The 230,686-nt window shown below is 40.0% G+C and carries 216 protein-coding genes, 7 tRNA genes, 1 other RNA gene and 1 riboswitch (1 of these 225 running past the window's edge); of the genes, 159 read left to right on the plus strand and 65 right to left on the minus strand.

The window, feature by feature from the left end:
* Positions 1-148: 148 nt before the first annotated feature.
* Positions 149-2,641, minus strand: a complete 2,493-nt coding sequence (locus tag BUB28_RS02410; protein ID WP_072948340.1) for a hypothetical protein — start codon at positions 2,639-2,641, stop codon at positions 149-151.
* A gap of 540 nt (positions 2,642-3,181) precedes the next feature.
* On the opposite strand from BUB28_RS02410, the gene BUB28_RS02415 reads away from it, so the two are divergent.
* The gene (locus tag BUB28_RS02415; RefSeq protein ID WP_072948342.1) at positions 3,182-5,119 is read left to right on the plus strand and encodes a polysaccharide biosynthesis protein; all 1,938 of its coding nucleotides are present in this window, start codon (positions 3,182-3,184) and stop codon (positions 5,117-5,119) included.
* A 267-nt stretch (positions 5,120-5,386) separates the two neighbouring features.
* The gene (locus BUB28_RS02420; RefSeq protein ID WP_072948344.1) at positions 5,387-7,483 is read left to right on the plus strand and encodes a glutamine synthetase III family protein; all 2,097 of its coding nucleotides are present in this window, start codon (positions 5,387-5,389) and stop codon (positions 7,481-7,483) included.
* Between the two features lie 62 nt (positions 7,484-7,545).
* Here BUB28_RS02420 and BUB28_RS02425 read toward each other — a convergent pair whose 3' ends face one another.
* Positions 7,546-8,391: a tRNA lysidine(34) synthetase gene (locus BUB28_RS02425; protein WP_072948346.1), complete on the minus strand. Its 846-nt coding sequence runs from the start codon at positions 8,389-8,391 to the stop codon at positions 7,546-7,548.
* Between the two features lie 179 nt (positions 8,392-8,570).
* Between BUB28_RS02425 and BUB28_RS02430 the strand changes: the two genes are divergently transcribed.
* The 12 genes from BUB28_RS02430 (at position 8,571) to BUB28_RS02485 (ending at position 16,879) form a co-directional block, all read left to right on the plus strand.
* Positions 8,571-9,527 carry a serine O-acetyltransferase gene (locus BUB28_RS02430; RefSeq protein WP_175547791.1) on the plus strand — a complete coding sequence of 319 codons (957 nt, stop codon included), beginning with the start codon at positions 8,571-8,573 and terminating at the stop codon, positions 9,525-9,527.
* A gap of 210 nt (positions 9,528-9,737) precedes the next feature.
* Positions 9,738-9,813 (plus strand) — tRNA-Val (locus tag BUB28_RS02435).
* A gap of 7 nt (positions 9,814-9,820) precedes the next feature.
* A tRNA-Asp gene (locus BUB28_RS02440) sits at positions 9,821-9,897 on the plus strand.
* Between the two features lie 4 nt (positions 9,898-9,901).
* Positions 9,902-9,977: transfer RNA gene (locus BUB28_RS02445), tRNA-Gly, on the plus strand.
* A 5-nt stretch (positions 9,978-9,982) separates the two neighbouring features.
* Positions 9,983-10,056: transfer RNA gene (locus BUB28_RS02450), tRNA-Cys, on the plus strand.
* 193 nt (positions 10,057-10,249) lie between these two features.
* Positions 10,250-11,872, plus strand: coding sequence for a choice-of-anchor A family protein (locus BUB28_RS02455; RefSeq protein ID WP_072948350.1), 1,623 nt, complete (start codon positions 10,250-10,252; stop codon positions 11,870-11,872).
* A 207-nt stretch (positions 11,873-12,079) separates the two neighbouring features.
* The gene (gene rsxC / locus BUB28_RS02460) at positions 12,080-13,357 is read left to right on the plus strand and encodes an electron transport complex subunit RsxC (protein ID WP_072948352.1); all 1,278 of its coding nucleotides are present in this window, start codon (positions 12,080-12,082) and stop codon (positions 13,355-13,357) included.
* 14 nt (positions 13,358-13,371) lie between these two features.
* Entirely contained in the window at positions 13,372-14,313 is a 942-nt protein-coding gene (locus tag BUB28_RS02465) for an RnfABCDGE type electron transport complex subunit D (RefSeq protein WP_072948354.1), read from the plus strand.
* Positions 14,303-14,830 carry an RnfABCDGE type electron transport complex subunit G gene (locus BUB28_RS02470; protein WP_072948356.1) on the plus strand — a complete coding sequence of 176 codons (528 nt, stop codon included), beginning with the start codon at positions 14,303-14,305 and terminating at the stop codon, positions 14,828-14,830. The genes BUB28_RS02465 and BUB28_RS02470 overlap by 11 nt, the downstream gene beginning before the upstream one ends.
* Positions 14,823-15,497, plus strand: coding sequence for an electron transport complex subunit RsxE (rsxE, locus tag BUB28_RS02475; protein WP_072948358.1), 675 nt, complete (start codon positions 14,823-14,825; stop codon positions 15,495-15,497). The genes BUB28_RS02470 and rsxE overlap by 8 nt, the downstream gene beginning before the upstream one ends.
* Entirely contained in the window at positions 15,494-16,072 is a 579-nt protein-coding gene (locus tag BUB28_RS02480) for an electron transport complex protein RnfA (RefSeq protein ID WP_072948360.1), read from the plus strand. Before rsxE ends, BUB28_RS02480 begins: the two co-directional genes overlap by 4 nt.
* A gap of 12 nt (positions 16,073-16,084) precedes the next feature.
* Positions 16,085-16,879: an RnfABCDGE type electron transport complex subunit B gene (locus BUB28_RS02485; protein WP_072948362.1), complete on the plus strand. Its 795-nt coding sequence runs from the start codon at positions 16,085-16,087 to the stop codon at positions 16,877-16,879.
* Between the two features lie 81 nt (positions 16,880-16,960).
* Here the strand turns inward: BUB28_RS02485 and BUB28_RS02490 are convergent.
* A tRNA-Leu gene (locus BUB28_RS02490) sits at positions 16,961-17,044 on the minus strand.
* 499 nt (positions 17,045-17,543) lie between these two features.
* Between BUB28_RS02490 and BUB28_RS02495 the strand changes: the two genes are divergently transcribed.
* The 10 genes from BUB28_RS02495 (at position 17,544) to BUB28_RS02540 (ending at position 24,680) form a co-directional block, all read left to right on the plus strand.
* The gene (locus BUB28_RS02495; RefSeq protein WP_072948364.1) at positions 17,544-18,407 is read left to right on the plus strand and encodes an SPL family radical SAM protein; all 864 of its coding nucleotides are present in this window, start codon (positions 17,544-17,546) and stop codon (positions 18,405-18,407) included.
* A gap of 46 nt (positions 18,408-18,453) precedes the next feature.
* Positions 18,454-18,560: riboswitch (TPP riboswitch) on the plus strand.
* A 54-nt stretch (positions 18,561-18,614) separates the two neighbouring features.
* Entirely contained in the window at positions 18,615-18,809 is a 195-nt protein-coding gene (gene thiS / locus BUB28_RS02500; RefSeq protein ID WP_072948366.1) for a sulfur carrier protein ThiS, read from the plus strand.
* Positions 18,810-18,812: 3 nt separating this feature from the next.
* Positions 18,813-19,448 carry a sulfur carrier protein ThiS adenylyltransferase ThiF gene (thiF, locus tag BUB28_RS02505; RefSeq protein ID WP_072948368.1) on the plus strand — a complete coding sequence of 212 codons (636 nt, stop codon included), beginning with the start codon at positions 18,813-18,815 and terminating at the stop codon, positions 19,446-19,448.
* A gap of 13 nt (positions 19,449-19,461) precedes the next feature.
* A complete protein-coding gene (locus tag BUB28_RS02510) occupies positions 19,462-20,232 on the plus strand; it encodes a thiazole synthase (RefSeq protein WP_072948370.1) in 771 nt (256 codons plus the stop codon).
* A complete protein-coding gene (locus BUB28_RS02515; RefSeq protein WP_072948372.1) occupies positions 20,232-20,714 on the plus strand; it encodes a GNAT family N-acetyltransferase in 483 nt (160 codons plus the stop codon). The genes BUB28_RS02510 and BUB28_RS02515 overlap by 1 nt, the downstream gene beginning before the upstream one ends.
* Before the next feature lie 83 nt (positions 20,715-20,797).
* Positions 20,798-21,415 carry a signal peptidase II gene (locus BUB28_RS02520; protein ID WP_207647072.1) on the plus strand — a complete coding sequence of 206 codons (618 nt, stop codon included), beginning with the start codon at positions 20,798-20,800 and terminating at the stop codon, positions 21,413-21,415.
* Complete coding sequence (gene thiH / locus BUB28_RS02525; protein ID WP_072948376.1) at positions 21,415-22,668, plus strand: 2-iminoacetate synthase ThiH; 1,254 nt, start codon at positions 21,415-21,417, stop codon at positions 22,666-22,668. Before BUB28_RS02520 ends, thiH begins: the two co-directional genes overlap by 1 nt.
* Positions 22,661-23,257, plus strand: coding sequence for a thiamine phosphate synthase (locus tag BUB28_RS02530; RefSeq protein WP_072948379.1), 597 nt, complete (start codon positions 22,661-22,663; stop codon positions 23,255-23,257). The genes thiH and BUB28_RS02530 overlap by 8 nt, the downstream gene beginning before the upstream one ends.
* Before the next feature lie 4 nt (positions 23,258-23,261).
* On the plus strand, positions 23,262-23,897 hold the full coding sequence (gene thiE, locus BUB28_RS02535) for a thiamine phosphate synthase (RefSeq protein WP_072948381.1): 636 nt from the start codon (positions 23,262-23,264) through the stop codon (positions 23,895-23,897).
* Between the two features lie 12 nt (positions 23,898-23,909).
* A complete protein-coding gene (locus tag BUB28_RS02540) occupies positions 23,910-24,680 on the plus strand; it encodes a TatD family hydrolase (RefSeq protein ID WP_072948383.1) in 771 nt (256 codons plus the stop codon).
* A gap of 200 nt (positions 24,681-24,880) precedes the next feature.
* Here BUB28_RS02540 and BUB28_RS02545 read toward each other — a convergent pair whose 3' ends face one another.
* Positions 24,881-25,354 carry a TspO/MBR family protein gene (locus tag BUB28_RS02545; protein WP_072948385.1) on the minus strand — a complete coding sequence of 158 codons (474 nt, stop codon included), beginning with the start codon at positions 25,352-25,354 and terminating at the stop codon, positions 24,881-24,883.
* Between the two features lie 56 nt (positions 25,355-25,410).
* Entirely contained in the window at positions 25,411-26,073 is a 663-nt protein-coding gene (locus tag BUB28_RS02550; RefSeq protein ID WP_072948387.1) for a metallophosphoesterase family protein, read from the minus strand.
* Positions 26,074-26,427: 354 nt separating this feature from the next.
* Between BUB28_RS02550 and BUB28_RS02555 the strand changes: the two genes are divergently transcribed.
* Entirely contained in the window at positions 26,428-27,744 is a 1,317-nt protein-coding gene (locus BUB28_RS02555; RefSeq protein ID WP_242939915.1) for a D-alanyl-D-alanine carboxypeptidase family protein, read from the plus strand.
* Between the two features lie 38 nt (positions 27,745-27,782).
* On the opposite strand, the gene BUB28_RS02560 is transcribed toward BUB28_RS02555, so the two are convergent.
* The gene (locus BUB28_RS02560) at positions 27,783-28,520 is read right to left on the minus strand and encodes an N-acetylmuramoyl-L-alanine amidase (RefSeq protein ID WP_072948391.1); all 738 of its coding nucleotides are present in this window, start codon (positions 28,518-28,520) and stop codon (positions 27,783-27,785) included.
* Positions 28,521-28,687: 167 nt separating this feature from the next.
* On the opposite strand from BUB28_RS02560, the gene BUB28_RS02565 reads away from it, so the two are divergent.
* Positions 28,688-29,539, plus strand: coding sequence for a prephenate dehydrogenase (locus tag BUB28_RS02565; protein ID WP_072948393.1), 852 nt, complete (start codon positions 28,688-28,690; stop codon positions 29,537-29,539).
* Here BUB28_RS02565 and BUB28_RS02570 read toward each other — a convergent pair.
* Positions 29,532-30,482: an RluA family pseudouridine synthase gene (locus BUB28_RS02570; protein WP_072948395.1), complete on the minus strand. Its 951-nt coding sequence runs from the start codon at positions 30,480-30,482 to the stop codon at positions 29,532-29,534. The two genes, BUB28_RS02565 and BUB28_RS02570, sit on opposite strands and share 8 nt — an antisense overlap.
* 209 nt (positions 30,483-30,691) lie before the next feature.
* Between BUB28_RS02570 and BUB28_RS02575 the strand changes: the two genes are divergently transcribed.
* From BUB28_RS02575 to asnB (BUB28_RS02645), 15 genes are all read left to right on the plus strand, one after another.
* Positions 30,692-32,308 (plus strand): glycoside hydrolase family 25 protein, encoded by a 1,617-nt coding sequence (locus tag BUB28_RS02575; RefSeq protein WP_081373349.1) that lies wholly within the window; start codon positions 30,692-30,694, stop codon positions 32,306-32,308.
* A 64-nt stretch (positions 32,309-32,372) separates the two neighbouring features.
* The gene (locus tag BUB28_RS02580; protein ID WP_072948398.1) at positions 32,373-35,708 is read left to right on the plus strand and encodes a PD-(D/E)XK nuclease family protein; all 3,336 of its coding nucleotides are present in this window, start codon (positions 32,373-32,375) and stop codon (positions 35,706-35,708) included.
* A gap of 2 nt (positions 35,709-35,710) precedes the next feature.
* Positions 35,711-39,343, plus strand: a complete 3,633-nt coding sequence (addA, locus tag BUB28_RS02585; RefSeq protein WP_072948401.1) for a helicase-exonuclease AddAB subunit AddA — start codon at positions 35,711-35,713, stop codon at positions 39,341-39,343.
* A 186-nt stretch (positions 39,344-39,529) separates the two neighbouring features.
* Positions 39,530-40,594 carry a D-alanyl-D-alanine carboxypeptidase family protein gene (locus BUB28_RS02590; protein ID WP_081373350.1) on the plus strand — a complete coding sequence of 355 codons (1,065 nt, stop codon included), beginning with the start codon at positions 39,530-39,532 and terminating at the stop codon, positions 40,592-40,594.
* Between the two features lie 62 nt (positions 40,595-40,656).
* Positions 40,657-41,628 carry a D-alanyl-D-alanine carboxypeptidase family protein gene (locus BUB28_RS02595; RefSeq protein WP_072948406.1) on the plus strand — a complete coding sequence of 324 codons (972 nt, stop codon included), beginning with the start codon at positions 40,657-40,659 and terminating at the stop codon, positions 41,626-41,628.
* Positions 41,629-41,704: 76 nt separating this feature from the next.
* On the plus strand, positions 41,705-42,841 hold the full coding sequence (locus BUB28_RS02600; protein WP_072948408.1) for a D-alanyl-D-alanine carboxypeptidase family protein: 1,137 nt from the start codon (positions 41,705-41,707) through the stop codon (positions 42,839-42,841).
* A 135-nt stretch (positions 42,842-42,976) separates the two neighbouring features.
* A complete protein-coding gene (locus BUB28_RS02605; RefSeq protein ID WP_072948411.1) occupies positions 42,977-44,311 on the plus strand; it encodes a glucose-6-phosphate isomerase in 1,335 nt (444 codons plus the stop codon).
* 70 nt (positions 44,312-44,381) lie between these two features.
* Positions 44,382-44,789 carry a hypothetical protein gene (locus BUB28_RS02610; protein WP_072948414.1) on the plus strand — a complete coding sequence of 136 codons (408 nt, stop codon included), beginning with the start codon at positions 44,382-44,384 and terminating at the stop codon, positions 44,787-44,789.
* A gap of 94 nt (positions 44,790-44,883) precedes the next feature.
* On the plus strand, positions 44,884-45,333 hold the full coding sequence (locus BUB28_RS02615; RefSeq protein WP_072948416.1) for a YceD family protein: 450 nt from the start codon (positions 44,884-44,886) through the stop codon (positions 45,331-45,333).
* A 34-nt stretch (positions 45,334-45,367) separates the two neighbouring features.
* Positions 45,368-45,553: a 50S ribosomal protein L32 gene (gene rpmF / locus BUB28_RS02620; RefSeq protein WP_019678749.1), complete on the plus strand. Its 186-nt coding sequence runs from the start codon at positions 45,368-45,370 to the stop codon at positions 45,551-45,553.
* Positions 45,554-45,627: 74 nt separating this feature from the next.
* The gene (locus BUB28_RS02625) at positions 45,628-46,929 is read left to right on the plus strand and encodes a DUF512 domain-containing protein (protein WP_072948418.1); all 1,302 of its coding nucleotides are present in this window, start codon (positions 45,628-45,630) and stop codon (positions 46,927-46,929) included.
* Between the two features lie 44 nt (positions 46,930-46,973).
* A complete protein-coding gene (der, locus tag BUB28_RS02630; RefSeq protein ID WP_072948420.1) occupies positions 46,974-48,302 on the plus strand; it encodes a ribosome biogenesis GTPase Der in 1,329 nt (442 codons plus the stop codon).
* Entirely contained in the window at positions 48,302-48,976 is a 675-nt protein-coding gene (gene plsY / locus BUB28_RS02635; protein ID WP_072948423.1) for a glycerol-3-phosphate 1-O-acyltransferase PlsY, read from the plus strand. The genes der and plsY overlap by 1 nt, the downstream gene beginning before the upstream one ends.
* A 28-nt stretch (positions 48,977-49,004) precedes the next feature.
* Entirely contained in the window at positions 49,005-49,997 is a 993-nt protein-coding gene (locus BUB28_RS02640) for an NAD(P)H-dependent glycerol-3-phosphate dehydrogenase (RefSeq protein WP_072948425.1), read from the plus strand.
* Positions 49,998-50,023: 26 nt separating this feature from the next.
* Positions 50,024-51,562 carry an asparagine synthase (glutamine-hydrolyzing) gene (gene asnB, locus BUB28_RS02645; RefSeq protein WP_072948428.1) on the plus strand — a complete coding sequence of 513 codons (1,539 nt, stop codon included), beginning with the start codon at positions 50,024-50,026 and terminating at the stop codon, positions 51,560-51,562.
* A 31-nt stretch (positions 51,563-51,593) separates the two neighbouring features.
* On the opposite strand, the gene surE is transcribed toward asnB (BUB28_RS02645), so the two are convergent.
* A complete protein-coding gene (gene surE, locus BUB28_RS02650; protein WP_072948429.1) occupies positions 51,594-52,310 on the minus strand; it encodes a 5'/3'-nucleotidase SurE in 717 nt (238 codons plus the stop codon).
* Between the two features lie 235 nt (positions 52,311-52,545).
* Here surE and BUB28_RS02655 point away from each other — a divergent pair, with 235 nt between their 5' ends.
* The 5 genes from BUB28_RS02655 to BUB28_RS02675 all read left to right on the plus strand — a co-directional run bounded on the left by BUB28_RS02655 (position 52,546) and on the right by BUB28_RS02675 (position 57,069).
* The gene (locus tag BUB28_RS02655; RefSeq protein ID WP_072948430.1) at positions 52,546-54,240 is read left to right on the plus strand and encodes a putative bifunctional diguanylate cyclase/phosphodiesterase; all 1,695 of its coding nucleotides are present in this window, start codon (positions 52,546-52,548) and stop codon (positions 54,238-54,240) included.
* A gap of 179 nt (positions 54,241-54,419) precedes the next feature.
* Positions 54,420-55,466 (plus strand): lysylphosphatidylglycerol synthase transmembrane domain-containing protein, encoded by a 1,047-nt coding sequence (locus BUB28_RS02660; protein ID WP_278290340.1) that lies wholly within the window; start codon positions 54,420-54,422, stop codon positions 55,464-55,466.
* Positions 55,467-55,576: 110 nt separating this feature from the next.
* Positions 55,577-56,104, plus strand: a complete 528-nt coding sequence (locus BUB28_RS02665) for a MotA/TolQ/ExbB proton channel family protein (protein WP_072948433.1) — start codon at positions 55,577-55,579, stop codon at positions 56,102-56,104.
* Positions 56,091-56,666, plus strand: coding sequence for a hypothetical protein (locus BUB28_RS02670; protein ID WP_072948435.1), 576 nt, complete (start codon positions 56,091-56,093; stop codon positions 56,664-56,666). Before BUB28_RS02665 ends, BUB28_RS02670 begins: the two co-directional genes overlap by 14 nt.
* A gap of 10 nt (positions 56,667-56,676) precedes the next feature.
* Positions 56,677-57,069, plus strand: coding sequence for a hypothetical protein (locus BUB28_RS02675; RefSeq protein ID WP_072948437.1), 393 nt, complete (start codon positions 56,677-56,679; stop codon positions 57,067-57,069).
* A 36-nt stretch (positions 57,070-57,105) separates the two neighbouring features.
* On the opposite strand, the gene BUB28_RS02680 is transcribed toward BUB28_RS02675, so the two are convergent.
* From BUB28_RS02680 to thyX, 6 genes are read right to left on the minus strand one after another with little or no spacing between them, the layout of a single operon-like run.
* Entirely contained in the window at positions 57,106-58,323 is a 1,218-nt protein-coding gene (locus BUB28_RS02680) for a peptidase U32 family protein (protein WP_072948439.1), read from the minus strand.
* Positions 58,316-59,791, minus strand: a complete 1,476-nt coding sequence (gene mltG, locus BUB28_RS02685; protein WP_072948442.1) for an endolytic transglycosylase MltG — start codon at positions 59,789-59,791, stop codon at positions 58,316-58,318. The genes BUB28_RS02680 and mltG overlap by 8 nt, the downstream gene beginning before the upstream one ends.
* Positions 59,784-60,344, minus strand: coding sequence for a 5-formyltetrahydrofolate cyclo-ligase (locus BUB28_RS02690; protein ID WP_242939917.1), 561 nt, complete (start codon positions 60,342-60,344; stop codon positions 59,784-59,786). The genes mltG and BUB28_RS02690 overlap by 8 nt, the downstream gene beginning before the upstream one ends.
* A gap of 1 nt (position 60,345) precedes the next feature.
* Positions 60,346-60,888: a DJ-1 family glyoxalase III gene (locus BUB28_RS02695; RefSeq protein WP_072948447.1), complete on the minus strand. Its 543-nt coding sequence runs from the start codon at positions 60,886-60,888 to the stop codon at positions 60,346-60,348.
* Positions 60,889-60,901: 13 nt separating this feature from the next.
* Positions 60,902-61,792: a DUF2156 domain-containing protein gene (locus BUB28_RS02700; RefSeq protein WP_072948449.1), complete on the minus strand. Its 891-nt coding sequence runs from the start codon at positions 61,790-61,792 to the stop codon at positions 60,902-60,904.
* A 15-nt stretch (positions 61,793-61,807) separates the two neighbouring features.
* A complete protein-coding gene (gene thyX, locus BUB28_RS02705; RefSeq protein WP_072948451.1) occupies positions 61,808-62,578 on the minus strand; it encodes an FAD-dependent thymidylate synthase in 771 nt (256 codons plus the stop codon).
* 224 nt (positions 62,579-62,802) lie between these two features.
* Between thyX and BUB28_RS02710 the strand changes: the two genes are divergently transcribed.
* Positions 62,803-64,074, plus strand: coding sequence for a hypothetical protein (locus tag BUB28_RS02710; RefSeq protein WP_072948453.1), 1,272 nt, complete (start codon positions 62,803-62,805; stop codon positions 64,072-64,074).
* Between the two features lie 30 nt (positions 64,075-64,104).
* Here the strand turns inward: BUB28_RS02710 and BUB28_RS02715 are convergent, their stop codons facing one another.
* The 4 genes from BUB28_RS02715 to sigK all read right to left on the minus strand — a co-directional run bounded on the left by BUB28_RS02715 (position 64,105) and on the right by sigK (position 67,861).
* Positions 64,105-65,067 carry an ATP-binding protein gene (locus BUB28_RS02715; protein ID WP_072948455.1) on the minus strand — a complete coding sequence of 321 codons (963 nt, stop codon included), beginning with the start codon at positions 65,065-65,067 and terminating at the stop codon, positions 64,105-64,107.
* An 11-nt stretch (positions 65,068-65,078) separates the two neighbouring features.
* Positions 65,079-66,083, minus strand: coding sequence for a DnaD domain protein (locus BUB28_RS02720; RefSeq protein ID WP_072948458.1), 1,005 nt, complete (start codon positions 66,081-66,083; stop codon positions 65,079-65,081).
* Between the two features lie 123 nt (positions 66,084-66,206).
* Entirely contained in the window at positions 66,207-67,103 is an 897-nt protein-coding gene (locus tag BUB28_RS02725) for an NAD-dependent epimerase/dehydratase family protein (RefSeq protein ID WP_072948460.1), read from the minus strand.
* A 74-nt stretch (positions 67,104-67,177) separates the two neighbouring features.
* Entirely contained in the window at positions 67,178-67,861 is a 684-nt protein-coding gene (gene sigK / locus BUB28_RS02730) for an RNA polymerase sporulation sigma factor SigK (RefSeq protein ID WP_072948462.1), read from the minus strand.
* A gap of 199 nt (positions 67,862-68,060) precedes the next feature.
* Here sigK and rpe point away from each other — a divergent pair, with 199 nt between their 5' ends.
* The 28 genes from rpe to clpX all read left to right on the plus strand — a co-directional run bounded on the left by rpe (position 68,061) and on the right by clpX (position 93,827).
* Positions 68,061-68,720: a ribulose-phosphate 3-epimerase gene (rpe, locus tag BUB28_RS02735; protein ID WP_072948463.1), complete on the plus strand. Its 660-nt coding sequence runs from the start codon at positions 68,061-68,063 to the stop codon at positions 68,718-68,720.
* Positions 68,714-69,706 (plus strand): RnfABCDGE type electron transport complex subunit D, encoded by a 993-nt coding sequence (locus BUB28_RS02740; RefSeq protein WP_072948465.1) that lies wholly within the window; start codon positions 68,714-68,716, stop codon positions 69,704-69,706. The genes rpe and BUB28_RS02740 overlap by 7 nt, the downstream gene beginning before the upstream one ends.
* Complete coding sequence (locus BUB28_RS02745; RefSeq protein ID WP_072948467.1) at positions 69,703-70,338, plus strand: Rnf-Nqr domain containing protein; 636 nt, start codon at positions 69,703-69,705, stop codon at positions 70,336-70,338. The genes BUB28_RS02740 and BUB28_RS02745 overlap by 4 nt, the downstream gene beginning before the upstream one ends.
* Complete coding sequence (locus tag BUB28_RS02750; RefSeq protein WP_072948468.1) at positions 70,322-70,894, plus strand: Rnf-Nqr domain containing protein; 573 nt, start codon at positions 70,322-70,324, stop codon at positions 70,892-70,894. The genes BUB28_RS02745 and BUB28_RS02750 overlap by 17 nt, the downstream gene beginning before the upstream one ends.
* A gap of 31 nt (positions 70,895-70,925) precedes the next feature.
* Positions 70,926-72,128, plus strand: a complete 1,203-nt coding sequence (locus tag BUB28_RS02755) for a putative glycoside hydrolase (protein WP_072948470.1) — start codon at positions 70,926-70,928, stop codon at positions 72,126-72,128.
* A 40-nt stretch (positions 72,129-72,168) separates the two neighbouring features.
* On the plus strand, positions 72,169-73,128 hold the full coding sequence (gene hprK / locus BUB28_RS02760) for an HPr(Ser) kinase/phosphatase (RefSeq protein ID WP_072948473.1): 960 nt from the start codon (positions 72,169-72,171) through the stop codon (positions 73,126-73,128).
* 40 nt (positions 73,129-73,168) lie between these two features.
* Positions 73,169-74,074 (plus strand): UDP-N-acetylmuramate dehydrogenase, encoded by a 906-nt coding sequence (gene murB / locus BUB28_RS02765; protein ID WP_072948475.1) that lies wholly within the window; start codon positions 73,169-73,171, stop codon positions 74,072-74,074.
* A 24-nt stretch (positions 74,075-74,098) separates the two neighbouring features.
* The gene (rapZ, locus tag BUB28_RS02770; protein WP_072948477.1) at positions 74,099-74,971 is read left to right on the plus strand and encodes an RNase adapter RapZ; all 873 of its coding nucleotides are present in this window, start codon (positions 74,099-74,101) and stop codon (positions 74,969-74,971) included.
* Between the two features lie 8 nt (positions 74,972-74,979).
* A complete protein-coding gene (gene whiA / locus BUB28_RS02775) occupies positions 74,980-75,903 on the plus strand; it encodes a DNA-binding protein WhiA (protein WP_242939918.1) in 924 nt (307 codons plus the stop codon).
* Positions 75,893-79,300, plus strand: a complete 3,408-nt coding sequence (locus BUB28_RS02780; RefSeq protein ID WP_072948480.1) for a DNA polymerase III subunit alpha — start codon at positions 75,893-75,895, stop codon at positions 79,298-79,300. Before whiA ends, BUB28_RS02780 begins: the two co-directional genes overlap by 11 nt.
* Positions 79,301-79,365: 65 nt before the next feature.
* Complete coding sequence (locus BUB28_RS16920) at positions 79,366-79,569, plus strand: DUF896 domain-containing protein (RefSeq protein WP_072948482.1); 204 nt, start codon at positions 79,366-79,368, stop codon at positions 79,567-79,569.
* A 4-nt stretch (positions 79,570-79,573) separates the two neighbouring features.
* Positions 79,574-79,966: a cytidine deaminase gene (locus BUB28_RS02790; protein WP_072948484.1), complete on the plus strand. Its 393-nt coding sequence runs from the start codon at positions 79,574-79,576 to the stop codon at positions 79,964-79,966.
* A complete protein-coding gene (locus BUB28_RS02795) occupies positions 79,963-80,436 on the plus strand; it encodes a GNAT family N-acetyltransferase (protein ID WP_072948486.1) in 474 nt (157 codons plus the stop codon). Before BUB28_RS02790 ends, BUB28_RS02795 begins: the two co-directional genes overlap by 4 nt.
* Positions 80,420-80,917 (plus strand): hypothetical protein, encoded by a 498-nt coding sequence (locus BUB28_RS02800; protein ID WP_072948488.1) that lies wholly within the window; start codon positions 80,420-80,422, stop codon positions 80,915-80,917. Before BUB28_RS02795 ends, BUB28_RS02800 begins: the two co-directional genes overlap by 17 nt.
* A 13-nt stretch (positions 80,918-80,930) precedes the next feature.
* The gene (locus tag BUB28_RS02805; protein WP_072948943.1) at positions 80,931-82,769 is read left to right on the plus strand and encodes a TIGR03960 family B12-binding radical SAM protein; all 1,839 of its coding nucleotides are present in this window, start codon (positions 80,931-80,933) and stop codon (positions 82,767-82,769) included.
* A complete protein-coding gene (locus BUB28_RS02810) occupies positions 82,760-83,419 on the plus strand; it encodes a TIGR03936 family radical SAM-associated protein (RefSeq protein WP_072948490.1) in 660 nt (219 codons plus the stop codon). Before BUB28_RS02805 ends, BUB28_RS02810 begins: the two co-directional genes overlap by 10 nt.
* Before the next feature lie 15 nt (positions 83,420-83,434).
* Positions 83,435-84,226, plus strand: coding sequence for a class I SAM-dependent methyltransferase (locus tag BUB28_RS02815; RefSeq protein WP_072948493.1), 792 nt, complete (start codon positions 83,435-83,437; stop codon positions 84,224-84,226).
* A 275-nt stretch (positions 84,227-84,501) separates the two neighbouring features.
* A complete protein-coding gene (rplS, locus tag BUB28_RS02820; RefSeq protein WP_072948496.1) occupies positions 84,502-84,846 on the plus strand; it encodes a 50S ribosomal protein L19 in 345 nt (114 codons plus the stop codon).
* A 116-nt stretch (positions 84,847-84,962) separates the two neighbouring features.
* Complete coding sequence (gene lepB / locus BUB28_RS02825; protein WP_072948498.1) at positions 84,963-85,748, plus strand: signal peptidase I; 786 nt, start codon at positions 84,963-84,965, stop codon at positions 85,746-85,748.
* Positions 85,749-86,348: a signal peptidase I gene (gene lepB, locus BUB28_RS02830; protein ID WP_072948500.1), complete on the plus strand. Its 600-nt coding sequence runs from the start codon at positions 85,749-85,751 to the stop codon at positions 86,346-86,348. It begins immediately after the preceding gene.
* Positions 86,349-86,377: 29 nt separating this feature from the next.
* Complete coding sequence (gene ylqF, locus BUB28_RS02835) at positions 86,378-87,259, plus strand: ribosome biogenesis GTPase YlqF (RefSeq protein ID WP_242939919.1); 882 nt, start codon at positions 86,378-86,380, stop codon at positions 87,257-87,259.
* A complete protein-coding gene (gene rnhB / locus BUB28_RS02840) occupies positions 87,259-87,882 on the plus strand; it encodes a ribonuclease HII (protein ID WP_072948502.1) in 624 nt (207 codons plus the stop codon). The genes ylqF and rnhB overlap by 1 nt, the downstream gene beginning before the upstream one ends.
* Positions 87,869-88,246, plus strand: coding sequence for a YraN family protein (locus tag BUB28_RS02845; protein ID WP_072948504.1), 378 nt, complete (start codon positions 87,869-87,871; stop codon positions 88,244-88,246). The genes rnhB and BUB28_RS02845 overlap by 14 nt, the downstream gene beginning before the upstream one ends.
* 11 nt (positions 88,247-88,257) lie before the next feature.
* Positions 88,258-89,751: a threonine synthase gene (gene thrC, locus BUB28_RS02850; RefSeq protein ID WP_072948506.1), complete on the plus strand. Its 1,494-nt coding sequence runs from the start codon at positions 88,258-88,260 to the stop codon at positions 89,749-89,751.
* A 2-nt stretch (positions 89,752-89,753) separates the two neighbouring features.
* Positions 89,754-90,446, plus strand: a complete 693-nt coding sequence (locus BUB28_RS02855; RefSeq protein WP_072948509.1) for a metallophosphoesterase — start codon at positions 89,754-89,756, stop codon at positions 90,444-90,446.
* 101 nt (positions 90,447-90,547) lie between these two features.
* Positions 90,548-91,855, plus strand: coding sequence for a trigger factor (gene tig / locus BUB28_RS02860; protein ID WP_072948511.1), 1,308 nt, complete (start codon positions 90,548-90,550; stop codon positions 91,853-91,855).
* A gap of 88 nt (positions 91,856-91,943) precedes the next feature.
* On the plus strand, positions 91,944-92,534 hold the full coding sequence (locus BUB28_RS02865; RefSeq protein ID WP_072948513.1) for an ATP-dependent Clp protease proteolytic subunit: 591 nt from the start codon (positions 91,944-91,946) through the stop codon (positions 92,532-92,534).
* 9 nt (positions 92,535-92,543) lie between these two features.
* Complete coding sequence (clpX, locus tag BUB28_RS02870; protein ID WP_072948515.1) at positions 92,544-93,827, plus strand: ATP-dependent Clp protease ATP-binding subunit ClpX; 1,284 nt, start codon at positions 92,544-92,546, stop codon at positions 93,825-93,827.
* Between the two features lie 43 nt (positions 93,828-93,870).
* Here the strand turns inward: clpX and BUB28_RS16925 are convergent, their stop codons facing one another.
* Entirely contained in the window at positions 93,871-94,008 is a 138-nt protein-coding gene (locus tag BUB28_RS16925) for a hypothetical protein (RefSeq protein WP_167549421.1), read from the minus strand.
* Between the two features lie 169 nt (positions 94,009-94,177).
* Here BUB28_RS16925 and BUB28_RS02875 point away from each other — a divergent pair, with 169 nt between their 5' ends.
* A complete protein-coding gene (locus BUB28_RS02875) occupies positions 94,178-96,484 on the plus strand; it encodes an ATP-dependent Clp protease ATP-binding subunit (protein ID WP_072948518.1) in 2,307 nt (768 codons plus the stop codon).
* Positions 96,485-96,522: 38 nt separating this feature from the next.
* Here BUB28_RS02875 and BUB28_RS02880 read toward each other — a convergent pair whose 3' ends face one another.
* The 4 genes from BUB28_RS02880 to BUB28_RS02895 all read right to left on the minus strand — a co-directional run bounded on the left by BUB28_RS02880 (position 96,523) and on the right by BUB28_RS02895 (position 99,846).
* Entirely contained in the window at positions 96,523-98,106 is a 1,584-nt protein-coding gene (locus BUB28_RS02880; RefSeq protein WP_072948520.1) for a hypothetical protein, read from the minus strand.
* Positions 98,096-98,602: an RNA polymerase sigma factor gene (locus BUB28_RS02885; RefSeq protein ID WP_072948523.1), complete on the minus strand. Its 507-nt coding sequence runs from the start codon at positions 98,600-98,602 to the stop codon at positions 98,096-98,098. The genes BUB28_RS02880 and BUB28_RS02885 overlap by 11 nt, the downstream gene beginning before the upstream one ends.
* A gap of 94 nt (positions 98,603-98,696) precedes the next feature.
* Positions 98,697-99,581, minus strand: coding sequence for a radical SAM protein (locus tag BUB28_RS02890; protein ID WP_347497239.1), 885 nt, complete (start codon positions 99,579-99,581; stop codon positions 98,697-98,699).
* On the minus strand, positions 99,574-99,846 hold the full coding sequence (locus BUB28_RS02895) for a hypothetical protein (RefSeq protein WP_072948527.1): 273 nt from the start codon (positions 99,844-99,846) through the stop codon (positions 99,574-99,576). Before BUB28_RS02895 ends, BUB28_RS02890 begins: the two co-directional genes overlap by 8 nt.
* A 167-nt stretch (positions 99,847-100,013) precedes the next feature.
* Here BUB28_RS02895 and proC point away from each other — a divergent pair, with 167 nt between their 5' ends.
* The 5 genes from proC to BUB28_RS02920 all read left to right on the plus strand — a co-directional run bounded on the left by proC (position 100,014) and on the right by BUB28_RS02920 (position 104,309).
* Positions 100,014-100,814 carry a pyrroline-5-carboxylate reductase gene (gene proC, locus BUB28_RS02900; RefSeq protein ID WP_072948530.1) on the plus strand — a complete coding sequence of 267 codons (801 nt, stop codon included), beginning with the start codon at positions 100,014-100,016 and terminating at the stop codon, positions 100,812-100,814.
* 150 nt (positions 100,815-100,964) lie between these two features.
* Complete coding sequence (locus BUB28_RS17615) at positions 100,965-101,468, plus strand: hypothetical protein (protein ID WP_431767967.1); 504 nt, start codon at positions 100,965-100,967, stop codon at positions 101,466-101,468.
* A gap of 16 nt (positions 101,469-101,484) precedes the next feature.
* Complete coding sequence (locus BUB28_RS02910) at positions 101,485-102,402, plus strand: YesL family protein (RefSeq protein WP_072948534.1); 918 nt, start codon at positions 101,485-101,487, stop codon at positions 102,400-102,402.
* 102 nt (positions 102,403-102,504) lie between these two features.
* Positions 102,505-102,987 (plus strand): RNA polymerase sigma factor, encoded by a 483-nt coding sequence (locus tag BUB28_RS02915; RefSeq protein WP_072948536.1) that lies wholly within the window; start codon positions 102,505-102,507, stop codon positions 102,985-102,987.
* Positions 102,984-104,309 carry a hypothetical protein gene (locus BUB28_RS02920; protein ID WP_072948538.1) on the plus strand — a complete coding sequence of 442 codons (1,326 nt, stop codon included), beginning with the start codon at positions 102,984-102,986 and terminating at the stop codon, positions 104,307-104,309. Before BUB28_RS02915 ends, BUB28_RS02920 begins: the two co-directional genes overlap by 4 nt.
* A gap of 115 nt (positions 104,310-104,424) precedes the next feature.
* Here the strand turns inward: BUB28_RS02920 and BUB28_RS02925 are convergent, their stop codons facing one another.
* On the minus strand, positions 104,425-104,910 hold the full coding sequence (locus BUB28_RS02925) for a YfcE family phosphodiesterase (protein WP_072948540.1): 486 nt from the start codon (positions 104,908-104,910) through the stop codon (positions 104,425-104,427).
* Between the two features lie 185 nt (positions 104,911-105,095).
* Here BUB28_RS02925 and BUB28_RS02930 point away from each other — a divergent pair, with 185 nt between their 5' ends.
* From BUB28_RS02930 to BUB28_RS17215, 16 genes are all read left to right on the plus strand, one after another.
* Positions 105,096-105,347, plus strand: coding sequence for a hypothetical protein (locus BUB28_RS02930; RefSeq protein ID WP_072948543.1), 252 nt, complete (start codon positions 105,096-105,098; stop codon positions 105,345-105,347).
* 12 nt (positions 105,348-105,359) lie between these two features.
* Complete coding sequence (locus BUB28_RS02935; protein WP_072948545.1) at positions 105,360-105,710, plus strand: hypothetical protein; 351 nt, start codon at positions 105,360-105,362, stop codon at positions 105,708-105,710.
* A gap of 18 nt (positions 105,711-105,728) precedes the next feature.
* Complete coding sequence (locus BUB28_RS02940; protein ID WP_072948546.1) at positions 105,729-106,037, plus strand: hypothetical protein; 309 nt, start codon at positions 105,729-105,731, stop codon at positions 106,035-106,037.
* A 10-nt stretch (positions 106,038-106,047) separates the two neighbouring features.
* Positions 106,048-106,302 carry a pro-sigmaK processing inhibitor BofA family protein gene (locus tag BUB28_RS02945; protein ID WP_072948547.1) on the plus strand — a complete coding sequence of 85 codons (255 nt, stop codon included), beginning with the start codon at positions 106,048-106,050 and terminating at the stop codon, positions 106,300-106,302.
* 77 nt (positions 106,303-106,379) lie between these two features.
* Positions 106,380-107,654 (plus strand): thymidine phosphorylase, encoded by a 1,275-nt coding sequence (locus tag BUB28_RS02950; protein ID WP_072948548.1) that lies wholly within the window; start codon positions 106,380-106,382, stop codon positions 107,652-107,654.
* Positions 107,655-107,713: 59 nt separating this feature from the next.
* Positions 107,714-108,187, plus strand: a complete 474-nt coding sequence (locus BUB28_RS02955) for a zinc ribbon domain-containing protein (protein ID WP_072948549.1) — start codon at positions 107,714-107,716, stop codon at positions 108,185-108,187.
* A 204-nt stretch (positions 108,188-108,391) separates the two neighbouring features.
* On the plus strand, positions 108,392-110,026 hold the full coding sequence (locus BUB28_RS02960; RefSeq protein ID WP_072948550.1) for a class I adenylate-forming enzyme family protein: 1,635 nt from the start codon (positions 108,392-108,394) through the stop codon (positions 110,024-110,026).
* Between the two features lie 143 nt (positions 110,027-110,169).
* Positions 110,170-110,553: a sporulation initiation factor Spo0A C-terminal domain-containing protein gene (locus BUB28_RS02965; RefSeq protein WP_072948553.1), complete on the plus strand. Its 384-nt coding sequence runs from the start codon at positions 110,170-110,172 to the stop codon at positions 110,551-110,553.
* A gap of 161 nt (positions 110,554-110,714) precedes the next feature.
* The gene (locus tag BUB28_RS02970) at positions 110,715-113,483 is read left to right on the plus strand and encodes a glycoside hydrolase family 3 protein (RefSeq protein WP_072948556.1); all 2,769 of its coding nucleotides are present in this window, start codon (positions 110,715-110,717) and stop codon (positions 113,481-113,483) included.
* Entirely contained in the window at positions 113,483-113,824 is a 342-nt protein-coding gene (locus BUB28_RS02975) for an arsenate reductase family protein (RefSeq protein ID WP_072948558.1), read from the plus strand. The genes BUB28_RS02970 and BUB28_RS02975 overlap by 1 nt, the downstream gene beginning before the upstream one ends.
* A gap of 183 nt (positions 113,825-114,007) precedes the next feature.
* On the plus strand, positions 114,008-115,366 hold the full coding sequence (locus tag BUB28_RS02980; RefSeq protein WP_072948560.1) for an SPFH domain-containing protein: 1,359 nt from the start codon (positions 114,008-114,010) through the stop codon (positions 115,364-115,366).
* Between the two features lie 53 nt (positions 115,367-115,419).
* Entirely contained in the window at positions 115,420-116,646 is a 1,227-nt protein-coding gene (locus BUB28_RS02985; protein WP_072948563.1) for a TFIIB-type zinc ribbon-containing protein, read from the plus strand.
* Complete coding sequence (locus tag BUB28_RS02990) at positions 116,647-117,726, plus strand: TFIIB-type zinc ribbon-containing protein (RefSeq protein WP_072948565.1); 1,080 nt, start codon at positions 116,647-116,649, stop codon at positions 117,724-117,726.
* A gap of 11 nt (positions 117,727-117,737) precedes the next feature.
* On the plus strand, positions 117,738-118,223 hold the full coding sequence (locus BUB28_RS02995) for a hypothetical protein (protein WP_072948567.1): 486 nt from the start codon (positions 117,738-117,740) through the stop codon (positions 118,221-118,223).
* Positions 118,224-118,375: 152 nt separating this feature from the next.
* Positions 118,376-120,214: a glutamine--fructose-6-phosphate transaminase (isomerizing) gene (gene glmS / locus BUB28_RS03000; protein WP_072948570.1), complete on the plus strand. Its 1,839-nt coding sequence runs from the start codon at positions 118,376-118,378 to the stop codon at positions 120,212-120,214.
* A 53-nt stretch (positions 120,215-120,267) separates the two neighbouring features.
* The gene (locus BUB28_RS17215; protein ID WP_072948572.1) at positions 120,268-121,719 is read left to right on the plus strand and encodes an HAD-IIB family hydrolase; all 1,452 of its coding nucleotides are present in this window, start codon (positions 120,268-120,270) and stop codon (positions 121,717-121,719) included.
* 5 nt (positions 121,720-121,724) lie between these two features.
* Here BUB28_RS17215 and yunB read toward each other — a convergent pair whose 3' ends face one another.
* Entirely contained in the window at positions 121,725-122,390 is a 666-nt protein-coding gene (gene yunB / locus BUB28_RS03010) for a sporulation protein YunB (RefSeq protein WP_072948574.1), read from the minus strand.
* Positions 122,391-122,530: 140 nt separating this feature from the next.
* On the opposite strand from yunB, the gene BUB28_RS03015 reads away from it, so the two are divergent.
* From BUB28_RS03015 to BUB28_RS03080, 14 genes are all read left to right on the plus strand, one after another.
* The gene (locus tag BUB28_RS03015) at positions 122,531-125,101 is read left to right on the plus strand and encodes a translation factor GTPase family protein (RefSeq protein ID WP_072948577.1); all 2,571 of its coding nucleotides are present in this window, start codon (positions 122,531-122,533) and stop codon (positions 125,099-125,101) included.
* A 229-nt stretch (positions 125,102-125,330) separates the two neighbouring features.
* Positions 125,331-126,728 carry a pyruvate carboxylase subunit B gene (locus BUB28_RS03020; RefSeq protein WP_072948579.1) on the plus strand — a complete coding sequence of 466 codons (1,398 nt, stop codon included), beginning with the start codon at positions 125,331-125,333 and terminating at the stop codon, positions 126,726-126,728.
* A 12-nt stretch (positions 126,729-126,740) separates the two neighbouring features.
* On the plus strand, positions 126,741-127,133 hold the full coding sequence (locus tag BUB28_RS03025) for an OadG family transporter subunit (protein WP_072948581.1): 393 nt from the start codon (positions 126,741-126,743) through the stop codon (positions 127,131-127,133).
* A 2-nt stretch (positions 127,134-127,135) separates the two neighbouring features.
* Entirely contained in the window at positions 127,136-127,537 is a 402-nt protein-coding gene (locus BUB28_RS03030) for a biotin/lipoyl-containing protein (protein ID WP_072948583.1), read from the plus strand.
* 13 nt (positions 127,538-127,550) lie between these two features.
* Positions 127,551-128,768: a sodium ion-translocating decarboxylase subunit beta gene (locus tag BUB28_RS03035; RefSeq protein ID WP_072948586.1), complete on the plus strand. Its 1,218-nt coding sequence runs from the start codon at positions 127,551-127,553 to the stop codon at positions 128,766-128,768.
* A gap of 133 nt (positions 128,769-128,901) precedes the next feature.
* The gene (locus BUB28_RS03040) at positions 128,902-129,663 is read left to right on the plus strand and encodes an alpha/beta fold hydrolase (RefSeq protein WP_072948589.1); all 762 of its coding nucleotides are present in this window, start codon (positions 128,902-128,904) and stop codon (positions 129,661-129,663) included.
* A gap of 175 nt (positions 129,664-129,838) precedes the next feature.
* Entirely contained in the window at positions 129,839-131,059 is a 1,221-nt protein-coding gene (locus BUB28_RS03045) for a phosphoglycerate kinase (RefSeq protein WP_072948592.1), read from the plus strand.
* Positions 131,060-131,130: 71 nt separating this feature from the next.
* Positions 131,131-131,355 (plus strand): hypothetical protein, encoded by a 225-nt coding sequence (locus tag BUB28_RS03050; protein WP_072948594.1) that lies wholly within the window; start codon positions 131,131-131,133, stop codon positions 131,353-131,355.
* Positions 131,356-131,361: 6 nt separating this feature from the next.
* Entirely contained in the window at positions 131,362-132,138 is a 777-nt protein-coding gene (gene tpiA / locus BUB28_RS03055) for a triose-phosphate isomerase (protein ID WP_072948596.1), read from the plus strand.
* Positions 132,139-132,191: 53 nt separating this feature from the next.
* Positions 132,192-133,712 (plus strand): 2,3-bisphosphoglycerate-independent phosphoglycerate mutase, encoded by a 1,521-nt coding sequence (gpmI, locus tag BUB28_RS03060; RefSeq protein WP_072948598.1) that lies wholly within the window; start codon positions 132,192-132,194, stop codon positions 133,710-133,712.
* Between the two features lie 148 nt (positions 133,713-133,860).
* A complete protein-coding gene (locus BUB28_RS03065) occupies positions 133,861-134,910 on the plus strand; it encodes an FAD:protein FMN transferase (protein WP_072948611.1) in 1,050 nt (349 codons plus the stop codon).
* Positions 134,903-135,259: a NusG domain II-containing protein gene (locus tag BUB28_RS03070; protein WP_072948614.1), complete on the plus strand. Its 357-nt coding sequence runs from the start codon at positions 134,903-134,905 to the stop codon at positions 135,257-135,259. Before BUB28_RS03065 ends, BUB28_RS03070 begins: the two co-directional genes overlap by 8 nt.
* A gap of 1 nt (position 135,260) precedes the next feature.
* On the plus strand, positions 135,261-135,761 hold the full coding sequence (locus tag BUB28_RS03075; protein WP_072948617.1) for a Gx transporter family protein: 501 nt from the start codon (positions 135,261-135,263) through the stop codon (positions 135,759-135,761).
* A gap of 44 nt (positions 135,762-135,805) precedes the next feature.
* Complete coding sequence (locus BUB28_RS03080; RefSeq protein ID WP_072948619.1) at positions 135,806-136,027, plus strand: hypothetical protein; 222 nt, start codon at positions 135,806-135,808, stop codon at positions 136,025-136,027.
* Positions 136,028-136,052: 25 nt separating this feature from the next.
* Here the strand turns inward: BUB28_RS03080 and BUB28_RS03085 are convergent, their stop codons facing one another.
* Positions 136,053-136,568 carry a cob(I)yrinic acid a,c-diamide adenosyltransferase gene (locus BUB28_RS03085; RefSeq protein WP_072948622.1) on the minus strand — a complete coding sequence of 172 codons (516 nt, stop codon included), beginning with the start codon at positions 136,566-136,568 and terminating at the stop codon, positions 136,053-136,055.
* Between the two features lie 113 nt (positions 136,569-136,681).
* Between BUB28_RS03085 and BUB28_RS03090 the strand changes: the two genes are divergently transcribed.
* The gene (locus tag BUB28_RS03090; protein ID WP_072948625.1) at positions 136,682-137,470 is read left to right on the plus strand and encodes an HAD family hydrolase; all 789 of its coding nucleotides are present in this window, start codon (positions 136,682-136,684) and stop codon (positions 137,468-137,470) included.
* A gap of 191 nt (positions 137,471-137,661) precedes the next feature.
* Positions 137,662-138,879 (plus strand): 6-phosphofructokinase, encoded by a 1,218-nt coding sequence (locus tag BUB28_RS03095; RefSeq protein ID WP_072948627.1) that lies wholly within the window; start codon positions 137,662-137,664, stop codon positions 138,877-138,879.
* An 85-nt stretch (positions 138,880-138,964) separates the two neighbouring features.
* Here BUB28_RS03095 and BUB28_RS03100 read toward each other — a convergent pair whose 3' ends face one another.
* Both BUB28_RS03100 and BUB28_RS03105 read right to left on the minus strand, forming a co-directional pair.
* Positions 138,965-141,793, minus strand: a complete 2,829-nt coding sequence (locus tag BUB28_RS03100; RefSeq protein WP_072948629.1) for a glycoside hydrolase family 9 protein — start codon at positions 141,791-141,793, stop codon at positions 138,965-138,967.
* Positions 141,794-141,869: 76 nt separating this feature from the next.
* Complete coding sequence (locus tag BUB28_RS03105) at positions 141,870-142,172, minus strand: YerC/YecD family TrpR-related protein (RefSeq protein ID WP_072948631.1); 303 nt, start codon at positions 142,170-142,172, stop codon at positions 141,870-141,872.
* A 460-nt stretch (positions 142,173-142,632) separates the two neighbouring features.
* On the opposite strand from BUB28_RS03105, the gene lon reads away from it, so the two are divergent.
* From lon to lysA, 3 genes are read left to right on the plus strand one after another with little or no spacing between them, the layout of a single operon-like run.
* The gene (gene lon, locus BUB28_RS03110) at positions 142,633-144,975 is read left to right on the plus strand and encodes an endopeptidase La (protein WP_072948634.1); all 2,343 of its coding nucleotides are present in this window, start codon (positions 142,633-142,635) and stop codon (positions 144,973-144,975) included.
* A gap of 30 nt (positions 144,976-145,005) precedes the next feature.
* The gene (gene yihA, locus BUB28_RS03115) at positions 145,006-145,608 is read left to right on the plus strand and encodes a ribosome biogenesis GTP-binding protein YihA/YsxC (protein ID WP_242939926.1); all 603 of its coding nucleotides are present in this window, start codon (positions 145,006-145,008) and stop codon (positions 145,606-145,608) included.
* A 24-nt stretch (positions 145,609-145,632) separates the two neighbouring features.
* Complete coding sequence (gene lysA, locus BUB28_RS03120; RefSeq protein ID WP_072948638.1) at positions 145,633-146,931, plus strand: diaminopimelate decarboxylase; 1,299 nt, start codon at positions 145,633-145,635, stop codon at positions 146,929-146,931.
* Positions 146,932-146,957: 26 nt separating this feature from the next.
* Here the strand turns inward: lysA and BUB28_RS03125 are convergent, their stop codons facing one another.
* Entirely contained in the window at positions 146,958-147,902 is a 945-nt protein-coding gene (locus tag BUB28_RS03125) for a tRNA modification radical SAM protein MnmL/YtqA (protein ID WP_072948640.1), read from the minus strand.
* A gap of 163 nt (positions 147,903-148,065) precedes the next feature.
* On the opposite strand from BUB28_RS03125, the gene BUB28_RS03130 reads away from it, so the two are divergent.
* From BUB28_RS03130 to BUB28_RS03200, 15 genes are all read left to right on the plus strand, one after another.
* Entirely contained in the window at positions 148,066-148,575 is a 510-nt protein-coding gene (locus tag BUB28_RS03130; RefSeq protein WP_072948642.1) for a shikimate kinase, read from the plus strand.
* Positions 148,576-148,768: 193 nt separating this feature from the next.
* Positions 148,769-149,506, plus strand: a complete 738-nt coding sequence (locus tag BUB28_RS03135; RefSeq protein ID WP_028516629.1) for a nucleotide-binding protein — start codon at positions 148,769-148,771, stop codon at positions 149,504-149,506.
* A 40-nt stretch (positions 149,507-149,546) separates the two neighbouring features.
* Complete coding sequence (locus BUB28_RS03140; RefSeq protein WP_009984662.1) at positions 149,547-149,948, plus strand: methylglyoxal synthase; 402 nt, start codon at positions 149,547-149,549, stop codon at positions 149,946-149,948.
* A gap of 66 nt (positions 149,949-150,014) precedes the next feature.
* Positions 150,015-151,349 carry a histidine--tRNA ligase gene (gene hisS, locus BUB28_RS03145; protein WP_072948645.1) on the plus strand — a complete coding sequence of 445 codons (1,335 nt, stop codon included), beginning with the start codon at positions 150,015-150,017 and terminating at the stop codon, positions 151,347-151,349.
* A gap of 1 nt (position 151,350) precedes the next feature.
* Complete coding sequence (gene aspS / locus BUB28_RS03150) at positions 151,351-153,129, plus strand: aspartate--tRNA ligase (RefSeq protein WP_072948648.1); 1,779 nt, start codon at positions 151,351-151,353, stop codon at positions 153,127-153,129.
* Positions 153,122-153,580 (plus strand): NUDIX domain-containing protein, encoded by a 459-nt coding sequence (locus BUB28_RS03155; protein WP_072948651.1) that lies wholly within the window; start codon positions 153,122-153,124, stop codon positions 153,578-153,580. Before aspS ends, BUB28_RS03155 begins: the two co-directional genes overlap by 8 nt.
* Before the next feature lie 219 nt (positions 153,581-153,799).
* Positions 153,800-154,108, plus strand: coding sequence for a hypothetical protein (locus tag BUB28_RS03160; RefSeq protein WP_072948654.1), 309 nt, complete (start codon positions 153,800-153,802; stop codon positions 154,106-154,108).
* Between the two features lie 33 nt (positions 154,109-154,141).
* Positions 154,142-156,115, plus strand: coding sequence for a V-type ATP synthase subunit I (locus tag BUB28_RS03165; protein WP_072948656.1), 1,974 nt, complete (start codon positions 154,142-154,144; stop codon positions 156,113-156,115).
* A complete protein-coding gene (locus BUB28_RS03170) occupies positions 156,108-156,581 on the plus strand; it encodes a V-type ATP synthase subunit K (RefSeq protein WP_072948658.1) in 474 nt (157 codons plus the stop codon). Before BUB28_RS03165 ends, BUB28_RS03170 begins: the two co-directional genes overlap by 8 nt.
* 13 nt (positions 156,582-156,594) lie before the next feature.
* Positions 156,595-157,188, plus strand: a complete 594-nt coding sequence (locus tag BUB28_RS03175) for a V-type ATP synthase subunit E (RefSeq protein ID WP_072948660.1) — start codon at positions 156,595-156,597, stop codon at positions 157,186-157,188.
* Between the two features lie 8 nt (positions 157,189-157,196).
* Positions 157,197-158,141, plus strand: a complete 945-nt coding sequence (locus BUB28_RS03180; protein WP_072948662.1) for a V-type ATPase subunit — start codon at positions 157,197-157,199, stop codon at positions 158,139-158,141.
* A complete protein-coding gene (locus BUB28_RS03185; RefSeq protein WP_072948664.1) occupies positions 158,134-158,445 on the plus strand; it encodes a V-type ATP synthase subunit F in 312 nt (103 codons plus the stop codon). The genes BUB28_RS03180 and BUB28_RS03185 overlap by 8 nt, the downstream gene beginning before the upstream one ends.
* A gap of 21 nt (positions 158,446-158,466) precedes the next feature.
* Positions 158,467-160,236 (plus strand): V-type ATP synthase subunit A, encoded by a 1,770-nt coding sequence (locus BUB28_RS03190; RefSeq protein WP_072948666.1) that lies wholly within the window; start codon positions 158,467-158,469, stop codon positions 160,234-160,236.
* A complete protein-coding gene (locus tag BUB28_RS03195) occupies positions 160,236-161,612 on the plus strand; it encodes a V-type ATP synthase subunit B (RefSeq protein ID WP_072948668.1) in 1,377 nt (458 codons plus the stop codon). Before BUB28_RS03190 ends, BUB28_RS03195 begins: the two co-directional genes overlap by 1 nt.
* Before the next feature lie 10 nt (positions 161,613-161,622).
* Positions 161,623-162,273: a V-type ATP synthase subunit D gene (locus tag BUB28_RS03200; protein ID WP_072948670.1), complete on the plus strand. Its 651-nt coding sequence runs from the start codon at positions 161,623-161,625 to the stop codon at positions 162,271-162,273.
* 163 nt (positions 162,274-162,436) lie between these two features.
* Here the strand turns inward: BUB28_RS03200 and BUB28_RS03205 are convergent, their stop codons facing one another.
* Positions 162,437-164,551: a polyribonucleotide nucleotidyltransferase gene (locus tag BUB28_RS03205; RefSeq protein WP_072948673.1), complete on the minus strand. Its 2,115-nt coding sequence runs from the start codon at positions 164,549-164,551 to the stop codon at positions 162,437-162,439.
* A gap of 166 nt (positions 164,552-164,717) precedes the next feature.
* A complete protein-coding gene (gene rpsO / locus BUB28_RS03210; RefSeq protein WP_072948675.1) occupies positions 164,718-164,984 on the minus strand; it encodes a 30S ribosomal protein S15 in 267 nt (88 codons plus the stop codon).
* Positions 164,985-165,311: 327 nt separating this feature from the next.
* Here rpsO and BUB28_RS03215 point away from each other — a divergent pair, with 327 nt between their 5' ends.
* The 5 genes from BUB28_RS03215 (at position 165,312) to pyrB (ending at position 170,568) form a co-directional block, all read left to right on the plus strand.
* Entirely contained in the window at positions 165,312-165,827 is a 516-nt protein-coding gene (locus BUB28_RS03215; RefSeq protein ID WP_072948678.1) for an NUDIX hydrolase, read from the plus strand.
* Positions 165,824-166,819: a tyrosine-type recombinase/integrase gene (locus BUB28_RS03220; protein ID WP_072948681.1), complete on the plus strand. Its 996-nt coding sequence runs from the start codon at positions 165,824-165,826 to the stop codon at positions 166,817-166,819. The genes BUB28_RS03215 and BUB28_RS03220 overlap by 4 nt, the downstream gene beginning before the upstream one ends.
* Before the next feature lie 88 nt (positions 166,820-166,907).
* Complete coding sequence (gene asnB / locus BUB28_RS03225; RefSeq protein ID WP_072948684.1) at positions 166,908-168,779, plus strand: asparagine synthase (glutamine-hydrolyzing); 1,872 nt, start codon at positions 166,908-166,910, stop codon at positions 168,777-168,779.
* 15 nt (positions 168,780-168,794) lie between these two features.
* Positions 168,795-169,463 (plus strand): HD domain-containing protein, encoded by a 669-nt coding sequence (locus tag BUB28_RS03230; protein WP_072948686.1) that lies wholly within the window; start codon positions 168,795-168,797, stop codon positions 169,461-169,463.
* Between the two features lie 22 nt (positions 169,464-169,485).
* A complete protein-coding gene (pyrB, locus tag BUB28_RS03235) occupies positions 169,486-170,568 on the plus strand; it encodes an aspartate carbamoyltransferase (protein ID WP_072948688.1) in 1,083 nt (360 codons plus the stop codon).
* Between the two features lie 40 nt (positions 170,569-170,608).
* Here pyrB and BUB28_RS03240 read toward each other — a convergent pair whose 3' ends face one another.
* The 8 genes from BUB28_RS03240 to BUB28_RS03275 form a co-directional block, all read right to left on the minus strand.
* Positions 170,609-171,172, minus strand: a complete 564-nt coding sequence (locus tag BUB28_RS03240) for an HD domain-containing protein (RefSeq protein WP_072948691.1) — start codon at positions 171,170-171,172, stop codon at positions 170,609-170,611.
* Positions 171,173-171,228: 56 nt separating this feature from the next.
* Complete coding sequence (locus tag BUB28_RS03245; protein WP_072948692.1) at positions 171,229-172,293, minus strand: FkbM family methyltransferase; 1,065 nt, start codon at positions 172,291-172,293, stop codon at positions 171,229-171,231.
* 20 nt (positions 172,294-172,313) lie between these two features.
* Positions 172,314-172,733: a PH domain-containing protein gene (locus BUB28_RS03250; protein ID WP_072948694.1), complete on the minus strand. Its 420-nt coding sequence runs from the start codon at positions 172,731-172,733 to the stop codon at positions 172,314-172,316.
* 155 nt (positions 172,734-172,888) lie between these two features.
* Complete coding sequence (locus BUB28_RS03255; protein WP_072948696.1) at positions 172,889-173,653, minus strand: MIP/aquaporin family protein; 765 nt, start codon at positions 173,651-173,653, stop codon at positions 172,889-172,891.
* Between the two features lie 139 nt (positions 173,654-173,792).
* Positions 173,793-174,686: a hypothetical protein gene (locus BUB28_RS03260; protein ID WP_072948698.1), complete on the minus strand. Its 894-nt coding sequence runs from the start codon at positions 174,684-174,686 to the stop codon at positions 173,793-173,795.
* Positions 174,683-175,288, minus strand: a complete 606-nt coding sequence (locus tag BUB28_RS03265) for a class D sortase (protein ID WP_242939920.1) — start codon at positions 175,286-175,288, stop codon at positions 174,683-174,685. The genes BUB28_RS03260 and BUB28_RS03265 overlap by 4 nt, the downstream gene beginning before the upstream one ends.
* An 87-nt stretch (positions 175,289-175,375) precedes the next feature.
* A complete protein-coding gene (locus BUB28_RS03270) occupies positions 175,376-176,164 on the minus strand; it encodes a hypothetical protein (RefSeq protein ID WP_072948703.1) in 789 nt (262 codons plus the stop codon).
* Between the two features lie 119 nt (positions 176,165-176,283).
* Positions 176,284-176,360: transfer RNA gene (locus BUB28_RS03275), tRNA-Arg, on the minus strand.
* 176 nt (positions 176,361-176,536) lie between these two features.
* Here BUB28_RS03275 and BUB28_RS03280 point away from each other — a divergent pair.
* Positions 176,537-176,612 (plus strand) — tRNA-Lys (locus BUB28_RS03280).
* A 120-nt stretch (positions 176,613-176,732) separates the two neighbouring features.
* Here the strand turns inward: BUB28_RS03280 and BUB28_RS03285 are convergent.
* Entirely contained in the window at positions 176,733-177,284 is a 552-nt protein-coding gene (locus BUB28_RS03285; protein WP_072948705.1) for an NADH peroxidase, read from the minus strand.
* Positions 177,285-177,350: 66 nt separating this feature from the next.
* The gene (nrdD, locus tag BUB28_RS03290) at positions 177,351-177,617 is read right to left on the minus strand and encodes an anaerobic ribonucleoside-triphosphate reductase (protein ID WP_072948707.1); all 267 of its coding nucleotides are present in this window, start codon (positions 177,615-177,617) and stop codon (positions 177,351-177,353) included.
* A 121-nt stretch (positions 177,618-177,738) separates the two neighbouring features.
* On the opposite strand from nrdD, the gene BUB28_RS03295 reads away from it, so the two are divergent.
* Together BUB28_RS03295 and BUB28_RS03300 are read left to right on the plus strand one after the other, a co-directional pair.
* Positions 177,739-178,386 (plus strand): Crp/Fnr family transcriptional regulator, encoded by a 648-nt coding sequence (locus BUB28_RS03295; protein WP_242939921.1) that lies wholly within the window; start codon positions 177,739-177,741, stop codon positions 178,384-178,386.
* A 60-nt stretch (positions 178,387-178,446) separates the two neighbouring features.
* On the plus strand, positions 178,447-179,310 hold the full coding sequence (locus BUB28_RS03300) for an undecaprenyl-diphosphate phosphatase (RefSeq protein WP_431767968.1): 864 nt from the start codon (positions 178,447-178,449) through the stop codon (positions 179,308-179,310).
* A gap of 33 nt (positions 179,311-179,343) precedes the next feature.
* Here the strand turns inward: BUB28_RS03300 and BUB28_RS03305 are convergent, their stop codons facing one another.
* From BUB28_RS03305 to BUB28_RS03325, 5 genes are all read right to left on the minus strand, one after another.
* Positions 179,344-179,577 (minus strand): YdbC family protein, encoded by a 234-nt coding sequence (locus BUB28_RS03305; RefSeq protein ID WP_028516597.1) that lies wholly within the window; start codon positions 179,575-179,577, stop codon positions 179,344-179,346.
* 93 nt (positions 179,578-179,670) lie between these two features.
* Positions 179,671-179,973 carry a hypothetical protein gene (locus BUB28_RS03310; protein ID WP_072948715.1) on the minus strand — a complete coding sequence of 101 codons (303 nt, stop codon included), beginning with the start codon at positions 179,971-179,973 and terminating at the stop codon, positions 179,671-179,673.
* A gap of 150 nt (positions 179,974-180,123) precedes the next feature.
* Positions 180,124-180,816 (minus strand): GTP pyrophosphokinase, encoded by a 693-nt coding sequence (locus tag BUB28_RS03315; RefSeq protein WP_072948718.1) that lies wholly within the window; start codon positions 180,814-180,816, stop codon positions 180,124-180,126.
* Between the two features lie 33 nt (positions 180,817-180,849).
* Complete coding sequence (locus BUB28_RS03320; protein WP_072948720.1) at positions 180,850-182,706, minus strand: ABC transporter ATP-binding protein; 1,857 nt, start codon at positions 182,704-182,706, stop codon at positions 180,850-180,852.
* Positions 182,707-182,783: 77 nt separating this feature from the next.
* Positions 182,784-183,641 (minus strand): TPM domain-containing protein, encoded by an 858-nt coding sequence (locus tag BUB28_RS03325; RefSeq protein ID WP_072948723.1) that lies wholly within the window; start codon positions 183,639-183,641, stop codon positions 182,784-182,786.
* Positions 183,642-183,751: 110 nt separating this feature from the next.
* On the opposite strand from BUB28_RS03325, the gene BUB28_RS03330 reads away from it, so the two are divergent.
* Positions 183,752-184,573: a DNA-3-methyladenine glycosylase family protein gene (locus BUB28_RS03330; protein WP_072948725.1), complete on the plus strand. Its 822-nt coding sequence runs from the start codon at positions 183,752-183,754 to the stop codon at positions 184,571-184,573.
* A 418-nt stretch (positions 184,574-184,991) separates the two neighbouring features.
* Positions 184,992-185,855: an AraC family transcriptional regulator gene (locus tag BUB28_RS03340; RefSeq protein WP_072948728.1), complete on the plus strand. Its 864-nt coding sequence runs from the start codon at positions 184,992-184,994 to the stop codon at positions 185,853-185,855.
* Positions 185,856-185,899: 44 nt separating this feature from the next.
* On the opposite strand, the gene rnpB is transcribed toward BUB28_RS03340, so the two are convergent.
* The 3 genes from rnpB to BUB28_RS03355 form a co-directional block, all read right to left on the minus strand.
* Positions 185,900-186,245, minus strand: an RNA gene (rnpB, locus tag BUB28_RS03345) — RNase P RNA component class A.
* A 32-nt stretch (positions 186,246-186,277) separates the two neighbouring features.
* Positions 186,278-187,741 carry a PH domain-containing protein gene (locus BUB28_RS03350; protein ID WP_072948730.1) on the minus strand — a complete coding sequence of 488 codons (1,464 nt, stop codon included), beginning with the start codon at positions 187,739-187,741 and terminating at the stop codon, positions 186,278-186,280.
* Entirely contained in the window at positions 187,731-188,183 is a 453-nt protein-coding gene (locus BUB28_RS03355; protein WP_072948732.1) for a hypothetical protein, read from the minus strand. Before BUB28_RS03355 ends, BUB28_RS03350 begins: the two co-directional genes overlap by 11 nt.
* A gap of 116 nt (positions 188,184-188,299) precedes the next feature.
* On the opposite strand from BUB28_RS03355, the gene BUB28_RS03360 reads away from it, so the two are divergent.
* From BUB28_RS03360 to BUB28_RS03425, 14 genes are all read left to right on the plus strand, one after another.
* Positions 188,300-189,565 carry an alanine/glycine:cation symporter family protein gene (locus tag BUB28_RS03360; protein ID WP_072948947.1) on the plus strand — a complete coding sequence of 422 codons (1,266 nt, stop codon included), beginning with the start codon at positions 188,300-188,302 and terminating at the stop codon, positions 189,563-189,565.
* Positions 189,566-190,078: 513 nt separating this feature from the next.
* Positions 190,079-191,911, plus strand: coding sequence for a ribonuclease J (locus tag BUB28_RS03365; RefSeq protein WP_072948735.1), 1,833 nt, complete (start codon positions 190,079-190,081; stop codon positions 191,909-191,911).
* Positions 191,912-191,932: 21 nt separating this feature from the next.
* Positions 191,933-193,906 carry a DHH family phosphoesterase gene (locus tag BUB28_RS03370; RefSeq protein ID WP_072948744.1) on the plus strand — a complete coding sequence of 658 codons (1,974 nt, stop codon included), beginning with the start codon at positions 191,933-191,935 and terminating at the stop codon, positions 193,904-193,906.
* A gap of 20 nt (positions 193,907-193,926) precedes the next feature.
* Positions 193,927-194,373 (plus strand): 50S ribosomal protein L9, encoded by a 447-nt coding sequence (rplI, locus tag BUB28_RS03375; protein WP_072948746.1) that lies wholly within the window; start codon positions 193,927-193,929, stop codon positions 194,371-194,373.
* A gap of 12 nt (positions 194,374-194,385) precedes the next feature.
* Positions 194,386-195,741, plus strand: a complete 1,356-nt coding sequence (gene dnaB, locus BUB28_RS03380) for a replicative DNA helicase (RefSeq protein ID WP_072948748.1) — start codon at positions 194,386-194,388, stop codon at positions 195,739-195,741.
* Positions 195,742-195,743: 2 nt separating this feature from the next.
* Positions 195,744-197,078 carry a tRNA lysidine(34) synthetase TilS gene (tilS, locus tag BUB28_RS03385; RefSeq protein ID WP_175547788.1) on the plus strand — a complete coding sequence of 445 codons (1,335 nt, stop codon included), beginning with the start codon at positions 195,744-195,746 and terminating at the stop codon, positions 197,076-197,078.
* A 56-nt stretch (positions 197,079-197,134) separates the two neighbouring features.
* A complete protein-coding gene (ftsH, locus tag BUB28_RS03390) occupies positions 197,135-199,006 on the plus strand; it encodes an ATP-dependent zinc metalloprotease FtsH (RefSeq protein WP_081373367.1) in 1,872 nt (623 codons plus the stop codon).
* Positions 199,007-199,126: 120 nt separating this feature from the next.
* Complete coding sequence (locus BUB28_RS03395) at positions 199,127-199,555, plus strand: FHA domain-containing protein (RefSeq protein WP_242939922.1); 429 nt, start codon at positions 199,127-199,129, stop codon at positions 199,553-199,555.
* Positions 199,556-199,607: 52 nt separating this feature from the next.
* A complete protein-coding gene (locus BUB28_RS03400) occupies positions 199,608-200,849 on the plus strand; it encodes an FtsW/RodA/SpoVE family cell cycle protein (protein ID WP_242939923.1) in 1,242 nt (413 codons plus the stop codon).
* Positions 200,846-202,207 carry a penicillin-binding transpeptidase domain-containing protein gene (locus tag BUB28_RS03405; protein WP_072948760.1) on the plus strand — a complete coding sequence of 454 codons (1,362 nt, stop codon included), beginning with the start codon at positions 200,846-200,848 and terminating at the stop codon, positions 202,205-202,207. Before BUB28_RS03400 ends, BUB28_RS03405 begins: the two co-directional genes overlap by 4 nt.
* Positions 202,208-202,349: 142 nt before the next feature.
* Entirely contained in the window at positions 202,350-202,877 is a 528-nt protein-coding gene (hpf, locus tag BUB28_RS03410; protein ID WP_072948763.1) for a ribosome hibernation-promoting factor, HPF/YfiA family, read from the plus strand.
* 75 nt (positions 202,878-202,952) lie between these two features.
* A complete protein-coding gene (locus tag BUB28_RS03415; RefSeq protein ID WP_072948765.1) occupies positions 202,953-203,621 on the plus strand; it encodes a lactate utilization protein in 669 nt (222 codons plus the stop codon).
* A 3-nt stretch (positions 203,622-203,624) separates the two neighbouring features.
* Entirely contained in the window at positions 203,625-204,461 is an 837-nt protein-coding gene (locus BUB28_RS03420; RefSeq protein WP_072948767.1) for a putative ABC transporter permease, read from the plus strand.
* A 134-nt stretch (positions 204,462-204,595) separates the two neighbouring features.
* The gene (locus BUB28_RS03425) at positions 204,596-205,570 is read left to right on the plus strand and encodes an aldolase catalytic domain-containing protein (protein WP_072948770.1); all 975 of its coding nucleotides are present in this window, start codon (positions 204,596-204,598) and stop codon (positions 205,568-205,570) included.
* Between the two features lie 40 nt (positions 205,571-205,610).
* Here the strand turns inward: BUB28_RS03425 and BUB28_RS03430 are convergent, their stop codons facing one another.
* From BUB28_RS03430 to BUB28_RS03470, 9 genes are all read right to left on the minus strand, one after another.
* Positions 205,611-206,264, minus strand: a complete 654-nt coding sequence (locus BUB28_RS03430; protein WP_072948772.1) for a phage head-tail adapter protein — start codon at positions 206,262-206,264, stop codon at positions 205,611-205,613.
* A 73-nt stretch (positions 206,265-206,337) separates the two neighbouring features.
* Positions 206,338-208,578: a DNA gyrase/topoisomerase IV subunit A gene (locus tag BUB28_RS03435; protein ID WP_072948774.1), complete on the minus strand. Its 2,241-nt coding sequence runs from the start codon at positions 208,576-208,578 to the stop codon at positions 206,338-206,340.
* Positions 208,579-208,806 (minus strand): hypothetical protein, encoded by a 228-nt coding sequence (locus tag BUB28_RS03440; RefSeq protein ID WP_081373355.1) that lies wholly within the window; start codon positions 208,804-208,806, stop codon positions 208,579-208,581.
* Positions 208,807-208,822: 16 nt separating this feature from the next.
* A complete protein-coding gene (locus BUB28_RS03445) occupies positions 208,823-210,802 on the minus strand; it encodes a DNA gyrase/topoisomerase IV subunit B (protein WP_072948776.1) in 1,980 nt (659 codons plus the stop codon).
* Between the two features lie 140 nt (positions 210,803-210,942).
* Positions 210,943-211,293, minus strand: coding sequence for an arsenate reductase family protein (locus BUB28_RS03450; RefSeq protein WP_072948778.1), 351 nt, complete (start codon positions 211,291-211,293; stop codon positions 210,943-210,945).
* Positions 211,294-211,295: 2 nt separating this feature from the next.
* Positions 211,296-212,735, minus strand: a complete 1,440-nt coding sequence (gene gatB / locus BUB28_RS03455; RefSeq protein WP_072948780.1) for an Asp-tRNA(Asn)/Glu-tRNA(Gln) amidotransferase subunit GatB — start codon at positions 212,733-212,735, stop codon at positions 211,296-211,298.
* The gene (gene gatA, locus BUB28_RS03460) at positions 212,728-214,161 is read right to left on the minus strand and encodes an Asp-tRNA(Asn)/Glu-tRNA(Gln) amidotransferase subunit GatA (RefSeq protein ID WP_072948782.1); all 1,434 of its coding nucleotides are present in this window, start codon (positions 214,159-214,161) and stop codon (positions 212,728-212,730) included. The genes gatB and gatA overlap by 8 nt, the downstream gene beginning before the upstream one ends.
* A complete protein-coding gene (locus tag BUB28_RS03465) occupies positions 214,161-214,427 on the minus strand; it encodes an Asp-tRNA(Asn)/Glu-tRNA(Gln) amidotransferase subunit GatC (protein ID WP_072948783.1) in 267 nt (88 codons plus the stop codon). The genes gatA and BUB28_RS03465 overlap by 1 nt, the downstream gene beginning before the upstream one ends.
* A 115-nt stretch (positions 214,428-214,542) precedes the next feature.
* A complete protein-coding gene (locus BUB28_RS03470) occupies positions 214,543-215,517 on the minus strand; it encodes a cell wall hydrolase (protein WP_072948784.1) in 975 nt (324 codons plus the stop codon).
* Positions 215,518-215,961: 444 nt separating this feature from the next.
* On the opposite strand from BUB28_RS03470, the gene BUB28_RS03475 reads away from it, so the two are divergent.
* From BUB28_RS03475 to BUB28_RS03490, 4 genes are read left to right on the plus strand one after another with little or no spacing between them, the layout of a single operon-like run.
* Complete coding sequence (locus tag BUB28_RS03475) at positions 215,962-216,915, plus strand: AAA family ATPase (protein WP_072948786.1); 954 nt, start codon at positions 215,962-215,964, stop codon at positions 216,913-216,915.
* A 9-nt stretch (positions 216,916-216,924) separates the two neighbouring features.
* On the plus strand, positions 216,925-218,118 hold the full coding sequence (locus BUB28_RS03480) for a DUF58 domain-containing protein (protein ID WP_072948788.1): 1,194 nt from the start codon (positions 216,925-216,927) through the stop codon (positions 218,116-218,118).
* Positions 218,118-220,811: a transglutaminase-like domain-containing protein gene (locus BUB28_RS03485; RefSeq protein WP_072948791.1), complete on the plus strand. Its 2,694-nt coding sequence runs from the start codon at positions 218,118-218,120 to the stop codon at positions 220,809-220,811. Before BUB28_RS03480 ends, BUB28_RS03485 begins: the two co-directional genes overlap by 1 nt.
* A gap of 10 nt (positions 220,812-220,821) precedes the next feature.
* Complete coding sequence (locus tag BUB28_RS03490; RefSeq protein ID WP_072948794.1) at positions 220,822-221,403, plus strand: DUF308 domain-containing protein; 582 nt, start codon at positions 220,822-220,824, stop codon at positions 221,401-221,403.
* 347 nt (positions 221,404-221,750) lie between these two features.
* Here BUB28_RS03490 and BUB28_RS03495 read toward each other — a convergent pair whose 3' ends face one another.
* The 7 genes from BUB28_RS03495 to BUB28_RS03525 all read right to left on the minus strand — a co-directional run.
* Positions 221,751-222,689 (minus strand): LysR family transcriptional regulator, encoded by a 939-nt coding sequence (locus tag BUB28_RS03495; protein WP_072948796.1) that lies wholly within the window; start codon positions 222,687-222,689, stop codon positions 221,751-221,753.
* Positions 222,690-222,772: 83 nt separating this feature from the next.
* Positions 222,773-225,010, minus strand: coding sequence for a DEAD/DEAH box helicase (locus BUB28_RS03500; protein WP_072948799.1), 2,238 nt, complete (start codon positions 225,008-225,010; stop codon positions 222,773-222,775).
* An 8-nt stretch (positions 225,011-225,018) separates the two neighbouring features.
* Positions 225,019-226,338, minus strand: coding sequence for an ATP-binding protein (locus BUB28_RS03505; RefSeq protein ID WP_072948801.1), 1,320 nt, complete (start codon positions 226,336-226,338; stop codon positions 225,019-225,021).
* A 12-nt stretch (positions 226,339-226,350) separates the two neighbouring features.
* Positions 226,351-227,844 (minus strand): TerB N-terminal domain-containing protein, encoded by a 1,494-nt coding sequence (locus BUB28_RS03510; RefSeq protein ID WP_072948803.1) that lies wholly within the window; start codon positions 227,842-227,844, stop codon positions 226,351-226,353.
* A gap of 147 nt (positions 227,845-227,991) precedes the next feature.
* Positions 227,992-229,395 carry an aminopeptidase gene (locus BUB28_RS03515; RefSeq protein ID WP_072948806.1) on the minus strand — a complete coding sequence of 468 codons (1,404 nt, stop codon included), beginning with the start codon at positions 229,393-229,395 and terminating at the stop codon, positions 227,992-227,994.
* 52 nt (positions 229,396-229,447) lie between these two features.
* Positions 229,448-230,095: a dephospho-CoA kinase gene (gene coaE / locus BUB28_RS03520; RefSeq protein ID WP_072948809.1), complete on the minus strand. Its 648-nt coding sequence runs from the start codon at positions 230,093-230,095 to the stop codon at positions 229,448-229,450.
* Positions 230,092-230,686 carry the 3' portion of an L-threonylcarbamoyladenylate synthase gene (locus BUB28_RS03525; protein ID WP_072948811.1) on the minus strand. It continues 419 nt past the right edge of the window, so the window shows 595 of its 1,014 coding nt (coding positions 420-1,014); the start codon falls outside the window, past its right edge — the gene reads right to left on this strand; its stop codon occupies positions 230,092-230,094. The genes coaE and BUB28_RS03525 overlap by 4 nt, the downstream gene beginning before the upstream one ends.

The following is a 230,686-nucleotide window of genomic DNA, read 5'->3' on the forward strand; positions in this document are numbered from 1 at the left end:
ATATAGCAGGTTTGCACTAATTATTGAGAGAACCCCTTTTGAAAAAGGGGCTCCTCTGACGGAGGAAGCCTTTCTTCAGAAAGGTTTCCCCCGATAAATAGTATAAGCTTCTATATTAGTATCAAGGTCATTGCGGAGCATTTATGCTTTACCAATTCCAGCCGCTGAATTTTTTAGCGACAGAGGTTTTCAGAGTTTCGTTATTCTTTTTGAGGTATTCATTGACTGATGCGAGTACGATAAGAACAACTCCTGCGAGGAAGAGGTATATCCACCAGTTGAGAGCCATGAGATAATCTCTTGTTGCGAATAATGTTATAGTGAAAAGAGAAGCTGCTGATGTGATGAACCATGTCTTTGATCTTGACATTATCGAGATGATAAGCACAAGTATCATTATTGTCATTACGAATATTGTATTTGATGCAGTGTCGAATACAATAGCATCTATAAGAAGTGATACGAATGTAAAAATGAATATTATCTGTGAGAAATTCTTTGCTGTTTCTTCAAATTTACGCCAGATAAAGCGTACTGCGATACCTGATAACGCGATTATTGCGAGTGTGATCTTGTTTGTTACAGCTTTTGATTCGAAGATGAAGAACGGACGGTCTATTAAAGCGATGACTGTGAAAACAGTTGAAAATGTGAGAAGTACGGAAACAGTGGAAGGACGTAAATTCTTCTTTATAAGTCCTGTACAGAATATTGCGCAGGCAATAAGACAAAGAAAAGCCGAAATGTCTGTATCGTTGAATAATTTTAAGATCGGCAGCCATGCAACTGTGATAAACGGATCGATCACCTTTTTGCTGTTTTTATCGCAGATAACAGCATCGGGATAAATTATCCTTGAAAGCAGTGTATAAGCGATAACTGTTATGAACATTGCTGTTTCTGATGCTATGCCGGTATCCGAGAATTCTCTTGTCATCATGTAAACTAACTTTATTACGGTGTATGATGATAAGAGTGCGGTCAAATTGAATCTTGTCTTGTTGGACAATGCGAAATGTACGAGGCAAAGTGCTGCTGTGATAAGAGAGAGGAGCTTGTACTGCGGTGTTGAAGCGAGTATAAAGCCTGCGAAGCCGAGGTTTGAGTATACAGCTGTATCCGAACTTATCTTCTTGCCGATCGATGTGCACAGCAGAACTGCTGAAAAGCCTATAAGAAGTGCAGCGAGTATGCTCATGCAGGTGATGCTGTTGATGTAGTAATCATAGCTTACGGCATTGGATCTGGATAAAGCTATAATAGCTGATGAAGGTATAACAGGAGTAAAAAGACCTGCAATAGCCTTTACCGAGTTGTTCTTATGGAATAGATATGAGTCTGTGATAACTGTTGCTATTGCAGCGATGAAAAGATAAGGGATAAATGTGTGTGATCTTATCATAGCGATGCATGAGAAAGTCATGAAAATTACAGCAAAGAATGAAACTATCTCTGTGAATATGTTTTTCATGCCTGGTACAAAACGATGAATAAGGTAGATCACGATAGTTATAAGGGAAATAGCTACGATGCAGAAGCATTCGCTGAATGAGTTCAACAGTGAATTGAATATCATAATTGGCAGCATCAGCGAAAGAACACATTCTATGCAGATTAAAGCCTTGATATTCTTGTGGATGCCGTAAAAAGCAAACTGTATAATAAGTGCTGAGATTATAAAGTAGCTTGAAAAGGTCGGTGCTGAAATAGTTGATATTACGTAGCTCAATGCCATTGAACCGAAGTAGAATGCAGATATGATACAGACTCTTTTTATTGGAAGTTCGTATTTGCTGCCTTTGAGCGGTTCAGCGAAGAATATAAAGCCTGCTATTACAGCCTGAATAGCAATAAAGATAAGTGAACGGTAAGCGTATGTATCTGTGATCTGTAATACAGTAAATAAAAGTCCCAGTGCTGCTGTTGAAAGCGAAGCGTAAACAAGGGCGATATTTTTGAAAATCCTTATTCCTATGAGCAGCAGTAAGCCTGCTGTAAATGATGAGACTGCAAGCAGTGCGAATACGCCTTTTCCGTCAAATGAGAACCATTTTCCCATTAACTGATAGTAGCCTGCTGTGAGCATTGCTGTGGAAATAAATCCCGAGCCGAGCACGTAGAATGATAAAGATGTGCCTGTCAGCTTGAGAAATCTTGATATTACGCCGCTGAGTGCGTAAGCAACAACAGCCGCAGCTGCTATTATGAGTACTCTGCCTGTGTGAGATGTGTTGACCCAGCTTGCGACTCCGAATGCAAGTCCTGAAAGAACTACAAAAACCGTGCCTATAAGAAAAAGAATATTTGATACTGTCATATCAGGCTTGGCTTTCTTAGGCTTTTCAGGAATATCAGCCTTTGGAGGAAGCGGTGTTTCGTATTCAAGTGCTGTTATCCTGTTTTCGTCAGATGCAGGGCGTTGGGGAGGAGTATTTCCGAAACCTCCCACAGTATTGAAGCTGTTGAAGTTCTGATAATTAGGATTGTTGTAGTTGTAAGGGGGAGTATAGATATTATAATACTGATTTTGAGGATAATTGCTGTTATTTTTCTTGCTGTCTGATAATTTTATTATGCCTATCACCATAAATGGTATCGTTATGGGCATTGCGATCAATATGATTGTAAAAAGCTCTGTCATAAAGACCATCCTTTCTGTCATGGGGCATATGTTTTTCTGTGACTATATAATAACACGTTTCTGCGGAGAATATAAGATGTCATTCGTCATTTTCTGAGTGACAAATGTCACTGTTTTAGTGACAAAAGGCACATATCAGCAACAATTTAACAAAATGTTAATTTGATATATGAGATATATTATTTTTTTATTATTTACAAAATGTTATATAGTTATGAAGTACATGGAGTATAAATAAATTGATTAATTACAAAATGCTGATTTTGAGGTGGATAAATAACTGAATGAGCAGCTTAAAAGAATGTGTTATTTGTGATATGTAACAAAATATTATGAACTTTTTTAGTGATAACTGTTTTGGTATTGATTTTTTTGAAACTATAAGTATAATGTAATTGTATTGGTTTAGATGAGATTTATATATAAATAAAATCTTTAGTTTACTGCTTTAAATATTCTGTATTATTTTAATAATATCTTTGTACTTTATGCAGTAGGCGATCAAGGTAAAACCATGGTCGGGGTGAAGGGAGTATTTTTATGAGAGATCTGTTCAGAAACTTTAAATGCCGAAAAGTTGTACTTGCTGTAGCTGATGTATTTATAATATGTGTTGCAGCTCTTATCGCAAATTTTTGCTTGTCATTTGTCGGGCGGGACATTGATGAGTCAAAATTGATAATATCAGCGGCTGTGAGCGCGATATGCTGCATAGGCGGAATGTTCATATCGGGTGCTTACAGTAAACTGTGGCGATATTTTAACAGCAGGGATTACCTTAGCTGTGTTTACGGCGCGATAGTAGGTATCGTCTGCTCAACGGCTATAGTTTATATTATCGACGGCACACGCAATTTGCTTTATTCGGGGCTTCATCTTACGCTTATAGTATTAGGAGTATGTCTTTTCAGATATTTCTTCAAGACAGCGTTTATCACTCTTGTTAAGCCGGAGCCTTTCAAGGGCAAGCGTACAATGGTCATAGGCGGAGGACAAGCCTGCAGAACTATACTCAAGGAAATACATAATGCTCAGAATTCTCCTTATTCGGGAGACAAGCAGGTGACTATGTTTGATCCTGTGTGCATTATTGATGATAACAGAGAAAAGATCGGTTCAGAGATCGGCGGTGTCGAGATCGTCGGAACTACTGCCGAGATATACAGATTTGTCAAGGAGAGAAACATAGAGCAGATACTTTTTGCTATCCCGTCCTGCTTTGAGGATGAGAGAAAACGTATCCTTGATATCTGTGCAGATACAAAGATACCTGTGAAGGTAGTTCCGTTCATAGGCAATCTTGTGTTTGATGATGAAAACAAGACTATTATTAATCAGATACGCGATATCAGAGTAGAGGATCTTCTCGGCCGTGATCCTATAAAGTTTGATAATGCTGATATCAAAAATTTCATAGGCGGCAAGGTTTGCATGGTAACAGGCGGCGGCGGAAGCATCGGTTCGGAGCTTGTACGCCAGATATCAAAGTATTCGCCAAAGAGAGTCATTATCGTTGATATCTATGAGAATAATGCCTATGAGATAGAGCAGGAACTGAAAATGGAATATGGCGACGAGCTCGACCTTGTTACACTTATCGCTTCAGTACGCGACTATTTCCGAATGAATCAGATATTTGAGACATACAAGCCTGATGTTGTTTTCCATGCAGCTGCTCACAAGCACGTACCGCTCATGGAAGTATCTCCTATGGAGGCTATCAAGAACAATATCGTTGGTACATTCAATGTTGCTACGCTTGCACAGTTCCATAATGTTGAGAAGTTTGTTATGATATCTACCGATAAGGCAGTTAATCCGACTAACGTTATGGGCGCATCAAAGAGATGCTGCGAGATGATAGTTCAGTATCTTGCACAGCAGCACGAAGGAAGAACCGAATTTGTAACAACTCGTTTCGGCAATGTACTCGGTTCAAACGGTTCTGTTATCCCGCTTTTCAGAAAGCAGATAGAGCAGGGCAGACCTGTTACTGTTACTCACCCTGATATTATCCGTTACTTTATGACTATTCCCGAGGCTGTAAGTCTTGTTATGGAGGCTGCTGCAATAGCTAAGGGCGGCGAGATATTCGTTCTTGATATGGGACAGCCTGTAAAGATAGTAACACTTGCAGAAAACCTTATCCGTATGTACGGAAAAGAGCCATATAAGGACGTAGAGATCAAGTTCACAGGTCTCCGTCCCGGCGAGAAGATCAAGGAGGAGCTCCTTATGAATGAGGAAGGACTCCAGAAGACCTCAAACAAGCTCATCTTTATCGGTAAGCAGATAGAGATAGACGAAATGTCATTTGCTTTCAGACTCAATGCGCTTAGAAATGCCGCACTTGAAAACAATGAAAAGATAGCTGTTGATGCTCTCCATGATATGGTTCCAACATTTACCACTCCCGAAGCCTTCAACAGCAAGGAGCTCAAAAAAGAGACTCTTGTATCCGCTGCGGAGTCAGCATAAACGAATATTATGTTCCTTTCGTGGGATATACGTTGTACTGCCGATCGTTGATCGGCAGTATTTTTGTCATACCAATTTTTGTATATAGGGCTGTATTTGGCATAATATACCTTTTTTATGATAGAGTTGCGGTTATTTTGTATCAAGATGAAAAAGTGATGCTGCGGAGCTGTCCTTATATTGACAAAAAGCTGATATAGTGGTATAATTTTAAATTATAATGGAGTATTGTATATAAGAGTATTTATGCTCTGAGGAGGAAATTCTATGTCTATTAATATCCCCGAGATCTTTGCTTGCAATGTGTTCAACGAGGAGGTCATGAAAAACAGACTTCCAAAAAATATCTATAAAGCACTCAAGAGAACTATGCAGAACAGTGAGCCTCTTGCAGATATGGCTACAGCCGATGTTGTTGCTAATACAATAAAGGAATGGGCTATCGAAAGAGGCGCTACTCATTATACACACTGGTTCCAGCCTATGACAGGATCTACTGCTGAAAAGCATGACTGCTTTATCAGCCCTGCTTCAAACGGAATGGCTATCATGGAGTTCTCAGGCAAGGCGCTTGTAAAAGGTGAGCCCGATGCATCTTCGTTCCCGTCAGGCGGTCTGAGACAGACAAGTACCGCAAGAGGCTATACAGCATGGGATCCTACTTCCTACTGTTTCGTTAAGGAAGGAAGCCTTTATATCCCGACTGTTTTCGTATCCTATACAGGTGAAGTTCTTGATAAGAAAACACCTCTGCTTCGTTCTATGCAGGCTCTCAGCAAGACTGCTGTACGTTTTCTGAAGCTTTTCGGAAACGACAGAGTTACAAGAGTAACCTCCACAGTCGGCGCAGAGCAGGAGTATTTCCTCATAGATAAAAAAATGTACGACAAGCGTGAGGACCTTATCCTTACAGGCAGAACACTTTTCGGTGCAAAGCCTCCGAAGGGTCAGGATCTTGATGACCAGTATTTTGCAAATCTTCGTCCGAGAATAGCTGCTTACATGGCTGATCTTGATGAGGAACTCTGGAAGCTTGGCATTTACTCAAAGACAAAGCATAACGAAGTTGCACCTGCACAGCACGAAATGGCTCCTATCTTCACCACTTCAAACCTCGGTACAGATCAGAATGAGCTTGCTATGGAGGTTATGGAGAAGGTGGCTCTCAAGCACGGACTTGTTTGTCTGCTCCACGAGAAGCCTTTTGAAGGCGTAAACGGTTCAGGTAAGCATAACAACTGGTCTATGTCCACAAATGACGGTCAGAACCTTCTTGATCCTGGTGACACTCCTATGGACAATCTCCAGTTCCTTACTATTCTCTGCGCTCTTATAAAGGGTGTTGATGAGTATGCCGATCTTATGAGACTTTCAGCAGCTTCCGCAGGCAACGATCACAGACTTGGCGCAGACGAAGCTCCGCCTGCTATCGTTTCCATGTTCCTCGGTGAGGAGCTCGAAGCCGTATTACAGGCTATAGAGGACGATGCTGTATACAAGACAAAGGCTCGCGCATTCAAGATAGGTGTTGATGCACTTCCGTCATTCCCTAAGGATTCTACCGACAGAAACAGAACTTCTCCGTTTGCTTTCACAGGAAACCGTTTTGAGTTCAGAATGGTAGGTTCTTCCGATAATATTGCTTGTCCGAATGTACTTCTCAATACCATTATGTGTGAGGAGCTCAGTCAGTTTACAGAGATACTCGAACCCTTCAAGGGCAAGGAAGACTTTGATGCAGAAGTAAGAAAGCTTCTCAAGAGCGTTATCAAGGAGCACAGAAGGATCATCTTCAATGGTGACGGTTATTCTGCTGAGTGGGTAAAGGAAGCTGAGAGAAGAGGGCTTCCGAACTACGCTTCGACAGTTGATTGTATGCCTCACTATACTGACGAAAAGAATGTGCGCATATTCCGCAAGTTTGAGATATATAACCAGAATGAGGTCGCTGCAAGAACCGAGATACACCTTGAAAAGTATTCAAAGACTATCCGTATCGAAGCACGTACAATGGTAGAAATGGCAAGAAAGCAGCTTCTTCCTGCAACTATGGAATATGTTCAGACTCTTTGCGAGTCTATCGCTACAAAGAAGCAGATAGGCTTTACAAGCAAGACTGATGAAAAGATAGCTAATAAGCTCAATGATCTTGCAGACCGCTTCTATGATTCTATTGTAAGACTTGAGGATAGAGTAAACGAAGCAAATGCTGTAAAAGGTATCCAGAAGCAGGCAGAATTCTTCCATGATGTTGTTCTTGCTGAAATGGATATAATGAGAAGCATCGCAGACGAAATAGAGCTCAATATGCCTGCTGCAAAGTGGCCTATCCCTGCATATTCGGAAATTATTTACAACGTATGATAAACTTAAAGCCGCCTGAATTGGCGGCTTTGCTGTTATATGAGTGCTTTTAGCTCTTTGGGTTACGAGTCTTTTTCAAATTTATTTGTTCCCTTTACGCTCAGTCCTTTGTCGAAGTCGTCAAGGAAATGATGATATTCGTTTCCGCGGTGATAGGAAATAAGGGTTTGCAGATTGACGTTTTCAACGCTCCTGAATATGTTCATATCAACAGAAGGATTGACCTCGCGAAGGGATTTGAGCAGCTGTTTTACCTCTGCACGTTTTGAACTTCCCTCGCTTTTTGTTATACGGCAGGCACACTGTATAAAATGCAGGCTGTTATATTCTGCCCAGCTTATGATGTCAGCTTCGCGCACAAGATACAGCGGACGTATGACCTGTACGTTTTCGTAGTTCTCACTGTGTATCTTTGGCATCATAGTCTGTATCTGAGAGCCGTAAAGCATACCCATTAGTATTGTTTCTATAACGTCATCAAAGTGATGACCCAGAGCTATCTTATTGCAGCCAAGCTCCTGCGCTGTTTTATAGAGCCAGCCTCTGCGCAACCTTGCACATAGAAAACAGGGATGCTTTTCAGCTTTTTCTGTTGACTCAAATATGCGGGTATTCATTATTTTTACAGGAATACCAAGAAGTTCTGCGTTTTCGACTATCTTGCTGCGGTTTTCTTCGGCATATCCGGGGTCCATAACTATGTATTCGGTATCGAAGCTTATATTGCTGTATTTTTGCAGCCTCATCAGGCACTTCGCCATAAGCATCGAGTCCTTTCCGCCCGATATACAAACACCTATTCTGTCACCATTTTCTATCATTTTGTATTCATCTATACTTTTTCTGAATTTTGACCATATTGTCTTACTGAATTCTCCTGTAAGCGATCTGTCTATATTGATATCCATAAGCTACCTCTTTCTTTGACGGCATATATATAATATAGCCCGAATATCATTTAAAGTCAATAGTATAATGAGCTTTTTTTAGCTTATTGATATAATTCATATTGACTTAATAAGAGAAATAATGTATAATGATATTTGGAGATTGACATTTGTCTTTTTATTTTTGTGAGGTGGGTATGATGAAGAATATTGAAGAACAGATCAATGAACTGGCAAAAAGAATTCTTTTTGATTATAGGGACGATCGTACTATCAATGAGATAAAGACTTTCGATCACGCTGATAACGATGAGATAATAAGCATAATCGAAGGACTTAGAAGGATAGTTTTCCCGGGTTATTTCAGAAATAAGAACTACAGGGTCTTTACCGTAAGAAATAATATGTCCATGATACTTGAGGATGTTATTTTCAAGCTAATAAGACAGATATTCGTGGTTCTGCGATACGATGGAAAATATGCTGATCTCAGTGATAATGACCTTAATAAAAAGGCTATAGAGCTTACATTTGAGTATCTCAATAAGATACCGAAGATAAGAGAATATATCGAAACCGATGTTCAGGCTGCATATGACGGAGATCCGGCTGCATACAGCAAAGACGAGATAATATATTCATATCCGGGACTTTATGCTATACTTGTAAACCGTCTTGCACACGAGCTTTTTGTGCTGGGAGTGCCGCTTATCCCGAGAGTTATGACTGAGCACGCTCACAGCAAGACAGGTATAGATATACATCCCGGTGCTACAATAGGAAAATATTTCTTCATTGACCACGGTACAGGCATAGTTATAGGTGAAACTACAGAGATAGGGGACTACGTAAAGGTATATCAGGGAGTTACTCTCGGTGCACTCTCGACAAGAGGCGGACAGTCTTTACGCAATAAAAAGCGTCATCCTACTATTGAGGACAATGTTACCATATATTCAGGAGCTTCTATTCTCGGCGGTGAAACTGTGGTCGGAAAAAATGCGGTTATCGGCGGTAACGTATTCATAACCCGCTCTGTTCCCGCAGGAGCTAAGGTAAGCGTAAAGAATCAGGAACTCAGATATAATTTTGATGATGCAGCCAAGGTTGAGAAATCCGATCTTGATACTGATGAAAGCTGGTTCTATATTATATAAATGAAATTATCCTGCTGAGCAGGTCAAGTATCTGCTCAACGAGGAAGTTTGAAAAAAATTTTTTGAAGCTGTTTGACGTAATATAGCCATGAAATGACATACCGAAAAAATTTTTTGAAAAAATTCAAAAAAAGGCTTGACAGAATACAATTATCGTGATATAATATTAAAGTCGTCGGGCGAGAGTAACCGATGAACAGAAGAATATGTGGGGGTTTAGCTCAGCTGGGAGAGCATCTGCCTTACAAGCAGAGGGTCACAGGTTCGAGCCCTGTAGTCCCCACCAATTCTTTGGCCTCGTAGTTCAGTTGGTTAGAACGCCTGCCTGTCACGCAGGAGGTCGACAGTTCGAGTCTGTTCGGGGTCGCCATTACGCGGATTTAGCTCATCTGGTAGAGCGCCACCTTGCCAAGGTGGAGGTAGCGAGTTCGAGCCTCGTAATCCGCTCCAATAGCGGCGCTATAGCCAAGTGGTAAGGCGTGGGTCTGCAACACCCTGATCCCCAGTTCAAATCTGGGTGGCGCCTCCAGAAGAGCATCTGCAATAGCGGGTGCTTTTTGTTTTACGTTTCTTCGATAGTTTGAAGAAACGTTTTTTTATTTGTTGAGCCTATGTGAATTTTGCTTAGTTGAAATATTATAATTTTGTGTATATTGTTCATTGATTATATATTACTTTTGTGCTAAAATAATATAAAATATTATATTATCGGGGGATTGGCAATGAATAAAATAAAAATCAAACGTTTTTTAAGTGTACTTACATCGTTCTGCATTATGGGAGCTGTACCGTTGGCGTTTCATAATAAGGAAATACCTGCCGAGCCGGGTTCGCAGCCTGTTACAGCACAGAATAAGGCTGAATTGCTTGGTGTAAACGATACCGATGAATATTTTCTCGGTGCAGCAGGTCAGTTCTCGGTTTTCCTGCACGATGATTTTGCAGCCCGCGGTTCTGACTGTGAGGGAAGACTTGCTGTAGGCGGCAATGCGAATATTGGTGAGACTGCTTCCTATTCTGTTGGCGCTAAGCTTGATCCTTCAAGCAAGGCTGCTCAGATAGTCGTAGGCGGTGATACGCTGAAAAACTTCCAGCCTGACGGCAAACGTTTTGTCATAGGCACTGAGGGGACAATAAGCCAAGAAATAACAGATCATATGAACGCAGGTCAGTGTGAAGTTTACGTTGGTCAGCTTATCGACTTTGATAAAGAGTTTGAGCTTCTCAATCAGAGGAGCATTTATCTTAGCAAGCTTGAACAAAACGCTAATCTTGGAATTGAAAAGTACTACGATAAGGGCTGGACTATCACAGGCAACGATAAAAACCTTAATGTAATTACTCTTAATGAAGATCAGGCAAAGATATTTAATGACGGATTCTTACAGATAGATGTTTATATTCCTCAGGGTTCATATCTTGTTATAAATGTTCCCGGTGAAGATATAAAGCTTCCGCTTACTAATATGAAGCTTTATGACGATAAGGGCAATCTCCTTCAGGATAAGGGCGAAAATATGCCTGTTCTGTATAACCTGAAAGATGCGATTAAGTTCAAGTATCTGGGTTCGATACAGGGCTCTACACTTGCTCCTAATGCAGACGGAAGCGGTGATGAGGGCGGACACGTAGCAGGTGCTACATTTGCGAAGTCTTTTGACGGCGGTATCCAGTTTGGATATTCTTCATTCAATCCTAAGATGCTGAGTGGTTCTGAGGGCACGACAACTACTTCAACAACAACTACTACAAGTACAACGACTACTACAACTACCACAACCACTATGACTACATCTACTACAACTACCACAACAACGTCTACAAGCACAACCACTACAACGCCCACAACTACAAGTACAACTTCGACTTCAACAAGTACGACCACTACTACTACGACTACTACTACCACGACTACAACTACTACGACCACTACAACCACTACCACGACAACGACTACAACTACCACAACAACCACTACTACCACAACAACGACTACAACCACCACAACGACTACTACCACGACAACTACCACAACCACTACGACAACGACTTCAACTACGACTACTACAACAACGTCTACTACAACCACTACGACTACATCAAGTACCACTTCAACAACTCTTGCTACAACGCAGGACGGTGAGGAGTTGACAAATACTACCACGACAACAACTTCTGCAACTACAACAACGACCACAGCTACGACTACAAAGAAAACTGCTACAACTACCAAGAGCAAAACGGATTCTCCGAAAACAGGCGTTGAACCAGTTTATACAGGTTTAGCTGTTCTTGGTACGGCAGCTGTTCTGGCGTTCGTTTCGCGCAGAAGAAAAGATAAATAAGATATTAAGAGGCATCTTTTGATGCCTCTTTTTATTTGATACAACTATAAATTTTTGTCAATTTATTATTTTTTTGTAAAAACATCTTGAATATTTCTCTGATATGTTATATAATTATTATTGTGTGGGCTTTTCGCCCTTTTTGTGACATTATTTTATTTATAAATCTATTCGGCAGTATATCTGCTTTAGTATAAGGAGAAATATATGAAAAAATTGAACTGTATCAAGCTGAAACACCGTAAAAATACGGAAAACAGCTCTACTGTAGTTTTTCCGCTGCCTCAGAAGGTAAGGATACCTATGTCCATGACTATGGGGGCTCCGTGTCAGCCGCTTGTAAAGGTTGGCGACGAGGTCAAAGTCGGTCAGAAGATAGGTGATTCCGATGCGCCTTTCAGTGCTCCTGTTCATTCGGGAGTTTCAGGCAAGGTAACTGCTCTGACTGATTACCGCAATGCTATGGGCGCGGTCTGTAAAATGGTCGAGGTTGAGACCGACGGACTACAGACTGTCTCTGAGGAAGTGAAACCACCTGTTATCACAGACAAGGAAAGCTTCGTCAAGGCTGTCCGTGAAAGCGGAGCCTGCGGTCTTGGAGGTGCAGGTTTTCCTACGCATATCAAGCTTAATCCTAAAAACAATATTGATACTCTCATTATAAATGCAGCTGAATGTGAGCCGTATATTACCGCCGATTATCGTGAAATGATGGAAAATCCGCAGGATATCATCAACGGTATCAATATGGTAAAGTCTCAGCTGGGGATAAAGTCCGCAAAGCTTGCTATAGAGGCAAATAAACCCGAGGCTATAAAGAATTTCACCGAAATGGCTGAAAATGATGACACTATTGATATCATTACACTTCCGTCAGCCTATCCTCAGGGCGCAGAAAAGGTAATTATATACAATTCCACGGGAAGAATAGTCAACGAGGGAAGCCTTCCTGCCGATGCAGGGGTTATCGTTATGAACGTATCGACTGTGGCTTTCCTGTACAGATATATGCAGACAGGTATGCCGCTTGTCACAAGAAGGCTTACTATCGACGGAAATGCTGTTGGTGAGCCTAAGAATGTTTCGGCTGTGATAGGTACATCATTCAGGGAGCTTCTCGAATTCTGCAAGACAGACATCGACTCGATAAAGAAGCTCATTGCAGGCGGTCCTATGATGGGAATGAGCGTTCCCGATATTGATATGCCTGTTGTAAAGACCTCAAACGCACTTCTTGCTTTCAATCATTACGATGAGCGTAAGACCTCAAGTTGTATCCGCTGCGGCAGATGTGTAAGAGTCTGCCCTCTGGGACTTATGCCTGCGGATATTGACAGAGCTTATAAGATACGCAATATTGATGAGCTGAAACAGCTTAAAGTCATGCTTTGTATGAACTGCGGAAGCTGTACATACGTCTGTCCTGCAAACAGAAAGCTTGCAGAGACAAATCAGCTGGCTAAAGCACTTATCCCGAGAAAGTAAGGAGGCGGAGAAACATGAACAAGCTTATCGTTTCGCCGTCACCCCACGACGAAAATTACGTAAAAACATCAAATATAATGCTGAATGTAATAATCGCCCTTCTTCCTGCATGGGGAGCTGCGATATATTTCTTCGGTATGCGTGTTATACCGCTTACGGCTGTATGTATCGGAAGCTGTATATTCTTTGAATATGTCTGCCGTGCAATGATGAAGCGTGACAATACTATCGGCGATATGTCGGCAGTTGTTACGGGATTGATACTTGCAATGAATTTACCTGTTACACTGCCTTACTGGATGGCTGTTATTGGTTCATTTGTTGCTATCGTTATTGTAAAGCAGCTTTTCGGCGGTCTGGGACAGAACTTTGCAAATCCTGCCATTACAGCACGTATCGTGCTTATGGTATCTTTCCCTTCGGCTATGACACACTGGATAAAGCCTGTAGAGTATGACTATGATGCGGTATCTTCGGCAACTCCGCTGGTGCTTGCTAAAAACGGCGGGGATATGCCCTCGTATCTTGATCTTTTCCTCGGAAAGACAGGAGGCTGTCTCGGTGAGGTATGTGCTCTCGGACTGCTTATCGGAGGTCTTTACCTTGCGGCAAGAAAGATAATATCTCTTGCTGCTCCTGTTGCATTTATCGGAAGTCTTTTCGTTTTAAGCTGGGTAAGCGGAGATGATCCTGTATATCAGATACTTGCAGGCGGCGTATTCCTCGGTGCTTTCTTCATGGCTACAGACTACGCCACAACTCCTATAACTACAAAGGGAAAGATAGTTTTCGGACTTGGCTGCGGTATAATAACCTTTGTTATACGTCGTTTCGGTTCCTATCCCGAGGGCGTATCCTTCTCCATACTTCTTATGAACGTTCTTACTCCGTATATTGAACAGCTCACAAGAACTAAGGTACTTGGTGCAAAGGAGGCTGAAAAGAATGAAGGATAAGATAAAGCCTACTCTTGTACTTACTGTGATTTGCGTTATTGCGTCACTTCTTCTTGTGTTTGCATATGAGCTTACGAAAGATCGTATCGCAGATCAGAAAGCTGAAAAATTCAACAGCAGTGTCGAAGCGCTTTTCGGCAAGACTGAAAGCAAGGTAGTTACACTTAAATGCGGATACGATGAAATACAGACTATCGCGGTAACTCCCGATAAAAAGACCGTTATACAGGTATGTACAGACGGCTATTCAAAGGGCGGTATCAACATACTTGTGGGTATTGACGAGAATGGCGCTGTTTCGGGTATAGAGTTTGTTTCACTTGGGGAAACTCCAGGTCTTGGCTCTAAGGTCAGAGATGAGGCTGGTTTCAGAAAGCAGTTTTACGGACTTACACAGCCTTCGGACTCTTTTGACGCTATAAGCGGTGCTACTTTTTCTTCAAAGGGTATGAAACACGCAGTTGATACTGCGCTTAAAGTATATAACGAAAACAAGGAGGCGATAATCGGTGGCTGATAATAAAACTTCTCTCACTAAGGAGCTGACAAAGGGCATTATCAAGGAAAATCCTACACTTGTTATGCTGCTTGGTATGTGTCCAACTCTTGCTGTTACCACTCAGGCTCTTAACGGTATCGGTATGGGTCTGGCTACTACATTCGTACTTCTTGGCTCAAATATCGTAATATCCGCATTAAGAAAAATTATCCCCGATAAGGTGCGTATACCTGCGTTTATCGTAGTTATTGCAAGCTTTGTTACTCTTATCGGTTTCCTGCTTGAGGGCTTTGTGCCAAGTCTTTATGACAGTCTCGGTATTTATCTGACTCTTATCACAGTTAACTGTATAATCTTTGGCAGAGCTGAGATGTTTGCAAGCAAGAACGGTGTTATTGCTTCTGCCTGTGATGCTATAGGTATGGGTATCGGTTTTACACTTGCACTGTTCCTCATGGGTTCTGTGCGTGAGATAATCGGCTCAGGCAAGTGGCTGGGACTTACTATCCCTGTGCTCAGTGATAATCCGATGCTGCTGTTTATAATGCCTGCGGGTGGATTTTTTACTCTCGGTGTTATAATCGCACTTGTGAATAAGCTCAGCAAGAAAAAACCTCCTCAGGAGCTTGGCTGCAGCGGCTGTCCAAATGCCGATGCCTGCGGAAAGGCAGGTGACTGCAAATGAAAACTATGCTTGTGATACTTCTTTCTGCAATGCTCACTGATAACTTCGTACTCTCAAAGTTCATGGGAATATGTCCGTTCCTTGGAGTTTCAAAGAAGCTTGACAGTGCATCGGGTATGGGAATTGCAGTTACATTTGTTATGATATGTGCTACACTTGTTACATATCCTATCCACCATGGTATTCTTGTACCGAATGGACTTGAATACTTCGATACAGTGGTGTTTATCCTTGTTATTGCGTTATTCGTACAGCTTGTAGAGAACTTTCTGAAAAAGTGCGTTCCGTCGCTTTACAGCTCTCTTGGTGTATATTTACCGCTGATAACTACAAACTGCGCAGTGCTTGGCGTTACTGTTCTTAACATTGATAATAATTATAGTTTCGGACAGTCTATTGTAAACGCTCTTGGCGGCGGTCTTGGCTTTATGCTTGCACTTGTTATCTTCTCAGGTGTGCGCAAAAAGCTGGAATATGCAGATATTCCCGAGACCTTTAAGGGTGTTCCTGCTACACTTATTGCCGCTTCCATTGTTTCTGTAAGCTTTATGGGCTTTTCGGGACTTTTCAGCTAAGGAGGTGCGCGTATGACTACTTATCTTATACCTGCACTTATCCTCGGCGGCTGCGGTATACTGGCAGGAGTACTGCTGACTGTTGCAGCTAAGGTCTTTTATGTAGAAGTCGATGAACGTATCGAAAAGATAGGGGAGGCACTTCCTCAGGCTAACTGTGGTGCCTGTGGATTTGCAGGCTGTGCTGATTATGCTTCTGCTATAATTCAGAAGGGAGCACCTACAAATCTCTGTCGTCCTGGAGGTGCTGATGCAGCAGGGAAGATAGCTGATATCCTTGGTACTGCTGCGGCTGAGGTAGTTCCTATGACCGCTGTTGTACACTGTAACGGCGATTGCAACGCAACACAGACAGCTTTTGCTTTTGATGGTGTTCAGTCATGTAAGGCTGTCAAGCGTTTCTACGGCGGCAATGGTACCTGTAAATTCGGCTGTATAGGTCTTGGAGACTGCGTTAGTGCCTGTGAGCATGAGGCTATAAAGGTCGTTAACGGTGTAGCAAAGGTCATTCCTGCACTTTGCGGTGCCTGTGGTCAGTGTGCCGCAGCCTGTCCTAACAGTCTTATAAGTATAAAGCCCCTTGCAAAGCATATTGATGTTCTTTGCTCATCGGGCGACAACGGTAAAGCTACTAAGCTTGCCTGTAAGAACGGCTGTATCGGCTGTAAGATATGTGAGAAAAAATGTCCCAACGGTGCGATCACAGTCAATAATTTCCATGCTTCTATCGATTACGATAAATGTACAAACTGCGGAGCCTGCAAGGATGCTTGTCCTGTAAAGGCTATACACAGCTGCGAAAAATGACAAAAGGTCCTCGGCTAAGCTGAGGACCTTAAATATTGAAATATACAAAAAAGCTTCCCGAATTGGGAAGCTTTTTCAAAGTGCGGATAACAGGACTTGAACCTGCATGAGCTTGCGCTCATATGGACCTGAACCATACGCGTCTGCCAATTCCGCCATATCCGCATATATCTGATATTTTTTACACGGCACAGACTTTACCGAGGCGGACTGTTAAACCAGTTGCTCCGCAGTACCATAATATTTTATCACAAAACTGCGAGCTTGTCAAGGGTTTTCAGAAAAAAATTTGATGGGATATGCAAAGCGGTGCTTACCTTGAAAACAGGAGAGGTTGGTCGCAAATCAGGCGCGGTTGGATATCTAAAAGCCACGGATTATATATGCATCATTATCCTCAGCGCTATACATTATGGGCATAAATTTCTGATGAAAAATAAAGCAGTTAAATTGCTTTATTCTGTAACAGGACGAATATTTTTAGCACCCTGTCTGCAATTCTGAGATGCACAATGAACTTTTAACAGTGGCTTCTCAGCACTTAATGCTTTATCATATCTGAGACATTTTCACAAGGATTTTTTCAAAAAGATATATTTTTTATTGTTGCACAGAACATATATTCATGCTATAATGTTATTACTATATTACAGGAGATAAAGCTATGCATTTTGTTGAAGCGAAAGGGATATTGTACTCAAAAAACGGAATGAACTTGTACCGAGGCTGTACTCATGGTTGCATTTACTGCGACAGCCGCAGTAAATGCTATAATATGCCTCATGCTTTTGAGGATATCGAAGTCAAGATAAATGCGCCGCAGCTTCTTGAAAAAGCCCTGCGGTCAAAGAGAAAAAAGTGCATGATAGGTACCGGAGCGATGTGTGATCCGTATATGCCTGTTGAAGCCGAGCTGAAGCTTACGCGAAGATGTCTTGAGCTTATTGAGCGTTATCAGTTTGGTGCGGCAGTACAGACTAAATCAGACCTCATACTCAGGGATATCGATCTGCTTACATCAATAAACGAACAGCAGAAGGCAGTAGTTCAGCTGACTATGACGACATTTGACGATGAACTTTGTGGTATGATCGAGCCGAATGTTTGCAGGACGAGCAGGCGCTTTGAAGTGCTTATGGAGATAAAAAAGCGTGATATACCAACGATCGTATGGCTTACACCGTTCCTGCCGTATATCAATGACACTGAAGAAAATCTTATTGGATTGCTAAATTACTGCGCAGAAGCAGGAGTTAAAGGAATAATCAGCTTTGGTATAGGACTGACTCTGAGAGAGGGGAACAGGGAGTATTTTTACTCGGCTCTCGACAGGTATTTTAGCGGTCTGTCAGACAGATACCGCAGAGAATTCGGCTATTCCTATGTAATTCCGAGTCCTGACAGTTCACGGCTTATGGGTATAATAGATGATTTTTGTGAGAGGTACGGGATAATGCATGATAATGACCGGTGTTTTGAGTATATGAGCGAGCTTCCCGAGAAATATGAGCAGCTTTCGTTGTTCTGATTATTTTTTGTCCGGTACTTGATTTAGCTCAAAAAGTGTGATATAATACTTGGTGCAGGGGAGCTTGTGGTACAGGCTGAGAGGAAGGTATTACCTTCGACCCTTCGACCTGATTTGGTTAATGCCAGCGTAGGGAGTCCTGTTTTGTTATGTATTTTCAGGGAACTGCGCAGGCTGTTCCCTGATTTCATTATAGGAGGTATCGGAATGGTAAAGATAAACGGAGAGCTTCTTGATAAGGACGGAAAAACTGTTTCGGAAATGCTTGCCGATATGGAAATAAGCGGTCAGCGTGTTGCTGTTGAGCTAAATGAAGAAATAGTTCCAAAAGCAAAGTACGATGAGACTGTACTCAAAGATGGTGACCATGTTGAGGTCGTTCGCTTCGTCGGAGGCGGCTGATAAATGATACCAACTAAAGAGGAAATGTATGCCGCTCTTGAAGAAAGACACGGCAAAGAGCTGCAAAAAAAGCTGAATGACGCATCTGTTGCAGTCTGCGGACTTGGCGGACTCGGTTCTAATATAGCTGTTGCACTTGCAAGGGCTGGGGTCGGAAGACTTCATATACTCGACTTTGACAAGGTAGATATCTCAAATCTTAACAGACAGCAGTATTTCGCCGAGCAGCTCGGAATGAGCAAGACCGATGCGCTTTATGATACCTTGAAGCGTATCGCGCCATACTGCGATATCAGAAAGGACTGTATTAAGCTTAATGAGGATAATATTCCTGAGCTTCTTGCAGATGCCGATATAATCGTTGAGGCTTTTGATAAAGCTGAACAGAAGGCTATGCTCGTAAACTGCGTGCTTGAAAATATGCCTGAAAAATACCTTGTATCAGGTTCGGGCATGGCGGGTATAGCTCCATCAAATATGATAACCACTAAACGCGTAACAAAGCGTTTTTATATCTGCGGTGACGGAGTGAGCGATGTTGAGGACGGAATGGGACTTGTTTCGTCAAGAGTTCTTATATGCGCAGGACATCAGGCTCATGCTGTTATAAGGATAATCGCAGGTGAATTCGATATATAAGGAGTAATTGTTAATGAAAGAAGATAAATTAATAATCGGAGGACATGAGTTCTCTTCACGTTTTATACTTGGTTCGGGAAAGTATTCCCTCAGTCTCATCGAGGCTGCTGTAAAATATGCGGGAGCTGAGATAATCACACTTGCTGTACGCCGTACAAACTCTAAGGAGCATGAGAATATCCTCGATTATATCCCTAAGGGAGTAACTCTTCTTCCTAATACCTCAGGTGCAAGAAATGCTGACGAAGCAGTCCGCATCGCTCGTCTTGCCCGTGAGCTCGGCTGCGGAGACTTTGTAAAGATCGAGATAATGCGCGATACAAAGTATCTTCTCCCCGATAATCAGGAGACTGTACGTGCTACAGAGATACTCGCAAAGGAAGGCTTCGTTGTAATGCCTTATATGTATCCTGATCTTAATACTGCCCGTGATCTTGTGAACGCAGGTGCAGCTTCCGTAATGCCGCTTGCTTCTCCTATAGGCTCAAACAAGGGACTTGCCACAAAGGATTTCATACAGATCCTTATAGATGAGATCGACCTGCCTATAATCGTTGATGCAGGTATCGGCAGACCTTCACAGGCTTGTGAGGCTATGGAAATGGGAGCAGCTGCGGTAATGTCAAATACAGCTCTTGCCACAGCAGGTGATCTTCCTGTTATGGCTGAAGCTTTCAAGCAGGCGATCGAAGCAGGAAGAAAGGCTTATCTGTCAGGTCTTGGAAGAGTTCTTACAAGAGGTGCAGCACCGTCTGACACACTTACAGGTTTCCTTCACGACTGATGATACATCTTGAAGAAGTAAACGGCGGAAATATATGGGATATTCTTGAACTCAGTGTTGATGATAGTCAGAAAAAGTTTGTTGCCGACAATAAAACAAGCATCATTGAAGCTTATGCAGCCATTACAAGCGGCGATCATGTATTTACCTTTGGCATATACGATGACAAAACGCCTGTAGGCTTTGTCATGATAGGCTTCGGAACTGATGAATACTGGGAAGATCACCCGAAAATAGCCGAAAACAATTACAATATATGGCGTTTTATGATAGATAAGCGTTTTCAGCATAAGGGATACGGTAAGGCTGCGCTGCGGCTTGCACTTGATTTCATCAGAACGTATCCATGCGGCAGAGCTGAAAAGTGCTGGCTGTCATATGAGCCTGAAAATATCATAGCTCAGAAGCTGTATAGTTCATTTGGCTTTGTGCCGAATGGCGAAAAAGACGTTGACGAAATAATTGCAGTACTCGATCTGTAGATCAATTCATTTTAGTAAAGGATACATTACAAACTATGGAAGAGAATAAGTTTTCATTAAAGCATTATCTTGTATTTTTTATTATGCCGTTATTTTCAGCTGTATTCTACCTGAAGTATATGAAAAGCGCAGAAAGAGTGATAGGGCTTCTGATGTATGTGTTTATATGCGTTATTATTTCGGCTTTATTATGGAAAGCAGTTTCGGTCGTAAGCTCTCACTTTGATATCAGGAAGTTAAATGTTACCGTTATTACAGCAGCGGCGCTTGCTGCAATTGATCATCTCATAAAGCTTGTGTTAAGCAAAACCGGATTTGAGACAAGTATCATAGGCAAATACCTGATGATAAAGCACTCGCACAATCTTAATCAAAACGGCATATTTAATCACTTGAATATAGAGACATCACAGCTGACCATGATATTTTTTAAAGCAGCTATACTTGCAGCCGTTATATGTTTGTATAAGATTTTCAAGTCTGAAACAGCAAGAAAGGCGTATGTTTTTGTTGCTGCATCAGCTTTGGCAAATTTTTTAGACACACTTTTTTACGGCTATACCTTGGATTACGTATATTTTTACAAAGTCATGACCTATGATCTTAAGGATTTTTATGTAGATGCAGGTTGGTCGGTAATATTTATGCTTATATTCATAAATGAAATAAAGAAGTCAAAAGAAAAAAAGAAGGTAAATTAATGGAAAATCATTATTTTGTGGACTCGGATAAGCTCTCCGAGGCTGCACTGAAAAAAAAGCATATGCTTGAAACAGATCCCTCGTCACGTACAAACCATATGGAGTACATGGAGGGCATGGAGCGTATAAAGTCCGATATTATGTATAAGGTAATGACTGAGATGAAGAATTACGACTATTCTCAGTATACCGCCCGTGATGTAAATGCAGCTCTCAACCATGAGACCTGTACCGTTGAGGACTTCAAGGCACTTCTTTCTCCTGCTGCGGAGCCTTTCCTTGAAAGAATGGCTCAGAAGGCAAAGCTTGAGACACAAAAGCATTTCGGTAACACGGTATACCTGTTCACACCTTTATATATCGCTAATTACTGTGAGAATTACTGCGTATACTGCGGTTTCAACTGCTACAATGATATCAAGCGCATGAAGCTGAATATGGAGCAGATCGAGCATGAAATGAAGGTAATTGCTGACAGCGGCATGGAGGAGATACTCATTCTTACAGGTGAGAGCCGTGCTCAGAGCAGCGTGGAATATATCGGCGAAGCCTGCAAGCTTGCAAGGAAGTATTTCCGCATGGTCGGTATTGAGGTATATCCGCTGAATACTGATGAATACAAGTACCTACACGAATGTGGTGTGGACTATGTTACCGTATTTCAGGAGACATACGACAGCGACCGCTATGAACAGCTTCACCTTATGGGACATAAGCGTGTATGGCCCTACAGATTTGAGGCTCAGGAGCGTGCTCTTATGGGCGGCATGAGAGGCATTGCCTGTTCTGCACTTCTTGGACTTTCAGATTTCAGAAAGGACGCTCTTGCAAGTGCTCTTCATGTATACTTTTTACAGCGTAAGTATCCGCAGGCTGAGATATCTCTTTCATGTCCGAGACTTCGTCCTATCATAAACAATGATGAGATAAATCCACTTGATGTACATGAAAAGCAGCTTTGTCAGATACTCTGTGCATACAGGATATTCCTGCCATTCTGTGGTATAACCGTATCTTCCCGTGAAAGCGAGTCTTTCAGAAACGGTATCGTAAAAATTGCCGCAACTAAGGTCTCGGCAGGTGTTTCCACAGGTATCGGCGACCACGAAAGCAAGTACACAGGCAAGGAAAGCGAAGCCGCTGAGGGCGACGAGCAGTTTGAGATCAACGACAGCAGGAGCTTCGACAAGATGTATAAGGATATGTCATCGGAGGGACTCCAGCCTGTGCTGAATGATTATCTCTATGTCTGATGTCATCTGTGTTACAGCACGTAATCTGTGTGAGGGAGATTTTTTGCAGCAGCTTGACAGAATAGCAGCTGCTTCTCCGAGAAGGATAATACTCAGGGAAAAAGATCTTTCCGAGACGGATTACAGGATACTTGCAGAAAAAGTGATAAATATATGCCGTAAATATGGTACAGAGCTTATGCTGCACTATTATTGGAAAGTGGCAATAGAGCTTGGCTGGAAAAATATACATCTTCCTCTGTATATACTGAGAGAGCTTTCTGATGATGAAAAAAGCAGTTTTGAATGTATAGGAGTATCCTGCCATTCTGTTGAGGACGCACTTGAAGCACAAAGGCTCGGAGCAGGCTATATTACCGCAGGTCATGTTTTTGCTACTGACTGCAAAAAGGGACTTGCTCCGCGTGGGCTTGATTTCCTGAAAAGTGTTTGCGAAAGCGTGAGCATACCTGTCTACGCTATCGGAGGTATCTCACCGGATAATATCGGACTTGTCCGCAAGTGCGGTGCAGCAGGCGGCTGTGTTATGAGCGGATTTATGAAATGTGCCGAACCGTCGGAATACATCAGTAAATTTGAAAAGAAGTGATAAAATGAAAATAGAAAAAAGTGATCTACTCCTTTATGCTGTTACAGACAGAGGCTGTCTTAAAGGAAAAAGTCTTGAGGAAGCTGTTGAGGAAGCTATTCTCGGCGGCGTTACCTGTGTACAGATGAGAGAAAAAAAGGCTTCCGAGGAAGAAATGATAGAGGAAGCGCAGAAGCTTTTAAAAATATGTCACAAGTACAATGTACCGCTTATTATCAATGACGATTATAACGTTGCTCTGAAAAGCGGTGCTGACGGAGTTCATGTTGGTATTGAGGACGCTCCTGTTGCTGAGATACGCAGGATAGCCGGGGAGAACTTCATTATAGGAGCTACCGCAAAGACTGTTGAGCAGGCAAGGCTTGCCGAAAGCTCGGGAGCTGATTATCTGGGCGTTGGTGCAGTATTTCCTTCACCGACAAAGACTAATGCAATAAGGATAACTCCGCAGCAGCTCACAGAGATATGCGGCTGTGTGAATATACCTGCTGTTGCCATTGGCGGCATAACTGCTGAAAATGTGCATGAGATCAAAGGCTGCGGCCACAGTGGGATCGCAGTAGTTTCGGCTGTGTTCGGTGCATATGACGTAAAAGCGGCAGCCGAGCAGCTGTGCAGAGCTGTACGTGATACATTTTGATGAGGAAATAATATGAAATACTATGATATAGGACTTAATCTGTTCTGCAAGCAGTTCAGAGAGCCCGAAAAGATTATTAATGATGCAGCGGCTGAACAGATGGGCTGTATACTTACAGGAGCGGATATGAAAAGCAGCGAAGCTGTAAACAGCTTTGTGAAAACACATGAGTGCTTTGGTACCTGCGGTATCCACCCTCACAGTGCTGACAGCGCAAGGGCTGAGGATTTTCAGCGTATCCGTGAGATAGTCTCGACTAATGACAAGATCGTTGCTGTGGGAGAATGTGGACTTGATTTTGACCGTATGTTTTCTACGCGTGAAAATCAGATACGCTGCTTTGAGCATCATATAAAGATAGCAGAGGAGCTTGATAAGCCTTTGTTTTTACATGAACGGGAGGCTGCCGACGACTTTATCCAGCGTTTCAGAAAGCATGGTGACATCTGTAAAAGATCGGTAGTTCACTGCTTTACAGGTGATAAAGATACACTGAAAAGATACCTTGATATGGGCTTTTATATAGGTATCACAGGCTGGATATGTGACGAAAGACGCGGTGGTGCACTGCGTGAAGCTGTAAAGCTTATCCCGCTCGACAGAATAATGGCAGAGACAGATGCTCCGTACCTTACTCCGCGGAATATCAAAGGGCTTGACCGCACAAATGTACCGCAGAATATCAAGTATGTTGTGGCTGAGCTTGCAAAAAATATGCGTGTAAATGAAGAAGAACTCACTGTGGCATTGCAGGAAAACACAAAAAGATTTTTCGGTATATAAAAACTGCACGGTAAATTATTACCGTGCAGTTTTTGCTTATTTGCAAATTCCAAATAATTTGCAGATCATATTCCAGATGTTATTGCAGCACATAACGATTACCTCCTGTATGTATTGTCCCTTTCGGGATAATTATATTATATCAGGAGAATATAATTAAATCAATATTAAAACAATGGAATAAATTTATACATATTATGTCAGTTAAGGATATATACACCTATCGCAAGATAAGATGCGAACATTAGCCATAAAATATACGGAATATTCAGTCTTGCAGCGGTTTTGTTTATTCTTCTGAATGACAGCGCCATTATTATGACAAGAGCAAGGAGCAGGACAGCTGTAACTGCTGCTGCTTTTAATAGCCTGAAACGGAAGAATATTATGCTCCAGGAGAAGTTTACCGCAAGTTGAGCGAAGTATAGCTTCAGTGCTGTCGCTTTGCGTATCTCGCTGCCTTTATCATTCCATATAAGATATGCGGATATGCCCATAAGTGCGTAAAGAACAGCCCATACAACAGGGAAAAGCCACGAAGGCGGCGACAGGGGAGGACGTATATTTTCAGCGTAGAATGAACTGAAATTTCCTGAAAATAGTGCTGACAATGCTCCCACAAGCTCTGCTGTCACAATAAAGATAAGCAGATCCGTAATTTTGATTTTTTTCATAGCAATACCTCTCTTTTCTGATAGTATATACTATGTCGGATCTGCTCGTATTATGATTATCTTAGTTGTATAACGCTGTTGAATACAGCGCGGAATTTAAGTGGGATAAGCTTGTCGATGTGACATTTTCCGAAAAACCATTCTCTGTATTTACAGGTCCTGATTATCTCTTCAAAAAAAGCATGGACTTCAAGACGTTCAAGTACGTCTACCCCAAGGCATTCCTTTAAAGAAGCAGGCGGCTCATGGGTGATGATATAGTCAAACTTATAATTGTTTTCACGCAGACGAGCTATGCCTTCCTTTATTTCCTCGTGTGAGGGCTGCTCGCGCTCCCACCAGTCGTTATCACGCCTGAATTCGATATCCTGACTGTGACCGCCGCCGAAAGTGAATATCTTTCTTTTCTCGATAGTGTAGACCTGTCCGCGCAAGAGATGAATGATATTGGGCGCGATCATATGTACTTTTCCGCCCTTCCATTCCTCCGTCGGGTATTTTTCGAGCAAATCGAAGTTTTCATGGCAGCCGTCAAGAAAAGCAATGGTAAAATTCTTATCCGCAAGCTTTTTCAGTGCAGCCTTCTCCTGTTTTGAATTGTCCCATAAAAAGCCGAAATCTCCCGCAATAATGAGAGTATCTCCTCGCCCTAACTTTTTCATTTCAGGGCTTTTAAAGCGGGTAATATCTCCGTGGGTGTCTCCTGTAACGTAGATCACATTAAAAACCTCCGTTCTTCTGTTCTTTTTTTCAGCAGCTTGTTTTTTTCTATGCTGCTATCGTTTTGTATATTTCTATTGTAGCACATTTTATTGAAAAGGTAAAGGGCATAGAAAAATTTTTCAGAAATTTAAAAAAAATTTCTTAAAACCCTTTTAAAATGCAAAATTATCTGGTATAATAGAAAACAGAGTCTCTATGAATGACATTAACGTGCGTTTTGCGCTTGAAATAAAGGAGAATATATGAGAAAGTTTTTATGTGCGCTTGCAGCAATAATAATTATTTTGCCGTTCATGTGCAGTTTACGGTCTAAAGCCGTTAGTTTTCCGCTTCCGTCAAATATCAGTATTATGAGTGAATCGGCTGTACTTGTAAATCTTGATACAAAAACCATAATACATCAGAAAAATGCGGACAGAAAACAGATGCCCGGACCGTTGGTCAATATTATGACAGCTGTTGTCTGTATAGAAAATTATCCTGATCTGAATAAAGAGATCACAATAGATGAGTCGGTATTCGAGTATCTTTACAATATACAGTATCCTGATGATCTGAGATTTGCCGAGATACTTGACGGTGATGTTCTTACGATGTCTGATCTGCTTTATGCGATGATGCTTACTTCCTCTGTTGAAGCAGCCGAGACTATTGCATATCATGTAGGTGACGGAAATACCGCAAGGTTTGTTGAGATGATGAATGAGAAGGCAGCCGAGCTTGGGCTTAATGATACACACTTTACAAATCCTACAGGTATGTACGATCCTAATCAGTATACCACTGCTAATGATATGGCAACACTTACCATGTATGCACTCGGTGTTCCTTATTTTGAGAATATTTCCACGACATATTCGTATACTCCGTCAGTACCTAATACAAAAAGTCACCCAAATCAGTCTGACGAATGGGTATGGACACATTCAAATCTTATGATGGAGCCTGACGGCAATTACACCTACAGCGGTGCCAAAGGTATAAAAACAGGTAACCTTGAACTTGCAGGAAGAAATATCGTTACTATGGCAAGCCGCGACGGAAACAAGTATCTTGTGGTTCTTATGAAATCACCTTTGAACGATGCTGACGGTGAAACGACATATTATCACATAACAGATTCAATGGCTCTGTTCAACTGGGCGTTCAATCATTTTTCATATCAGGTAATTCTCGCCGATACAGCTGAAGTCGGTGAACTTCCTGTGGAGCTTGCAGAGGGAAATGATTATGTTCTTGCGCGTCCGAAGGAAGAATTTACGCTGCTCTGGTACGATGATATAGATATTTCGACCATAAGCCGAGATAAGATAGTATGGTACAAGAATTCGCTGCAGGCACCTGTAGCAAAGGGCGAGCCTCTCGGTAAGGTCACACTTGAATATTCGGGAGAAGAACTCGGAACTGTTGAGATAGTCGCAGTAAGCAATGTTGAACGCTCAACTTCAAAATATAATATTTATGCGGCAAAAATGTTCCGCAAGTCCAAGTGGTTCAATAAGGCACTTTTGGTATCCTTCCTGCTGTGTGCGGTATACATCCTTATATGTATATATTCGTATATAGTATTCAAGAGCAAAGCCAAGCCAATGAAGCCTATATATGCCGTTCCAAAGATGAATGACAAGAAGAGACGCAGACGTCCGCCGCAGAATAAAGATGAATAAAAGTGAAATACCGTACAGTTTTTCTGTACGGTATTTTTTTACAGCGTAATGAATCGGCTGCTTGAATAGCCTATTATACCATTATAATTTACCACGTACCAGCCGTCTGAAGCTCCGTTTATCATGACCTTTGCACCGTCAGGCATGATGCCGATAACATTTCCCGAAAGTCCGGGATAATCTCGTATATTAAGATTACTTCCGTCGGTAGTTACAGTACCCCAGCGTACTGCTCCTGTGGGAATGAATGGGATACCGAAGTAATCACACAGTGAATTGGCAATGTTTTGTGCTATAGCTTCAAGATTATTTTTCAGCCATGCTTCATCTGCATAATTATCGTGATATCCGAGCTCACAGAGCACGGCAACAGCCTTTGTTCGCAACACTTCGCCGAGGGAATAGGTGGGGACAGCTCTAACCTTGTCAGGGAGAGGGTATATTGATTTAAGGTTATTGGCGATTATGTTGGCAAGCTTTTCACTCAGTGAGCTTTTGGGGGCATAGTAAATGTCTATTCCTCTTAGTTTGCCTGCAAGATTTTCAGGGGCAGCATTTGAGTGAAGTGCAAGATGAACGTCGTAACTTCCTGCATTTGAGTCTGATATAGCACCTGTAACATTGCGAACAGGATCATTCCGTACAAAGCTTATTCCGCATGAGCGCAGATACGGCTCTAATCTGTCTGCAAGCAGATTCATATACAGTTCTTCATTGCCGTCAGTGGCGTATTTATTCCATTCCTGTGTGGAAGGGCTCAAAAAGACCTTTGGCATAAAATCATTCCATTCTGATTGTTTTTGAGATTGCTCTCATAGTATTTTATGCTGAGGTTAAGCAAATTGTTATCATATCAATGGAAAAAATGGCTGTATGCTATTGACTTTTCACTTTTAAAGCGTTATACTTTAAATGGATAAAAGAACAATGGAGGAATGTTATTATGAAAATTCTTGTTGTCGGACTTGGACTTATAGGCGGCTCGTTCTGTAAGGCTCTTAAAAAATATACTTATCATACAGTTGTTGGCTGTGACCTTAACCATGATATAGAAAATGCGGCACTTCGTGACGTAGCTCTCGATGAAGTCTTTGACGGTAATTATCAGGGTTATGACCTTATCATAGCAGCTCTTTTTCCGGAAGGAACAGAGAGATTTTTCAGTGAGCACGCTGCTGAAATAAGCAAAAACACCCTTATTACCGATGTTTGCGGTATAAAGGGCGCATTTTCCGAGCGTATGAAAAAAATTGCAGAGTCTAACGGACTCAGATATGTAGGTATCCACCCTATGGCAGGTAAGGAATTCGGCGGATATTACAACAGCACAGCCGATCTTTTCGTTAAAGCTAATTTTATTGTTGCACCGTTCGAGGACAGCAGAGAAGAGGATACCGAATTGCTGAAAAAGCTTGCAGGTGAAGTGGGAGCAGGCAAGATAGTTGTAACAACTCCCGAAAATCATGATAAAATGATAGCTTATACTTCTCAGCTTGCTCATATCGTTTCAAGTGCCTATGTAAAGAGTCCTGAGCTTGGACTTGAATGTGGTTTCAGCGGCGGCAGCTTCCAGGATATGACACGTATAGCTACTATGAACGAGAAGATGTGGACAGACTTGTTTATGCAGAACAAGGAAAACCTTCAGTATGAGCTTGATATGCTTATCAAAAATCTTATGAAATACAGTGATGCGCTGAAAAGCTCAGATGCAGAGACAATGCGTGCTCTTATTGCAGAGGGCAGAGAGCTTAAAGAGGAAAACCTCAGACACAGAGTTGGTCAGCCTAACTAAAGAATTTCTTTTCAAAGTCAGGCTTCGGAGCTTTTAACTCCAAAGTGTTGAGATAGTGCATATCCGAGGTCTTGGGAATAAGGAATTCAAGTGAATAGGCGCAGAGTGCCTGACGGAATACACCGTAACGCTTATTTGCGGCAACAGAGCCGTATTTTCCGTCACCGAGCAGAGGTGCACCTATATGTGCAAGGTGGGCGCGTATCTGATGAGTACGTCCCGTATAAAGAGTTACTTCTACAAGGGAGAGAGTACCTTTTTCCGAAAGTACGCGATATCCTGTCTTTATAGGCTTATAGCCGTCAACAGGCGAGTCAGAGATCTTTACGAGATTTCTTGACTCGTCTTTTTGATGATATGCAGTTATGATATCCTCTTTTTGCGGGAGCCTTCCTACAGCTATGCAATGGTATATCTTATGTACATTTCCCGAACGTATAGCTTCGTTTATCTCTCTGAGAGCGCAAGCAGTTTTTGCAGCGGTAACAAGTCCGCAGGTATTTCTGTCGAGGCGGCTGCACAGGGCAGGTGCGAAAGAGCTTTCAGTGTCGGGGAGATATTCCTTCTTATTGTACAGATAGTGCTTTATTTTGTCTATCAGAGTATCTGTCATAGGGCTTCCGTTTGAATGAGAGTCGAGGCCTACAGGTTTGTTTACGATAAGTACGTTTTCGTCCTCATAGACTATTTCAAGCTCAGGAGAGCATTTCAGAAAGCTCATATCATGTTTTTTCTCGGCTGATACCTCGTCTTTGACATAAATAGTTATAATGTCACCTGTATTGAGTCGGTCTGATATATCGCATCTTTTACCGTTGATCTTTATGTCTTTTTTGCGAATAAGTCGATACATCATACTTTTAGGGAGGTCCGGGAGAGCTTTTGCAACAAATTTATCTATTCTCTGACCACTGTCATTGTCATTAATTACAAATTCTTTCATTTTTCAATCACCTAAATGTTACAAAAAAGTATCTATAAGTTACAAAAAAAAATCCTGTTTTTCTTCATACCTTACAAAATTTAATGTTTAAACCTGCTTTTTTAGCTTTAGAGGTTGAATTTTGCATGGAAAAATGTTATAATAAACAAAATTGAAACGTACGTAAGGATTTCTTTTTGTGACGTTTATGAGAAGGAGTTAGATCAGCCATGGGCAAATTAAAAAGCTTGCTTTCAGTATTGATCACCGGTACTGTTATATGTTCGGCTACAGCGTTGCAGGCTTTCGCTGCGAACGAACCTATTACTGATATATATGATAGCACAATTTTCAATGAAAGTAAAGAGTCTGACAGTGAAGGCATATCATCAAATGTATGGGCTGTCGGCAGTTCATCTGACATTAAAACGGACGTTACTGAGCCGGTTGTTGAGGCGGTGTCAGAAACACCGTTCAATGTGTTTGATATTTATGATGCACACCAGAAGTACGTAAAGCTCCATTCGGGAGATCCCGAGCTTATGTACAGAAAATCCGAGGGCATCGACGTTTCCTACGCACAGGGAAAAATAGACTGGAAGGCTGTAAAGGACAGCGGAATAGATTTCGCTATAATCAGGGCAGGCTACGGAAATGCTAAAAAGTATCCTAATCAGATAGATACCTGGTTCAAGTACAACATCACCGAGGCCCAGAAGGTGGGCATGGACATAGGCATCTACTGGTACAGCTATGCTTATGATGTTGAGGCTGCACGAGATGAGGCAGAGGGCTGTTATCAGATAATCAAGGATTATAACATTACATATCCTGTTTATTTTGATATCGAGGAGGAAAAGCATAAAAAGCTTTCTGCTGCCGAGGTTTCCGCAATAATCGATACTTTCTGTTCTACGATAGAGTCGAAGGGATATCATGCAGGTATCTACAGCTTTACAAGTCTGCTTTCGACTAAGGTATATAAGCAGGTACTTGACAAGTATGCTGTATGGGTAGCTCACTGGAACGTTAATGCGCCTGCTTTCTCAGGCGATTACGGTATGTGGCAGTATAATGCGGTAGGAAGAGTCAATGGTATAAGTACAGATGTTGACCTTGACCACTGCTATATCAACTATCCTTATATTATTTCACCTGATACTTATAATCCCGACGGAACAGAGACAAGTATTTCTCCTGTGCAGTACCCTGCATCGACAGAAAAGGTAGTTGCAAAGGGAATAGATGTTTCTGTATGGCAGGCTAAGATAGACTGGGACAAGGTTGCAAAATCCGACGTTGATTATGCTATAATCCGTGCTGGCTACGGTAATCTTTCTTCACAGAAGGATAAATATTTCGAGGCGAATATCGAGGGTGCCGCAAAGGCAGGCATCGACTGCGGCGTTTACTGGTATAGTTACGCATCATCTCCCGAGGACGCTGTTCTTGAGGCAGAGGCTTGTTACGAGGTAATAAAGAATAGAAAATATGCGTATCCTGTATATTACAGTCTTGAAGATGTCTGTCTGAATTCTCTCAGTAACAAGGCGCTTTCGGACATTGCAAAGGCTTTCTGCTCCACTCTTGAAAAAAAGGGCTATTACGTGGGAATAAAGAGCAATGTGAACTTCCTCAGCACAAGACTTGATGAATCCTTATTCAAGTCATATGACGTGTGGGTAGCTCACTACGGCGTTTCAAAGCCCGGTTTTAATAAAAACTATAATATGTGGCAGTATTCAAGCACAGGCAAGGTAAACGGAATAAACGGGATTGTAAACTGCGATTACGCATATATCAATTTCCCGAAGGTTATGAAAGAAGCTCACCTTAACGGTTTTTGAGCAATGAAATCCAATATGCATACCGTATTCTGCGGTATGCATATTTTGTATCACAGGAGAAATTATGGTAGAATTCATTATCGGTCCGTCAGGCAGCGGAAAAACGACAAAGATGTTCGGGCGAATAAAAGAAAAGTGTTCTGCTGCTGATAAATTATGTATTGTCGTTCCTGAACAGTATTCACAGGATTTTGATAAAAAGCTGTATTTCTACCTTGGAGCTGAGAATTTCAACGAGCTGTTTTCACTGAGCTTTACAGGACTCGCAAGGCAGCTTTTTCAGATCTATGGTGATCCTGACAGAAAAGGCGAATTTGCTGATGAAATGGCTAAGATGATACTTGTGTATCAGGCTGTTTCATCAGCTTTGTCGCGTCCTGAGTCGCTTGCAAGCTTTCGCAGACAGAGTATGCAGAGCGGTTTTGCCGAGGAGATAACTACACTGATACGGGATATGAAGCGTGCAGGGATAAGTCCTGAAGAGCTTGTGCAGCGTTCACAGCTTCTTGACAGAAGGCTTATGGATAAAACCAATGACGTTGCTGTTATATTCCTTGAATATCAGCGCCTTATGGAAGAATACGGCTTTAAAGACGAGCTGGACAATATACGCGAGGCTGCAAATGTCGCAAACCTGAACAGATATTTTTGCGGAAAGACTGTATTTCTTGATGAGTTTGAAAGCTTTACTGCCGATCAGTACGAAATGCTGAAAGTCATGCTTTCTTCTGCCGATAATGTCATTATGACCCTAAGAACAGATGATGTAAACGCGGGTGAATACACTCTCTTTGAAACCGTTAATGATACGTATAGAAAATTATCAGGGATATGTCGTGAGCTGGGGAAGGAATGCAGCATAACTCAGTGCGGTGAATATTACAGGTTCAAAACACCTGATCTTGAATACGTCAGCAGCCGTGCTCTGAGAAATCTTAGAAACGAGCCTGAAAATTCTCCGAAAGCCGAGAATATCCATATATTTGAGGCAAGGGATATGTATAGCGAGGCTGAGTACGTCTGCGCTGCCGTAAAGCATTTACTTTTTGAGGATAATAGCCTCAGATACCGTGATATCGCTATTATCTCCAATGATATCGCAAGCTACTCAGACGTTCTCAAGGCTGCATTCAAAAGATATGATATCCCGTATTTTTTAAGTCTTGAAAAGTCAGTCGATCATACGGCGGTTATGGTCTATTTCCTGACTCTGCTGGACATTCTTTGCAGCCGCAAATTCAGGTCTGAGCAGATATTCAGACTTGTGAAAAGCGGGCTTATTGACGTTTCGCTCACAGAAGCGTCACTGCTTGAAAACTATTGCTACAAATGGGATGTTGACGGTGATATGTGGACTGAGCCGTTTACTGCGCAGGACAATGAGCTGGAGCTTCTCGAAAATATAAGATGCCGCGTAATTGAGCCTGTAATAAAGCTCAGAAAGCGTATTAAACGTGATAAGACAGCCGATAAGATATGTATGCATCTGTACGATCATCTGGTTGAATGTGGTGCAGAAAAGAATACTGCACGTCTTATGGGCGAGCTTATAGATCAGGACAAGGACTATGAGGCAGCAGAGCTTAAAAGACTGTGGGGCTGTCTGATAGACATTCTTGACTGTATAAACGATACTCTTGGAGAACGCGAAATAAGTTTTTCGGAGATAAACAGGATAATAAGGTCCATGATTGGCAGGATAAAGTACTCTGTTCCTCCTCAGACTCTTGATGCTGTAACAGCTGCTTCTGCAAGAATGGCAAGGCTTGATGCTCCGAAGATCGTTTTTGTAATGGGAGCTAATGACGGAGATTTTCCTAATCAGATAAGTCTGCACGGGCTTTTTTCTGAAGCAGACAAGTCTAAGCTTGCCGAACATGGTATAGAGCTTTCAACTCCTTTGTCGGAGCTTATAGCATCTGAAAGACTGGTAGTATATAAAGCTATATCTGCGGCATCGCATAAGCTTTTTATAACCTATCCTCTGTCTGATCTTGCGGGACAGGCTAAGTATCCTGCTCCGCTTATTGACAGAATAATAGGAATGTTCGGTGACAGCTCAATAAGAAAAAAAGATGAGGATATTCCTGTTGAATTTTATGCTGTTACTCTTCATTCTGCGTTTTATCACTATATGCAGGAGCGAAACGTCAATGATACTTCGGTTGCGTCTATAAAAAGTCTGCTTATGAGCGACAGCGAGTACAGAAGAAGGCTTTCTTATGTTTTCAGCAGAGGAGATCGCTCTCAGAATTATAAAATAGACAGAAATATCATGGAGAAGCTACAGGATTTTGAGCCTTTAAAGCTTTCTTCAACAGGGCTTGAAGAGTATAATCTTTGTCATTTCAAGTATTTCTGCGATAAATGCCTCAGATTAAGGCTTAACGAAAAGGTAAGTCTTGATGCAAGGATAGCAGGAGAGCTTACTCACGAGTGTTTTTACGGTATTCTCGGTTCACGTACAAAGCGTGATTTTATAAATATGTTATATGATGAAGTGAGAGATGAGATAAACAGGTGCGCTGAAAAGTATAAAAACGAGACTCTGGCAGGAGACTTCGGAAAAGATGCGAAATTTGAGCTTATCTTCAATAAGCTTACCGAACGAATGTCAGATGTATTCCTTTATACTCAGCAGTCTCTTATGGCTTCTGAATTTGTGCCCCATGATTTTGAACTTGATCTGCGGGAAAGCCATTCCGTAGTCCTTTCGTTCGGCGATAAAAAGAAGCTTAGCTTTGGCGGAATAGTTGACCGAGCCGATGTGTGTAATATAAACGGTGAGGATTACCTCAGGATAATTGATTACAAAAGCAGCCGCAAGGAGATAACTGCCGAGACTCTTGCCTGTGGTATCAATATGCAGATGCTGCTTTATCTGTTTGCCTCCACAGATAAGGGCGGACTTTATGAAGGCTATGAGCCTGCGGGCGTTCTTTACTCACCTGTAAGGATTTCAGACGTTCATCTTGAACCTCATAAGGTCTCATCAAGAAATAATGGTGCGGTAAAGTCCTCTCTTAAAACAAGCGGACTTGTGCTGGGAGACATTGATATCCTTGAAGCTATGGAAACAGATGTAGGAGGAGAGTTCATACCGGTAAAGCTTGATAAAAACGGAGTTCCCGACAGAAATTCCTCCTGTGTTTCGTCAGAGGGAATGACACTTCTGAGAAATTACACGTACTCAAAGCTGGTAAGTATGGCAGAGTCTCTTCTTGAGGGAAATGCAGAAGCTGAACCGCTTGTTATAGACGGTAAGGTGCCGTGTACATACTGTGAGTATGCGAATATATGCGATAATTCAGAGCTCGAGAATAAAAGAATACCGGATGCGGAGCAGGTTATGAAAGCCGAAGAGATACTCGGTAAAAAATTCAGCGGAAAGGAGGAGTAAGCATGGGCTGGACGCAACAGCAGCAGAATGCCATTGATGCAAGAGATACGTCTCTTATTGTATCGGCAGCGGCAGGAAGCGGAAAAACAGCTGTTCTTACAGAAAGGCTCATAAAGCTTATCGCTGATAAGGACAGCGGTGTAAGAGCAGACAGGATGATCGTTGTAACATTTACAAATGATGCAGCCTCTGAACTGAAAAAAAGACTTGATGTCAAGCTGAGAGAGCTTATAAACGACAGACCTGATGATAAACATTTGCTCAAACAGCAGATACTTCTCCAGAGTGCAAGGATATCCACTATAAACTCCTTCTGTTTTGACCTGATACGTGATAATATGAGCGAAACGGGAATAACATCAGGATTTGCGGTTCTTGATGACAGTGATAACAAGGTGCTCAGAGCACGGGCTATGGACGAGCTTATAAACTATTATAGTCAGAATGAGTACGAAAAAATCTCTTTCATGTATGACAGGTTCTGCATAAAGGACGAAAAAAGGCTCATTGAAGTTATCGAAAGAGCTGACAGCTTTCTTTCGTCTGTTGCTTTCAGGGATAAATGGCTTGATAAGGCTGTAGATATGTATAAAGCTGATTTTAAGGAGTCTTTTTACTTCAAAAGTCTTATGTCAGCTATGATATCAGAGCTTGAAAAAGCACAGAAGGCAGCCGATGACAATATAGGTCTTATCAGCAGGATATTTCCCGATATGTCGTCAGCAGCTGCGGAAAAGTCTTGTGCACTTGCAGAAGATGACTATGATAAGATAGCCGATCTGCTTGCAGTATTCAGATGCTCACGGCTTCCTGATGAAAGTGAATCTGCAAAGGCGTTGGATTTTTCTGATCTGGTGAGGGTAGGTAAAACTCCGCATGATAAAGCTCTGCGTGAAATATACAAGAAAAAGCGTGATATAATAAAAAAGACGGCAGCAAAGGTTATAAACAGTGTTTTATCTGTTGAGAGCGATTACAGGGAATGTGGTGAAGTCACAGTTGTTCTTGCGGAAATGCTGAAAAAGTATCAGGAGCTTATCTGGGAAAAGAAATGCGAAAAAAACGGGCTTTCCTTTGATGACGGCGAAAGATTAGCACTGGAGATTCTTGCGGATACAGATGATAATGGAAATATAGTCAGAAGCGAGATAGCTGAGAGGATAGTTGAATACTATGACATCATAATGATAGACGAGTATCAGGACTCAAACAATAAACAGGATCTGATATTTAAGTTGATCTCAAAGGATTTTCGTACAGATGAAAACCATGAGCCCTTATATGGCAGCAATGTATTCCTTGTAGGCGATGTAAAACAGTCTATTTATCGTTTCAGACTTGCAAATCCAAAGAATTTTATAAATACGCTTCACAGATCCGAGAGCTATTCGCCTGATAACGATTGTAAAAATCAGGCTATAAGTCTTAATAAGAATTTCAGAAGCTCGCCTCAGGTAATCGATTTCGTGAATTATGTTTTCGGACAGATAATGTCTGAAAAGTGCGGTGATATAAATTATACTGATAATGAGAAGCTTTATTTCGGAGCTGAACAGTATTCGGACAATAATTCATCACATAGGCTTACACATTTTGCATTTATAAATGATGATGCAAGTGAAGAAGATGAAGATGAAAAGATAAATGCTGAAGTAGTGTATACAGCAGGGAAAATAGCGGATATGATCAGATCTGGAGTGTCAGTTACAGATAAAGACGGTTCGGAACGTCCGTGTCGCCCTTGTGATTTCTGCATACTTGTAAGAAATAATAAGTATATAAATATTTATGCTGAACAACTTAATAAAAACGGGATCCCTGCCAAAGGAAGTGAAGAATCGGGATATCTGAAGGCAAGAGAAATAGCTGTGCTTATTGATCTGTTAAGGGTTATCAGTAACCCTATACAGGATATTCCTCTTGCAGCTGTTATGACTTCGCCTATGTATATGTTCAGTATAGAGGATATAGCTGTAATACGGTCGTATGACAAGAAAAGAGCACTTTTCCCGATAATCAGAGGGATCGCAGACGGTGAATATCCTGAATGTGATGATATGTTCCTTCGTGAAAGATGTATGGATTTTCTTGAGTCTATAGACGCATTCAGACTTGACTCCGTAACAATGACTATAGGCGAGCTTATAGGCGAGATATATGATTCTACTGACTTTATTTCGGTTATGCAGCTTTACAGTGACGGAGAAAAGAAAAGAGCTAATCTTCGTGCGCTTATACAGTATGCTCAGAATTACGAAAGCACGGCTGCATTTGACGGTTCAGGCGGTCTGAATGGTTTCCTGAGACATCTTGACAGAGTAATGGATAACGGTGACTATGCACAGGGAAAGGTTGCGTCGTCATCAGGTGACTATGTGTCTGTTCTCACTATGCACAGATCAAAAGGACTGGAATTTCCGTTTGTATTTATTGCTGAAACATCGGTCAACTTTCAGTTCGACTCTAAAACTGTTATGTGCAGTCCTGACGGACGCATTGGATATGTATTGTATGATCCGATTCTGTACAGGAAATACAAGACCTTCCAGCAGGTAATGCTGTCCGCTGAAGAGGAGCGCGATACAAGAAGCGAAGAGATGCGTCTTTTATATGTCGCACTGACAAGAGCAAAGCAGCAGCTTTTTATAAATCTTAAATGCGGCGAAAAGGCGCTTAAAAGAGTGAATTCTATTACAGAGAGCTGTATACTGCATAATGGCGATATCCGGGAAAGTGTAAGCGAAGCAAAGAGCTTTTCTGATTGGATATGGTCAAGTATGATCCGTGATGAGCTGTTTGCAGAAGTTGCAGAGCATTATGAGATAGAAAATGTTGATGCTAACAGCAGATTAAGAAATGATAAAAAGCTTTTTGAGTTTGAATTTGTTGACAGCATAGATGTATCGGATACGGAGCAGGCTGAGGAAGCAGATGAAGCAATACCAGATGAAAAAACAATATCGGATATGAAAGAGATAATATCATATAAATATGATAAGACTCTTTCTGAAACTCCTGCCAAACTCAGCGTTACAGAAATAACGAAAAAGCTTAAAAACAGCAATGAGATATTTGATTTTAAACTGAAGCGTCCTAAATTCAAATCCGCAGGTTCAAGACTCAGCGGTGCTGAAAGAGGTACGGCTATACATACGTTCTTTCAGTACTGCAACTTTGATAATGCAATAAATGATACAAGCGCCGAGATAAAGAATGTAATGAATAAAGGATATATATCATCGCCGGAAGCTGAGTCGATAAATATCGAAAATGTTAAAGCGTTTTTTGAAAGCTCTCTGTATAAACGTATATGTGCAGCAATATCATATGTCCGAGAAAAGAAGTTTATGGTAGCAGTGTCACAGCTTGATACAGATAATGAAGCTCTTGAAAAGCTTAAACATTCCGACGGTATGATAAAAGGAATAATCGACCTGATGTTTGAAGAAAAAGATGGCATAGTTATCGTGGATTACAAGTCGGACAGGGGAGTGTCGCTTGAGAAGCTGCGTGAACGGTATTCTATGCAGCTTAAACTATATAAAGCAGCTATTGAGCTTACAACAGGCAAGAAAGTTAAAGAAGCGTTTTTGTACTCTTTTGAACTGAAAAAATATGCTGCGGTAGAAATATAAAAGAAAGTCCCTGTTGCAATTTGAGCGGCAGGGACTTCTTTAAAATTATCTGAAAATTATTTTTTGGCATTTTGTATTATTGAACGTGTGCAAATTTGTGCAAACTGTAGATTTTGCAAATTTTGTTGACATAATATAAATATTGTATTATAATGGAAAATACAGAGATAAAATTTGAGGTGTAGAATGAACAAAAGAAGGAAGCAATGGCGCAATGCTAACTTGATGAAAGCAGGCACAGCGTTTTTCCTTTTAGTTCTTATATTTGGCGGAATTACTGCTGCAATGTATCTGATAAAGCATGACGGGCGTACTGTTCCTGATAGTGCTGTATCAGACAGCTTTGTTGTATGTACAGGCGAATTGTCTGATATTTCCGCGGCTACTACAGAACAAGCAGGAGAAGCGGTGGTGCCTTTTATTATTTCCCCTGAAAAGACGGACAAGTCTAAGGAATTTACAAAGGATTACGACGCTAAAAATGCTATCCTGATAAATGTTGATGACAGTAAAGTGATCGCCTACAGAAATGAACAAATTAAACTGTATCCTGCGTCGCTTACAAAAATAATGACGCTGATCGTTGCTGTCGAAAATATAGATGATCTTTCAGCTACCATACCGATCACATATGATATGGTGGCACCTTATATTGCTCTGGACGCTTCAAGAGCAGGTTTTGAACCTGATGAAACTCCGTCACTAAAGGATGTTCTTTATGGTATGATTTTGTGCTCGGGGGCAGATGCTTCACTTGCAGCAGCGGAATATGTTGCAGGAAGTGAAGAGGCGTTTGTCAGGCTTATGAATGACAAATGCAGGGAAATAGGCTTAAAAAATACGCATTTTACAAATGTTGTGGGACTGCATAACAAAGATAATTACAGTACAGCCGAGGATATTGCTATGATGCTTGAATATGCAATACAAGATCCCGTCTGTCGTGAGGTCCTTTCAGCAGTTGAGTATAAAGTTCCGCCTACAAAACAGAATCCCGAAGGGCTTACATTTGAAAGTACGCTTTTCAGCAGAATGTATGGTGATGAAATGCCCGGGGTAAAGATAATCGGCGGAAAAACCGGATTTACAGATGAAGCAGGAAACTGCATGGCGACTTTTGCAGAGATAAACGGAAAGAAATATATACTCGTGCTCTGCGGAGGCAAGACTAATTGGAACAATATATATAATACGTTAAGCGCGTACAGCGTTTACTGCACAGGCGGTAAAGCATATACGCCGCCTGAATAAATATAAAAAAGCAGAACATAGGCGGCTTTTAGTGTAGAACAAACCCTTGGAGGATATGAACAATGAGTGAGACAAAGAAATGCAGGCTTAGAGTAGGCCGTGTTTTTCTTGCTATGGTTTTAACAGCAGGAACACTTTTCGGTGCTGATACTATCAGAAGGAGTCTTGAAAGTCATCAGCCGTATAATCTTACGATACATGGCGATTTTCGCAATTCAGAGGATAATGCTGAGCCGTTGACCGGCAACAGCCTTTCATACGGAACAACAGATGAAGCAACTACAGCTTTTGAAGGTATAAAATATCTGGGATATTCAGAGTTTGAATTATCAAAGGACGATATATCAAAGGGAATCCTTTCTGTTTATACAGATAAGGCTCCTGCAAGTGTGAGTGATCAGGGACATATGGTCGACCTTGCAGAGGAGAAAAACGAATTTTATTCTATTGTTGATGAAAAGTCATACCTTCTTAACAAAGATGCAGCAGGTGCCTTGAACCGTATGATGGAAGATTATGCAAACGAAATAGGTCTTGCAGATTTTATGGTTTATGGAACAACTGATACATTTACAGGTGAAGATTCACTTTGCCCTAAGAAATTTAGCGAGTCTAAAGCTGGATACTGTGTTGATCTTGCTTTAAATGCGTACGGAAATGTTCTTGAATACGATGGCTGTGACGCTGAAGGCTGGGTAGTAGAGAATTGTTGGAAGTACGGTTTTGTAGTTAGATATCCTGAGGGTAAAAAGGAAAAAACGGGCAATGAGTATTGTCCTTGGCATCTGAGATATGTAGGCGAGGTCCATGCTGCTATTATGTCAAGTAAGAAGATGTGCCTTGAAGAGTATGTTGATTATCTTGAGCAGTATACTTTTGAGGAACCGTATTCTTTTACATTTAATAGCGAATCATACCAGATATACAGCGTTTCCGGTAATGACGACAGACTTGAAACAAGAGTGCCTATTTCAGGCAATTATGAGCTGTCAGGCGATAACAGGAATTCGTTTATTATAATGCAGAAAAATTGATTTTTCGGAGCAGTTTATACTGCTCCTTTTTCATTTTGTGAGATATATCTGCATATTATTACCTGAGGTGATATTTATGCGGATATTCTTCAGGGCGATAATACTATTTCTGTGTGTTGGGATTGCTTTCACATTTATAAGTGCAGATATATCGGATGACTCCGAGCCTGCTGCTTACGTGCTTATAGAAGCGGATACAGGAACTGTTCTTGATGCAAAAAATGAGAATATCAGAACGAATCCGGGTTATCTTACAAAATTAATGAGTATTCTTGTTACAGCGAAATGTATTGAAAAAGGAGAGCTTTCTGTTAATGAGATACTTACAGCGTCTGAAAGTGTAAGCGGGACCAATGGCTCGGTCGTATGGCTTCAGAGCGGAGACAAGATGTCTGTTGAAGAACTTCTGAAGGCTGTTATCATAGGTAATGCCAACGATGCTGTAACTGTTCTTGCAGAGCATATTTCTGGGAATATTGATGGCTTTGTAATGGATATGAATGCAGAGGCTTTTGAGCTTGGACTGCGTGATACGTATTTTGTTTCACCATACGGTTATGCTGATGAAAGCAATTATACTACTGCACATGATATGGCGGTTATATGTGCGGAGCTTTCAAGATTTGATTTTTTGGAGCCGTATTTTAAAATCTGGCGGGATTTTATTAAGAATGGTCAGGTAGAGCTTGTGAGCGAGAATACTCTTACAAGGGATTATGGACCGCATATCGGCTTTAAAGCCTCTCACTTCAAAGAAAATGGATATTTTTTAGCTGAAGGTGGCAGAAATTCAAGTGGATATACCTTTATAACTGTTGTTTTTGGAGCCCAGAATGAAGAACAGTCTTTTAAAAAAGGAAAAGAGCTTTTGAAAATGGCTTTTTCTGGATATCGAGTCGTTTCAACGGAATTTCCCGAAGAAATGCTTGTGCCGCTAAAGGTGAAAAAAGGTGTAGAATCGGCTGTTGAGATCGGAATAAAAGAGCAGGGAAAGGCAGCTGTTGCTAAGGAAAACAAAGAGATCAGGGCAAAGGTTGTTATTCCTGAGTATATTTCTGCCCCTGTAAAGGAAGGGCAGCCCATTGGAACAGCAGCCTTTTTTAATGGTGATACACTTGTTTTTGAGACTGATATTATAACCAAAAGCAGTGTACCTGTACTTACCTGGGACTATGTGTTAAAGCAAATGATGTATAAAATGATAGAAAAATAACGCTGAAATTGTTAGAATTTTACAAATGTTGAAAATGTTATGTAAAGGTACTTGAAAAAAAATCAAAAATATAGTATCATAAAGATGGTAAATTATATTTGTATGGCTTTCCATACATATTGGAGGTAAATTTTAATGTCATTAAAACTCAACACCAAATACTTGAAGGACTTCGTCAATGCTGACGAACTTGCAGGAATCAAGGCACAGGTAGAGGCTGCTGCTCAGTCTCTTCAGAACAAAACAGGTCTTGGCAATGACTTCTTAGGATGGGTGGATCTTCCTACAGCTTATGATAAGGAAGAATTTTCTCGTATAAAGGCTGCTGCTGAGAGAATAAAGAAAAATTCCGATATTCTTATTGTTATCGGTATCGGCGGTTCATATCTTGGTGCAAGAGCTGCTATTGAGCTCCTTAAATCGCCTCTTTATAACAATATGAAGAAGGATACTCCTGACATCTACTATGTCGGAAACAGCATCAATCCTGCATATCTTAATGAGATAATTGCTCTTTGCGAAGGCAAGGATTTCTCTGTAAACGTTATCTCTAAGTCAGGTACAACTACAGAGCCTGCACTTGCTTTCCGTATCTTCAAGAAAATGGTTGAGGATAAATATGGCAAGGAAGAGGCTAAGAATCGTATCTTTGCTACAACTGACAAGGCAAGAGGAACTCTCAAGAACCTTTCTGATACAGAAGGTTATGAGACATTCGTTATCCCTGATGATGTAGGAGGACGTTTCTCAGTTCTTACAGCTGTTGGTCTTCTTCCTATTGCAGTAGCAGGCTGTGATATAGATGCTCTTATGAAGGGCGCTGCTAAGGCACAGGCTGATTTCTGCGCTGATTTTGATAATAATGACTGCTATAAATATGCTGCACTCAGAAATATCCTTTACAGAAAGGGTAAGTCAGTAGAAATGCTTGTTTCTTATGATCCGAGCTTTGTTATGATGTCTGAGTGGTATAAGCAGCTTTTCGGCGAGAGCGAAGGCAAGGACAACAAGGGTATATTCCCGTCAGCAGCTGTATTTTCAACTGATCTCCACTCAATGGGTCAGTATATACAGGACGGTGCAAGAATACTCTTCGAGACTGTTGTTGATATAAAGAAGCCAAAGACTGATCTTTTCCTTGAAGCAGATGCTGAGAACCTTGACGGTCTTAACTTCCTTACAAATCAGAATATGTCCGTTGTTAACAGAAAGGCATTTGAAGGTACTGTTCTCGCTCATACAGAGGGCGGAGTTCCTAATATCATTCTTGAACTTGACGACACAACAGAAGAAAGCGTCGGCTATATGATCTACTTCTTCGAGAAGGCTTGCGCAATTTCAGGCTATGTACTTGGTGTAAATCCATTCAATCAGCCGGGTGTTGAGAGTTATAAATCAAATATGTTCGCTCTTCTCGGTAAACCGGGATATGAGGGAGCAAAGGCTGCTCTTGAAGCTAAGCTTGGCTGATAGGTCTGTTTAGCTCATAATGCAAAACTAAATACGTCATAAATGCCGCAAGGCACGGAAGGAGTAAATTATGATTAAACTTATTACAGGAAAAAAAGGCACAGGCAAAACAAAGATACTCATCGATAAGATCAATGATGCTGTAAAGTCAACAAACGGCAATCTTGTTTGCATCGAAAAGGGTGACAATATCAGACGTTCTATCAGCTTCAGAGTAAGATGGTGCGATACAGAGAGCTTTGCTATCGAAGGTGCAGATGCATTTTATGGCTTCGTTGCAGGTATGCTCGCAGGCAACTATGATATAAAGGACGTTTTCGTTGACGGTATCCTCAAGATCGTTGGCCGTGACTATGATGTTCTCGGCGCACTTTTTGAGAAGCTTGACAAGCTTACAGGCGAAGAGGCTACAATAGTATTCACTGTTTCTGCTGATGCTGCTGAGCTTCCTGAGAGTGTTAAGCAGTTCATTAAGTAATTCTGCGAAAAATTTGAATTTTTTACACTGAACTATTGACATATATCGACGTTTGGTGTATAATATATCTTATGGTGCTCTGAAGGATTGTTGTATGAAGATCAATTTAAAGCAGATATTCAATATTGTCGGAGAGTCAAAGGATTTTTCTTATGAGATCTCCACAGATGAATTTGGTGATATTAAGGGCTATGTTTTTAAATCGCCGGTTAGTCTGAGCGGAAAATTCTATAACAGGGCAGGAGTAGTTTATCTTAACTATTCTGCGTCTTTTGAGCTTCTTCACATTTGTGACAGATGCTTAAAGGAGTTTTCAAGAGATTATGATCTTAGCTTCGACCATATTGTTGTTCCTTCCATAAGCAATGATGATAATGATGATTATATCGTTGCAGATGGTGAGAGCATTGAATTGAATGAAATTGCACTGACTGATATGCTTCTCAGCCTTCCGACTAAAAATCTTTGCAAGGAAGATTGCAAAGGGCTTTGTATGGTATGCGGCTGTGATCTTAATGAGACTCAGTGTGATCATCTTAATTAATCTGAGCTGTGAAGCTCTTTAAGGAGGTGCCAGAATGGCTGTACCGAAGAGAAAAACTTCCAAGGCAAGACGTGATAAGAGACGTAGTGCTGTTTGGAAGCTTGAAGCACCCGCAATGTCAAAGTGTGATAACTGCGGCGCATATAAGGCTCCGCATAAGGTTTGCAAAAATTGCGGATTCTATAAGGGCGTTGAGGTCCTTAAGATCGACGCTGAATAATCGGCTTGATCCGATAAAAGAGAAGGAGAGGAGGAGAGATCCTTCTCTCCTTTTTAAGTGTATGGAGTAATTTTATGGTTAAGATCAACAGCGTTATGCATGGTTCTCCGTGTGATAAGCACGGAATACAGAGCGGCGATAATCTCGTCAGAATAAATGGTCATAACATCAAAGATGTACTTGATTATATGTATTATGCTGCGGATACTGATATTACCCTTGAAATTGAAAGGGATAATGTCCCTTTAACTATACATATCAGTAAGGACGAATATGATGACCTTGGACTTGAGTTTGAAACCTTCCTTATGGACAACAAACAGTCATGCAGCAATAAATGTGTTTTTTGCTTCATTGACCAGATGCCGCCGGGAATGAGAGAAACTCTTTACTTTAAGGACGATGATGCGAGATTGTCTTTTTTGCAGGGAAATTATGTTACTCTTACCAATATGAAACAGGAGGATATCGACAGAATCATTGAAATGAAGCTTAATATCAATGTTTCTGTTCATACTACCAATCCTGAACTGCGTGTTAAAATGATGCATAATCGTTTTGCAGGTGAAAAGTTGAAATTCATCTGGCAGCTTGCTCAGAGCGGCATAAAGCTCAATTGTCAGATCGTCTGCTGTCCCGGGCTTAACGACGGGGACGAGCTCAGACGTTCACTGACTGACCTTGGTACGCTTATGCCGAATATAACAAGTATGGCTGTTGTTCCTGTAGGAGTTACGAAATTTCGCCAGGGACTTTATCCCCTTGTTGGATTTGATAAGAAGGGCGCAGGAGAAACTATCGACATAATTGAAGAATTTCAGCAGATATTCCTCAAAAAATTCGGTACAAGAACTGTTTTTCCTTCAGATGAATTTTATTTAATAGCTGAAAGAGAGCTTCCGCCCATGGAAGCTTATGAAGATTTCTCACAGTATGAAAACGGAGTTGGAATGCTTCGTTCATTGATAGATGAGTTTGAAAAAGCTCTGGATATAGCCGAATGGGAGGGCGGCGAACGCCATGTTTCCATTGCAACAGGCTATTCTGCGTTCGGAACTATAAATATGCTTGCAAAAAAAGCAGAGGAGCAATTTCCAATGCTGAAATGTGATGTTTACCGTATCCGAAATGACTTTTTCGGTGATACTATCACTGTTACCGGACTTATAACCGCTCAGGATCTTATTGCACAGTTGAGCGGCAAGGAGCTTGGTGATAATCTTCTGTTGTCTCAGGCTATGGTAAGACGAGATTCAGATGTTTTTCTTGATGATCTGACAATAGATGATGTTGAGAAAGCACTAAATGTTAAAATACGAACTACGCCAAGCGACGGCTATGAGTTGCTTGACGCTATAATGGGAATTGAATATTAGTTGTGGAATGTCACACTTTAAGATATGAAAGGGGAGAGAAAAATATGTCATTACCGATAGTTGCAGTTGTTGGCAGACCTAATGTTGGTAAGTCAACTCTTTTTAATAAACTTATAGGACAGCGACTGTCAATAGTTGAGGATACTCCCGGTGTTACGCGTGATAGAATTTATTCTAAATGTGAATGGCGCGGAAAGGAATTCATGGTCGTTGATACAGGCGGTATTGAGCCTGACAGTGATGATGTTATCCTTGCTCAGATGAGAAGACAGTCTGAGCTTGCTATTGAAAAGGCTGATGTTATAGTTTTCGTAACTGATATAAGATGCGGCGTAACGGCTGATGACTATGCCGTAGCTCAGATGCTGCTCAAAAGCGGAAAGCCAATCGTACTTGCTGTTAATAAGGTGGATAATCTCGGTGAACCTCCTATGGAGCTTTATGAGTTCTATAATCTGGGACTTGGTGATCCATACCCGATATCATCTGTCCACGGTCATGGTACAGGTGATATGCTGGATAAGGTGTACGAATGCCTTCCTGACAGTGAAGAAAAGGAATATGACGAGGATCATATCAAGGTAGCTGTTATCGGAAAGCCTAATGCAGGTAAATCATCGCTTATCAATAAGATCGCCGGTGAGGAGCGCGTTATCGTATCGGATATTGCAGGAACTACCCGTGATTCAACGGATACTGTCATTGAAAATGAATATGGTAAATTCGTATTTATTGATACAGCAGGTATACGAAAGAAATCAAAAGTAACTGAAAAGGTCGAGCATTACAGTGTTCTCAGAGCTTATATGGCGGTTGACAGAGCAGATGTATGTGTTATCATGCTCGATGCAGCCGAGGGCTTTACAGAACAGGATTCTAAGGTCGCAGGCTATGCTCATGAACAGGGAAAAGCCTGTGTAGTTGCCGTGAATAAGTGGGATCTTGTAGAAAAGAATGACAAGACCATGCAGGAGTACAGAACAAAGCTTGAAAATGATTTCAGCTTTATGTCATATGTTCCTTTTGTATTTATTTCTGCTAAAACAGGTCAGCGTATTAATAAGCTTTATGAGCTTATTAAGTATACCTATGAGCAGAACAGCATGAGAATATCAACAGGTATGCTTAATGATGTATTGTCATACGCCACTACAAGAGTTCAGCCGCCTTCGGATAAGGGCAGGAGACTGAAGATATATTATATGACTCAGCCTTCAACCAAGCCGCCGACTTTCGTTACCTTCGTAAATCGTGCTGATCTTTTCCATTTTTCATACAGAAGATATATTGAAAACCAGATCCGTTCTACATTCGGACTTGAAGGTACGCCTGTAAGATTTATAGTGCGTGAGAGAGGGGGAAGTGATAAATAATGAAGGTGTTCTTTTCGATTATTGCAGCCGCAGGATTGGGCTATTTCCTCGGCAGCATCAATTTCTCTATCATTGTTGTAAGAATGATGACCGGAAGGGATATACGTGATATGGGCAGCAAGAATGCGGGACTTACCAATACACTAAGATGTGCAGGAAAAAGCTGTGCTCTTATGACGCTTGTAGGTGACCTTGCAAAGGGTATTATCGCCGTTGCACTGGCAAGAGGCTGTTGTTATTTGCTCCATGCAGGTATGATGCCGGGAAATGATACTCATTATATCGGGTATATTGCAGGATTATTTGCTATAATAGGTCATGTTTTCCCAATATACTATGGATTTAAGGGCGGAAAGGGCGTACTTGTAGGTGCTGCCTCATTCCTTGCTGTGGATTATAAGGTATTCTTAGCACTTATAGCGATTTTTGCTGTTATACTTGCACTTTCAAAGTATGTTTCGCTTGCTTCTATTATTTCGACAACATATTGTCCTATTGCCACATTGCTTATGTCATGGCTTATTGACGGATATTCTTTCGGAAGAAGCTTTATCTATATGCTGTTGTCTCTGCCTATGGCTGCAATGGTAATATGGATGCACAGGTCAAATATTCAGCGTCTTATTGATGGAAATGAGAATAAATTTTCATTCAACAAAATAAATATTAACTGAGGCTGTCAGACGAAAGGAGTGAATTGCTATGGCAAATATAGTTATACTTGGTTCGGGCGGATTCGGGTTAAGTCTTGCTATAATGGCTGAGCATTGCGGTAAACATAATGTTACGGTATGGTCAAAGTTTCAATCAGAGATAGATGATATCCGTTCTCATGGAGAACACGTTCAGAAGCTTCCAGGCGTTCCTGTTTCTGAGAGTATTGCAATGACAAGTGATATTTCATGTATAAAAGGCTGTGATATTCTTGTTTTCGGAATTCCGTCATCTTTTGTACGCGATGTTGCTAAGGAAGCTGCTCCGTATATTGATGATCATATGGTCGTTGTCAATACTGGCAAAGGACTTGAGGAAGGAAGCTTGAAAACTCTCAGTGAGGTGATCTGTGAGGAGATACATACAGAAAAAATGGTCGTTCTCTCAGGACCTTCTCATGCTGAAGAGGTTGCAAGGTGTGTGCCTACTACAGTCGTTGCGGCATCTGTAAATCATGAAGCTGCGGAGTATGTTCAGCGTGAATTCGGTAATAATTTTATGAGAATATACCTTAATGATGATGTTAAGGGCTGCGAGATAGGCGGTGCGCTGAAAAATATAATAGCTCTCTGTGTAGGAATATGTGACGGACTCGGTTACGGTGACAATACTAAGGCTGCGCTTATGACAAGAGGAATACATGAAATTGCCCGTCTTGGAAAAGCCTGCGGTGCTGATGTGAATACATTCAGCGGACTTACCGGCATTGGTGATCTTATTGTTACCTGTACAAGTATGCACAGCAGAAACAGACGCGCAGGTATACTTATTGGTCAGGGCGTATCTCCTGAGGAAGCGGTTGAGCGTGTTGGTACTGTTGAAGGTTATTTCTGCTGCAAGGCTGCATATGAGCTTGCAAGACGTCTTAATGTTGAGATGCCTATAACCGAGCAGCTTAATGAAGTGCTTTTCAACGGCGGAGATGTAAGACTTGCACTTGGTGCTCTTATGAACAGACCACAGATCTATGAAGAAATATAAGTTATACTATCAGAGGTGAATGAAAAGTGATACGTATCTGTGATTACAGAGGACATATTAGAAACTGGCGCGGACTTTGCGAAGAACTTGGCATTGACAATACGCTTTCCCGTGAAGAGCGTGAGAAGGCTATAATTATTAAAGCTTACGAAAAATGGGGCAGAGAAATGGCTGACCATTTTTATGGTATGTTTGCGTTCGGACTTTATGATGATGCAGAGGATAAATATTTTTGTTTAAGAGATCATTTCGGTACAAAGCCGTTTTATTATTATGTAACTGCTGATAACAAGCTTCTTTTCGGCACAAATATCAGCAGTATAATTGGTCAGGAAGGCTTTGTGAAAGAGTTGAATGTAGATATGCTCCAGATCTACATGACTCTTACCTATGTTGCAGGTGAAGATACCTTCTTCAAGGGCGTTAAAAAGCTTATGCCAGGTCATTGGCTTGAATTCAAGGACGGAAAGCTTACTGTCCAGCGTTACTGGACTCCGACATTCAAACCTGATGAAAGCAAGTCTCTTGAGGAGTGGGCAGACGAGATACATGATACTCTGACTAAGATATTCCCTGAGGTAAAGGACGATGATGAAGTTGCAGAATCGTTCCTTTCCGGAGGTGTAGATTCCTCTTATGTTCTCGCAATGTCAGATGCGAAAAGAGCAGATTCATGCGGATATGATGAGGAAAGATTTGACGAATCCCGTGTTGCTGCTAAAACAGCTGAGCTCCTCAATGTAGAGCACAGTGTGGCTAATATACAGCCTAAGGATTTCTTTGATATTGTTCAATTTGTAATGTACAATATGGAGCAGCCTCTCGGCGATGCTTCTGCTATAGTATTCACACTTGGTTGTAAGGCAACTGCTGAGCATACAAAGCTTTGCTATTCGGGTGAGGGTGCAGATGAGTTCTTCGGCGGATACAATATGTATCGCAATGCTGAGCGTTACGGCGATAATCTCAAGACTTTCTATGTTGGTAATACCAATATCATGAAAGAGGACGAGAAGCAGCGTATTTTAAAGCATTATGATCCAAATGTTCTGCCTATAAATCTTGTAAAATACATTTATGATGAGACAGAAGGGCTTGATCCTCTTACAAAGATGTCAGATGTTGATATACAGATATGGCTTGAAGGCGATATCTATCTCAATGTTGACAAAATGAGCACTGCCTGCGGTCTTGAGATACGTATGCCGCTGACTGACAGAAGAATATTTGATATTGCTTCACGTATGCCTTCAAAATACAAGGTGAATGAGGAGCAGAACAAGGTAGCTTTCAGAACTGCTGCTGCTAAGGTCCTTCCCGAAGAAATTGCTTTCAGAAAGAAGCTCGGATTTATCGTTCCGATAAGAATTTGGCTTGCTGATGAGCGCTATAATGCAGATGTACGCGAGAAATTCAACAGCGAGATGGCTGCAAAGTTCTTTGATCTTGATGAGATAAATGCGATATATAAGGACTATGTAGGCGGAAACTCTGATAACTGGCGCAAGGTATGGACTATCTATACTTTCCTTGTATGGTATGAGGAGTACTTCGTAAAAAGATAAAAATTATCCCCTGTGAGTAACAGGGGATTTTTTATCCTATATTTTTTACTATGCTTATTGATATATACTTGTCTACAACTGCTCTAAAATCGGTATCAGGTTCTGTATCTTCGTTGTAATCGCCCTCAACCATAAGTCTTACGCCATTGTTTTCAAGATGTGCAAGTTCTATGTAGTGGTCTCTGAAGAACATACCGTGAGATACCCTGCGGTCTGTAAGTATGCCATTACATTCGTTTAATGGACAGCCTGGAAAGTTTACATTAAATATCTGACCATATCCAAGTTTTTTATTTGCAAGATCAGTAAGTATTTCCGGCAGGTATCTGTCAGAAACTTCATGCAGCTTGTCAGCTTCTTCTGAAAGTGCTATAGATGCTATCCCTTGAAATGAGCCTTCAAAGGCTGCACCTGCTGTAGCAGAATACTGTATATCAGATGCAACGTTGTATCCGTTGTTTAAGCCTGAAAGAACAAGATCAGGTTTATATGGCATAATATTCAGACATCCAACACGAATACAATCGGCAGGAGTGCCGCTGCATGAAAATGCTTTATTAACACCTTCAATGGGGAAATCATGTGGGTAAACATCTATATAATTATGCAGTGAAATACTGTGTGAAGCGGCGCTTCGCTGTTCAAGCGGGGCGACTATCCATACTTCGCCTAATTCTTTTGCAGCTTTAGCAAGCCTTATTATACCGTCTGCATTAATACCGTCATCATTGGTTATCAGTATGCGCATATTATTCCTCCAGGATCTTATTTAATAATATTATACAATATAAAAACAAAAAAGACAAGCGCATACTGAATAAAAGACAGATCTGATGTTATGATACTTGAGAGTTTGAATAGTCAAATTGTAAAGTTTTACTAAATATATTGGAATTTATCTTGAAATAGATACCTAATTATGTTATAATCAGTGTAATAAGGGGAAGTTTTTCTCTATAAATTACTTGGACGGAGTGTTTATAATGGGAAATGAAAAATTATTGGAATACTATAGTTTGTTTGATAAATTATTAATTTCAATGACCAATCTTGAAGGCTTTGATCTTGAATTAATAAAAAAAGCATTGGCTGAACTATGTGAATTCTTTAAGATATCAAAGGGTATCACAGAGTTTTACCAAAGTCCGAGCAACGAGAAAATACACAGAGGCGATATTTTTGTTGGCTATGACAATGGCGAGGAAGGCGTAGAGATAATCAGCAGGCGCATCGTTACTCAAACCGGAGCTGTCGTAAAATGCAGTGTGTACAGGAGCGATAAGCTACCGCCATTGACAGATGATGAATATCATAGAGTAGATATCGTTATGCGTACTGTTTTAAGCTTTATAAGCCGACACAGACTTCAGGGAGCTGTAGAAAAATTTGCATTTTATGATGAATTTGGCTATAGAAATGTAAGGTATTTTATAAGATATCTTGAACAGCTCAATGAAAGAGAGATGCTCATAGGAAGTACAGCTATTTATTATAATCTGCGGCATTTTACTCTTGTAAACCGTGAGATAGGACGCAGTAACGGTGATATTGTTATGCGTAATTATTTCAGCATGATGGAGAAATTGATAGGCGACAGTGGAATAGTATGCCATGTCGGAGGAGATAATTTTGTAGCTGTATTTGAAGATGAGATACTTGATGATGTTCTTGCTATGTTGAAGGGGGCTCCGGTCGTTTATGATTCTGAAAATCAGAAGCGTATAATGGTTTCAGCAAGTACGGGCGTTTTTCGTATGAAAGATGACTTTGTATTTGAAGCTCCCGGAGATGTAATGGACAGGATAATGACATCATCTCAGGCTGCTAAAATGGGCGGTAAGGATAGTATCGTGTTCTTTGACGATAAAATGGAGATCGACAAGGAAAAACGCATGAAAATACAGCAGATGTTCCCGTTGGCGATTAAAAATGAAGAATTCAAGGTTTTTTATCAGCCTAAGATAGATATTGAAACAGGTGAGCTTGTTGGTGCAGAGGCATTGTGCCGATGGTTCAAAGATGGGAGGATCGTACCGCCTATGGATTTTATCCCTGTCCTTGAATACAATACGGATATCTGTAAGCTGGATTTCTATATGCTGGATCACGTTTGCAAGGATATACGCAGGTGGCTTGATGAAGGACGCAAGGTCGTACGTGTCTCAGTAAATCTTTCAAGGAAACATATGATGGACGTAGATCTTCTCGATCATATCATTAAGATCGTTGACAAAAATAATGTACCGCACAAGTACATCGAAATTGAGCTTACTGAAACTACCACAGATGTCGAGTTCAGAGATCTTAAACGAGTTGTTAGCGGACTACAGCAGGCGGGGATATGCACATCCGTTGATGATTTCGGAATGGGCTATTCCTCACTTAACCTTATTCGTGAGGTACCCTGGAATGTTCTTAAAGTTGACAGAAGCTTTTTACCGCTTGATGATGAGAATTCACAAAGTACAAGAAGTGTTATGTTCAAATATGTTGTAGGCATGGCTAAAGAGCTCGGTCTGGAATGTATTGCAGAGGGTGTTGAGACCAAAAAGCAGGTTGAAATACTCAAAAATAATAAATGTCTTTTTGCACAGGGCTTTTTCTTCGATAAACCATTGCCGCTTGATGAATTTGAGCATAGGCTAAAAGACCATAACTATATGATACAGGAAGAATAATCTTAAAAAAATCCCTCGCCTCCCGAATGGGAGGCGTTTTAATTGCCAAAAGAACATAAGATCATTTATGCTTTGAATTGTTAATTTTTAACACGTTATTACGTTTTGTATTGACAAAGAAGGCTTGATGTGCTATAATTTAGGGTGTGCAACTAATAAAATTCCCAATATGCGTGGGGGTGACATTAATAAAAAAAATACTCAAATATGCGTTGAACATAGGGCTTATTCTTGTAATTACGTTCTTTACACTGCACGTTATATTCAAGGGACAAGAGCTTACTGAAATAATTCGTGATCTGCGTATGGCTGAGCCTTTTTGGATAGCTGTCGGTATAGTTACTGCTTTGCTTTTTGTTTCAGGCGAATCTGTCATAATACATTATATGCTCAGGGTTCTTAATCAGAAGATCAGCTTTCTAAAATGTCTGAAGTATTCATTTGTCGGATTCTTTTTCAGTTATATAACTCCTTCTTCCACCGGCGGTCAGCCTGTACAGATGTATCATATGAAGAAGGATAAAATAAATATCGGTTATTCTACATTGATAATGCTGCTTATAACCATTGCATATAAAGCGGTACTTGTTTTGATGGGACTTGGATTTTTGATATTTAATTCCGATGTAGTCGTAAAATATGCTACGGATATGAAATGGCTGATAGTTCTTGGGTTTGCGTTGAATTTGTCATTTATCGCGGCATTGATACTTATATTTTTAAAACCGATCTGGGCAAGAGCTCTTGGAATAAAAGTTGTAGGTCTGCTTACAAAGATCAGGATACTTAAACGCAGAAATAAAGAAAAATATACGGAAAAGCTTATAGGAATATGCGATACATATGCTATGGGTGCTGACTATATAAAGAAAAACCTGTCAGTTGTATTCAAGGTTTTTCTTTTGACGGCTGTACAAAGGCTTTTGCTTTTTTCTGTAACATGGATCGTTTATCGTGCTTACGGACTTGAAGGTACGCGATATATAGATATTATAACCATACAGATAATGATAGCTGTTGCTGTTGAGATGCTTCCGCTTCCCGGAGCAGTAGGTATTTCGGAAGGCTGTTTCCTGCTTGCGTTTACAGAGATATTCGGAATTGGTCTTGTTAAGCCTGCAATGCTTATCAGCCGAGGATTAACATTCTATCTTGTATTATTTGTGGGTGGATTTGTTACATTAGCCGATCGCATTATAAGTTTGAAAAAGGAAAAAAGAAATTAGAAATTTTTATTCAGCTCCGCTTTTTGCGGAGTTTTTTATTGAACAAATTTTGTCAAATATACTTGCAATTTAGAGTTTTATGCTGTATAATAAGAAACAGAGGTGATAATATGAGTATTATTACTAAGCTATTTCAGAGTATTTTTTCATCTGATCTTTATATTGGCATTGCTGCTGTAATTACCGGAATTGTATGTTATAGGGTTAGGCAATGCAGGAAATCAGTAGATAATGAGATATATGACTGGGAAGCAACAAGTGATGATCCCTATAATGTGGATAAGATAGATAAGATATTTGATAATTATCGAAAGATAAATTTTTACTATACCTTTTTTATTACATTGATATCTATTTTTCCATTGCTTGGTATGCTTGGTACTGTTTTTGCTCTGCTTGGACTTGATATGACAAATGCAGAAGCGATCAGCAATGCAAAAAGCAGTTTCTTTGATGCGCTTACATCTACTACATGGGGTATAATATTTGCTATTACATTCAAAATAATCAATTCTATTTTTTTCTCAGATGTCGAAGATCTTATACAGAGACATTTAGCACTTATTAAGAAACTCAGGAAGAGCGGTATTGATCAGTCTCAAAAACGTCGAGGATACGATTATAATGAAGATACGTGAAATAATTCTTGATTTTACATCGCTTCTTGATGTCACGATGATAATTCTGTTCTTTTTTGTGCTTTACAGCTCTATAGATGTGGAGAATGCTTCTGAAAAAGCAAAGGCGGCAGAAGCTTCATACACAGAGCTGCAGGAAGAAAATGAAAGAGAACAGCAGGAATGGCGTGAGAAGGCTTCACAAGAGTGGGAGCGTATACTTACGGCGGATTCCAATGCGGCAGCAAATCAGGAAGCTCTAAGTGCATATAATGAAGGAAGCGGACTTGCTTTTAATCTGCATGAAGTTGAGCGCGGTGATGTATGGTCTTTAAGTGTGCTGTCAGGTAAAAAGAAGCTTGATGAAATAAGCTCTGATGATCAGTACAAGCTAAAGGAAAGACTTAAAGAATGTGTCCAAAAAGCAGGTTATGAAAGCGATGATGTTCTGATCGCTACTTTCACATATGACGGCAGTTCTTATGGAACTGCAAAAGCTGTACCTATTATTGAAAATGCTGTTATAAATTTGCAGCGTGAGTATAAAGGTTTATATTTTACATCTATCAATATATCAAAGTGAGGTAATTAAAATGAAAAAGTTTTTAGGATTTTTATTATTAGCTGCATTAATTGCTTTAGCTATTTGGGCATTTCTTCATTTCAAGGGCTTTGGCGGATTTGGTAAAAATTCGGAAAAGGGCAAAGGCAATGATACTTCGATAAGTGAAACAACAAAGCCAGAAGTTACTACAGCAGAGGACAAGCAGCTTGAAACTGCTGAGATCACAGTTTCCGGAAATGATTATCTTTATAACAATGAGAAGCTCACTCTTGACAAGCTTGTTGCTGAGATAAGCAAGCTTGATAAGAACATCGAAATAACGATCAATTCCGATGATACAGCTGCTAAGAATACAGTTGATGACCTTACGGACAAGCTTGAAGAACTTGGGTATAACAACTTCAAAAAAGCTGATAAGTAAAAAATAAGGCTGATACATTTCGTATCAGCCTTTCTTTTATGTAGTTTCTTTTCGTATAACTGTACCTGCTGGAAAGATTATATCAGACTTGAAAGAGAAATTCATCATAGCATGATTTGCAGTTTCGATCTCTTCGCCGTTTTCGTTATACAGTTTTTCAAGCTTCATTTCTACAGGCTTTTGTGACGGAGCAAGGAGTTCTACCATATCACCTGCGAAGAAACGATTTCTTTGAGTACAGTAAACTGTACCGTTTTCACATTTTTCAACAACGGCAACAACATCATAATTCCTGATATAACCGCTGTTTTCATAATACTGTGATTCTTCCGGAGTACCGAAGAAAAAGCCGTTACAGTATTTTCTGTGGCTTACTTTGTAGACTTCATCTCTTATCCAGTCAGGAAGCACGAAATTATCAGGATCCTTATAATAATGATCCACAGCCATTCTGTAGGCATTTGTTACAACAGCTACATAATAAGCAGACTTTGCACGTCCCTCGATTTTAAGACTTTTAACGCCTACCTGAGCAAGTTTGTCGATATGCTCGATCATGCACATATCTTTTGAATTGAGGATATATGTGCCTTTTTCATCTTCGTAAACAGGGAAGAATTCACCGGGACGTTTTTCTTCCATAAGGTGATAGCCCCAGCGGCATGGCTGAGCACATTCGCCTCGGTTTGCATCTCTGTTTACAAGATACTGTGAAAGTAGGCATCTGCCCGAGAAAGAAACACACATTGCACCGTGTACAAATGTTTCAATATCCAGATCGGGAGATGTTTTAGCGCGTATTTCAGCTATTTCGTCCAGCGAAAGCTCTCGTGCAAGAACTACTCTTTTAGCACCCATATTATAAAGCTCTCGGGCTGTAACGTAGTTGACGATACCCGTCTGAGTGGAGATATGTATCTCCATATCAGGCGCGTATTTTTTTATAAGCATAAGTAAGCCTATATCAGCAACAATAAGAGCATCGACTTTAGCATCTGTTGCTTCTTTTACGAATCTTTCAAAGAATGGTATTTCTGAATTTCTCGGAAGTGTATTACAGGTAAGATAAACCTTTACTCCCTTTGAGTGAGCGGCTTCCACTGCTTTGCAAAGCTGTTCAAACTCAAAGTTGAGCGGCGATGCACGCATACCGAACTGCTTTCTTCCGAGGTAAACAGCATCAGCACCGTAGTTCAGCGCAGCTGCAAATCTTTCTTCATCACCCGCAGGTGCAAGGACTTCAAGCTCATTCATAGTTTTCCTCCGCAGCAGCAGCGGCAGCAGCTTCTGCTTCACGACGTTCCTTTTCAGCTTCCTGATCTGCCTGTACCTGAGCTTGTTTCTGGAGATGTTCATCGTAAGTTACAGAGAAGTAGGTTACTCTTGTATAGATATTAGCGATGAAGTAGAAGTCGTCAGTTTTCATCTTTTCAAGTACAGCGTCGATAGCTTCGATACCGGGGTTGCATATAGCTCCGGGAGGGAGACCTTCGCTCTGGTATGTGTCATAAGCCTTTACGATATCTTTATTAATTACTTCCATATGAGAGCGAATGAGTTCGGAATAGTTCGTAGTCGGGTCAGACTGAAGTTTTCCTGCAGTTTCCTCAGTTTTTTCAAGACGGTTCCAGAAAACGCCTGCAACGTGGTTCATATCCTCTTGGTTATATGTTTCCTTCTGTACGATAGAAGCAAATGTAATGAGTTTATCAAGAGTAAGATTGAGTTTGGACATTTTCTCTAATCTTTCATCTGTCATTTTCTCATTAAAGTTGTAATATATCTTCTGGCAAACCTGTTCAGGATCCATATCCTTTGTAAAGGTATAGGTATCAGGGAAAAGGTAGCCTTCCATACGTGTTTCGGTGAATTTCAGCGGATCGGGTTCCTTTGGAAGGTAATTCTCAAATCTGAAGCTATATCCTGCTGCATTGAAATTAAAGAGGAAATCGTCGGCTTTGCATACGCCTTCTTCTTCAAGCATATCTGCGGCATCATAAAGAGTGATACCTTCCGTAAAAGTGACGGAAACAGCTTCTTTTTTAGCATCTTTTTCAACGCTTGTAAGTCGTTTGATTATAGTTTCATATGCCATGCTCGGGCTTACGAAATGCTCGCCAGCAAGGTAGACATCAGTTGTTTTTCTGAATTTAGTGAAAAGCTGGAAACACTTAGGGGAATTAATTATGCCTTCATCATAAAGGAGTTCTGATATTTCTTTTGTAGTGGCATTTTCAGGAACAATAATAAGCTTTGTATTATCGCTCTTGCCGATGCCAAACATATCTCTACCGAATGCGATTATAACAAGTGAAAGACATATCGAAACGGCAAATATAAACACCGTCAGTATAAGAACGCCCGGTAAACGGCTTCTTTTTTTCTTCTTTTTCTTATGATGAGCATTGTTGCGCTTTATAGCAGCTGAATTCCTTTGCGGAACAGCTTCCTGCATTACAGGTGGGGGAACAGGTCGTTCTGTTCTTTGTGGTTCAGGAGCCTGTTTTCTTTCTGTCGGAACATTCCTTACAGGCATTTCAGGAGCTTTTACGTGAGATACGGTTTTCTTTACAGGGATATCCTGCTTTGTTTCTTCTTTTATCTCCTCTTTTATATCTTCTGATTGTTTTTGTGCCGCCTCTGCTTCAACAGCTTTTTTTGCCTGATCCAGCTGATTCAGTATATCATTGATAACATCATCAGTATTTTTGTTATCAGCCATTGCAGAGCACCGTCCTTTCTTCAGTTACAATAAGATTTACGACCAGATCGTGCTGCATGAGCGGAAGCTGTTGAACGATAAGTTCTTCATATGAGAGAGCAATTTTGAAAATATCAGGATTTTCAGAAATAAACTCATCATAATATCCTCCGCCGTATCCGAGCCTTCCGCCTTCTTCTGTAAAAGCAAGTCCAGGGATTATGCAGACAGTTTTGTCGGTTATAACGGGTTGTGGTAGCGCACTGTCAGGTTCGGGGATACGATACATACCCTCATGGAGATCAGCAACAGATTCTATAAGATGAAAAGTCATTGAACGTTCAGAATCACATTTTGGAAGTGCAACATTTTTACCCATTTCAATAAGCTTATCTATAAGCAGATATGTATCTACTTCTGAACCAAATGAAGCATAAAGCAGAACATTATCGGCTTCTTCTATTTTTTCTTCTGCAAGCAGACGTTCGGTAATATCAAGGTCCTTAGAGACTTTATCACGTATCTCCGCTCGAAGATGAGAAAATTCTTTTCTTAATTCCTTTTTACTATCCATATCAGTCACATAAAATAGCGTTTCGCTGTCTTTGGCTTTCTGCCTTTGAGTGAACTTTTTCTACAAGTTTAAGACCAAAATCAACGGCAACGCCGGCGCCTCTTGCGGTAATGAATATACCGTCCTCAGCAACGCCGCTGTTTCCTATATTTGCGCCATCAAGCTGTGTCTCGAAGCCTTCATAGCAAACTGCTGTCTTGCCTTTGAGAAGTCCTTTGTGTCCGAGTATTGAAGGAGCAGCACATATCGCACCGATAAATTTATTATTTGAAACACAGTGATCTATCGCTGCCTGAACGTATTCGGATTTCTCAAGATTAAGTGTTCCGGGCATACCGCCTGGAAGAACGATCATTTCAAGTTCATCTGTAAGAGGAGCTTCCTGAGCTATCGTATCTGTAACAACAGGTATACCGTGTGAACCTGTGATTATATTATCACCAACACCTACGGTTATTACCTTTTTGCCTGCACGTCTGAGCAGGTCGATAGGAGCGATCGCCTCGGTCTCTTCAAATCCGTTTGCAAGAAAGACGTATATCATTTTTCTTATCCTTTCATTTAAAAGTTACAATATATTTTTTCAGAAGAAATGCAGGGTGGTATGACTGCTTTGCTTTTCGCAGTCCTTCTATCCCGAGATCTTCTTCACGGTTGATATATTTATATTCAGCGGCGGCTTCTTTTGCAAAGCAATTGTTTATACCTGCATAGATGCCGTCGTATTTTGTATCAGCTTTTTCAATATGAACACAGAAAGTCTCGTCATTCAGTTCGTCACCGATAGTGAAAGCAGCAACTTTACCGCCGATACGTATAACGCCGCCTTTAAGTCCCAACTCATGGAAATATGTGAAATAGGTATTTATAGCGTATTGCTCGGCTATATATGAATGATCGTGTTCATATGACTTATTGTTATATTCAATAGTACTGAACGTTATACAGTCATCAAAGTCGTTTTCTGTCATCATGTTGAATTCAGCACCAAGTTCATTGAAATGCGAGAGATGATTTCTCTTACCGTGGTATTTTCTGCCTGAAAGATTTATAAGATCCTGAGCATTATAAATATAATCCCAGTCTCCGTCATCAGTTGATACAGTGAAGCTGTCGGGAAAAGATTCTCTCAGCATTTGCAGAGTATTTTCGGTAATACCTGCAACCCTGAGCGGTTTTCCGAGGGCTTCTGAATATCTTTTCATTTCAGAGATCACTTCGCAGTAGCTGCCTTCGCCCGACGGAAAAAAGAAACGGGGGACACCGTCATCTGATCTGAATGAACAGCAGATGTAAAAATCTTTGAAAAAAGATATTTGCGAGTCACCAAGCCTTCTCCAAGCCATATTGTTGGAAAAACTGTACTCACAGCCCATAAACTGTGACTTTCTTAGTGCAGATGTTATTCTGTCCTTATCCTTGATGTCAATTTCTCTGAATTCAAGCATTGTTCCTCCACTGGATCATTTTGCTTTCATGGCTGAAAAATATTCTTTTACTTCTTTGATTTTTCCACAGGTCATCTTTCCCTCGGGACATTTTCCTTCAGCTACGCATGAAGGACCTGCGTGACTAAAGATATGCGGAGCCACTTCAAGACATTGTTTCAGCATTTCATTTGCAACAGCTCTGATCTCCCACTGTGCGCGATTACAGCAGCGATGACGGAAGAAATTGAAAAGTGAGCGGACATTCATTGTAACAACTATTTTTGTTTCACAGGCATTCGGAAGTATAAAGCGTGCATCTTCATTTGCAAGCTTTGAAGCTTTTGAACGTGCTGTTTTTTCATCAAGTCCTTGTGCAATGAATTCTTTTGTATGCTTTTCGGTAAGGAGCTCGGCTATTTTTGCATAACTGTCTGTTATCTCAGCGATGACCCTGTCGTACTCTGATCTGGCTTCGGGAAGGTCTGCGATAGACGGGGGAGTAATGAACTCAAATCCGTTTTCGTTGACATATCGCTGGCTTTTTTGCGAATATGAAGCTATTCGATGTCTGACGAGCTGGTGAGTACAGGCTCTTGATACACCTTCTATGCCAAAGGTAAACGAAACGTGCTCCATGACGCTTTCATGTCCGATGGACGCGAGCATATCAATGAAGCTTTCTATTTTATCTTCTGTAAGTCCGTCCCTGAGTGTCTCGATATCACTGCTGGAATAGCAGAGCTTTGCAGCCGTTGCGACCAGCTTTTCGGGATCGGGAGTATGTGACAGGAGTTTTACCTTCAAAACAGGACACCTTCCTTATTAATAATAAAGCATATACAATCATTGTATCATTTATTTGTCATTAAGTCAAGGAAATAGCATAAAAATATTTAAGATAATTTATTTAATAAGATAATTCCGTGATAAATAGGAAAAAATTTTCATTTTACTATGGACAAATAAAAAAAAATGTAGTATAATAAAACAGTATCTGGAATCTACAATTATATCGGAGGAATTTACAGATGAATAAGTTTAATAAGTTTGCTGCAGCTGCTGTGGCATTCGCATTGGCTGCTGCTTCAACAAGCTGCGGCGCACCTGAGGCAATTACATTCGGAAAGAGTTCACAGACAGCTCTTACTGTTGATGGATATGATGTACCCGCAGGCGTATTTATTTTTAACGAGATATATGCATATAATTCAGCGAGGTATGAGCTGTATTCAAAGAACGGTCAGATGCCTTCCATGGATGATGTTGAGAATGCGACCTTTGAATCAAAAGGAGCTTTAGAATGGATCCAGGATAAGGCTACTGAAGCATGCAGAGAATTTGTGGCAAACGAGAAAGAATTTGAGAAGATTGGCGGAGAGTTGTCTCCTGAGGATCTGGCTGAAGTAAAGGATGTTCTTGCAGCTAATATCTCAGATACTTCATATTCTGCAAATGGTGTTGGAGAGGCTTCATTAAGGAAGGTAATTGAGAATTCCTATAAATCAGATGTAATTTTTAAGCATTATTATGGAATTGATGCAGAAAAAGGATGTTCAGAAGATGAGCTTAAAAAGTATTATCAGGATAAGACAACAAGAGTCAAGTATTTTACAATAAGTCTTGTTGACGAAAACGGTGAACAGTATGGTCCTGATGAAAAGCGTATACTCAATAAAATGGCTGATGAATATGTTAATGATATCAATTCTCAGACTTCAAATGAGAAAAAGCTCAAGAAAATAGAAGAATGTGAAGAAAAGTACAAAGAGTATGTTGACAAGCGTGCAGCTGAAGCTGCTGAAAAGGCTGCTAAGGAAGCAGGCGAGACAGTAACTACAACTACTACGACCACAACAACAGCTCCGAGTGGAACTACAACAACTACTACAGTTGATCCTTTTGCTAAAGAGGTTCTTGTAACAAAGTATACCACTACAGTTGCTGAGGAGAACGACGATGCAACTGCTACAACAACTACTCTTTCCGCCGAGCAGGAGGCTGCTAAGAAGTCACAGCAGGATTACAATGATTATCTTTTCAACAAGCTCAGCGACTACAAGGCTGAAAAGTATAAGTACGATGATGATACTATTTATGTAGTTATCAAGGCTGATATCAAGGAGCGTATGACGGATGATGATCTCTGGAGTAAGAACGCAATTGATTCTCTTCTAAGTGAACGTTATTATAAAGATTTCCAGGATATGATGAAGGGGATCGCAGAGGGCTTATCCGTAAAGAGAAATAATACTGCATATAGCAGATATTCTCCTTTCAAGCTTGAACTTAAATCAGAGTAAAAAAATAAGGCTGCCGTAAAGGCAGCCTTTTTATATGTTGTTTTTTCTGATCTGAAGTCTTACATCATCGCCCTTGAATTCGAGGCAGGAATACATTGAAACTATACGAGAGACCACTCGTTTGTCGTATCTTCGTGCAATACCGGCAAGATCGAGGTTTGTGCTGATTATGGAAGGCTTTCCACAGTTTAGTCGTGTATTGATGATGTTATATATAGTGGCATTATAAAACTGTGATTCATATTCTGTGCCCATATCATCAAGTATAAGCAGATCGGTATTCATTACGAGATCTATCATTTCGGAAGAGTGTTCATAGCTGAAATGCTCTTTTTCAATATTTCTCAGAATATTGATAGCTGAGTCATATATGACGCTGTAGCCTTTCTCTAAAACTTTATTTGCAATAGCGAGAGAAAGGTGAGTTTTCCCAAGTCCGGTCTGACCAAACATAAGTATACTTTTTGAGTCGGGAGAGAATGTTGATGCATACTGCATGGTGTATTCAAGTATTTTTTTCATAGCTTGATAGTTTTCACCCGAATAGTAACTTAATGAAAAGCTTTCAAAGCTTGAAAGTCTTAGCTGAGAGTTTTTATTAAGCTCATCTGCCGCAAGTTTTCCGCATAGGCTGCGCAGACAGTCACAGAATTTACTTCCGTTATATCCCGTATCACTGCATATGGGGCAGGTATAGTGGATATCAAGGTAATCTTCGGGATAGCCGTGTTCGGCAAGTATTTTTCTTGACATTGCCTGTGCACCGAGGTTGTACTGTTTCAGCTGTTGGATCTTGTCTGTAACATCTTTTCCTCTTCCGTTTGAAATAATTGAAATGAGTTCTTTTCCTGTATTGAAAAGGACTTCATTTATTTCACGTATCTGAGGTATTTTCTTATTTACTTCACTTATGCGATGCTCGTTTTCACTGACAGCTTTCATGCGTCTGTTTGTTAATATAGACTGAGCTTTATCAAAAATAGAGCTGTCCATTTTCTACCTCCTCAGTATAAAAACTGATTTATAATTGATTCGTACTCTTCCATATCTGTATCATTTTCTGGTTTTTTGGAGGAAGTACCTTTTTTGTTTTTTCTGAAATCACTTTCTGCATTTTTTACGTCCTGAACTGTCATAAACCCACTGTCACGCCACGAAAGAAGTATCTTATTTATGTAATCAAAGCTTAATTTATTGATCTGTTCGATAGTCTTTTCGTATGCATAGTGTATAAGTTCAAGCTTAAAGCCTGCATTTTTCCATTGTTCAATGAATTCAGCCTGCTTTGCGGTTGGACGCCTGTTCATTTCAAACTTTTCCATAATGCTTAGAATGTAATCTCTTGTAGTGTTTCGCTTTTGTATCTCGTCCTGTGCTGCTTCCATGGTATTTATGTCGTTTTCCGACCATGTAAAGGCAATTTTTTCAACATATGCTGTATTTGTTTTTTTAATTGAAGCACAGTAGGTAAGAAGTATTATTATGACTTCCTTTTTTAGTCCGAGGTGATCGTACATCCAGATTATTGAATTCATCTGGCTGTTTTTTAAAGTACCCACAATGCTTTCTGCGATCTTGAAAAGGTCTCTGATATCCTGAGAGTTTTTCATTATCTCGGCGATTTCTCCGCCGCTTAAATTGATCTTATGGTCTGGCAGCTTAGACGGTGTGGGCTGAGTTTGCACTTGTGCAAGAGCAGTCTTTGCCTCGGGAACTTCAACAGGTTGTGGCTGCATTATTAACGGAGTTGTGTTTGCAACCGAAATTGTTCCCTGAGGAGTTATAACATTAGCCTGCTGCCAGAACAGTACAGCGTCCTCTGCAACTTGAACTGCAACGCCTGTATTCGCTGATATTTCCTCACTGGTACAATTTTTTCCCGAACATCTCAAAAGGTACAAGAGAACTTTTATCTGTTCACCTGTAGCAAGCTTCAGAAAATTGTCGGCAACAATAACGGGTACGCCAAACATAGCTCCCCATATACCGCAGTTTACTTTATATTCCAACGAATACACCTCCAAAAAACACTGTGAAAATAATTATAGCATATTTTGGAGAAGTTGTCACTGTGCAAATTATACAATCAAATGAATGACGAATAGTGCACTTTTATAAGACATTGGGGGTTTTTATAGATTTTTATCTATAAAATCTATCAGAGGCTTTCTTACAATAAGATCACGGTTGTTTATGAACCATTCATATGAGCTTTTCAGTGATTCCTTTAAAGGTGTCAGGCCATCTATAATATTGCTCATTCTGTTAACGCTCAAAGTATACTCATATTTATAGAAGGGAAAGTAGCTTCTCTGCGGGATTTCAGAACTAACATACTTAAAAACAGGTGTTTTTCCGACTGTTTCATAGCAGAGTGTGACCCATTCTTTAATGCTTATTGGTACAGGATAGCCTGTATTTATAATGTGTTCGGAAATGTCTGTTATCAGTATTTTTTCGATCAATCGACAAAGGTCACCGATATGGAAGAACTGGATTTTCATGCTGCTGTCTTCCGGAAGATAAAAAGGTATGTCCTGCTCTGCACATTCAAAGACAAAAGCTTCGCGGTATAAATTGTTCATAGGGCCGCAAAGATAAGGCGGTCTTATGATACATGCATCTTGAACACGGTCAAGCAGAGCTTTTTCCGCCTCGATCTTGTCTTTTCCGTAATTTCCCCATATTGAATTTGGTCCTGTTTCCATTGTTTCACAGAATGGTTGCTGTAATGTTTCGGGATAAACAGCACTTGAACTTATAAAAATATATTTATCAAAGCTTCCGAGTCCGTCGATTAGAGAATTTATATCGTCTGCATTATATGCTGTTACATCTATGACTGCATCGAAGTGTAATGGCTTTAATATTTCGCCGAGTGAATGGCGGTCGGCAATAATAGGCGTAACGTTTTGTGACTGAGGTTTGTTTCCTCGATTAAGCACATATACGCTGTGGCCGAGCTTTGAAAAGTATTCGGCGGTATATCTGCTTGCAAAAACTGTACCGCCTGTAACAAGAAGTTTCATGGTCTTCCTCCTGATTTTTAATTATATAAATTATACCATATAATTCTTGTAAGTACAATATAAAAAATACTTTGTCATAAAGTTGTATTATCAAACATTTTCTTTAGTTTCTGAATAGACTTTTTTTCAAGCCGTGATACATAGGAGCGAGAAATACTAAGTTTTTCGGCAGTTTCGTTTTGGGTATGCGGAGTAGTTCCGTATAATCCGTAGCGATAGACGATGATTTCAAATTCGCGCGGTTCAAGACATTCTTTAAGAAAGCTGTATAGCTGACGTGAGCGTATAAGGATATCTACCTGTTCATGTATATCTATACCGTCATCAAGCAGATCCATAAGAGTAAGGGAATTACCGTCCTTATCTGTTTCAACAGGCTCGTTTATATAAATATCTCCTGCTGATTTTTTAGCGGCTCTGAACTGCATAAGTATTTCATTTTCTATACATCTGCTGGCGTAAGTAGCAAATTTTGCCCCTTTGGTATAATTAAATGTAGACACTGCTTTTATTAGTCCAACAGTTCCTACGGAAATAAGCTCGTCTTGTTCGTCAGATGTTGATGCATATTTTTTTACAATATGTGCGACAAGACGCAAATTGTGCTCTATTAGCTTTGAACGCGCTTTTGTATCGCCGTTTGACATTTTATCAAAGTATTCTTTTTCTTCTTTTTTTGATAATGGCTTCGGAAAAACCGAAGTGTTATCAATGTGAAGGGCAAAAAAGAAAAGACTTCGCAAAAGACTGATAAGCATAAGAATTACCTCCGATGTTTTATAGATAATAATATGCTTATAAGCTTGTTTATTATAGTGCGGAGAAAAAATAAAATAAAAAACAATATAAGTGTATTGACGTTCTGCGATAAATATTATATAATAATAGTGTATGGATTTAGAAAGATTTGTCATCGCCTTATGAAAAAGGCGGTCAAAATGCGGAAGAAGTGATAAATTGAAAAACTATGTTTCGGCATCTGTTCTTAGTGCAGATATGCTCGATTTCAGAAATGAGATCAGAAAACTTGAAAAAAGTGATATTGATATGCTTCATTTTGATGTAATGGACGGTATTTTCGTCAATAACATCACTTTTGGACTTCCCGTTCTTCAGCAGGTGAGAAAAGCGACCGATATGACGCTGGATGTTCACCTTATGATTGCTGAGCCCTTGAAATATATCAAAAAATTCGCCAATTTCGGTGCAGATATCATATCTTTTCATATTGAAAGTCAGAGCAATACGCTGGAAACTATAAAGGCTATAAAGGAATGCGGCATTAAAGCAGCATTAGCTGTAAAGCCTGCGACTCCTGCGGAAGATATTTTTGAATATCTTCCATATCTCGACATGGTGCTTGTCATGACTGTGGAACCAGGCTTTGGCGGACAGAGCTTTATGCCTGAGACGGTTGACAAGATCAGGTCTCTGAGAGAAAAGATAAGTCTTCTTGGACTTGAAACTGATATTGAAGTCGATGGCGGTATAAATGATAAGACAGTGCCTGTTGTTATGGATGCAGGTGCAAATGTATTTGTGTCGGGAAGCTATCTTTTTGCGGCAGCTGATATGAAAGCGGCAGCTGCTGCTCTCAAGGAAGGCAAGCTATGCTGAAAAAAGCAAGAAAAGAACGCCTTATATGGCTCGACATTATGATAACCCTGCTTACTCTTGAGCTTATGTCATATTTCTATTATGGCATACGTTCTGTGGTACTTGCGGGAGTATGTGTGTGTACAGCAGCTATTGCCGAGGTCATATCGCTCAGAATGATGAAAAGACGGTTTACGGCTGATGACCTGACCTGTACATCTGACGCTATGATACTTGCTTTGATGTTTCCCTCAGTAATGGATTATAAGGTCGCAGCGATAGCGGTTATTTTTGCTGTTATAGTTGCAAAGAATATTTTTGGCGGACGTGCGAATATGATATTTTCGCCTGCTGCGGCTGCATATGTATTTGTACTGACTTCGTGGGGACATCAGCTTCTTCAATATACAGAGCCTCATGTTAAGACAGGTGTTTTTGATACGCCTGCAGCACTTGTTAATTCCGCCTCCCATACCTTTAACATGACAGGAAATGTTGACCATACGGATTTTGAGCTGCTTCTGGGCAATTTCAGCGGACCATCAGGTGCAGTAAGCATACTGCTTCTTGTTGTTGCTGCGGCAGTACTGATTTTCAGAAGAAGCATTTCGACAGGTGCGTTTATCGGCACGATATGCGGTGTCGGTTTTTTTGCCTGCGTTACTCCTATGATAAATTCAAGAGCCGGTTCGTTAAAGTATTCTCTTGTTATGAACATGGTGCTTTTTTCTGCAATATATATTGTATCTGATGTGAGGATCGCACCTAAAAGAAACTATTATGCTTTTTTCTACGGATTGTTCATAGGCGTTGTATCTTATGTACTTGTACTTACAGCTGCAAAGGAAAATGCAATAGTCATAGTCTCTGTACTGTTTACTCCTATAGCTCTCGGTTTTAAAAATCTTGAGAAAAGGATCGAAAAGGCTGCTTCTGAGCATAAAGAGTCAGAGGACAATGATGTTACAGAGAGTGTAATGAGCGGGAAGGAGACAGCTACAGAATGAATAGTCGCAGAAAAAATCTCCTTGGCGGTATTCTGCATGATAATATTGTGCTTTCGGGACTTATGGTAATTTCACCGGTAATAATATGCGGTGATACGCTGAGAAATGCCCTTGCACTGATATATGCTTTTTCCGCTATAACCTTTTTATCGGTCCTTATTTCATCATTTGTACCTAAAAAACTGCCTTATACCGCAAAGGTTATTATATATGCACTTATTTCAGCAGCAGTTTACATTCCTGTAAAGCTTGCGGCAAAGGAATTCTATCCTGATTCAATAGAGAGAATAGGAATATATTATCCTCTTCTTGCGGTTAATTCACTGATCGTTTTCCAGACAGAAGCAAAGTTCTTTAAAATGAAAAAGCTTGATATGATGATATCGCTTATATTCTGTATCATCGGATTTGATGCAGTCATGCTCATAACAGGTTTCCTTCGCGAGCTTTTTGCATATGGTACTATAAACAGCAAGATCGTTGATGTAAATACGCTTATCAACGGGCTTTCACAGCCGTTCGGCGGATTTATATTCCTCGGACTGATGTGCGGTGTATACAGGTTTATACGATCGTTTGTGTCGAAAAATGACAGACAGATAAGGAGTGAAGCAAGTGTTTCTGATAAATGACCTTATTACACTGCTTGCTGCTAACCTTATATTATCTCAGGCTTTGGGAACAAGCACGATTTTTATTGCGGCAGGAAGCAAAAAAAATCTTGTAGGTACAGCTTGTGTTATCACACTGTTTACTACTATCGGTTCGGCGGCTGCATATTTTGTTGATAAAGCACTCCCGTCGTCAGTTTCTGATATGAGACTGCTTTTCTATACGATTATAATCGGTATTCTCTATATTCTTCTGCTTACGATATTTTATTATGTCGGAAGAAGTTATTTTGAGGATTTCCGAAAATATATCCATGTGTCCGCGTTTAACTGTGCGGTCATGGGAACGCTCTTTACTATAAACCAAAGAGCTGCAATGGACAGCTCATTATTTGAACTTGGGGGATATGTTTCTGCCGGATTTGAGGCAGGAATAGGTTTTATTATTGCGGCAATTATCCTTACAGCAGCTTACAGAAAGCTGAATTCTTCAAAAGTACCTGCTGCTTTCAGAGGATTTCCTGCAATGCTTGTATATCTTGGAATTATATCAATGGCAGTATATTCACTTAAATAATTGCAATATACTGATATAGGAGAGTAAATTAATGAAGTTCAAAAATAAAGGTAGGAAGATCTATAAGACCAAGGAGAAGAATTACTATGGCAAAAGTCCTGTGGGGAAGGCTTTTTCTGTAGGTCTGACAGTTCTGCTTATCGGCGGAATAGGTTTTATCGGTTACAGTGTTGCTGAGCCTTTGATAAACTATTCAAAAAAGAAGGGCGATAACACTTCGCCGTCATCAGTTATCTCAGAGAACGAAACAGCAACCGATGAAAATGGCGAGCCTGTTACAGAAGGTACAACTTCACCTGTTGCACCTGTACCAAGTGCTGAGCAGTATTGTGCATATACACTTGATCCGCTTGATATATCAGATACACAGGCACTAAAGGCTGCATTGAAGCGAGTTCCTGTAGATCAGGATATAAAATATGTTGAAGTTCCGCTGAAAATAAGCGGAGGAGATATTTATTACGCTACAAACAATTACTATGCCAATTCTTCGGGGATAGTACGATCTACAGCAAGACTCAGCGATATAGTGTCGGCAATATCATCAGCAGGGTATAAGCCTGTTGCGACTGTAAGTACTTTTTATGACAATGTCGTGCCAAACTATTTCCGTGATATGAGCTATCTTACAGTTGAGGATGGCTCTCAGTGGATCGATAACAGTGTTGAAGCAGGCGGTAAGCCGTGGATGAATCCTTTTTCACAGGGAGCTGTAAACTATAATAATGATATTGTTGAAGAAATAGCAGAGGCAGGGTTTGATAAAGTGGTATGCTACGACTTTGTTTTTCCTGATTTCAGACCCAGTGATGTAGAGTACCTTGGTGAAAAGGTCGTCAGTGCAGACAGGTATATGGCGCTTACATCGGCTGCAAATACCATGTATGAGACCATAATGAGCAAAGGCTCTTCAATGATACTCGAGGTAAATGCTTCAGATCTTCTTAAAGGCAAAAAAGACATACTTCAGCCGATGCTTTTGAAGGTGAACTCAGTTATTCTGAATATTGACCTTGATACTATAAGCTATGGTGTATATACAACGGATACAGTATATGAATTTACGGGAACACCTGCTGATAATGTGAAGAAAATGCTTGATCTTGTAAGCGAAGATGTGGAGGATTTCAATGTTGCTGTAAGGGTTTCGGGTGAAACGCTCAGCACACAGGATCTTCTTGATGCAAAGGATGAAATAGTCGAATACGGGTTCGATTCATACGTACTCGGCTAAAAAATAACTCCCGATCAAAGATCGGAGAATGGAGTTTGTTATGGCAGAAAATTTTAAAGTATCTCTTCAGAAGTTGATCGACGAATTCAAGCTTGAAGCGATCTATATTCATAAAGATGCGAATGAACTTATGATCGACGAAAATGATGTAAATCGTCCGGGCTTGCAGCTTATGGGTTTTTATGAGTATTTTAATCCGGAGCGTATCCAGATCATAGGTAAAATGGAATTTGCTTATCTTTCAACGATCGATGAAAAGACAAGACGCGAGCGTTTGCAGCTTCTTTTTGCCCAGCGTATACCTGCTCTTATAATCACAAGAGAGCTCCCGTACTTCGCTGAGATGCTTGAGCTTGCAAAGGAGTATGAGGTACCGCTTCTCAGAAGCAAGGAAAGCACCTCAAACTTCATAGCAGGTCTTATTGCGTTCCTTAATCTTACGCTTGCTCCGAGAATCACACGTCACGGTGTTCTTATTGAGATATACGGTGAAGGTGTATTCATCACAGGAGAAAGCGGCGTAGGTAAGAGTGAAACTGCTATCGAGCTTGTAAAGAGAGGTCACAGACTTGTTGCCGATGATGCTGTCGAGATCAGAAAGGTATCGAATATAAGTCTTGTAGGAAGCTCTCCGGACAATATTCGTCATTTCCTTGAGCTTCGCGGCATAGGTATAATAAATGCAAGAAGACTTTTTGGTATCGGTGCTGTTAAAATGACAGAAAAGATCGATCTTGTTGTTGAGCTTGAACAGTGGAATTCCGAGAAGGTGTACGACAGAATGGGTGTTGATACAGAGTTTGTAAGCCTTCTTGGAGTAAAGATACCTTCGCTTACTATTCCTGTAAAGCCCGGTCGTAACCTTGCTGTTATACTTGAAGTTGCAGCTATGAATAACAGACAGAAGAAAATGGGCTATAATGCTGCCAGGGAACTTCTTAACCGCCTTGGCATGGAATCGGATCCCAAGGAAGTAGTTCGTGATTACGAGGCATTCTGATAATGAAAATCTACATATTAAAATGATCCAGGGGGAAATAATGATAGACATCAATGAAATATCAAAGCTTTGCAAGGAGCTTGGGTGTAGGATTACTCCTGAGTGCTCGCTCAGCGATTATATAACATTTCGTTTTGGCGGCCCTTGCAGAGCACTTATCAGCGTTAATTCCGCTGAGTCGGCAGCTGAACTTATCAGATATATGAAAACAAACGGAATAAAGTACGGTATTCTCGGAAGAGGTAGTAATGTACTTGTTTCTGATGATGGATATGACGGTATTATCCTTCTTTTCGGAAGTGATTTTTCAAATATGGAGATCAGCGGCAATACCATAAAATGTGATGCAGGCGTACTTCTTGCATCTGCTTGTGTTCGTGCTCAGCAGCTTGGACTTACAGGTATGGAAAATCTTTTCGGTATTCCGGGTACTGTAGGCGGTGCATTGTATATGAATGCAGGAGCTTACGGCAGCGAAATGAAGGACGTAGTAGTTTCTGCGGAGTATATTGACGAAAACTGTGAGCTTCGCACTATAAGCAAAGATGATATGCAGCTTTCATACAGAAGCAGCTTCTTTTCGGGAACTTCAAATGTTATAACTTCCGTAACACTTGAACTGAAGTCAGGCAATTCTGATGAGATAAAAAAGGCGATGTCTGAATGTATGGCTAAAAGAAGCTCAAAGCAGCCGCTTGATTATCCAAGCGCAGGAAGCACCTTCAAGCGTCCTGAGGGAAGCTACGCTTCACTGCTTATAGATCAGTGCGGACTTAAAGGCCTTACCTGCGGAGGTGCTATGGTAAGTGAAAAACACAGTGGTTTTGTTATAAACAAAGGGTACGCTACTTGTGCAGATGTACTTGAGCTCTGTGATAAGGTCAAAACGATTGTAAAGGAAAAAACAGGATATCAACTTGAACTTGAACCTGTTATCCTTCAGTAAATTCTTTGTTAAAAGGAGATCGTTATGCAGCTTTTGATTGTAACGGGAATGTCGGGATCAGGAAAATCAAGTGTTATGGACGTAATGGAGGATATAGGTTTTTATTGTATCGATAATATACCACCAAAGCTTATAACACAGTTTGTTGATCTTTGCAGACAGTCTGAATCGGATATTAATAAAATAGCTGTTGCAGTTGATATCAGAACAGGAGATATGTTTGCTGAGATCTTCCGTTCATGGCAGGAACTGAAAAATCGCAGCGATGTAGATGTAAAGGTTCTTTTTATTGAAGCAAGCCATGATGTTCTGCTGAAACGATATAAGGAAACAAGAAGAAGACATCCTCTTTCCGATAAATTTAACGGAAATATCCACGATGCGATCAACTATGAATGGGAACAGCTGTCACAGCTCCGAGAGATCGCGGATTATTACATAGAAACATCGAATTTTACTTCATCTCAGCTTAAAGAGCAGGTCAAAGGACTTTTCCTTGAAAAGAGTTCGGATTCTCTTATTATAAAAGTAATGTCATTTGGCTTTAAATATGGTGTTTCGACTGAGGCAGACCTTGTTTTTGATGTAAGATGTCTGCCAAATCCGTTTTATATTGAGGAACTGCGTAATCATACAGGCTGTGATAGCTGCGTCAGAGATTATGTTATGAGCTTTGACCAATCTAAAGAGCTTTTTGACAAGCTTACCGACCTTATTGATTATCTTATACCGCTTTATGTGCGCGAAGGTAAAAGTCAGCTGGTAATCTCTTTTGGCTGTACGGGCGGAAAGCATCGCTCCATTACCTTTGCCGAGCTTATGGCTGATCATCTTATTGAAAAAGAGTATAAAGTACAGAAGTATCACAGAGATATTACCAAGGACAGAAAATTCTGATTAAGGGAGTGGTAAAAATTTCATTCTCAAATGATGTAAGACACGAGATATGCTCATCTGTAAATGATAAGGACAAGAGATTTGCCTGTCTTTACGGAATGTTATTATTCAGCCGAACTCTTACTCGTGAAAGGATATGTTTTCAGAGTGAAAGCAGTACCTCTGCCCGGCTTTTTAAGGAGCTTTTCAAAGCTGTGTTCAGGACAGAGCTTTCAGAAAGCGAACATATACGTAAAAACGGCACTGTTTTGCATACCTATGATATATACGATAAAAATGCAGCAGCTGTTTTTGAAAAGTATAAGATATCAGAGCGTGAAAGAGTCATAGACTCCGAGATTATTGCTACTAATAGTCTCGGAGTTTTTACAGCAGGAGTTTTTCTTGCCTGTGGAAGCGTGAACGACCCGTCAAAGGAGTATCATCTTGAATTTGCCTGCCCCGAGAAAGTGCTTTCCGAGCAGCTTATGACACTGCTCAATGATATCGGAGTAAATGCCAAGACAATGCTTCGCAGAGGGCAGAATATAGTCTATATCAAGGGCAGCGAGTCGATAGAAGATACACTGACCTTTATCGGTGCTACTCAATGCACCCTCGAACTTATGAATATGAAGATTTATAAGGATATCAGGAATAAGGCAAACCGAATTGCAAACTGTGATGCTGCAAATATTGATAAGGTAGTAAAGTCGGCTATGAAACAGATCGAAGATATAAAGCTGATAGATCATTCGTTGGGACTTGAAAGTCTGTCGGACGAGCTGCGTGAAGTTGCTGAGCTGAGACTTGAAAATATTGATATGAGCTTGCAGGAAATAGGTGAAAATCTCAGTGAGCCCATAAGCAGATCCGGTGTAAATCATAGATTTAAAAAACTTGCCAAACTGGCTGAGGAGATAAGGTGCGGAGGTGTAAAGCATGAGAAATGATGAATTTGTTAATCTTCATGTTCATACCGAATACAGTCTTTTGGACGGTGCCTGCCGTATAAAAAAGCTTATCGAAAGGGTTAAGGAGCTTGGACAGACTGCTGTAGCTATTACTGATCATGGCAATATGTATGGTGCTGTTGAATTCTGGAATACAGCAAGAGCAGCAGGAGTAAAGCCTATAATAGGCTGTGAGGTCTATGTTGCAAGAAGAACAAGACATGACCGTGAACCCAAGCTCGATGCATCGCCGTATCACCTTATTCTTTTGTGTGAAAATAATGAGGGATATAAAAATCTTGTAAAGCTTGTTTCTCTTGCAAGTATCGAAGGTTTTTATAACAGACCGCGTGTGGATTTTGAGCTTCTTCAGAAATATCACAGCGGTCTTATTTGTATGTCTGCCTGTCTTGCAGGCGAGATTCCCCGGCTGCTTGTTGACGGACATTATGATGAAGCGAAGTCAGTTGCCTTGAAATACCGTGATCTCTTTGGAGAAAACAATTATTTTGTAGAAGTACAGAATCACGGGATAAAAGATGAGTTAAGAATACTGCCTCTTTTATATAAGCTTTCGGCGGAAACTAATATTCCTCTTGCTGCTACAAATGACAGCCATTACATTAATAAGAAAGACTCGGAAATACAGAACGTTCTTATTTGTATCCAGACCGGAAAAACTCTTAACGATCCGAATGCGCTGCACTTTGAGTCAGATGAATTCTACCTGAAGTCGGCAGATGAAATGGCAGCACTCTTTAAAGGACATGAAGAAGCAGTTTCCAATACAGTTTCAATTGCCGAAAGATGTAATGTAGAATTTGAATTCGGCAATATAAAGCTTCCGAAATTTACAATAGAGGGCGTTTCTGATAATAAGGAATATTTCCGACAGCTCTGCCGTAAAGGTATGTTTGAGAAATACGGTGAAAACCCAGATGAAAAGATTATTGAGCGAATGGAGTATGAGCTTGATATAATAACAAAAATGGGATATACCGATTATTATCTCATTGTCTGGGATTTTATAAGATATGCCCGTGAACATAATGTTCCTGTTGGACCTGGAAGAGGTTCGGGTGCAGGAAGTTTATGCGCTTACTGTATAGGCATAACCGGAATTGATCCGATAAAATTCAATTTGCTTTTTGAACGTTTTCTTAATCCCGAACGTGTAAGTATGCCCGATTTTGATATTGATTTCTGTATCGAGGGACGGCAGAGTGTTAAGGATTACGTTGTTCGGCGATACGGGAAGGACTATGTTTCTGAGATAATCGCTTTTGATACACTTAAAGCCCGTGCAGCTGTGCGTGATGTGGGCAGAGTTCTTGGACTTCCTTATCAGCTTTGCGACAGTACCGCAAAAGAGATAGATCCTCGTGCAACCCTTGATGAAGCCTTGAAGGAAAGCGAAGAGCTGGACTCTCTTTACCATACAAACAGAGATGTTCGCAGGCTTATTGATCTTGCGAAGCAGCTTGAAGGAATGCCGCGTCATGCTTCTACTCATGCAGCAGGTGTTGTTATATCGGCAGTTCCTCTTAGTGATCTTGTACCGCTTCAGCGCAATGATGATACGGTTGTTACACAGTACACTATGGGCGTTCTTGAATCTTTGGGATTGCTGAAAATGGATTTTCTCGGACTCAGAAATCTTACAATAATCCGTGATACGGTAAATGAGATACATCGTTATGAACCGGATTTCGATATAAATGCGATCCCAACAGACGATCAGGACGTGTACAAAATGATGTCAGCCGGGGATACGCAGGGTGTTTTTCAGTTTGAAAGCGAAGGCATGACTGCTCGTGTCATGGAGCTTGTTCCTGAGCGTCTTGAAGACCTTATTGTTGTTATATCATTGTACCGCCCAGGACCAATGAAGTCAATTCCTGTATATATCGAGAATAAGAAGCACCCTGACAAAGTTACCTATAAGCACCCTTTGCTAAAGGATATTCTTGAGGATACCTATGGCTGTATGGTATATCAGGAACAGGTAATGGAAATATGTCGAAAGCTTGCAGGTTACTCCTACGGTCATGCAGATATTGTACGAAGAGCAATGGCTAAGAAGAAGCATGATGTAATGCTGAAGGAACGGGAAAGCTTTATGAAAGGTGCAGCAGAAAACGGCGTTTCTGAGGATATTGCTAATTCAGTTTTTGATGAAATGGTAAGCTTTGCCTCATATGCTTTCAATAAATCTCATGCGGCTGCATATGCTTATCTTGCCTATCAGACAGCATATCTGAAATATCATTATCGCGGTATATATATGTCGGCACTTATGTCAAGCGTAATGGGCATGAGTGCTAAACTTGCAGAATATCTGAATTCATGCAGGGATTACGGCATAAATGTTTTAAAGCCTGATGTCAATAAGAGTAATAAGACTTTTACCTTCGCAAACGGAAGTATATATTTCGGACTTCTTGCGATAAAAAATGTGGGAAGCGGACTTGCTGACAAGATAATCAGCGAACGGAGCGAAAATGGTCAATTTTATGGCTTGCAGGATTTTTGCGAGCGTGTAGGCGGAAGAGAGCTTAATAAAAAAGCTATGGAAAATCTCATCAAGGCAGGGGCCTTTGACGGACTCGGACTGAATCGCAGGCAGATGCTGGAAAGCTATGAATCTTTGCTTGATATGACAGGCTCAGGAACAAGGGGAGTAATTGAAGGACAGCTTAATTTTCTTGATGGTGAAGATACGACAGAAATGAATATACGAATTCCGTACAAGCAGGAATATGACGAAAAGACTTTACTTGCACTTGAAAAAGATGCGACAGGAATGTATCTAAGCGGACACCCGCTTGCACCGTATAATTGGATTATTGAAATACTTCATGCAAGGAAGATATCAGATATTATAACTCAATCCAATATTACAGAAGGTATGAGCGTAAAAATAGTATGCTCAGTTGAAAGTGCTAAGCTTCATGTAACTAAAAATGGCGATAAGATGAGCTTTGTGACTTTTTCTGATGAGACAGGTGAGATAGAAGGTGTTGTTTTCCCTGATCTGTTTATGATAAACGGCTCAAAGCTTGTCAATGACGCTGTAGTGCTTATAAACGGAAGGCTTTCTGTAAAAGATGACCGTGTTACAGTAATATGCGGTGCAATTATTGCTGAAACGGAGTTTGAACGTTATTTATCGAATATGAAGCTTTGTATAAAGGCTGATTCTGCCGAAACTGCAATAAGTCCCGAGCTTATAGAGCTTTGCAGCAGGTATAAGGGTGAGACTATGATATGCTGTTATCTCTCCGACATCAAAAAGACAGTTATGCCTCGTTCAAAGCTTGGCATTAAAGTCTCAAAAGAGTCGTTTGAAAGCTTGAAAAGCACATTCGGCAGCAATAAAATAGGGCTTATACAGTGAAAAAGGCTTGAAATTATCATCAAATAATGTTACAATAAAAATATATTTATTCGGGAGTGTTTAATTTGGATCAGAAAAAAATTGACAGGATCAATGAACTTGCAAGAAAATCAAAAAACGAGGGGCTTTCAGAAGCTGAAAAATCGGAACAGACTGAACTTCGTAACGAGTACAGACGTGCTGTTACAGGAAATCTTGCTGCTCAGCTTGAAAACACTTATATACTCACACCTGACGGTAAAAAGCGTAAGGTGGGCAGAAACAGGTGATATTATGGAGCGTAAGGAACTATTTGCAGAGGCAGTAAAGGCAGCAGAAATGTCATATTCAAAGTATTCGGGCTTTTCGGTAGGTGCAGCTTTGCTTACAGTTGATGGCTTGGTATTTAAAGGCTGCAATATTGAGAATGCATCATTTTCACTTACTAACTGCGCCGAAAGAACAGCTGTTTTCAAGGCAGTATCAGAAGGATATATGAATTTTTCAGCTATCGCAATAGCAGGCAGCAGCGGCGGTGATTTTTCAAAGCCATGTTATCCCTGTGGAGCTTGTTTGCAGGTGCTCAGCGAGTTTTGCGGAGATGATCTTATTATAATTCTTTCTGACGGTGAATATAAGCTCTCTGATTTTTTACCGAAGAGATTTTGTGAGGAGAGCATGAAATGAGGGCTATTTCCGAAGTCTGCGACTGCAAGGAAAAATATATGGAGCTGCTTCTTCTTGGTGATGAACAGGAAGAAATGATTTATAAATACCTTGAAAGAGGCAGGCTTTTTGTTGTGAAAGATGATGGCTATGCCTGTGCAGTATTCGTTATCACCGATGAGGGCGATTTTGTTCTTGAACTGAAGAATATAGCTGTTTCCGAACAATATCAGCGAAAAGGCATAGGACAAGCGATTATCGCATACATCGAAAACAAGTTTTCAGGAGCTTTCAAAAAGATTACGGTCGGTACAGGCGACAGTCCGTTGACAGTACCGTTTTATGAAAGCTGTGGCTTTAAAAGCTGCGGCGTTATCAAAAATTTTTTCATTGATAATTATGATCACCCGATAATCGAAGCAGGTGTTCAGTTTTGTGATATGATATGTTTTGAAAAGGAGCTTTCCGTGAATTATGGAACAGATAGATAAGGTTTTGCCGAAATATGGTGAAAATATTATAGTAGGAGTAATGTTCAAAAAGCATTTTGAATGGTATGTTGCTCCGAAAAATCTCTGGAAAATGGACTATAAAAAGCTATACTCCATATGGGAAGCTGCTTATAAAAAAAGCGGCAGAACACAAAGCAGGCTGGAAGCTGATATCGGCACGTATGAGCAGTTCTGTGAGAAACGTTGGGGGATAGAAGTGCTTGACGGCTTTTCGGCAAGTCACTTCCTTGCGCACCTTTTTAAATGCAGGTACTCTGCCGATGAACTCAGACTGCTGAGGACGCTGGCTCATGATGATAAGAAAATAGATTACGATGCGTCTATGTTTATAGATTTTGACAGCAATATCATGTATTCTCAGTTCCCAAAGCCTGAAAATTTCGAAAATTTTGTTCCTATAGGCTGGCGCGGTGAGTACAGAAGCTTTATGTCACTAATACCTGATGATAAGCGCTATTGAGATCGGAGGCAATATGCTTAAAGAAAAAATCGAAAAACACCTTCTTGAGGTTCAGAAGCCTTCGAGATACATCGGAGGCGAAGTCGGAAGTATTATAAAGGATAAATCCAGGATAGATGTAAGATTTGCCTTTTGTTTTCCTGATACATATGATATAGGAATGTCGCATCTGGGTATGAAGATACTCTATTCTCTGACAAATGAGCGTGAAAACTACTGGTGTGAACGCTGTTTTGCTCCGGGTGAAGATTTTGAAGCTGTAATGCGTGAAAATGATATTCCGTTATATGCGCTCGAAAGTCTTGATCCTATAAAAGATTTTGACTTTATTGGATTTACCATGCAATATGAGCTTTCATATACGAATGTGCTCAATATGCTTGATCTTGCAGGTATACCGATTTATGCAAAAGACAGGACCGACGAGCTTACGCAGATAGTCATTGCTGGCGGTCCATGTGTTTGCAATCCCGAGCCATTGGCAGATTTTTTTGATATTTTCATTCTCGGTGAGGGTGAAGAAGTAAATCTTGAGGTCATAGATCTCTATGCCGATATGAAAAAGCAGGGAGCATCACGACTTGATTTTCTCAGAAAAGCTGCTCAGATAGAGGGCGTTTATGTTCCGCAGTTTTACACTTTTTCATATAAGCCTGACGGTACTATAGAAAAGATGACTGTAGCGGAAGGGGCTCCGGAAATAATAAGAAAACGAATAATAAGGGATATGGACAGCTCTTATTATCCTAAGAATTTTGTAGTACCATTTACAGAGATAGTACAGGATCGTGCTTCTGTAGAGGTGCTAAGAGGCTGTATACGAGGCTGTCGTTTTTGTCAGGCAGGCTTCATATATCGCCCTTTCAGGGAAAAGCACGCAGATACAGTCGTAAATGAAACGAAATGTCTGTGTGAAAATACAGGCTATGATGAGGTATCACTGGCTTCATTAAGTACCAGCGATCATTCTGAGATCGACCCAATGCTTACAAAGCTTCTTGATTATACAGTAAGTGAGAGAATAAATCTTTCACTTCCGTCGCTCAGAGTGGATAATTTTTCTGAGTCTCTGCTTGAAAAAATCAAGAAAGTGCGTAAAAGTGGTCTTACATTTGCGGCTGAGGGAGGAACCCAGCGTCTGCGTGATGTTATTAACAAAAATGTCAGCGAAGAAGAGATAATGAATACCTGTCGAATTGCTTTCGAGGGCGGATATTCAGCTGTAAAATTATATTTTATGATGGGACTGCCAACTGAAACAGACGAGGATATAGTCGGTATAGCAGAGCTTGCGAACCGTATAATAGACCTTTTTTACAGCATAGAAAATCGCCCGAAGGGAAGAGGCGTGCAGATATCCATAAGCTGTGCTACCTTTGTACCCAAGCCTTTTACTCCGTTTCAGTTTGAGCCTCAGGATACTCGTGAGATGATCGAGCATAAGCAGAAACTGCTTCTTGATTCTGTAAAAACAAAAAAGATCAAGGTAAGCTATCACGATCCGAATGTAAGCCAGCTTGAAGTTGTACTTGCCAAAGGTGACAGGAGACTTTGTGATGTTATTTATACTGCCTGGAAGAAGGGCTGTAAATTTGACAGCTGGGAGGAACATTATCGTTACGACAAATGGCTTGAAGCATTTAAGGACTGCGGTATAGATACTGCGTTTTACGCTAACAGGCGATTTGAGTATGATGAGATACTTCCGTGGGATCACCTTGATTATCTGGTTACAAAGGAGTTCCTTATCCGAGAGAATAAAACTGCTCATCAGTCTAAAACTACACCAAACTGCCGATTAAGATGTTCTGGCTGCGGCGTAAATAAAAAAGTAGGGAGGGAATGTTTTTGATCCGTGTAAGAGCTACATTTGAGAAGTGTGGGCGTGCAAAATACATTTCCCACCTTGACCTTAACCGTTGTATGCTAAGGACATTCAGACGTTCGCGTCTGCCTATATGGTACACTGAGGGCTTCAATCCGCACCCGTACTACAGCTTTGCACTTGCACTTTCTCTTGGTTTTGAAAGTAGCTGTGAGATACTTGATTTCAATCTGAACGAGGATATTTCTTTTGACGAAATAAGAGACAAGCTCAATGCTGTAATGCCTGAGGGAATGAGAATAATAAAAGTTGCAGAGCAAAAACAGAAAATAACCGCTATTGCAAAGGCTGAGTACAGCTTTTCTTTGATATCAGGTGATACAGAAAGGCTTTTCGATGCTGTACAGGAACTCATTGCGAGTCCTGAGATAAATATTGAGAAAAAAACTAAAAAGGGTATAAAAACTGTTGATATAAAGCCTGATCTCGAAATTTTGTTCTGTGAAAAGGCGGATAATTCAGTAAAAATATCAATGTATCTGCCGGCAGGTACTCAGACAAATTATAATCCAACTCTTTTTATTGAAGCATTGAAGAAAACGACCGAAATACCGTTTGAAGCAAAAAACATACGCAGAACAGCTATTTTATGTGCTGATAACACAGTATTTGAATAACAAAAGGAATAAGAAATGGATATACAGAAAAATGATATTGATGGCGGCAAATCCTTCGACTGGGGAAGAACTTCTTCAGATTACGCTAAATTTCGCGACATTTACCCGCCTGTTTTCTTTGGCAAGGTAGCTGAAAGAGGACTTTGTGTAAAAGGTCAGCGTGTTCTTGATATCGGTACAGGTACAGGTGTTGTACCACGTAATATGTACAAATACGGAGCTTCATGGACAGGTGCTGATATATCTGAAAATCAGATAGAACAAGCAAAAATACTCGCTCAAAACAGCGGCATGAATATTGATTTTGTAGTTTCAGCTACAGAGGAGCTTGATTTCCCTGATGAAACTTTCGATGTAATAACCGCGTGTCAGTGCTTTTTCTACTTTGATTACGATACCGTTATCCCAAAGCTTGCCAAACTTTTGAAAAAGGGCGGTAGGTTGGTGATATTATTCATGGCATGGCTACCTGACGAGGATAAAATAGCATGGGACAGCGAAAGTCTCGTCCTCAAGTACAATCCTAAGTGGACAGGCGGAAGATATGTTCGTAAGCCTGTATTTATTCCAGAGAATGCAAATGACTTTTTTACTATCGAGTACGCCGAGGATTATGATTTAATGGTACCTTTTACCCGTGAAAGCTGGAACGGACGCATGAAAGCTTGTCGCGGTATTGGAGCTTCTCTCCGCGCAGAAGAAATATCAGCCTGGGAGCGTGAGCACATGGAAATGCTTGCAAAAACTCCTTCTAACGAATTTGATATACTTCATCACGCGGCAATGGCAATACTCAAAAAGAAGTAAATAAATTAATTTTGTTTTTTTCTAAAAAACACTTGCTTTTTTTATCAAAGTATGGTATTATATAAAAGCATTTGAAATCCGTTCGGGTATTTTTATACTTGAATGAGGGTTAATGCCGAAAGACATTAAATCGGATAGTCCGCTGCCTGATGCTCATTTATGAGCCGATGTACTTAATTAAGTACACATATTTATATTATTTCTGCACAAACCGAATGCTGAACGGTTGCTGCGGAACAGGTAAGAATGTTCGGAAATTTTAGGAGGAAAATAAAATGGATGCACTCAAGTTAATCAGCGAATCAAGCATGAAGGAAAATGTTCCGCAGTTCAACGTAGGTGATACCGTAAAGGTTCACGTTCAGATCAAGGAAGGCGATAAGAGCCGTATCCAGATCTTCGAGGGTACTGTAATTGCAAAGAAGCACGGCGGAATCAGCGAGACTTTCACTGTTAGACGTGTAGCACACGGCTGTGGTATCGAAAGAGTATTCCCGCTTCACTCTCCTGTTGTTGACAAGGTAGAGGTTGTAAGATACGGTAAAGTTCGCAGAGCTAAGCTTTATTACCTCAGAGACAGAGTTGGTAAGGCTGCTAAGGTTAAGGAACAGATCCGCTAACAGGTTGCAGACTGAGTTCAGCCGACTCGCTTCGGCTGACTCATCTTCTTTCCTTGAGGGACTTAAAGTCCCTTTTTTGCTACATATTTACATTTTTATAGTCTGGAGGCAGCATTATGGCTGATGAAATAAAGAACAATTTACAAAACGAAGAAGCAGAAAATGAAATAGAAGAAAGTGCCGAGGAAGCTGTTGAGGCTGTCGAAGAAGCATCTGAGGATATCGAAGATATCACAGAAGATGCTGCTGATAATGACGATGATGAAGAAGATGATGATGAAGGAGAAGACGAGTCATCCGAATCAGCAAAAAAGGAAAGTAAGCTGGTCGATGATATCCTTGAAATAGTTGAATCTACCCTGCTTACTGTTTTTGTTATTGTTATGATTTTCACATACTTGCTTCATCCTGTAGTTGTTGACGGAAGCTCAATGAATGATACTTTATTTGATGGCAACAGAATATTTATGACAACAGTTTATACAGGTCCTCATTACGGCGATATACTCGTCATAGATAATAATAAATCTTATCTTCTTGATGAGAATAACAAGATCGTAGAGCGTGATATTTCCGCTTCACATCTTAAAGAATGTCTTATCAAGAGAGTCGTTGCAGAGCCTGGTCAGACACTTATGATAGACCCTGATAAAGAGCAGGTCATCGTAGATGGCAAGGTGCTTGACGAACCATATATAAAGGATACTGTTATTGATGCAGGCGATGCATTTAATTTCCCTATAACAATACCCGAGGGCTATTATTTTGTAATGGGAGATAACAGACGAGGTTCATCTGACAGCCGTGTTTCAGATATAGGTCTTATTAAAAAGGATCAGATCTATGGCAAGGCAGTTCTAAGATATTCGCCTATAAAGGATTTCAAGTTCCTGCTTTTCTAAATGAGTACTAATAAAACAGGCTCAGGATCTCTGAGTAAGGTAATGGATTTTCTTGAAACTCTCCTTATTACATTTTTTGTTACAGTAATGATATTTACATACTGTTTCAAAATATATGTTGTTAAGGGCGAGTCAATGCAGGAAACTCTTTTTAGCGGAGACAAGCTTATTGTTGAGACATTGCCGTTTACCAAACTTTCTCAGGGTGATATTATAGTTGCAAATATATCGGAAGCAAGACTTCTTGATGACAGCGGAGATCTGTATGATAAAGCTGTATCGCATAAAACTATCGTAAAACGAATAATCGCCTGTGAAGGACAAAGTGTTGATATCGACTTTTCCAGAGGTAAGGTGATTATTGACGGTGAAGAATTGACGGAGAGCTATACAAGCGGTCTTACTCATTCCGATGAAGGAGCTTTTACAGGAAAGTATCCCGTTACGGTTCCAAGTGGTTATCTTTTTGTAATGGGAGATAATAGACGAAATTCTCTTGACAGCCGTTCATATGACATAGGCTTTGTTTCTGTGGACGATGTTGTTGGAAAAGTTGTTTTTCGTATCGCACCTGCTGAAAAGGCAGGAAGGGTAAAATAAAAGTATATAGATGTTTACAGGAGGCATTTGTGGATAACAGTGATATGAAGCAGATCCAGTGGTTTCCTGGGCATATGGCTAAAACAAGACGTCTTATAGCTGCTAATCTTTCACTTGTTGATGCAGTTGTGGAGATAGTAGATGCGCGTGCTCCTTTGAGCAGCCGCAACCCCGAGATGGATCATATGACCAGAAACAAGCCGAGACTTGTACTGCTTAACAAAAGTGACCTTGCTGATGAACGAACCACTCAGCAGTGGATAAATTATTTCAGACAAAACGGAAGTGAAGCACTTGCAGTCGACTGTAAATCAGGCAAAGGACTGAAAGCTATACTTCCTGCAATAAAAAATACCGTCCTTAAAGAACTCATGGACAAAAGGGCTAAAAACGGTATGACAGGAGCTGCTGTCAGACTTATGATAGTGGGGATACCTAATGTTGGAAAGTCGTCCCTTATCAATAAGCTTGCAGGTTCTAAACGTGCCAAGGTCGAGGACAGACCGGGAGTTACACGTACAAAACAGTGGGTAAAGCTTGATAATAATACAGAGCTTCTTGATATGCCGGGTGTTTTGTGGCCTAAGTTTGAAGATCAGGACGTTGCGGTAAGGCTTGCTTTTACAGGAGCTATAAGCGATGACATTCTTGATATCGAAACTCTTGCAATGAAGCTTCTTTCGTATCTTGCTGAAAATTATCCGAACTCTTTAAAGGAAAGGTATAAGATAGAGCTTTCTGATGAAGATACAGGACTTGTACTTCTTGAAAAGGTCGGAAAAAAGCGCGGAATGATGATATCGGGCGGAGAGATCAATACCGAGCGTGCTGCAATAACTGTTATTGATGAGTTCAGAAGCGGCAAGCTTGGCAGGATAACTCTTGAAGCTCCGCAGAAAAAGGAGCTGTAATGGCAAGAATAATTTTACATAAGGAATTATTTGACTACGATACTGAGCTTCGAAAGGCGTACCCTGTTATCTGCGGTGTTGATGAAGCAGGACGAGGACCTCTTGCAGGTGATGTTTATGCTGCGGCTGTTATTTTAAACGACAGTGTACTTATAAACTACCTTAACGACAGCAAAAAGATATCCGAAAAACGCCGTGAACTTCTGTATGATGAAGTAATAGACAAGGCGGACGCTTACTGTGTTGCAACAGCAAGCGTTGAAGAAATAGATAAGATAAATATTTTACAGGCTGCTATGCTTGCAATGAAAAGAGCGATCAGCGGATTAGGCGTAAAGCCTGATCTCGCGCTCATTGACGGCAATCGTTTGCCTGAGCTTGAATGTGAGAGCAGATATGTAATTCACGGTGATGCTGTTTCAGCTTCGATAGCAGCGGCTTCTATACTTGCAAAGGTATCACGAGACCGCTATATGCGTGAACTTGATGAAAAGTATCCGCAGTACTGCTTCTCGCAGCATAAGGGCTATGGAACCAAGCTCCATTATGAGAAGCTTGAGGAATTCGGCATATCTGAAGTTCACAGAAAAACATTTCTTAAAAAGCTTTATGAAAAAAAGTGAAATAGGAAAGCTCGGTGAGGAAAGCGTTTGTGCTTATCTTAAAGACCGGGGATATAACATTGCCGCTCGGAATTACCGTATAAAAGGCGGCGAAATAGATATAATCGCAGAAAACGGCGATTATATAGCGTTTGTTGAAGTCAAATCACGCAAGCCGGACAGTATGGTAAATGGTTTTGAAGCTGTCAACAAGCGTAAACGCGGTCTGATTATCAAAACAGCCGCTGATTATTGCTGCAAGCACCCTAATTTCCTTCAGCCTCGATTTGATGTCGCACAAGTCATCATCATGGACGGGAAAGTGCTCAGCATTGATTATATAACAAATGCCTATGATACCACAGGCTACAATTTCATATTTTAAAGGGTGATAATATGTTCTATAACAGCACAAGAAACAGCGAAGTCAAGGTCAAGAGTGCAGAAGCTATTACTCAGGGAATTTCTGCCGAGGGCGGACTTTTCGTTCCCGAGAGCATACCACAGCTTACTCTTGATGAGATAAAAGCTATCGGTGATATGAAATACACTGACAGAGCTGCTTATGTATTTTCAAAGTATCTTACAGATTTTACTGATGCCGAGATACATTATTGTACTGATAACGCATATAGTACCAAAAATTTTGAGACAGAGAGTATTTCTGAGATCGCTCATTTATTTGATGGAACATATATGCTTGAGCTCTGGCACGGACCTACTTGTGCATTCAAGGATATGGCTCTTCAGATACTCCCATATTTTCTCACAACTTCAGCCAAGAAGATCAATCTTGATAAGAAGATAGTAATTCTTGTTGCAACATCAGGTGATACAGGTAAGGCTGCACTGGAAGGCTTTAAAGACGTTGAAGGCACATCTATCCTTGTATTCTACCCTGAGGACGGCGTAAGCCCTATGCAGAAGCGTCAGATGAAAACACAGGAAGGCTCCAACGTTGGAGTTTGTGCTATAAAGGGCAATTTTGATGACTGTCAGAATGGCGTTAAGGCTATCTTTACAAATGACGATGTCAAAAAAGCACTGGATGACAAGGGAATGATGTTCTCAAGTGCCAATTCTATTAACTGGGGCAGACTTGTACCTCAGATCGTTTACTACATTTCTTCTTATGCAGAGCTGGTAAAGGACGGAGAGATCCAGCTTGGTGAAAAGATAAATATTGTTGTTCCTACAGGAAACTTCGGTAATATTCTTGCAGCATACTACGCAAAGCATATGGGTATCCCTGTAAATAAGCTTATCTGTGCTTCAAATATCAATAATGTTCTTACAGACTTTATAAATACAGGTATATATGACAGAAACAGACAGTTCTATGCAACAGTTTCTCCTTCAATGGATATACTTATATCCAGCAACCTCGAAAGACTTCTTTACCTTATGACAGACAAGAATGATGCCGTTATCCGTGAATGGTTCGGTAAGCTTGCTACAGAGGGCAGATATGAGGTAAGCGATGCAGTAAAGGCTAAGCTGAAGGAAGAATTTTCAGCAGGCTTCTGCGATGACGGTCAGACAAAGGCAACTATCAGTTCTATTTATAAGAAGTATTCATACACCTGCGATACACATACAGCAGTAGCTGTAAAGGTATACAAGGACTATAAGGAAACAACAGGCGATAAGACAAAGACTGTAATTGCTTCGACTGCAAGTCCGTATAAGTTCAGTGCAGCTGTTCTTGAAGCTCTTGAAGGCAAAAAATCTGATATTGATGAGTATGATAAGGTAGAAAAGATAGCTGAGCTTTCAAATATTCCTGTTCCGGCAGCTCTTGCTGATCTTAAAAACAAGCCTGAGCGTTTCAACGATACTATAGATAAGGCAGAACAGAAGGACTATGTGCTCAGCAAACTGAGCAATTGATAATGAGTCTGTTCGTACTCGCTGATCTTCACCTGTGTAAAGGTGCTCCCGAAAAGACAATGAGTATCTTTCCCGGGTGGCAGAATTATCAGGAGAAGATCGAAAAGAACTGGCTCGATCTTGTCAGAGAAGAAGATACGATAGTGCTTCCGGGCGATATTTCGTGGGGAATGTCTCTTTCAGAGGCGGCACCCGATTTCCGATTTATAGAATCGCTTCCGGGCAAGAAGATAATCATAAAAGGAAATCACGATTACTGGTGGACTACGATGAAAAAAATGGAAGATTTTCTTTCATCTGAAGGCTGCGGAACGATAAATATACTGCATAATAATCATTATAAATATGATAAATACGGTATATGCGGTACTCGCGGCTGGGTCAATATGCCTGGTGAAACACAGGACGAGAAGGTATTGAAAAGGGAAGTGCAGAGACTTGAAACGTCTATAAAATCTGCCCTTTCCGAAAATCTCGAACCGATAGTTTTTCTTCATTATCCGCCCATATTTGCAACCAACTTCAACTATGATATTCTTGAAGTGCTGTATAGGTATAAGATAAAGGAGTGCTATTACGGTCATATACATGGACATTCTGCACATGATCTCTGCGTAAAAAATACCTATGATGATATTAATTTTCATCTTATAGCAGGTGATTATTTACAGTTTGTGCCTGAAAAAATCTTGTAAATTGTGCATTATGCAGAAGTGTGGAAAATCAGTAGAAAAATTTTCCGAAATGTGGTATAATATACCAAGTATGTTATATAAATATTGGAGGACGTATTAAAATGAGTTTAAAATCATCAAACAAAACAGATGTGAATACTACAGAGTTAGTAATTTCTATTGATGCAGAGGCTTTTGAAGCTGCTGTTGAAAAGGAATACCAGAGACAGAAGAAGAATATCCAGATCAAGGGTTTCAGAAAGGGTAAGGTTTCAAGAAAGCTTGCAGAGAGAGAGTTCGGTGAGGGTGCTTTCTATGAGGGCGCTATCAATTCTCTTCTCGGACCTGAGATAGATGCTGCTGTAAACGAAACAGGACTTGTACTTGTTGACAGACCAAACGTTGAGGTTACATCTATTGATAAGGCTACAGGCGTTGAGATCAAGGCTGTTTGTGTTACAAAGCCTGAGATCGAGATCACAGATTATAAAGGCATAAAGGCTCCTAAGGAAGTTAAGGAGATCACTGATGAGGATATCGAGAAGCAGATCGACATCATCAGAAAGAAGAATGCTCGTATAGTTTCTGTTGATGACAGAGCAGCACAGCTCGATGATGAAGTAATCATTGATTTTGAAGGCTTCTTCGGTGATGAAGCATTTGAAGGCGGCAAGGGCGAGGATCATCCTCTTCGTCTTGGCAGCGGTCAGTTTATCCCAGGTTTTGAGGATCAGATCGTTGGTCACAATATCGGCGATGAATTTGATGTAAACGTTACTTTCCCTGAGGATTATCAGATGTCTGATTATGCAGGCAAGGAAGCAACATTCAAGTGCAAGCTCAAGGCTATCAGCTATGAAGAGCTCCCTGAGATCAACGATGAGCTCGTAAAAGACGCTACAGAGTTTGAAACAGTTGCTGAGTACAAGGAAGACATCAAGTCTAAGCTTGAAGAAGCAGCAGTTTCACAGGCAGATTCAGCTTTCGAGAATGCTATTATGAACGCTATCATCGAGAAGGTTGATTCTCCTATCCCGAATTGTATGTATGAGCAGAGAATAGATGCTCTTATGAGAAACTTTGAGCAGCAGCTCCGTTCACAGGGAATGGATCTCAAGCTTTACTTCCAGTACACAGGCATGGATATGGATTCATTCAGAGAGACATACAGAGAAAGAGCTGTCAGCGAGGTTAAGCTCAGACTTGCTCTTGAGAAGATCGCTGAGATTGAAAAGATCGAAGTAACTGAGGAAGAGATCAACAATGGCCTCGGTGAGATCGCTGCAGCAAACAACATTGATGTTGAGACTGTAAAGAGATTTATCCCTGTTGATGAATATGTTGCAGATCTCAGAGTACAGAAGGCTGTTGAGTTTGTAAAGGAAAATGCTGTTGTAGATAACACTTCTGCTGATGAAAAGGCTGAATAATACTCTTTTCGACATATAATTATAGTAAATGATGTTGTCCCGCAGCTTTATTGTGGGACAACTGTTTTTAAAGAAAGGGCGATGAACTATGAGCGTATTAGTACCTTACGTTGTTGAACAGACAAGCAGAGGAGAGAGATCATATGATATATATTCTCGTCTGCTCAATGACAGAATTATTATGCTTTCAGATCAGGTAAGTGATGCAACTGCAAGTGTAGTTGTTGCACAGCTTCTTTATCTTGAAAGTCAGGATTCTGAAAAGGATATTTCATTATATATAAATAGTCCTGGCGGTTCTGTTACTGCCGGAATGGCTATATATGATACAATGAATTATATAAAATGTGATGTTTCAACAATATGTATCGGTATGGCTGCTTCAATGGGTGCATTCCTGCTTTCTTCAGGAGCAAAGGGCAAGAGAATAGCTCTTCCGAATAGTGAGATAATGATTCATCAGCCTCTTATTGGCGGCGGCCTTGGCGGTCAGCAGACTGATATTATGATACACGCAAAAAATCTCGAGCGCACAAGAGAGCGACTTGAGAGTATTATGGCTGAAAATTCAGGAAAGAGCGTGGAGGAAATGCACGCTGCTTGCGAAAGAGATAATTATATGACTGCTCAGGAAGCACTTGAGTTTGGTCTTATAGATAAAGTTATCACAAAAAGGTAGGGGAATTAAATGGCTGAAACGTTTAAATCGTGCAGCTTCTGCGGAAAGGGCGAAAACAGAGTACGCAGTATGTTTTCTGCAGGTTCATCTAATATTTGCGACGAATGTGTAACTTACTGCTATGAAATGCTCTATGGTTCGGGAGTAGCCAAGGCACACAGAAAGGCTGCAAAATCCGATAACGAAGGCGATGTTTCTTCAATGAAGCTTATGAAGCCTGTAGAGATCAAGGCTTTCCTTGATGAGTATGTTATCGGTCAGGACGATGCGAAGAAATCGCTGTCTGTAGCTGTGTACAATCATTATAAGAGAATAATGAGTCAGGAAAACGAGAAGGATTTCGCTGACAGCGACGGGGTAGAGCTTCAGAAGAGCAATGTGCTTCTTCTCGGACCTACCGGTGTCGGAAAGACCTTTCTTGCACAGACCCTTGCTAAGCTTCTGAATGTTCCGTTTGCAATTGCCGATGCTACTACAATTACAGAAGCTGGTTATGTCGGTGATGACGTTGAAAATGTACTTCTCAGACTTATTCAGGCAGCTGATTTTGATATAAAGGCTGCTGAAAGAGGTATTATCTATATTGATGAGATAGATAAGATCGCAAGAAAGTCTGAAAATACATCTTTGACTCGTGATGTAAGCGGTGAAGGCGTTCAGCAGGCTCTCCTCAAGATAATTGAGGGTACTGTTTCAAATGTTCCTCCTCAGGGCGGAAGAAAGCATCCTAATCAGGAAGTTATTCAGATAAACACAAAGAATATACTGTTTATCTGCGGAGGTGCTTTCGACGGACTCGAAAAGCAGATACAAAAGCGTATCGGCAAAGCTCCGATAGGTTTTGGCGGTGAAATAAAGACTCATAAGGAAGAGGATAACATCTTCAAAAAGGTTGTACCGAAGGATCTTGTAAAATTTGGTATGGTTCCTGAGTTTGTAGGTCGCCTTCCTGTTATATCTGTTCTTGAAGAGCTTGATGAGGCATCACTTGTAAGAATTCTTACCGAGCCTAAAAATGCTCTTATAAAGCAGTATAAAAAGCTTTTCGATTATGATGATATAGAGCTTGAGGTTGAGGACGATGCCCTTATTGAAATAGCCAAAAAAGCTATTGCTCAGAAAACAGGTGCTCGTGGACTTCGCTCGATCATTGAATCTATTCTTATGAATACTATGTTTACTGTTCCGTCTGACGGAAGTATAGCAAAGGTAACAGTTACAGCTGACAGTGTAATAAACGGAACACAGCCGCTGCTTATAAACAGAAGAAATAAGCTTCTGAAAGCTGAATAAAAGTTAAAGGGACTGCAATTGCAGTCCCTTTTTGCGTCTTTTTTCAGCAGCCACAGCCGCAGCCGTTGTTATTGCCGCAATCACAGCCGTTATTGCCACAGCCTGAAAAGAGAATAATAACGAGAAGAACTAAAAGAATGATGCACCAGCAGTTATTTCCTCCGAAGCATGAATTACACATATTGAATTTCTCCTTAAATTAATGTATTTAAAGCGATTTTTTGTCGCTTCATAGTACATAATATGTCATACGAAAAAAAGTGTTACAGATTTTTCAAGTTCATATATTTCGACACTTATCGCGTAAAAAAAGTGGCATAATATATTCATGATAATAAGGAGGCAAGAAAATGATCAATAATGAAAAGTTTACAAAGAAAGCTCTTTTGATAATTGAGGGAGCTATAGAATACGCTTCTGAGCTTGGACATACTTACGTTGGAAGTGAACATATTCTTCTTTCCATAGCAGGCGAGGGGAATTCTGATGCTGCTGATATTCTAATTGATAGTGAGATCACATATGACGAACTGCGCAAAGAAATAATTAATATGGTAGGTCAGGGAACCCCGTCCGTTCTTAATCAGCGTTTTTTTACAACTGCGACGAAACGTATACTTGAAAAAGCTGTTTTATCAGCATCAGCTGCAAAAGACAAGAAATCCACTCCCGAGCATATCCTTGCAGCAATGATCGAAGAAAAATCATGCAGCGGATGTACGATAATAAGAAGGCTCAACGCAGATATAAATACTATCTATACAAGACTTTGCGATATTCTGGATAACGAAGCAAGCAGAAAGCTTTATGATGCAATGATGCCTAAGCAGTCACAGATTCCAAATCTATACAGATACGGAAAAAATCTTACCGAATTAAGCAGTATAAGAAAAAACGATCCGCTTGTAGGGCGAGAAAAAGAAATAGAAAGGATTTTACAAATTCTTTCGCGCAGAAATAAAAACAATCCCTGCCTTATAGGTGAAGCAGGTGTAGGCAAAACAGCTATAGTTGAAGGAGTAGCAGAACTATTTACAAAAAATCTCGTACCTGATACACTTAAAAACAAATATATTTTTTCGCTTGATATAGCGTCTCTTCTATCAGGAGCCAAATATCGTGGAGATTTTGAAGAACGTATAAGATCTTGTATAGATGAAGCAGTAAAAGCAGGAAACATAATACTTTTTATTGATGAGATCCATATGATAGTTGGTGCAGGTGCAGCAGAGGGAGCAATAGATGCTGCAAATATTATGAAACCGCAACTTGCACGAGGTGAATTGCAGATAATTGGTGCAACAACTTTTGACGAGTATCGTAAAACAATAGAAAAGGATTCTGCACTTGAAAGAAGATTTCAGCCTGTGAAAATATGTGAGCCGGATGCTGAAAGCTGTATAGAAATGATAAAAGGCTTACGGTATAATTATGAGAGATATCATAATATGCGAATAAGTGATGATATAATTAAAAAAGCTGTCGAGCTTTCAAAAAGATATGTTACAGATCGCTTCCTTCCTGATAAAGCTATTGATATCTTAGACGAAGCTTGTGCTTGCGCTAAAATAAGGAACTGTGAAAAGCCAATCAAAAATAAAGCTAAACTTCCTGATATTAGGTCAGATAGAAAAAAGGATGTTGAGAATGAGGTTACTGAAAACGATCTAAACAATGTTATATCGCTAAAAACAGGGATTCCGATAAACAAGCTGACACCTTTTGAGTCAAAAAAGCTATATGATTTAGAAAAGAAATTATCAGAACATATCATAGGGCATGATAATGCTGTAAGGAAAATAATAGAGGTCCTATATCGCGCAAGATCGGGATTACGTGACTCAAATCGTCCCATTGCTTCATTTTTATTCGCTGGTCCTACAGGAGTAGGAAAAACTGAGCTTGCAAAAGCACTTGCAGATTATTTTTTTGATAGTGAAAATAGTCTTATACGCATTGATATGTCAGAATATATGGAAAAACATTCAATCTCAAAGCTTATCGGAGCACCTCCCGGATACGCTGGTTATGACAGCTGTGAAAACAATCTCTGTGAAAAAGTAAAGAGGTGTCCGTATTCTCTGGTGCTATTTGATGAAATCGAAAAAGCTGATACAGAGGTGCTGAATATACTTTTGCAGATACTTGAAGACGGTTTTGTTACAGATTCGGTTATGCGCAGAGTTGATTTTCGCAATACAATAATAATAATGACGTCAAATGCAGGTGCTGAGGAGCTCACTTCAAAAATAACTCTTGGTTTTTCGGGAATAGATGATATAAACGGCAGGATAGCAGAAAGAATAAGCAAATTTTTTTCATCGGAGCTTATCAATCGCATAGATGAAATAATTTTCTTTGAGACTTTTAAAAAGGAACATCTTTTAAAAATAAGCAGATTGCAGCTTAATGCCATAGCTGAACGCGCAAAATGTCTCGGGATCAATATTGAATTTACAGAAAGAGTTGCAGAAATCGTTGCTTCAGCAGAAGGTACTTCACGCTATGGGGCAAGACCTATCCGACGAAGAGCTGTGGAGCTTGTAGAAAATGGCCTTGCGAGAAAGATTGTCAATTCAGAGATAAATAGTGGTGACAGCATTAAAATAGATATAGAAAACGAAAGTATCAGCATGACAAAAACTGTTACGATATAAGAAAAAGGCAATACATGATTAATGTATTGCCTTTAATGTTATCGAGGTATATCTTTTACCGCAAGGTAAGGAGTTTCATTGTTTTTATCGGAATATGAGCCGAATATGTTTATATAGTAGTCATCAAGCATATCTGCTCTTGCAAGGAGAGATATTTTAACGTGAGTCTGTTCGCCCTGAGGTATGTTTATATGGTTTTTGGCAGAATGATTATCAGTCTCGAATGATACAAATCCGTTGCCGGATGATATATGAGTCGGAATTATTCCGGCAAGTCCGTTTTTGTATACATCATCATAAAGATCAAGAACACCTTCGCAGTCGTGGTATACTTCAGGAGCAACAAGGAAATCTGTTGATGTATGATTTTCAATATCATCAAAGATATCATGGTCACTTGTATTTGTATAGGTAAGCTCAAGTACAATAAGCTTCATTTCTGCATTTTCTTTTTCAACAAGCTCGTCAATGGTATCCTTGCCATCGCCATATTTCATCCAGCAGTATGTCTGATAGATCTTGCCTTCTTCATCAATAAAAGGACTGTAATCCTTATATATTCCACAGCAATCAGTAGTTATGCCTTCAAAATCATCTTGTATCCATGCATTGTCTATTGTAATGTCAACATTATGTCCATTAACTGTATGTGATATAGTTTGACCAACATTTGTGAATGATACTTCATCAATAGGTTTGCAGTTCTTTAACATTTCGCTGTGATATGCTTCTGCTGAAATTTTTGAATTATCAGATGATTTTTCACTATTGACCCAAGGATAAGCTTTCTCATCGTTTGAAGGTATAAGTGTCATACCTTTGATAAAGCTTTTGAAATCTGCTGTAGATATATCATTTGTTGCATAAAGCTGAACAAAAAAATTGAAACCTTTAAATTTTACCCAGGCAATTTTATTGAAGTTATTTACATCTTCTATCTCTTCGAAAATGTCAGATGTATTGAAAATATAAGCTGTTTTACTTTCATCAGAAACATCTGAATATGAAACTATTCCGCTTAATGTTTCTTTAAAAGCTGTATCGTCTTTTATTCTGTAATATGCAGCTTCAAATGTACCACCTGAAGGTGTTACATATGCATTTTTTTCATTTTCAAGCGCATACACGCCTTCCGGAAGCCATGTATACTGAACATCATATGTCTGTGTGTCGGCTATTTCGTCATATGACGGAGTATATTTTAAAATATATTGATATTTTCCGTTTTGAGTAATTTGGAAGTTTGGCGAATGTTCTTCAATAACTTCTGCGATCGTTGCTTGTTCTGTAACAGCTTCAGTAGTAACTTCTTCGGTGACTAATGACGTAGTTAACGCCTGAGTCATTTTTTCAATTTCTGAAGCAGGTTCAATTTCTGTATTTTGATTTGTATAAGCAAAAACTACAGCAGGCACTGCAATTATAACTGCCGCTGCTGCCGCGATCATACTTATATAACGTCTATGAAAGTAATTTGTTTCCCTTTGAGGAGTATGTCCTTTCTGAATTTCTGATTTTCTCAGTTCATATAATACGGAGAAATCGTGTTTTTTACCTGATGAAAAAGCATTGTTGACTATTCTTTTCCACTGCTTTTTTGAAGGTAGTTTTTTATTTCTCATCAGTAATTCCTCCTTTCATTCTCAGACGTTTTTTAGTACGTTCAAAACGCTTTCTGACATTGCTTTCGGTGAGAGATAACTTTTGGGCGACATCTCTCCATGACATTTCCTTAATACAGCGCATGATGACAATGCTCCTGTCGGGCTCTTCAAGAGTATTGAGTATATTATCAACATGATTTTTGTTTTCTGTATTGGCGCAAACGTCTGCTATCTGTATAGATTCGTCTATAGGTACTTCTTCTGTATGGCGTCGTTTGTTTTTGCGGTAAATATTAATAGATGTACTCTTAATTACCTTGACTATGTATGAACGAGTTTTTGTACTTCTGCAATCTTCAAACTTATGCAGCTTTCCGAGTATACGGATAAATGCATCTGAAACAGCGTCCTCAGCAAGTCCTTCATCATGTAATACTGCATATGCTATACGGTACATTGGTTGTTCATAAAGGTTATAAAGAGTGGTAAGTTTTTCGGAATTTTCCTTAGTCATCTTATCACCTCGATCGAAACGTTTCAATATATATAACAGTTAAAAAAACAGTTTTGTGACATTTTGAATTAAAAAAACTCCCTGAAAGGAGCTTTCAGATACCTGTAAGATCAAATTCAGGGACATATTTTTCAGAAGAAGAGCTTTTTTGCTGCGTAAATCCGTTTATTCCAAGCTGTGCTGCATGATCAACTACAGTGTTGTATTCCATTTTAGTTACACGGCGTTTAAGTTCTTTGTATTCATCGGAAATAAAGTCGAAAGGTGTGTACTGATTCATTATACTTACAAGCACTTCATCTTTAGATGTAGATCCGGCTATCCAGTCCATTATTTTCATCGAGTCATGCCTGTGAGAGGGGAGGACCATATGTCTGATGATAGTTCCTTTTATAAGTCCGCCCTCATCGTTATAGCAAAGCTTACCGATCTGCCTGATCATTGCAAGGACAGCTTTTGATGTAATATCAAAATAGTCACTTGCGTTTGAATATTTTTGAGATATATCAGATGAAAAGTATTTTATATCAGGAAGATATATATCTACATATCCGTCCAGCATATCTATTGTTTCAGTAAGTTCGTATCCTCCGCAGTTATAAACTACTGGTATAACAAGCCTATGCCTGATTTTATCCAACGCATTGATAATATTCGGGACGAAATGTGTCGGCGTTACAAGGTCGATATTATCTGCTCCCATATCCTGCAATGAAAGAAATATATCAGCAAGCTTTTCGGTGCTGACTTTTTTTCCGAACAATTCGTTGCTTATTTTATTATTCTGACAGAAACAGCAATGCAGATTACAGCCGGAAAAGAAAACAGTACCTGCTCCGTTTTTATAAGAGATGCAGGGTTCTTCCCACTTATGAAGAGAGGCTCTTGCAACGACCGTATCAGCTCCCGCACCGCAGAAGCCAGTATTTTTCGTTCTGTCTACACCGCATTTACGCGGACATAAATAACATTCACTCATCGTATTCATCTTCCATATAATCCCTGAAATCAAAATTTTCTGATGTTGTAGTGCTGTTCAAAAGGTCGCTTCGAGAAATATTGTTTTTAACACAATACATTGCTGCAGTTGCAAGAAAAAGACTTTTTGACAGCTTATTTTTTGAACAGTATTCGCTTATCAGCCTGTCCTCGTAAAGGCTGACTTTGCACGACAGGCTTTTATAAAATATCACGCTGTTTGAATAACGAGTAGCCTTGTCCTTGGATTTTTCCTTCTTATTCATAATTATCCCCCCAAGATCAATACAATAATTGTATCATTGCTGTCGATAAAAGTCAAGAAACGCCACAAAAATCGCTTAGCCTCATTAAATATCACAAAATTATCACTTGCTTTTTTGTACATAATGATGTATAATAAAAATTACATTAATATAAGGAGATCATAACAATGAATAACATAGGTTTTATTGGTGCAGGCAATATGGGTACTGCCATCATGAAGGGTATATCAACAAGCAGTCTTGGAAAAGATGTTCAGCTCCACGCTTTTGATCCAAGTACAGAAAAAGTAACTGCTCTTGCCGAGTATAATGTCAGTGGCTGTTCATCTGAAAAGGAAATAATGGAAAAATGCAAATATGTTTTTCTTGCAGTAAAGCCACAGATAATAGAGGGTGTGCTTGAAGCTATAGCTCCGTATACAACAAAGGATACTGTAATAATATCTATTGCTGCAGGTATAGGCGATGAGTTTATTGCCAAAAAGACTATTTCCGATGTTAAGGTTATACTCGTAATGCCGAATACACCTCTTCTTCTTGGTGAAGGTGCATCAGCACTTTCACGCAATGACAAGGTTACTGACGAAGAATTCGGTGTTGTCCTGAATATCTTTAAGATATGCGGAAAAGCAGCTGTTATTTCAAAGGACAAGATGAAGGAAATAATCGCTATCAACGGAAGCAGCCCTGCATTTATTTATCTTTTTGCAAAAGGATTTATTGATTACGCAGCTTCTGTTGGAATATCTGCTGAAACAGCCGAGGAGCTTTTTGCACAGAGTCTTATAGGTTCAGCTAAGATGATAACTGACTCAGGAAATACTATTGACGAGCTTATAAAGATGGTTTCTTCACCTGGAGGTACTACTCTTGCAGGTCTTGACAGGCTTTATGAAGGCAAACTTACAGAAGTCGTAAAGAACTGCTGTGAAAGCTGTACCAAGAGAGCTTACGAGCTTTCAAAGTAATTCTAAAATCTGAAATATGCGCATATCCTTATTTAGAAAGGAATGATGCGCATGAAACATATAAGTACATTTTCTGATAAAACTGTATCGCGGACAAGCCTTGGAGCATATATACCTGTAATTATGGCAGGTATAGCTATAGGTTCGCTTATGATAAAAAACAGAACTCTGGCAAGCTCAGTATTTATAAATCAATATTTTATATCTGCAAATGCCGGACTTTCTGCATTTTCTCTTGCCTTAGGCAGCTTTTTATCTTCTCTTGCCTTTACGGCAGCAGCATTTTTCTTTGGATTATGCGCCCTCGGAAAGCCGTTCGGAGCATTACTTCTTATGTATCGCGGTGCAGGGATAGGCGTATCAGTAGCTTTAGTGTATTCATGTATGGGAAAAAACGCACTTCTTCCTTTACTTGTAACGATACTACCCAAAGCAGTGGCATTTTCTATATCAGCTATACTGACCGTAAGAGAAGTATTCCGCAGTTCACATATTATATTTATGTATTGCATAAAAGGTGATACATTTACAGAGAATACACACAGTTTCAGACTTTATTGTATAAAGTTCATTGTACTTATATTATTATCATTAATTATCTCTGCCGCTGATGGAGGACTAAATTACTTGTGTGTCAATATCATTCGGCAATAAACGGAGGAATTTTAAATTGGGTTTATTCAAAAGCAATGAAACTACAGGTGCAGGCATATCCAAGAATGCGCCAAAGAAAAAGGGGTTTTCTCTTTTCTGGGATATATTCTGTAGGAAATTCTGGAAACTTATGGAGATAAATCTCCTGTATATGCTGTTTTTTATTCCGCTTTTGCTTATTTTTCCGGCTATAAGTCTTTTTGAGAAGAATTATTATGCTGCCATGACAAGCAGTGTATTGCTTATACTTATATTTATGGTGCTTATAGGACCTGCGACTGCTGGTATGACGAAGATAATGCGAAAGTTTGTAATAAACAAACATTCATTTATAATGCAGGACTTTTTTAAAGGCTTTAAGGAAAATTTTAAAAAGTCGGTAATTATAGGTTTTATTGACTGTCTTGTTGTTATCTCTGCATATGCTGCACTTAATGTATATCCTGTATTTGCTGTACAGGAAACAAGGTTATATTATATACCTTTGGTAATTACATTTAGTCTGTTTCTTGTTATTATAATGATGAATCATTATATATACCTTATGCTTACGGCAACTAACCTTTCTATGAAAAATCTTTTCAAGAATTCGTTTGCACTTTCATTCGTTGCAATGAAGCAGAATCTGCTTGTATTTATAATCGGACTTGCCTTTATTGTACTTATGTACTTACTTTTTGTTTATCTAATGCCTGTCTTCTTCCTTCTGATAGCATTTTTCCCGGCTGCACTGATTTGTCTTATAAACTCTTTTGTATGCTATCCGGTAATACAGAAATATGTTATAAATCCTTATTATACAAGCATCGGTGAAATAAATCCTGAGCTTGTAGACGATACTCCAACAGAAGAAGAACGAATTTTTGAAGATATGGGCGGTTTGGAAAAGCCAGTCGAAAAGCGTAAAAAAGGCAAGGGCAAAAGAATTTCATAAAATAAGCGGTGCTATTTTGCACCGTTTTATTTTTTTGTGATATTTCAAAGACTTTATCCGTTATATATATGAAGTACTTCAAAAGCTCAAGGAAGTGGATCAATGACTACAGAACGAATGGCAGAATTATATGACAAATATAAAAATACAGTTTATCGTATGGCGTTTGCATACTGCAAAAACAAAGCTGACGCAGAGGATATAATGCAGGAAGCGTTTATAAGGCTTTTTACTGCTGATGTCATATTTGAAGATGAAAGCAAGGAAAAGAGCTGGCTTCTTAAAGTAACTGTAAACAAATGCATGGATATGTTTCGTTCGCTCAGGTATAAGTATTTATTGAATTCTGTTCCTCTTGAGGAAGCAAATCTGACATATGAAACTCCCGAAGAGAGTGAGGTCTATCATGCAGTAATGTCACTTTCAACAAAATACAGACTTGTGATACATTTATATTATTACGAGGATTACTCCATAAAGGAGATCGGCCAAATAACGGGAAAGAATGAATCTGCTGTGCAGACTCAGTTATACCGTGCAAGAAAAAAGCTGAAAGATATCCTCGGAAAGGAGCTCCGATTATGAATATAAACGATTATAAAAAGGTTACAGACCGTTTGGAACCTGACGAGCGGTGCAGAAAAGAGGTACTTGGTATGAATAAAGGTGAGAACAAAATAAAGCAAAGCATAAATAACGAGTTTGAAGAAAAGGTAAGCGGTGTTGAGGTAAAGCACGGTAACAATGCTATGAAGTACATCAGTATTGCTGCAGCATTCGTGCTTGTTGCAGGCGGTATCGGAACTACAGGCTACCTTATGCACAGAAATGGCAGTTCACAGCTTACGGATGTTATTGAGGAAACTGCTTCCGAAGCATTTGCTGAGGAAATGACTGAGGATGAGAGCGAAATAATTACAGAGGAAGAAGAAAAGCCGATCGAATACGATTATGACGTAATAGCAAATAATCTTACAGATCGTTACCTTGAAGGAGTAAACATTCTTGTAAACGGAGATGTGGATTACGACAGCAACGACAGTATAACCTTCTACACTTATGACAGTCATAAAGATGATTGGAATAAATATGGCGGAGAGCGTACTTTTTACAGGGTAACTGACGAACGCTTTAAGAATTGTCAGGATATTTACGAATATTATAAAGAACCTCTTGCTTCTGTAATAGGTGTAAAAGGCTACGAAGATTATCAATATGAAATGCCGGAAAATTATGAAGATGCTCAGAATATAGAAGGTCGTGGATCAATACTAAGCTGGCTCGGCGGTGATATAAGTAAATTTGAAGTTGGCAGCAAGGTCGATATCAGCCCCGATGGAGAAGAAACAAGAGACAATCAGGCTATGTCTGTAAATAATGCATTGTACGTTGAATATAACGGTCAGTTGTATGTAAACGACTGGTCTATCGAGCCTCATCAGATCGGACGTGGAAAATTTATTGAAAAATATAATTCAGATCCGAAAATAACAGATAAAAGCGAAGATTGTATTCAGGTTTCACGCTATTGTAAAGTTAATTATGCTGATTGGGATAATTTCAAATACGGAGAGGAAAAGCAATTTTATATTTATCTCGTTAACGGAGAATGGAAAATAGGTGCAGTCAATATTGGAGTACGTCCGGAGTATGATGCAGCTGTTGCTATCTATTACGACTCACAGGGCAATACAGATTATAATGATATAAACTTTGACTGCGATGAATTTATGTCACGTCTTGAGCTTATTGATTACAATGAGGAAACTCATATCAGTAAGGTTCACGTTATACTGCATGATATGAACGGTAATGATGCTGCTGAAATAACCGCAGAGGTAAATCTTGACAACAATTCAGATTCATATTATAAAGTCATTTCAAAAGATATAACAAGATTGAAATGATTTTTGACAGTATTATTGATGAAAACTAAAGAAATCCCCTTGAACAAATCAAGTTCAAGGGGATTTCTTTATGTAACAATAATCATATAACTGCATAAAATAAAATCAGGGGATATCAGACATTAACGATATTTGTAACAACATCGCCTTCGGGAGTGATGTCAATATGCCCGAATGAAGGTTTCATGCCGTCGCGTGGGATTGATGCACTGCCTGGGTTAAGTATATAAAGCCCGTTTTCATAGCTCTGATAACGTACATGAGTATGTCCGAAAAGGATTATATCGCAGTTGTTTGTAAGAGCAAGTGTTTTAAGTTTTTCAAGCGAACCGCCGACCCCGTATAAATGACCATGAGTAATGAATATTTTATGCTCCATAGCAGGAAGAATAAAAAAATCATCGCTAATGCTGTCAAAATCGCAGTTGCCCGCAACATGGATTATTTTAGGAGCTAATTTCTGATGACTGAGGATAAAATTATCGAGCTCATGTTCGCCGTCGCCGAGGTGGACTATCCAGTCTGCATCGGTATTTCGCATGATAACAGATTCAAGAGCATAGGAATTACCGTGAGTATCAGATATTACAACAATACGCAATGCGATCCCTCCAATAAAGAAGTTGTTAACTTATTATAACATAAAAAAATAAATAAAGCAATATTTACCAAAAAATAAATCATATGAAATAAGTATGACGTGAATATGTATAAATCTTTAAGATTATGACATAAAGTACAGAATACAGCAATATAATATATTGAATACATTATAAGGAGGCAATTATGAATAATAATATTGATCCTAAAAAAATTTCGGGACTTCTCAATGCAGTAAGCAAGAAAATAGGGGTACCGCCAGAAAAACTGCGAACAGAGCTTGAAGAAGGAAAGTTTGACAGTGCGTTGTCAGCAATGAACAGAAATGATGCTGCTAAATTCCGACAGGCGGTAAATAATCCGAAGCTTGTAGAAAAGATGATGAGCACTCCACAGGCAAAGGCACTTTATGAGAAATTATCAGGCGGAAAAAAGTAAGGGGAGCTTACTATGGACGATCTGATGAGCAGGATCAATGAGCTGCTTTCCGATGAAGAAAGCGTAAGGCAGTTGTCGGAACTGGCACAGATGATGAATTCTGAAAATACAGATGATGCGGCAGACAATAAAGCTTCTGAAGAAAGCAATAGCGATCAGCCCGATCTCAGTTCCATCATAAAGCTGACAGGTCTTATCAGTGCGGCATCTCAGCAGGATAAAAACGCTGATCTTCTTCTTGCACTCAAGCCGCATCTCGGGGCTGAAAAACAGAAAAGAGTTGATAAAGCCATAAAGCTCCTTAAACTTCTTGCAATATGGAATATTGCAAAGGACAGCGGACTATTACAGGAGCTTATATGATAAACAGGAGGTGAGTCGATGGCAGTATATAACCTTAATGATCCGAGAAGGGAAAATGCAAAGCTGTATAGAGGCATTTATAAAGCTCCTGCCGCTGACTTGCCTCCCCGCAATAAAAGCGAGGAACTGTGCAGGAATGAATGTGGACCTGTATTCAGCGATGTTAAAACTGATAAAGAAAAAAAGCTTTTAGGCGGACTTGCAGATGAGTTTTTTGAAGGCGGTATAGACAGTGACAAGCTTCTTATAGCTGCACTGCTTTATATACTTATAAAGGAAGGTGCAGATATCAAGCTGATAATCGCACTCGGATATATACTTATGTAAGAGGTAAAATATGGATACGGAAATGATATTCAGATCACTTTGCTGTGCTGTGATCGCAATAATGATGATATATTATTTCAGACGTGAAAAAAAGCTGCTTTCGTTTCTGACAGGAGCGGTAACAGGCGGTGCAGCACTGTTTATAGTAAATAAATACGGCATGATGATAGGTGCGGATATACCGCTCAACCTTTTCAACACAGTAGGTAGTGTTGTTTTGGGAGTTCCGTTTGTTATTTTTCTTGTAATAATGAATTTTTTGTAAAATTTGAGTTCTATTTCACAAAAGCTGTTGAAAAATTATTATTTTTATGGTAAAATATGTGTATAGGAGGTGGATATATGAACATCATTGATATTATTAATAAAACAAAAAAATCTCAGCAGCTTACAGACGATGAAATAAACTGGCTCGTAAAGGGCTATACAGATGGTGAAATACCTGATTACCAGATGTCTGCATGGCTTATGGCAGTGTGTCTGAACGGACTTACAGAAAAGGAAACCTTTGCATTAACGGCAGCTATGCGTGACAGCGGCGATGTTCTGAAACTGGATATCCCCTTTACTGCGGACAAGCATAGTACAGGCGGAGTAGGAGACAAGACTTCACTTATTATCGGACCGATTGTTGCAGCTTGTGGTGTATGTGTTGCCAAAATGTCAGGCCGCGGTCTCGGACATACAGGCGGTACGATAGATAAGCTTGAAAGCATAGAAGGCTACAAAACCGACCTGCCAATAAGCGAGTTCGAGAAAATACTGAAAACAACAGGATTTTCAATAATATCTCAGACAGGCGATCTGTGTCCTGCTGATAAGAAAATGTATGCTTTAAGAAACGCAACGGGAACGGTTGACAGTATACCGCTAATATGCGCAAGTATTATGAGTAAAAAGCTTGCAATGAACGCTGATGTTCTTGTGCTTGATGTAAAATATGGTTCGGGAGCTTTTATGAAAACCAAGGAAGATGCTGAAAAGCTTGCATCGCTTATGGAAAAAGTCGGTCATTCGGCAGGAAAAAAGTGCAGAGCGATCGTTACTGATATGAATGTCCCGCTCGGAAAGAATATCGGAAATGCACTTGAGGTCAAGGAAGCAATAGAGATATTACAAGGAAAGTCCAAAGGCAAGCTTTATGATACGTGTATTGAGCTATCGGCTGCAATGCTTGAACTATCGGGCAAAGGAAACGAGTGCGAATGCAGAAAGCTTGCAGAGGAAGCTATTTCATCAGGAAAAGCACTTGACGTCCTTCGTGAAACTATAAAGCTTCAAGGCGGCAATGAAAAGGTATGCGATGATACTTCTCTTCTTCCTCAGCCCCTGCTCAAATACGAGATAAGAGCGACAAAAGATATGATAATCAAAGGCTTCGACTGCGAAGAATTAGGCATGACTTCGCTTCTTCTCGGCGCAGGAAGACTTTCAAAAGAGGATAAGCTGGATATGAGCGCCGGAATTGTAATGAACTGCGATATAGGAGATCATCTTTCGGCAGATAATGTTATTATGACGCTGTATTCTACAGTGTGCAGTGATTTTTCTGATGCAGCTGTACGCGCTTTAAATGCTGTAAGATTTAAAATCACAGAAAAGCCCAGTTATACTTGACTATGCTTTTTGACTGTGATAAAATAAGAATATAAATTTATATACAGGAGGTCATTGTTATGGGTTTTGTTGATTCAGTAAAGGGCTTTGCCGGCAAAGTAGGCGAGTCGGTTGAGCGCGGAGCTAAGACAGTATCTAACAATTCAAAAAAATTCGCAGAAAAGAACAAGGTAAAGCGCGATATTGCGCATATCGAGGCAGACATTAATTCTGATTACATAGAGCTTGGTAAAGCTTTATATGAGAAGATAAGCAATGATCCTGACAGCGAATATGCAGCTACTATTGCAGATATCAAGGAGAAAAACGGCAAGCTCTCAGAGTTAAAAGCTGTTCTTATGTCTCTTGAGGATAAAATGTTTTGTACTAACTGCGGAGCACAGATCAGTAAGGATCAGTTATTCTGCGATAAGTGCGGCGCAAAGGTAAATGAACCTGAAGCAGCTGAAAATACCGAAGCAGAAGTTGTTGAAGCAGAGGTCGTAAGCGAATCGTCTGAAGAAGAATTCAGCTCTGAGGACGTTAAAGACTGAAAGTAAAGGCGCATCATTGATTTGATGTGCCTTTCTTTATGCAATGTGCTGAAAAAACACTATTCCGATTTGTTAAATAAAACATAATTTTTTTATTTACTTTTTCGCTTTTTTGTGATAAAATATAAATAGTTTATTGCTTTGCAGCTTTTTGACTTTTAAATGTAAAAGTCAATATGATTGCATGAAGAAAGGAACATAATAATGCCTATAACAGAATTACTTGAAAAAAATGCGAAGTTATACGCTAACGACGTTGCTCTTGTTGAAGTAAATCCTGAGATAACCGAAGTAAGACGTATAACATGGAAGGAATATGAGCTTATAGAACCAAATCCGGAATGTCATTACAGACGTGAGATAACATGGAAGGTTTTTGATGAAAAGGCAAATCGCTTTGCTAATATGCTTATCGAAAGAGGCGTTAAAAAGGGCGACAAGGTCGGAATACTTCTTATGAATTGTCTTGAATGGCTCCCTATATATTTCGGCGTCCTTAAAGCAGGTGCACTTGCAGTGCCTCTTAATTTCAGATATACCGCTGATGAGATAAAATACTGCCTTGATCTTGCAGAAGTAGATATTCTTATGTTCGGTCCCGAATTCATAGGAAGAATAGAAGAAATTGCTGATGAAATAAGCAAAAACAGACTTTTGTTCTATGTAGGTGAAGGATGTCCTTCATTTGCTGAACATTACGACAGCCTTGTTGCAAACTGCACAAGCACAGCTCCTGATGTGAAAATATCTGATGATGATAATGCGGCAATATATTTCTCCTCAGGAACGACAGGTTTCCCGAAGGCTATACTTCACGATCATACAAGCCTGATGCATTCGGCTAAGGTCGAGCAGAATCATCACGGACAGACACGAGATGATGTATTTCTTTGCATACCTCCGCTTTATCATACAGGTGCAAAAATGCATTGGTTCGGAAGTCTTTATTCGGGAAGCAAGGCTGTTCTCCTGAAGGGAGTTAAGCCGAAGTCGATAATAGAAACAGTTTCAAATGAAGGCTGCACAATAGTCTGGCTGCTTGTGCCGTGGGCACAGGATATTCTTGATGCTATTGACCGCGGAGAGATAGAGCTTGATAAATATGATCTTGATCAGTGGAGACTCATGCATATAGGCGCTCAGCCTGTACCTCCATCGCTTATTGCACGTTGGAAAAAGGTGTTCCCCAAGCATCAGTATGATACCAACTACGGACTCAGTGAGTCTATCGGACCTGGCTGCGTACATCTTGGAGTTGAGAATATCCACAAGGTGGGGGCTATCGGTAAGGCAGGCTTCGGCTGGGAAGTAAAGATAGCCGACGAAAACGGTAATGAAGTACAGCGTGGAGAAGTAGGAGAGCTGCTTGTTAAAGGTCCCGGAGTTATGAAGTGTTATTATCGTGATGAAAAGGCTACTTCCGAAACATTAAAGGACGGCTGGCTGTATACAGGTGATATGGCTCAGGAAGATGAGGACGGCTTTATTTATCTTGTAGATCGTAAGAAGGACGTTATAATCAGCGGCGGCGAAAATCTTTATCCTGTACAGATCGAGGACTTCCTCAGAAGTCACCCGGATATAAAGGACGTTGCTGTTATCGGACTTCCTGATAAGAGACTCGGTGAGATAGCCGCAGCTATTATATCAATAAAGGAAGATCATAATTGTACTGAGGAAGATATCATTACATTCTGTCAGAAGCTTCCGAGATACAAGAGACCCCATAAGATCATTTTTGCAGATGTTCCGAGAAATCCAACAGGAAAGATCGAAAAGCCAAAGCTTCGTTCCATATATTGTGGAGAAAGTCTTGTTGCAAAACAGATAAAAAACTGATCAAAAGAGCAGCTTAGGCTGCTCTTTTTCATTCAACACACATATTTCGACAAAATACGTCATAAGACGACGAAATCTGCTATAACACATTTTGGAAAAATATGGTATAATTATAGTAGATACATCGAAATGGCGTATTTAAATTGAAACAAAATCTTGAAGGAGTAATTGTAAAAACATTACTTAATCTTGGAATCTCTCCAAACATCAAAGGCTATCGTTATTTGCGTGACAGCATCTTTATATGCGTTACTTCAGATAATAAAAACTTGTCATTCAACAAGGATATCTATATGAGGATCGCTAAAGAGTATAACACTACAGAAGCCTCGATGGAGAGGGCTGTAAGGCACGCAATAAAAACAGGATGGCACAGACACAATGATGATCTTGCAGAATTGATATTTATGAATACTCTGCAAAGCACAAATGATGTGCCGACAAATTCTGTTTTTATTTATACGGTTTCTGAATGGATTCGTGTAAATATACAGTATAGTGAAGAAAATGGCAGTTCAATAATTTGAACTGCTTTTTCTTTTGCTGTAAGCTTAATTTATAATGATTACAATTTTTCATACGTTTTATATAGTTAGAACGTTTTGTTAATTTATAACAAAACGCTTGCATTAAGCCTCAAAAATTGATATAATGTTATTATAATTTATGATACTGTGAGGTAATCATTATGAAAAGAGTGCTTGATTGGAATAAATATATCGAAAAAGCAGTGCAGACAGTTGCCGAAGGAATTGTTATGCTCGAAAACAATAATGCCCTTCCGCTTGAGTCAGAAGATACAGTTTCTGTGTTTGGACGTATTCAGCTGCATTATTATAAAAGCGGTACAGGCTCCGGCGGAATGGTAAACGTTTCAAAGGTGACAGGTATAGTTGACGGTCTTATTGAAGCCGGAGTAAAGATAAATAAGGAACTTCTCGATATTTATAATAAATGGGACGAAGAAAATCCCTACGATCAGGGAAGCGGCTGGGGCGGAGAACCCTGGTCACAGAAGGAGATGCCTCTTGATGAAGAAGTTGTAAAGAAGGCAGCGTCCATAAGTAAAAAAGCGATAGTTATTATAGGCAGAACAGCAGGCGAAGAGCAAGATGCACGAATTGAAGCTGGTTCGTACCTTCTGACAGATAACGAAAAGGATATGCTGAAAAAAGTGCGAAAGCATTTTGAAAAGGTCATTGTTCTGCTTAATGTCGGCGGACTTATCGACCTCGAAGATATAATCGCAAACAAGCCCGATGCATTGCTGTATGTTTGGCAAGGCGGCATGACAGGAGGCACAGGTACAGCCGATGTGCTTGTTGGAAAAGTTAGCCCGTCAGGAAAGCTTCCCGATACGATTGCTTATAAAGTAACCGATTATCCGTCAGATAAGTATTTCGGAGATATGAAATGCGACCGTTATACAGAGGACATATTTGTAGGTTATCGCTGGTTTGAGACATTTGCCAAGGACAGCGTGCTTTATCCATTTGGTTACGGACTATCATACACAACCTTTGATATTGATCTGATTGACGCCAAAAATAATGAAAATGAGAGCATAATTAATGTTAAAGTAACAAACACAGGCAAATATAAGGGCAAGGAAGTAGTGCAGGTGTACTGTGAAGCTCCGCAAGGTAAGCTTGGAAAAGCTAAACGAGTTCTTTGCGGCTTTGCAAAAACAAAGGAACTTGCGCCAAACGAGAGCCAATCGCTTGAAATCGTGGTTAAAAACAGTGATATAGCTTCATATGACGACAGCAAGGATAATCATTGCTGGATACTTGAAAAGGGAAAATATTATTTACATATAGGAAACAGCGCAAGGAATTGTCCGAATTCTTTTTCGTTTACAATTGATGAAGATAGAGTAATCGAAAAATGTTCGCAGGCTCTCGCTCCTGTTACCGAATTTGAGCGTATAAAAGCTTCCGAAGGTGATAACGAAGTTACATGGACTATGGAAAAAGTCCCGATGAGCGAAGTAGATGAAGAAAAGCGTATCGCTGAACGTATTCCTGCGGAAATAAAATATACGGGAGATAAAGGTATCAAGCTTGCAGATGTTCTCAGTGAAAAGCACACAATGGATGAATTTATTGCTCAGCTCAGCGACCACGATCTGTCATGCATAATCAGAGGTGAGGGAATGGGCAGTCCTCGCGTAACAGCAGGTACAGCTTCAGCATTCGGCGGTGTTTCCGACAGACTTATGGATTTTGGTATTCCTGCAGGCTGCTGCTCTGACGGACCTTCGGGTATGAGGCTTGACTGCGGTACAAAAGCTTTCAGCCTTCCTAATGGTACGCTTATTGCTTCTACCTTCAACCGTGAGCTTGCGGAAGAACTGTTTGAATTTATGGGAACCGAGATGATAGCAAATAAGGTAGATTGTCTCCTCGGACCCGGAATGAACATACATCGTCACCCTTTAAACGGCAGAAACTTTGAGTATTTTTCAGAGGATCCGTTTCTTACAGGCAAAATGGCTGCTGCTGAATTAAAGGGACTTCATAAGGTTGGAGTCACAGGAACTATCAAGCATTTCTGTGCTAATAATCAGGAGACCAATCGCCATTTTATCGATTCTGTAGTATCTGAGCGTGCACTCAGAGAGATCTATCTGAAAGGCTTTGAAATAGCTGTAAAGGAAGGAAATGCAGATTCCATAATGACGACTTACGGAGCTGTAAACGGCTTATGGACGGCAGGAAACTTTGACCTTAATACAGTGATCCTGCGTGAGGAATGGGGCTTTAAGGGCTTTACAATGACTGACTGGTGGGCGAATGTAAATTATCGCGGCGGAGAACCGAAAAGAAATTTCTATGCTCCTATGGCAAGAGCCCAGAATGATGTTTACATGGTCTGCTCTGACAGTTCATGCGTTGACGAGGACATAGAAAACGCATTGAAGGAAGGTTCGCTTACAAGAGCGGAGCTTCAGCGAAACGCTGCAAATATCCTTGGATTTATTTTAAAAACTCATGCAATGAAGCGCATGATAGGCGATGAGGATACGGTTGAGATAATCAACCGCGGAACGGATAACGATGATACAGATGAACCTGTAGTGTTCTATGACCTTGATAAAAAGGTGTCCATTGACCTTTCAAATGTAAAGAGTGTCAAGGGAGAAAACTACTCGTTCGCGCTTATAGTAAAAAATGAAGGCTGGTACAGAATGACAATAACAGCATCTTCTGAGCAGAGTCAGCTTGCACAGATACCTATAACTGTTTTTGCTATGGGTACAAATATAGGTACATTTACATGGAACGGCACTCAGGGCAAGCCTGTGTCATATTCACTTGAAATGCCTATTTTCTCGCGTTTTACAACTATAAGAATGTATTTCGCACAGAACGGACTTGATCTTCACAGTGTTGATTTCGAACTTTTGAAAGCAGCGGAAAATATGGATTTAGCATTTGCAGCGGAGGAAAAATAATGAATATTCAGATATTCGGTACAAAAAAGTGCTTCGATACTAAAAAGGCGGAGAGATATTTCAAGGAGCGCGGCATTAAATATCAGTTTATAGACATGAAAGAAAAGGGCATGAGCCGCGGCGAATTTACAAATGTCAAGCAAGCAGTAGGCGGCATTGATGCTCTTGTCAATGAAAATGCCAAGGATAAAGAGCTGCTTACTCTTCTCAACTATCTTTCTGACGATGATAAAGAAGAAAAAATACTGGAAAATCCGCAGATTATCAAGACTCCTGTAGTCAGGAACGGTAAAAAAGCTACCATAGGATATAATCCTGAAGTATGGATAAGCTGGGAGTAATATTGTTAAAATATAAAAATATATCTATTTGAGTAAAAAATTGCCAAAAGGGTAGTGCATTTTATTTGGAAATATGTTATAATTATTATATGTTAGTCATAAGCTGACAGAATTACAACGAAAAACATTGTTTTTCGTGAAATTATATTTTATAGGGATCATTTCCCGAAAGGAGCTATAATTATGGGTCTTATTCAGGCAGCTCTCGTCGGAGCAAGTCAAACTCTTGCTGATACATGGCAGGAATTCTTTGTATGTGAGTCAATACCAACTGATGTACTCGTTGTAAGAGGAAAAAAGCAGCTTGGCAAGCACTCTTCAAATACAAAGGGAAATGAAAATGTTATTTCCGATGGAAGCGGAATAGTTGTACATGAAGGTCAGGCTATGATAATGGTCGATCAGGGCGTTGTAACCGAGATCGCTACACAGCCGGGTATATACAAGTATGAGACAGGTACAGCCCCAAGTATTTTCTCCAGCAGCTTTGGTGCAGGTCTGAAGGAAACATTCAAGGAGATGTGGGATCGTATCAAGCACGGCGGTTCTGTAGCTAAGGATCAGAGAATTTACTACTTCAACATGAAGGAACTGCTTGATAACAAGTTCGGTACTCAGAATCCCGTTCCTTTCAGAATGGCTTATCAGGATCTTGGCAGAAGCTTCACTGTAGGCGTTCGCTGCAATGGTATCTATTCATACAAGATCGCAGACCCTGTTCTTTTCTATGTTAATGTATGCGGAAACGTAACAGATCGTTATATGCGTTCAGAGCTTGATAATCAGCTCAAGAGCGAGTTCCTCGATTCGCTTCAGCCTGCATTTGCATCTATTTCTGCATCCGGTATCAGATATGATGAGCTCCCCGGAAGACAGAGAGAAGTAAAGACTGCTATTGAGACAGAGGTAGCTCCTATCTGGAGTGAAAAGAGAGGTCTTAAGCTCTGGACAGTTAATATCAATTCTGCAACTATCTCCGAGGAAGATACAAAGAGAATTCAGGAATTTGAAGACAGAGCTTGGAATCGTGATCCCGGCAATGCTGCTGCTACACTCGTTGAAGCACAGGCTCAGGCTATGCAGAATGCTGCAAGCAATCCTAATGGCGCAGCTATGGGACTCTTCGGCATGGGTATGACTCAGCAGATGGGCGGTATGAACGCTCAGGGCCTTTTCAATATGGCTCAGCAGAACCAGATGAATCAGGCACAGCAGGCTCCTCAGCAGGCAGCTGCTCCTGCAGGCGGTGCTGCACAGGCAGCTAATTCATGGAAGTGTGATTGCGGCGAGACAAATACTGGTAAATTCTGTGCAGGCTGCGGCAAGCCCAAGCCTGTAGTTCTTACTCCTGACGGCTGGACCTGCGATTGCGGCTCAGTTAATAAGGGAAGATTTTGTTCTAACTGTGGAAAGAAGAAGCCTGAGGGAGCACCGCTTTACAAGTGTGATAAGTGCGGCTGGGAACCTGAGGATCCTAAGAATCCTCCTAAGTTCTGCCCTGAGTGCGGTGATCCTTTCACAGATGATGATATTGTAAAGTAAAATAATACATAACGGGCGGGGATTTTCCCGCCTGTTTTAAATTAAAATGATATATGAAAGAAGCTAAAGTTTGTAATTGTCCTTCGTGTGGCGGATTATTAAAGTTCAATATAAAAGTTCAGAAAGTTCGCTGTAATTACTGTCAGAAAACTTTTTTAACTGATGATCTGTCAGATGATGATATCAACTGGATCGACAAGGCGGAAAATGAAAATGAAATTATTAAGCCTGAAAGATTGAAGGAATATGTTTGTTCTTCATGCGGTGCTGTTATAGAAGCTTTTTCAGCAGATACAACTGCTAAATGCCTTTACTGTGGCTGTGATCTTGTGCTTTCATCAAATTTTACAAAAGATGCACAGCCTGATGAAATAGTTCCTTTTACTATAACACGCGAAAAGGCAGTTTCTATTTTGAACGACTATCTCGAAAGTGTGCATTATAGTGTGCCAAAAGAATTAAAGAATGGAGTACAGGAAGGCTTTTCAGGTTTTTATGTACCTGTATGGCTTTATAATTGCAGAGTAAGCGGACAAATGGAGTTTTATGGATTTAAAGCCTATAAAACTTTGGATGCTATTGTAAAACGCGGCGGACATATTGACTATGTTGATTTTCCCGTAAAAGCAAATGATAAAATCGAAGAGTGGCTTATCAATTCTGTAGCAAATTATGATTATAGTAAAGCGGTTGAATATGCTGATGAGCTTATTTCCGGTTTTTATTCGAGTCGTTATACTATTAGTGCAAGTGATACGTTGAACGAAGTGAGAAAAAATGTTATATTTAATTTTGAAAGAGGTCTTGAAAACGACACTTATGAATTCTATACTATCAAATTAAAACAAAAAGATGTTAAAGTATATAATGAAAAACTGAAATATGTACTTGTACCAATGTGGATATGCAGGCTCAGGGATAGAAACTGGACACATATTTTTGCTGTTAACGGTCAAAACGGAGAACTGATAGGTGATGAATTAAAACTTTATGCAACAAAGCGAATAAAGATATTCAATGCAGCTATTCTTATAGTTCCGTTGATTTTAGGTATAATATATAATTCAACGAATAGTATTTTATGGGAAAAAGCTTTTATTGCAGCTGTTATTCTTTCAATTCTGCTTTTTATTATAGTATTGGCTGTTAGAAATAACAGATTAAAAAAAGCCAACCAAAAGGTGATACAAATCAAAGATCTTTCTTTAAGAGAAAAATATTACAAAGACGTTGTTTTTGACAAAAGAGAAAAAGAAGCACTTAGTGAAGAGGTGAAATAAGTGTCGGAAATAATTGAATATAAGTGCCCTGCCTGTGGCGGTAAACTGGAATTTGACAGCGGCGTTCAGAAAATGAAATGCCCGTTTTGTGAGTCTGAATTTGATGTAGAGTCTTTAAAGGACCATGATGAGGCTCTTGGGACACAAAAAGAAGATGAAATGAACTGGGAGACAAGCGCAGGAAGCGAATGGAAAGACGGCGAGACCGAGGGTATGCACATATATACCTGTAAATCCTGCGGTGGTGAGATCATAACAGATTCGACTACAGCCGCTTCAAAGTGCCCGTATTGCGATAATCCTGTTGTAATGTCAGGAAGCTTTTCTGGTGATCTCAAACCTGATTATGTGATCCCGTTCAAATTTGATAAAAAAGCCGCAAAAGCTGCTCTGAACAAGCATCTTGAAGGAAGAAAACTTCTTCCTAAGGTTTTCAAGGATCAGAATCATATTGATGAGATAAAAGGTGTATATGTACCGGTTTGGCTTTTTGACGCCGATGTACAGGCTGATATGTTGTATAAAGGTGAAAAGATACGTCATTGGAGCGACGGCAGCTTCAATTATACCGAAAGAAGCTATTATTCGGTTCAAAGAGAAGGTAATGTCAGATTTGAACTTGTTCCGGTTGACGGCTCAACAAAAATGCAGGACGAGCTTATGGAGTCAATAGAACCATTCGACTTCAAAGACGCAGTGGATTTTCAGACGGCATATTTATCAGGATATCTTGCAGATAAATACGATGTTTCTGCTGATGAGAGTATCGAAAGAGCAAACGATCGAATAAAAAACACAACAGAACAAGTATTTGCAAGTACTGTAAACGGCTATACCAGCTTTAATAAAGAAACAGGAAATATTTCTCTCAGTAACGGAAAAGCAAAATATGCTCTGTATCCGGTATGGATACTTAACACTTCATGGGAAGGCAATAAGTATACATTTGCCATGAACGGTCAAACCGGCAAATTTGTCGGCGATCTTCCTGTTGATAAGTCAGCGGCAGCAAAGTGGTTCTTCGGTATCGCAGCTTGTGTTACAGCTGTATGCTTTGGACTTTCATTTCTGATTTTTTAGGAGGCTGAAATATGAGTTTAAAAAGAATTACTGCCTCAGCTGTTTGTGTAATGGCTTTTTGGGGCGTATTCGGTGTTAAAAGCAGTTTTACAGCAGGTAGTGCACAAATGCTTACCGCATACGCAGATGAATATGATTTTGATTATGTCGATGAATACGATTACGAAGAAGAACCTGATATAGACGGATCAGAAATAGATGATATCGAATTAGATGAAATAGATTCCGACGCTGATATTTCTGTTAATGAAAACAGAGGAACCAAAAGGAAACACAATGTCATTTCATCATTTGTTGTCAGCTTGCTGATAGGTCTGATCTCTGCACTTATTGCTGTATCAATAATGAAATCAAGCATGAAATCCGTACGTAAAAAGGCTGGTGCAGCTGATTACAGAAAAGAAAACAGCTTCAAACTTACAAAGAATACAGACACCTTCATGTACAAAAGGGTCGAAAAAATTGCTATACCTAAAAACAATCAACCTAATAAATAAAGAAATAAGAATAATATGCGCAATTTTTGAACAATAAATCAGTTGACAATAAGTATGATTTGATGTATAATAGTACTAATATGGTGTATTTTTTGCCGAATAATAAATCGGCATGAAACTGAAATAATAAACAGTTCTGGAGGAAACAAATTATGTGCGGAATAGTTGGCTTTACAGGAAGTGCTCAGGCAGCACCTATACTGCTTGACGGACTTTCAAAGCTTGAATACAGAGGTTATGATTCAGCAGGTATTGCTGTACGTGACGGCGAAAAGGAAACAGAAGTTGTAAAAGCAAAGGGAAAGCTCAAGGTATTGAAGGAAATGACCAATAACGGCGATGCTGTAAAGGGTGACTGCGGTATAGGTCATACCCGTTGGGCTACTCATGGCGAGCCTTCTGCTCTTAATGCTCATCCACACAGCAGTGATGATGAAAACGTTATCGCTGTTCATAACGGTATAATAGAAAATTACCAGGAGCTTCGTGAAAAGCTTACAAAGAGCGGCTATTCTTTCAATTCTCAGACTGATACAGAAGTTGCTGTAAAGCTTATCGACTACTATTTCAAAAAGTACGGTCTCGGTCCTATAGATTCTATTGCCCGTGCTATGATAAGAATAAGAGGTTCTTATGCTCTCGCTGTAATGTTCAAGGATTTCCCTGGTGAGATCTATACAGCACGTAAGGACAGCCCTATGATAATCGGTATCGCAAACGGCGAGACATATGTTGCATCTGACGTTCCGGCTATCCTCAAGTATACAAGAAATGTTTACTATATTGGCAATATGGAGATAGCAAGACTCGTTAAAGGCGGCGTAACATTCTACAATATTGATCGTGAAGAAATCGAAAAGCCTCTCACAGAGATCAAGTGGGATGCAGAAGCTGCTGAAAAGGGCGGTTATGAGCACTTTATGCTCAAGGAAATACACGAACAGCCTAAGGTAGTTCGTGATACTATCCATTCAGTAGTCAAGGACGGAAAGATAGATTTCTCAGAGATCGGTCTCTCCGATGATGAGATGAAGAAAATAAGCCAGATATATATCGTTGCCTGCGGAAGTGCTTATCATGTAGGAATGGCAGTTCAGTATGTTATAGAGGACTTTACTTCCATACCTGTAAGAGTCGAGCTTGCTTCCGAGTTCAGATACAGAAAGATGACACTTGTTAAGGACAGTCTTGTTATCATCATCAGTCAGTCAGGCGAAACTGCTGACAGCCTTGCTGCTCTTAGAGAAGCAAAGGATAAGGGGATAAAGACACTTGGCATCGTTAATGTTGTTGGTTCTTCAATTGCTCGTGAGGCTGACAGTGTATTCTACACTCTTGCCGGTCCTGAGATCTCTGTTGCCACAACAAAGGCATACAGCACACAGCTTATCGCAGGATACCTGCTTGCAATGCAGTTTGCAGTAGCTCGCGGAGAAATGGAAGAAGCTAAGTGCGAAGAGCTTTTAAAGGAGCTTTATACTATCCCTGAAAAGATCGAGAAAATACTTGAAGATAAGGAAAGAATACAGTGGTACGCAAATAAGCTTGCAGGAGCTAAGGACGCATTCTTTATCGGACGCGGTATAGATTATGCTATTGGTCTTGAGGGCAGCCTTAAAATGAAGGAAATTAGCTATATCCACTCTGAGGCATACGCTGCAGGTGAGCTTAAACACGGTCCGATCAGCCTTATTGAAGAAGGTATCCCTGTTATAGGTGTACTTACACAGCAGGATCTTTACGAAAAGACTGTAAGCAACATGGTAGAAGTAAAGAGCCGTGGTGCGTCACTTATGGGACTTACAACATATGGTAATTACAGCATGGAGGATCTTGCTGATTTCACAGTATATATCCCACAGACAGATGCTCATTTTGCAGGCAGTCTTGCAGTTATCCCGCTTCAGCTTCTTGGATATTATGTATCCGTTGCAAAGGGCTATGACGTAGATAAGCCGAGAAATCTGGCAAAGAGCGTTACAGTTGAATAATAAAAGAAAAGGCTGTCGTTTTACGTCAGCCTTTTTCGGTATGGAGAAATAACATGGATAGAAAAACGCTTTATCTTTCAGACCTTGACGGAACACTGCTAAACAGCGAGCAGAAAACCTCTGATTATACCAACTGTGTTATAAACGAGCTTGTAAATAATGGAATGATATTTTCATATGCTACTGCTCGTTCATGGAGCACTGCAAGCAAGGTCACAAGTGGTATTTCAGCAGCACTTCCAGTTATAGTTTACAACGGAGCTTTTGTTATTGATACTCTAAGTGGGAAAAGACTTATATCTAATTATTTCGATGAAGAAGTTAAAGCCCTGATAAAAGAGCTGATCGAAAGGAATGTGCAGCCTACAGTTTATTCTGTACAGCAGGGCACAGAGAAATTTTCTTATATACCTGCAAGGATAACAAAAGGTATGGCTGATTTTGTTGAGTCAAGAAGGGGAGACAGCAGAAATAATCCTGTAGCGACTGAAGCTGATCTGTTAAATGGTGAAATCTTCTATATTACCTGTATTGATGATACTGAAAAGTTGCAGCCTGTTTATGAAAAGTACAAGGACACATACCATTGTGTGTTTCAGCGGGATATATATTCTAATGAGCAATGGCTAGAGATTATGCCATTTAAAGCCTCAAAATCCCGTGCAGCACTTCAGCTGAAAGAGTATCTCGGCTGTGACAGACTTGTTGTATTCGGCGATGCTTTAAATGATCTTGATCTTTTCGAGGTAGCTGATGAGAGCTATGCAGTGGATAACGCAGTAAATGAGCTGAAAACAGCTGCTACTGAAGTTATAGACAGTAACAATAATGACGGTGTAGCAAAATGGTTATTAAGGAGAATTAAGATGAATGAAGAAAAGAAATCCATAACCGAGCTTGGAGACCCAAGAAAACCTCATGGTGCAGCAGGCGCAGAAATGCTTGCAGGAATGAATGAGCACCATTATGCAGTTACAGGCTGGGGACTTGATTTTTTTGAATTTGAAGATAATGACAGGATACTTGATATAGGCTGCGGTGGTGGTGAAACATTAAGAAGAATGTCTGATAAAACCGTAAACGGACATCTTACAGGTCTGGATTATTCACCTCTTTCTGTAAAGCTCTCTTCTGAAAAGAACAAAGCTGATATAGAAAGCGGAAAAATGAAAATAATAGAAGCTTCTGTTGAGAAGATGCCATTTGATGACAACTCCTTTGATAAGATCATAACTGTTGAAAGCTTTTATTTCTGGCCTGATCCTGCAGAAAATCTGCGAGAGGTATACAGGATCCTTGACAAAGGCGGTAGATTTCTCATTGTTGCGGATATAAACGGAGATGCAGAGCTTGATGAAAAGGATATCGAAGGAATTGAGAAATTCAAGCTTTACAATCCTAAATTAAAAGAGTTCCATGCACTGCTTGAAGCAGCAGGTTTTAAGGATATCAAGGTGCATACCAAAGCAGGTGAAAAATGGGTTTGCGCAGAAGGAAACAAGTAATATCCTTATGATTTATCACTGTTTTTTCCTGTTGCATATGGCGATATGTCAGGAACATCACCTATGAGAATATTTTCTGCGAGTATAAATTCAAAATCTGATTTTGTTTCAAAGCTGTAGAGCGGTACGGACGATGTCATCTTTACACAAACTATAGCTGATATCCTGTGTCTTGTCTGGTTTATACCTGCTTCGGAAAAATCACTTTTTAATTTAACGTCGGCAACTCCTATAGGTGATACCCGAATATTGATTTTTGGACCTTTTCCGGTTAACAGATACGAGCTTGTCAGTGAACCTAACGCTATTTTTGCTGTCCGTTTTCCTGAAAGCTCCAGTTCTTTATTTATAAGGAGTGTAAGGTCTGACTGGGTTTTATTTATTGTATAAGGAATAGTCTCTACGGAGACTATTTTCTTTTTCTCATCGTAAAGAACAGCAGCGAAATCGTTATATGTAAATTTATTGTTTCTCAGATATTCAGATACGGAATGTTCTATTATCTCGTTAGCTGTTTTCTGAGCAAAGTGCTCCGCTTGCAGCACAGCATACGGTTTTATTCTTTTTTCTATCATTGATGTAAGCATAAATAGTGATATGAGCGCCAACGTACATAATAACGGCATTTTCTTGTGTATCCTTTTTTTACGCAGTTTCTTTCTCTTTTTCATTTTATCACCTGTATTTCCTTCAGATGTAATATGGACTGAAATATTATATTCCGCTTATTTCTGTAATGTGATAATTTTGTATGGACAAAAGAGGTTTTTTATGATAAAATTAAGTAATATCATTATTCTGGAGTGATACAATGAAAAAAATAACTGTTGGAATAACTGCTCATGTTGACTCAGGCAAAACAACTCTTGCAGAAGCAATGCTATACAAAACAGGAACTATAAGAAAGCTTGGAAGAGTTGACAGCGGAAATTCTACTCTTGATACAAATTCTATTGAACGAGAACGCGGAATAACAATCTTTTCTTCTCAGGCGGAGTTTTCAACAGATAATACTTGCTTCACACTTCTTGATACCCCGGGACACGTTGATTTTTCAGCAGAGACAGAGCGTACAATGTGCGTTCTTGATTACGCAATCCTTGTAATAAGCGGTACTGACGGTGTACAGAGCCATACCTCGACATTGTGGAAACTCTTGCGCAAATATGAGATACCCGTGTTTATTTTTGTAAATAAAATGGACCTTATCGGTGCTGATAAAAGCTTCATAGTAAAAAATCTTGCAAGCAGATTATCCGAAAATTGTGTGGATTTTTCAGGAACTGATGCTGAGATATCAGAGAATTCGGCTATGTGCTGCGAAGATCTTATGGAACAATATGTATCTGAAGGAAAAGTTGATGATACAAGCATTATAAATGCAATAGCTGAGAGACGCATTTTTCCGTGTTTTTTTGGCTCCGCTTTAAAAATGGAGGGAATCGAGGAATTCATAAACCTGCTTGACAGATTTACCTGTGAGCCTGAACATAAAAGTGAATTCGGCGCTAAAATATATAAGATATCCTATGATCCGAAAGGCAGCCGCCTTACGCATATGAAGATAATAGGCGGTCAGCTAAAAATGCGCGAGGAGCTTATATATAATGATGCTGACGGTAATGAAGTCAGCGGTAAGCTTAGCTCGATAAGATTTTATTCGGGCGAAAAATTCAGAACTGCCGAAACAGCAATGGCAGGAGAGATATGCGCTGTTACAGGACTAAACGGCACTTACGCAGGACAAGGACTCGGAATAGCCGAAAACTCAGGGCAGGCATTCCTTGAGCCTGTTATGACGTATAAGATCATTCTGCCTGACGAAAAAAACATATATGAAGCAATAAAAGAGCTTCGCCTACTGGAAGACGAAGATCCTCAGCTCCATATACTATGGAACGAGCAGAATCGTGAAATACATATTCAGCTTATGGGAGCGGTTCAACTGGAAGTACTTACAAAGCTGATTGAAGAAAAATTCGGATATACCGTTCATTTCAGCAACGGTGCTGTAACTTATAAAGAAACGATCATAGATGCGGTTGAAGGAGTCGGCCATTATGAGCCACTACGTCATTATGCAGAAGCACATATCCTTATGGAGCCTTTGCCAACTGGCAGCGGACTTCATTTTGATACTGATTGTTCGGAGGACGAGCTTGACAGAAACTGGCAAAGACTTATACTTACTCATCTTGCCGAAAAAACACATATCGGTGTACTCACAGGTTCTCCTATAACGGACATGAAGCTTACGTTGGTGTCGGGAAAAGCACATCTCAAGCACACTGAGGGAGGCGATTTCAGACAGGCAACATACAGGGCTGTAAGACAAGGACTGCGCAATGCTGAATCCGTGCTTCTTGAGCCTTATTATAACTATGAGCTTGAAATTCCTACTGAAAACGTTGGCAGAGCCATTTCTGATCTACAGCATATGTCTGCTGAATTTGATACTCCGGAAAATAGTGGTGAAATGTCAGTGATAAGAGGGAGTGCTCCGGTTTCTGAGATAAATGATTATCAATCTGAAGTTATCGCCTATACCCACGGAAAGGGACACCTTTCATTCAATGTGGCCGGTTACAGGAAGTGTCATAATACAGATGAGGTCATATCTGCCATAGGATATGATTGTGACAGCGATACGGAAAACAGTGCTGACTCGGTATTTTGTTCACATGGTGCAGGATTTATTGTCAAATGGAACGAAGTATACGAGCATATGCATCTGCCGTTAAAGCTTTCTCAGGGCATAGATGCGGAAAGTTCGGAACAAAAGATCGCTAAAGCCAAAAGATTTATTGAAAAGGCGGTAAGCGATGAAGAGCTAATGGAGATCTTTGAACGCACATACGGAAAAATAAACCGTGATCCTGTTAGGGCTTTTAAAAAGACAAAAGCCATAAGTATTGAAGATAAAAAGATACACCTTCCCAAGTATGAAGGACCTGATTATCTGCTTGTAGACGGGTACAATATAATCTTCGCCTGGGAGGATCTGAAAAAGATATCAGAGGAGAATCTTGATGCTGCAAGGGGAGAGCTTATAAACAGAATGTGCAATTATCAGGGATATGACGGAAGCGAGCTTATTCTTGTATTTGATGCATACAGAGTTAAAGGAAAGCACCGCGAAGTAGAAAAATACTGCAACATAAACATTGTTTACACGAAAGAGTCAGAGACCGCTGATTCTTACATAGAAAGAGTTTCACATGAGCTTTCAAGAAATCATCGTGTAAGAGTTGCGACATCTGACGGCATTGAGCAGATGATAATTCTCGGAAACGGTGCAATGAGAATATCTGCGGCAGAATTCAGAAAAAGATATGATGCAGCAGAACGTTCAATAAAAGAATTCATTGACTCAATGAAATAATAATCAGACCTGTCAGTTGACAGGTCTTTTTTAATTAATATGTCATATTTTGTATAAAGAAAAAAATAAATATAAATTTTGTAAAAATAGTAGCATTTTATTTCAAAGTGTGATATAATAAATCTGATTTGGGATTTTTTACAGAAAAGCTTTTATCTATAAAAATTCCATATAAAATATTAAGTTTATTATATCTGCTATGCAGATTTATTTTTGAGGAGGCTTGTACATGAAAAAAGTGCAACTGACAGAAACCGTTTTACGTGACGCTAATCAGTCGCTGATGGCTACGCGTCTTCCTTATTCTGATTATGAGGGTATCCTCTCAGATATGGATAAGGCCGGATACTATTCTATCGAATGCTGGGGCGGAGCTACATTTGACTCGTGTCTTCGTTATCTCGGCGAGGATCCGTGGGAGAGACTCAGAAATCTGAGAAAAAAACTTCCTAACAACAGACTTCAGATGCTTCTGAGAGGTCAGAATCTTCTTGGATATAAGCATTATCACGATGATGTTGTTGAGAAGTTCATCGAACTCTCAATAAAAAACGGTATCGATGTAATTCGTATATTTGACGCTCTTAACGATTTCAGAAATATCGAGACAGCTCTTAACGCAACAAAGAAGTATGCAACAGAAAAAACTATTGCATCAGGCTGTATTTCATACACACAGAGCCCTGTACATACAGTTGACAAATACATAGAGATGTGTAAGGAACTCAAGAATATGGGCTTTGACACTATCTGCCTCAAGGATATGGCTGGTACAATGTCTCCATATGAAGCTGAGCACCTTATCAAGGGCATTAAGGACGCTATCGGCGATATGACACTTATTCTCCATACTCACTGCACAACAGGTATGGCATATATGACACTTACTAAGGCTATTGAGTCAGGTATTGACGTTATCGATACAGCTACATCATGTTTCTCAGGCGGTACATCTCAGCCTGCAACAGAGAGTATGTTCTATGCTCTCAGCCAGTACGGAATTGAGACAGGACTTAATGAGGATATAATTAATAAGGTAAACGATTACTTCAAGCCTATCAAGCAGAAGTACATAGATAACGGTCAGCTCAATCCGAAGAGCCTTGGAACAGATGCTCAGGCACTTGTTTATAAAGTTCCCGGCGGTATGCTTTCAAATATGATCGCTAACCTTACTGATATGCACGCAATGGATAAATTTGACGAGGCTCTTGCAGAAATCCCGAAGGTAAGAGCTGATATGGGATATCCTCCGCTTGTTACACCTCTCTCTCAGATGGTAGGAAATCAGGCTGTAACAAATGTACTTGTAGGCGAAAGATATAAGAACATTTCCAAGGAAATAAAGAACTATATCAAGGGCGAATATGGTAATCCTCCCGCACCTATAGCTCAGGAACTCGTTGAGAAGGTTCTCGGTGACAGTGAAGCTGTAGATTGCCGTATCGAAGATCAGAAGCGTACAGGTGAGGAATTTGCAGCAGCAAGAGAGGCTCTCGGCGATCTTTGCAGAAGTGAAGAGGACGTTATGAGCTATATCTGCTATCCTGATCAGACTATAAAGTTCCTCAAGGATCGTAAGGCTAAGGAAGAAAACGAAGCTGTATACACAATTGAGGAAATGTAAGGAGGCAGAGGTATGTTTGATAATCTCTTGGTTTCTGCCGCTGTTGAGAAGGCTGAAGAAATGTCTATAGCCGATGCAGGTTTAACCGCAGTATTTGGTTATGCTGTAGTTTTTATAGGACTTGTTATCCTTATGATCGTCCTCAACTGCACAGGTGCATATTTCAAATCGAAGGACGCTAAGGCAAAGGCTGCTGCCGATGCTGAAGCTGCAAAGAAGAAAACAGCCGCTCCTGCTGCTGTTGAAGCAAAGCCTGAACTTCCGCTTGCACCCGGTTCGGCAGGTCATGTTAAGCTCTTTGACGTTCCTGATAAGGAAGCTGCTATGATAATGGCTATCGTTGCCGATAAAATGCAGAAGCCGCTCAATGAGCTGCACTTTATTTCCATTAAGGAGGTCAAATAATCATGAAGTATAAAGTTACACTTAACGGTAAGACTTATGAGGTTGAAGTAGAGCAGGGAAAAGCTGTTCTTCTTGATGAATATGAGGCACTTGCACCTGCACCGGCAGCAGCTCCTGCAGCCGCAGCAGCTGCCCCTGCTGCAGCACCCGCAGCTGCACCTGCACCGGCAGCTCCTGTAAATCTTGCAGCAGGCGAGACTGTTACAGCTCCTATGCCCGGTAATATCATCAGAGTTGATGTTGCTCAGGGCGATACAGTAAAGTCCGGACAGATACTTGTTATTCTCGAAGCTATGAAAATGGAAAATGAAATCGTAGCTCCTAAGGACGGTACAGTTGCTCAGGTAGTTACAAGCAAGGGTTCTGTAGTTGACACAGGTGCTCCTCTTGTTGTTATAGCATAAGGAGGGCGTGTAAATGGATATTCTTGAGACCCTAAAAACTCTTTGGGAAAGCTCGGGCTTCCATAGCTTTCTCATAGACGGGGGCTGGAAGAACCTTGTAATGATATTAATTTCATGTGTTCTTCTCTACCTCGGTATCAAGAAGAAGTTTGAACCGCTTCTTCTTGTAGGTATCGCATTTGGCTGTCTCCTTGTAAACCTTTCATATTTCGGCAGCGGTTCTACAGATGCACTTTACCACCTTGATCTTTGGGATAACTTCCTTAATCCCGAACATGAAGATTATCATAGCTATGGTGCTATAATGGCGCACGGTGGACTTCTTGATATTCTTTACATAGGAGTTAAGGCAGGTATATATCCTTCGCTCATCTTCATGGGCGTAGGTGCTATGACAGACTTTGGTCCGCTTATTTCAAATCCTAAGAGCTTGCTTCTCGGTGCTGCTGCTCAGATGGGCGTATTCCTTGCGTTCTTCGGTGCTGTATGCCTTGGCTTTACAGGAAACGAAGCTGCTTCCATCGGTATCATTGGTGGTGCTGACGGTCCTACAGCTATCTTCCTTACAACAAGACTTGCACCACATCTCCTTGGACCTATTGCTATCGCAGCTTACTCCTACATGGCTCTTATCCCTATGATACAGCCGCCTCTTATGAAGCTCCTTACTACAAAGAAGGAGAGAGAGGTAAAAATGGAGCAGACTCGTGTAGTATCAAAGACAGAGAAGATCATTTTCCCGATCATTGTTGCTATGTTCGTAATACTTCTTCTTCCGTCAACAGCTCCTCTCGTAGGCTGCCTTATGCTTGGTAACCTCTGGAGAGAGTGTGGAGTTACAGAAAGACTTTCCGATACAGTTCAGAATGCTCTTATGAACATCGTAACAGTATTCCTTGGTATTTCTGTTGGTGCTACAACAGCTGCTGAGCGTTTCCTTTCACTGGAGACTATCAAGATCATAGTTCTTGGTCTTACAGCATTCTGCTTCTCAACTGTAGGCGGACTTCTTGTCGGCAAGATCATGTATAAGCTTTCAGGCGGCAAGATCAATCCTCTTATCGGTTCAGCAGGTGTTTCAGCTGTTCCTATGGCAGCCCGTGTATCACAGATGGAAGGTCAGAAGGCTAATCCTTCAAACTTCTTGCTCATGCACGCTATGGGACCGAACGTTGCAGGCGTTATCGGTTCAGCTATCGCAGCAGGCTTCCTTCTTGCAGTTTTCAAGTGATAATTCACGGAAGATAATAATATATAAAGTCATAGTGTTTTGTTAAATATCAAAATGCTATGACTTTTTTATTGACATAGTGTATCAGATTATGTATAATCAATTCATAAAAAGTATGAACGGAGGATAGGCTATGAGCTATTTTACTTTTGACGGCAAAAATGTCTTTTATGAGGAATCAGGCGTTGGAACACCGCTGCTTTTAATGCATGGCAATACAGCATCTTCAAAAATGTATAATGAAATATCTAAGAGATATGCTTCTGATTTTAATGTGATAATGATTGACTTTCTTGGACACGGACGCTCCGATAGGCTCAGTGAGTTTCCGACCGATTTGTGGTTTTATGAGGCACAGCAGGTCATATCTTTCCTGCGTTATAAGGACTATAAGAACGTGTATATAATAGGGAGCAGCGGCGGTGCGATCGTTGCTCTGAACGTTGCACTCGAAGCACCGGAGCTTGTCGGAAAGATCATTGCTGACAGTTTTGAGGGTGAAAAAGCTGATAAAAGATTTACACGGCAGCTTATTATGGACAGGAACAAAGCTGTAAATGATGATGCAGCAAGAGGATTTTTTGAGTATATGCATGGTTCTGATTGGAAAAATATAGTTGAAAATGATACAGAAGCTATTATAAGGCACGAAAAAGAGATAGGAAATTTCTTTCACAAGCCCCTGAGTGAATTAAAAGCCGATCTGATGCTTACAGGAAGTAAAAAAGACAGCTTTATGTATAAAATATCTGATAACTATTATGAAACTGTATATAGTCAGATACTCAAACAAATTCCACACGGTAAAATGCACCTGTTTGAAAGCGGGGATCACCCTGCTATCATCACAAATTCCTTGTTGTTTTATGACATTAGTATGGATTTTTTTAATTAGAACAGGGCATTTTTTCTATATTAAAGCAGGTCATAAATATTTTTCATGTTTAACATGAAAAATATTACGGAAATACTTGCAAAATTTCTTAGAATAGTGTAAAATAGTATTGTACGTTGTTAATTATATAACAACAGCTAAGAATTGTATTTTATTACGAAAGGATGTCATACCAATGGCAGGATTAAACAAGGTTACTGTAGAAGACATTAACGTTAAGGGAAGAAAGGTACTCGTAAGAGTTGACTTCAATGTTCCTATGAAGGACGGCGTTATCACAAACGATAACAGAATCCAGGCTGCTCTTCCAACTATCAATAAGCTCGTTGAGAACGGCGCAAAGGTAGTTCTTTGCTCACATCTCGGCAAGCCAAAGAACGGTCCTGAGGCTAAGTTCTCACTTGCTCCTGCAGCAAAGAGACTTGGTGAGCTCGTAAAGACAAATGTTATTTTTGCAGCTGACGATACTGTTGTAGGCGACAATGCAAAGAAGGCTGTTGCTGCAATGAAGGACGGCGAGATCGTTGTTCTTGAGAATACACGTTTCCGCGGCGACGAAGAGACAAAGAACGGCGAGCAGTTCTCCAAGGAGCTTGCTGATCTTATCGACGGTGAAGTATTCGTTATGGACGCTTTTGGTTCTGCTCACAGAGCTCATGCTTCAACAGCAGGCGTTACTAAGTTCGTTAAGGAAACTGCAGTTGGTTATCTCATGCAGAAGGAGATCCAGTATCTCGGTAATGCAGTAGAGGTTCCTGTAAGACCGTTCGTTGCTATCCTCGGTGGTGCTAAGGTTGCTGACAAGCTCAATGTTATCTCTAACCTCCTTGAAAAGTGTGATACACTTATCATCGGCGGCGGTATGGCATATACATTTATAAAGGCACAGGGCGGCTCTATCGGTAAGTCACTCGTTGACGAAGAGAAGCTTGACTATTGTAAGGAAATGCTTGCAAAGGCTGAGAAGCTCGGCAAAAAGATCCTTCTCCCTGTTGATACAGCAGTTGCTGCATCATTCCCTGATCCTATCGACGCAGAGCTTAGCGTAGAGTATGTTGACGCTGATAAGATCCCTGCTGACAAGATGGGACTTGATATCGGACCTAAGACAGCTGCTATCTTTGCTGAAGCTGCAAAGAACGCAAAGACTGTTGTTTGGAACGGTCCTATGGGCGTATTCGAGAACCCAACTCTCAAGAAGGGCACAGTTGCTGTTTGTGAGGCTCTTGCACAGGCTGACGCTACAACTATCATCGGCGGCGGTGACTCTGCTACAGCTGCTATCCAGCTCGGTTTTGCTGACAAGATGAGCCACATCTCTACAGGTGGCGGTGCTTCACTTGAATACCTCGAAGGCAAGGTTCTTCCTGGTGTTGCAGCTATCGCTGAAAAGTAATTGAATTTATAAACAGGGCGGGTAGAGATATTCGCCCTTGTTTCAGTATCAAAGAAAAGGAAATAACCGTAATGGAAGCTATCAGAAAATTTAAAGAGGAAAACGGCGAAAAGGTTTTTCTCTATGTAATTATAGGATTTCTTGCAGGTGTAATTGTCGGACTTTTATTATCTCCTGTAAAAAATGGAATTGCAATCGGAAGCTACAACGGTGCGAACAATCAGTTCAAAAACTCAAATAATATTGAGAAAAAAGATAAAAAGTGCTGTAAAAAGCATAAATGTAATAAGGAGTAATCAGTAATGAATAAGTCATTAAGAAAGGCAATCATTGCCGGAAACTGGAAAATGAACAAGACTCGTCCTGAGGCTAAGGAGCTTCTCGAAGCAATCAAGCCTCTCGTTGCTAATGCTGATGGCAAGATCGAGGTCATCGCTTGCGTACCTTTCACAAATCTTGAAACTGCAATCAATACAACAGCAGGCAGCAACGTAAAGATCGGTGCTGAGAATGTACACTTTGAGAAGAGCGGTGCATTCACAGGTGAGATATCAGCTGATATGCTCACAGAGCTCGGAGTTGAGTATGTTGTTATCGGTCACAGCGAGAGAAGACAGTATTTCGGAGAAACAGATGAAACTGTAAACAAGAGAACACTTGCTGCTCTTAATGCAGGTCTCAAGCCTATCGTTTGCGTTGGCGAGCTCAAGTGGGAGCGTCAGTGCAACATTACAGAAGAAGTTATCGCTCGTCAGATCAAGCTTGATCTCTGGGACGTAACAGCTGAGCAGGTTAAGAATGTTGTTATCGCTTACGAGCCTGTATGGGCTATCGGTACAGGTCTTACAGCTACACCTGATCAGGCACAGGAAGTTTGCGCATTTATCCGTGCACAGCTTGCTAAGAAGTACGATCAGGCTACAGCAGATGCTGTAACTATCCAGTATGGTGGTTCTATGAACGCCGGCAATGCTGCTGAGCTTCTTGCACAGCCTGATATCGACGGTGGTCTTATCGGTGGTGCTTCACTGAAGGCTGCTGACTTCAATACAATCGTACAGGCAGCTGTTAACGGCTAATAAATCTAAAAGGGCGGATAATATCCGCCCTTAAATATGAAAGGAAAATTCATATGTCAAAGAAACCCGTAGCACTTATAATCATGGACGGCTTCGGATACAATCCCGATACATACGGCAACGCTATAGCTGCTGCTAAGAAGCCTAATCTTGATAAATACATGGCTGAGTGCCCTAATACTATAATCGGCGCAAGTGGACTTGATGTAGGTCTGCCTGACGGTCAGATGGGTAACTCTGAAGTAGGACACACAAATATCGGCGCAGGACGCATTGTTTATCAGATGCTCGTTAAGATATCCAAGGATATCAAGGACGGAACATTCGAGAGTAACAAGGCTATTCTTGGAGCTATGAATAACTGCAAGGAAAAAGGAAGCGCTCTTCATCTTATGGGACTTCTTTCACCTGGCGGTGTTCACAGCCACATGGAGCATCTTTACGGTATCGTAGAAATGGCTAAGAAGAATGGACTTGATAAGGTTTATATTCATGCTTTCCTTGACGGAAGAGATGTTCCTCCTTCATCAGCTGCTGAATATATGGAGGAGACAGTTGCAGAACTCAATAAGATCGGTCTTGGTAAGATAGCTACTATCTCAGGACGTTTCTATGCAATGGACAGAGATAATGCTTGGGACAGAGTTGAAAAGGCTTATGCTGCTCTTGTTTACGGCGAAGGCGTTCAGGAAACAGATCCTGTACAGGCTATAAAGAACTCTTACGCAAATGAAGTTACTGATGAGTTTATGCTTCCTACAGTTATCGCAGGCGGAGCACAGATCAAGGCTGATGACAGTGTTATCTTCTTTAACTTTCGTCCTGACAGAGCAAGACAGATAACACGTTCATTTGTTGATCCTGATTTTGCAGGATTTGAAAGAAAGAACGGATTTTTCCCTGTTAACTTTGTTTGCATGGCTCAGTATGATGCAACTATGCCTAATGTAACTGTTGCATATCCTCCTGAGCAGCTTACAATGACAATGGGCGAATATCTTTCAAAGCTCGGAAAAACTCAGCTCCGTATCGCTGAAACACAGAAGTATGCACACGTTACTTTCTTCTTTAACGGCGGTGAGGAAAAGCAGTTTGAGGGCGAGGACAGAATACTCATAAAGTCTCCTGATGTTCCTACATTTGACCTCAAGCCTGAAATGAGCGCGTATGAAGTATGCGATGCAGTTTGTGAAGCTATCGACTCCGATAAGTACGATGTTATCATACTTAACTATGCTAACTGCGACATGGTAGGTCATACAGGTGTATTTGATGCTGCTGTAAAGGCTGTTGAGGCTACAGATACCTGCGTTGGACGTATGGTTGATAAGATACTTGCTAAGGGCGGTGCTGCTCTTATTACAGCCGATCACGGTAATGCTGATAAGATGATGGAGCCTGATGGAAGTCCATTTACTGCACATACAACAAATCCTGTTCCGCTTATTGCTGTAGGAGTTGAAGGTACTCTTGCAGAGGGCGGTGTACTTGCTGATCTTGCTCCTACAATGCTTGATATTATGGGAGTTCCACAGCCTGCTGAAATGACAGGAAAGAGCTTACTTAAAAAATAATTTATTAAAGCGGATCTTTTGATCCGCTTTTCTATTGACAAATCAGTTTGGTTATGATAACATTATATCTGGTTGTTTAAATTTTGCATTCATATGCAAGCAATGATAAATAAATTATAATTGTTAAGGTCGTTTTAGGAGATAAAATATGTCGATCAAAAGAAATGGTATTGCAATTATCCTTTTTTCCTTTCTTTTTTTATACAGCTGCGGAAAAAGCAGCAATTCACAAGTAAAAAATAATAAAACCGATCCTGTCGTAAGAGATGTATTTGCAATGGATACATATATGAGCCTGAAGGCATATGGAAATGAAGCTGAACAAGCGATCGAAGATTCGGAAAAACGTATTTTCGAGCTTGAAAATGAACTTTCCACTACATTGGATAGTAGTGACATATGGAAGCTCGATAATTCTAACGGTGAATCGATAAGTGTATGCGATGATACTCTTACTCTTATACAAAAAGCTCAGGAAATCGGAAACAAAACCGACGGAGCACTTGATATTACAGTTTATCCTGTCTTGAAAGAATGGGGCTTTACAACAGGAGATTACAAAATCCCTGAAAAAAACAGGCTGTCTGAGCTTCTTAAAAATGTTGACTATAATATCATCTCAGTAAAAGGCAATAGTGTTTTTTTGCCCGAAAATGTACAGATCGACCTCGGAGCACTTGCAAAAGGCTATACAGGTGACGAAATAATGCAGATAATGAAGTCTCACGGCGTAACTTCTGCTATTGTAAGTCTTGGCGGAAATGTTCAGGCACTCGGCAGCAAAACAGACGGCTCTGCATGGAAGGTATCTGTAAGGGATCCTTTTGATAGCGAAAGTGATATGTGTATAGTTGATATTATAGGTAAAGCAGTTATCACATCTGGAAATTATGAGCGTTTTTTCTATGGGGATGACGGCAATAAATATTGGCACATAATTGATCCTGATGACGGATATCCTGCTGACAACGGACTCGTTTCAGTTACAGTTATAGGTGATAACGGCCTTGAATGTGATGCTCTCTCCACGGCGTTTTTTGTTCTTGGATATGATGGAACAATTGATTATCTGCGTTCAGATCCTAAGTATGATGTGATTTTAGTCACTGATGATAAGAAAATATACTATACCGACGGACTCGAAAAAAGTTTTCAGAATATAAGTGGAATGCCTGCGGAGGTGATCTCTGTTGACTAAAGGAGTTAAACTGCTTATAACAGTGGTGGCTGTTTTATTTATCGGCTCTATTATATGGGTCATATTAAGTCACAGGGCATCAGAAAGCACTTATGTCGAGATAGTTCAGAATAATAAGGTTATATATACCTTTGATCTTTCAAAGGAAAAAGACAGAACTTTTCGTATAGAAGATAATAATGGCGGCTGGAACGAAATAAAAATCGAAAACGGCAGGATAAGTATATCCGACGCGGATTGTCCGGATCATACCTGCGTAAAAACAGGTGTATTAAAATCGGAAACAATGCCAATAGTTTGCCTGCCGCACAAACTTGTTATACGTTTTTCCGAGAAGGAGCAGAGTTGATATGAAAACAAAAAGACTCGCCGAGCTTGCACTTCTTACAGCTGTTGCCCTGATTATTTTTATTATAGAGCTTCGTATCCCGAACCTTGTTGCTATCCCCGGAGTTAAGCTCGGACTTGCAAATATCATAACAGTATATGCCGTTTATAAATACAGTGCCAAAGAAGTTGCAATGGTCGTTTTCTCCCGTGTTCTTCTTGGCTCAATATTCGGTGGCAATATTTCTGCTATAATTTACAGTATGGCAGGAGCTGTAATGTGCCTTATAGGTATGCTTGCAGTAAAAAGGATAGTACCTGTCAATTATATATGGCTCAGCAGTATAATCGGAGCAATATTACATAATACAGGACAAATAATCATAGCGATAATTATTATGAGATCATTCGCTGTTATGTATCATTATCCCTATCTTATTATATCGGGCTGTATTGCAGGTGCATTTACAGGAATATGCGCCCAGCTTCTGATAAAAAGAGTATTTGCAAGCAAAAGCAGTTGAAAATGGCGATAAAATATGTTATAATGGTCATTGAGGTGAAATAAATGAATCCAATGAACGTGTTTAAGCTGAAGTCGCTTCTTGAGAGATTTAAAGAAAACCACCCTAAGGTACCTCTTTTCTTCAAAGCGGCAGTTGGCAGTATACAGGAGGGAAGTATTATCGAAATAAAGGTAATTACTCCTGAAAACAAATCTATAGTTACCAATATGAAAATTAATTCGGAAGATCTTTCCTTGATCGAAGAATTGAAAAATATGCAGTAAAAAAGCTGCCGCAAAAAGCGGCAGCTTAATATTCTATCCCTTTTCGGGCACATATTCCTTTTTCAAACGGGTGCTTTACAGCTGACATCTCAGTGAGATAGTCGGCTTGTTTTTTTAATGCATCAGTTGGCATTCTGCCGGTCATTACGATTTCGCATTTATCAGAGCAATTTTTTATAAAATCGTCAGCAAGCTCAGTATCAACGAGTTTCTTATTATATGCGTCAATAAATTCATCAAGCACTATAAGCTGTACATTATCATAGAGCCGCATATCAGCAGCTTTTTTCAGCATTTCTGTGTGATATCTTGCAACATTGCTCTTTTCCTCATCATTCATTTCAAATGTAAACTTATTGCACATTTCACAGCACATTACTTCAATGTTATCCAGAGCGCTGAGAACAGATATTTCCGATGAACTGCCATTTTTTAGAAACTGAAAAAAAGCAGTCTTCATTCCCGCACCGCAGGCACGTACTGTAAGTCCTACAGCGGCTGTCGTTTTTCCTTTTCCATTTCCATAATATATATGCAGCATAACTTTTCACCTCTAAAATCATTATAGCATCTTGAACTTGTTTAATCAAGACTTGACAGCGTTTTTTTAAGGGATTATAATTATAAAAGATGTAAATTTCAAGGAGTGTTTAAATGAGTTCAATAATATTTTTTGACATTGACGGTACTCTTGTTACCGAAGACGAAAGAGCTATAATTCCCGACAGTACAAGAGAAGCTATAAAAAAGACAAGAGAGAAGGGAAATATAACCTTTATCAATTCCGGCAGAACAGCATTCAACATCAGCCCAAGAGTCAAAGAGCTTGGTTTTGATGGATATATATGCGGCTGTGGCACATACATAGAGTATAACGGAGATGTTATTCTTTCGAGTACTATCGAAAAGAAAAAATGCAGAGAAATTGCTGAGCTTATGCGCGAGTGTAATGTTACACCTGTGTATGAACATTCCGAAGGCTACTTTTTTGATGACAAAGCTCCGATGACCGACGGATTAAAATATTTCATGGAAGTTTTTGTCGATTCAGGAATAGATGTAACCGGCAGGGTAGAGGACAATAACTTTGGTTTCGATAAATTTGTGATATGGGTAAATCCCAAAAGTGATATGGAAAAATTCAGAAAAGAGATAGGTAAAGATTTTTCCATAATCGACAGAGGAGACGGATTTTTTGAAAATGTCCCTCTTGGATTTTCAAAGGCTACAGGAATACAGCATATTCTGAATAAGCTGAATATCCCAATAGAAAATGCATATGCTATAGGCGACAGTGCAAATGATCTGCCAATGCTTGAAGCTGTTCCAAACAGCATAGCGATGGGCGGTGCAGAAGTAATATACCCCTATGTTTCGTATATAACCACGCCTATAGAAGAAAATGGAATAGCAAATGCGCTGTCTCATTTCGGACTTATTTGAATTCAATATAAGATCATATTAGGCGTTTATTGCTATTCTGGTCAAATATTGCGCTTTTTTGATAGTTTTTTTTGGCTCTAATTTGAATTGAAAAGTGCAAAATGCTATGTTATAATATTATTAAAGCCGCAATGGCAAATATTATGAGAGGGAATGGCTGAGTTTGGGATATACTCAGTCGAAATATTATTATGAATATAGCAGTTGCACAATCAGGTGGACCTACCTGCGCTATAAACGCTTCACTGGCAGGTGTTTACAGTGCTGCACAGCGTACTGAGAAAATCGACAAGGTTTATGGAGTCCTTAATGGTATAGAAGGTATCATAAACGAAGAGCTTGTCGATCTTTCAGAAAAGATCACAAGCGATGTAAGTTATCAGCTTTTGCTCAGAACTCCGTCAGCTGTACTTGGTTCGTGCAGAAAAAAGCTTCCTGATCACAAAGAAAAAAATGATATATATTACAGGATAACAGAAGTTCTCAGAAAGTACGAAATAGGTATGTTCTTTTATATTGGCGGAAATGATTCAATGGATACCGTTGCAAAGTATGCTGCATACCTGAAAGATATGGATATAAATGATATAAAGATCATTGGTATACCGAAAACTATAGATAATGATCTTTGCGAAACAGACCATTCTCCCGGATTTGGTTCGGCTGCAAAATATGTTGCTGCAACTGTTCAGGAAATAACAAGAGACAGCAATGTTTACAGTATTCCATCTGTTACCATTATAGAGACAATGGGACGTCATGCAGGCTGGCTTGCTGCTGCATCATGCTGTATCAGAGCAAACGGAGAGTCTGCGCCGCATCTGATATACCTGCCTGAAACAACATTCAGTATAGAAGGATTTCTTTCAGATGTAAAGGCTGAGATGAAAAAGCATCGTGCCGTTATAGTTGTAGTATCGGAAGGTGTTAAGACTGCCGAGGGAAAATTTGCAGCAGAAGAATATCAGTCCGGCCAGAAGGACGTTTTTGGTCACAGTTATCTATCAGGTATAGGCAAGTTCCTTGAAAAGCTTGTAGCTGCTGAGATAGGCTGTAAAGTACGTTCGATCGAGCTCAATGTAATGCAGAGATGCAGCTCTCATATAGCATCGCTTGAAGATATAAGGTCATCTGAGGCAATAGGTATGGCAGCTGTAAAGGCTGGACTTGATGGACAGACAGGCTGTATGATGACATTTGTAAGAGAGTCAAATATGCCGTACAGTTATAGAATAAGCTCTGTTGAAGCATCAAAGGCTGCTAATTCAGAAAAATTCTTCCCGCGTGAATGGATAAACGAAAAAGGTAATAATGTATTACCGCCTGCATACGATTATCTTATGCCGCTTATTCAGGGCGAGCTTCATGCAATAATGAAAAATGGTATGCCATTAAATTTTGTAATATAATATGAAAAAGCCTCTTAATAATAAGGAGGCTTTCTTATTTTTTATCGAAACAAGAAAAGCGGCTCATTCGAGCCGCTTTTTACTATTAAAGAGATTTTACATTTCCAAGAAGGAATTCCTGTATTCTAAGAGCGTCATTTGAGGTAAGACCCTTGCTTGATGTATCAACATCAGCATTCTTTTCGCCCTGCTCAGTAATACGGTTCTTATCTGAACCCTTTGAGCTGTACTTGTCAGGATTTGCAAGTGACTGCATGATAAGAACGATATCAGACATATCAACCTGACCGTCACAGTTTGCATCACCCTTTAAGCCCTTATCTTCAGTTGATTCCTTAGGACCTGTTGTAGGAACTACTGCCTCTGCTTTTGTTCCGTCAGGTTCTTCGCCCCAGATAAGCTTGTCATCAGCGTAAAGTGTTACCTTATTTGTAATAGCTGAAGCTGCATTATCGTCCTCGAAGCTTACGAGGTCATCGTAGCTGTAGTCGTTTGAAGAATCCCACTCAGGATAGATATTCTTGTCAGGATCCATCTTTGTAGTAAGAGCGAACTGATATACACGGCTGCCGTAGAACTTACAATCCTTCCATGTTACATCAACATAATATGTACCGTTGTCATCATACTTTACAGGATCTGAAAGAACAGCGTGTGACTTGTTGTTTGTATAACCTGCTTCCTGGTCATAGTCGATACGGGAAACGATATAATCAATGCCGTAGCCCTCGTCAATAAGCTCCTTGATATTGAAGTAGTATCTTGCCTTTACATCACATTCAAATCTTGGCGGATTTGTTGTTCTGTTGTGAAGAACGAGCTTGAGCTGAATACCGTCAGCCTTTTCCTGAGCTTTACCTGCTGATACAAAGTATCCAACAGGAAGCGGATCGCCGTTTTCGTCTACCTGATCGTAGCCGATAGCGTTCTCAGACATATTGAAGTCTTCAATGATGTGGTTTTCCTTTTCGTACTCCTTGCCCTTTGCACCGTAGTAGTGGTAAAGTCCTGCAAGGTCGCCGCAGAAGCCTGCGTTATAGTCATCAGTAACTTCGTTGTAGATGTAGTCCTTTGTTTCGTCAACGTGATTGTCCTTGAGGTCAGGACCGCCAACGAGAGCACCCCAGAGGGTGTGTACCTGAACTATCGGATCGTCCATGCTCTGTGTAGCTGAGCAGTGTGATGAACGATGATGTGGATGTGAAGCGAAGTTGTATTCATAACCTACTTCGTAAGAGTAACCCATAGGGTTCTTGCCAAGGATGTATTCCATCTGAGCCTTTGCCCAGGGGAGGAATGTTTCATCGCCTGTAGTCTTAGCGTATACACAAGCACAGAGACCTGCTGCTGTGTTGTAACGAGCTGAACCGTAGCCTGAAACAACTGCCCAACCGTTAGGTGACTTAGCAATGAAGTCGCCGCTTGTTTCGCTGTCAGGGAGTTCAGGGATCTTATCGCAAGTCATCGGCATATTCCAGAGATAATCGTCTCTGCCGAAGTACTTATGACCGTGAACAGGCTCATAGCCCCAATCAGAACAATCAGTTGTCTTAGAGCAGCCTGACCAGAACTCAAGGTTGTAACGGAAGATGTACCAGTCACGTGCGAGGTTTGTTACAGGAGCAAGCTTAGCGAAAACTCCGCCCCAAACAGTATCCCAGCAGTGAACCCAGATATTCTGCCAGCAGTTACCTGTATCAGTAATGATACGCTTCATATAGCCTGTGTAAGCGTAAGAAGGCTGCTGACCGGTCTGATTCTCTTCATCATATGAACCGCTGTCAGAAATTGGCTTAGAAGTATCAACTGCGATAATATCGTCTATATAATCATAGTTTTCTGTACAGTAGTAGAGCCATACAGCAGCCCATGCAAGCTCATCGTAGTCATAGCTTGATGTATAGAAGCCGCCGTCGTAACCAAGACTCGAGTTGCTTGGAACCATACCGGGCTTCCAATCCTCGATGTGAGTCTTTACAGCAAAATCGTAAAGAGCCTTAGCGTATTTAAGACACTTCTCAGCGTAATCAGGATCTGTATCCTTGAAGTTGAGGTAGTTGATAGCAAGTGAAGCAGAAGCACCTGCACACTGATCGGAAGCAGGCATTTCTTCTGTAGCGAAATAAGCAGGACGCTTAACAGCACATGATGAAGAAGCAACCATTGTGTTATCTACCTGAAGCTCAGGAGGACACCAGTAGTTATGGTCGTTGTTACCCTCTCCGACCTGATAACAATAAGCGATTACGTTATCATCTTCATCCATGAATGTAGCCTTCATGAAGTAGTCGTTGATCCAGCGAAGCTCGTCTTCAACGTGTTTCTGGAGACCCATATCTATATAATCGTCACGGAATTCATAATAACCCCAGCCAACAGTAGAAGCGGAGTAACTGCCTGGGAGACCGAACTTAACGTGGTCACCGGCATCGTGCCAGCCGCCTGTAAGATCAAGAGTACCGTTTCCGTCAGGATCGAGATATTTCTTGTTTGCGTCGATGAATTTCTGGCTCATGTTTACGCCTACATAGAGATTAGGATCATCGTCGCCGAGATTTGGCTTGGCTTTACCTTCGTCGCCCTGACCAAGACCCTGATCCGTTTTAAGCTGATCATCAGTTTTGCCCTTGCCGACTGTAGGCATCGGATTCATTGGCTGAAGCGGGATCTCAGCGTCGATAACGTGACAATTCGAACGCCATGAATAGTAACCGTCATCAGCAACCTCATCACCGCACTTGTTAGCATCGTAGAAGCACAGCGCAAGCTGTAAAGCCTCTGCGAAATTGTGGTAATTGTTTTCTTTGCCCTCAGTGATAACTGCGGCATTTGCGCTTGTGATACCGCACGAAAGAATCGTAGCGGCAGCAGACAAGCAGGCTAATGATTTTTTGAATATCTTCGCCTTTTTCATGTCAAATCTTCCTTTCGAGAGTAATTATTTCATGGGATTTTCTCGTGCCTCGGAGAAAAACCATAATAACCACAAATTATTTGAGCAGATTTTTCTTTTTCAGTCTGTCAAAAACAATATTATAGCCATCGTTTCCGTCTTTTAAAGAACGATTTACTCTGCTGATAGTAGCAGTACTTGCACCTGTTTCGGTAACGATACTGTTGTATACTCTGTGTTCGTCAAGGAGCTTTGCAACGTGAAGACGCTGAGCAAATGCCTTGAGTTCGATGCTTGTGCAGAGATCATCAAAAAATTTATAACAATCATCTACTGAGTCGAGTGTTAGAATAGCTTCAAAAAGCAGATCCATGCTGTCTGATTTTATTTTATCGATCATATTTAATTCTCCAATCTGCCAAAAGGCGTGTAAAACGATTTCTTACTTTACATTTTAACACATTATTCCGTAAAAGTAAAGACCTTTTCACTACAAAAACATACGGTATAAAAATGCTTTTATATTAAATAAGAAACAACACCTTTGTGTATATGATATCACATTCTCAACAAAAAGTAAAGAATATTTCTGAAAGATCGCAAAATTTGGGCATAGGCTCTAAAAATCCGCAAATTTTCATATGCAAAGTAAATACTTCCAAATTAAAAGACAACTTAAATTATGTGATGCGATAATTTTTTAATTACATATAGTATGATTTGGCTTATATATTTTCTTGTATTTTTTTCAAACTCAAACAAGGGGTTGAATTTTTTTAAGATTTATAGTATAATATTTGAAGGACGATTTTTTCGTTTTATGAGGATAAATATGATACCTACAGAAATGCGGTGATTTTATGGAGCAAACCATTAAAAGCGATAAAAATATAGAAGAAGCGAACATTCTTTATACAGTTGCAATGAGAGGTCTTGTTGCTTTCCCGAAAATGGTAATGCATTTTGATGTTTCGCGCAGTAAATCGGTTGCTGCCGTGGAGCGTTCACTTAAAGAAGGCAGCAAGCTTTTCCTTGTTACTCAGCATGAAGCGTATGTTGAAAATCCGAAGGCTTCTGATCTGTATAAAGTTGGAGTTGTTGCGGAAGTAAAGCAGGTGCTGAAGCTTCCCGACAATATCATGAAAGTTCTTGTAGAAGGCGTATACAAGGCTAATCTTGTAAGACTTATTGATGACGGGGAAGTTCTTAAAGCCGAGGTAAAGCATACTCCCACATATTCGAGGACTAAGATCGACGAAGTAGAAGCAGAAGCACTTATGCGTTCTGTAAAAGATATATTTGAGCGCTACGCTTCGTTCTTTCCGAGGATGCCGAAGGAGCTTCTCACTTCAATAATTACACAGGATTCTCCTGTAAAGCTTTTTGAAACAGTTACCTTTAACTGTAATCTTAATTATCGTGATAAGCAGACTCTTCTTGAAGAGACAAATGTTATAAACAAGCTTTCCGTTCTCTTTGCTTGTCTGACTTCAGAGGTAGAGATTTTAGAGCTTGAAAACCTTATAAATGAGCAGACAAAAAACAGCATCGATAAAGGTCAGCGAGAGTTTTATCTCCGTGAGCAGCTTAGAGTTATCCAGGAGCAGCTCGGTGAAGACGAAGGCGATGAGGCTTTTGGTTATATTAACGATATAATGGAGCTGAAAATAGACGAAAAGAGCAAAGAAAAGCTTCTTAAAGAAGCAGATAAGCTTACAAAGCTGCCCCCGTCATCACAGGAAGCTTTTGTTATAAAGAATTATCTTGATACAGTTCTTGACCTGCCTTGGGGAAAATATACCAAAGCAAAGCTGTCTATGGACAAGGCTGAGGCAGTTCTTGAAAAGGATCATTATGGCCTGAAAAAGGTAAAGGAGCGTATTCTTGAATTCCTTGCCGTTCATATGCTGAATCCGGAAATAAAAGGACAGATAATCTGTCTTGCCGGCCCTCCTGGTATTGGTAAGACTTCTATTGCCAAGTCTATAGCAAAAGCAATGGGAAGAAAGTATGCACGAGTTTCACTTGGCGGAGTACGTGACGAAGCTGATATAAGAGGTCACAGAAAGACCTATGTCGGAGCGATGCCGGGACGTATCATAACTGCTATATCACAGGCAGGCTCGGCAAACCCGCTTATTCTGTTTGATGAGATCGACAAGCTTTGCAGTGACATAAAAGGCGATCCTTCATCAGCAATGCTCGAAGTGCTTGATGCAGAGCAGAACAATGCTTTCCGCGATCATTTCATAGAAGTACCTTTTGATCTCAGCAAGGCGGTATTTATCACAACTGCAAATAATGTCAGCGCAATACCTGCTCCGCTTCTTGACAGAATGGAAGTTATCGAACTGCCGAGCTATACAGCTGAGGAAAAATTCCATATTGCCAAAGAACATCTTGTGCCCAAGCAGCTCAAAGAGCAGGGCTTAAAGGCATCACAGCTCAAAATAACCGACGATGCTATAAATGAACTTATCCAGTATTACACCAAGGAAGCAGGCGTGCGTTCACTTGAAAGAAGCATAGCTTCGCTGTGCAGAAAAACAGCCAAAAAAATAGCTTCGGAAGAAGCTAAAAAGGTAACTATAAAAGCAAAGGATATAAGTAATTATCTTGGCATACGGAAATATCTCGGTGACCTTTCTTCCCAGAAGGATCAGGTAGGTGTTGTTAATGGTCTTGCGTGGACATCTGTCGGCGGAGTTCTTATGCCTATCGAGGTTCTCATAATGAAGGGAACCGGCAAGATAGAGGTAACAGGCTCGCTTGGCGATGTTATGAAGGAAAGCTCAAAGATAGCAGTCAGCTATGTTCGCAGTATTGCCGAAAAATACGGCATTAACCCTGATTTTTACAAGGAAAATGATATTCATATCCACGCTCCCGAGGGTGCTGTTCCTAAGGACGGCCCTTCCGCAGGTGTTACCATGACTACTGCACTTGTTTCTGCACTTTCAGGTACCAAAATAAGATCAGATGTAGCTATGACAGGAGAAGTTACACTTCACGGAAAGGTACTTCCCATAGGCGGACTGCGCGAGAAAACTATGGCAGCTTACAAATCAGGTATAAAGACTGTTATTATACCTATAGCAAATAAGCCTGATCTTGAGGAAGTAGATAAGGTGGTAAAGGACGCTATAGAATTTGTGTACGCAGAGGATCTTAAAGACGTTCTTGATACTGCGCTTATAAAATAAAATTCAGATAAGGAGGAAAACGCCGTGAAGCTGAATTACAACAAAGCGGAGTTTACCGCCGCATATGGAAAATTTTCTCAGATACCTGCGCCTGAGAGGATAGAGATAGCATTTGCAGGACATTCAAATGTCGGAAAATCAACTCTTATAAATAAGCTTTTTAACAGGAAAAATCTTGCGAGGGTAAGCTCTGTTCCCGGAAAAACAGCAACGATAAATTTCTATGGCCTGGAGAATATCTATTTTGTAGATCTCCCCGGATACGGATATGCAAAGGTTGCAAAATCCGAGAAAGAGCGCTGGTCGGGGCTTATTGAGGGCTACCTCAGCTCTGACAGAGATATAAGACTTGTTTTTATGTTGGTTGATATGCGTCACGCACCGACGAAAGATGATATTCAGATGATAAATTATCTTATAGATACGGAAATGCCCTTTGTACTCGTTCTCACAAAAGCCGATAAGCTTAACAAGAGCGAGAGAGCAAAGCGCCTCGAAGCTTTCAAGGACGAGATACCGTGCTTTGAGGATATTCATGTAATACCTTTTTCTTCCCAGACGTTCGAAGGAGTAGAGGAACTCAGACAGATTGTCGAGGATATCACAGATGACAATGACGTCGCTGTTGAATAAATTATACCCGAAAGGATGTTAAAAATGTTTGTATCCGAAAATCTTGACATCAATAACGCAGGTCATCTTACGATCGGCGGAGTTGATACAGTGGAGCTTGCAAAGGAATACGGCACTCCTCTCTATGTCATGGACGAGCAGATGATAAGAAAAACTCTTCGCCGTTTCCACGACAGTATGAAGAAATATTATAACGGTAAAGGCGAGGTTCACTATGCAAGCAAGGCTTTTTCGTGCATGGAAATGTGCAGAGTCGTAGCAAGTGAGGGAGACGGACTTGACGCAGTTTCCATAGGTGAGCTTTATACTGCATATAAAGCAGGCTTTCCTATGGATAAAGTCGGCTTCCACGGCAATAACAAGACGGATGAAGAACTTCGTTTTGCAGTTGAAGTTGGTGTCGGACATATTATTGTTGACAATATAAGCGAGCTTCACAGACTTGAAGCTATTGCAGCCGAAATGCAGGCTAAGCCTGATATAATGTTCCGAATCAAGCCGGGTATAGATGCTCATACTCATGATTTTGTAAAAACAGGACAGATCGACAGTAAATTCGGCTTTGCACTCGAAACGGGAGAAGCATTTGAGGCAGTAAAGGAAGCTATAAGCTGCAAAAACGTAAATCTCAGCGGACTTCATTGCCATATCGGTTCACAGATCTTTGATATAGCTCCATTTGAAGAAGCTGCAAGAGTAATGCTCGGATTTATCGCAAAGATAAAGAACGAACTTGGTTTCGAGGTAAAAGGACTTAATCTTGGCGGCGGTTTCGGAATAAAGTACCTTAACGAGCATGATCCCGCTCCGTTTGAGGTCTACCTTGAAAGAGTTTCAGGTGTTGTAAGAGAAGAGTGCTCCAAACTTGGCATTGAGCTTCCTGCTATGTACATAGAACCGGGGCGTTCGATAGCAGCTCCGGCAGGAATAACACTTTATACCGTTGGTGCTCGCAAGGAAATACCGAATATAAGGACATATGTCTCTGTTGACGGCGGCATGGCTGACAGCCCGAGATATATCCTTTACGGTTCTGAATATGAAGCTATAGTTGCGAACAAAGCAAAGGAAGAACGCAGCGAAAAGGTAACTATCGCAGGAAAATGCTGTGAAAGCGGCGATCTTATCGGCGAGAATATGCCGCTCCAGCACGCAGAGTCAGGTGATATTATTGCTGTATGTGCTACAGGCGCATATAACTATTCAATGTCATCAAATTACAACAGACTACAGAAGCCTGCTGTAGTATTTGTAAACGAGGGCAAATCAAGTGTTGTGGTTAAGAGAGAGACTCTTGATGATATAATCAGAAACGATATATAAAACGAAAGGCAGGGAATATCCCTGCCTTATTTTTTGTAAAAAAGCCTGCTCTGCCATGTATCAAGCTCAGCGAGCTTCTTATCTATGCCGCCGAGGACTGCGATCTTATCCGCACTCCACATAGGAGCTATAAGTTTGGATTTATCTCCGTCACCGGTAATACGCTCAATTACGGTCTGAGCGGGGAGCACTTCCAGCTGTTTAACTATTATGTTTATGTATTCATCACGGCTGAGAAGCTGAAATTCGCCGTTTCTATACATCTTTTCAAGCCGAGTGCCTCTTATGACATGAAGCATTTGAAGCTTTACTGCGTCGGGTTCCATTTTTGCAGCTTCGACAGCTGTTTCCAGCATCATTTCCGATGTTTCAAAGGGGAGCCCGTTGATTATATGCAAACAGACTCTGATGCCCTTGCTTTTTAGCTTGTAATATCCTCTGAGGAACTCCTCGTGGGTACAGCAACGGTTTATAAGTTTCAATGTATCATCGTGACAGCTTTGCATTCCAAGCTCTACTGTAAGGTTAGTTTGCAAGCTTAAACTGTAAAGAAGATCTACTACCTCCTCGGACAAGCAGTCAGCACGCGTACCTATAGATAAACCGCATACATTGGGAAATCCTATAGCCGAATAATAACATTCCTTCAAAACGCTTAAAGGAGCATATGTGTTGGTATTTGCCTGAAAATAAGCTATGAATTCAGCGCTGTCGCCGTATTTTTTCGCTATCCGCCTGTGTTCGGCTTCAAGCTGTTCTTTTACCGTTAATCCGCTGTGAGTAAAATATCCGCTTCCGCCGTCGCAGAAAATACAGCCGCCTACACCTTTTGTACCGTCTATATTGGGGCAAGTAAAGTCGCAGTCAATTACGGCTTTGTATATTTTTTGGCCGAATTTGTTTTTGTTATAATAATTCAGCGTATAGTAACGCTTGTTATCACAAGAATATATAAAAGGACTTTTGTTCATTCTACGCCTCCTTGTGAAAATATGTTACCATATCACTTTAATTTTGTCAATATTTAGTATATAAAAAATAAATATCGCAATATCTGGGCTGATTATCTATTGACATTTTGCACAAAGTGCGCTAAAATATAAGAGTAATATTTTTTAAGGTTCTGATGCTATTATGAAGGATAAGAATATTGTATTGATAGGTATGCCGGGAGTAGGCAAAAGTACAGTCGGAGTTATTCTTGCGAAACTCACAGGCTGCAAATTTGTAGACACTGATCTGATAATACAGGAAAAGGAAAATAAGCTTCTTAAAACTATCATAGCCGAAAAAGGCGTTGACGGTTTTATAGAGACCGAAAACCGTATTCTAAGCAAGCTTGATGTTAAAAATTCGGTTATTGCTACAGGCGGAAGCGTTGTTTACGGCGAAGACGCAATGAAAAATCTTGCTGAAAACAGCGTAGTCGTTTATCTGAAACTTGATTACAATAAGCTCAGATATCGCCTCGGCAATATCAAAAACAGGGGAGTCGTTATCCGTAAGGGGCAGTCCCTTAACGGACTATATAAAGAAAGAGTCCCGCTGTATGAAAAGTATGCAGATATCACCATTGATGAAAATGGCTGCAATGTAGAGAAAACGGTAAGTAAAATAATGTCGGAAATATACGATCATTTGTAAGAAATGAACAATTATAAACCTACAAAAACACTGAATTGCACAATTTTACGTTTCTATTCAAAAAGTTCTTTGACATTTAGCTAATTATGTGTTACAATGTATAGTAGGATTATTATTATTAATAATTATCAGAATTCGGTGCCGTTTATGCAGCAAAACTGCTTTGGCTTGCGGATATCGGAAAGGAATCGAAATGTCTAAAATTATTGCTATTACCTCAGGAAAAGGCGGAACAGGTAAATCCACAGTCTGTGCAGGACTTGGTTATACTCTCGCTAAACAGGGACACAGAACTCTTATAATAGAGCTTGATTTTGGTCTCAGATGTCTTGACATTATTTTCGGTGTAGAAGATAATATCAAGTATGATCTCGGTGATGTCCTCAGCGGAAAAAAGACTGCTCTTGAAGCGGTTGCTCAGATCCCTATGGCTTCAAACCTTAATATTCTGTGTGCTCCCAAAACACTTACTTCAGTAAGTGCAGAGCAGATAGTAGAGATATGCCGTTCCGTAAAGAAGTATTTTGAGTACATTATTATCGACACAGGTGCAGGAATCAATTCCCATGTATTTGATATCGTAGAACAGGCAAATCTTATACTTGTTATCTCTACTCCTGACCCTGTCTGCATACGAGATGCAAGCCTTATGTCAGACGAGTTCTACAACAGAGGAAATAAAAGTCAGAGACTTATTATCAATAAAATAAGCAAGCGTATCATCGGCAGTGAGCTTATCTCTAACCTTGATGAGATAATTGACAAGGTCGGTGTACAGCTCATCGGAGTTATCCCCGATGATTTCAAGATGACAGTTGCTACAGGTAAGGGCAATCCTATCCCTACTGACAGTGAGGCACTCAAAGCCTTTGACGCTATTTCAAAGCGACTTGGCGGAGAATTTGTGCCGCTTACAGTCAAGACTGTATAAAATAAGATATTAATCCGCTAAGCGGGGAAAGGAAAGATATATGAAGATCGCAATTATAGCACATGACGCTAAAAAAGAGCTGATGGTGCAATTCTGCAGCGCATACTGCGGCATTCTGTCAAAGCACACACTTATTGCTACAAATACAACAGGAAAACAGGTAAGCGAAGCTACAGGGCTTCCTATCAAAAGATATCTTAGCGGACAGGGCGGCGCTGAACAGATACTGGCACTTCTTTCATGTAATGAAGTAGATGTTCTTCTGTTCTTCAGAGACCCTATAAATCCCAAGGCAGCAGATGTTCATGGAATGAATCTTCTTAGACTCTGCGACGTTCATAACGTACCTGTTGCTACAAACATCGCTACCGCAGAAGCGCTGATACTCGCACTCGAAAGAGGCGATCTTGATTGGCGTGAGGTCGGTAATCCGAGCATCTAAATGTTCAATTGTCCCTTCTAAAGGGACAATTTTCATGTAAAAACAAACAGGAAAGGCTTGAAATATATGGCTATGAATATAAAACGTCCAAACGGAACAGAAGACGTTCTCCCGAAAGACGTTCACAAATGGAATACAGTTGAAAAGATCGCACGAGAAACAGCTGAAAGCTTTGGCTTTTCTGAAATACGTATCCCTACCTTTGAGAATACTGATCTTTTCCTTCGTTCTGTAGGTGAAACCACAGATGTTGTACAGAAGGAAATGTATACCGTAAAAGCAAAGGAAACTGAATTTACTCTCCGTCCTGAGGGAACAGCAGGTACTATCCGTGCGATGCTCCAGAACGGACTTCTCAATGAAGCACTGCCGCAGAAGGTATTCTATATGCTTTCATGCTTCAGACATGAGCGCCCACAGGCAGGAAGACTCCGCGAGTTCCATCAGTTCGGACTTGAAATGGCAGGAAGTGCTGCCCCTACAGCAGATGCAGAGGTAATTTCTCTTGCAAAAACACTTCTCACCAGACTCGGACTGAAAAATATCGAGCTTTACATAAATTCTATCGGCTGTCCTGCTTGCCGTGCAAAGTATCATGAAGCACTCAGAGCTTATTTTGAGCCTCATAAGGAAGAACTTTGCGATACCTGCAAGGAAAGACTTGTAAAAAATCCTATGAGACTTCTTGACTGTAAGAGCCCTATATGTCAGGAGATCGCCAAGGATGCTCCGTTTATCACAGATTACCTCTGTGAGGAATGTGATGATCACTTCAAGAAGCTTCAGACATACCTTACAAATCTGGGTATCGAGTATAAGGTAAATCCAAAGATCGTAAGAGGTCTTGATTATTATACAAAAACTGTTTTCGAATTCGTTACTACAGAGATCGGCGCACAGGGAACTGTTTGCGGCGGCGGAAGATATGACGGACTTATCGAACAGCTCGGCGGACAGCACATACCTGCACTTGGCTTTGGAATGGGAATTGAAAGACTTCTTCTCGTTATGGACAAGCAGGGCTGTGATTACCTAACACCTAAAAAGTGTGATATTTATTTTGCTACAATGGGCGATGCTGCGCTTGAAAAGGCTATGGAGCTTGTAAAGGGGCTCCGTGAATTCGGCTACTGTGCAGAATATGATCTTATCGGCAGAGGTATCAAGGCTCAGATGAAGTACGCAAATAAAATAGGCGCGGCTTATACAATTGTTCTTGGTGACAATGAACTTGAGGAAGGAAAAGCAAGACTCAAGGAAATGGAAACAGGAAACGAGACAGAGATACTGCTTAACGATAAATTTACAGCAAATTTTGAAAACGAGTACTTTAATAAGGTTCTCGACTGCATTGATGATGAAAACGGATCAATGTTTGCATTCACAGGGGAGGATAAATAAAATGGCAGACAGTATGAAAGGCTTAAAGCGCACACATTACTGCGGAGAAGTGACTGAAGCAGGCAAAGAAGTCGTAGTTGGCGGATTTGTTGACAGAATAAGAGACAAGGGCGGCGTTATCTTTATTGTTTTAAGAGACAGAACAGGCGTTGTTCAGCTTCTTTTCAATGACGAGACAGACCGTGAGATATTTGATAAAGCTGCATCATGCAAGAGTGAATATGTTCTTATGGCTAAGGGCGAAGTACGTGAGCGTGAAAGCAAGAATGATAAACTGAAAACAGGTAACGTTGAAATATTTGTAAATGACCTCAGAGTACTTGCAAAGGCTCAGACACCTCCTTTCGAGATCGTAAATGAGACAAAGGTAAATGACGAGCTCCGTCTTAAATACCGTTATCTCGACCTCAGACGCGCACCGCTCCAGCAGAATATCATCATGCGCCATGAAATAGCTAAAGTGACTCGTGAGTATTTCTACGAAAACGGATTCCTTGAAATAGAGACTCCTATGATGATGAAATCAACTCCTGAGGGCGCAAGAGATTATCTTATCCCGTCAAGAGTTCATCAGGGCAAATTCTATGCACTTCCTCAGTCTCCCCAGATCTATAAGCAGCTCCTTATGGTCTCGGGCTATGACAGATACATACAGCTTGCACGCTGTTTCCGCGATGAGGATCTTCGTGCAGACCGTCAGCCTGAGTTTACACAGATAGACCTCGAAATGTCATTTGTTGATGCTGAGGATATTCAGGAGTGTGTTGAAGGATTTATTCAGCGTGTATTTAAGGAAGTAATGGGTGTTGATGTACCTACTCCTCTCCCAAGACTTACATTTGCTGATGCTATGAACCGCTACGGTTCTGATAAGCCGGATACACGTTTTGGCTTTGAGATCCAGGATATCACAGAAACAGTAAAGGATATCGACTTTGTTGTATTTAAGAATGCAATAGAAGAAGGCGGCAGTGTACGTGCTATCAATGTAAAGAACGGTGCTGCAACATATACTCGTAAGGAAATTGACAAGCTTGTAGAGCACGCTAAGGGTATCGGTGCTAAGGGTCTTGCATATATCCGCTGGGCAGATGAGCCAAACTGCTCCTTCAAGAAGTTCCTGAAGGACGGCGAGCTTGAAAAGATATGTGCTGCTGTAGATGCACATGAAGGCGATCTCGTTCTTATATGTGCTGATAAGACAAAGACTGTTCTTGCTACACTCGGTGCAATAAGACTTATCTGCGGCAAGAAGCTGGATGTTATCCCTGATGATGTTTACAACTTCCTCTGGATAACAGAAATGCCATTCTTTGAATATGACGATGAAAACAATACATGGGTAGCTGCGCATCACCCATTTACAATGCCTATGGAAGAATGTCTCGGTTATCTTGATACCGATCCCGCAAATGTTCGCGCAAAGGCATGGGATCTGGTTCTTAACGGTACTGAGCTTTCAAGCGGCTCAATGCGTATAACTGATTTTGAGCTCCAGCAGAAAATGTTTGAAGCACTTGGCATGACAGATGAGGAGATACAGGCTAAATTTGGTTTCCTCGTTGATGCTTACCGTTATGGTGCTCCGCCTCACGGTGGAATGGGTATAGGTCTTGACAGACTTGCAATGATAATGTGTAAGGCTGATAGCCTCCGTGATGTAACTGCATTCCCGAAGGTACAGAATGCAAGTGAGCTTATGTCTGAGTGTCCGTCTGTCGTTGATGACGAAAGCCTTGAAGTTCTTGGCATAAGCGTTGTAAAAAAAGAAGATGAGTAATCGTTTTTACGCTGTATGCGGAATTCTCGACATTGACGGAAAAATCCTTTTCGTAAGGCATACATACGGTCCTGCAAAGGAGCGTATACTTATCCCAGGCGGCTATGTTAAGGAAGGGGAACTGCCTTCAGATGCGGTAAAGCGTGAATTCTTTGAGGAAACAGGCGTTAACGCAGAAGCTGACTCTGTATTTGCAGTTCAGTTTCGTGCCGAGCAGTGGATAATAGTATTCCGCCTTAAATACATATCGGGAGAGCCGGTTTCGGACGGTTATGAAAACAGTGAGGTATTGCTTCTTACACCTGAGGAAGCTGTAAAGCGAAGCGACATCACAAACATGAGCCGTGCAATACTGAATGCATACATAAATGATCGTGAAAATACGCTTGCAAAAGGGGATTATAAGTCGATTTCCTTAAAAGCAGGCGAATACGAAATATTTGGTGTATAAAAAATATTTATAAATTGAAAAATTTTTATTGACATTTTTATCGTTTTGAGGTATAATATTTATTGTCAATGGATAATTGCAAGGGAGCTGTCTGTAGGGAAAGCTCCCTTTCTGTTTATTTACAAAACTAATTAACATAATATCTATTGACTGCGCATATCATTTATGATATACTAAGAAAAGTAAATGACCAACGGTCATTTTAAAGGAGGCGTTTAAATGGCATCAGAAGCTGTAAAAAGAATTCTTGAAGCTGAGGCTATGTCTGATAAGAAAAATGCCGAGGCACGCAAACAGCGCGATGATATCATCAGCTCTGCCTCAGGAAGTTCCTCGCTTGCTATCCAGAAAAAGATCGCAGAAGCTACTTCGGAAGCTGTAAAGATCAGAGAAGGATACAATGAGAAGCTGAAGGAATACGAGCAGAATGCTGAAAACGAATGTAATAAAAAGCTCAGCAGTATAAAGCAGCTTGCTGAGAAAAATATGGATTCAGCTGTTAATGAAATAATCAACAGGTATTTTTGAGATCTGCACTTGAAAAGGAGAGTGATGTAAAATATGGCGAAGCTCAAAATGAAAAAGATCGAGCTTATTGCTATGCTTACTGACAGTAAAAAGATAATAGAGCTTCTTCAGAGGCGCGGAGTTGTTGAAATATCGAGAAATGATGATGAAGAGCTTGAAAACACAAATGTTACGGCGGTAGTTGGCGAGTTTGACAAATTCCGAAATACTGCTTCTCAGGCGCTTGAGATAATTGATAATCACGCTCCGGAAAAAGCAAGCATAACCGATATGTTCAGCGGCAAGACCGAGGTCGAAAAGCATGAATTCGGTCGAGAGGCTATGCAAATGGAAAAGGTAATGGGGGCAGCTAACGAGATAATCAAAAATCAGCGTTTCATTACTGATTCCGCAAATTCGATATCGCAGCTTGAGATCAAATGTGATATGCTCCAAAGATGGCTGCCGCTCGATGTACCGCTGAATTTCAAGGGAACTGCTACGACAGCGGCGTATATAGGTACTCTGCCATATCAGATAACAGCTGATGCCCTTGAGGAACAGCTTCCTGAGAATTGCAGTGCAGAGGTTATCAGCGGTTCTAAGGAACAGACAAATCTTTTTATCCTATGCAGTAAAAGCTCATATGATGAGGCAGGAGATGTACTGAGAAAGCTTGCTTTTGTTTCAGCTTCCGAGCCTGAAAGTCATACACCAAAGGAACTGATATCCATGTACCAAAAGGAGATATCAGACCTTCAGAAGGGTACTGATGAAGCAAAGAAAAACATAGAAAAGCTTGCAGAAAATCGTAAAGAGTTAAAGTTTGTTATTGACTACCTACAGATGCGCAAGGAGAAATATGATGCTCTCAGTGGTCTTGGATTTACCGAAAGTACTTTTGTACTTACAGGATATATCCCCGAAAAATACTGTGAACAGCTTCGCAAGGAAATAGAGGCTAAATATACAGCTTCTATAACCTTTACTGATCCGTCAGATGATGAAGATGTGCCTGTTTTACTTGAAAACAGCAAATTTTCTTCACCTGTTGAGGGAATAACAAAAATGTATGCTCTTCCGGGAAAAAGTGATGTTGACCCAACTCCTGTAATGTCGTTTTTCTATTATCTTTTCTTCGGAATGATGCTTTCAGACGCGGGCTATGGACTGCTGATGCTCATTGGAACTACAATAGCGTTAAAGAAGTTCAAGCTTGAAACAAGTATGAGAAAAACTCTTACCATGTTCCGAAACTGTGGTATTTCCACTATTTTCTGGGGAGCACTTTTCGGAAGCTGGTTCGGAGATATAGCACAGGTAGTTGCAAGAAACTTCTTTGATAAAGAGATAGGCAGTCTTGCTTTATGGTTTGAACCTCTAACGGATCCTGTAAAGCTTCTGCTGGTTTCATTCGGACTTGGAATACTTCACCTGCTCCTTGGCGTTGCGGTATCGTTTAAAATGACATGGGATACAGGCAAAAAGCTCGACGCTATATTTGACGCACTCCCTATATATCTAATAATTCTGGGAGTTGCTCCAATAGGTGCAGGTATGTTCGTTTCTGTATCGTCAACGCTAAGAAATACAGGTCTGTATATGCTTATAGCAGGTGTTGTTATTCTTGTGCTTACGGCAGGAAGAACGTCAAAATCAATATTCGGAAAGTTCTTCGGCGGTCTGTATGCACTGTACAATACAGCCACAGGCTACCTCGGCGACATTCTTTCCTATTCGAGACTTCTTGCGCTCGGACTTGCAACAGGAAGTATTGCCAGCGTTATAAATCTTATAGGAACTATGCCTGAAAATAAGATATTCAAGCTCGTTCTTCTCGTTGTTGTATTCATTGTCGGACATACAGCAAATCTGGCTATTAATCTGCTTGGTGCTTATGTTCATACTGACAGATTACAGTTCGTTGAGCTTTTCAGTAAATTCTACACAGGCGGCGGCAGGGAATTTTCACCGCTTACTGTAAATACAAAGTATATAAAATTCAAGGAGGAAAATTCAAATGACTAACGGATTAGTTTTAGCTTTAATCGGAGCTGCTCTTGCAGCACTTCTCGCAGGCATCGGCTCTGCAAAGGGTGTAAGCCTTGTAGGTGAGGCTGCATCGGGCGTTATATCAGTTGACCCGTCTAAATTCAGCAAGGTGCTTCTGCTTGAGCTCCTTCCGGGTACACAGGGACTTTATGGACTTATTGCAGCTATGTTTATTCTTATCAAGACCAATGTTTTAAGCGGTAATGCAGCAGATCTCACTGTTCAGCAGGGTCTTGCATTCCTTGCTGCTTCTCTCCCAATCGCAATTGTAGGTCTTATCTCCGGTATAATGCAGGGCAGAACTGCCGCAGCAGGCGTAAGTATTACAGCTAAAAAGCCTGACCATAACGGTAAGGCTATTATCATGGCTGCAATGGTAGAAACATATGCTATCCTTGCACTTCTTATTTCTGTTCTTATGATCCTTAATATTGCTGTATAATGGAGGTGGAGATATGTCAGGACTTGACGATATCCTGAACCTCATCGAAGCTCAGCAGAAACAAACAGAGGACAGTATTATGAAGTCTGCGGCAGACAAGGCACGAAAAATCAAGGCTGACGGAGCTGAAAAAGCTAATAAGGCTTATGAGGAACACCTTTCCAAAGCCAAGGTTCAGGCGGAAAAGGATTTTGAAAACTCCTGTGCCTCAGCAGATGCTGCTATGAAACGTAAGATACTTGCCTGTAAAGTTGAGCTTATTGATGAAGCTATAGAAAAAACTATAGATAAGCTGAAAAAGCTTCCCGATAAAGAGTATTTTGAGCTTATACTCAAACTTGTTGAACGTCATATACAGCCGGATAAAGGCTTTATCGAACTCGGAAAAGCTGACCTTGCAAGGACTCCAAAAGAATTTGAAAGCGAGCTGAATACACTTGCTTCCAAAAAAGGCGGCAGCATACAGCTTTCCAAAGAAGCTGCTGACATTGACGACGGTTTTATACTCAGCTATGGCCTTATATCGGAAAATTGCAGCTTTAAGGCTATGATCGAATCTGAAAAAGATGAGATCAGAGATACGGCTGCAAGAGCACTGTTCAGGTAGGTGATAGCATGAACGGTACAAAATACGCAAATGCTGTTGGTGCTGTAAGAGCAATGGAAAATACGCTCCTTAGCAGAAGTGACATTGAACAGCTTATAAATGCAAGAAGCAAAGCAGAGATAAACTCCATAATCGCTTCCAAAAACAGTGGCGGAGCTAATGCGGAAAATCTTGAAGATGTCTGGAATATGCTCATGGAATATGCTCCTGATTGCAAAGAGCTTGAAATACTGCTTTACAAAAATGATTTTCATAATCTGAAAGCCGTTTTAAAGGCGATAATTTCAAACAGAGATCCTCAGCAGTATTATATCTCACCGTCTAATGTAAAGCTTTCTGTGCTCACTGAAGCTATCAATTCAAGAGAATATGATGAGCTTCCCGAATATATGCGCGGCACAGCAGCCGAAGCTTATGAGCTCGTAACAAGAACTCTTGACGGACAGCTTTCGGATTCGCTTATTGATACTGCTGCTTTAAAAGCAATGCAGAAAAGTGCTTTTAAATTCGGCGGCGAGTTTATGCAGAAATACGCAAAGCTCATAACTGTATGCGCGGATATAAAAACTGCATACAGATGCTGTCTGCTCAATAAATCCGCACAGTTCATGGAAACGGCTATATGCGGAAGTGAAGAGCTTGAAAAGGAAGATCTTATAAAAGCTGCACTCAGCGGAACAGAATCTTTTTTCAGCTTCCTTGAGACTACAAGCTACGCAAATGCAGCTGCTCTTCTCAAAGATTCAGCTGCCCAGTATGAAAAATGGTGCGATGATGCTGTAATGGAGCTTGCTGATGAAGCTCGTATACAGGCGTTTGGCTCTGATCCTCTTGCTGCATATTTTATTGCTAAGGAAGCAGAGATCAAAAATCTGAGGATATTATCAGTATGTAAGGAATTCGGTGCTGATAAGGAAACGATCACGGAAAGGATGAGAAAGCTATATGTATAAAGCAGCAGTTATCGGTGACAGCGCAAGTGTGTCGGGATTTGCAGCTCTTGGGCTTTCCGTGTTTCGTGAAACTGAACCCGAAAAGATTACTAAGCTTATTTCAAGGCTTGCAGCCAATGACTTTGCTGTGATCTATATCACAGAGCCTGCCGCTGCACTTGTAAGCGATACAATAAATAAATATCGGAGCAATAAGCTGCCGTCTATCGTTCTTATACCCGCAATTGAGGGTAATACGGGCGAGGGCATGAGAGCTTTGCATGATGCAGTTGAAAAGGCTGTAGGCTCTGATATACTTAATTAGGAAAGAGGCGGATAAGCAGAAATGAACAGCAAAGGTACAGTAGTTAAAATATCAGGACCGCTTGTAGTTGCCGAGGGCATGAGAGATGCTAATATGTTCGACGTTGTGCGAGTAAGTGAAAAGCGGCTTATCGGTGAGATAATAGAAATGCACGGTGATCGTGCTTCCATACAGGTCTATGAGGAAACATCAGGTCTCGGAACAGGAGAGGGCGTTGAATCAACAGGCGAGCCTATGAGCGTTGAACTTGGTCCTGGACTTATCGGAAGTATTTTCGACGGTATCCAGCGTCCCCTTGATGATATCCGCAAAGTGTGCGGCAATAATCTTGCAAGAGGTGTAGAAGTTCCTTCACTCAAGCGTGAGCCTCTCTGGAAGTTCACTCCTTCAGTAAAAGCAGGAGATAAGGTCGTAGGCGGAGATATAATCGGTACAGTTCCGGAAACAGATATCGTTCTTCATAAAATAATGGTACCAAATGGTATAGAGGGTACTGTAAAAAAGATCTCCGAAGGCGAATTTCACGCAGATGATACTGTTTGCGTGATTGAAACAGAAAAGGGCGAAAAAGAACTTACTCTTATCCAGAAATGGCCTGTAAGACGAGGCAGACCATATAAGAAGAAGCTTTCACCGGATATGCCGCTTGTAACAGGTCAGCGAGTTGTTGACTGCCTTTTCCCAATAGCAAAGGGCGGCGTTGCAGCTATTCCCGGTCCTTTCGGAAGTGGTAAAACAGTTACTCAGCATCAGCTTGCAAAATGGGCAGAGGCTGATATTATCGTATATATCGGCTGCGGCGAGCGCGGTAACGAAATGACAGACGTTCTTAACGAATTCCCTGAGCTTATTGACCCACATACAGGTAAATCACTCATGGAAAGAACAGTTCTTATCGCCAATACCTCGGATATGCCTGTTGCAGCCCGTGAAGCTTCGGTTTATACAGGTATCACCATAGCAGAATATTACCGTGATATGGGCTATTCCGTTGCACTTATGGCTGACTCAACTTCACGTTGGGCAGAGGCCCTTCGTGAAATGTCAGGACGACTCGAAGAAATGCCCGGTGATGAGGGCTATCCTGCATACCTTGGAAGCCGTCTTGCTCAGTTCTATGAGCGTGCAGGAAGAGTTATATCAAACGGTACAGAGGGTAGGGAAGGAGCACTTTCTGTTATCGGTGCTGTTTCGCCTCCTGGCGGTGATATTTCTGAACCTGTTTCACAGGCTACACTTCGTATAGTAAAGGTGTTCTGGGGACTTGATGCAAACCTTGCTTACCAGAGACACTTCCCGGCAATCAACTGGCTGACCAGCTACTCACTTTACGCAGATTCGCTGGCTGATTGGTATAATAACAACGTATCTAAGGACTGGATGAAGTCAAGAGCAAGATTTATGTCTATACTCCATGACGAAGCTGAACTTAAAGAAATCGTAAAGCTTATCGGTATGGACGCTCTTTCATCAAAGGACAGACTGAAAATGGAAACTGCCCGTTCAATTCGTGAGGACTTCCTGCATCAGCTGGCTTTCCATGAGGTAGATACCTATACGAGCCTGAAAAAGCAGCTTTATATGATGAAGCTCATACTCAATTTCAATGATGAAGCTGCTGTTGCAGTTGATAAGGGCGCAGATATCGAAGCTGTTGCTAATCTTGCTGTAAGAGAAAAGATAGGACGTTTCAAATACGTTGAAGAAGAAAAGACAGATGCAGAATTTGAAAAGCTCAGTGTGGAGATCTCCTCAGAGCTGGATGACCTGCTCACTAAGGAGGTAGACTGATGCCAAGAGAATACAGAACTATTGAAGAAGCAGCAGGTCCTCTGCTGCTGGTCAAGGACGTTGAAAACGTAACCTATGGCGAGCTTGCTGAGATAAGGCTTAAAGGCGGCGAAAAAAGAAGATGCCGTGTTCTTGAGATAGACGGTACAAATGCACTTGTTCAGCTTTTTGAGAATGCCGCCGGTATAAACCTTCAGGACAGCAGTGTTGTTTTCTCAGGTCACCAGATGGAGCTCGGTGTATCCGAGGATATGCTTGGACGAGTTTTTGACGGACTAGGAAGACCTATAGACGATGGTCCCGAGATAATCCCTGATATGCGCCTTGATGTAAACGGACTCCCTATGAATCCTGTTGCAAGACAGTATCCTCAGGAGTTTATCCAGACAGGTGTATCTGCAATTGACGGACTAAATACTCTTGTAAGAGGTCAGAAGCTGCCTATTTTCTCGGCAAGCGGACTTCCGCACGCACAGCTTGCTGCTCAGATAGCAAGACAGGCAAAGGTTCGCGGAAAAGATGAGCAGTTCGCTGTTGTTTTCGCTGCAATGGGTATAACATTTGAGGAGTCTGAATACTTCGTTCAGAGCTTCAAGAGTACAGGTGCTCTTGACAGAACTGTACTGTTTATAAATCTTGCAAACGACTCTGCTATCGAGCGTCTTGCTACGCCTAAAATGGCTCTTACAGCTGCTGAGTATCTTGCATTTGAAAAAGGTATGCACGTATTGGTTATCCTTACCGATATCACAAACTACGCTGACGCTCTTCGTGAGGTCTCGGCTGCACGTAAGGAAGTTCCCGGACGACGCGGATATCCCGGCTATATGTATACAGACCTTGCTACTATTTATGAGCGTGCAGGCCGTCAGAACGGCAAAGAGGGAAGTATTACAATGATACCTATCCTTACTATGCCTGAGGACGATAAAACTCACCCGATCCCTGACCTTACAGGATATATCACAGAGGGACAGATAATTCTTTCCCGTGAGCTTTACAGAAAGGGTATAAATCCACCTGTTGATGTTCTGCCGTCACTTTCACGACTCAAGGATAAGGGTATAGGCGAGGGTAAGACCCGTGCAGATCATTCGGATACTATGAATCAGCTTTTCTCGGCTTATGCACGAGGAAAAGATGCAAAGGAACTCATGGTAGTCCTTGGCGAAGCTGCTCTTACGCCTACTGACCTGCTTTATGCAAAGTTTGCCGATGAATTTGAAAAGAGATATGTTTCTCAGGGCTTTGAAAACAACAGAAGCATTGAGGAAACTCTTTCTATCGGCTGGGAGCTTCTTAAACTCCTGCCAAGAAGCGAGCTGCGCAGAATCAGAGAGGAATATCTTGTTAAGTACTATGATACTCAGAAATGAGGTGAGCTGATTGGCAAGACTTAATGTTAATCCTACTCGAATGGAGTTAAGTAAGCTGAAAAAGAAGCTCACTTCTGCACGAAGAGGTCATAAGCTTTTAAAGGATAAGCGAGACGAGCTTATGAGACAGTTTATGAATCTCATAAAGGAAAATCGTCAGCTAAGAACTGAAGTCGAAGCGGCTATATCAGAAGCAAACAGATATATGGCTGTTGCAGGCTCGGTAATGCAGAGAGAGGTCCTTGAAACTGCCTTGATGCTCCCTAAGCAGGAAGTCGAGCTTGAAGTAAAGGAAAAGAACGTTATGAGCGTTTATATCCCTGAATTTACAACGAAATTCCGCTCATCTGATACAAATGATATTTACTCATACGGTATGGCGTTTACTTCTATAGATCTTGACGGTGCTGTAAGTGCATTGAATTCGGTCCTGCCTAAAATGATAAGGCTTGCCGAGGTCGAAAAGGCTTGTCAGCTTATGGCTGACGAGATCGAAAAGACTCGTCGCCGTGTAAATGCACTCGAGCATATTATGATACCAGATTATGAGGAAACTATAAAATATATCACAATGAAGCTTTCCGAAAATGAGAGAAGCACAACTACATCTCTTATGAAGGTTAAGGATATGGTACTGAAAGACAGCCATAAATATCACTGAGAAATAAGTCCTTTCATAATAGGGTAAAAAAACAGCTTTTTTCAATGAAAAACCATTGATTATTGAAAAAATATTTTTATATTAACAAAAGGCGGTCTTAGACCGCCTTAAATTTTGCATCAAAAAAGCCCGTGTACTGCAACGTATACGGGCTTTGCGATAATCAGTTGTTCTTTTTAGCTTCAATATCTGCAAGTGCGTCCTTGCGTGAGAGGTTTATTCTGCCCTGACGGTCGATCTCTGTAACCTTTACAACGATCTCGTCACCGATAGAAACAACGTCCTCAACCTTTTCAACTCTCTGCTTATCAAGCTTTGAGATGTGAACAAGTCCGTCCTTACCCGGAGCAATTTCAACAAATGCACCGAAGTCCATGATTCTTACAACCTTACCCTTGTAGATAGCGCCTACTTCAGGATCGTTAGCAATTGTATGGATTATCTGGAGTGCCTTATTTGCATTATCTCCGTCAACACCGCTGATGAATACGTTACCGTCATCGCTGATGTCTATCTTAACATCGCAGTCAGCAGAGATTTTCTGGATAACCTTGCCGCCTTGACCGATAACTTCACGAATCTTATCAACAGGAATCTTTGTCTGGAGCATCTTAGGAGCATACTTATTGACTGTAGGTCTGCTCTCAGGAATAGCCTTGAGCATGATCTCGTCAAGAATATAAATACGAGCCTTTCTTGTCTTTTCAAATGCTTCCTTGATAATTGCAGGTGTAAGGCCGTCAACCTTGATATCTACCTGGATAGCTGTAATACCCTTGTGAGTACCGCCAACCTTGAAGTCCATATCGCCAAAGAAGTCCTCAAGACCCTGGATATCAACCATTGTCATAAATTCATCGCTGTCAGGCTTTGTGATAAGTCCGCAGGAAATACCGGCAACAGGTGCCTTGATCGGAACGCCTGCATCCATAAGTGCAAGTGTTGAACCACAGATAGAGCCCTGAGATGTAGAACCGTTTGAAGAAAGTACCTCTGATACGAGTCTGAGAGCATATGGGAATTCCTCAACAGGTGGGATAACAGGTGCAAGAGCTCTTTCAGCAAGAGCACCATGACCAATCTCACGACGTCCGGGTCCTCTGCTTGGCTTTGTTTCACCAACAGAATAGCTTGGGAAATTATACTGGTGCATATATCTCTTTGAATCTTCTTCGTCGAGACCGTCTATCTTCTGAGCATCGCTTACAGGACCAAGTGTAGCAACTGTGAGTACCTGTGTCTGACCTCTTGTGAAGAGTCCTGAACCGTGAACACGGGGGAGTACACCAACTTCAGCAGCAAGAGGACGTATCTCGTCGATTCCACGACCGTCAACACGCTTGCCTTCGTACAGCCAGTTACGAACGATCTTTTTCTGGAGCTTGTAGATGCACTCGTCTATCATTGCTATCTGCTCGGGATACTTTTCATCGAAATTAGCATGAATATCATCAACGATAGGAGCAAGTCTCTCATCACGTATGTTCTTGTCATTTGTATCAAGTGCAACCTTAACACGGTCAGAAGCGAATGCTTCGATAGCATCAAACATATCGTGGTCAACTTCCATTGACTCGAATTCAAACTTAGGCTTACCTATCTGTGCACGGATATCATTGATAAATGCTACCATTTTCTTGATCTCTTCGTGTCCGGTAAGAATAGCATTAAGCATTGTATCCTCAGGCACTTCATTTGCACCAGCCTCGATCATAACGATCTTTTCAGCTGTACCTGCAACTGTAAGTGTAAGGTCTGTCTTTGCTCTCTGCTCAAGTGTAGGATTAAGAACTATCTCACCGTCAACAAGACCTACATTTATGCCTGCAATAGGACCATTCCACGGAATATCGGAAATAGAGATAGCAATAGATGTTGCAATCATACCTGCGATCTCAGGTGAGTTATCAGGCTCAACAGCAAGTACTGTCATTACAACAGAAACATCATTTCTCATATCCTTTGGGAAGAGAGGTCTGATAGGTCTGTCAACACATCTTGAAGTAAGTATAGACTTTTCTGAAGGCTTACCCTCGCGCTTTGTGAATGAACCTGGGATTCTGCCTACAGAGTAAAGTCTCTCTTCGTAATCAACTGAAAGAGGGAAGAAGTCTACACCCTCTCTTGGCTTTGCACTTGCTGTAACGTTAGCCATTACAACAGTTTCACCATATCTTACCCAGCATGAACCATTAGAAAGTCCGCATGTCTTGCCGGTTTCAACGATAAGCGGTCTGCCTGCATAGGTTGTTTCAAAAGTCCTGTAATTTTCAAACATCTGTTTTCCTCCATTTTTTTAATTATTTATCAGAGGAGAGCTTTTAGAAGTTAGAGGTAAAAGTAAGAAAGATCATAACTCTTACCTCTGACTTCTAATCCCTGACTCTGATAGACGTAAAGGCAGAAGGGTATAAAATACCCCGCTGCCTTCATTCACACTGTAATTACTTACGAAGACCGAGCTTCTCTACGATAGCACGATATCTCTCGATATCCTTCTTCTTGAGATAACCGAGGAGATTACGTCTGTGACCAACCATCTTGAGAAGACCTCTTCTTGAGTGGTGATCGTTCTTGTGAGACTTGAGGTGGTTTGTAAGATCGTTTATTCTTCTTGTGAGAATAGCAATCTGTACCTCAGGAGAACCTGTGTCCTTTTCGTGTGTTCTGTTAGCCTCAATAACGGCTGTTTTTTCATCCTTCAATAACATTTGAAGCACCTCTTAATAAAATATTCCGTTAACTCAGAATGAGGTGAAATTCGAGGACAAGCCTCAAACCAAGTACACGGTGATAATATTATATCACAAATTTTATACTTTGTAAAGTACTTTTTTCGAAAAAATCAATTTATATTTAAATAAGTATAGTTGTTTTTAGTATTTGGTTATTGGAGTTCTATTCTTCTTAACGAATATGCTTTCGTTTTTCTTGCAATGATCTGAGAGAAGTGATATAATAGCATTAATGAAAAAAAGGATAAAGTTTCACCAAATCAAAGTTTGGTGCAACTTTGATATAAAATCGAGGTATATTTTATGAAACGACTATTTACAATTGATCTAAAGGATTACGACGAGACTTATTCAAGATTTAAGCGTCCGTCCGTACGTGGTATCATAATCAAGGATAAAACCGTTGCAATGGTTTACAGTAATAAGTATGATTACTATAAATTTCCGGGCGGCGGTATTGAAAAAAATGAAGATTATATAAGTACACTTATAAGAGAAATTTCTGAAGAAGCCGGTCTGAAGGTTTTGGAAAATTCTATATGCGAATACGGTTCAGTTCTGCGTATTCAAAAAAGCCGATTTGCTGAAAATGAGATTTTTGAGCAAGAAAATTTTTATTATCTATGCAATGTTGAAAATTCTATTCACTCACAGTCTTTAGATGATTATGAATTGAACGAAGGTTTTGAACTGAGATACGTATCAGTCGCAGATGCTATCAGCGTAAATCGCACACATGACCATGCAGACTATGATGCAATGCTGATCGAACGTGAAGCAAAAGTTTTGGAATTACTCGTAAAGGACGGTCTTTTATGAATAATTATAATTCGCCTGAAAATCCTGAGTTTTTAAACAATTACCTTGTGCATATGAAGATAGTCAAGCTTCTTGCACAGAGAACTATCGAAGAATACTATACCGATATACGACTTTTCTTACGGTATATCTATGAAAATCAGTATAATACGGGCAAAAATCTCGAAGATATTGACATACGCGATATGACTGTAAGTGATATCCGAAAAATTTCCATAACTGATATATATAATTTTATTTTTTATACGTCAGATGAACGTGGAAATAAAGATCGTGCACGTTATAGAAAGATATCCTCGCTCAGAAGCTTTTTTAAGTACCTTGAAAAAGTAGCTCATATAATCGAAAGTGATCCTACCAAAGACCTTGATGTTCCCGTCCCGAAGACCGGACTTCCTAAATTCCTTTCATTAAAGGAAAGTCTTAAACTGCTTGAAACTGCGGATAATGCTGATTCAAAGCGTGATTACTGCATAATTACTTTATTTCTTAACTGCGGAATGCGTCTAAGCGAATTGGTGGGCATCAACATAAGAGATATCGACTTTACTGAAAATCGTTTAAAAGTTCTCGGTAAGCGCAGCAAGGAACGTATGGTTTACCTTAATCCGGCTTGTATAGATGCCTTGCAGAAATATCTTGTTATAAGAAACAATAATCCGAAAGCTGCTTCTGAACCTGCTCTTTTCATAAGCAATCAGAACCGCAGGATCTCCAAAAGGCGTGTTCAGCAGATTGTTGAGGATACACTCCAAAAGGCTGAACTTGACGGAAAAGGAATTACTACACATAAGCTCAGACATACAGCTGCAACTCTGATGTATCAGTATGGCGATGCAGATGTACTTACTTTAAAAGAACTTCTCGGTCATTCAAGCATATCGACAACTGAGATTTATACGCATCTTAACGACGAGAACGTCCGTAACGCTGTAGAAAGCAATCCCCTTGCCAGGATCAAATCTGACAATTCTGATGATAATAAAGATTAAATCATTATTTTTTGTTGCAAAAATACTCGATTTGTAGTATAATATCTTGGGAGATTTAATATACGGAATATTCGGAGGTAGCATATTTATGTGCGGAATCGTAGGTTTTACGAATAATGTTGAAAACGCTGATGAAATTCTCGGCAAAATGATGGATCGAATAAAACACAGAGGTCCTGATGCTGAAGGCAAATACATAGATAATGATATAGCTCTCGGTCATCGCAGACTCAGTATTATTGATGTAAGTTCAAGCGGAGATCAGCCTATCTTCAATGAAGATAATTCACTTGTTATAGTGTTTAACGGAGAGATATATAATTATAAGGAAATACGTCAAAAGCTTATTGACGCAGGTCATAAATTCAGCACTAATACTGATACCGAGGTCCTGATACACGGTTATGAGGAATACGGTGAAAAGCTGCTCAATATGCTCAGAGGAATGTTTTCCTTTGTTATATGGGACAAAAATAAAAAGGAGCTTTTCGGTGCACGCGATTTCTTCGGTATCAAGCCAATGTACTACGCAAATATGAACGGAACACTTATGTTCGGTTCGGAAATTAAAAGCTTCCTCGATCACCCAAAATTCACAAAGGAGCTTAATACCTCCGCTCTGGAGAACTATCTCACTTTTCAATACTCCCCTACTTCGGAAACATTTTTTAAAAATGTTTACAAGCTCCCGCCTGCACATTTTTTTAAATTCAAGGACGGAAAATTTGTGGCAAAACGTTATTGGGACGTTCGTTTCGACGCCGATAATAAGCCTGATCTTACCGAATGGGTAAACAGGATATCCGATACATTCCATAATTCTGTCGAAGCACACAAGATTGCCGATGTTGAAGTTGGTTCTTTCCTTTCAAGCGGCGTAGATTCGAGCTATGTTGCGGCTATAGCCGATGTTGACAAGACATTTACAGTAGGATTTGGTTCAGATGAGAAATATAATGAGATCGGCTGGGCGAAGAATTTCTCTAAGGCTATCGGCAAGGAAAATACAAGCAAGGTCATATCACCTGAAGAATATTGGAGCAGTCTTTCAATGATACAGTATCATATGGACGAACCTCTTGCAGACCCGTCTGCGGTTGCTCTTTATTTTGTATGCAATATCGCTTCGGAAAAGTTAAAAGTAGTTCTTTCGGGTGAAGGAGCAGATGAAATTTTCGGTGGCTATAACGTATACAGTGATCCTAACGGTACAGCCTATGATAAACTGCCTCGTTTTGTAAAGCGTGGCATAGGCTGTGTTGCTTCAAAGCTTCCTGCAAAACGTGGAGTTAATTTCTTTGTTCGTAAGGGCAAGGACGTTGAAGAACGTTTTATCGGCAACGCTTATATGTTTACTCCTAAGGACAGAAAGGAGCTTCTGAAGATATCTACTTCAGCTCCTGATCCGACTGCTATTACAAAGCCATTTTACGATAATGTAAAGAATAAAGACGATGTTACGAAAATGCAGTATCTTGACCTGCATATGTGGATGGCAGGAGATATTCTGCTGAAGGCTGATAAAATGAGTATGGCTAATTCTCTTGAACTCAGAGTCCCGTTCCTCGATAAGGAGGTAATGGCTCTTGCTGAGAAGATACCTATAAAATATCGTGTAACTCACGACAAAGGAACAGATGGGACAAAATATATCACAAAGTATGCTATGCGTCTTGCTGCAAAGAAGGATACTCCGGAACAGACAGCAAAGACCGCAGCAAAAAAGAAGCTGGGCTTTCCTGTTCCGATAAGAGTATGGCTCAAAGAGGATAAATACTACGAAATCGTAAAAAGCACCTTTGAGAGCGATAATGCAAAGGAATTTTTCAATACCGCTCCCCTGCTGAAGCTTCTTGACGATCATCGTGCAGGAAAAGCTGATAACAGCCGTAAGATATGGACTGTTTTCATTTTCCTTGTATGGTATAAGGTCTACTTTGAAAATAACGGAAAATATTGATTATAAGGTGAAAATATGCCAAGTATCGTTACTTATAAGTATATAAAACAAAATCCTGATATTATGGAGTATATCAGACGCGCAGACAATGCTCTTGAAGCACTGGGCTACACAGAGCATTCATTCCCTCATGTTGAGCGTGTTGCACATACTTCTGCTTATATCCTTGAAACTCTCGGATATGATGAAAGAACAGTTGAGCTGGCGCGTATCGCTTCTATCATGCATGATATCGGCAATGTCATAAACAGAGTCGATCACGCTCAGAGCGGAGCTGTAATGGCTTTCAGACTTCTTGACAACCTCAGTATGCCTGCCGATGAAATATGTTCTATAATCTCTGCAATAGGCAATCACGATGAAGGTACGGGTCAGCCACTTGATGCTATATCGGCTGCTATGATAATCGGTGATAAGACTGATGTACGCAGAAGCAGAGTGCGTAACCACGATCTGCTTACTTTCGATATACACGATCGTGTAAACTATGCCGTTGAAAACTCAAAGGTCATTTTCAACGAGAATAAAACATCAATAATACTTGAACTTCAGATAGATACTGAAATATCATCTGTTCTTGAGTATTTCGAGATATTTATGGAGCGTATGCTGCTGTGCAGAAGAGCGTCAAAGTTTCTTGGTGTACAGTTTGAAATGATCATTAATGGCAGCAAAATACTGTAATAATATAACGGAGGTTAAAAATATGTTATCGGAATATCAGCATCTTATTGATCTTAATGATTATCCAGTATCCTGGTGGAAAAATGTTGTGGAGCTCGGTGAGGAGATATACAAGGCTCCTGAGAAATTCGCTCATGTATGTGACGGAAAAATAATGGCTACGTTATTCTATGAGCCCTCCACAAGGACACAGATGTCTTTCCAGACAGCAATGATAAGACTTGGCGGACAGATTATCGGTTTTGATAATCCGGCTAATTCATCTGTTGCTAAGGGAGAGACTATAAAGGATACTACTAAGATAGTAAGCAATTACGCTGATGTTCTTGTTATACGTCACCCGATAGCAGGTGCTGCAAAAGCTGCTTCACTTACTGCTGACTGCTCCGTGATAAATGCAGGTGACGGCGGACACCTCCACCCTACTCAGACACTTACAGATCTGCTCACATTAAAAATCGAGAAAAAAACTCTTTCAGGACTTACTATAGGAATGTGTGGTGATCTTCTCAACGGAAGAACTGTTCATTCTCTCTGTAAGGCTCTCAGTATGTTCCCTAATAATAAATTCGTTTTCATATCCACTAAGGAACTGGGTATGCCTGCTTACATCAAGGATATAATCAAGGCTAACGGAAGTACATATGAGGAGATAAATACACTTGAAGATGCTATCGGCAAGCTTGACGTTCTTTACATGACTCGTATTCAACAGGAACGTTTTGCAAGTCAGGAGGAGTACCTCGCACAGAAGAATACTTACATACTTGACAGAAAAAAGATGCTGCTTGCAAAAAGTGATATGATCGTTATGCATCCGCTCCCGCGTGTTGATGAAATAACAGTCGAGGTAGATGATGATACAAGAGCAATGTACTTTAAACAGGCTAAATATGGTATGTATGTAAGAATGGCACTTATAATGACTATTCTTAAAGAGAAAAAACAGTCTGAAACTCTTAAAGGAAAGGTTTTCAGCGGTGTTAAATGCTCAAATCCGAAATGTATCACAAATCATGAGGAGTACCTCCCTAAAAGTTTCCGTGCAAGTAGAGATGAAACCCTTCTTGAATGTGAATACTGCGACGAAAGAAAGCTTATATAACATTAAATCCGTACAGTTCACTCTGTACGGATTTTTTAGTTTATTGTTCATTGGCTATTTTTTTTAGTGTTTCATCGAGTATAGCCTTTCTCAGTTCTGTCAACCATTCTGAAAACGCCACAGTATCAAATGCGTAGGTTTTATTGAGTTCAAACTCGTTTTCTGACCATGTATCTAATGGAGATTCGTTATGCTGTATCAAAGCTTCAAGTTTGTCAAGCGCTTTAAAAAGCTTTGCTTCTTTTGTTTGCTGAGTGTTCATTTCAGCAAACAAAACCGAAAATTCTCCTTTTATACCCTCAGATAAGCTTTCTATCCAACTTTCAAGAAGAATGTCTTCCCTTTTTCTGTCATCGTTTGTTTTGGCAAATGTGGGGATATCACCTGTAAAGCACTCCCCAAGATCATGTATAAGGCACATTTTTATGACCTTATCAATGTCAATATCAGAAAATTCGGATTTAAGAAGCATTGCCATGAGAGATATTCGCCAGCTGTGCTCTGCAACACTTTCTGTTCTTCTTTTTGAGGTAGTGCAGTGACGCAGTGTGTCTTTCAGACGTTCGGCTGTATGCAGTATTTCCAGGTATTCTTTTACATTCATGCTTCTTCTCCTTATATTAACAAAAGCGATAGGCACTTTGGTCTATCGCTTTATTATTATACTGTAGCGTAAAGATTTGTTTCCCATGCAGGAATATAAAGCTGATGTCTGATATACAGCTTATACGAAGGATTGAGCTTTTTTATAAGCAGTGGAAGCTCAAATATATCTTCATTTCTATGGTAAAGAGATACCATCATTTTTGGTGCATAATGGGATATTGTAAGTGCGGCTCCCCATATTGCTTCACGTTCAAAACCTTCAACGTCCATTTTTATTATAGTTGCAGGCTTTTTAGCAAGCACGCTGTCAACTGAAAGTGCGCCGACCATATTATCAGAGCTTGCTGTAATGGCGGACTGTCTTCCTGCTTTAGCTGCGAAAGGAAGCTCTGTATCTATACACCATGCAGCAGAATTAAATGCATAAACATGGGACATACCGTCAACGAATTTAGCAAGTTTCTTGAAGTTCTTTTTATCAGGCTCAAGAGCATATATAGAAACATATTTACCATGAGTGAACTCAAGAAGTTCCTTGATAGTATCTCCGTTATAAGCTCCGAGGTCGACATAAACTTCATTAAGGTTAGGCTTTATGATCTTTTTGTATATCTCAGCCTTTGAAGAAGTAACTGCTGACAAATATTCGATCTTGCCGCTTATCTTGAAATTAATGATGTTAGCGTAGACCTTTCTTGAATAATCATCTGCAAGGCTGTCATATACCTGCTGTATTTTATCAGCATTTTCCATACAGTATTCATAAGTAAACAGTCCCCTGCCGACTACAGGGACATCGGGAACATAAAGAGTGTGCTTTGAAGCTATCATGTGTATCTTATCAACGATCTCCTGATAACCTGCTGCAAAAGCAAGTACAACAACAAAATCCTCAACAGCTTCCTCTATTTCGGAAAGCTTATGGACTCTGTAGCCCTCGAAAGAATGTCCGCGTACAAAATCATCACTTGCAAAGATACCTGCTACAGTTATACTCTTTTCACGGAAAACGTTCATTATCTTTAATGCGCCGTCTCCCATACCATAAATAAAAATAGGACGTTTTTCGGCTTTGAGCCTATCCCAGCTGGATTGTTTTTCTGTTATAAACGAGAGCATTCTCCCAATCACCTCTGAACTTAATAATCTTCGTCATGATCGTGCACATCATCACAATCGTCATAATGCTCGTGACCGTGCATACTCATCATATCTCTGCCTCTAATGCCGTATTTATCGCGCATTATATTGAGATATTTATCAATAAGCTCAGAAACCTTTCTTACATTTTTTATACAGTGTACTTCCTTGGAAGGCGTATCTGCGTCACGGCTGTATATGATAATAGTACCGCAGTTTACAAGACGCTGAAAAAACGGATACTTCACTTTTTTATCTGTAATCTTATAAAGATCTATCTCGTCTTCGTCGATATTCAGAAAGCCTGTACGCGTTATAAATTTTGATTCTGTAAGGTAATAACGTGTAAATGTAAGCGGCAGACCAAAAATAGAACGTTTTTTATCTGTCCATACATATTCAAAAGCATTTTTTTTCATGAATTTATCCTCCAATCCGTCAACAGGCAGACCTTTATACAATTATTTTATCACAAATTCGACTATTAGTCAACTATATTTTGTACGAAAACTACTCATTGTATTGATACAAAGTGCCGAAAAGAAAAGCTCCCGTAAAGGGAGCTTTCATTAAATCACTTCTTTTTCTTCTTCTGAGCAGGCTTTGCTGAAACGTTTTTTACTGGAGCAGGAGCCTTTTCAGGAACGCTTTTGTTTGATGATTCAAGGAACTTGTATACACAAGCTGCAAGTATTGCACCTGCAAATGGACCTACGATAAATACCCAGAGATCACTGAGAGCATCTCCGCCTGCTAAAAGAGCAGGTCCAAGGCTTCTTGCAGGATTTACGGAAGTACCTGTGAGACCTATTCCGAAAATGTGTACCAGTGTAAGTGTGAGACCGATTATAAGTCCGCCGAAAGAGCCGTGTTTAGCCTTCTTTGAGGTTACACCGAGAATAGTCATAACGAATATAAATGTGAGAAGTATCTCAACGAGAATTCCTGCGCCGGCACTTCCGTTTACGCCGCCAAGACCGTTTGAACCGTATCCGCCTGTCTTGTCAACTACATCACCGAGGTCGAATATTGCCTTTAAAACGCCTGCGCCTGCGATAGCTCCTACGCACTGTGAAACAATATAGCCGATAAAATCAGTAAATGTCATTCCGCCGCTGAGAAGAACTCCGAGAGAAACAGCAGGATTGATATGACATCCTGATATATTTCCGATGCAGTATGCCATACCTACAATTACAAGACCAAATGCAAGTGCTGTAAGGATATATCCTCCTCCGTTCACAGCATCACAGCCTACGAGCATAGCTGTTCCGCAGCCGAGAAGAACAAGCACAAATGTTCCTATAACTTCTGCAATGTACTTTTTGATTGATTCCATTATACTTCCTCCTTAATAAGACATGATCGGTTATCCGATAAGTAAATTATATCACCTTTTATACAAATTTGTCAATGTTTTCTGCGAAAAAAATTCATTTTTTATAAATGAAAAAGCAGCTGCAAAACAGCTGCTGAATTCATATTTCTGTAGGCTTTGTACCGGGATAGGTCTTTTTGTCGTGAATAACGCCATATATGACTATCATTGTTATTCCTATGACCACAAAAGCAATATGAACAGCCATAAATGCTTCTGTATATCTATACATCGCACTTGTAAATGCTGTAAAAACAGCAGGCTGCTTTATTGAAAAAGAATCATAAAACTTTGTTGCGATCAGGTATACACTCGGACAGCCGCCGATTATACCTGCGATAAGCGAGGATATTCCGCACCAATACATGGTCGTTATCTTTTTTCTTCTGTTTATAAAAACAAGAAGCAGGATAATAACGATAACTGCCGATAAAGCAGCAACTGTCATTATAAGTCTGTATGAATACACCTTTGAAAGCTTAGAGAGCACTCCGTGATTATTCATTGCTGAAAACTTATAAACATCACAGAATGAACCGATAGATGAATAAGCTTCATCCTTGCTTGTTCTTAGCTTTAATTCAAATTTATCATCTTTTTTATAATCGTTTTTATCAGCAAAATCATTGAAGAAGCTGTCAATGTTTTCTTCAAGTTTTTTATTCTTAGGAAGTGAGACTTTCATTTTGCTGCGGTTTTTGAGAGAATCAAACGCTGCTTTGATATAAGCTTTTTCACAGGAGATTATATATGACTTGTCAATTGCACTCATATAAACATCAGCAGGAATACCTGTTGTATTATACTTGTCGGAGTAATATTTTTCAATCTCAGTATATATCTTTGACTCGAGCCCTTCCTTTAAGGAAAGGTCGTTGAGCTTTTTCTCCGAAACATTTATATCAACAAGAAGAACTGCAGAGCCTGCGATGAGCATGAAAACAAGAATTACTGAAAAAATAAGTGAGAAAAGATATGCTGTGGCTTTTTTCAATTTGTCATCGCCTCCCCTGCTTTTTTATAGAATTTTTTCTCTGTAGGTTCGCAGATAACTCCGATTCGTTCATCTGCGCTTCCGAGTACGTTACGCTTGCAGGTGTAAAGAGTAAGCTTAGCCTCTTTGGAAGGAGTTACATATTTTCCGTCATTTTTATTGAAGGAGATATTCTCGGTGACTTTATATCTGAATTCTCCGTAAGTAGTATTCAAAGTAACTGTATCACCCTTTTTCAGCTTATAAAGCTCTGAGAAAAATGTGTCTTCATGGGCGCTTATAACGGTATTTCCTGTTTCTCCGATTATAACAGAGCCTGATGACTGGCAAGCACCATGCTCAAAAAGCTCTGAGCTGCTTCCCCAGTATACAGGGAGCGAGATATCAAATGCAGAGCACTTCATAACAGCATACATTTCACCGAACTTCGGGCGTATCACTTCACCTTCATCAAAGGTTTCACCGCTGTAATCCTCAACAATATCGTTATCTCTTAAAACAAGCCCTGAGCCGGCTGCTTCCGGAGTGTTTTTAAGATCGTCCATAAATGCAAGATTGACATAAACTTTAAGCTTGTCTGAAGGCTTTATAAGGACTATCATTAATATTCCGACGCATAGAAAGAGCAGAATAAAAGGGGTTAATATATGAATGAGAGTATTCCCTTTTTTTGTTTTTTTGTCCATTTATTACTCCGTTTCCTCGGCTTTGATACGACGCATCAAAAAATATGCTGCCGTAAGAGCTATACCTATCAGTCCTCCTGCTGCTGCAAGAATACCTCTGCGGTCATATCCTGTATCTTCAACATTTGCACCGGCTGTTGAGACGTTTACAAGCTCTCCCTTATCATTACGCATTGCAAGGGTAAGAGAATCATCGGTAAGCTCATCAACGGTGATATTAAGTCCCATTTCTTCAGCTGCCTTAGAAAGCTTGTCAACTATCTGTACCTTCTGCTCGGCAGGACTTTGCTTAATAAGACTTCTGTATTCTTCAGGACTCAGATCGTCTATGAAAGCCTGCTGCTGAAATGGGGTGAATGTACGTAAATACGTCATTTTTTCATCATATGACATTTTGATAAAAGCTTCACGGCTTATTCTTTTAAAAGTAGAGCCGTCACTTGCGGTCACTGTGATAAAACTCGGATCGTCAGCAGGCTGATCGTTTTCATCATTGTTTACAGCAACGGTTGTTGTAACTTCGGGAGCAGGTATCTGCTGACCCGTTGTGATTATTTGTGCTCCTGCTTCATTAAGCTTTTCAATAGCTAAATCAAGTCGCTCCGACGGGTAATCATCCGGATGCGAATAGTATTCATTATATCCTGCCTGTATATCTTCTTCCGAATATCCGTACGATCTTGCAACTGCTGCAACATCATCAACTGTTGTTGCGTATGCAGAAAAACTGCACGAGAACATTCCGACAGCAATTACAGCCGACGCAATAAATGGGACGTGTTTTTTTTTCATGTAAATCCCTCCTATTGTAATATACTTATTTATTATACCCATTTAACTTACTTTTGTCAAGGCAAGTCATAATTCGTATAAAACAAAAAACCTCACGTTTAAACGTGAGGTTTGTCGTATGGCGTGCCTGGAGGGATTCGAACCCCCGACCTACTGGTTCGTAGCCAGTCACTCTATCCAGCTGAGCTACAAGCACATCACTTGACGACTTAAATATTATATCATGTACCGTATAAAAAGTCAAGAGTAATATTTAAAAACGTCGTTTTATACTAAAAATACATATTAAAGTTTGATTTATTGGCTCTAACATAAAAATACTGAAAACTGCTTGACAATTGAGCGTAAATTTGATATAATTAATTTTGTTGTGAGACATTAGCTCAGTCGGTAGAGCATACGCCTTTTAAGCGTAGGGTCGAGGGTTCAAATCCCTCATGTCTCACCACTTTTATTTATGCCTGTATTTCGGTTAAACATCGAGATACAGGCATTTTAGTTTACGTGATAATCGCTCTTTATAAATAAAAACTGACGGTGCAGATGCAGCGTCAGTTTTTTAGTATTATCAGCCGAAATATCTCTTGAGAAGTCCTTCAAATGCTTTGCCGTGGCGAGCTTCATCTTTTGCCATTTCGTGAACTGTATCATGTATAGCATCAAGATTGAGTTCCTTTGCTCTTTTAGCAAGCTTGAGCTTGCCTTCTGTAGCACCATGCTCAGCAGCAACTCTCTTTTCGAGGTTTTCCTTTGTAGAAGAAGAAAGTACCTCACCAAGCAGTTCAGCAAACTTTGCAGCGTGCTCTGCTTCTTCGTAAGCAGCCTTCTCCCAATATGCTCCTATCTCAGGATATCCTTCTCTATATGCTACTCTTGCCATTGCAAGATACATACCTACTTCTGTACATTCACCGTTAAAGTTTGAACGGAGTCCTTCGATTATTTCAGTATCTGTTACAGCCTTAGCAATTCCGAGTTCATGCTCACAAGCAAAAACAAGCTTTTCACCAGCTTCTTTTTCTATGAATTTTGCCCCCGGAACACCGCACTGTGGACATTTTTCAGGTGGTGCATCTCCTTCGTGAACGTAACCGCAAATAGGACATACGTATGTTTTCATGTTAATTACCTCCGTTTAATTATTTTTAAAAGTCTGAGAACGGTGTTGTACCGCAGCAACAGACGATTATACAGAATGTTTTACTCTGTCATGCTCTTCGGCACGTTTTCCGTCATTGAAACGGTCAAGAGTACCTACAAGATATCCTGTGATCCTTCTTATTCTGTCAAAAGGGATATCTTTTGCAAAATCATACTGGAGATCGACGTAGTCACCGTCTGTCTTTACAGTCATTCCGAGAATTTCTCTGTCACTGTATTTCTTCTTGCCATAATCAATGTATGCGTTGATCTCGTCCTGTGAAAGCTGTTCACCTATAACATTTACCTTCATTGTAATGACCTCCATTAGAATAGTGTTGACTTTTGTCTGAATATATTGTATCATAAATGAAAAGAAAAATCTGTTGCAAATGCAACACAAAGGAGTTTTTATGTTACCGGAAAATAACATATTGTTTAAAGGAATCGAGTCAAAGGACTGCCGAAGAATGATAGACTGCTTCAATGCGGAAATAAAACTTTTCAAATCAGGCGGCAGGATCATGGATTATTCCGATAATCCCGATAAGCTTGGAATTGTTTTGAATGGTACGGCTGTAATGGTAAGATATGATATAAACGGTGTAAGATCAATAATGGAATCACTTGAAGAACAAAGCGTATTCGGAGTATACTTCACGTTTACCGCTTCTCAGCGAAGCAGTATTGAAATAATTGCAGAAACTGACTGCGAAATTATGTTCGTAAGAAGATCCGAAATCACAAAGAGATGTGAGAATGCTTGTCAATGTCATTCAAAGGTTGTAGAAAACCTTCTTGAGCTTATGTCGGAAAAAGCTATTTCTCTTAATGAGCGAATAGAAGTTCTCAGCCAGCGTACTATTGAAGATAAGCTCATAAGCTGTCTCAGCATTATTGAAGAAAAAACGCCAAAGGGCAGAACTCCACAGATACCTTTCTCGACAACAGCTTTATCTGATTATCTCTGTGTCAACCGAAGCGCACTTCAGCGTGAGATAACGAGGCTGAAAAATTCGGGAGTACTGACTTTTTCAAAAAGAAAATTCAAACTAATGAGAAATCACGACTCTGACATTTGACACGCAACTATAAATGTGCTATAATATCATCTGTATTTTATATGAAAGGAAATATACATAATGATTTGGGAGATAATCAAAACAATTATACTCGGTATTGTAGAGGGCATCACAGAATGGCTTCCTATAAGCAGTACAGGTCATCTTATCCTCGTTGGGGAGTTTCTGAAGCTTGATAAATCCGAAGAATTCAAGGAAATGTTCGATGTTGTTATACAGCTTGGTGCGATTATGGCTGTTGTCGTTATTTTCTGGAAAAAGCTATGGCCTTTTGGAAAGAAGGATAATCAGCATCCGCTTAATAAGTCACCTTTCGGACAGATGATAAAAACGGATATATTCATGATGTGGTTCAAGGTACTTGTTGCCTGCATACCTGCTGCAGTTGTTGGCTTTTTATTTGATGACTGGATTGATGAACACTTCTACAATCCGTGGACGGTTGCTATAGCACTTATAGTATTCGGTATTGCATTTATATTTGTTGAAAATGCAAACAAAGGAAAAAAAGCAAAGATAAACACCATCGCAGAGCTTACTTTCAATGCAGCTTTGATAATAGGAGCTTTCCAGCTTATAGCTGCTGTTTTCCCGGGAACTTCACGTTCGGGCGCTACTATAGTCGGTGCACTTCTTATCGGAGTTTCACGTACTGTAGCCGCTGAATTTACTTTCTATCTTGCTATTCCTGTAATGTTCGGAGCAAGTCTGTTAAAGCTTGTAAAGTTCGGATTTGATTTTACAGGAAGTGAGCTTGCAGTACTTATTGTAGGCATGGCAGTTGCGTTTTTAGTATCAATATTTGTTATCAAGTTCCTCATGGATTACATTAAAAAGCACGACTTCAAGATTTTCGGCTGGTATCGAATAGTGCTTGGAATACTTGTACTTATTTATTTTGGTGTAAAAACAGTAATGAAATGAAAAAAAGCAGCTCATTGAGCTGCTTTTTTATGCTTATTCAAAAGAATCAAGATCAATTCCTGCAAGAAGCTCTTTAAGCTCTGCAAGCTCATCAGCTGTAAGAGTAACGCCCTTGCCCATTCTTGAATGATCGGGTGACCATTCGCGTATATCATACTTGGGCTCGTGTTCGTTCCAGCTTACCATATTAAGCTCTTTTGTCCAGCCTTTAGCGTTCTCAGAAAGAACACCTAATTTTTCTGTGATCTCATATTTCAGTTCAGCCATTACGATCTCTCCTTTCAGATATGGCTATTAACCATTCAATTTGATATTATATCATAAAAAGATAGATTTGTCCATACCTAAAAAGCAATTTTTTTATATGGACACTCTCAGGAAATCAAGAGCCTTGCTGTAAAGCTGGCATGGTTTTGTTTTCTGACTTATAAGCTGCTCGGCAAATGCTACGGCATCTTCGATATTTCTTGAAAAATCAGCAATAAGTTCTTTCTGACCGTTTCTGTGATCTATTACTTCTACACCGTATGTAATGACTTCGTCTTCAAATATCCTCATTCGTCCGCTTAATACCCTGTATGCTACCTTATTATCGCCAAAGATCTCCATATAGGTCGTTTTGTCGATCACCTCGTGTTTTATTCTTTTTACTATCCCGAACATTTTTGTGCTCCCTTCTTTTGTTTGAACGTCTTATGACATTTATATTATAACATCAGTTGGAGCATATGTGAACGGGTATTTTTTTGTAAATCAGATTTTTTTAAGTAATTATTTGACGAAAAAGCTCATCGAAACCGATGAGCTTTAACATTATTCCATATCCTTTATCTGCATATAGATGTTTTGCATCTGAATATCTGTCTGTGCGATCCTTTCGGCACACTCTTTAAGCTCTGCCGATATCTCAGGAGGTATATCAGATGAGGTCTTGTATTTGAGCTGATGTTCAAGGCTTGCCCAGAAATCCATAGCCATAGTGCGGATCTGTATCTCTACGGGGGCGTATTCCTTGTGAGTTGACAGATAAACAGGCACATTGAGTATCATATGATAGCTTCTGTAACCGCTTGGCTTAGGATTTTTTATATAATCCTTACGTTTTATCACGGTAAAATCATCACGCCTTGAAAGCATTTCTACGATAGCGTAAATATCTGTTATATAATAACAGGTCACTCTGATACCTGCAAGATCAAGAAGATTCTTCCTTGCAGCATCTGTCGATATGGGAAGATCCTTTTTCTGAAGCTTGCCTATTATTGACTGTGGAGACTTTAATCGGCTTTCAATGTTGTGTATGGGATTTCTCTGAAATTTAACACTGAATTCGTTGTCAAGTATGCCAAGATATGTTTTTACGACTTCTATAGCAGAATCGTAAAGATGAGAAAGCTGTAAAAAATCATAGAAAACGTGTGAAAACTTCTCCTTTACCGACTCGCTGTTGTCGGCAAGTGCAGGGAGATTGTCAAATGCTTCGATATAAAAGTCCTTTTCACTCATTGTTTATCCTTCCTTTCTGTATGATAGTGAAGGTCAGTCTTCACCTTCTGTATATTCAAAACGTTCTGTTCCGGTTTCTGCTTTGCTGAACTGAGTTTTATATAGTTCTGTATAAACTCCTCCGCGATTTACAAGCTCACTGTGTGTACCTCTTTCGGATATAACACCGTCCTTGATGACAAGTATCTCATCTGCCGCAAGAATAGTCGACAATCTGTGTGCGATAAGAATACTTGTTCTTGAAGATATAAGCGGCTCTATGGCGTCCTGTATTTTCTGTTCGGAAATCGAGTCGAGAGCTGATGTAGCTTCATCAAATATCATTAGTGCAGGATCTTTTAACAGAACACGAGCAATTGAAATGCGCTGTTTTTCACCGCCGGAAAGCTTCAGACCTCTGTTGCCGACTACGGTATCAAGTCCGTTTTCCTGTTTTTCTACAAATTCGTATATGTTAGCCTGTTTGCAGGCGTTTATAAGCTCTTCTTCAGTAGCGTCAGGCTTTGCGTAAAGAAGATTTTCGCGGATAGTTCCGTTGAAAAGGTAAGTTTCCTGACTTACTATGCCTATATGACTGCGCAGATAAGCGAGATCGAGTTTTCTTACGTCCATACCGTCAAAAAGTACTGTTCCTGCCGTAACGTCGTAAAGACGCGGAATAAGATTTACAAGGGTGCTTTTGCCTGAACCTGAAGGTCCGACAACTGCTATGCATTTTCCGCTTTCAAGAGAAAAGTTGATATCGCTGAGTATCTGACGTTCCTTATCATAATAAAAGCCAACATTTCTGAACTCTACCCTACCCTTTGGAGCTTCTGTAGGTATAACTGCATCAGGAGCATTCTCGATCTCCACAGGCATATCGTAATACTCGAAAATACGCGTAAACATTGCCATTGAACGTATCCAGTCCACCTGAATATTGAGAAGTTGGTTTACAGGGCCGTACATTTTGCCGAGAAGCGCTACAAGTACTGTAATATCGCCGACTGTAAGATCAGAGTCGAACTTCATCATAAGTATTCCGCCTGCAAGATATATCAGCATCGGTCCTATACTCGAAAAGGTTGTAAGAGCTACTCTGAACCAGCGTCCTGCCATACCTTCACGTATATTTAGCTTTATCATTTTGCGGTTGACATTTTCATATTTCTCGTATTCTGTCTTTTCCATACCGAAAAGCTTAACAAGAAGCTGTCCGCTTACTGACATAGTTTCATTAAGGATACCGTTTATTTCGTCACTGCAGGCCTGAGACTCTTTTGTTATTGACCATCTTGTTTTTCCGGCGCTTCTTGTAGGGATAGCAAACAGCGGAACAACAAGTATTCCTACTATTGCAAGTATCCAATTCTGCCTGAACATTACGATCATCGCAACTATCAGCGTTATAGAATTTGAAAGGATACTTGTAAGGGTATTGGTTATTATCTGCTGTACTCCGGAAATATCACTGGTCATTCGGGTTATAATGTCACCCTGATTATTGGAAGTAAAAAATCTTTGTGACATCTTTTGAAGGTGCAGGTACATTTTGTTGCGCATATCATAGGTTATATGCTGAGCTATCCATGTGTTCATATAGCTTTCGAGTACACCTATAAGATTTGCACCGAGGGTAACTGCAAGGGACAGAACGATAAAGAAAATAAGCTTTTTAAGGCTTCTGCCGATGAGTCCTTCATCAATTATTTTACCTGTAAGGACAGACGGTAAAAGAGTAAGTGTAGAAGATATGACGATAGCAACGAGAACTATCATCATTTGTTTCCAGTATGGTTTTAAATACGAAAAGATCCTTTTCAGAAGTTCTTTAGTGACCTTTGGTCGGTTTTTCTTTTCCTCTTCTGTAAGGTATCCCATTCCGCGAGGTCCTCCAACAGGCGGCATAAGAGATCAGCTCCTTATAAGAACGGTTATCATTTTTGTTTAACATTTTATGTAATGGCTGTATTAGATCAGTCGATCTATTTTTTCAGAGCATCAAGTATTTTGCTGACAGCTCCGTAATAATCCCCTTTCGATGATAAAGCATCAGCGTCTTTAAGTGCCTTTTCAATGTCAGATGAGATATTTTCAGATGAATGGGTAATTATCTTTCCGGATATCGTATCAAGAAGGAACATAATGCCTTTATCATTTTTATACTTGCGGTCATAGTACTGCTGAAGTATCTGTTCATTAGGTGTATCGGAACTATTATGTGAAGCGATAAGTGTTACGTCTTCTTTGCAGGAACTAAGGGATTTCTCGATTTTATCCAGTTGTACCGAATCAAATACCTGTGCATTGTCTACAACGTGCAAGGGACAAAGCTCGCCTAACTGTAAAAGGCGCATTATCGCAGAACGATAGTCCCCCTTGAACACCTCTTTAGTTTCCCAGTATACTGCATTATATTCATCCTTATCCGATATACAGCTCAGACATGAACCTGATCTGAATATAGAATCATAATTTGTATCATTGTTTATAAGAACAATCAGGCCGCTTCCCTTTCCTTCATACAGCCTATTGAATTCCTCGGCAGCATAATCATATGGCAGCTTTCCTTCAAGATCGTTCACGGTTATGACAGCTGCATTTATAAGCTTTTCCTTGTATAGCCAGCCTGCATAGTCGTTGCAGGCTTTTATCGTGTCTGCATCAAGGATATTGGCTTTATCAAAAATATATGTACCTTCAGCTGCTTCGACCTCACGCTCGGTAAAGGGCTGACTTGTAGTCTCCTCACGTTTTTCCTTGCCGGTGCTTTTTGGCGAACAGCCGCTGAATAAGAGTCCCGCAGCTGCTGCAAAAGCTATGGCAGATAAAATTTTTCTCAAAAAAATCATTCCTTGCTATTGTATTCTCTCTTATATTTTAGTATAATTTAAATGAAAAATCAAGTGCTAATTTTGTTTAGATATATAACTTTATTTTTAAGGAGGATATTATGGATTATAGAGTACAAGGAAACGATATCATAGTTTACGAGCCTGATCTTGATCTTGACGAAACACTTGACTGCGGACAGGCTTTCCGCTGGAAAAAGATACCGTCTGATTACATATGTACATATGAGGGGGCTTTTATCAATGATAAGCTTACTATTTCACAGACAGATAAAGGGAGTTTTATATTTCATAATACAGATGAAAATGACTTTATCTCAAAATGGATAGACTATTTTGATTTTGAAACAGATTACTCAGAACTGAAAAAGATCTTTTCTGAGGACGAAACGCTTTCAAAGGCTTGCAAATTCGCAGGTGGAATCCGTTTACTGAGACAGGATAGCTGGGAATGTCTTATTTCCTTTATTATTTCCCAGAATAATAATATTCCGAGAATAAAAGGCATTATAGATCGCCTTTGTGAGAATTATCACGGTAAATTTCCAGATTACAAAAAGCTTTCCAAGGAAACTGCCGACTCTCTCGCATATCTGCGCAGTGGGTTCAGAGCAAAATATATTGCTGATGCAGCTTCTAAGGTTGCAAACGGTGAGATAGATCTTGCTGAAATTTCAAAAATGCCTATAGACGAAGCAAGAACTGCACATAAACAGATAAAGGGAGTAGGTCCGAAGGTTGCAGAATGTGTGCTTTTATTCGGTATGTACCGAACAGAAGCATTTCCTGTAGATGTATGGATAAAACGTGTTCTTGCCGAGTATTACCCTGACGGTTTTCCTGAATTTGCGAAAAAAGATGCAGGAATAGCCCAACAGTATCTTTTTCACTATATCCGAAGTATTTCCAAACAAAGTGAATAACAGAACTTTTTTATGCCAATAATCTCGATGAATATTTTCATCGGAGGTATTATGATAAAAGGTGTAAATAAGAAGATCATAGAGATCAATAATCCCGACAGCTTATATTTTGAGAAAGCTGTTCTCTATGTCAGACCAAATATAACTATATTGCCTGAGGCTGTATCACAAAAAGAAGCGCAGCGCGTGCTATCTGCACTTATTTCTGCAAAGCAAGGCAGAAATCGTATTTTAAAATACAGACGGCATATCATAATTCTGAGTTTGATCGGTATTATTATAGCTTTTCTCTTATTTTTGTAATACAGGTTCGATGCAGTATAAAAATGAGCATTTTTTACAGACATTGATTTATATGCTGTTTTATGATATAATATTAGTACAATATTGCTCTTACTGAGCAAAGGAGCGTGTTTACGTGGATAATACTGAAAATAAAAGTTTCGGAAACAAGCTTTCAAAAAGAATAATCTGTACACCAAGCCCCTCCGCAAAAAGTACTTTCTTTTATATACAGGAAGCAGGCTGCGCGAAATCGGAGGAAAATGCTGCTATACAGCGTCAGGATCTGGAATCTTTTCTCATTGCCGCTGTTGTAAGCGGCAAAGGTGTACTTTCAGTCAATGGAGAAAATCTCAGGCTTGAACAAGGAGATTGTTTCTTTATTGATTGCAGATCACCGTTTTTTTATAAAAGCTCGGACAGAGACCCGTGGGAGCTTTTATGGATACATTTTAACGGAGCTACCTCACAGCAATATTATGATTATTTTATATCACAGTCAAAAAACGTTTTCAGACCTGCTTTCTTTGACAAAGTCGTTTCTGCGATAACGGATATACTCGAAGTCAACGAAAAAAAAGAACCTGATGCGGAAATAGCCACATCAAAATATATAGTTGATATCCTTACCCTTGCACTTTCAGTCAATATATCAGATCAGCAGTATGATTCGGCTTTGAAGCAGAAGCTTGCAGCTGTAAATAATTACATTGATGATCATTTTACTGAGGATCTTTCGCTTGAGAAGCTTTCATCTCAGTTTTACATAAGCAAATACTATCTTACAAGAGAATACAAACGAATATACGGCAAGACGATATTCCAGCATATAATCAATGCACGTATTAATTACGGAAAAAATCTTTTGCGTTTCTCTGATAAATCCGTTGAAGAAATAGCTCATTTATGTGGATTCAACGATCAGAGCTATTTTGCGAGACAATTCAAAAAAGCCGAAAATCTGACCTGTTTTGCATACAGGAAAATGTGGAGAGACTAATATCAGTATTATAAATAAAAAAGAGAGCTTACGCTCTCTTTTTTATTGTGACCAGACCGATAAGCCGGGTTCTGTCGGGTGCGGTAATTTATCTACGCTTATCGTCGCCGATAAGCTGAAGCCGTCATTACTTATTATCCGCCGAGCAGACGTTAAGATAACAAGCACCAATAGACGTTGCATCGAATAGGGTTTACATAGCAGTACTGTCTCCAGTACTCTGGTGAGCTCTTACCTCGCCTTTCCACCATCACCGTCATAAGACGGCAGTATATCTCTGTTGCACTTGCCCTAAGGTCACCCTCGGCTGCCGTTAGCAGCTATCCTGCTCTATGATGCCCGGACTTTCCTCGTAAACATAAACGTTTCCGCTACCGCATAGTCTGCTCACCTGATAATGATATCATTTTTTTTGACAAAAGTCAAGCACTAACTTTACTGCCAAGATCATATCCGAGCTTTTGGGCTATCTTTTGCACTTCAGATGCTTTCATAGCCTTTATCCTGAATCTTTTGTGTTCTTCACCTTCAAACCATATGCTCATAGCGCATCTGCCGTTCATTGCCTGAAGAAGATTTTGTTCCAGTTCGATTTTAATGACTTTCTCTTTTTCCGATACTACTGTATGAAATCTCGTCCATGCTGAGCATCTGACCATTATTTTATCCTCATATAAAGCAACTCCGCTCGTTAAAAGAGCAACGAATTTAACTATTACGAACCATACAGCGGGTATTTCAAGCATTACCGCTATAAAAAACGATAGTTCCTCAAAGCGAGGATATAATCGTGCTATCCAATCATGCGAAGGGATTATCAGTGACGTAACTAAAAGCGGAATCAGCAGATATGAACCAATTCCCGCGGGCTGAGCACTGTAATCATTTTTTATTCCGCTGTAAATACCGATTGCATTAAGATCTTTACTCAGATTTTTTTCGAATTTTACAGGCAAAAGCACAGGAAGCCTGTTTTTGGAAGAACCATAACCGGGACAATTGATATTTACCGCAACTGCGCCGAAAAGCTTCATAATAAGATTTTGCCTCAGGTCTGTATAATTTATATGAGAAGTTTTTATACGATATTCTTTTCTGTTAAGTATACCATAGCCTATCTTCATGTACTTTTTGTCACATTCTATGACAAATTTTCCGTATCTGAAAAGATTGACAAGGAATGACAGAAACCATGAAATAATAAAGAAAACACCTATAAAAAGAGCTGCTGTAGGAATTTTCAATACTAATTTTTCTGATATTTTAGCAGTTTCTGCTGTAATAAGATTAAGGGAACGACTTATGATGTTGTAAGCAATATCGCCGCCTTTAAAGAAAAAAGTAGCAACGTATATCGTTCCGGAAAAACCGCTTGAGAAAAAAATCGAAAACAAAAGGACTGACAGCATATTGATTTGAGGAAGTCCTTCTATTTTTTTCTTTTCATTTATATCGGGCATATGGAGCATTATCGCTTCAAAAGCCTTTTTACCGACAATAAGCTTCATATCAACTGTCTTGAATATGCCTGCACGGGTATCACATCGAAATCTCAGAGCTTTGAACGGTGCAAGATAAAATGGCTGTTCTACGGTTGTTGAACTTATATTTTTGTACGGAATATAGGTATTGACTCTTACAAAAACACCGTCACGATGAATTATCTCCTCACTTGTAAAATCTATTCGGGAGAAAAACCACCTTACAAATCCGAAAACAAGGATAGCCCCAAGTACAGCGATATCGAACCATGCACCCTTTACCCAGCTGTAGAACCAGTCTTTATCAAAATGATAGGTATAAATACCGCGCATAAGCGGAAAAACAAGGAGCCATATATTCTTTGCCGAGTATTTCAGCATTTTTATGGGGTGCTCATGGTACATACCTGTCCCCCCTTAAATTAATAGTGCCGGAAAGCTTTATTATTTCCTTTGCGTCAGACTGTTTCAGAAAAAGCAGACGAAGCTGACCACCGTAAACAAAGAATATTATAAAATTAAATCCCGTATACTGTGAAAAAGGACTGCTTATGACTGTTGTATATTGAACAGAGGAATATCTTACGGATTGATGTACCTTTATAAAAACGCCGCTGCTTTTTATCACCTCGGTTTTAGTCGCTATATAGCTTATGGAAGAAAAATAGAGAGGTAAATGAATAAACATCTCAAAGCAGGCAACTGCGATAGTTCCGAGGGTTATTGCAAAAACAACATTATCCATCGGCAGAAAATATCTGGCTGCAGCAATAATTATAACTGATGCAGCTGTAATAAGTATGCGCAATGTGCTGAGACAACGCCTGTCAGGTATATATTGTTTCATTCTCCTCCCCCTTTCAAAGTATATTTTTATTATAACACAAATAAAATTTAATGTAAAAGGAAAATTAAAAACAAATTGTAAACTTTAACGCTTAAAACAGGAGAAAAATGATATTTATGCTCGAAAAAATAAATGCTTTGATATGGGGCAACGGATTAATTGTTTTGCTTTTATTGATAGGTACCATGTATACGTTCAGGCTGAAAGCAATACAATTCAGAATGTTCCCATATTTGTTTAAAAGCTTTCGCAATAAGGAAATACGCAAAAAACAGTTCAGAACACTATGTATGTCACTTGGTACAGCAATGGGAACGGGTAATATTACGGGAGTTGCCTCAGCAATAGCTATAGGCGGAGCAGGTGCGGTCTTCTGGATGTGGATATCGGCATTTCTCGGAATGGCGACTGTATATGCTGAAAACAGCCTGTCTGCAAGGTACAGCGATGAACGGCTTAAAGGACCTATGGCATACCTTACTAAGGGTACAGGCTGTATAAAGCTTGCATCAGCCTTTTCGTTCTGCTGTTTATTGGCGTCATTCGGAATGGGCGGAATGGTACAGATCAACGCAATGTCAGAAAGTATAAAGTGCTGTTCAAGAATAAGCCCATTTTACTTGTCAGCGATCGTATTTATTGTTGTTGTTTCTATTGTCTGCGGAGGGGCAAAAAGAATAGAAAACGCCGCGAAGATATTTCTGCCCTTTGCGACTGTATTTTATGTAGCTGTTTGTATAGTTGTTATTTATAAAACGCGTTCAGAGCTTCCGAATGTGTTTACAAGAATATTTAAGGAAGCTTTAGGATTTGAGCAGTGTATCGGCGGAATATCGGGATACGGTATAAAAAGAGCTGTCTCGGTGGGAATACGACGGGGTGTTTTTTCAAATGAAGCAGGGCTTGGCAGCTCGCCTATACTTCACAGTTCGGCTGATAACTTTAAAGATGATGAATTACAGGGAATGTGCGCCATGTTTGAGGTCTTTATAGATACGATGATATGCTGCACGATTACTGCGATAACTATACTTTCTGCATCATCTGACGGTACTGTTCAAGGAGCCTTCAGCCTTATTTCAGGACATTATTCAGGTCATATTATTGCTATTTTAATGATAGTATTTGCTTTCTGTACAGTTATAGGTTGGTATTACTGCGGTGAAACGGCTTTTCTTTTTCTTGCTCCTAAAGGTTTAAGAACAGTATTTTCGTTCGTTTTTTCCTTTGTTGCAGCACTGGGGGCAATTATCAAAGCTGAAAAAGCGTGGACGATATCGGATATTTTTAACGGATTAATGGCTTTTTTCAATATTATCGGACTTATTTTACTCATGAATCATGTAAAAGGAATAAAACATTCAGATACTGTCAATAAATAATATGCGGATTTAGCGTTGTGCGTCTTTTTTTGCCAATAATACAGCATATAATAATTATCTAATACCACAATAAATTCAACCGTATGTAAAAATTTATTGATTTTGCCAAATGTTGGTTTTGTAGTCCTTTTTCTATTGACATAAGCAATTTGTTTTTGTATAATTATAGTGTGAATAATTGTGCCTGCTCATACAGATGCAGTGGGTTTGATATATTAAGGCTTTTATGACAAAAAACGTCATTAAGATATAACCGCAGGGCGATTCGCGGTATAATTGCTTCGGAATTCAAATATTAAATTGGTCACATATTTTTATCAGGTTCGGCTCAGGAGTAAAAGAGCTTGTACGTTCGCCTGTTTATATGTGGTCAGTATTTTTATCGCCAATTTTAGCTGCTTTTATAAGCGGTGGTTAGTTTTATATTATTTTTCCGATGCCTTCTACATATTTTCAAGACTTTCGCGTCGTTCATGCGGAAGTTTTCCCTATTTTTGAAAGCGAGGTCATATAGTGAACGAAAAAGAAAAAAACACAAGGACAAAGCAGAATTCTGCAACTGCGCCTAAAAGAACTTACCGTAAGAGAACATCTGCAAAAGAGAAAACCGTAAGCGAGAAGAAGGTAAAGGCTGAAACAGCTGCTACAACAAAGCCTAAAACAAGCAGAAAACCTAAGGAAGTTAAGAAAACTCCGGTAAAGATAATTCCTCTTGGCGGTCTTAATGAGATCGGTAAGAATATGACTGTATTTGAATGTTCAAACGATATTTTCATTCTTGACTGCGGTCTTGCTTTTCCTGATGCGGATATGCCGGGTGTTGATATAGTTATCCCTGATTTTACCTATGTTGAACGCAATAAGGAGAAGATCAGAGGTATCGTTATAACTCATGGACATGAGGACCACATAGGCGGACTTGCCTATCTTCTTAAAAAGATAAATGTGCCTGTTTATGCAACACGCCTTACAATAGGTCTTATTGAAGGAAAACTCAAGGAGCAGGGACTTTACGGAAAGGTAAATCTCAATATCGTTGAGCCTAAAAAGACTGTGAAAATGGGCTGTATGGCTGTTGAATTCATAAAGGTCAACCATTCTATCCCTGATTCGGTAGGTATGGCTATCCATACTCCGGCAGGTGTTATAGTTCATACAGGCGACTTTAAGGTCGATTATTCCCCTATCGACGGTAAGATCATTGATCTTGCCAGATTTGGCGAACTTGGAAGCCGCGGTGTACTTGCACTGATGGCAGACTCTACCAATGCAGAACGTGCAGGTTATACTCATTCAGAGCGAACAGTCGGCGAGTCGTTTGATAAGCTTTTCCAGAAAGGTGAGGGTAAGCGTATAATAATCGCTACATTCTCATCTAATATCCACCGTGTACAGCAGATCGTAAACTGTGCTGAGAGATACGGCAGAAAGGTCGCTGTGTTCGGAAGAAGCATGGTAAATGTTATTAATACAGCTATCGAGCTTGGCTATCTTGATGTTCCTGACGGTATATTCATTGATATTGAAATGATGAACCGCTATGAGAGCGAGAGGATAGTTCTTATCACTACAGGAAGTCAGGGCGAACCAATGTCTGCTCTTACAAGAATGGCTATGAATGACCATAAAAAGGTCAATATCACTCCTATGGACTTCATAATCATCTCTGCTACTCCTATTCCGGGCAACGAAAAGTTCGTTACCAGAGTTGTAAATGAGCTTATGAAATCAGGTGCGGAAGTTGTTTATGAGGCTATGTACGAAGTCCATGTTTCAGGTCATGCCTGTCAGGAAGAATTAAAGCTTATGCAGGCTCTTACAAAGCCAAAGTTCTTTATTCCTGTTCACGGAGAGTACAAGCATCTCAAAAAACACGCTGATCTTGCAAAGCAAATGGGCCTTCCAAGTGAAAATGTAATAATTGCAGAAATAGGAAATGTTATCGAAACAGATGGCAATACCATGAAGGTTGTTTCTCAGGTGCCTGCGGGAAGAGTTCTGGTAGACGGTCTTGGTGTAGGCGATGTCGGCTCGATAGTTCTCAGAGACAGAAAACATCTTGCTCAGGACGGTCTTATCATAATCGTTATCGGAATTGAAAGAAGCACAAATGAAATAGTTGCGGGTCCTGATATAATATCCAGAGGATTTGTATATGTACGAGAGTCCGAAGAACTTATGGAAGAAGCTAAAGGCCTTCTCACTGATACTCTCGCAAATTGCTCGGCAAGTGAATTAAGAGAGTGGAATTCTCTCAAAGGAAAGCTTCGTGATGCACTTTCTGATTATATTTATCAGAAAACAAAGCGCAGTCCTATGATCCTTCCTATAATTATGGAGACGTGATTTTCCGAAAGGAGATTTAAGTTGAAAAATAAATTTCCTGCAGTTCTGCTGATCCTGCATCTCCTTGCACTTGGAGCTCTGACGGTCACATTTCTGCTGACAGACCACAGCGATAAAGTTGTTAATATAGTTTCCATTTCAGCTGTGACACTTATCTTTGCTTGTATTGTCTATACTATTATCTATTCAAGAAACGCGATGCGAAGGATATCAAAAATGAATCAGCATCTCGAAAGCTCTGCTGCCGAGTTCATGAATTCGCTTCCTGCGCCTGTTGCTGTAATAGATGATAATAAGAAATTTGTTTGGTACAATCAGATCTTTGCAGAAAAGATCGGTCTCGGACAAGACGTATACGGACATGATTTTGAGGGCTTTGTTAAGATCGACCTTGAGTCGCTTTCCACCAATGGCTCTGCGCTCTGTCCGTTAAATGGCTGCATATATAACGTTACAGCTGAAAAATTCACCAAAAAAGATATGTCGTTTCTTGTCCTTTATTTCCATGATGATACGAGTTATTATAGTATAAAGAAAAGCATGGACGAGTCTCACCCCAATGTTGTGGTCATTACTATTGATAATTATGACGATATAATGCAGAACGCAAAAGAAAGTGAAAAAGCTCAGACCTCTGTTGAGACAGAAAAGCTCATTGAAAACTTTATGAGCACAACAAACGGCTTTATTAAGAAGACTTCTGCAAATACTTTCTTTGCAGTTCTCGAAAATCGTCATCTTAAAGAAGTTATAAACGGTAAATTCAAGCTTCTTGATGCTGCAAGGAATATCAAGATAGCCGGAAAATACCCTCTCACCTTCTCCATTGGTGTTGGTCAGGGAGCTTCCTCACTTTCAGAAAGTGAAAGGATCGCTCGTCAGTGCCTTGATATGGCGCTTGGCAGAGGCGGAGATCAGGCTGTAGTAAAAACAGAAAGCGGATACAGGTTTTTCGGCGGTGTTTCTAAAGGCGTTGAGAAGCGTTCTCGTTCCAAGACACGAATTATTGCAAACGCATTGCAGGATCTTATAGTAAGTTCTGACAGAGTGTTCATTATGGGACATCGCTTTGGCGATCTTGACTCTGTCGGGGCAGCCTGCGGACTTGCGGGAGCTGTTTCTATTCTTGGAAAAGAAGCTTATATAGCCGTCGATCGCACCAAAAACCTCGCTTCTAATCTAATTGACACCATTGACGCAGAAACAGACTGCGGTCTGTTTGTTACACCGAGTGATGCTGAAAGCATGATCGGTCCGAATGATATCCTCATTATTGTAGACACCCATAATAAGGACTATGTTGAAAGCCGTGCGCTTTACGAAAAAGCCCATTCAGTAGTTGTTGTGGATCATCATAGAAAAACAGTCAACTTTATTGACGATGCAGTTATCTTCCACCATGAGCCTTACGCTTCATCTGCATCGGAAATGGTTACTGAGATAATCCAGTATTTCAATTATAATTCAGACGAAAAGATAGCAAGCTGTCACGCAGATGCTCTTCTTGCCGGAATAATGCTTGATACTAAAAATTTTGTAATGCGTACAGGCGTAAGAACATTTGAGGCTGCTGCTTTTCTTAAAAAGCTCGGTGCAGATACTGTTGCCGTAAAGCTTCTGTTTTCAAATTCAATTGATTCCTACAGGAGAAAAACTCAGATCGTAGCATCTGCAAAAATACATAATCACTGTGCTATTGCTGCAGCTGATTTCGTTTCGGATGATATAAGACTGGTTGCTCCGCAGGCAGCAGATGAGCTTCTCAGTATAACAGATGTTGACGCATCATTTGTTATCTATAAAACACAGAATACTATCAATATTTCAGCACGCTCTCTCGGCGCACTTAATGTTCAAATAATAATGGAACAGCTCGGCGGAGGCGGTCACCAGACGATGGCAGCGACTCAGCTTGAGAATATCGAGGTCGCAGACGCTGTTAAAGCACTTATTTACGCTATTGACGACTGTCGAAAAAACAGTTCGGAGCCATAAAAAGAAAGGTCGGTATAAATATGAAAGTAATTTTCTTACAGGATGTAAAAGGTTCAGGCAAAAAAGGTGAACTTAAAAATGTAGCAGACGGCTATGCACGCAATATGCTTATACCTAAGGGATACGCTGTAGAAGCTACCGCAGCTAATATGAATAAGCTCGAAGGCGCACAGGCTTCTGCACAGCATAAGATAGATATGGATATACAGGCTGCCAAGGAAGCAGCTGCAAAGCTCAAAGGCAAAAAAGTAAATATCATAGCTAAAGCAGGCTCTAACGGCAAGCTCTTCGGCTCAGTTACCGCAGCACACGTTGCTGAAGCTATTTCAAAGCAGTTCGGTGTTCAACTGGATAAAAAGAAGATCACACTCAGCACAGATATAAAGAATTTCGGTTCTTATACAGCTTCTATCAAGTTTTATAACGGTATAACCGAAACAATTGATGTTGAAGTCAGCGAAGGCTGATCGGTGAATAATATGGACGAAAATGAGATCCTGCTCTCTTCCCGTGAGCTACCTCACAGTATCGAGGCGGAGCAATCTGTTCTGGGAGCTATAATCTCTCAGCCATCGGTTCTTTCCGATGTTATTGAACTGATAAAACCTGAATATTTCTATAACGAACAGCATAAGGCGCTGTATTCCATAATGCTTCAGATGAATTCTATGAGTTTACCTGTCGATATCGTTACAGTGCTTAATGAAGCTGAAAAACAGCATATTTTTGAGAGTCCTGCCGAGGGTAGACGTTATCTTGCGGAAATTGGCAATATGCTGCCATCGACTTCAAATATACAAAGCTATTGCAAGATCGTTGCTGATAAATATTTTCTCAGAAGTCTCAGCTATGTTGCAAGAGCTATTCTTGATGATGTTCAGTCAGGTGAACAAGATGCGCAGCTGCTTCTTGATGCTGCTGAACAGAAAATATACGATATAAGACAGGGCAGAGATGTCAAGGGACTTGTTCCCCTTTCGGACGCTATTGCTGAGGCGTATGACAGACTTGGCAAAATATCAGGTCCTGACAAGGAAAAATATGTCGGTGCACGAACAGGATTTACTCTTCTTGATAGTATTACATCAGGCCTTAACAAGTCTGATCTGATCATAATTGCTGCAAGACCAGGTATGGGTAAGACTTCTTTTGCTATGAATATAGCTACAAATGTAGCGCGACGCTCTGAAAAGGAAGTCGTTACTTTCAACCTCGAAATGTCAAAGGAACAGCTTGCTACAAGAATACTTTCGACAGAAGCTCTTGTTGAATCAAATACACTGAGAAACGGACGAATAACAGGTGAAGACTGGGTAAAACTTGCAACAAGTGCGGGCTATCTCAGCACTATCCCCTTGTATATCGACGATACAGCAAGTATGACCGTTCAGCAGATGAAGGCTAAGCTTAGAAGAACTAAAAACCTCGGATTAGTTATCATCGACTATTTACAGCTCATGGAGTCAACCTCGCATTCAGATAACAGAGTTACTGTTATCAGTGAAATAACCCGACAGCTTAAAGTCATGGCTAAAGAGCTCAATGTTCCTGTAATACTTCTTTCACAGCTTTCCCGTGCTGTTGAAAGCCGTACAGATAAAAGACCTATGCTTTCCGATCTTCGTGAATCGGGTTCTATCGAGCAGGACGCTGATATCGTTCTTTTCCTTTACCGTGAAGCATATTACAATAAAGAAAGTCAGCGACAGAACATATCAGAATGTATTGTTGCTAAAAACCGACACGGTGAAACAGGTACAGTTGAGCTTATATGGGACGGTCAGTATACTCGTTTCTCAAATCCTGATTACAGTGAAGCACCTGAAAATATATGATTATGTTAACCAAGGTTTACGATTTTATTTTAAAAAATTCACTGCTTAGCAGAGGAGATACGGTTGTATGCGGATTATCAGGCGGAGCAGACAGTGTTGCACTCCTTTTATCACTTTTTGCATTGAAGGAAAAGCTTGATATAAACGTTGAGGCTATCCATGTAAATCACTGCTTACGAGGTAAAGAAAGCGACAGAGATGAAGATTTCTGCCGAGATCTTTGCAAAAGTCTCGAAATCCCGTTTAATGCTGTATCCTGTGATGTTAATGCACTTTCAGCTTCGGAAGGTATTTCTGTAGAAGAAGCTGCGAGAAAGCTGAGATACAGGATCTTTGCCGAAAGCTCTGTAGGTAAAAAGCTCGCAACCGCTCACAATGCTAATGACAATCTCGAAACTGTAATTCTTAATCTTTCACGCGGTACAGGTGTTAAAGGACTTTCGGGTATTCCTGTTATACGCGGCAATATAATAAGACCTCTTCTGACAGTTACACGTCGTGAGATCGAAGAACATCTCGCATCATTGAGTCAGTCATATGTTACGGACAGTACCAATCTGTCAGATGATTATACAAGAAATAAGATCAGACATAAAATAGTTCCTTTACTGGCTGAAATAAATTCATCTGTAAATGAAACATCTGTAAATACAATTAGCAATATCCGAGAGGAAAATGAGTTTATCGAAAGGATTGTCTCTCAGGCAGAGAATAAATGCAGAAAATGCAACAAGCTGATCGGTCTCGGCGAGTACGATCCTGTAATAAGAAAACGCTGTATATCGCGTCTTCTTGCGGATAATCAACTCCCCTACTCGTTCAGAAGACTTGAAGAAGCTGATGATATACTTCTTAATGGCGGAAAAATAAATATTTCAGGTCATTTCTTCCTTGAAGCCGGAAATGATATCATTGAATTGAAAATTATAGAAAAGCCTGTAGAAGGCGTTATTTCCGCTGATATTGTTATTGGAACTGATAATATCATCAATAATTGTAATGTCAAATGTGAGATAATAGAATGTGATAATTTGAAGAAATTTGAAGCCGTTCATAAAAAATCCACATTTTATGTTGCTGATTATGATAAAATAAGAGGAAGGCTTATCGTAAGAACAAGAAGGTTCGGTGATAAGATAAAACTAAAAGGAAGAGATTTTACTTCTTCCGTAAAAAAGCTGATCAATGAAAAAATTCCTGCTGAAGAACGTTCGGATCTTCTTTTTCTGGAAGATGAATGCGGAACTGTTCTCGCCGAAAAAATCGGTATCGCAGATCGTATCGCACCCGATGACAATACAGTCAGGTTTTTAAAAATTTCGTTTATACGATCGTAAGAAATGGAGAGGATAATTTGACACCAAAGAAAAGCAAAGGTATTTTTACCTATCTCATGCTGATCATCGCAGCTGTCTTTTTGCTTATTTATGTAAGCTCAAGACTTAATTCAACAAGTAATAAAACTCAATATTCCGAGATAATTAGTCTTTTTGATAATTATAAGGTATCATACTATGAACTCGACCTCGGAACAGGTGAACTAACCTATCGAATTGAAGATCAGGAAAAGGAAAAGCATTATACCGTTCCAAATGTAAATATATTCCTTGAAGATACCAAAGATTATCGTAAGGAATATAATGAGCATCACGCTAATGAAGAGAAAACTCTGGAACAGGATTTTATCAAGATAACAGACAGAACATGGCTGTATTCACTTATTCCTGTTATCCTTACAATACTTCTTGGCGTTGCTATCCTCTATTTTATGATGAAGCAAAGTGGCGGCGGCGGTAAGTATACAAGCTTTGGCAAGGCTAATCTGAAAAGCAGTGCAAGCGCAAGAAAAGCTACTTTCAAAGATGTTGCAGGTGCTGATGAGGAAAAGCAGGAGCTTGTTGAGATCGTTGATTACCTTAAAAATCCAAAGAAATATACCGATCTCGGTGCTAAAGTACCTAAGGGCGTTCTCCTTTTAGGCCCTCCAGGTACAGGTAAAACTCTCCTTGCAAGAGCTGTTGCAGGTGAAGCAGGCTGCCCGTTCTTCCCTATTTCCGGTTCTGATTTCGTTGAAATGTTCGTCGGAGTCGGTGCATCAAGAGTTAGAGATCTTTTTGAACAGGCTAAAAAGCACGCTCCTGCTATTATTTTCATTGATGAGATTGATGCCGTAGGTCGTCACAGAGGCGCAGGTCTTGGCGGCGGTCACGATGAACGTGAGCAGACACTTAACCAGCTTCTCGTTGAAATGGATGGTTTCACAGGAAATGAAAGCGTAATTGTTATTGCTGCAACTAACAGACGTGATATTCTCGATCCTGCCCTTCTCAGACCCGGTCGTTTTGACAGGCAGATCGTTGTAGGATACCCTGATGTTAAGGGAAGAGAAGAAATTCTTCAGGTTCATGCTAAAAACAAGCCTCTTGGTCCTGATGTAAATATCAAGACTATCGCAAGAACAACTCAGGGCTTTACAGGCGCGGATCTTGAAAATGTACTGAATGAAGCTGCTCTCCTCGCTGCAAGAAACAATCGTCTTGCAATTACAGAAGCAGATATTGAAGAAGCTACCATGAAGGTTATTGCAGGTCCTGAAAAGAAGTCACGAATTGTTACCGAGCACGATAAGCTTGTTACAGCTTATCACGAAGCAGGTCATGCAGTTGCTGCATATAACTTAAAGACTCAGGATAAAGTACATCAGGTTACTATTATTCAGCGTGGTATGGCAGCAGGTCTTACAGTAACAAGACCTGATAATGATGACAGACACGTTTCAAGGAATCAGATGCGTGAAAGTATCATTATGCTTCTTGGCGGTCGTGTTGCAGAAGAGCTTTTCATTGATGATATCTGTACAGGTGCTTCAAATGATATCGAGCGTGCTACTGCAACTGCACGTAATATGGTTACAAGATACGGCTTCTCAAAGAAGATAGGTACTGTTGTATACGGTTCCGATAACGATGAAGTATTCCTTGGTAAGGATTACGGTCATACAAGAAATTACAGTGAAGCTGTTGCTGCTCAGATCGATGAAGAAGTACGTTCTATCATTGAAAAGGCTTACAGTGATTGTACAGAGCTTATCAAAGCAAATGCAGACAAGATGCATTTCCTCGCAAAGTATCTTCTTAAATTCGAGAAGATCGACGGAGATGATTTTGAAAAGCTTATGCGCGGTGAAATGTCTCCTTCTGTTCTTTATGAAAATGACATTGTTGATACAACATCTGAGACAACAGAAGAAAATACTGAGATTTAAAAAAAGATCCCGAAGAACTATTCTTCGGGATTTTTAATGCAATTATACTATTATGCCTTAAACATTGCATTTCTTAATTTTTTGTGTTATAATTAAACAGTATGTTTATTTTTATTGGAGGTGTTCTTCTTGAATTCTCTGAATCTTATATTATGTGCTGCTTCAATCGCTGCACTTGATATATGTATTTTTGTCCTTATTATAACGGCATATTGTGAAAAGAGATCATCTAAGAAAAACTGGCACGAGCTTGCACACGACATGGAGCTTGCAGAAAAGGATAAAATATACGATCTTGGCTGCGACGAAGTACTTATCGGCCGTCATGCATCGGCTGATATAAGACTCCCTGATCTGTCAGTATCACGTTATCACGCTATGCTTACTGTATCAAATGGTATATGGACTATCAAGGATATAGGTTCAAAATCAGGCATTTTCGTTAACGGTAATCTTATACATGAAACCGTACTTCATGAAAATGATGTAATTAAGCTTGGTAATCGTCGCTTGATCTTCAGAAAAAGGAGGCAGGAACGTGTACGCTAACCCCGTTGCATATATTTTTTCATGTATTTTTGTAATTTTTGCTCACTCAGCAATGCTTGTCAATATATGGTTCAATGGTAATTTTTCAGAACCGCGTGATATTGCGATACTCGGTGCAGCTGTAATTATTCTTGACATTGCTTATTTTGTTGCGATACTTTTCTTTAAGCAGATGTCGTATGTTCTTGATTTTTTGTTGATACTTATTCTTAATATGAGCGTGATTTTCCAGTCCTGTTTCATATGCAAATTCAATATCAAGCACTACATAACCTGTATCGTATGTCTTGCAGCAAGCAAATGCGGATATATGCTCTGTAAGAACCACAAGCTTCTTCAGGACAAAAAGAAGTATATATATGGTGGTATAGGTATACTTCTTATGTTAGTCCTTTTCGTTGACCTTGTTAAGCATGATATGTGGATAAGGATAGGTTCATTTACACTTCAGCCTTCTGAATTCATTAAACCACTATTTGTACTTGCTTGTGCAACTTCGATTGCAGATCAGCAGAAAAAGCATAAGATATTATGCTTTAATGTTGTATATGAAAACATATCGCTTTTCTGCTTAATGGCAGCTATTTGCCTTGTTCAGGTCAAATCTCATGACTACGGCAGTCTTCCTACTTTTATAAGTATATACTGTGTAGGTTTTATACTTAGAATATGCTACCCAAAAGCTAAATTCTCTAAAAAGAAACTCTTTGCAGTTATCGCGGTTATTGTTGTATGTCTGCTTATCGGTCTCAAGTATGCACCTGAATACGTTCAGCATCGTCTTCACGTTGATATCTGGAGTGATAAAACAGGTGACGGATACCAGCAGTCACAAGCTCTTATAGCTATCGCCAACGGAGGCTGGTTCGGAGTTGGACCCGGAAGAGGCTTCCTTTCAAATATATTTGCTTTTGACAATGATATCGTATTTGCAACTGTAAGCGAGGAATGGGGACTTTTATACGCACTTATGATGGTTCTTACCATAATAATCATTACAGCTGTTCCTCTTTTTAATCCTACAAGGTCATATTATCATGCGACAATGTCATCTTGTATCGCTGCTGCCTTTATTGTTCAAATGGCTCTTAATATATTCGGTTCATGTAATCTTATACCTTTTACAGGCGTTACAATTCCGTTTATTTCTTCAGGAGGAAGCTCACTGCTTGTTAGCGGCTTTATGACAGGTATGCTGATGGCAGGACAATCCCCTGTTTTCAGAGAAAATAAAGCTTCTCAAAAGAATAAAAAACAGACAGAAGCTGTTCCGGCATGGAGGTGGAAGGAATGAAAAGCATCAAAAGAACTCAGCGCGTAACAAGCATTATAATCCTTCTCTTTATACTTGGAATGGTAGTACTTGTACTCAAAATAATACATGAATCATCATTCTATATGATGAATTCTGATAAGCTCCAGCTTGGATATGTATATGACAGAAAGGGCGATGTACTTTTTGACGGTACAGGAAACGGTTCATATCCTGATAATCACTTCCTTGATGTAGGCAATATAATCGGTGATGACAAAGGACAAATGGAAAACACCATTGTTGCTTGTAATCTTGAAAAGCTTAATAATTATAATTTCTCTGACGGTCTGTTAAAAAAAGGCGGTAAAGCTGCTATATATACAACTCTCGATCATGCAACAAATCGTGCGGTATTTGATGCGTATGGTTACATGGAGGGCTGTGTGACTGCGTATAACTATAAAACAGGCGAAATGCTTGTTTGTGCAAGTCTCCCCTCTCTTGATGTAACTAAAGGATATGAAAACATAAACAGTTTCGAAGATGGTACACTTTGGTCTAAAACTCTGCACAAAACTGTTCCGGGTTCTACCCAAAAGGTATCCACAGTTATTTCTGCTCTTGAAATAATGGGAAGCGGTCTGCTCTATTCAAAAAGCTATACCTGCAATGGAAAATATATTAACCAGACTGGCGGCAATATTGACTGTCATAATGCTTACGGTCACGGCACTCAAAACATACAGCAAGCATTTGAAAACAGCTGTAATCCGTTTTTTGCACAGCTTATTGAAGATAATGACCTTCCTTTTGAAAGGCTGAAAAAACAGTATGAAAAGCTGGGCTACGTACTTAACGGCGCGAAATCAAAATATATTGATATAGACGGTATACAGTGCGAGACTGCATCTACAACTCTTGAAAATCCATATGAATTCAAAACTCAGTGGGGCTGTATCGGTCAGGGCGATACCCTTGTAAGTCCTATTCAGCTTATGATGTGGGAAAGTGCAATTGCTAATGGGTCAGGAAAAATGACAATGCCTTACTTTATAGATCATGTTACAAATACAAGAGGTTCGGTAAAAGACAAGGCAAAGACTAAGTACAGCGACAAGATCTTTTCAGAAAGCACTGCATCTGCTGTAAAGCAGATAATGCTCACCAATGGATCGGATAAATATTCTTATCTTATATCAGGATATCCTGTTGGTGTTAAAAGTGGTACTGCACAGGTTCAGGAAGGTGCAAAAGAAAATTCTCTGCTTGTTGGTTTCGTAGATGATCCTTCATTCCCTATTGCTTTCTGTATTCTTATAGAAGATAAGGACAGCGGCTGGATAACAACAGAATACATTGCACAGATACTGCTTGATAATTTAAAAAACAATATCTGATGTCATATTAAACAAATAATAATATATCCTTTGTGCATTTAAACAAAATTAATAAAATTCTCTTGTAAATCCACAGAAGTTATGGTATAATATAACCATAAACAAAAGCTTTGTTTTTGGCAAAGCTAAAAGGAGGACCAATATGAAAACAACTATCACAGCTAAAAAAATGCAGATCCCTACTAATTTTACCGAATATGCTGAGAAAAGGATCGATTCTCGTCTTGGTAAGTTCTTTGGAGATGAAGCTGATGCTAAGATCGTTATTTCTGAGATCAGAACTCAGATAATCCTTGAGCTTACTGTTAAATACAACAGCATTATATTCCGTGCAGAGCGTTCTGCTGAAGACAAATATGTAGCTCTTGATGATGCGATCGACAAGATAATAAGACAGATCCGTAAGAACAAGACAAAAGTTGAGAAGAAACTAAAGGATACAGCTTTCAAGGAAGCATTTGCTTATCCTGTACCTGAAACTGTTGATTACGAAGTAATCAAACACAAGAAGTTCAAGATGAGACCTATGGATATTGATGAAGCTATTCTCCAGATGAATATGCTCAGCCACGAGTTCTTCATGTTCACAAATGCAGATTCAGGTCAGATCAACGTTGTTTATAAGCGTGATGACGGAAACTATGCTGTTCTTGAGCCTGATATGGAATAATTGATATTAGTTACATTGTATGCGGGGCAAAATATGTCCCGCATACTGATTTTTATATAGTCGGAGTGATAAAAAATGGATAACAATAAGAAAGTCATAATTGAAAAACGTATCGCAAAAGTTGGCGAAAATCTCAAAAAGAACAATATGGAGTTCTATTACGCTGAAACAAAGGATAAGGTTGCCGATATCGTAAAGTCGCTTATCAAAAAAGGTGATGTTATTACCAACGGCGGAACTATGACAATGGCGGAATGTAATTTAGCTGAACTTCTTAATTCTCCTGATTACAATTATCTTGACAGATCGAAAATGACTCCTGAGGAAGTTGCTGAGCTGTACATAAAAGCTTTTTCCGCTGATGTTTATATATCAAGTTCAAATGCAATAACCGAGGATGGTTGCTTATATAACGTAGACGGCAACAGTAATCGAATAGCCGCAATTGCTTTTGGACCTAAATCAGTCATAATTATTGCAGGATATAATAAAATAGTAAAGGATCTTAAAGAAGCTGAGGTAAGAGTCAAAAGAGATGCAGCACCTCCTAATTGCATAAGACTTAACTGTCCGACATACTGTGCTGAAAAAGGCGAATGTATTTCACTTTCAAATAATGAAAGACAGATATCAGACGGTTGCGGCGGAGATGGACGAATATGCTGTAATTACCTTATTTCAGCACATCAGCGTCATAAGGGACGTATAAAAGTAATAATAGTTGGAGAGGAGCTTGGATACTAAGCTATGAACGAAACTGCTCTAATTGTATATAAAACTGCGAGTTTCTTCGTTATTTATGCTTTCTTTGGCTGGTGCCTTGAAGTTGTTTATCAGGCTGTGGAACATGGTAAATTCATAAACCGCGGATTTTTAAATGGTCCATACTGCCCTATTTACGGCTTTGGAGTCATTATTGTCTACGGTGCGTTGGAACCATTGAAAGAAAACATACTTATTCTGTATTTCGGAGCAGTTATGCTGACAACAGCTCTTGAATTAATAACAGGTTTTCTGCTTGAAAAGATATTTGATCAAAAATGGTGGGACTATTCACACGAACGATTTAATTTAAAAGGCTATATCTGCATCAAATTCTCCTTACTGTGGGGAGTTGCTTGTTTAGTCACAGTAAGACTTATTCATCCGGCGGTAAATAAATTCGTTGATAAACTGCCTCATATTGTTGGAATACCCATACTTGTAGTTTTCTTTATCGGCTTTATAAGCGATATGATAATTACAATTCTTGCTATAATTCATATTAAAAAGAAGTTAAAACTGCTTGACAGCATTTCTGATGAGATGAGGAAGATATCAGATAAAACAGGCGAAAAGATATTCGATAGCGTTGAATATGTCATTGAAAAGAAGAATTCTTTAGATGAAAGAACTTCTCAGCGGCGCGAAAAACTCAGCCAACTTGCCGCAAAATATGCAAAAATTCGAGATGAAAAGAACTATACAGTTTTACGACTTTCTAAAGCCTTCCCTAAATTAAACATTTATAATCCTAAACATTTTAAAGAGCAGATCCGTGAGTTAAAGACTAATTTTATAAAAAAGAGCAAAAAAGAGGACTAAAATTTAGTTCTCTTTTTTTCAGGAATTTAAAGAAAACGTTTGACAATCCTACAAAAGTATGATATAATACATACAGAAACGCTTTAAAGCGTTACAGCTTAAAGCTTTATAGCGTAAAAGAAAGAGGAATTTTTATGAAAGAGTTATCAAAGCTTATGAATTTCAGATCAGATGTAAGAGTAGTAGATGCTACTCTCAGAGACGGCGGTCTTGTCAACGACTTCAGGTTCAGTGACGAATTTGTCAGAGACCTTTACCTTTCAAACATCAAAGCCGGTGTAGACTATATGGAATTTGGCTACAGAGCTGATAAAGAGATGTTTAAAGTTGATGATTTCGGGCCATGCAAGTTCTGCGATGATGAATATATCCGTTCAATTGTCGGTGAAAACCATACAGATCTGAAAATTGCTATAATGGCTGATGTCGGACGCTGTAATTATAAGCAGGATATAGTTGAACGTGAAAACAGTCCTGTTGATCTCATTCGTGTAGCTACATATATCCACCAGATACCAACTGCTGTTGACATGATAGAAGATGCTAAGAAAAAGGGTTACGAGGTAAGCTGTAATATTATGGCTATTTCAAACGCTCAGGAAAGTGATATGAAGGTAGCTCTTGATATTCTTGGTCAGTCCCCTGTTGATGTATTTTATATCGTTGACAGTTTCGGTTCATTATATCCAGAGCAGATCGCACGCATAGCTAATCTTTACGGTGAATTTGCAGAGAAATACGGCAAAAAGGTTGGTATACACGCTCATAATAATCAGCAGCTGGCCTTTGCTAATACTATTGAAGCAGTCGGTGATGGTGTAGACTGGCTTGATGCTACATATTCAGCAATGGGCAGAGGTGCAGGCAACTGTGCAATGGAACTTCTTCTCGGATTCCTTAAAAATCCAAAGTATAACGTTTATCCTGTATTCCAGTTCATTGAAAAACACATGGATAAATTACGCGCAGATGGCGCAGTATGGGGATATGATCTTCAGTACCTTCTCACAGGTCTTTTCAATCAGCATCCAAGAACAGCTATCCAGTACACAAAGGATAAGCGCAGAGATGTTTCTGAATTCTATAAAGAGATAATATCTCAGGAATAATAAAAACGCCCGAAAGAAATTTCTTTCGGGCTTGTTTTTATTATTTTAACTTTGATCTTATACGCAGGCAAGCTTCTGTGTGCATTATCCAATGCCTTGAGAATGGCATTTGTATAAGTCCGCGAATATCCTTTCCGCACCAATAATCTATAAGCCAAATTGCGTTCTCGTCTTCGCTTACAATGTTTAAACTGCTTAAATATTCCTTTGTTTTATGATTAACCTTGTTTTTCAGCATATCAAAAGATAAATTATTAATGATATTTTCTGTACTATCCTTTACTTCTTGAATATACGAATAAAGCTCATCTATGTTCAATTGCTTTGAAAAATCCGCGATCTGCTGCTTTACAAGCTCATTTCCTGTTGTAATTATAGGCGATTTGATACGTTCTTTATAATTCTTTTCAAAAAATACCTGTTCATCACCGTTTATTATTGAGTGAGCAACGATATCCTCTATACGGAAGATATGCCAGATCGAGTATGCTATTGTTTTGGAATGATATCCCTCGCTATTCAGAAAAGGTATAGCGCTGAAATCTTCAGCGGATAATTCAGTTTTGAACTCTTCTAAGACCTTCATAAGCTTATTTCTCAATTCAAATAGCGTAATGATGCCGCTTTTATAAGTATCTTCTTTTTTAAGTTGTTTTTGCATTGTTTTATTAAGCTCAGACCATTCCTTATTCATATTACACCTCGATATATAAAGTATTAAAGCCATAGATTTTCCGTTTCGGTAAAACTATGGCTTTTATGATACATTAAAATGTCAGCTGATTGCTGTCGCCGAGCTCCTTAGCAGGCTTACCTGCGGCAGGGACGCTCTTTGAACGATATTTTTCAAGTTCCGGGAGATCCTCAGGTGATATAATAGCAGCAGATGATAAAAGAGCTTTCTTTCGCAGATTTATGACCTGTACGCCCTGAGAGTCTCTCGTAGACTTAGGAAGAATCATACCTGTATTGAATACTAAAGCGTGACCGCTTGTAGTTCTGAGAAGGATATCACTGTCCTCAGCAGTAAATATAGCAGCAACAAGTGGCGACTTCTCAGAATAAGCCTTTGCAAGCTTTTTGCGGTTTGTCTTTGTTTCATACGACTTCATTGGAACCTTTGCAGCCTTACCGTTTTCAAAGAAGAAAATAATATAACCGCTGTAATCCGTTGTAGGAACAAGGGTTTTCAGCATTTCACCGTCATCAAAGCTGAGTTTTGCAGGTATATAATCACCCATTACACTTGCCTTTGTATCATCAAATGCACTTGCTCTTGATTTATATGCCTGAGCCTTATCAGAGAAGAAAACAAGATCAGTTTTGTTTGTAGCCTCAAAACTCTGACTGATAAAGTCTCCCTCTTTAAGTTTCTGTTCTCCGCTCATTCGGAGTGACTGCGGAGTGATTTTCTTGAAGTAGCCGCTGTCAGAAACAAAAATATTGACAGGATAATCAGGTGTATCATCTATGTCCTCTGTATCCTCAACATCTGAAAGATAATAAAACATAGTTTTTCTCGGCTGAGCATAATTTTTGATAACATCACGAAGCTCATTTACGATTATCTTACGTATCTTCTTCTTATCACGAAGGATATCTTCCATTTCTTCGATATCCTTTTTGAGTTGGTCGACTTCTTCTATACGTCTTAAAATATACTGCTTATTTATATTTCTAAGCTTTATTTCAGCTACGTATTCCGCCTGAATCTCATCAATGCCAAAGCCTATCATAAGATTTGGCACTACATCTGCTTCATTCTCGGTCTCGCGGATTATCTTGATAGCCTTGTCTATATCAAGAAGTATCTTTGAGAGTGCTTCAAGAAGATGGAGCTTTTCCTTTTTCTTCTGCAGATCGTGGTATGTTCTGCGCTGGATACATTCTTCACGGAATGCAGTCCACTCAATAAGTATCTCACGTACTCCCATTACCTTAGGAGTACCTGCGATAAGAATATTGAAGTTACACGGATAGCTGTCCTGTAACGGCGTAAGGCGGTAAAGCTTCTGCATAAGCTTTTCGGGATCAGTGCCGCGTTTCAGATCTATAGCTATTTTCAGACCGTCAATATCTGTTTCGTCACGTATATAAGAGACCTCTCTTATCTTTCCCTGCTTTACAAGATCAATTATCTTCTCTATTATCGCTTCGATAGTAGTTGTATATGGAATCTCTGTTACTTCAATACAGTTTGCGCTTTTATCATAGCTGTATTTTGCACGTACCTTGATGCTTCCTCTGCCTGTTTCGTAGACCTTGTTCAACTCGGCTTCATCATAAAGCATGAGTCCGCCGCCCGGGAAATCAGGACCTTTAAGTGTACTGAGTATATCATGGTCAGGATCTTTCATCAGAGCTATTGTAGTCTCGCATACTTCTTCAAGGTTGAACGGACATACATTACTTGCCATAGATACAGCGATACCTGTATTGGAATTTACAAGCACTGTAGGAAATGTTGCAGGGAGCAAAGTCGGCTCCTGCATAGTATTATCGTAGTTTGGAACGAAATCTATAGTTTCCTTGTCAATATCACGAAACAGCTCGTTACATATTTTTTCAAGCTTTACTTCCGTATAACGAGGAGCGGCAAAGTGCATTTTGCTGGAATACTGCTTACCGAAGTTACCCTTGCTGTCGATATACGGATGAAGCAGAGCTTCATTTCCGCGGGTCATACGGACAAGAGTCTCATATATTGCCTGATCACCATGAGGATTGAGCTTCATGGTCTCACCGACAACATTAGCAGACTTTGAACGTTCCTTATCAGGATTGAGCAATCCCCTCTTGTACATCATGTAAAGCAGCTTTCTGTGAGAAGGCTTGAAACCGTCTATCTCAGGAAGAGCTCGTGATATGATAACGCTCATAGCATACGGCATATAATTCTTTTTAAGAGTATCCGTTATCTTTTCATCAACTACACTGCCTGAACCTTCTATATAAGCCTCGTGCTTGAATACAGGCTGTTTTTTGGGAGTTTCCTTTTTTCTTGGCATTTACTCTTCTCCTTGCGATGATTTTCTGTCTTTTTTCTTTAAAAGCTTTTCGGGATCCTTGACATATGTTCTTACAACACTGCCACATTCTCTGCAAATAGTATGATATAAAGAAGACGATCTTAACATACTCTCTGCGCTGTAAACAGCGCCGTAAAAATTCTGATAACCAGTTATAAATTCAGTTCCGCCGCAGAAACGGCACTTAGTCATTTTTATCTTTTTCATAAATATCCACCAGGCATCAGCTTATATCAGCAAGTTCAAGATAATCAGCACCATATTCGGAGATGTAGTCTTTACGTCCCTGAAGATCATCACCAAGGAGCATTTCAAATACTTCTGCTGACTCGGTTATATCATCTGCTGTAACCTTAATAAGTCTGCGGGTGTCAGGATTCATTGTTGTAAGACTCATCATATCAGGCTCGTTTTCACCAAGACCTTTCGAGCGCTGAATAGTGTACTTTTTATCGCCTATCATTTCGAGTATATGCTGTTTTTCCTGTTCGGTATAAGCAAAATAAGTCTTTTCCTTTGTGTTTATCTCAAATAACGGAGATTCAGCGATATATACGTAACCTTGCTCGATGAGTGTAGGTGTGAGTCTGTACAGCATTGTAAGGATAAGTGTTCTTATCTGGAAGCCGTCAACGTCGGCATCTGTACATATAACTATTTTGCTCCAGCGAAAATTGTTGATATCAAAGTTTGAAAGCTCCTTATTAGCTTTGGCTGTTACTTCTACGCCGCAGCCAAGGACCTTTATGAGATCAGTGATTATTTCGCTTTTGAAAATCTTTGAATACTCAGCTTTAAGACAATTGAGGATCTTACCTCTTACAGGGATTATTGCCTGAAATTCCGCATTTCTTGCAAGCTTTACCGAACCGAGAGCCGAGTCGCCCTCCACGATGTATATTTCACGGCGAGAAACGTCTTTTGTACGGCAGTCAACGAATTTTTCCACCATATTGGCGAGGTCTATAGTACCTGTGAGCTTTTTTCTCACGTTAAGACGTACTTTTTCAGCATTTTCGCGGCTGCGCTTGTTTATAAGTATCTGCTCGGCTATCTTCTGAGCTTCATCGGGATTTTCAATGAAGTATACCTCCAGCTGATGACGTAAGAATTCTGTCATAGCCTCGCGGATAAATTTATTTGTTATTGCCTTTTTGGTCTGATTGGCATATGAAGTCTGGGTAGAAAATGACGATGAAACGAGGATAAGGCTCTCCTCAACATCCGGATATGTTATTTTGCCCTCATTCTTCTGATAGCCGTTAACAGACTTGATATAGCTGTCTATCTGTGCTACAAAAGCACGCTTGACAGCTTCTTCAGGTGAGCCGCCGTGTTCAAGAAAACTGGAATTATGGTAGTATTCCGTAAGCTTTGCTTTGTTTGAAAACGTAACTGCTACATCAAGCTTTACCTTATACTCGGGCTTATCATCACGGTCTCTACCCTTTTTCTCGGCAGTCCAGTGCTGTATCGAGGACAGTGCCCCCTCACCTGCTATCTCCTTAACGTACTCAGTTATACCCTGCTCATATAAGAATTCCTGTTCATTGAAGCCGCCTGCTTCATTTTCAGAGCGAAAAACAAAAAGAATATTCGGATTTACAATAGCCTGTCTTTTTAGAATATCGCAGAAGAATTCGTCAGAAACACTTATATCTGTAAAAACCTCCAGGTCAGGACGCCAGCGGGTTTTTGTACCTGTCTGCTTTTTCTTGCATGGTTCTTTCTTTAATCCGCCTACATTATTTCCCTTTTCAAAATGCAGATCATACTTGAAACCGTCACGAATTACCTCAACGTCCATAAATTCAGATGAATATTGCGTAGAACAAAGTCCGAGGCCGTTAAGTCCAAGTGAATACTCATAAGACTCAGCAGCAGTATCATACTTACCGCCTGCATAAAGCTCACAGTATACAAGTTCCCAGTTATAGCGCTTTTCGTTGTTATTATAGTCAACAGGACAGCCTCTGCCGAAGTCCTCGACCTCTATATCGTTATTTCTGTAATGAGTTATTATTATCTTATTACCATAGCCCTCACGAGCTTCGTCAATAGAGTTTGAAATGACTTCAAAGATAGAGTGCTCACAGCCGTCCAATCCGTCAGAGCCGAATATAACAGCAGGACGCTTACGGACTCTGTCCGCGCCCTTTAGCATTGATATACTGTCGTTACCGTAATCTTGTTTCTTAGCCATAATCCTCTGCCTTTCGGTTATGTTTTTATGCATACCCAAATATTATATCACATTTATAATTTTTTTGCAAGTCCGCAGCAGCAATTTCCCTATATATTGAAAAAAAGCAGTCAAAAAGACTGCTTTTCAGAAGTTATCGCTTATTTAAAGAGTTCTTCATACTCTTTTTCTTTAAATCCGACAAGTACAGCATCATCACATATAAGAAGAGGCCTTTTTACAAGCATTCCGTCAGTTGCAAGAAGCTTTAACTGTTCTTCTTCACTCATATTCGGTATCTTGTTTTTTAACTCCATTGACTTATACAGTAAGCCGCTTGTGTTAAAGAACTTTTTTAGCGGCAATCCGCTTAACTTGTACCAGTTCTTCAATTCCTCATAGCTGGGATTGTCTTCCTTGATATCTCTGAACTCATAAGCAATTCCTTTTTCATCGAGCCATTTTCTTGCCTTCTGACAAGTTGTACATTTAGGATAGCATATAAATTTCATTTTTATTCCTCCATTTTAAGTTTATTTGATATTATATCCTTTATTTTCTGCGGATCAGCTTTTCCCTTTGACAGCTTCATAGCTTGTCCTACAAGATGACCAAGTGCGTTTGTCTTACCATTTTTGAAATCATCTGCGGATTTCTTATTGGCAGAAATAACATCATCAGCAAGCCTGCAAAGGTAATCATCATCCGAATTCTGTTCGAGGCCGAGTTTTTCTATGATCTCTGCAACATCTCCGCCGTTGATTATAAGGTGCGTAAGTACTGTTTTAGCGCTTGAACTTGATATTATACCTTTTTCGGCAGCACAGCAAAGCTTTGAGAGCTCACTTGCTGTAAGCTTGGTTTCTGCAATGCTTTTTCCGGTATCGTTCATATATTTCGTTATTTCGCCTATGATACGATTGGCTGCTGATCTTGGAGAACATTCTCCTTTAGCAATGCACTGCTCAAACAGTTCGGCTTTATCAGGAGCATCTGCTATTAAAAACGCCTCCGAATAGTTCAGACCATATTCGGTTATGTAACGTATTACCTTCTTGTTTGGCAGTTCAGGAATTTCGGCTTTAAGTGAATTGATTCTTTCATCGCTTAAAACAATTGCTCCAAGATCAGGCTCAGGAAAAAATCTGTAATCCTGTGCGTTTTCTTTATTACGCATCAAAGTACTTATTCCCTTTTTATCGTCCCATCGTCTGGTTTCGCGTTCTATCTGCTCATTATTTTCAATAAGAGACGTTTGTCTTTTTATTTCATATTCTATTCCTCTGACTGCCGCACTAAAGCTGTTAACGTTTTTTAATTCGCATCTTGTCCCTAACGGAGCCCCTTTTTCACGCATCGAAACGTTAACATCGCATCTTATGCTTCCCTCCTGCATTTTACAATCTGAAATACCGATGTATCTAAGGATACTCCTTATGTTTTCAAGAAATATGTGTGCTTCCTCGGAACTTCTTATATCAGGTTCTGTAACTATTTCAATAAGAGGAACACCACAGCGGTTAAGATCACATAAAGTACCATTGTATTCGTCATCATGTATAAGCTTTCCTGCATCTTCTTCTATATGTATTCGTGTTATTCCTATTCTTCTTACATTACCGTCAACAATAATTTCAAGAAAGCCTTTGCCGCATATCGGTATATCAGCTTGTGAAATTTGATATGCCTTTGGAAGATCAGGATAGAAGTAATTCTTTCTGTCCATTCTGCTGACGCGATTGATCTCGCAGTTCAATGCGTGTCCCATTTTTACAGCGAAATCACATACCTTACTGTTGAGTCGCGGAAGCGTTCCCGGAAGCCCCATACATACAGGGCATATCTGAGAATTAGGTTCTGCACCGAATGAATTTTTGCAGCCGCAGAAGATCTTGGTATCTGTTTTTAATTCAGCGTGTATCTCAAGACCTATAACGCTTTCGAGTTCAGTCATTACAGCCACCTCCAACAAGTTCATAACCATATGCAATATCAAAAACCTTGTGATCACATGATCTGCCGCCGATAAGCTGCAAGCCTATGGGCAGTCCTTCTCTGTTTTTGCCGAAAGGGATACTTATTGACGGAAGTCCAGCCATACTTGAAGGAACTGTAAAAATATCTGCCGAATAAATTTCTGTGGGATTTTTGTTTTCACCAAGTTTCAATCCTGCTTTAGGATACACAGGTGAAGCAATAATGTCACACTGCTGAAAAGCTTCTTCAAATCCGGCGCATAAGCTTTTACGCAGAGCAACTGCACGTTTGTAATAATCATCACAGAATCCCTCACTTAACACAAATGTGCCAAGCATTATACGCCGTTTGACTTCGTCACCAAAGCCTTCGCTTCTGCTGTTCTTGTATAATTCATTGAGATTTTCGCATTTGTCAGAACGATGCCCATATCTAATGCCGTCATAACGAGCAAGATTTGAAGAAGCCTCTGCCGATGATATAACATAATAAGCTTTAACTGCTGATAAAATGTCAGGTATTGAGATTTCCTTTATTACAGCGCCATTTTTCTCCATTAATCTTATAGCTGACATAACAGATGATCTGACATCGTCATCTATGAAACTGTTCCACAGTTCCTTTACAATGCCTATCCTTATGCCTTGTAACTCTCCAATTAAGTTAAAAGGATAAAATATATTTAAACTTGTTACATCTTTAGGGTCTGCTCCGTTTATTATATTGTGGAGTAAATATGTGTCTTCTACAGTTCGGCCAATTGAGCCTATCCTGTCAAATGAAGAGGCAAAAGGAATAAGTCCATATCTTGATACAGCGCCGTATGACGGACAAAATCCAACAACTCCACACAGTGACGCAGGCTGACGTACAGAACCACCTGTATCGGAACCAAGTGCCAGTACAGCTCCACCGCTTGAAACTGATGCAGCCGAACCACCTGATGAGCCACCTGCTGAATAATTTGTATCTACAGGATTTCTCACAGCACCAAAAAAGCCTGTGTCAGAAGCAGAGCCCATAGCAAATTCGTCCATGTTGCTTTTACCTATGATAACTGCTCCTGCATTTCTGAGTTTTTCAACAGCAAAAGCATCGTATGGAGGTACATAGCTGCGCAGCATTTTTGAAGCACAGGTCGTTCTTAAACCTTTAGTAGATATATTATCCTTTACTGCTATTGGAATACCCGCAATAAGCGGTAATTCTCTACCGTCGGCTATCATAGCGTCAACAGCTTCAGCGGCTTTTTCAGCTTCATCATTAAATGTAATGTAGGCGTTTATTGTATTCTGCTCATCTTGTGCTCTCTGTAAAGTATCAGAATATATTTCCTTTGCGCTGCATTGCTTTTTACGGAGCATATTAGCAAGCTCAAGCGCAGTATTATCACACAATCTCATCAGTACTCTACCGTTTGCGGTGCAGTAAAGCAGTCATTGACAACTTCACAGGCATTACTCATAAGTTCATTACGACTGATGCTGCTATCTTCTATAATATCATCTCTCAGCTCCATTGGCTGAGGAATGATCTCGTATTCGTCACATTCGGGAAGTTCTGACATCATTTTTATAATATCCATAAACTGAGCTTCAAAGCTTGAAAATTTGTCTTCTTCGATTTTAAGAGCTGCAAGATCTGCAATTTTTCTTACATTTATTTCCATAGAATACTCCTTTTACATAATATAATAATTATACCATACACAAGAAAAAATCGCAACATAAACATGATATGGATATAATAAAAAACAGCCGACCGTATGTCGACTGTTTAATATCTTAGCTAAAATGATTTCTTACGCCGTCACCGTAGAAGCTTAAGTAACCCTGAGTAAAGGATTCCGGCTCGTTTAAATAAAGTGAAACAGCGTCTTTAACACTCTGTGTGACAAATGATGAATATGTGCCCAGATTTACATATCCATATGCACCCGAGAACTGATATGGCTGAGTAAGAACGTCATATATAGTGTTCGGGAAGCGAGGCGAATTAACTCTATTCATAATAACCTCTACTACAAGTGCCTTATCGTTCACGCTTATCCAATTGCATCCCGCCTCGTGCGCAACTGCATTACAAAGGAGAATATATTCCTCATCAGTGACCGAAAGTCCACTTTGTTCAACGGAAACGTCCGTTGCTACTGCTTCTGTCTCGGGCTCAACATATGTGGTTGTTGGCTCGGGAGCTTCTGTTGGTGTTTCAACAATTTCAGCTTCGGCAGCAGTCTCTTCAATGACCGTTGTTGTCGTAGTAGTTGTTGAAGCTGTCGTAGTAGTTGTCACAGGTCTTGTGACCAATGACGTAGATTTTACAGCACACTCAACCGTTTTTGCAACGATTGCAGCTGTTGTAGCTGCCTGTGTAACAGGCTGTGTGATTGCAGCCGGCGCGTGTGCCGGTGCTGGCACCGATCTTGAAATCTGAGCAGCTGTTGTAGCTGCCTCTGTAGCTCGCTGGGAAGTTGTGCCTTCCTGTGCAGCAGCATAGTTTTTGCTTGCAGCCGTTGTATTTTCGGCTGTATAAGATTTCTTGGTGGTTGTTCTGTTGTATGTAGTTGCCTTTGTAGCCTCTGCAATTGTTGCAGATGTTGAATTCAGTTCGCTTTTCTTAACTGAAAGAAGAACGTCCTCATTCTTTAACATATCAGCACTTCTGACGGTAGAAGAAGTTATATATGCAACTCCTACACCTCCGCCCAATACTGAAACAACTACTCCGCAAGCTAAAGCTGCGGCTTTAAGATTACCCATCAACTCATCCTTTCCTGAAAAAAGCATTTTCAAATTTTTCGGGCTGTTGATATGATAACACATCTCCCCCGAAATAGCAATACTTTCAGGATTATTTCCATTTTCTGGCTTAATTTTTCCACAAAAAAATACTCCTCAGAGTAATCATGCACATATTAGTTTGATATATTATGGATATTATATGAACGTAATGTTAATAACAGCTGATATTTAACAGCAGTTTATTACAAAATAGTAACAGTAAGGGCGGTATATAAAATGACAAATGGTATAATTAATGCCCAATTTTACGTGAAATTAATGTTTTTTCGACATATTTTTACAACTAAATTGGTAACTGAATGGTGACATTCCATTTTGCAAAAATATACAAATAGCTATTGCAAAAATCATTTCTTAATGATATAATAAATAGGTATAAACAAATTTCATAGGAGAGACAATATGAACAATACATATTATACAAACCAGATCAATTCTGTAATCACTGAAGTCAAGAAAGCTGTCATAGGCAAGGATGCTATAATAATCAAAGCGCTCCTTGCAATGCTGTGTAAAGGACATATCCTTATCGAGGATATTCCCGGAGTTGGTAAAACTACTCTTGCACTCGCTTTTTCAAAGGCGCTTTCTCTTGAGCATAATCGTATGCAGTTTACCCCTGACGTACTTCCGTCCGATGTTACAGGTTTTTCTGTATATAACAAATCAAACGGTAAATTTGAATTTCGTCCCGGCGTAGCCTTTTGTAATCTTTTCCTCGCTGATGAAATAAATCGTACATCAAGCAAAACACAGTCTGCTTTGCTTGAGCTTATGGAGGAAAAAAGCATCACTGTTGATGGTAATACCTATAAGCTTCCTGAGCCTTATACAGTAATAGCTACTCAGAATCCTATTGGTTCGGCAGGTACACATAATCTTCCTGATTCACAGCTTGATCGTTTTATGATAAAACTCAGTATGGGATATCCTGATTTTGATGGTGAAGTTTCTATCCTTAAAGCAAAACACAGTGATAACCCACTTGAAAATGTAAAACCTGTTGCTGATGTTTCATTTATAAAGGAGCTTCAGGAATACATATCAAATATATATATTGACGACAGAATATATGAGTATATCGTATCTATTTCAGCTGCAACACGTAATCATCCTATGCTAAAGCTTGGCGTAAGTCCGCGAGGAACTCTTGCTCTAATGCAGATTTCAAAGGGTATTGCCGTTGCTATGGGACGTGATTACGTTATTCCCGAAGATATTTCTTACATATGCAACGATGTCTTTGAACATCGAATAATGCTCAATTCTAAGGCAAAGCTTTCTGATACATCTGCTTCCGATATAATCACAGAGATACTCAGAACAGTACCTGTTCCGGGTATCAGTGAAAAGTAAGGCGGTATCATGTTACTTACAAAAATACTGTTCATTGTCCTGATACTTGTATGTGCTGCCTTCTATATATTATATATATGGGATTTTGCACTTGTGCTTCTTATTGTTATGGTAACTTTGCCAATTCTTATGTTTGTGACTACATGGATCACCAAAAGAATGATCTCGGTAGAATTTGCCGTCAAGGACAAGAACACTTCAAAAAACAAGGATTTTGCCGTTCAGCTTGTTGTAAACAACAGAAGTATCTTCCCTATCGGAAAAGCTGAGGCGCATATTATATATTATAATGTATTCAGTAATCAAACTTCTGCTTTTGATCTTTACCTTCCGATACAGCCTCGCAACTCGCAAAGGATCACCTTTCAGTTAAAATCTAAATTCTGCGGAATAATAAAGATCAAGACTTCCTATTTAAATATATATGATCCGCTCAGGATCTTTAAATTTAAAACAGGAAAGAATATAAGTACTGAAGTAGTTGTAATGCCTGAAGGACATGAAGTTGGAGGAATAGTTCATTACAGTGATCGTGTAAATGAGGAAAGTGATATATTTTCCGAGCATAGTTCAGGCGATGATCCCTCAGAGGTGTTTGATCTAAGAGAATACAATCCCGGTGATAAGCTTAACCGTATACACTGGAAGTTAAGTTCAAAAAAGGACGAATTTATAGTAAAGGAATACAGTCTTCCTATAGATGTGCCTTGTTCTTTATTTCTTGATCTGAAGTGTTATAAAGATAACGATCTTACACTTCCTGTATTTGATACTCTTATTGAAACATTTCTCTCTATTTCTCAATTTCTTCTTGACAATGAAAGAGGTCATTCGGTAACCTTTTATAATTCTGCACAGAATTGTTTCGCAGAGCATGATATCCATGACAGTGCAGAGCTTTCAGCTGTTATCCGAAATATAATAACATCTATAAATGATAATATGTTCAGTAATTCACCTGAACAGTATTTCTTGGAAAAAAATTCTCTTTCATTCGCTTCATTTACGTATATCAGCTCATTTGCTGATCAATCAATACTTGATGATATTGATGAGAATGTAGATGCAGACTTCAAAAATGCGGTTATTGTTGTTGACTCGCCTGAGGAGATAGCCTCTTTAAGTTCCGGCTATTCTTCTCTTAATATTATCCCTGTTATTGTCGGCAAAATATCTGCTTCTATAAAGGATATAGATATATAATGAAAAGAAAGAATTCGCAAAACATGAATGGCATTTCTATAAGCGACAGCATAGTAATGTCGGTAAAACGCAAAAATGCCAATTACAGAAAGCCTTTTTCATCTCTCATTGCTGTTATTGGATTTACATCAATTTTGATGTCATTTTTTGGTATGTTTTCTTTCCGTTTTAACGGAAAAACAGTAGCTGCTGCGGCAATAGGCTTTTCGATTTTTTATCTTATACTTTCGCTTATAGGCAAAAGAGCGTTATGGATCTATGCAGCTTCTGTAGCAGCCTTTGTGGCATATGCATACAAAAAATCCGCACTCATATCCATGGGCTTCAAATTTGTATACAATATTATATATAAAGCATCATACCATACAGAGATCAACTATTACAAGGCGGTAATAAAATCATCCGAAATAAAATCTGTCACCACCTTGTTTGTATTTTATGTATGGCTGCTCGCTATAGTATTATATTTCTTTACAATTTGCAGACCAAATCCTGTGCTTCCTCTTATGATAACATTCCCGCTACTTGAGCTCGGAATGTATAACGGAATTGAAGTTCCTATTTTATGGGGTATGCTCTGTATTGCATATTGGCTTTCACTTCTTGCAATGTCTACTATAGATGTTGGTGAATATTCAGGCGGTCAGAGCGGCTTTGTAAGGAAGAATAACCTTTTCTTCCCTAAAAGGCATATGAAGCTGAAAGTTACTGAAAAGTGCGGAATACTTATTATTGCAAGCGTTATGCTCATTACAGGAATTTCATACGGCTTTCTGAGAGTCACACATTATAAAAGAAGTGAAAAACTTAACGAAAAACGCCGTGACATTACGGAAGCAATGAATGATTTTACTTTTGAAAATCTTGCTGAAAGTCTTTCAAACCTTACAAGTGCCTTCGGAATTGATTTTGAATATGAAAATCACAAGCTTGGAAACAACGACCACGTTAGATACAAAAATGTTACTGACCTTACAGTTACTATAGAACGTCCTGTAAGCGGTGCAATTTATTTAAAAGATTATGCCGGCTCAGTATATAAAAAGAATGAATGGTTCAAGCTTCCTAAAAAAGCATACAAGAATAAAATATTTGACGACTTTAAAGAATATGATATTTATCCGCAGGACTTCCCTGCTGTATTGGCTAAGCTGATTTATGACGGTAATGATAACACCATCTGGATCAAAACCAGTACAAAAAAATCAAGCCATGTATACGCTCCGTATGGAACAGAGAATTTCGGAGGACTTTCATACAATAAGGACCTTACTATTTCCCCTGTCGGAGGTAAAAAAGGAGAAGCATCGTATAAATTCTTCCCTGTGGATATTGATACGATCTCAAAAGAAGTTGAGGCAATAAATCAAAGCAATCACGATTTGCGAGAGGTCTTTTCAACCTCTGAAATTCGTGATAAACAGTGCCGTGAAAAGGTATTGAAATACTGTACGGAAAATAACCTCATAACCTATGACGATTTCTTTTCAATAGATTATGATATTCCGTATAACAGGCAGTACGTGCTGGATAACGGCGATACTATCATGGCTCAGCTGCTCCAGAACAGTTATAAGGACTTTGTTTACAAGAATTACCTTGATGTTCCTAATACAAAAGCTATTCAAGAAGTAAAAGAAGCATATTCTGATATTCTTAAGGGCGATATTTCAACGGTCAAAGGCAGAATTGATATTCTTACAGCGATCAAGAAAAAAATGCAGGCTGAATGTACATATTCCTTATATCCGAGAAAGACCCCTTCTAACCGTGATTTCGTTAACTACTTCCTGTTAGAAAATCATAAGGGATATTGTCAACACTTTGCTACATCAGGCGTTATTCTTGCGAGAATGGCAGGTATACCCGCACGTTATGCTACAGGATACATAATTGTTGAGGACGATGTTGCGGCAGGTCAAAAACATTCGGACAATTCAGTCACAGTAGAAGTAAAGGATAACCGAAGCCATGCATGGGCAGAGATTTACCTTGACGGTATAGGCTGGATTCCTTTTGAATTCACAGCAGGCTATTCCGCAAAGGAAATTAATACAGATCCTACACAACCTACAGAAGCTACTACCGCAACAACTGTAACAACCCATACTCAGGCACAGACTGAAACACGTACTACAATAAGTTCTGCCTCTGCTACAATCGGTAAACGTACTACAATTACAAATTCACAGACAACTCAGACTGTAACTTCTGTAAAGGTCGTTACAGGCATAGGAAAAGGCAAGGGCAAGGCTATTTCTAAGACGTTAAAATATATCTTGCAGCTCATAATCATTCTTGTGATTGCAGCACTTATAATCTTAGCAAGAAGATATTTTATTCTTAAAAACCGCGAAAAGAAGTTTACTTCCGGTAAAACACCTTCGAGAGTAAAGAATATATATTCATATTCAGAAAAGCTTCTCGCTTCTATGCAGCTGAAAAGTGTAAACGGTAATTATAAAGCCTTTGCTGAAGAAGTTGAGAAAAAGCTTGCAGGTGATTATTTTGAAGCAGGCAGCTTTGAAAAGCTCACAGATATTGCTCTGAAAGCTTGCTATGGACAAGGAGTTCCTGATGAAGAAGAACTGAAGATTTGCAAGAAAACAGTTGATGATATTTCTGCTAAAATATACAGTAAATCAGACTTCATTCAGAAATTAAAGATCAAGTTCATAAATGTTCTAAGATAGGAGTGATCTCGTGAAAATCGACAATTCAAACTATATTTTAAAAGGTATACTGCTGACGATCTGCGGTATTCTGTTTACATTTTTCCCGGGTGTTCTTTCATGGGTGTTCTATATAATAGGAGGAGCGATCATAGTAGGAAGCGCCTTTACAGTTTTAGGCGGACTCGGCAGCGGTGATGGTGCTGGACTTATTCCGGCAGGTGTAATAGGAGTGCTTATAGGACTTTTTGTAATGTACCTTCCAAAGTTTATCGCAGCACAAATATCTCTCATTGCAGGTATAGTAATAGCTATTGTTGCAATAACTCAGATTGTCAAAGCTTTAAGCAAGGATTTCACAAAGGGATTGAAGCTTTTACAGTTGATATTCGGTATATTACTGCTGGTATGTTCTATATTCCTGATATTCAACCCGTTTAAGGGCGGGAATATAATTCGCGTCATAATCGGTATTGTAATGCTTATGTTTGCTGCGTTCAATTATTATGTAGCGTATGTCATAAATCAGAGAAATTCTTCAAATTCTCCTGACGTTATAGATGTTACAGGATATACCGCTCCTGATGATGAGGATCATAAAAGACTGCAATAACATAAAAGCTGCCGATCATTCGGCAGCTTTTTTATTATTCATTAAAAGGATTTTTATTTGTTTTCTTTATAATATATACTTATTTCTAAAAAATGGCTCAAATATTAATAGAAAGTAAATTGCTTACTTAAATAACGTATAATATATATAACATATAAAGGAATAGATTTTTTATATTTGCAATATATGCCCCTCTATGCTATAATAATTTATGGAAAGTCATTCTTTCATAAATGACAATCTCATATCCCCTTATTAAGAATGAGAACCTCCCCCCTAATGGCTCTCATTCTTTTTTTTACAAAAAATCCCCGATCAAAACGGTGATCCGTTTGATCGGGGTATAATTATATTTCAAGACCTTCTATTTTGTCTGCATATTCGTAAACTGTCCTTACACAATCGGCAATAAGTGTACTGTTTTCACTTGCCTTACGGTAAATGATCATGTCACGGTTAAGGTTTTTGGCGTATGAGCACTTTCTAACAACAAGATCATTGTATCTGAGACTGCTCTGAGACATGGGTGATACCCACATATAAGCATTTTTTACAGTCTTGAGCATACTGATCTGTGTTCCTCTGTCGTAGATGAAAATTCTCTTTGTGGAGCGCTTATCGTCATAATCCTGATTTATCGAAGCTCTTCTTGTCATTTCAGGTTCGTCATCACCGTGAATGATTTCAGGATATTTACTAAGCTCCTCATACGGAACATCATCGTATTCTGCAAGAGGGTGATTCATGTTCATTACTATCTGGAGCGGAAATTCCATAATAGTTCTTCCCACAAGATTTCTTGCCTTGAGACGGCTTTCGATCATATCTGCATATGCACTCGGGATACGAATAAAACCGATATCATATTTTCCGGCGCATATATCTTCCATGACCTTTGCTGTGCTTGTTTCCATAACGTGTACTTCAAGCTTGTTTGTTTTTTCGGAGTACTCACTTATGAGATGTCCCATAGCAGATGTAGCATAAGTAGAACGAGCTGCTGCGACCTTGAGTTTAAGTTCATTTTCAGGAGTCTGAGCGTAGTCACGTTCAAGGCTCTGCATTTCGTCTACGATTGTCTGTGCTCTTGCAAGGAACTCTTCTCCCTCAGGAGTGAGTATCATACCATTGGGTGAGCGATTAAAGATCTGAATTCCCAAAGAAGCTTCAAGCTCTTTCAGAGCAATGCTTATATTAGGCTGAGCCTGGTATAGTTTTTTTGCTGCTTTAGTAATGCTGCCCTCTCTCGCTACTGCAATTACATATTCGAGCTGCTGAATTTTCATAAAACATCCTACCTATCCTATTCTATATTCATTATTATTTATTATATCACTTTTTTGCTGAGAAATCAAGACAAAAATTGCGATTAATTAATTAAATATTCCCAATCTTTAATGCGGCTTTTCATCTCTTTTATACCGAGAATCCCGTGAGCGAAGCCTTTCTTTACTAATATTTCAGGCAAAAACTCATCATATTTCTCAAAAACAGGTACTTCTCCGTTATATACCAATTCAAGAGGATCAAATTCCTTTTGAGCCTCTTCTGTAACAATTGAGAAGAACTCCTCCGAAGATACCTTCATGGTGAACTGGATATAGTACGGTCTTGCCGAATCCATTCCGCGCAAGCCCAGTCTGTCAGCGCATTTGAGTTTCAGAAAACGTTCCATTGCAAGAAACGCATAAGTGCCTAACCACGGTAACAGGCACCACATATTTCCGCCAAGACATATAAGAGGACGCTCCGTAACGCCCGAATTTCGAGCGGTCAGTCGTGCTTGATCAAGCCTAAGAACTGCATTTTTCATTAAATACGGATATCTTTTGTCCTCTATCAGCACCTGTTTCATTCTTTCAAGTATCTTTGTGTTGATATCGCCGGGACAATCACCAAAATAAGCAGGTACTTTTCCTTTTATCTGCTCGCAATAAACGAGTCGGCGTTTATGGTCGACCTCCTCGACTATCCACACATGACCTGCAATAGCAACCTTTTCACCTACAGGAGGCGGGGAAACGATTGTACCAAGCTCCTGCGAGCCCCAACGCACTGTATATTCTTCGTTTTCCTGGAATACAGCATAGAATTTGAAGCTGTTGACTACTCTTTCACCTGTTATTCCTATGATGAGCCCCCCCTCTTCTGTACGCTGTATATGATCGTTTTCAAGCAGGTGTCGGAGGAGTATTTTATAGTCGTCTTTGCTTATCCTGTTGAAGTAGCTCAGCGAAAGTACTTTTGAAGCAAGTGCGGCAGGGGTAAGCTCGCCGCATGACGCAAGGGTACTCATGGTCTGATGATAAAGCAGACTATATGGCAGCCTGTCAAGCTTTGGCGGCTCGACCCATTTTTCTTCAAGATATACCTGTATGAGTGCTATTCCCTGCAAAAGCTTCCACGGGATTGTTTCAGGCAGCATGGAACGTGGCTCAGGAAGTTCTTCACGTATCACAAACCACATCTCAGGCGGCAGCTCTCGTCTGCCTGTTCGTCCCATACGCTGCAGGAAAGATGATACCGTAAATGGTGCATCTATCTGGAATGCTCGTTCAAGCCTGCCTATATCTATACCAAGTTCAAGTGTTGCAGTAGTACAGGTAGTCATAAACGTATCTTCGTCTTTCATGGCTTGTTCTGCGGTCTCACGATAAGCGGCAGAAAGGTTTCCATGATGTATAAGGAAACGATCAGGCTCATGCTTTGCTTCACAGTATGAACGCAGAGTTGTTGTAACCGCTTCACATTCTTCTCTTGAATTAACGAATATAAGGCATTTTTTGCCGCGAGTATGCTCAAAAATATAGCCCATTCCAGAATCAGCGTTTTCAGGAGCAGTATCTGTTTTTTCATCAAGCACCGGCAATGCATCAGGAGTCTCTTTCCCTTCAGGTATATTTTGCTGACTGATATAGAAATGCTCCATAGACAGCCGCCATTTTACGCCTTTTGCTTCGATTTTAGGTATTACGGTGCCTCTTCCGGAGCCATATGCAAGAAATCTTCCTGCTGCCTCCGGGTCACCTATTGTTGCTGAAAGTCCTATCCTTCTTGGATTTGCTCCTGCCATTCGGCAAAGACGTTCAATAAGACATATCGTCTGACCGCCGCGATCTCCCCGCATAAGAGAATGTATCTCATCAATAACTATAAAACGAAGATCTCCGAAAAGCTTGGGTATCATGGCGTGTTTGCGCATAAGCATTGCTTCAAGGGATTCCGGTGTTATCTGCAATATTCCTGACGGCTTTTTCAGCATCTTGTTTTTATGAGACTGTGCAACATCTCCGTGCCAATGCCAAACAGGGATATCAGCTTCGTCACAAAGCTCATTCAGTCGCATAAATTGATCGTTTATCAGTGCTTTCAGAGGTCCTATATATATCGCTCCAACTGTTCGCGGCATATCCTCCGTAAATAATGTCAGTATCGGGAAAAATGCTGCTTCGGTCTTTCCTGAGGCTGTTGATGCGGATAAAAGAACATTTTCATCTGTATTAAATATTGCATCAGCTGCCGCAGTCTGTATAGCTCTTAGCGACTCCCAGTTGTTACGATAGATATAGTCCTGTATAAATGGAGCGTATCGTTCAAATATACTCATAATAATTTTTATATCTCAAATTCCGCAAATTCATCTTCTGCCACGTTTTTTTCTCCAATAGCTGGCTTTGCAAAGCTTAACAGCTCGGATGAAATGAATTCGCTTATGTTTATGTCCGTATTCTGGTATGCGATATCAAGGAGCTCTATGAAATCACGAATAACCTCTCTCGGAGTTATGTGGCTATCCGAACCTATCCTTCCGAATTCCAGCTTTATAAAGCTTATCATATCATCCTGGGTGATCTTCTGCTGATAATCAAACAGCTGCGCATGGATATCTGCAAGTTTCTCTGTAAGAACAAGCATTTCCTCATATGTCAGAGTTGTAAGATGTATAACAGGAGCAAGCATATCCTTTACTCCTTCTCGTCCGAAACGTCCCTCTGCAAGCCTTGAACGCAATGCCTCATAGCTGTAAACTCCGCGGCGTGTATCCTCAATACATTGTGGAGTACCGCCCATAATTATGCCCATATATTTAGCCTTTCCCTGCAATGTATCGTTGTACATCGTGAGTATCTTTTCGTAATTATACTGGCGTGTTATGGAATTCGGTATCTTATAGATATTAACAAGCTCATCAACGAGTATAAGCAGACCATTGTAACCTGCCATTTTGAGGAACATTGCAAATAACTTAATATACTCATACCAATCGTCATCAGTTATAATTATATTTATACCAAGCTCGGACTTTGCTTCGGTTTTGTTTACGTATTCTCCTCTGAACCATTTTACGACCTTGGCTTTTTGTTCGTCATTGCATTCTTTCGAAGCATGATAATATATGGTAAGGAGCTTTGAAAAATCAAAGCCGTGTACCATTTCACTGAGCGCATTTACTACCTCATAAATCTTTTTTTCGACAGCTTTATCAAAATCAGGTGACTCTGATGAAATCTCGTCTTTCGAAACGACCTGAGACTGTACACTGCTTATCCAGCGGTCAAGTATAAGCGTAAGTGCACCACCGTCAGGACGCGTTTTTGTGGACATATTCCTGATGAGTTCCTTGTATGTAGCAAGTCCCTGCCCTTTTGTTCCCTGCAATCTTCGCTCGGGTGATAGATCAGCGTCCACAACAACAAAATTCCTGTCCATAACATGGCTTCTTATAGTCTGTAAAAGAAAACTTTTTCCGCTTCCGTATTTACCTACGATAAAACGAAACGCTGCACCGCCGTCAGCTATAATATCTACATCATGAAGAAGCGCTTCTATTTCTTTTTCACGGCCTACAGTTATATACGGCAGTCCTGTGCGCGGTACAACGCCGCCTTTAAGTGAATTTATCACAGCCGATGCGATTCGCTTTGGTATTTTCATAATCAATCTCCTTTATGACATGGGAAACATTTTTTTCAGTTCTTCCGTATAATCATCAATCACTATAGGTTCATCGCCTGAAAACTCAATTACCGTATCTCCGAAATTATCAAAAAGCTTCTCGTTTATTGTATCAGCAAGAATAGATACCATTTTTCCGCTGTCAGCAGCGGCTTTTTTATGATCGACGCCATAAAGCAGTGAGCAGATAAACATATATTCATCTTTTCCCAAAAGCATATCACTGTTTTTTTCGGTCATTGTTATATCAATAGTTGGTTTTTTGACCTCAATGTCGGGTTCTTCTTCAATTATAAGCTTTTCTCTTATTTTATCCGCTGACGTCCTTATACTGTTGAGCTTTGAGATATCTATCTCGATCTTCATGGACTCGTTATGTCTTTTTTCTTCAAAATAATGCTCAATCTCGTTTTTTAGTATTTTTTCGGTATTCTTAGAAATACCGTCAAATCCCATTTTATACTTAAAGTCGGTATATTCTCGCAAAAGACTGTCGACAGCTTTTACAATATATCCAAGATGCGTGTTTCTGCCGCGATTTCCGTAATATTTTTTACAGAACCACTTTCCATTGCGGCAGGAATAGGAATGTACTTCATTAAGTGTGTATTCACAATTCCTCAAGGAATTTTTATCATAAAAAATTGCTGATGAAAACATATGGTGTCCACATTCTACTGTACAGCCAAAAAGCTTTTCGCAAAGAGATTTTTTTCTCTTATTTCTGAAAAACTCCGATAAAATTATGAAACACCTGACAAGAACTTCACGAAAATTCTCTGATTCAGATATATAATAAAGTGATTTTTTTAACCTATATGCTGAAAGAGCTTCTATTGCGTCAAAGATCTCGCTTTTGGAATATTTTTCCCAATGGATAAGTGTAATTATGGCTTTATCGTGTTTTATATCATCTATATCATCTGCAAGGGACCTGTTAAGGTCATAGTATATAATAAAATCTGTGAGCCATGAATCGGTGTATTTTTCGATAGTATCATCTATTTTACGATATTCCGAGCAGAAGTGTTTTAACATATCAAAACATTCGGCAGGAGAATTTGCACCGATGCAGTTTATAAGCTCATATAAATATATAAAGACATACGGAAGAGGAGCTTTCTGTATACGCCCCTTTCTTACTTCTGTTCTCCATGAAAAATATCCTCTCAGCTGTTCGGTTGTCAAATCGCGGTAACATGGATAATATTTTACAAAATCTTTATTGTACTGAAAATCATCTTCATAATTTTCCATGAACTTTCCCTGGGTATAAAAGAGCCATGCTGAAGTCTTCCAGTAAGCTTCGGGAGTAAAGGCGATTCCCTTCATTTCCTTTATCTGCGGAGGTACCTGTGGCTTGATAAGCTGTGAAGCGGGGCGGATAATTGGTTCATCAGAGTATATTCTTTCACGAAATGCACGGCTATTCAGCAGTTTCTCATCATTTAATACTATATTTAGTATTTCTTTAGTGTCTGACATATTTCACGCCCCTTTTATAACAACTTCAAATTTTATTATAGCATACTATCTATGAAAAAGCAACACAAAATCGAACAAACTTTTTGCACTTTTCAGAATACCAAGCAAAATAAAACTCCGCATTAAAACTGCGGAGTTTTTGTTATATTAGTCAGCCATAAATACTGCAAAAGCTTTATAAGCCATATATGTATCTATTTTAGATACGATCTCATACGGAGCGTGCATCGAAAGTACGGGAACTCCAAGATCAATTGTATCTACATTAAGATTAGCAATATATGCAGCAACTGTTCCGCCGCCGCCTTCATCAACCTTGCCGAGTTCGCCTGTCTGCCAGATAACATTTTCCTTGTCCATAAGACGTCTTATCTTGCCTGTAAATTCAGCAGAAGCATCAGATGTACCTGCTTTTCCTCTTGCACCTGTATATTTTGTGATAACAACACCGTGATTGATATATGCACAGTTGTTTCTTTCATTTACTTCAGGGAAAGTTGGATCAAAAGCTGCATTAACATCAGCTGAAAGGCATTCAGATGCAGAAAGGACAGTCCTTGCGTCTGAGCCCATATTTTCGGCTATATCTGCAATAAAGTATTTAAGATATGCTGATTTGAGACCTGTATTACCGTCGCTGCCTGTTTCTTCCTTATCTGTGAGAACGGTTACAACTGTATGTTTTGGCTTTTTGCAGTCAGCTGTTGCGATCAATGCTGTATATGCGCAAACCTTATCATCATGTCCGTAAGAACCTACCATACTTCTGTCAAAGCCGATGTCCTTTGCTTTGAAAGCAGGAACTGCTTCAAGTTCTGATGATATAAAATCTGCCTCTGTGATTCCATATTTTTCAAAGAGGATATTCATAATATTAAGCTTTACAGAACCGCTCTCTTCATCGTCCTTGAACGGACGAGAACCGATTACTATATTGAGCTGTTCGCCTGCAATTCCTTTAGCCATTGGCTTCTGCATCTGAGCTGAAGCAAGATGCGGAAGAAGGTCAGTTACACAGAAAACAGGATCCTTATCGTCCTCACCTATATTTACAGGAATCGAAGTTCCGTCAGCCTTTATAACAACACCATGAAGTGCGAGCGGTATTGTTGTCCACTGGTACTTCTTTATGCCGCCGTAGTAATGAGTCTTGAATAAAGCCATTTCTGTATCCTCATAAAGCGGATTCTGCTTTAAGTCAAGTCTTGGCGAATCGATATGAGCTGCACAGAGCCTTACACCTTCAGCAATCGGAGCAGTACCAATAATTGCTGCAAGTACAGCTTTTCCGCGGTTGCAGCGATATATCTTATCCCCTGCTTTAAGCTTCATGCCTTCCTTAAATTCAACAAATCCCTTTTTCTTGAGAAGGTCAATTGAATAGATAACTACCTCACGCTCGATCTTTGCCTTATCCATAAAGTCCTTATAGCCTTCACAGAATTTATCGCAGGCTTTAAGCTCTTTGTCTGAAATAAGGTGACAAGCGTTTTTGCGCTGCACAAGAAGCTTTTCTTTCAGTTTCTTTGCTGCATCTTTTTTTTCTGCCATTTTTATGTATTCTCCTTTCGCAGAAATATATAGCACAGCCTTTACGGCTGAGTTACTGCACTTGTACGGGAGTCTGCTTATTATTGTACAGCTCTCTTATTTTTGCCGATACCTCACAGGCAATGCCGTTTACGGTGTCGATATTGCCGTTATTATGAATAATATAATCCGAGTGGCTTCTGAAAAAATCTTCATCAAGCTGTGAGTTCATTCTTCTGCGTGCCTGATCCTGAGTAAGACCGTCACGGGAAATGATCCTCTTTTCCCTTATATCTGCATCGGCAAGCACTGCTATGACTATCTCACAGAAATCATCTGCACGGCTTTCAAAAAGTGTCGGTGCATCAAGAAGTATGAGCTTCTCGCCTTTCATAGAATGAACACGTATCTGTCTAAGTATTTCGCCTGTTATATAAGGATATGTGATCGTATTAAGTGTTTCAAGCTTTGCTTTATCGGAAAAAACAATAGCTGCAAGAGATTTTCTGTTAAGAGTACCATCACTGCTTATAACACTGCTTCCGAAAAAATCAGCGATCTCATCAAGGCATTTTGTGCCCTTCTCTACGACCTTACGAGCTACCTGATCTGCATCTATTATGGAAAAACCGTTAGAAGCAAATACCTTTGAGACTGTGCTTTTTCCAGCACCCGTCTGCCCTGTAAGTCCTACGACCATAACTCCGTTCAGAGAATTCATATCCTTATCACCTCAAATCCTGCCGCCCTGATAAGGCGGTTATATACAGCAAGTCCTACTCCGTCAGTTTTTGGAGCACGGACATATACTTTCTTTGCACCTGCATCATCAAGCTCACGAAGTCTCTGAAAAAGCAAATGAGCCTGTTCGGAACTGTCTTTTCCGTATGTCATATTTCTGTATGGAAATACTTCGCTGTCATCATTGAAAATAAGCGAATATACTCCTTCATCATTATGTTCACCAACGTAAGAGATGAACTTTTCAAGTTCACCTTCAATCATTATTATGTCAGCCTTAGGAGAATAATGCTTATATTTCATACCCGGAGAAGCAGCTTTCTGTCCTGCTTCAAGCTCATGCAGTATGGCGTGGTCTATTATGACCTCGCTGCAAACCTGTTCAAGCATTTCCTTTGTAATACAGCCGGGACGAAGAATTCTTACCGCATTTTCGCTTTCTATAGCTATAACTGTAGATTCTACCCCGAATTCAGAGCTTCCGCCGTCAACAACAGCTGCTATCTTACCGTTCATATCACGCATAACATGAGCTGCTGATGTAGGGCTTGGATATCCTGAAGTATTTGCC

The sequence above is a fragment of the Ruminococcus flavefaciens genome (genome assembly GCF_900143025.1).
In the GTDB taxonomy this organism is placed as follows: Bacteria; Bacillota; Clostridia; order Oscillospirales; family Ruminococcaceae; genus Ruminococcus; species Ruminococcus flavefaciens_I.

Excerpts from the sequence above, each read along its gene's own strand:
- BUB28_RS02410 (WP_072948340.1), bottom strand. The coding sequence starts at position 2,641 with ATGACAGAGCTTTTTACAATCATATTGATCGCAATGCCCATAACGATA.
- BUB28_RS02415 (WP_072948342.1), top strand. The coding sequence starts at position 3,182 with ATGAGAGATCTGTTCAGAAACTTTAAATGCCGAAAAGTTGTACTTGCT.
- BUB28_RS02420 (WP_072948344.1), top strand. The coding sequence starts at position 5,387 with ATGTCTATTAATATCCCCGAGATCTTTGCTTGCAATGTGTTCAACGAG.
- BUB28_RS02425 (WP_072948346.1), bottom strand. The coding sequence starts at position 8,391 with ATGGATATCAATATAGACAGATCGCTTACAGGAGAATTCAGTAAGACA.
- BUB28_RS02430 (WP_175547791.1), top strand. The coding sequence starts at position 8,571 with ATGAAGAATATTGAAGAACAGATCAATGAACTGGCAAAAAGAATTCTT.
- BUB28_RS02455 (WP_072948350.1), top strand. The coding sequence starts at position 10,250 with ATGAATAAAATAAAAATCAAACGTTTTTTAAGTGTACTTACATCGTTC.
- rsxC (WP_072948352.1), top strand. The coding sequence starts at position 12,080 with ATGAAAAAATTGAACTGTATCAAGCTGAAACACCGTAAAAATACGGAA.
- BUB28_RS02465 (WP_072948354.1), top strand. The coding sequence starts at position 13,372 with ATGAACAAGCTTATCGTTTCGCCGTCACCCCACGACGAAAATTACGTA.
- BUB28_RS02470 (WP_072948356.1), top strand. The coding sequence starts at position 14,303 with ATGAAGGATAAGATAAAGCCTACTCTTGTACTTACTGTGATTTGCGTT.
- BUB28_RS02480 (WP_072948360.1), top strand. The coding sequence starts at position 15,494 with ATGAAAACTATGCTTGTGATACTTCTTTCTGCAATGCTCACTGATAAC.
- BUB28_RS02485 (WP_072948362.1), top strand. The coding sequence starts at position 16,085 with ATGACTACTTATCTTATACCTGCACTTATCCTCGGCGGCTGCGGTATA.
- BUB28_RS02495 (WP_072948364.1), top strand. The coding sequence starts at position 17,544 with ATGCATTTTGTTGAAGCGAAAGGGATATTGTACTCAAAAAACGGAATG.
- thiS (WP_072948366.1), top strand. The coding sequence starts at position 18,615 with ATGGTAAAGATAAACGGAGAGCTTCTTGATAAGGACGGAAAAACTGTT.
- thiF (WP_072948368.1), top strand. The coding sequence starts at position 18,813 with ATGATACCAACTAAAGAGGAAATGTATGCCGCTCTTGAAGAAAGACAC.
- BUB28_RS02510 (WP_072948370.1), top strand. The coding sequence starts at position 19,462 with ATGAAAGAAGATAAATTAATAATCGGAGGACATGAGTTCTCTTCACGT.
- BUB28_RS02515 (WP_072948372.1), top strand. The coding sequence starts at position 20,232 with ATGATACATCTTGAAGAAGTAAACGGCGGAAATATATGGGATATTCTT.
- BUB28_RS02520 (WP_207647072.1), top strand. The coding sequence starts at position 20,798 with ATGCCGTTATTTTCAGCTGTATTCTACCTGAAGTATATGAAAAGCGCA.
- thiH (WP_072948376.1), top strand. The coding sequence starts at position 21,415 with ATGGAAAATCATTATTTTGTGGACTCGGATAAGCTCTCCGAGGCTGCA.
- BUB28_RS02530 (WP_072948379.1), top strand. The coding sequence starts at position 22,661 with ATGTCTGATGTCATCTGTGTTACAGCACGTAATCTGTGTGAGGGAGAT.
- thiE (WP_072948381.1), top strand. The coding sequence starts at position 23,262 with ATGAAAATAGAAAAAAGTGATCTACTCCTTTATGCTGTTACAGACAGA.
- BUB28_RS02540 (WP_072948383.1), top strand. The coding sequence starts at position 23,910 with ATGAAATACTATGATATAGGACTTAATCTGTTCTGCAAGCAGTTCAGA.
- BUB28_RS02545 (WP_072948385.1), bottom strand. The coding sequence starts at position 25,354 with ATGAAAAAAATCAAAATTACGGATCTGCTTATCTTTATTGTGACAGCA.
- BUB28_RS02555 (WP_242939915.1), top strand. The coding sequence starts at position 26,428 with ATGAGTGAATCGGCTGTACTTGTAAATCTTGATACAAAAACCATAATA.
- BUB28_RS02560 (WP_072948391.1), bottom strand. The coding sequence starts at position 28,520 with ATGCCAAAGGTCTTTTTGAGCCCTTCCACACAGGAATGGAATAAATAC.
- BUB28_RS02565 (WP_072948393.1), top strand. The coding sequence starts at position 28,688 with ATGAAAATTCTTGTTGTCGGACTTGGACTTATAGGCGGCTCGTTCTGT.
- BUB28_RS02570 (WP_072948395.1), bottom strand. The coding sequence starts at position 30,482 with ATGAAAGAATTTGTAATTAATGACAATGACAGTGGTCAGAGAATAGAT.
- BUB28_RS02575 (WP_081373349.1), top strand. The coding sequence starts at position 30,692 with ATGGGCAAATTAAAAAGCTTGCTTTCAGTATTGATCACCGGTACTGTT.
- BUB28_RS02580 (WP_072948398.1), top strand. The coding sequence starts at position 32,373 with ATGGTAGAATTCATTATCGGTCCGTCAGGCAGCGGAAAAACGACAAAG.
- addA (WP_072948401.1), top strand. The coding sequence starts at position 35,711 with ATGGGCTGGACGCAACAGCAGCAGAATGCCATTGATGCAAGAGATACG.
- BUB28_RS02590 (WP_081373350.1), top strand. The coding sequence starts at position 39,530 with ATGAACAAAAGAAGGAAGCAATGGCGCAATGCTAACTTGATGAAAGCA.
- BUB28_RS02595 (WP_072948406.1), top strand. The coding sequence starts at position 40,657 with ATGAGTGAGACAAAGAAATGCAGGCTTAGAGTAGGCCGTGTTTTTCTT.
- BUB28_RS02600 (WP_072948408.1), top strand. The coding sequence starts at position 41,705 with ATGCGGATATTCTTCAGGGCGATAATACTATTTCTGTGTGTTGGGATT.
- BUB28_RS02605 (WP_072948411.1), top strand. The coding sequence starts at position 42,977 with ATGTCATTAAAACTCAACACCAAATACTTGAAGGACTTCGTCAATGCT.
- BUB28_RS02610 (WP_072948414.1), top strand. The coding sequence starts at position 44,382 with ATGATTAAACTTATTACAGGAAAAAAAGGCACAGGCAAAACAAAGATA.
- BUB28_RS02615 (WP_072948416.1), top strand. The coding sequence starts at position 44,884 with ATGAAGATCAATTTAAAGCAGATATTCAATATTGTCGGAGAGTCAAAG.
- rpmF (WP_019678749.1), top strand. The coding sequence starts at position 45,368 with ATGGCTGTACCGAAGAGAAAAACTTCCAAGGCAAGACGTGATAAGAGA.
- BUB28_RS02625 (WP_072948418.1), top strand. The coding sequence starts at position 45,628 with ATGGTTAAGATCAACAGCGTTATGCATGGTTCTCCGTGTGATAAGCAC.
- der (WP_072948420.1), top strand. The coding sequence starts at position 46,974 with ATGTCATTACCGATAGTTGCAGTTGTTGGCAGACCTAATGTTGGTAAG.
- plsY (WP_072948423.1), top strand. The coding sequence starts at position 48,302 with ATGAAGGTGTTCTTTTCGATTATTGCAGCCGCAGGATTGGGCTATTTC.
- BUB28_RS02640 (WP_072948425.1), top strand. The coding sequence starts at position 49,005 with ATGGCAAATATAGTTATACTTGGTTCGGGCGGATTCGGGTTAAGTCTT.
- surE (WP_072948429.1), bottom strand. The coding sequence starts at position 52,310 with ATGCGCATACTGATAACCAATGATGACGGTATTAATGCAGACGGTATA.
- BUB28_RS02655 (WP_072948430.1), top strand. The coding sequence starts at position 52,546 with ATGGGAAATGAAAAATTATTGGAATACTATAGTTTGTTTGATAAATTA.
- BUB28_RS02665 (WP_072948433.1), top strand. The coding sequence starts at position 55,577 with ATGAGTATTATTACTAAGCTATTTCAGAGTATTTTTTCATCTGATCTT.
- BUB28_RS02670 (WP_072948435.1), top strand. The coding sequence starts at position 56,091 with ATGAAGATACGTGAAATAATTCTTGATTTTACATCGCTTCTTGATGTC.
- BUB28_RS02675 (WP_072948437.1), top strand. The coding sequence starts at position 56,677 with ATGAAAAAGTTTTTAGGATTTTTATTATTAGCTGCATTAATTGCTTTA.
- BUB28_RS02680 (WP_072948439.1), bottom strand. The coding sequence starts at position 58,323 with ATGAATGAGCTTGAAGTCCTTGCACCTGCGGGTGATGAAGAAAGATTT.
- mltG (WP_072948442.1), bottom strand. The coding sequence starts at position 59,791 with ATGGCTGATAACAAAAATACTGATGATGTTATCAATGATATACTGAAT.
- BUB28_RS02690 (WP_242939917.1), bottom strand. The coding sequence starts at position 60,344 with ATGGATAGTAAAAAGGAATTAAGAAAAGAATTTTCTCATCTTCGAGCG.
- BUB28_RS02695 (WP_072948447.1), bottom strand. The coding sequence starts at position 60,888 with ATGATATACGTCTTTCTTGCAAACGGATTTGAAGAGACCGAGGCGATC.
- BUB28_RS02700 (WP_072948449.1), bottom strand. The coding sequence starts at position 61,792 with ATGCTTGAATTCAGAGAAATTGACATCAAGGATAAGGACAGAATAACA.
- BUB28_RS02710 (WP_072948453.1), top strand. The coding sequence starts at position 62,803 with ATGAATAAGTTTAATAAGTTTGCTGCAGCTGCTGTGGCATTCGCATTG.
- BUB28_RS02715 (WP_072948455.1), bottom strand. The coding sequence starts at position 65,067 with ATGGACAGCTCTATTTTTGATAAAGCTCAGTCTATATTAACAAACAGA.
- BUB28_RS02725 (WP_072948460.1), bottom strand. The coding sequence starts at position 67,103 with ATGAAACTTCTTGTTACAGGCGGTACAGTTTTTGCAAGCAGATATACC.
- sigK (WP_072948462.1), bottom strand. The coding sequence starts at position 67,861 with ATGCTTATCAGTCTTTTGCGAAGTCTTTTCTTTTTTGCCCTTCACATT.
- BUB28_RS02740 (WP_072948465.1), top strand. The coding sequence starts at position 68,714 with ATGCTGAAAAAAGCAAGAAAAGAACGCCTTATATGGCTCGACATTATG.
- BUB28_RS02745 (WP_072948467.1), top strand. The coding sequence starts at position 69,703 with ATGAATAGTCGCAGAAAAAATCTCCTTGGCGGTATTCTGCATGATAAT.
- BUB28_RS02755 (WP_072948470.1), top strand. The coding sequence starts at position 70,926 with ATGAAGTTCAAAAATAAAGGTAGGAAGATCTATAAGACCAAGGAGAAG.
- hprK (WP_072948473.1), top strand. The coding sequence starts at position 72,169 with ATGGCAGAAAATTTTAAAGTATCTCTTCAGAAGTTGATCGACGAATTC.
- murB (WP_072948475.1), top strand. The coding sequence starts at position 73,169 with ATGATAGACATCAATGAAATATCAAAGCTTTGCAAGGAGCTTGGGTGT.
- rapZ (WP_072948477.1), top strand. The coding sequence starts at position 74,099 with ATGCAGCTTTTGATTGTAACGGGAATGTCGGGATCAGGAAAATCAAGT.
- BUB28_RS02780 (WP_072948480.1), top strand. The coding sequence starts at position 75,893 with ATGAGAAATGATGAATTTGTTAATCTTCATGTTCATACCGAATACAGT.
- BUB28_RS02790 (WP_072948484.1), top strand. The coding sequence starts at position 79,574 with ATGGAGCGTAAGGAACTATTTGCAGAGGCAGTAAAGGCAGCAGAAATG.
- BUB28_RS02795 (WP_072948486.1), top strand. The coding sequence starts at position 79,963 with ATGAGGGCTATTTCCGAAGTCTGCGACTGCAAGGAAAAATATATGGAG.
- BUB28_RS02800 (WP_072948488.1), top strand. The coding sequence starts at position 80,420 with ATGGAACAGATAGATAAGGTTTTGCCGAAATATGGTGAAAATATTATA.
- BUB28_RS02805 (WP_072948943.1), top strand. The coding sequence starts at position 80,931 with ATGCTTAAAGAAAAAATCGAAAAACACCTTCTTGAGGTTCAGAAGCCT.
- BUB28_RS02810 (WP_072948490.1), top strand. The coding sequence starts at position 82,760 with ATGTTTTTGATCCGTGTAAGAGCTACATTTGAGAAGTGTGGGCGTGCA.
- BUB28_RS02815 (WP_072948493.1), top strand. The coding sequence starts at position 83,435 with ATGGATATACAGAAAAATGATATTGATGGCGGCAAATCCTTCGACTGG.
- rplS (WP_072948496.1), top strand. The coding sequence starts at position 84,502 with ATGGATGCACTCAAGTTAATCAGCGAATCAAGCATGAAGGAAAATGTT.
- lepB (WP_072948498.1), top strand. The coding sequence starts at position 84,963 with ATGGCTGATGAAATAAAGAACAATTTACAAAACGAAGAAGCAGAAAAT.
- lepB (WP_072948500.1), top strand. The coding sequence starts at position 85,749 with ATGAGTACTAATAAAACAGGCTCAGGATCTCTGAGTAAGGTAATGGAT.
- rnhB (WP_072948502.1), top strand. The coding sequence starts at position 87,259 with ATGGCAAGAATAATTTTACATAAGGAATTATTTGACTACGATACTGAG.
- BUB28_RS02845 (WP_072948504.1), top strand. The coding sequence starts at position 87,869 with ATGAAAAAAAGTGAAATAGGAAAGCTCGGTGAGGAAAGCGTTTGTGCT.
- thrC (WP_072948506.1), top strand. The coding sequence starts at position 88,258 with ATGTTCTATAACAGCACAAGAAACAGCGAAGTCAAGGTCAAGAGTGCA.
- BUB28_RS02855 (WP_072948509.1), top strand. The coding sequence starts at position 89,754 with ATGAGTCTGTTCGTACTCGCTGATCTTCACCTGTGTAAAGGTGCTCCC.
- tig (WP_072948511.1), top strand. The coding sequence starts at position 90,548 with ATGAGTTTAAAATCATCAAACAAAACAGATGTGAATACTACAGAGTTA.
- BUB28_RS02865 (WP_072948513.1), top strand. The coding sequence starts at position 91,944 with ATGAGCGTATTAGTACCTTACGTTGTTGAACAGACAAGCAGAGGAGAG.
- clpX (WP_072948515.1), top strand. The coding sequence starts at position 92,544 with ATGGCTGAAACGTTTAAATCGTGCAGCTTCTGCGGAAAGGGCGAAAAC.
- BUB28_RS16925 (WP_167549421.1), bottom strand. The coding sequence starts at position 94,008 with ATGTGTAATTCATGCTTCGGAGGAAATAACTGCTGGTGCATCATTCTT.
- BUB28_RS02875 (WP_072948518.1), top strand. The coding sequence starts at position 94,178 with ATGATCAATAATGAAAAGTTTACAAAGAAAGCTCTTTTGATAATTGAG.
- BUB28_RS02880 (WP_072948520.1), bottom strand. The coding sequence starts at position 98,106 with ATGAGAAATAAAAAACTACCTTCAAAAAAGCAGTGGAAAAGAATAGTC.
- BUB28_RS02885 (WP_072948523.1), bottom strand. The coding sequence starts at position 98,602 with ATGACTAAGGAAAATTCCGAAAAACTTACCACTCTTTATAACCTTTAT.
- BUB28_RS02890 (WP_347497239.1), bottom strand. The coding sequence starts at position 99,581 with ATGAGTGAATGTTATTTATGTCCGCGTAAATGCGGTGTAGACAGAACG.
- BUB28_RS02895 (WP_072948527.1), bottom strand. The coding sequence starts at position 99,846 with ATGAATAAGAAGGAAAAATCCAAGGACAAGGCTACTCGTTATTCAAAC.
- proC (WP_072948530.1), top strand. The coding sequence starts at position 100,014 with ATGAATAACATAGGTTTTATTGGTGCAGGCAATATGGGTACTGCCATC.
- BUB28_RS17615 (WP_431767967.1), top strand. The coding sequence starts at position 100,965 with ATGATAAAAAACAGAACTCTGGCAAGCTCAGTATTTATAAATCAATAT.
- BUB28_RS02915 (WP_072948536.1), top strand. The coding sequence starts at position 102,505 with ATGACTACAGAACGAATGGCAGAATTATATGACAAATATAAAAATACA.
- BUB28_RS02920 (WP_072948538.1), top strand. The coding sequence starts at position 102,984 with ATGAATATAAACGATTATAAAAAGGTTACAGACCGTTTGGAACCTGAC.
- BUB28_RS02930 (WP_072948543.1), top strand. The coding sequence starts at position 105,096 with ATGAATAATAATATTGATCCTAAAAAAATTTCGGGACTTCTCAATGCA.
- BUB28_RS02935 (WP_072948545.1), top strand. The coding sequence starts at position 105,360 with ATGGACGATCTGATGAGCAGGATCAATGAGCTGCTTTCCGATGAAGAA.
- BUB28_RS02940 (WP_072948546.1), top strand. The coding sequence starts at position 105,729 with ATGGCAGTATATAACCTTAATGATCCGAGAAGGGAAAATGCAAAGCTG.
- BUB28_RS02945 (WP_072948547.1), top strand. The coding sequence starts at position 106,048 with ATGGATACGGAAATGATATTCAGATCACTTTGCTGTGCTGTGATCGCA.
- BUB28_RS02950 (WP_072948548.1), top strand. The coding sequence starts at position 106,380 with ATGAACATCATTGATATTATTAATAAAACAAAAAAATCTCAGCAGCTT.
- BUB28_RS02955 (WP_072948549.1), top strand. The coding sequence starts at position 107,714 with ATGGGTTTTGTTGATTCAGTAAAGGGCTTTGCCGGCAAAGTAGGCGAG.
- BUB28_RS02960 (WP_072948550.1), top strand. The coding sequence starts at position 108,392 with ATGCCTATAACAGAATTACTTGAAAAAAATGCGAAGTTATACGCTAAC.
- BUB28_RS02970 (WP_072948556.1), top strand. The coding sequence starts at position 110,715 with ATGAAAAGAGTGCTTGATTGGAATAAATATATCGAAAAAGCAGTGCAG.
- BUB28_RS02975 (WP_072948558.1), top strand. The coding sequence starts at position 113,483 with ATGAATATTCAGATATTCGGTACAAAAAAGTGCTTCGATACTAAAAAG.
- BUB28_RS02980 (WP_072948560.1), top strand. The coding sequence starts at position 114,008 with ATGGGTCTTATTCAGGCAGCTCTCGTCGGAGCAAGTCAAACTCTTGCT.
- BUB28_RS02985 (WP_072948563.1), top strand. The coding sequence starts at position 115,420 with ATGAAAGAAGCTAAAGTTTGTAATTGTCCTTCGTGTGGCGGATTATTA.
- BUB28_RS02995 (WP_072948567.1), top strand. The coding sequence starts at position 117,738 with ATGAGTTTAAAAAGAATTACTGCCTCAGCTGTTTGTGTAATGGCTTTT.
- glmS (WP_072948570.1), top strand. The coding sequence starts at position 118,376 with ATGTGCGGAATAGTTGGCTTTACAGGAAGTGCTCAGGCAGCACCTATA.
- BUB28_RS17215 (WP_072948572.1), top strand. The coding sequence starts at position 120,268 with ATGGATAGAAAAACGCTTTATCTTTCAGACCTTGACGGAACACTGCTA.
- yunB (WP_072948574.1), bottom strand. The coding sequence starts at position 122,390 with ATGAAAAAGAGAAAGAAACTGCGTAAAAAAAGGATACACAAGAAAATG.
- BUB28_RS03015 (WP_072948577.1), top strand. The coding sequence starts at position 122,531 with ATGAAAAAAATAACTGTTGGAATAACTGCTCATGTTGACTCAGGCAAA.
- BUB28_RS03020 (WP_072948579.1), top strand. The coding sequence starts at position 125,331 with ATGAAAAAAGTGCAACTGACAGAAACCGTTTTACGTGACGCTAATCAG.
- BUB28_RS03025 (WP_072948581.1), top strand. The coding sequence starts at position 126,741 with ATGTTTGATAATCTCTTGGTTTCTGCCGCTGTTGAGAAGGCTGAAGAA.
- BUB28_RS03030 (WP_072948583.1), top strand. The coding sequence starts at position 127,136 with ATGAAGTATAAAGTTACACTTAACGGTAAGACTTATGAGGTTGAAGTA.
- BUB28_RS03035 (WP_072948586.1), top strand. The coding sequence starts at position 127,551 with ATGGATATTCTTGAGACCCTAAAAACTCTTTGGGAAAGCTCGGGCTTC.
- BUB28_RS03040 (WP_072948589.1), top strand. The coding sequence starts at position 128,902 with ATGAGCTATTTTACTTTTGACGGCAAAAATGTCTTTTATGAGGAATCA.
- BUB28_RS03045 (WP_072948592.1), top strand. The coding sequence starts at position 129,839 with ATGGCAGGATTAAACAAGGTTACTGTAGAAGACATTAACGTTAAGGGA.
- BUB28_RS03050 (WP_072948594.1), top strand. The coding sequence starts at position 131,131 with ATGGAAGCTATCAGAAAATTTAAAGAGGAAAACGGCGAAAAGGTTTTT.
- tpiA (WP_072948596.1), top strand. The coding sequence starts at position 131,362 with ATGAATAAGTCATTAAGAAAGGCAATCATTGCCGGAAACTGGAAAATG.
- gpmI (WP_072948598.1), top strand. The coding sequence starts at position 132,192 with ATGTCAAAGAAACCCGTAGCACTTATAATCATGGACGGCTTCGGATAC.
- BUB28_RS03065 (WP_072948611.1), top strand. The coding sequence starts at position 133,861 with ATGTCGATCAAAAGAAATGGTATTGCAATTATCCTTTTTTCCTTTCTT.
- BUB28_RS03075 (WP_072948617.1), top strand. The coding sequence starts at position 135,261 with ATGAAAACAAAAAGACTCGCCGAGCTTGCACTTCTTACAGCTGTTGCC.
- BUB28_RS03080 (WP_072948619.1), top strand. The coding sequence starts at position 135,806 with ATGAATCCAATGAACGTGTTTAAGCTGAAGTCGCTTCTTGAGAGATTT.
- BUB28_RS03085 (WP_072948622.1), bottom strand. The coding sequence starts at position 136,568 with ATGCTGCATATATATTATGGAAATGGAAAAGGAAAAACGACAGCCGCT.
- BUB28_RS03090 (WP_072948625.1), top strand. The coding sequence starts at position 136,682 with ATGAGTTCAATAATATTTTTTGACATTGACGGTACTCTTGTTACCGAA.
- BUB28_RS03095 (WP_072948627.1), top strand. The coding sequence starts at position 137,662 with ATGAATATAGCAGTTGCACAATCAGGTGGACCTACCTGCGCTATAAAC.
- BUB28_RS03100 (WP_072948629.1), bottom strand. The coding sequence starts at position 141,793 with ATGAAAAAGGCGAAGATATTCAAAAAATCATTAGCCTGCTTGTCTGCT.
- BUB28_RS03105 (WP_072948631.1), bottom strand. The coding sequence starts at position 142,172 with ATGATCGATAAAATAAAATCAGACAGCATGGATCTGCTTTTTGAAGCT.
- lon (WP_072948634.1), top strand. The coding sequence starts at position 142,633 with ATGGAGCAAACCATTAAAAGCGATAAAAATATAGAAGAAGCGAACATT.
- lysA (WP_072948638.1), top strand. The coding sequence starts at position 145,633 with ATGTTTGTATCCGAAAATCTTGACATCAATAACGCAGGTCATCTTACG.
- BUB28_RS03125 (WP_072948640.1), bottom strand. The coding sequence starts at position 147,902 with ATGAACAAAAGTCCTTTTATATATTCTTGTGATAACAAGCGTTACTAT.
- BUB28_RS03130 (WP_072948642.1), top strand. The coding sequence starts at position 148,066 with ATGAAGGATAAGAATATTGTATTGATAGGTATGCCGGGAGTAGGCAAA.
- BUB28_RS03135 (WP_028516629.1), top strand. The coding sequence starts at position 148,769 with ATGTCTAAAATTATTGCTATTACCTCAGGAAAAGGCGGAACAGGTAAA.
- BUB28_RS03140 (WP_009984662.1), top strand. The coding sequence starts at position 149,547 with ATGAAGATCGCAATTATAGCACATGACGCTAAAAAAGAGCTGATGGTG.
- hisS (WP_072948645.1), top strand. The coding sequence starts at position 150,015 with ATGGCTATGAATATAAAACGTCCAAACGGAACAGAAGACGTTCTCCCG.
- aspS (WP_072948648.1), top strand. The coding sequence starts at position 151,351 with ATGGCAGACAGTATGAAAGGCTTAAAGCGCACACATTACTGCGGAGAA.
- BUB28_RS03155 (WP_072948651.1), top strand. The coding sequence starts at position 153,122 with ATGAGTAATCGTTTTTACGCTGTATGCGGAATTCTCGACATTGACGGA.
- BUB28_RS03160 (WP_072948654.1), top strand. The coding sequence starts at position 153,800 with ATGGCATCAGAAGCTGTAAAAAGAATTCTTGAAGCTGAGGCTATGTCT.
- BUB28_RS03165 (WP_072948656.1), top strand. The coding sequence starts at position 154,142 with ATGGCGAAGCTCAAAATGAAAAAGATCGAGCTTATTGCTATGCTTACT.
- BUB28_RS03170 (WP_072948658.1), top strand. The coding sequence starts at position 156,108 with ATGACTAACGGATTAGTTTTAGCTTTAATCGGAGCTGCTCTTGCAGCA.
- BUB28_RS03175 (WP_072948660.1), top strand. The coding sequence starts at position 156,595 with ATGTCAGGACTTGACGATATCCTGAACCTCATCGAAGCTCAGCAGAAA.
- BUB28_RS03180 (WP_072948662.1), top strand. The coding sequence starts at position 157,197 with ATGAACGGTACAAAATACGCAAATGCTGTTGGTGCTGTAAGAGCAATG.
- BUB28_RS03185 (WP_072948664.1), top strand. The coding sequence starts at position 158,134 with ATGTATAAAGCAGCAGTTATCGGTGACAGCGCAAGTGTGTCGGGATTT.
- BUB28_RS03190 (WP_072948666.1), top strand. The coding sequence starts at position 158,467 with ATGAACAGCAAAGGTACAGTAGTTAAAATATCAGGACCGCTTGTAGTT.
- BUB28_RS03195 (WP_072948668.1), top strand. The coding sequence starts at position 160,236 with ATGCCAAGAGAATACAGAACTATTGAAGAAGCAGCAGGTCCTCTGCTG.
- BUB28_RS03205 (WP_072948673.1), bottom strand. The coding sequence starts at position 164,551 with ATGTTTGAAAATTACAGGACTTTTGAAACAACCTATGCAGGCAGACCG.
- rpsO (WP_072948675.1), bottom strand. The coding sequence starts at position 164,984 with ATGTTATTGAAGGATGAAAAAACAGCCGTTATTGAGGCTAACAGAACA.
- BUB28_RS03215 (WP_072948678.1), top strand. The coding sequence starts at position 165,312 with ATGAAACGACTATTTACAATTGATCTAAAGGATTACGACGAGACTTAT.
- BUB28_RS03220 (WP_072948681.1), top strand. The coding sequence starts at position 165,824 with ATGAATAATTATAATTCGCCTGAAAATCCTGAGTTTTTAAACAATTAC.
- asnB (WP_072948684.1), top strand. The coding sequence starts at position 166,908 with ATGTGCGGAATCGTAGGTTTTACGAATAATGTTGAAAACGCTGATGAA.
- BUB28_RS03230 (WP_072948686.1), top strand. The coding sequence starts at position 168,795 with ATGCCAAGTATCGTTACTTATAAGTATATAAAACAAAATCCTGATATT.
- pyrB (WP_072948688.1), top strand. The coding sequence starts at position 169,486 with ATGTTATCGGAATATCAGCATCTTATTGATCTTAATGATTATCCAGTA.
- BUB28_RS03240 (WP_072948691.1), bottom strand. The coding sequence starts at position 171,172 with ATGAATGTAAAAGAATACCTGGAAATACTGCATACAGCCGAACGTCTG.
- BUB28_RS03245 (WP_072948692.1), bottom strand. The coding sequence starts at position 172,293 with ATGCTCTCGTTTATAACAGAAAAACAATCCAGCTGGGATAGGCTCAAA.
- BUB28_RS03250 (WP_072948694.1), bottom strand. The coding sequence starts at position 172,733 with ATGAAAAAAAATGCTTTTGAATATGTATGGACAGATAAAAAACGTTCT.
- BUB28_RS03255 (WP_072948696.1), bottom strand. The coding sequence starts at position 173,653 with ATGGAATCAATCAAAAAGTACATTGCAGAAGTTATAGGAACATTTGTG.
- BUB28_RS03265 (WP_242939920.1), bottom strand. The coding sequence starts at position 175,288 with ATGATAGTCCTTATAAAGCCTTCAGACAAGCTTAAAGTTTATGTCAAT.
- BUB28_RS03270 (WP_072948703.1), bottom strand. The coding sequence starts at position 176,164 with ATGAAAAAAAAACACGTCCCATTTATTGCGTCGGCTGTAATTGCTGTC.
- BUB28_RS03285 (WP_072948705.1), bottom strand. The coding sequence starts at position 177,284 with ATGAAAACATACGTATGTCCTATTTGCGGTTACGTTCACGAAGGAGAT.
- nrdD (WP_072948707.1), bottom strand. The coding sequence starts at position 177,617 with ATGAAGGTAAATGTTATAGGTGAACAGCTTTCACAGGACGAGATCAAC.
- BUB28_RS03300 (WP_431767968.1), top strand. The coding sequence starts at position 178,447 with ATGATTTGGGAGATAATCAAAACAATTATACTCGGTATTGTAGAGGGC.
- BUB28_RS03305 (WP_028516597.1), bottom strand. The coding sequence starts at position 179,577 with ATGGCTGAACTGAAATATGAGATCACAGAAAAATTAGGTGTTCTTTCT.
- BUB28_RS03310 (WP_072948715.1), bottom strand. The coding sequence starts at position 179,973 with ATGTTCGGGATAGTAAAAAGAATAAAACACGAGGTGATCGACAAAACG.
- BUB28_RS03315 (WP_072948718.1), bottom strand. The coding sequence starts at position 180,816 with ATGAGTGAAAAGGACTTTTATATCGAAGCATTTGACAATCTCCCTGCA.
- BUB28_RS03320 (WP_072948720.1), bottom strand. The coding sequence starts at position 182,706 with ATGCCGCCTGTTGGAGGACCTCGCGGAATGGGATACCTTACAGAAGAG.
- BUB28_RS03330 (WP_072948725.1), top strand. The coding sequence starts at position 183,752 with ATGGATTATAGAGTACAAGGAAACGATATCATAGTTTACGAGCCTGAT.
- BUB28_RS03350 (WP_072948730.1), bottom strand. The coding sequence starts at position 187,741 with ATGTACCATGAGCACCCCATAAAAATGCTGAAATACTCGGCAAAGAAT.
- BUB28_RS03355 (WP_072948732.1), bottom strand. The coding sequence starts at position 188,183 with ATGAAACAATATATACCTGACAGGCGTTGTCTCAGCACATTGCGCATA.
- BUB28_RS03360 (WP_072948947.1), top strand. The coding sequence starts at position 188,300 with ATGCTCGAAAAAATAAATGCTTTGATATGGGGCAACGGATTAATTGTT.
- rplI (WP_072948746.1), top strand. The coding sequence starts at position 193,927 with ATGAAAGTAATTTTCTTACAGGATGTAAAAGGTTCAGGCAAAAAAGGT.
- dnaB (WP_072948748.1), top strand. The coding sequence starts at position 194,386 with ATGGACGAAAATGAGATCCTGCTCTCTTCCCGTGAGCTACCTCACAGT.
- tilS (WP_175547788.1), top strand. The coding sequence starts at position 195,744 with ATGTTAACCAAGGTTTACGATTTTATTTTAAAAAATTCACTGCTTAGC.
- ftsH (WP_081373367.1), top strand. The coding sequence starts at position 197,135 with ATGCTGATCATCGCAGCTGTCTTTTTGCTTATTTATGTAAGCTCAAGA.
- BUB28_RS03400 (WP_242939923.1), top strand. The coding sequence starts at position 199,608 with ATGCTTGTCAATATATGGTTCAATGGTAATTTTTCAGAACCGCGTGAT.
- BUB28_RS03405 (WP_072948760.1), top strand. The coding sequence starts at position 200,846 with ATGAAAAGCATCAAAAGAACTCAGCGCGTAACAAGCATTATAATCCTT.
- hpf (WP_072948763.1), top strand. The coding sequence starts at position 202,350 with ATGAAAACAACTATCACAGCTAAAAAAATGCAGATCCCTACTAATTTT.
- BUB28_RS03415 (WP_072948765.1), top strand. The coding sequence starts at position 202,953 with ATGGATAACAATAAGAAAGTCATAATTGAAAAACGTATCGCAAAAGTT.
- BUB28_RS03420 (WP_072948767.1), top strand. The coding sequence starts at position 203,625 with ATGAACGAAACTGCTCTAATTGTATATAAAACTGCGAGTTTCTTCGTT.
- BUB28_RS03425 (WP_072948770.1), top strand. The coding sequence starts at position 204,596 with ATGAAAGAGTTATCAAAGCTTATGAATTTCAGATCAGATGTAAGAGTA.
- BUB28_RS03430 (WP_072948772.1), bottom strand. The coding sequence starts at position 206,264 with ATGAATAAGGAATGGTCTGAGCTTAATAAAACAATGCAAAAACAACTT.
- BUB28_RS03435 (WP_072948774.1), bottom strand. The coding sequence starts at position 208,578 with ATGCCAAGAAAAAAGGAAACTCCCAAAAAACAGCCTGTATTCAAGCAC.
- BUB28_RS03440 (WP_081373355.1), bottom strand. The coding sequence starts at position 208,806 with ATGAAAAAGATAAAAATGACTAAGTGCCGTTTCTGCGGCGGAACTGAA.
- BUB28_RS03445 (WP_072948776.1), bottom strand. The coding sequence starts at position 210,802 with ATGGCTAAGAAACAAGATTACGGTAACGACAGTATATCAATGCTAAAG.
- BUB28_RS03450 (WP_072948778.1), bottom strand. The coding sequence starts at position 211,293 with ATGAAATTTATATGCTATCCTAAATGTACAACTTGTCAGAAGGCAAGA.
- gatB (WP_072948780.1), bottom strand. The coding sequence starts at position 212,735 with ATGACTGAACTCGAAAGCGTTATAGGTCTTGAGATACACGCTGAATTA.
- gatA (WP_072948782.1), bottom strand. The coding sequence starts at position 214,161 with ATGAGATTGTGTGATAATACTGCGCTTGAGCTTGCTAATATGCTCCGT.
- BUB28_RS03465 (WP_072948783.1), bottom strand. The coding sequence starts at position 214,427 with ATGGAAATAAATGTAAGAAAAATTGCAGATCTTGCAGCTCTTAAAATC.
- BUB28_RS03470 (WP_072948784.1), bottom strand. The coding sequence starts at position 215,517 with ATGGGTAATCTTAAAGCCGCAGCTTTAGCTTGCGGAGTAGTTGTTTCA.
- BUB28_RS03475 (WP_072948786.1), top strand. The coding sequence starts at position 215,962 with ATGAACAATACATATTATACAAACCAGATCAATTCTGTAATCACTGAA.
- BUB28_RS03480 (WP_072948788.1), top strand. The coding sequence starts at position 216,925 with ATGTTACTTACAAAAATACTGTTCATTGTCCTGATACTTGTATGTGCT.
- BUB28_RS03485 (WP_072948791.1), top strand. The coding sequence starts at position 218,118 with ATGAAAAGAAAGAATTCGCAAAACATGAATGGCATTTCTATAAGCGAC.
- BUB28_RS03495 (WP_072948796.1), bottom strand. The coding sequence starts at position 222,689 with ATGAAAATTCAGCAGCTCGAATATGTAATTGCAGTAGCGAGAGAGGGC.
- BUB28_RS03500 (WP_072948799.1), bottom strand. The coding sequence starts at position 225,010 with ATGAGTATATTTGAACGATACGCTCCATTTATACAGGACTATATCTAT.
- BUB28_RS03505 (WP_072948801.1), bottom strand. The coding sequence starts at position 226,338 with ATGAAAATACCAAAGCGAATCGCATCGGCTGTGATAAATTCACTTAAA.
- BUB28_RS03510 (WP_072948803.1), bottom strand. The coding sequence starts at position 227,844 with ATGTCAGACACTAAAGAAATACTAAATATAGTATTAAATGATGAGAAA.
- BUB28_RS03515 (WP_072948806.1), bottom strand. The coding sequence starts at position 229,395 with ATGGCAGAAAAAAAAGATGCAGCAAAGAAACTGAAAGAAAAGCTTCTT.
- coaE (WP_072948809.1), bottom strand. The coding sequence starts at position 230,095 with ATGAATTCTCTGAACGGAGTTATGGTCGTAGGACTTACAGGGCAGACG.